Source organism: Gilliamella sp. B3367, from assembly GCF_026536825.1.
GTDB lineage: Bacteria > Pseudomonadota > Gammaproteobacteria > Enterobacterales > Orbaceae > Gilliamella > Gilliamella apicola_E.
The window spans coordinates 342241-572926 of the sequence record NZ_JAFNNJ010000002.1 but is presented as its reverse complement, the minus strand read 5'-3'; the positions used below and the strand labels follow the sequence as shown (position 1 = coordinate 572926).

Below are 230686 nucleotides of genomic sequence, written 5' to 3'. Positions count from 1 at the left end.
TTGTAACAACAGTAACTACTACAACAACTACTACATCTGGTACTAATAAACCAACCAATACAGTTGAAACTACTGAAACTGTAACTGAACCGGCTTCAACCACATCGCCATCGCCATCTAGCTCAACATCGAATGTTGCCAATATTACATGGCAATGGCCAGCACAAGGTAAGATCATTGAAAAATTCTCTAATGCCACTAAAGGTATAGATATTGCTGGTTCATTAGGCGCTAAAGTCGTTGCAGCAGCAGATGGTCGAGTGGTTTATTCTGGTAATGCATTACCAGGTTATGGTAACTTAATCATTGTAAAACACAATGATGACTATTTAACGGCATATGCGCATAACCAAACTATTTTGGTTAAAGAACAACAAAATGTTCGAGCTGGTGAACAAATAGCGACAATGGGCGCAACGGGAACTTCATCAGTACGACTACACTTTGAAATTCGTTATAAAGCGCAATCAGTCGATCCATTAAAATACTTATCTAAATAATAAGTGTTTAAAAAGATTAAAACGTTAAAAATGCACTTAATCAAACGTGCATTTTTAACGAAAGTCCAATTCATTTAACCATTTTATTTTACGTAACTAAGGAGTTATATTCATGGCAGTAAAAAAATTAGTTCTTATTCGTCACGGAGAAAGCGTTTGGAATCAAGAAAACCGTTTTTGTGGTTGGACTGATGTTGATTTATCTGACAAAGGTAACAAAGAAGCTGCTGAAGCAGGTAAATTACTAAAACAAGAAGGCTTTACATTTGACTATGCATATACTTCAGTTTTAAAACGTGCTATTCATACATTATGGCACATCCTTGATGAAGTTGATCAAGCATGGTTACCGGTTGAAAAGAACTGGAAATTAAACGAACGTCATTATGGTGCGTTACAAGGTTTAAATAAAGCAGAAACTGCTGCTAAATATGGTGATGATCAAGTTAAATTATGGCGTCGTGGTTTTGCTATCACTCCTCCTGCACTTGAAAAATCAGATGAGCGCTTCCCTGGTCACGATTCACGATACAGCAAATTACCAGAATCAGAATTACCATTAACTGAAAGCTTAGCATTAACAATTAAACGTGTACTTCCTTACTGGGAATCAACTATTGCACCACGTGTTGCAAAAGGTGAACGTGTTATTATTGCAGCTCACGGTAACTCTCTTCGTGCTCTAGTTAAGCATTTAGACAATATCAGTGATGATGACATTATCGATGTTAACATTCCAACTGGCGTACCATTAGTTTATGAATTTGATGACAACATGAAAGTTGTTAAACATTACTACTTAGGTAATGCTGATGAAATCGCAGCTAAACAAGCAGCGGTAGCAAACCAAGGTAAAGCCAAATAAATTTATTCATTAAAAAGGTAAGTCGAGAGACTTACCTTTTATTTTTAGTGTTACTGATAATTACTATCTAACTTTTTGAGACGCAAATTTTGTCTAAAATTTACTATATTTATGGCGTAATGAACGCCGGAAAATCCACAGAATTACTACAAATAGATCATAACTATTTAAGTAATAATATGCAGACATTATTACTTAAATCATCGGTCGATACTCGCGACTCCGCAGTTGAGATTGTATCTCGACTTGGATTACGTAAAAAAGCATTACAACTTGATGATAATACTGTTGATGGTATTATTGAACAGATCAAACAAAATAACTATGCGTGTATTTTGATTGATGAAAGTCAATTTTTATCGTCCAATACCATATGGAAGTTGTCAGACGTATGTGATGAGTTTGGTGTTCCGATGATGTTTTTTGGATTAAAGACCGATTATATGGGACATTTGTTTGAAGGTTCGAAAACATTATTAGAAATTGCTGATAATTATAGAGAACTTAAAACCGTATGCTGGTGCGGTAAAAAAGCGACAATGATTCTGTTAGAAGGTGAAAACGGACAAATCGTTAAATTTGGTAATTCAATTCATCTTGGTGATAGTGAATACCATTCAGTTTGTCGAAAACACTGGAAAGCAGGGCAGGTTAGACCCAATTAACGCATATCCTTGCTCATGATGGATATATATTTTAATTATAATTATAAGGAATTAATCTCATGAAAATTAGAAATCTTACGTTAGCTGTCGCGCTTGGAGTAATCTCCTATTCTGCCAATGCTACACATTATATTATTACTGACACCGACATTCAAGTTAGAAAAGGTGGCTGGTATCTAACAAATGTCGAACATGCAAAGGGTGCACCAACTTTTAGTATGCAAAATAGTGTACTTAAAGGTGGGCTTCAAGAAGATGTTGAAGTCTTAACTCTTATAAGTGATGGACTGACTATTAAATTAAGCCCAACTCGTGGTCTAGGTATCCTTTCAGTTGAAGGTGATGGAGTGCGCTTAGGTTGGGATTCCCCGGTTGAAGAAATCGTTCATCCTAATAATATCAACTTAGAAAGCCGTGGTGGTAATGGTTGGTTAGATGGTTTTAATGAAATGATGGTTCGTTGTGGTTTTGAATGGACAGGTCATGCAGTACAAGCTGATGGAATGATGTATACCCTTCATGGACGTGCGCAAAATACACCTGTTTCAAAACTGTTTGTTGATATTGAAGACGAAGCACCATACACCATTACCGTTAGTGGTCTTATCAAAGAAAAAGCTTTCAAAAAGAGCAATTTAGAAACTTGGGTTAGAATTTCTCATGTACCAGGAACTAAAGAATTTACTGTTCACGATACTGTGACTAACCAAGGTGATTACCCGCGTGATTATCAAATTATCTATCACAGCAATTTTGGTACACCAATCCTTGAAGAAGGGGCAAAATTTGTTGCACCTGTCAAAGAAGTTTCACCATTCAATGATTATGCAGCTACCGGCCTTAAAAATTGGCAAACCTATTTAGGACCAACAAAAAACTTTGACGAAATGGTTTATAACATCTTCCCTTATGCGGATTCAAAAAATCAAACTCAAGTAATGTTGGCTAACAAAGCAGGTGATAAAGGGGTTGGTATTTCATTTAATACTAAACAGTTACCAGTGCTTACATTATGGAAAAATACCGATACACTTAAACAAGGTTATGTGACTGGTATTGAGCCTGGTACGAGCTTTGCCTATCCTGTTACTATTGAACGCGAACAAAAACGTGTTCCACAATTAGAACCAGGTAAAAGCGCTGACTTTAAGCTAACATATAGCTTATTATCAAATAAAGAAGCTGTAAAAACTTATGGTGACAAAATTAAAACCATCCAAGGTAAACAAACTACAAAAGTAGTTGAACAACCAATGGCTAAAGAATAAGTTATATCAAATTCCACCGCTAACAAAAAGGTTAGCGGTGACTTTCACTCCGCGATTAAACAAATTCCCATACCTAAACGCACTAATCTAAGTTAAAATAAATTCAGAAATTTAACTGTAGGAATCAATATGAGAAGAATGATAGTTGGTATAAGTGGCGCAACAGGCTTTGCTTATGGTATAAAAGCTTTAGAACTCCTAAAACCAATGGACATTCAAACCCATCTTGTCATATCAAAAGCGGCCAAAATAACCGGTAATTACGAACATTCTAAATCCCAGTTAGCACAATTAGAATCTTTAGCCGATATGGTCTATTCGGTTGACAATATTGGCGCTGCCATTGCTAGTGGGTCATATAAAACAATGGGCATGTTAGTTGCACCTTGCTCGATGCGAACACTGGCAGCAATAGCTCATGGTCTATCTGATAATTTATTAACACGCGCTGCTGATGTCGTTTTAAAAGAGCGTCGTCGCTTAGTGTTAATAACACGAGAAGCCCCATTACATCTAGGACATATTAAAAATATGGAAGCGGTGACATTAATGGGGGGAATTATTTTTCCACCTGTTCCTGCGTTATATCAACATATTGAAAGTGTCGATGATATTATCACTCATAGTGTTGCCAGAGCGCTTGATCTGTTTGATATTGATGTACCTAGTTTACCGCGCTGGGGTGAGGATATGAGTCTTAATCAAAAATCTGAATAAAATAATGAAATCATCTGACCATAAAATCGTGCAATTTATTAAACAGCAACATGTGTTAAGTCTAAGCGTGATATTAGCCGGCCCATGGGCATGTAATGCATTTTATGTATTTGATGAAGTCAATTGGTGTTTATATTTCTTATCAGAATTGAAAACCCAACACGCACAAGCGATGCTAAAAAATCCTAATGTTGCTGGCACGATTAGCATTAGTCCAAAATCGGTTGCTAAAATACAAGGGATACAATTTACAGGCAATGCTCAATTGCTTGCTGAAAATCAAGCAAGTCATGCTTATAAACTTTATTATCATGCCTTTCCTTTTGCCAGAGTGATGAAAGCACCGATTTGGTCTATTCAATTGCAACAAATCAAGATGACAAATAACCTAATGGGTTTTGCGCATAAAACCCATTGGCAACGTAATGGATAGCTTTAAAAGCAGACTTAGCTTTCGAAAATAAACATCATCCAGCGAATGATATTAACATCGAATTATTTTGGGGGGATTCCTTCTTCGAATTCAGGATAACCATCACAAATAATATCCCAATTCGCTTTTGAACCGGTATAAATATGAATACGTTTTTCCGCATTAATTGGTTCATTAATTAGGCCAATACGTAATCGATAACTATGATTATCATTATCACGACTAGAAAAAAGGTGTGAACCACATTGACCACAAAAATGGCGATTAACGCCTGAGCATGAAAAAATTTTTATCTTTTCTTCGCCCTTAATAAAAGTTAAATCTTCCTTGTTAATGGCTGTTGCAGCATTAAAAGCCGAACCAGTTTGTTTGCGACAACGCGAGCAATGACAATACACAATTGTTTTAATCTCATTATTTAGTTGATAGACAACCTCGCCACATAAACAACTTCCTGTCATCATAATTTATTTACCTTTTTTATTTATCATTTGTTAACACATTATAAAGACAGATAAAAATAAGTTACAAGTAATTTAAAAAATAGATAAAAAAAGTTGAGGAGCGGGGTTTTTGAGGAAAAAAAGCACCAATAATTAGTGCCTATAATCGAATATCTTTTTATATAAGAGAAAAACAGTCAGCATTTTTCAATAAAATAGCGCATTATGCGGTTATCGGTCGTTAGTTCGGCATGGAATGAGCAGACTAAAATATTATCTTGCTCTGCCATTACGCAATGATTATCAATAAAAGCAAGTTGTGTGACTTGCTTGCCCGCCCTAGCAATATAGGGCGCTCGGATAAAAACAGCTGGAACTTGCTGGCCAATAGGTGCAATATCTAACATCGTCTCAAAGCTAGCAATTTGCCGACCAAATCCATTACGTTCAACCACAATATCCATCAAACCCAGTTGTTCAACTTCGCTATGGCTTGTTTCATTACCGCAAAGCACCAAACCCGCGCAGGTACCAAAAATCCCTTTACCTTGCTTGGCAAACTCTTGGATTGGTTCAAATAAGCCATTTTGCCGAATTAAACGACTTATTGCAGTTGATTCACCACCCGGAATAATTAAACCATCAACTTGACGCAATTCCTCGGCCTTTTTTACTGCAATTGGGATGACTAAATCAATAGTTGCAAGCATATTTAAATGTTCAGTCACTGCGCCTTGTAAATTAAGCACACCAATGGTTTTATTTGCTTTTGAGCTCATTACCAACCTCGCTCCTGCATTCTTTCAGATTCGCTTAATTTGCTGATTTCTATACCTTTCATCGCTTCACCTAATCCTTTTGAAAGTTCAGCTAATCTTGGATAATCGTCAAAATAAGTTGTTGCTTGAACGATTGCTTTAGCGAATTTTTCCGGATTTTGCGATTTAAAAATACCTGAACCAACAAACACACCATCGGCACCAAGTTGCATCATCAATGCAGCATCAGCAGGCGTAGCAATGCCACCAGCAGCAAAATTAACAACCGGTAGTTTACCCAGTTGTTTGATTTGTAATATCAACTCATAAGGTGCACCAATCTCTTTAGCAAATGTCATCAACTCATCTTTTGATTTACCAACAACTAAACGAATTTGTTCATTTACTCGGCGCATATGCCTTACTGCTTCTACAATATTACCTGTTCCTGGTTCACCTTTGGTGCGTAGCATCGAAGCACCTTCACCAATTCGACGCAGTGCTTCGCCTAAGTCACGACAACCACAAACAAAAGGTACGGTAAATTCATCTTTCAATAAATGATATTGTTCATCCGCTGGTGTCAGCACTTCGCTTTCATCAATATAATCTACGCCCATGGACTCCAAAATGCGTGCCTCAACGATATGACCGATTCGCGCTTTTGCCATAACAGGTATGGTAACTGCTTTCATCACTTCTTCAACGATTGTTGGATCAGCCATTCGTGCTACGCCTCCAGCAGCGCGTATATCAGAGGGAACACGTTCTAAAGCCATTACAGCCACTGCACCTGCTTGCTCAGCAATTTTTGCTTGTTCGGCATTAACTACATCCATAATCACACCGCCTTTTTGCATCTGTGCCATGCCACGTTTTACTGTTTGTGTACCTGTTTTCATGATTGCTCCTAATTAAATAAAGTATTATTCAAAATAAAATTGCTTCAATAAACAGCCAATTGGACTATAATTAACCCATCCAATTATGCATAAATCAAAAAACTGATAGACGATGTGGAATAAACAAAAATTAGCGGCTTTTGACGGAGCACTATTTAAAAAAGTGATCCAGTTGATTGAAAACTACATTGAACAAGGGGTATTAATAGCGGGTGAGAGATTACCATCAGAGCGAGAGTTGGCTAAAAATCTGCACGTTAACCGCTCAACTATTGTCCATGCGCTAGATATCTTAACTGAACGTAATGTATTGGTTCGTAAGCAGGGTAGTGGAACCTTCATTAATGATCAAAAATGGGGGCTTCAAGCTTACTCCACCATTAACTGGCGACTGCCAGCCCATTTCTATCAAAATCGCAAAAGTGTATATCAACAAAAAGTATTTCAGACTCGTCAGCAAATGGCGAACATCTGTGATTTGGCTAATGGTGATTTACCAACTCATATGATGCCCAAATTAATGTTACCCAATATCACCTCTCATGAAATGGTTGCTTATGAAAAGCAAAGCGACATATTGCAATTGGGTCTACCTACACTCAAAGTGCAGATCGCCAATTATATGTTGAACCAATTTGGTATGATGGTTGATACCGATCAAATTTTAATAACCTCAGGAACGCAGCAATCCCTCTTTTTAATTACTCAAGGATTATTAAAACCTGGCGATGCAATAGGCATTGAATCACCTTCATATTTCTATTCATTACCACTATTTCAAGCAGCAGGCTTGCGGTTATATGGTATTGAGTGTGATGCTGAAGGGATAACCTTAGAGAGTTTACAAAAAGTCAGTTTAGAACGGCAAATTAAATGGTTATTTCTAAATCCAATATTTCAAAATCCAACGGGATGTGTGATGAGTAATCATCGAAAAAAACAGATATTGGCATTTTGTCGAAAGCAGTGTATTGGTATTGTTGAGGATGATGCTTATAGTGGGTTAGCTTTTGATCAAAAGAGTCATATCGACCCGATAAAAAAATATGATACCAGTAATCAAGTTATCTATTTAGGATCATTATCCAAATATATTGGTCGCAACATACGTATTGGTTGGATGATTGCACCGAAAGAAATTATCGAAAAACTAGCCAATATAAGGCATCACATTGACTCAGGATTAAGTATATTACCGCAACTTTTAGCTGAAGAATATTTGACTCATCACTACCAATCCCATCAAGAATGGTTACGCCAGCAATTAAAACAGAAGGCTAACCAACTAATAGATTGGCTTGATGACTATTTTAAAGGTGACATCAATTACCAGATACCCACAGGCGGTTTTCATCTATATGCCCATTTGCCCGTTAGCAGTCAGGCGCAGGAGTTGGCTATTTTAAATCAATTACTAGCAAAGCATATAATTGTTTCACAAGGCACTGACTTTGGGGATCGAGTTGGCGCTATACGTTTAAGTTATGGTCATTTTGCAAAAGATTTGATGAGATAAAGCGAACTAAGTTTTTATTGATTGTTCTAACAGGTATTTGGCGTTAATAAATAGATCATAACGGCCCAGACAAACAAGGTAGGGTTAATCGGTAAACTTCAAATCTCATTATTGGATTGAATCTCAGCTAAATAATCACAAAACTATCAAAAATCGCGGTTTTTATGCCTTATTAGCTACATTATATGATATAACAATTTGCGTTTGATATAAGGCATTCGTAGCAATAACATTTATTATTAAAAACCATATCCGATTACTTAAAATAGATTCACATAAAAAATCTTATCATTTTATTTACAAAATATTATCTGAAACCACGCTGCACCAATATTTAACTCACTTGTTATATATGTTAGATTATTTGCTCCTTTCATATATAAGCAGGTAGGCTGATTTTGAATCTTTCTCCAAAAGCTTTTCACTATTTGGGTGTTATCGCAACACTTGCATCATTAGGAATGTACGTATCGTATATCCCACAAATTATCGACAATCTTCATGGATTTAAAGCTAATCCAACTCAACCTTTAGCGGCAGCAATTAACTGCTCATTATGGGTCTGTTATGGCTTATTACGACAAAAAAAGGATTGGCCAATTGCAATAGCTAATTTTCCAGGAGTATTATTTGGTTTAACCGCGTTTATTACTGCTTTATAAATTCTTGTTTTAACTCCCTTATATTTTCTTTATACAGCATAATATATGCTGTATTTTTTTATAATCACAATTTTTGTGAAATAGGCTAGATAATTGTTACTCAAAAATTGAGAAATCAGAGAAGATTAAAAATTAACCTTGCATATAACTTATTAATTATTATATTGTTATGGAGTTATCAACAGGTTTGTTAAATACTTATCAAATAATAAAGTGAATAATTTAATCGATTAATCTAATTTATCGATTTACTATTGTTATCTAATAGTGATTAGACTATAGTAAAAGTCAGCCTATTTTTTAGGCTGGATTCATCTTCAAAATCTATCAGAATGTTATTTATACAAAGATTAACTAAATTTGATGATTAACAAATGAGTTTTATAAAATAAGGAAATCACCATGGCTGATATTAATCTTTCCGATGATTTGATAAAAGATTTTATCTACTCAATGTACCGTAAAGAGGTATTATTAAATTTAAAAGGTGTGGTTTTGACTGAAGAAGATCGCAAACAACTCCACGCAAAAAGAGACTTTGTAAATCAATTATCTGAAGCCGAACTATCCGATATTCGCTCATGGGTTCTAGATAAATTAAAATTACTTGAAAACCAACACCAAGAGCAGAATTAACTAAAAAATCTATACTAAGCTAGCTTTTTCAAATCTATTGATAAAATTTATTTGCAGCGTTATTCAAAACGATATGGACAGTTTAAACAATCGTTTTATAATGCATCAGTTACTCGATAATCTTAAGGAAAGATCATGAAAAAGTTAGCAGTAGTGTTATTATTAGGTCTCCCAGTTATTGCATCTGCGTCCAATTGTGACGAAATTAGTGCAAATATCGCCGAAAAAATTAAAAATAACGGTGTTAATGAAAATAGCTTCCAATTAAAACTTGTTCCTCAAGATGAACAAAATATTGAAGGTAAAATCGTAGGATCATGTGATCGAGGTAAACAAAGCATTGTTTATATTCGTACACCATCATCAAAATCAGTTAAAGATGAGCCTGAAACACCTGTTGAAATCACACCACAACCCGTCGAGTGCTACAGCCCTAGTAACGCTCCAGTTCAAACGCCAGCTTCGGCACCAGTAGAAAAAGTTCAAACTCCAGAGCCGACTTCTACAGAATCTCAGGAAACTGAACAAAAAGCAGAATAAACGGAAATTTAAGTAACCATTTTATAAATTTTATAATTTGTTTAACCGGGGTGCTATAGGCTGAGATTATACCCGTTGAACCTGATTCGGTTAATACCGACGAAGGGAGTTTAAAACACGTCTATTATAGAAATCTGTTTAACTCCTTATAGCGAATTTGTCAAAAAGGAGTCATTATGCCATCATTTAACTCACTGATTGAATCAAGCGAGTGGAAACACTATATTCAACATGATTTTGTTCAACAATTAGGAAAAGGCACATTAGACTTAACCTGTTTTCAATACTACCTGAAACAAGATTATCTTTTTTTAATCAACTTTTCCCGAGCTTGGGGACTTGCAGTATATAAAAGTCACGACATTGCTCAAATTCGTCAATCATTAGAGAGTTTAAAAATCATTGTTGAAGTTGAACTCGATCTGCATATTGAATATTGCAAAAAATGGCAGATATCTGAATATGAACTAAGCACATTAAAGGAAGCCAAAGCCAATAGCGATTATACACGTTATGTGCTTGATATAGGATTACACGGCGATATATTAGATATACACATAGCGATGGCGCCCTGTTTAATTGGGTATGGCATGATTGCCAATTGGATTCAAGGTTGGGACGAAAACAACCCATATCGCTCTTGGATTGAGATGTATGCTAGTAAGGAGTTTCAACAAGCAGTACAAAAAGAAATTGCTTGGATAGAAGGACAATTACTTAATATCAGTGAAAACCGATTTAAACAATTAAGCCAAATATTTAAGCAAGCGACGCAATTGGAAATAAATTTTTGGCAAATGGCATTGGATAAAAGTGACTAGTAAACAGCATGTTTTACCATTTTAGATAAAACATGCTGAGCATGAATTATAAAAGTTGTTGATAGTTTTGCTTGGTTACATCATCCCAAACACTTGCTTGGACTTGCCCAATATGATGTTGTTGTAAAAGCAACATAGTTAGTCGAGATTGTCCAATCCCTCCACCAATTGTCTGTAAAAAATCACCATTAGCTAATGCCTTATGCCAAGCATATTGCAGACGATCTTCATTATTGGTTAATTTTAATTGACGCTTTAACGTCTCAGGATCGACGCGAATACCCATTGACGAAATTTCAAAACCACTATTTAAAACTGGATTCCAAACTAAAATATCACCATTTAATCCTTTAGAACCCATCTCATTATCGCTACTCCAATCATCATAATCAGGGGCGCGCACATCGTGTTTTTCTTTATTTGACAAATCACCACCAATACCGATTAAAAATACTGCGCCTAACTCTTTAGTAATCGCGTTTTCGCGCTCTTTTGGTGACAAATTAGGATAACGTTTTAATAACTGCTCACTATCCATAAAAGTGATCGACTCTGGTAAAAAACAAGAAAGATGATATTTTTCTGAAACCACTTTTTCTGTAGCCTTAATAGCACTATAAATCTTCTCTACCGTCTGTTTTAAATAAGCTAGATTGCGATCTTCAGGACGAATCACTTTTTCCCAATCCCATTGATCGACATAAACAGAATGAATAGGGGAGAGCTTATCTTCATCAGGGCGAAGTGCTTTCATATTGGTATAAATACCTTCACCAACTGGAAAATTATGTTGGCTCAAGATTTTGCGTTTCCATTTAGCGAGTGAATGAACCACTTCAAATTGCGCATCAGGAATACTCTTAATATTAACCTGAACCGCCTTCTCAGTCCCAGATAAATTATCCTGAACACCATCACCAATTTGACTCAAAAGTGGGGCTTGAACTTCAATTAGTGATAAATTATTAGCTAATTGCTCAGCAAAAAATTGTTTAACAAAATTGATCCGTTGTTGCTGCTCTTTAAATGATATCGTCATGTCTCATCTCAAAAAGTGAATGGGTTAGTGACGATAAATTAAACTAGAAAACAGAAATATGCAAGTTAGAACATATACGGACTTTTTATAAAACGCTAAGCACTATAATTAAATTCACAGATTCCCGATGCGGGCAAGGACTACATCACACATTAAACGTAAAAAATGAAATTAAATTACCCAATAATACAATATATTAGGTAATTATGCTTCATCATATAGGTAAAAGATAATTGAGTTAATTATTGATTAAAATAGGTGGAAACAATATGGGTTAAATTTGGCTTTTGCCATTTTGCGATGAACACAAAATTAGGTACTATAAATGGATACCTTTTGTTTCCAGCCATAGTAAATTCAAATTTGCTGGTAATCCAGCCTTTCTTGAACTTGAAATTTGAAATTGACGTCATTGGGATTCGAATAACATCATTCGTTAAATCTGCACCGAGAGTTAAGCCAATTAAAATAATTTCATCGGAATTAAAATAAATAAGGTAGTGTTTAATATCAAAAGCGGCTGCGCCCTGAAAAAGTGCAAATCTCCAAAGTTTTGGGTGGATAGAACCATAAATTATTGATGAGCTATTAAAATCGGGTAATTCAAGTTTTTCAAATAAGGCTTTTATTTTTTCTAGTTTTAACCCATCATTCATGTTAATACTCCCTTGCGTTGAAAATTTACTCTTAATTAACACATTGTTTTTATTAAAAATCGAAGATTGTAAGAAGTTGAGGGGATTGATTATAAAACGAACAAAAACTAATTAAAATAGAAATGTAGTAAAAGATCATAACTATCATTTAGAAAAAATTCAGACTTACGAATGGATGAAATATGATCAAATAAGTTATTGCATAAAATCCTTTCGTAAAGGGAGAGGATATGTATTTAAAAATTAAATAGTCGAAGAAATCATAATAAGCGATTAAGCGGCTTAGCGACGTTTGAATTACCCGCGGGTTTATTTTTGAGGTTTCTATCGCAGAAAAAGTTGAGGAACGGGGGTTTTGGGGTTCTAAATTCTGCTTTTTAATGTTGCCTCAGATAAATAATTCCGCTCTAACTATGGTGCTTTTTAGAAACTTTTTTTCCGTCAAAAAAAGTTGAGGAGCGGGATTTGGGGGGGCTAAATTCTGCTTTGCAATGTTGTCTCAGATAAGTAATTCCGCTCTAACTATGGTGCTTTTTAGAAACTCTTTTTTCCGTCAAAAAAAGTTGAGGAGCGGGGTTTTTGAGGTTCTAAATTTCACTTAAAAATTATTAAATGATCAAAATTCTTGTTTTAAGCCCTAAAATAAAATTTTCAGGATCAATCGCTCTAATTATAAAGATTTGTAATGATGATATACTTAATTAAAACAATAGATAACCAATTATAACTTAGATCATTTTTAGATTAAATTTACAAAAGTTAACGTAAATGAGCGAAAAAAAGTGTTGCATCGTGTTTTTCCAATCACTATACTTTTTACACGGTTTTAGCTAATAGGCTAAAATTTGACAGAAAAGAATAAAATTGTAAATTAATCAAAAAATTACTTGACAGGGTAGTCTAAAATGTATTATAATTTTCAACAGGCAACAGGCAACATGGCCAACCTATCTTTTAAATTCGTCTAAGTCCAACACCCAGTTTAAATTTTTCACTAAAACTTATTTTTCCACGCAATCAAGTGAAATTCTGCGAAATTTCGCGCGATCGCTCCCGCGATCCTCTTCTCGATCTTTTTTCCGATCGTTTTCCGGATCCTCTTTCAGATCCTGTTTTCGATCCTTCGGCTTTTCCAAATTATCCCGGCAGATTGTTTTTTTCGTGGTTCTTTTTCTTCCTTTTTCGGGTCACGCATTGACATCACAGACAACTAGGAATGCGATACAGGGTAATGTGCCGTATTTGACTTTCGATGGTGGTCGTACTCGTGCAGTTGATACTAACGGTCTGCTTGGGATTACGCTATCTAACGGAACTAATTACACGCCTTCAACCAATACTTCATCTTCTTCAGCACCAATCTCCTTGCCGGTTGAGGGTCAGAGTTTTGCTGATATTCGTATGTTCGTCCCTACTGATATTAATTCAGTCGATTTAAGTACACTTATCGGTCCTCCTAATAATTATTGGGGTGATGATGATGGAGATTCTGGCGTTACTGCTACAGGTTCTTTAAGTTTATCTATCGTCGATAAAAACAATCAGTCTGTATCACGTAATTCCGTGTTAACAATTTGTAACGCACCTTATAGGATTAAGTTATCTAGTACTGACGGTACATTATCTACTCGTTATGGTTTTCCTAATCGTAGTACTTTCAGTGCTCGTAGTGAGACTTATTACGTCAATCCTCAGGCTTCGCCTGTGGTTTGTTTTGCCAGACCTAATTTGACTTACGGTGCATCTGGTTTTGCTGGTCCAGCTTCGATGTGGGACCCCTCTAATGGTTTTATCCCTCAGTCAACTGACCCGTCACTTTACGGTAGAAACTTTCCTACAACTGGTGCTAATGGATTGTACTTTGATTTACTCATTACCGGTAGTAGTCAGCCATTGTCTTGGTCTCCTGTTTCTCATGGAGGTATCACTGCTACTATGTCTAATCCTACTGCTACAAGCGTAGGTGTTACTTTAACTGGTCCTTACGCTACCCCATCCCAGCATAGTTCAACCACTCCTAGTCCTATTTCTACACCTACTTTGCCTCAGACCTTCGAGTTGGTCGGTCGTGATACTAATGGTACTCCAGTCGTCAAATATGGTTTTACTTTGAAGCAGTGGTTCGTCAACCGTGGTACTAACGCTTACACTTATCCTAATACCTTATCTTGGTGTAATAGTCTTGGTTATCGAATGCCTAGCGTAAGGGATTTAACCAACGCTGTTCGTACAGATGTAGTCGTACCTAGCGCCACCCCTTCCTCACCTAGTAATCATTTTATGCGTCATATAGATGCTGGTTTTTTCACTGAGTGGGGACGAGTGTATGATTATTCAGGCGTTGGCTTCAGCCTCGATTGGTACTGGACTAGTGACCCGAATGGTATTAGGCAGTTTCTCGTGAGCGCTTATAACGGTAACATGATTTGGAACCACACCTACAACAACTACTACGGCCTTTGCTCCCATCCTTAGTTTTTATTTCTTCGTCCTTAATCCTTAGGGCGGGGGCGGGGGTGATAAAAAATAGTATTAGGTGATTAAAAGTAAGCTAAGAGTCAACGTCGTTTAGCCATAAAAAAAGCGATTTTGTGGCTTAGCGATGTTTGAGTTACCCGCCTTGGCGGGTTTATTTTTGATGCGATTTTATCGCAAAAAAAGTTGAGGAGCGGGGTTTTTGAAACCTTGATATTATTCGGCAAATTTATTTTTATGATCATAACGATTGTAATGAATATCATCACTAATTAAATAATTATAGATATCATCAACTATCTCTATGCCATTTTTTAAGTAATCGGCTTCACGTTTTTTGCTTCTTTCGCCTGGAAAGAAGATTTCACTATTGCCTTTGGCTGGTTTGGTTTGTTTTAGTTGGTCAAGCATAGCTGACATGGTTTGTTTAAAGATTTCGAGTCCAACAAAGTATTGTGGGTTGATCACAATATGCAGATGACCAAGGTTGCGCCCTTGGGATAAATCCGCATACATTGATGAAACGTTTTTACCAAATGGTAAGCCAAGTAATATGCCTGAAAGTACATCGACCATCATCATTAGTCCATAACCTTTGGCATCGGCTATTGGTAGTAGAGCGTTTACTTTGTGGGGATCGGTTGTTGGTTCACCATGTTCATCAACCGCCCATGTTGGGGGAATGGAGGCGCCTTTTGATCTGGCGTATAAGACTTTTCCCCAAGCTTGGACAGTGGTTGCCATGTCAAATGAGACAATCCTTTCGTCGTTCGTTGGTGCTGCAAATGCGATTGGGTTGGTTCCAAAAAATTCTTCTGCGCCACCATAAGGAACCGCCATTGGGTCAGATTGGCACATGGATATGGCGACTAAGTTTTGTTTAGCTGCCATTTCGGTAAAGTAACAAAGCGAGCCACTATGTGACATTCGACGAATTCCGACTACAGCAACGCCATTTTTCTTCGCCATTTCTATGGCTTTGTCCATACCAACTTTAGCGGCAACTAATCCGCATCCGTTATCAAAATCTAATATTGCTGATGATGGACCGGTTTCTTTATAGGTGACATTGGGGGAGTGAGTCATGCCTCCTTTTGCTATGCGTTCAGCATAATATTCAACTCGTACGGCGCCATGCGAGTGGATGCCTCGTGCATCGGCAAATGCAAGCGTATCGGCAGCAATATCGGCGTGCTCTTGAGTTAATCCAGCTTTATGTAGTTTTTTGGCAATTAAGTTGTGTAGTGTTTGTCTGTCTAGTCTCATTTTATCACTCCTATCTATAGTCGCTATTTGGTGATGATAGTGCCTTTTGTTTGTGCTAATAGCGATTCGATATCTGTTAAGTTGCCAATATAGGCGGTATTGCCAGTTTGTTCGACAAATTCAATAACGGATTTGATTTTTGGTCCCATAGCACCATCATCGATTGCCATTGGTTGTATTCGTTTGGTATCAACCTTGCCTAGAGCGGTTTGCTCAGGTGTGCCCCAGTTTTCATATACGGCGTCAGTATCGGTTAATATCATTAAGTGGTCAGCCTTTAGTTCGATTGCCAGTTGGGCAGCGCTATGATCTTTGTCGATAACCGCCTCGATACCTTTATAACCCGATTTATCTTTTATTACGGGAATTCCGCCCCCACCATTGCAGATGACGATGGTATCTTGGTTAATTAGCTCTTTGATGGTATTAAGTTCGATAATTTTTTTCGGTTTTGGGGATGCAACAACGCGTCTTAGGTATTTGCCATCTTGTTTAAATTGCCAACCATATTGGGCTTGTAGTTTTTGTTGTTCTTCAGGTTGATATACCGGACCTATAAATTTGGTTGGATCTTTGAATGATGGGTCGTTGCTGTCTACTTCGACTTGTGTTAATACGCAGGTAACTTGGTTGACATATTGCTGTAAGCTTCGCTGTATCATATACCCTAACATGCCTTGTGTTTGAGCAACAAGGACATCAAGCGGGTAGGCGGGTACGCTTGGGTAGCTGGCATTTTGTAGAGCAAGTAATCCAACTTGTGGTCCATTGCCGTGAACAATAACAAGTCGATATTTATTGGCTAATTTGGCAATAAATTGGGTCGTGCTGTTGATGTTTTGGTATTGGTTGTCAATAGAGAGTAATTCATTTCGTTTTGAAATCGCATTACCACCTAATGCAATAACTATTAGTTCCATACGGTGTCCTTTATTTTTGTTTAGATGTCCACATCCCGATGACAATCTTTTGAGTAGATATAACTCAGTGGTTGTTGGCCAACAGCGTAACACGCTTGTAGCGCATAGGCTCCCATAAAGATGTAGTCGTCTTTTTTAACCGGTATCCACTGGTTATCAAGTAGGTACATACCTTCACCACTAAGTAAGTAGGCGCCGTGTTCTTGTACATGGGTTTCGATATAGCCATGACTTGCACCCGGTAGGAAGGTAAGAATATGGAAGTTCATATCAAAACCGAGTTCTTTGGGGAGAAGGTCTTGAATAAATACGTTATCCATATTTTCATAATTCATGAGCTCTAGTTGTTGAATATGATTGGCAATCACACGTGTTTGATAACCTGAAATAGGGTTGTAGCGACGTTTGTACAGAAATAAACGTGATGAAGCAGTCATATTTTGTAAATAGAGTTTAACCCCAGCGGGGCAGTAGATGTAGCCACCAGTTTGTAAACGGTGTGATTGGTCATTGGCTTTTGCGTTGACGTCACCTTCTATCACATAGGCAAATACTTCAATATCATCATCCCCAAATCCTTGCAAGTTTTGACCACCTTGGTGCATGGTGACAAGGTAATCGACAAAGGATGCCCCTAGTTTAGGTGTGGCTAAGATGGTGATGTCACAATTTTCAAAACCGGGAATGATATTTTTAACTAAGCCATCAGGCGGTATTAAGGCAAAATTATGACGTTTGATTATCGCGCGGGACGCTAATAGGTCTTTTGGATAGCCGATGTTGTTATTGATATATCCCATAATGATCTCCTTGGAACATATGCTTTAGATTTAGGCAAGGTTTGCCGTGAGTACTACTTTTTTCGACTATTTATCAAAAACCGATAAATAGTCGATGCTTTTGCGTGAATCAGTTGGTTATGTGTTTACGCAAATTAATTAAAAAGAATAATGCTGTTGCAATAACTAATATTGCAATAGCCACATAGAACCCCGTAATTTTGGTTCCTGTTATATCCGCTAATAATCCAGTTAATGGTGGTGCTATTACTGATGAACTCATGCCAAAGAAGTTAAATACACCAAATGCTGTTCCGTAACTGCTTTTTGGGGCAATGTCAGCCACGTGAGATATTAGAATCGGTTCAACAACAAACTTGCCAAATAATCCATAGAGGATTAATCCCATCAGTAATAAGGTGATGGTGGATGATTGGACTGCCATAAATAGTGTTCCGGCTGAAAGCAGTTCTAATACGATAATAAAAAATAGTCGTTTAGCACGAAATTTATCCGAGATTTTACTGATGACAAGTGCGCCAGGAATAGCGGCGAATGCGACTAAAGATGATGCAGAGCCAATGCTTCCGCCAGTAAAGCCTCGTTCAGTTTCAAGAAAGTTAGGTAACCAGCTTACCACCATGTAATAGCCATAGCATGTTGCAAAGTACATAATGTAACAAGCAACCATTGGGCTACTAAAAAAGTTATGTTTTTCTTTCGGCGTAATTTCCGTTTTCTGTTTTTGGGTGATAACGCTTTTAATCGATGGCTCTTTAATGATAATTGCAAATCCAGCAATTAAGCAGAGTGTTAGAGCCGCAATAATATAGAGCATATATTGCCATTGCATATCCAACGCTTTAACTAAGAAGCTGGTGGATAATAAGCAAACGCCCATACCCAACGCCGCACCAGTATTGATAATGGCAGAGGCGAAGCTACGATTTTCAGCTGGAATATTTTCGGCTGATAGTGACCAAGCCGAACCATAGTAAGAGCCACAACCAAGACCTGCCAGTAAGCTACCAATATAGATCATCATCATTGAGTGTGCATTACCAATCATGATCGCGGCAATGGTAAAGAGTATGAAGCCAGGAATCACCACGGCTTTTTTACCATATTTGTCAACTAAGATCCCAGCTGGAATTTGCATTAAGGTGTAGGAAAAAAAGTAACAGCTAGCAATTAAGCCCAGCTCAGTATTTGATTGAGGTCCTACAGTTTGTTGAATTTCAGGAAAAATCGCTGCTAATACGGGGCGATAAATCCACATCACTAACCAACCGAGGAATAATAAAGCGACGATTTTATGCCAGTACTGTATGCCACCTTTTTTTTCTGTCATTTTAATTCCTTATTATTCTTGATAAGCCAATTGGTAAAGGGCATAAGTTAATGCTTTTATTCCTTCAACTAAGTCTTCGGTTTTAGTATCTTCAGCAGGGTTGTGGCTGATGCCTTTGATGCTTGGTACAAATAACATGGCGGTCGGTACTCGTGGTGCAAAAATTTGTGAGTCGTGACCGGCACCACTATGCATTACGCGATAACTTAGTTTTTCTTGGTTGCAGATGTTTTCGAGCATTTTTATGAGTTTTTCATCCATTGGAATTGGGGCTTCATCCATCCAACGATTTATTTCGATCTCAAGGCCCAGTTCTTTGGCGATGCGGATCATGTCAGCTTCAATCTCTTCGGTAAAGCTTTTAAGTTCTTCTTGGTTAGTGTGACGACAGTCTATTGTGAACATCACTTCCCCCGGAACGACATTAACCACATTGGGTTTGGGTTCAACATGACCAAAGGTTAATACTAATGGATCACCCACTTTAATTGCTTTGTTAATGGATTCGTTGCAAATTCGGCTAAAAGCGTAGATTGCATCTTTACGGTAACTCATTGGTGTGGTGCCTGCATGATTTGCTTCACCTATTAAGCGGATATTGTAACGACGTTGTCCAACGATGCTGGTTACAATCCCTATGCTTTTTTCTTCCCGCTCAAGTACGCCTCCTTGTTCAATATGTAGCTCTAAAAAGGCTTTGATATCGGTGCGTGCTTTTTGGGTGTTAAATTTAAATCCGCAGTTGTTCATTGCATCGACAAATTTAATGCCATTGTTGTCTTCGATATCGGCAACATCATCATTGTTGGCGATGGCAAATACGTTTTTGCTTCCCCAAAAGACATAAGGAAAGCGACTGCCTTCTTCTTCTGCCATGGAGATAAGTTCTAAAGTGCGTAATGGTTGGCCGTAGTTCTCTTTTAGGTATTTCATGGCAAGCATAGCTGCAATGATGCCAAGCTGGCCGTCAAGTTTGCCACCATTAACAACGGTATCAACATGCGAGCCAGACATGATGACTTGTTCTTTATATTTACTGCCTTCAAATCGACCATATAAGTTACCAATATCATCAAAATAGGTGTTCATGCCAATTTGTGAGAGTTTTTCTTTAATTGCATTTTGGGCAGTAAGCCATTGTTCAGTATAAAGTAATCGAGTTGTTCCGCCTTGTTCTAAACCACCAAAGCTCGATATCCATTTAACTGCATTAGCAACATCATCATATAAAATATTCATAAATATTTACCTGCTATTTAAAACTCCATCATCGTTAACATTTTGCTTTTAATGTTAACCGCACATATCGTGTCGATACTACGGATCATTTTAAATGTTTTTTTTGTTTACCATACTATTAATATCAAATAATAATGTGATCAAACTAGCTTTTTTATATTTGTGAAATTTAATTAAATTAAGTAGTTATTATTATAAAAAATTTTTTAACAATCTTTTATGATACTGATTTTAAATAATATTATATTTTTGATATCGTTAATGTTTTGTGATGTATAACCTGCTTATTGTTTATTTTTTCCGTAATATATAAATATAATCTAACTATTAGATTTTTTTAATGAGCTTAATGAGGTTCAAAGTTAACAGTATTTATCCTATTTGAGGGGCCTATTCTCATGATTCAATCTTTTATAAAAAAGGGAAGCTTTCAAGATTCTGTTAGTTTGATGTTGATATCAAAAAAACTGAGTAATCTTGATGAGGTTGATGAAGTATCTGTCATGATGGGTACTCCTGCCAATAAATCTTTATTAACCGCAACAGGTTTTTGGAGTGATAGTTTTAATGATGCAACGCCAAATGATATTTGTGTTGCGATTAAAACCAAAGATGACTCTAATGATGTTGTCGAGTTGATTAGTCAACAACTTGAGGATGCACTAAAAAATATCGCTCAAGCTCAGCAAGGTGGTGCAAAACTACTTAAAGCAAGGCGTTTAGCTAGCGCAACGAAAAAATTACCTGATGCTAATTTAGTGTTAATTTCGATTGCTGGGGAGTACGCCGCTGAGTTAGCCGATCAAGCTTTAGATGATAATAAGAATGTGATGATTTTTTCCGATAATGTATCAATCGAAGATGAACTCCGTTTAAAAACTAAAGCGTCTAAAAAAGATTTAATTGTGATGGGCCCCGATTGTGGGACGGCCTTTATCGCGGGTGCACCCTTAGCGTTTTCTAATGTTATTCCTAAAGGGAATATTGGGGTAATTGGGGCGTCTGGTACGGGTATTCAAGAAGTAGTTTCACAAATCGCTCTATTGAATCAAGGTATTACGCAAGCTATCGGTTTGGGTGGGCGTGATTTGTCGCTTGAAGTTGGCGGAATTAGTGCGCTTACTGCCTTAAATATGCTTGCTGCCGATGCTGATACACAAGTGATTACCTTTATTTCTAAACCGCCAGCAGACAGTGTGCGGGAAAAAGTGATTTCAGCCATGAAGTTAATTCCTAAACCGGTGGTGGCTTTATTTTTGGGCTCGAAAATCGATAAACCTCAAGACGATAATATCTATTTTGCACGAACATTAGATGAAGCAGCTCGATTAGCTTGTTTATTAAGTCCAGTTGAAGCGATAGCGAATAAGTTGCCTAATTTAGCCAATAAAACGATTACAGGGTTATATACTGGCGGTACCTTAGCTTCAGAAGCGGCTATGTTGCTTGCTCAAGAACTAAATCTCACTACCAGTCATCATCACGATAAAGGGATTATGTTAGATCAACAGGGGCATAAAATTATTGATTTAGGTGATGATTTTTACACTGTAGGTAAACCTCATCCTATGATTGATCCATCTATTCGCGAAGATAAAATCGCTCAGCTTGGTGAAAATCACGACGTAGGTGTATTACTTGTTGATTTGGTTATTGGCTATGGCGCAAATGCCAATCCGGCAGAGTCAGTTATTTCAGGTTATCAAAAAGCCTGTGCTAAACGAGGTGATAATCATCCATTGATAGCTATCGCAACCGTGACTGGTTCAGAGCAAGATCCGCAATGTCGTAGTAAGCAAATTGAAGCGTTAGAATCAGCGAATATTGTTGTAATGAATAATTTACCGGAAGCTATTTTGTTAGCTAAAAAACTGATTACACAGGTTAAATCAAATAATTTCATTAAACCATATCCTTTATTAAGCCATATTAGTGTGATTAATGCTGGTTTAAGAAGTTTTGCTGAAGATCTTCAATCATCGAATATTCCTGTTGTGCATTATCAATGGGCGCCAATAGTCGGCGGTAATAAAAAATTAGCGGCTATTTTGCAAAAATTAAATTAAGAGGTTTTGATATGTTACGTACTGCAATAAATGAAGCAAACCAAAAAATTATTGAACGAATTAAAGCTGCTAGACCTCATTGGGTAGGCGTTATATCCGCTAAAGAAGCTGTACCAACCTTGGCGCAAGGTAAAAAATTACTTCACGCTGGACCACCGATTGTTTGGCATGATATGACTGGACCAATGCAAGGTGCTTGTATTGGTGCTTGCTTGTTTGAAGGATGGGCTCAAGATGAGAAGCAAGCTTTACATTTGTTAGAGTCAGGTCAAGTTGAATTTATCCCTTGTCATTCTGTTAATGCAGTTGGTCCAATGGGGGGGATTACGTCAGCCAATATGCCAATGATTGTGGTTGAAAACATTACCCATGGTAATCGTGCTTACTGCAATTTAAATGAAGGTATTGGTAAAGTGATGCGTTTTGGTGCTTATGGCCAGGAGGTTTTAGACCGTCATCGTTGGATGAAAGAGTCGTTAGGGCCAGCTTTGAATGATGCATTAAAACTGTTTGATAATGGTATCGATTTAACCGCTTTGATGGCACAAGCTATTACAATGGGTGATGAATTCCATCAACGTAATATTGCCGCTTCAGCACTATTATTAAGAACGCTTTCACCAAAATTAATTTTACTTGATCGTAGTAAAGCGGAAATGGAGAAAATCTTTAGCTTTTTAAGCGTGACAGATCAGTTCTTCTTAAATGTTGCTATGGCATTTTGTAAATCAATTATGGATAGCGCAGCGCAAATCAAAGAGGGATCTATCGTTACAGCAATGACCCGTAATGGTAAAGAATTTGGTATTAAAGTTAGTGGTCTTGGCGATCAGTGGTTCACCGCGCCAGTTAATACTCCGCAAGGTCTATTCTTTACCGGTTATTCTCAAAAAGATGCAAACCCAGATATAGGTGATAGTGCTATTACTGAAACCTTTGGTATAGGTGGGGCAGCTATGGTTGCAGCACCAGGGGTAACTCGCTTTGTTGGTGCCGGTGGCACGGATGTTGCATATGAAGTATCTGAAGAGATGAGTGAAATCTATTTAGAACATAATATGTTATTCCAAATTCCTACATGGAATTTCCAAGGATGCTGTTTAGGGTTAGATCTTCGTTTAGTTGTCGAAACCGGGATCACGCCATTAATTAATACTGGTATTGCCCATAAACAAGCAGGAGTGGGCCAAATTGGTGCAGGTACAGTTAGAGCACCGTTAGCTTGTTTTGAAAAAGCACTCGAGGCATTAGCAAAAAAATTAGAAATATAGGCTATGAGTTTGATGTATGTAGATGATGAATGCTTAAATAAGTCGCTAAATAATCAGCGATTTACTATCCCCGCTTTTGATTATTTGCAAGAGCGTGGTTTGTCGCAAGCATCTCATATTATCAAACCACTTTTAGTTAGTGCGGATGTTCCAATAAAAGCGGGTGAGTTGTCGCTCTTTAGTACTCATCAGCAAACGATTAATTTAATCAATGATGATCAGCAATTAATTACTATACATCGTTATAACAGCGGTTTGTCGCCCATGGGCATTGTACTTAAATCGTCTGATTTTGATTATGTTTTGTCGTTAGTTAGTGATTTATCTATTTATCAATCGGCTATGGGTGATTTGCAAGTTGGGATTTTTTTAATTTCACTTGATACGCATGTTTGTCAATTAAATATAAAAAAACATTCATTAGTTAATAAATCACAAATTGCTAATCTATTGAAAGATATAGAAAATCCTACCGGCTTATTTGGTAAATTAAGCGACAATTTATCGGGTCAATATCAACTCGAATTATTATGTAATACCATGACTAATTTGATGAATGGTAAAGCAGATGATATTACGCCGTTTATTGGCTTAGGACCGGGTTTAACGCCAAGTTTTGATGATATTATCGTGGGGATGTTGGCGGTTATCTCAAGCGATTGCCGTTTTGACAATCAAATTCGACAGCTTAAATTCGCCTTTGAGCGTTTGTCATTACATTTGTTAACCACAACTGTTAGTGCTAGTTTTTTGACTTATGCACTGCAAGGTAAATTTTCGTTGTTGGTGCTACAAGTGATTAATTCATTTGCACAACATAAATATCACCATTCATCAATAAAAAATTTATCGAATTATGGTCACACCTCTGGATCCGATCTCTTACTTGGTATATGGTTAGGTATTGATCGTTTTGTTTTAAGGGATTAAATCGTGCTAGATACAGAAACCATGCGGACCTTTATTAAAGTAGTTGAGAGCAATAGCTTTTCAAAAGCGGCTAAGCTACTTTACAAAACACCAGCAGCGATTAGTTATCGTATTAAATCATTGGAAGCCGATCTTAATACTCAACTTTTTGAACGAACCACACGGACTGTGACACTAACGCTGGCAGGGCAACATCTTTATGAGCAATGTAGCCAATGGTTGCTTTGGTTATCAACCATGCCTGATGAGTTACAACAGATTCGTGATGGTGTTGAGCGAAAAATTAATATTACCATCAATAATCTGCTCTATGATGTTGAGGCGGTAGCCGATTTGTTGACGTTTTTAAAAGAGAAATTCCCTTTTACTACTTTCAATATAAATCGACAAGTTTATATGGGAGTGTGGGATTCGTTATTGCATGGTGAGTGCCATTTAGCGATTGGCGCAACAGGCACTGAATCGCTTGATACGATGATTAATATATTACCTCTTGGTGAAGTAAGTTGGGTGTTTGTGGCAGCCAAAAATCATCCGATCACCCAAATTGATGGGGCGTTATCTAATGATACTTTACGTAAGTATCCGGCAATTAATGTTGAAGATACCTCTGTGCATATGAATAAACGTGTGGCTTGGTTATTACCAAGTCAATCTGAGATTATTGTGCCAAATATTACCACTAAGTTGGCTTGCCATTTAAGAGGATTAGGTATTGGTTTTTTACCCAAATCAATCTGCCAATCTTATTTAGATTCAGGTGAATTGATTGCCTGTAAAGTGGTTAATGAACGTAAGCCATCGCCATTGTCATTAGCATGGAAAAAATCGCATATGGGCAAAGTGATGAATGAAATTGTTAATCTGTTTAAGTTTCATCATCCCATTGCCAATAATTTTTTGAAAAATATAGATAAGAGAAGATGAGTTAGTGTAATCTTCAAACAATTAACTCGATATTAATAAAGGAAAAAATAATGTTAGACCTAGATAAATATGACCAAATTAATCCGCCTACGCGACTATTAATGGGACCAGGTCCAATCAATGCTGATCCTCGTGTCACTAGAGCGATGGCAGCACCTTTAATTGGCCAGTTTGACCCAGTTATGACTGATTATATGAATCAGACTATGTCACTTTATCGAGATATTTTTAAAACCAAAAATGAACAAACTTTTGTTATTGATGGTACTGCAAGAGCCGGTATTGAAGCCGTTCTTGTGTCAACAATTAAACCGGGTGACAAAGTATTAGTACCCGTATTTGGTCGTTTTGGTTTATTACTTTGTGAAATTGCCCACCGTTGTCGTGCTGATGTGCATACTATTGAAGTGCCATGGGGTGAAGTTTTTGATCCTAATGTTATTGAAGATGCTATCAAAAAAGTCAAACCCAAACTATTACTTTGCGTGCAAGGTGACACTTCAACCACATTATTGCAACCATTGGATAAAATTGGTGAAATTTGTCGTCGTCATGGTGTGTTGTCTTATGTCGATGCAACTGCTTCGATTGTGGGTAACCCACTTGAAGTTGATAAATGGCAACTTGATGGCGTTTCAGTGAGTTTACAAAAATGTTTAAGTGGACCTCCAGGTGTTGCTCCTCTTACTTTAAGTCCAAAAATGGTCGAAATTATTCAAGCTCGTAAATGTGTTGAACTGGGTATTCGAGCTGAAAATGATGCGGGTGGCCGAGATGAGATGATCTATTCTAACTATTTTGATATCGATATGATTATCCGTTACTGGAGTTCTGAACGTATCAACCACCACACTGAAGCGACCTCAATGCTTTATGCTGCACGCGAATGTGCTCGAATTGTGTTACAAGAAGGTTTAGATAACGTGATTGAGCGTCATCGCGTTAATGGGGCTGCAATGGTTGCTGGTTTACAAGCTATGGGACTTGAGCTGTTTGGCGATCTCGATCATAAAATGAATAATGTCGTTGGTGTGGTTCGTCCGGAACATATTAATGACCTTGAAGTTCGCAATTTAATGTTAAATGATTTTGGTATTGAAATCGGTGCTTCATTCGGTCCGCTTAAAGGTAATGTATGGCGTATTGGTACTATGGGCTATAATGCTAGAAAATCTTGTGTCATGCAAACATTAACCGCGTTTGAAGCTGTGTTAAATCGAGTTGGTTTTAAAACAGTACAAGGGGCTGGTTTACAAGCTGCCTGGAACGTTTATAACAGCTAATAATAAAATAATAATAAAAGTTCACTGAAGTGAGCGGAATTATACCCATTGGATTTTTGAGCTTTTAATTTAGAACGAAGTAATTTGTTGGTGAAATTGTCAACAAATTACTCTAAAAATAGAGTAAATTTAAAATAGTAGCAAAAATGTTAACTTTAAGTTAATTGGGATGATATTATTTAAGGAAATTTTATGAATAAATTGAATACTAAAATTCCTACCTCTGGGTATAATCAAAAAAAATGGAAAGGGCGTTATACCATTTTATTACTATTATGGTCAGGTTGGTTACTTTCGTTTCTTGATCGTATGGTAATGAATGTCTCATTGCCGTTTATTGGCTATGATCTTGGTATCGATAAAACTGTACAAGGTTCAATTATTAGTGCATTTTTTATTGGTTATGCACTGTTTCAAATTCCCGGTGGTTATTTATCAGATAAATTTGGTCCGCGTAAAGTGATGGCTTTTGCCATTATTTGGTGGTCGATGTTTACGCTTTTTACCGGTCTAATTTATGTATTACCATTAATGTTACTGACTCGCTTCATGTTTGGTGCCGGTGAAGGTTGTTTCCCAGCTTCGTCTTGGAAAACTATCGCCACTTATTTTCCTGCCAAAGAACGAGGACGAGCAACAGCAATTCAATCTTCCGTCAACACATTAGGACCAGCAATATCTGTAATTGTGGCAGTTGCCATTATTGAATGGTTAGGTTGGCGCGATGTATTTATCATCTTAAGTATTCCTGGTTTTATATTAGGCTTTTTTATCTATAAGTTTATTCGCAATAATCCATCTGAAAATAGTTTAATTGGTGCTGATGAACTGCAAGAATTAGAAATAATCAACGATAATGTCTCAGTCGAAGAGAGCTCGTCTTCGTTAATAGATGTATTGAAAATGCCAATACTCTGGAAGTTATCGCTAATTTGGTTCTTATTTGATATCACATTTTGGGGATTCACCACTTGGTTACCAAGTTATTTACTTGAGGCAAGAGGATTATCGCTCTCCAAAACTGGTATCTTAGCTGCAATCCCATTCTTATTTGGTGCGTTAGGAACTTTAGTTGGTGGCTATTTTGCTGATAAGTTCGAACAAAAATTAAAATATGTATATGGTTTAACCGCTTTTATCTCTGGGATATTTCTTTTCTTAATGTTCCAAGTCGATAATCTTGAGGCTGCTATAGTCTTCCAATGCGTATCAGCACTCTTTATGTTTATCGCATTTGCTATCTTTTGGGGAATGCTAATGCATATGATTCCGCCGGTAATCATGGGTAAAGCCTCAAGTATCGTCAACTTTGGTGGACAAGTTGCAGGCGTATTATCACCATTCATCATCGGCTTCCTTATCGACAACGCCAACGGAGGCTACAACCACGCCTTCTTATTTATGGTGATCGCGTTAATAAGCTCTGCGGTATTGACCTTTTTCATTAAAAAGATGAATATTTAGTTAATCAATATGATGAGATATATTGGGAAAATACTCAAACTTGGTTTGAGTATTTTTTCTTTGATGAATTGTTTATTCTAAAAGTAATTTAATTTTGGCACCAATGGATGTCAAGAAGATGCCAAAAAATGATGCAATTAATAAGGCTGAAGGTTTATTAGTTAAGGTTGGTTTGATTGATAAGATTGATGCTTATCCAAATCAATTATCCGGTGGTCAACAACAACGTGTCGCGATTGCTAGATCATTGATGATGGACCCGAAAGTTATGCTTTTTGATGAACCTACTTCGGCGTTAGATCCTGAGTTAGTCGGTGAAGTTTTAGCGGTGATGAAGGCACTTGCTCAAGAGGGGATGACCATGGTGGTTGTCACGCATGAGATGGGTTTTGCTAGAGAGATGTCAACTCGTGTTATTTTTATCGATCAGGGCATCATTCAAGAGCAAGGTTCACCTGAGCAAATTTTTAATAATCCTCAAAATGAAAGAACACAGCTGTTTTTAAGTAAAGTATTATAATTGATCTACTTGATTGATTAAGCTATAAAAAAACCGCACTAATGAGTGCGGTTTTTTATTAAACATTAACTATCAGACTTAAGCTTTATATTTTTTCATGACAATTGAAGCGTTAGTGCCACCAAAACCAAAGCTATTTGACATTACTGTTGTTAATTCACGTTCAGTTGGCTCGGTAATAATGTTCATTCCAACTGCTTCATCAGCGAGTTCGTCGATGTTGATACTTGGTGTGATAAAACCATGTTCAAGCATAAGTAATGAATAGATTAATTCTTGAGCACCAGTTGCACTCAATGAGTGACCTGTCATTGATTTAGTCGAAGAGATAGCTGGAATGTTATCTCCAAATACTTGTTTGATTGCCCATAATTCTTTAACGTCACCAACTGGTGTTGAAGTTCCGTGTGTGTTGATATAATCAACTGGTGCGTCAAGATCTTGAATAGCGAGTTGCATACAACGCATTGCACCTTCACCAGATGGTGCAACCATGTCATAACCATCAGATGTTGCACCGTAACCAACTAGTTCACCATAGATATGTGCACCACGTGCAAGGGCGTGTTCAAGTTCTTCGACAACGACCATTCCAGCACCGCCAGCGATAACGAAACCGTCACGGTTTTTATCATAAGCGCGTGATGCTTTTTCTGGGGTGTCGTTGTATTTGGTTGATAATGCGCCCATTGCGTCAAATTCACATGACATTTCCCAGCAAAGTTCTTCTCCACCACCAGCAAATACAATGTCTTGTTTGCCAAGTTGGATAAGTTCTGCCGCGTGACCAATACAGTGAACTGATGTTGCACAAGCAGATGTCATTGAGTAGCTAACACCTTTAATTTTAAATGGTGTGGCTAAACATGCAGATATTGCAGATGACATTGATTTAGTTACTGCGTAAGGACCAACACCTCTTAAACCTTTTTCTTTCATGCCGGCAACGACATTATATTGAGTTTTGGTTGAGCCACCATAACCAGCGATTAGACCTGTACGAGGATTGGATACTTGTTCTGGGGTTAATTTTGCATCTTCGATTGCTTGCTGTAGAGCCAGATAACCATAAATAGATGCATCGTTCATAAAACGGACAACTTTGCGATCAATAAGCCCAGTTGTATCTAATTTTACATTACCACATACATGACTGCGCATTCCGCTATCTTTCATTTCTTGAGAGAAAGTAATACCACTTCGGCCCACTTTCAATGATTCTAAAACTTCTTTGGTATTATTCCCAATACTTGAAAGAATACCTAATCCTGTGATTACTACACGTTTCATCTAATGCTTTACTCCTAAATTAACCAGCTTCGTATGAAAAATTGGTGTGATTATAGCGTACACTTGTAAGCTGAACAATACCCTATGATTGATTTTATTTCACAATTTTTAAATAAGATAGGGTTAGTGGAATAAGTAATCAATGATACTCCCGCTTTTTACATTTTATTTATAGTCTCTTAATAAAGTAGAGTTTATATGCAGTTTTATTGAGCAAATATTTCCTATTTTTGATCTGATAATTTACTTGCACATGCAAGTAAAATAGCTATAATGCTGTAAATATATACAGTCATTGGTGGTAATTATGATTCAAGACAAAATGATGTCAAAGCTTGAGATATTGGCAGAATCAGCAAAATATGATATTTCGTGCGCATCAAGCGGTACCTCACGCAATAATAAAAATAAAGGTATTGGTAGTGCCTCTCGTTGTGGTATCTGTCATTCTTTTACCGCCGATGGTCGATGTGTCTCGTTATTAAAGATTATGCTAACCAATTACTGCATGTTTGATTGTGCTTACTGTATTAATCGCCAAAGTAATGATATCCCACGAGCTGGATTTACTCCAAAAGAGTTAGCCGATTTAACCATTGAATTTTACCGTCGCAATTATATCGAAGGACTTTTTTTAAGTTCTGGCATTATGCGTAGTGCTGATCACACAATGGAAAAAATGATTCGGGTAGTCAAAATTCTACGTCAAGAATACAATTTTAATGGTTATATCCATATGAAAGCTATTCCTGGCGCAAGTAATGAGCTTATCAAAGAAGCCGGTTTATTAGTAGATAGAATGAGTGTCAATCTAGAGATTCCTACTGAACGTAATTTAAAATTACTTGCACCGGATAAAGATCATCAAACGATCTATCAACCAATGCGTCATATCCAACAAAATTTGATGGAAAATATTGAAGATCGCAAAAAAATTAAGTCAACTCCAAAATTCGTACCAGCAGGGCAGAGCACCCAGGTTATTATTGGGGCGACAGATGAAACCGATAATCAAATATTACAACTCACCGCCAAACTTTATAAACGCCCAAGTATGAAGCGGGTTTATTATTCGGGGTTTATTCCAGTCAATAGTTATGACAAGCGATTGCCGGTGTTGCAAGAAGTTCCACGAGTTCGCGAAAATCGTTTATACCAAGCTGATTGGTTACTTCGTTTTTATGATTTTAGTGTCGATGAGATTGTTAATGATGAACATCCCGATCTTGATTTAACTGTCGATCCAAAATTATCTTGGGCAATTCGTAATCCGCAGTTTTTTCCTGTAGATATCAATCGCGATAGTTATCGAAAAATTTTGCGAGTTCCTGGCATTGGTGTTAAATCAGCAAAATTAATAGTGATGGCAAGGCGACATCGAAAACTTAATATTGAAGCGTTAAAACGCATAGGCGTTGTGCTTAAACGTGCGCAATTTTTTATTGTATGTCACGAAATGAGTACCTATAAATTGCTCGAGTCATCTGCTGAATATATTCGACTGAACCTGCAAGATCCGCCATTACTTGAAGCTAAAAAAGATCCTATTCCTCAGCAGCTTGTGATGGGATGGTAAGTTATGCTAGCTTTTTATTATGACAAATCTTTCGAAGGATTGTTATGCGCGGTTTTTGATGCGTTTAAACTTAAAAAAATGCCGGAATGCTTGTTGTCGGATGATGATGTTGTACCGCTTTTGGTATCTGATTCTCACCATGTTGAATTTCGTAATAGCAAGTATGAAAGGGTATACTCGGCGCTACAAAAAAAGTTATCCAAGATTGCACTAAATCAGATCTTATTTACTTGGTTATCAGAGCTGCCTGAAAGTGATTTAATCATTTTTCGTTATATTTGCAAAGTATTTAAATCTAACTATTCAATTGAAACTGATTTTGGCGATCCAGATGTATTAGCCATTCATGATATCGCTAAAAAAGTGAATAAAGAAAAACACCATATCCAACAATTTGTTCGATTTAATGCTATCAAAAATCCAACAAGTGATGAAAAGATCTATTTTGCGGTTATTGGTCCCATTTATAATGCCTTACCATTAACCACACGATTCTTTAAAGATCGTTATGCCGACCAAAAATGGGCTATTTATGATGAAAAACGCCAGTATGGTTATTTTTATGATTTAGAAAAATTGGAGAAAATATCGTTAAACGATGATCTGATTGTCAATAACAAAATTAACCAAGATTATTTAACTGATGATGAAAAACTTTTTCAGACCATGTGGTACCGTTATTGTAATGCACTAACGATAAAAGAAAGAATTAATCCAAAATTACAACGACAAAATATGCCAAGACGATTTTGGCAACACTTACCTGAAATGCAGCAAAAATAAAAAACGCCGAACAAGCCGGCGTTTTTTATTAATGTAGGGAAATTCTATTGGGCGTCGATATCGCTAATAATACCGTTGATACTTTCTTGGCGTTGTTTCTCTTTTTTCTCATCAACTTTACCGCCTGACGCATTAAAGTCATTACGTTGGAAGTAAGCATTACGCATAAAGTTATAAGGGTCATCACTATTTTTAAGCAGATCTTCATACTCAATAGCCACGGCACGAGCTTCAACACCATCAACAACACCACGAACTAACGCCCATTCCCAATCTAACCAAACAAGTGGTGGGTATAAGGTGTCAACGATGTCACCACCTTCTTGGCGAAGTGTAGCAGAACCATAGAAAGGTAATACTACATAAGGACCATAAGGGACATCATAGTGACCTAATGTTTGACCAAAACTACGTTTAGAGCCTTTTTGCAATTGAGGATCCGCCATTCCAGCAACATCAAATATACCCGCCACACCAAAAACGGTATTGATAAAGAATCGAGCTAAATGTTTACCAGATTCACGGCCTTCGCCTTGTAGTGCACTATTAACTACTGAAGCTGGCTCAGAAAGGTTAGATGAAAAATTAACAACGCCTTTACGCACAGGTGTTGGTACATAATCTTTCCATACCACAGCTGCAGGGCGTAAAATATAAGGATCAAGGGCATAATAGTTAACATCAAACATGGTTTTGTTAAAACCCGATAATGGGTCACTATAACTGTTGGTTTCAGCTTGATAAGTGGCACAACTTGTCAGTGCTAAAACCGAGAACATCATACCTATTATTCTTTTTTTCATAATGTTATAAATCATAATTGACGAATGTTAAGATTGTATCATGTTTGTTCAAAATAGAAAATTTTTCATTATTTAAATAGTAATATCTTGATAAATTTATTAGAATAACCGCCCGAGATGACCTCATAGTTAAATGGATATAACGAGCCCCTCCTAAGGGCTAGTTGCAGGTTCGATTCCTGCTGGGGTCAAATTCCCTTAAACTTATTATTACTCTCCTTTACGCCAAAAGCCTTTATAAAACTGGGTTTTGGTAGTTTTTCTCACTCAGCTACACTTTCTTTTACGTTTGACAACGCAAGGCTATCTACGGTATATTTACGGTATATTTTAATACCGAAATGAAAAATACCGTAAATCATGCTAACAATTAAAGCAATCGAAGCCTCAAAGCCAAAAGCCAAACCTTACAAACTGCCTGATTATGAAAGCCTGTATTTGTACATTACGCCCACGGGGACTAAATCATGGCGGTATGATTATCAGTTTAATGGCAAACGAAAAACGCTAACAATAGGTAAATATCCTTATATCAGTTTATCCGAAGCTCGCAATGAAAAAGATTTAGCTAGACAATTATTGGCGCACGGCCGAGACCCTTCGGTAGAACGCAAAAAGAAAGCGTTACTCTCAAACATGGCACAGGGTAATACATTCAGCAAAATAGCTATGGAATGGTACGAAAACAAAAAACGAAGTTGGTCACTAAACACTCGGAAAACTATACTTACTTATTTTGAAAAAGACATATTTCCTTATGTTGGAGAGATGGACATTTCGCAGATAAAACCAATTGAAATGTTAAATTGTTTAAAACAAATTGAAAATCGAGGGGCTTTAGAAATCGCTAAAAAGATGAGGCAGCGGTGTACTGAAGTTTTTCAATATGCAATTATTACAGAGCGAGCAGAGAATAACCCAGCCCGAGAACTGGCAACAGCGATGGTGACACGTACACCTAAAAATTACGCATTTTTAATTGAGGACGATATGCGGGAGTTCATGAAATCCCTGCAAACCTATTCGGGTAATATACTGGTACGGTACGCAACCGAACTATTAATATTAACTGCGGTGAGAACTGTGGAGTTGTTGCGGTGTAAATGGGAGTATGTCAACTTTGAGAAACGTTACATTTTACTACCAGAGACATTAATAAAAAAAGACAGGGTGCACATAGTCCCGTTATCAAAGCAGGCTATAAATATCCTACGGTTTTTACATCCAATAACTGGGAATTGTGATTTTGTTTTTCCGGGGCGAAATAACATCCAATCACCTATGTCAAATGGTGCTATTTTGGGATTGATAAAAAGGTTGGGGTTTGCCAAGCGCGCAACCGGGCACGGTTTTAGGCATCAGTTTTCAAGTGTTTTAAATGAGCATGACTTTAATCGTGATTGGATAGAGAAACAACTAAATCACGAGGAGGAGGGTGTGCGAGGTATTTATAACCACGCACAATATTTGGATGGGCGTCGTAAGATGATGCAGTGGTATGCAGATTACATTGATAGTTTAACCGCATAACTGTTTTTCCTGAAACTCCTGTTTTTTCTGTTCAAGGTAGGTGTTTACAGTGGATAGCTTCCAGCGAGGATGGCGCCCCAAATATAGATCAGGTTTCGGGAATTTATCCGATGCAACCCACCGATCCAATGTTCTATCATCTATACTGATGTACGCACAAACTTGCGCCTTATTGTATAGTGGGTCTTCAATTGAGTAAACTTTTGTCATTTTTTAATCCTTATTAGATATCTTGTGAGCTGTTATATGCGCAGTCATCACACATAAAATATAGGGTATTGTCATAGTGGAGTTCGTGCGCGTAAGGGTCAGTTCGCAGTTCAACCGTTAACGAAACTTGATTACATATTTCACAAATATATTCCGCTTCTTTGTCATATAAATCTTTTAGATGACAATGTGTTTTATTTAGCTTCATAATCATTTCCTGATTTAGAAATATGGAGGAGGTGACTAATACCCTTTCTTTTTCATTGATTCGAGTAGTATTTCTTGCATACTACGTTTAGTTTTTTTACGGTCGATAACATCCTCATCGACAGTCCCGCGGGTGATAATTTCATAAACAAATACGGGGCGGTCATAGCCTGATTGGGCTTGGCGGGTTGGGCCTATTCGTTCAAGTATCTGATCTGAGCTTTCTAGATTCCACCAGTGGGCAAAGTAGACAAGAATATTACCGCCGTCTTGTAGGTTCAAACCGTGCCCTGCACTGTCAGGGTGGGCTAGTAATATCGGTATTTTGCCTGCATTCCAATCCCTTATCGTTTTCGGATCGTTATCAAGTAAACGGGCTTGCTTAAATGATTTTAACAACCTAACTTTATCGTGTTCGAAATGGTACGCGACCAGCACCGGCATTCCGTTAGCTTCACTTACTATGCTTTCTAATGCTTGGATTTTTAGGTCATGCACTTCAGTAAAATTATTGTGGCTGTCGGTATAAATCGCGCCGTTTGCGAACTGCAGGCATTTAATGGTTTTCGATGCAGCATTTAGCGCTTCGATTTCGCTATCGCCGATTTCTAGAAACATTTCTCGTTCAAGCTGTTTGTACTGGCGTTGTAATTTATCCGGCAGATCAACATATATAGGCGTGACGATTGGGTCGTTAATGTCAAACCAATCCTTGGCTTCTAACGTAATGCAAACATCTTTGAGCTTTTCTTGTATTTGTTCCTGCGCAAATTCGGTTGGCGTTATTTTAAAATAATCACCGATTGGGATTTTGTTAAACCACCTATCCGTAAATGCGCCTAATGTTCGCCCTAAACGTTGTCCGCCATCTATAAACCAGTTTTGCCCCCACAGATCCAGTAAACCGTTAGGGGCGGGTGTGCCTGTCAGATTTTGCCAACAGCGCACATGTTTAAACGCGACACCACGTAACGCCGACGCCCGAACACCACCGCCACGTAACCGGAACGATTTTAATTTTGTACTCTCGTCAGCTATTACCTGCTGAAACGGCCATTTATCCCCGAATTGTTCAACCAGCCATGGTATGTTTTCGTAGTTAGTGGTGAATACGTTTGCGTTTCGGTTTTTTAGTGCGATCAAACGTTGTTTAGGTGTGCCAACGATAGGTTGGATACCGATGTTTTTAAAATCCCATTTAATTAGCTCATCCGGCCATGTCGATTGTGCCACACGTAACGGAGCTATAACTAAAGTTGGGGCGGTATAGTGCCCGCTCATATATGCGATATCTAATGCGCATAACGTTGATGATGTTTTCCCCATGCCCATGCCCGCCCACGTATTACCACGGGGTAAATCAAGTTGATGGTTTACTATTAGGCTTTGATAGGGGCGGGGGGTAAAGGGTTTGTTATTCATATAAAAATCTCACATCGTGGGAATCCAAAACTTCAACACGAAAACCTAATTTTCGTAAGCGTTCGTGCTCTCTTATTTGCCCCGGTCGGGGCTTTTCTCCGGGGCGCTTACACTCAACAAAAATAATTTTCCCCCCTGGTAGCATAACTAAGCGATCTGGCTTATTTACCCGCCCGATAGGAGACAGCTTATAAGTTATCCCGCCTATTTCTTCTACTCGGCGAGAGAGGTTTTTTTCGATAACGGATTCACGCATATCATAGACCCAACTTAGCGTTCAAATCGTTAACTAAGACCGTAGGTACGCCCTTAATTTCAGCACAGACTTCGCAACCTTCCAGGAAGTTAACCGAAGCAGGCCAAAATTTTTCGAGCTGTGCGGCTGTGCGGCAACTGTTTAAGATTGTTTGTATATCAATTTCCAGATTTTCTTTTTCTTCTTCGCATTTTTTTAATTCCTGCTCTATTTTCGTAAACTGAATAGAAAAATAATGATCTGATGTAAATCGTAAACGAGCGCGCAATACTTGATATCGGTCGGCACCATCATCCGGAAAATATAAATGTTCTTGCATGCCACCAAACGCACAAAAAATATAATCTATTTTTCTTACGTCGGTAGCTGCATCGGTTAAACCTAAATAAAACGGTGATTTATCTACGAGCGTTTTTAATTGTATGGCGTAGTCTGCGGGATTATGTCCGTTAGTTACATGGTCGTAAATGTCAACTGCTAATTGAAGTTTCATCGCGCTTAACTCTTTTAGCCTTTTGTTTACTGGTGCCGCGTTTAGTGCGTTTTGTAAAATTTTAGCTTTAATATCTTTGTTTAGTCTGGTCATATGTATTAATCCTTCTTATATCTGTAGGCTTCAAAATCTTTGAATATCAGGGTACACTTATTAATTATTCAGCAATTTTCATCGTGTACCCTCCATAAAATTTTATTAACTTCTTCGTCGGTTAAGGGCTCTATTAATAGATTATCCGGTAGGCATTCTCCGGTTAAAGCCTTTGTGTATATACCAATTTCTCTAACCGGGCGCTCTTCGGCGGGGTGTTCGGAAAGCGTGAGAACGTGTACGCATAATCCGTTATCGAATTTGAAATAATCAACGCTTTCTTGCCCCTCTTTTTTATGTCGATATTTAAGTATTTGTTCTGGATATTGCATTGTATTAATCCTTTTTGTATCTGTACGATTCGAAACCTGCCGCAGCGAGCGGTAGACCTTTTGCCCATTCGGGTGGGGTTGATAGAATTTGGCTGAGGTATTCATGCGAGTATTCGGGAATATCTGGCGCTTCGGTGATGATTTCATCGTGCACAGTTAGCACGATGTTAAAACCAATTTCATCTATACATGGCATAGACCACGCCATCACATCACGAGCCACGGCTTGAGTAATGTTTTCCGCAATTTTTCCGCCGTAGGTGTTAATACGTTCCCACTTACGTGAATATGTATTTAATCCCATGTAGCTTATTTTGCCGTTTTCATCGATACGTGCACCGGGGTAACATAGATATCGCCCCGACGGTAATTGAATGCGTAGCCATGCTCCGACTTTATCGATTACTAGGTTTTCATTAATGCGTAAAGTTTTAGCGTCTCCTGTGATCACATAACGTACGCCTGAATCCAGTTTTTTCCATAGCTCAACGATATTAGGGTGCGCCTTGCGCCAGGACCTTTTAAATGCATCGCAGACTATATACGCCTTTTCCGACAACCCGTATGTACGTTTATTTTTCAGCGCCCATTCGTATGCATTTTTAGCCTCGTCCAGTATACGTAAATCTACATTTTTGATAGCTATATCCGCCATGGCGTCCAGATCTATACCGTATGCTGTGCTGAATGTGATAAATGCACCTACACCGCCTTCGTAACCTAGTGCAAGTTCCTGGACTTTACCTATTTGGCGCTGCTCTTTAGTTACGTAGTTAGGGTTGACCCCGAACGATTTTGAGTACGACAATTTGTATAGGTCGTGGCCTGTACCGTTATCATAATCTTGGAATGCTTTAATCTTCCAACTTTCACCAGCGAGCCACGCCAGTACTCGACCTTCAATATTGGATAAATCAGAAACCACTAGTTTTTTTCCCTCAGGCGCACAAATGCACCCCCGTAGCGTGTTACTGGTCAGTTTCATAATATTATCGGTTAGCAGGTCAGCGGTACCCGATTTAATAGCCTCGATACCTAGATCAATTTGCCATTGTGGTAAAGTAGGGCGTGTTAAGTTTTGGGGTTGGAATCCTCGACCTGCCCAGCGACCCGTACGCGGTGCGCCCATGAATTGCAATGTACCTCTTAGTCGGCCGTCACTATTAACACGATTAAGTAGCGCTTTATATTTACTAGTACTTGTTGTACTCGCTTGCTGCCGAACGGCGAGCAGCTCTTTTAGTCCGTCGGGTAAATCGGGGTCATTTAATCGGCGTTCGATTGTCGAGGCTGTTAAATCATTTAACGTAATGCCGTACGCCCCTACAATATGCCGAAGCATGGCATCACGTTGTGTTGCCGTTTGGACTTCGCCATCGGTCATGGTGTGGGTTTCATCAGCTAACCGCCGTTGTTCGATGTCGATACACTCAACGGCTTTTTCGGCCAAATCGACATCAATACAAACGCCACGATCATTGATAAGCTGATCTAAATGCCATAAAGATAGCTCGAAGCCATTCTCCAGCATATTCCAATTGGGCATCCGTTTGACCACTTCGCGCATGGATACAATATCTTGTTTAGCATAGTGCTTAAACTTTTCCCACTCGTCATGGTGGGTTTTGCTGGTAGCTCTGCGGATTTTGCTTGTTTTTGGACGAGGTTTACAAAAGAGTTGAACTAAGGCTTTTCCTTCCTTATCCTTTGCTTGGTCATTATCCAATTTGAATATTTCACATAGATCACCTAGCCCACCTTTTAAGCTGTGAGCGTAGGCTATAACCATACTATCTCGCCAGCGGTTAGGGTCGCTAATCGCTTTTACAATATCGGGTCTATCTTTAAATATATTTCCTCGTGTTAGTACAGTCCTATCGAACATGGAATTCTGCGCAAATAAAATTACTTCAGGATTTAGGAGCAGGTTGATCAGTTCTTGGGGTAATTTTGCCCCATTTGCTAAATCGACCACATAAACCGGGCTATCGTTAAATGCGTATTGAAATAGTATGATCTCCACCGTTTCTGCATACGCATAAACCCCTTTACTTATGGGGTGTTCGTTATATGTTTCAGTGTCGAGGTAAAGAATCTGTCGCATCGGTTGCCCCTTTTTCGTTGAACAATCCGTTAAACACGGTATCTATTGCTTTTTGTGCCATATTTTTAATTTCGCATTTTAAAGTTTCGATGCGTTCATCCTCTAACCCCCCACCCATGATAAGAACTTCCGCCAATTTCATGGACATTTCTCGTTGTAAGTCAATTTCTGGTTCAGAGATTTCGTGTTCTTTAGCATAATCTGCTTGCAGCTGAGCAACTACAGCCATATAAACCGAGCTTTTAGCTCTTGTGTATTTATCTAAATTTGATGCGCTTGACATTTTAAATTTCCTCTTAATTTATTTAGTACATAATCAAGCGCACCTACAGATGCGCTTTGTTGTGTACTAACCGACTAGATCATCCACTGAATCGTCTACAGACAGATCATCGAAATCATCATCCGATGCAATACCTCCGCCTGTGAATGCGTCCCCGTCTTTGTAAAATTGGACTCCCGATAGTGATGCGCAAATACGTTTACCGAATTTGTTATCCATTGCCCATATATCAATAACCGCGTAAACGTAACAGCCTGCATAGATGACACCGTCGTCGGGGTTTAGCTGGGTTTTATCGCGGTTAATCACATAAGGTCGGGTTTTATTACTTGCGTTAATAAAATAGTTACCCGCAAAACCGTCGAGATCAGCTTTCAAATCGCCATCTTTTAAACATGTTTTCAATTCTGCATTGATTTTTTTAAGCACCACATCCGCTTTATCTGCCCATTTTTCTTTGGCTACTTGTAAAATGGCGCTTTCAATATCTTTTACATTCGGGTGGTTTTTAGGCAAAATAAACGTTGCGCTGAATTGCGGATCACCTTCACCGTTTACTTGTTCTGCTTTGAATAGTCGGGGGAATGCTAATCGTACGTTTTGTAGTTTTACTTTCATTATTAAATTTCCTCTTGTGTTAAGTCCGTAAAATCGTCCGCTGGTGAAATAGCTGGACGTTTATCTGATTCGGGTACTATTGTTGGTTTGCCTTCGGGGCGTGTTATGATTTCTTCCAGTTTTTTGATTCGTATTTCCGAACCTTTTAGAACTTTAAGCGCTTGTGTTGGGCTAATTAGCTTGCGGCTGTACATTTCGTCTTGTTTTAATCTGAAACTCTTTAGTGCGTTTTCGGCTTCTTCTTCGTTAGTCCATGCGCGATTACCTTGTCGGCCGACAACAAGCTTGAAGCCAGGTACAGCGTTTCCTTGTTGTAGTTGAGCTTGTACTCGGGTTTCGACTGCTTTTATCCATGACTTGATCATGGCTATAGCTTTGAATTTTTTTGCTAACGCTTCACCTTCATCGTTGTTGACATCCTCAATTACCTCATCATCTAAATTGGTAAAATCCGCGTCGATAACGTTTTCTACATGCTTGGCTAGGGTTTCACATTTACCCGCGGCTTTACAAAATCGGCATTGAGATTCACCAGCACAAAAATCATCAGCTTTACTCGGGCCGTTTAAATACAGGCTATAAGCGATCCCTGCTTTTTCTTTTAACTGTTTGCCGAAAGCGATTAGCTCTTCGGGAGTGACACTAAACTCGGAATAGTGATTTAATCGGGGTTGGTGTATGTGGATTGAAATTTTGTTTATTTCACACCCCAGGCTATAGTAGTAATACGCCGCCAAAGCATAGATGAGTAACTGTCTGTTATTTTCAGCGCTAACTCGTACACCCTTACCGTATTTGAGGTCATGTATCTGTAGTTCCCCGTCGCCTAATATAATAACGTCGGCGGTACCGAAAGATTTTTTTGGTGTGTAGCTAGTGTTCAAGGTATTGATATTGGCGCTCAAATCTAACAAATCGCTAAAATCTAACCTTTGTTCAATATCAAAAACATATAGGGTGGTCATTGAATCTTTTATACCATTTACGGTGTCAACATAGCTTTGAACCGCTTCTGCCATTTCTTCATCGACATCAATGTCATTTACCGCAGTTTTCATCCCAATTAATACGCTGGCTTGTTTACCAAACTTAAAGCAGTATTCTGCTAGCGCATGAGCTGTTGTACCTTCGGCAGCGTATGCGGAACTTTGATCCGGCTCATCTTTACTTAGCCATAAAGATGCGGGGCATTCAAACCACATGTTTGCCGCAGAGGGGGATAGTAGGGCATGGTCTGTCATGTTACACCCCGGCTATTTCCACGATTCTATCGTTAATCGCTTTGAGAAAGTTGGTCCTTTGGTCTTCAGTCACATCAACCGCTTTAGCTACTTTAAACTGTGCCAGCACATTAATGGCCGCACCTCTGTCCATTTTTGCCAGTTCGACAAAACTTTTGATAGTTTCTTGTTCGGTGGGAACTGTTTTTTCAGCAGGGGCCGATTTTACATTGGGGGCTGCCGGCGTCGGTTCAGCTTTTTGCTCTTCCTTTAGCGTATCTTCGATCTGTTTCACTTGCGCTAATTTAGCTGGTTTTGGTAGGGGTTTTTGCTCAGGCTCAGGCTCAGGCTCAGATTTTGCTTCAGGAGTTACGTTAAATTTTCCTGATAGGATTAAGTCTCGTAATGAGATTATAGCCTGGGTGTTTTCTTGGATAGCTTGTTCTAAGGACATTTTTTATACTCCGTATACCATTAATATAATTAAGATCGCGCACACAATGGCTAATATATAGATACTACGATTTTGGTGTCGGGTTCTTTCTACGTATTTAGGTTTGCGTACGGCCTGCGTATGTTTTAATTTTTTTGCTGTTAAATCGTGCATTGTTTTTATTCCGTTTTTATTTATTTTTTAGGGAAGCCGATTAACTTAAGGGAGTAAATTTAATCGGCTTGAGGGTGGCAGATTATTACAAGTAAGAGTTATCGCGCGATGGAGTAGGGTATCAAGCCCCCCGCGCGCATACCTAATGGAGAAGGTAACACTTGTTTCCCTACTTGCTGGCCCCATCTGCCGAGGGTTGAGGGGGTTGTTTTTTCATCATGATGTACGGTTCTCGTTGAAAGCCGTACAGCATGAAGGCCGCCCCTTTTTAAAAGACGGCTTTATATTTGGCTTTTCCTGATTGTTAAAGAGCTAAATATAATTCATTTTTGAATTAAAAATTTATTTATGAATATATATTATGCGTTGATGTATTTATTGTCAATTCAAAAATGAATTATTTTTTTGAGGGGCATAAAAAAACCTGCTAAATGCAGGTTATTATTTTGAATTTTATTGAGAATGTTTTTTTTTTATTTTTTTGTTAAAAAAGCAATTATGTCTTCGTCAGCTTCGATCTTGCTCATATTATAGTTTTTACCGTAGAGTTTATTGCATATATAGTTTAGTTTATCTAACACACTAGCCCGTTTTTCTAAAAGCTGTATTATGTAAAAAATAAGCGCCCCCGTTATCATAGTAAACACCAGCATAAGGCCAAAGCTTTCGTATGGCTCAACGAGAATATAATAGAGCGAAAACGCACTAGAAATTGTAACAAACAATAAATACTTTTTTATATCGCAAGTGTGTTCGTATTTTTCTTGCGTATATCTATGTAACTTAGATACCATATCTTCTCGATCCATAAAGCGGCTCCCTAATCAAAGCGTAAACTTTCTTTTGCTATTCCGGCAACATAGTGTATGCGATCTATATCGGATTCATTAATCTTAATTGGTGGGTGTTCCTCGTTAATCGAGATGAATGTTGCTACACCCCCCCGGGTATAGAGATATGTTTTTACCATCACTTTACTATCTGCTGTTACAACCAAGACCTCATCCCCTGGAATGTATCGATGATTTGGTTCTACCACTACATACTCACCATTTTTTATTCTAGGCATCATTGAATCGCCTTTACATTTTAACGCATATGCATCTTTATCGGTTGTTGGCCAATATATAAAGCCGTCGCCTGTTCCAACTGGGTATTCCATTCCTGTCCAAAAACCTCCATCGCCCAACTGGGCGTTACCAACGATGGGAACTGAATTAAAGTGTATTTTATGATTTGTAGGTATGCTGGATAAATCTTTTTCCACTAAGTCCGATACTACTACACCAAAATAATCTGCTAATTGTTTTAAATTAATATATTTCGGGTCTTTAACATCTCCAGCAAGTAACCGATGTAACGTTGGCTGATGTATTTTTGTAAGCCTAGCCAATTCAGTTACATTTAAAATTCCTTTCTCACTCATCAAATATTTTAAGTTCCGTATCACGTTATCAATCATTTTATAAACCTCTTGATTATTGTCTATTTGCGGTGATTACAAATTTAATTCATTTATGAATATTGTAAAACCTTTAAAAATGCATTACAGTATTATTTTCTATTCATTAACGAATTGGTGACAATTGTGAAACATCCACAAACATTATTAAAAGAGATTTTAGCCTTGGGGTTTACACAGCATGAAATATCCATACATACCAAGGTACCACAACCAACAATCAGTAGGCTGTTAAACGATCCAACATGTAATCCGAGGTGGCAAACCGTAGAGGCTCTGCAGTCGTTTTTAGATACCGTTAACAAGTTTGATGACGAGAATATTTAATATGAAAATATATGGAGCATCACCAGATGACTGGTTACATTTTGATTTAGCGCTTGGATTGACCGAAGATCTGCTACCGGTGGTATCAAATCCCGAAGCGGATATATCGAGCAGCAGCACATTAAAATCTCTTGGTAAAACGCCGTCGCGTTATAACCGGGAGGGTAAAGTTGTTGGTTTTCCAAGTTGGACTAACCACATCACAATCCCAAAACAAATAGAAACTTGGTCTAAAAATAGCGATTATGGAATTTGTATACAGACACGCAATGTACGCGCGATTGATGTTGACGTATCCGACCCCGCTATAGCTGATTATGTGAAATCTGCGTTAAGAGGTTACATTGAAACGGTCGCAGGGGCGCCATTATGCTGTCGATTTCGAGCTAATAGCAGTAAGTTTTTAGTCATGTTTAAAATGCCCGGCGATTTTACTAAACAGATTATTAAAATCGACGAGAATAATATCATTGAGTTTTTAGCGAACGGGCAACAATTTATTGCGGCTGGTACCCATCCAAGTGGCGAACGCTATCAATGGGAAGGGGGGCAGCCATGGAATATACCTACGTTGGCATCGGAACAGTTTAACCATATATGGCAAACAATAGCCCATGTTCTCGACGGTAAAATTATTAGTTCTCGAGTAAATAAAAATAGAGATATCACCCAAAATCAAGGTATTGCAGAAGACGATATTACACAATATTTAGATGAAAACTGGAATGTATTACGTATTGGTGATGCGGGGGAACGTTATATCGAATGCCCGTTTTCTGATACCCACACAACAGAGTCCAACGAAACCGCAACTGCGTATTTTCCTGCTGGTACCGGCGGGTTTGATCTGGGGCATTTTAGATGTCTACACGCACATTGTATGAATAGAGATGACGGCGATTTTTTAAATGCTATCGGTTATCGCTCGCGGGATTTCGATGTTATCCCCGTGCCGGAGGGCGAAAAACCGCTACCGGCTTTCAAACGAGATAAAAACGGCAAGATAGAATCAACTATTAACAATGTTTATCTTGCTGTTCAGCGTCCGGATATTTGCCAAATTAATATTAAGTTTGATCAGTTCCGCGATGAAATTATGTTTACCCCGTTGGGTAGCGACCAATGGCAAACATTTACCGATGCTGATTACTCTCGATTACGAATTGGCCTTGAAAAAGGAGGCTTTAAACAGATCGGAAGGGAGTTAATACGAGATATTGTTTTATTAGTCGCTGACGAAAACCCTTTTGATTCGGCAACAGAATGGTTATCACGATTAGAGTGGGATGGCGTGCCACGTATTAAGACATTTTTATCTGATTATTTTAACGCAGAATCGTCAGAATACACGGAGGCTGTTTCGTTATATCTGTGGACAGCGCTAGCCGGTCGCGTTCTCAAGCCGGGGATAAAAGCGGACATGGTACCAATTTTAGTTGGCGACCAAGGTTGCGGTAAATCAACAGGGGTGGCTGCATTGTCTCCGAGTCCGGATTATTTTTGCGAGGTGTCATTTGCAGAAAAGGATGATGATTTGGCAAGAAAAATGCGAGGTCGTCTGGTCGGTGAAATAGGGGAATTGAGAGGATTACATACCAAAGAGTTAGAGAGTATAAAGGCTTTTATCACTCGTACACATGAAAACTGGATACCTAAGTATAGAGAGTTTGCGACTCAGTTTCCACGGCGTTTAGTTTTCGTTGGTACAACAAATCAAGACGAATTTTTATCAGATGATACCGGCAATCGTCGTTTTCTACCTGTCCGTGTTAGTAACGTTAATGTAGAGGGCATTAGACAAAATCGTGAGCAGTTGTGGGCGGAAGCTAAAAAGCTGTTTTCTGATAGCGGTATTCAGTTCAGTGTGGCTGAACAGTTGGCGGCAAGAGAGCACGATCAATATATGATTAAAGATGCTTGGCAAGAAACGGTTAGCAGATGGCTAAACGAGCCTGATATCACAACAGGGGAAAAGCCAATTGATAAAAAGTATTTGCGTTCAGGGGACGTTCTGCGATGGGCAATAGGGCTGGACCCGAAAAATGTAGGTCGTCGTGAGGAGCTACGGATCAGTAAAACTTTGCAAAGTTTGGGATATAAAAAGACTGTTGTTAAAGCTGAAGGGAAGGCGTTAAGGGCTTTCATACTAGTGTAACCGTTACGCTTAAAAAAAGAGAAGCGTAACCTTTTTCCCCTTCTGCTATATGAATAGTTACACTAGTTACACTAGTTACACTTATGTATTAAGTGTATGCCCAGAAATGACTATATAGGGGGCTTCAAAGCATATATAGGAAACGGTATGTAACTAGTGTAACCGGGGAGAAAACGATCACACAGTGATGCCTTTTATTACGTGCTTTTCAGCACGGTTACACTTTAAAAAGTGATCACCTTATAAATATCTAACTTGCAAAATTTTGCAAGCCGAGGATGAAAGATGCAAAAAATAGATTGGTTTAAGATTATTAGTGATTTAAAAAAAGCGGGAGTCTCCGGCAGGGAGATAGCTAGACGGCTAGACGTTAGTGTATCGACGGTTGTAATGTGGAAAAATGGGTCATCACCCAGTTATGAAAAAGGGGTTAAGTTGATGCAGATGTGGGAAAGCGTAAAGTAATTATTTTTTTCTTCTTACAGAGAAAATTTAAACAGAGAGGTGCAAAAAGCAACGGCATTTATGGGTTAACCCCCTAAATGCCGCGGTGGTAACCGCTTATCCAGCGGTAATTAATATATAGTAATTTCACGGTTCTAAACCGCTTATTCAGCGGTAATTAATATATAGTAATTTCATATTTCTAAACCACTTATTCAGTGGTGGGTATAGCATAGCTTTAATTAAATCAAATTTCAATCAAAATTAAAAATTTCTTTCCCAATTTCTGACATTTCTTTTCTATAATCAAAGAAAATAGCTATAACATCATTAATAAATTCTTGCTCAAAGTCGAAAACTTTAATGTCATTAGCTTGTTGAATACGAATATAGCTAAGCAAACCGCGCACAAACGCACTAAAAACCTGATCAGGCATTATTTGCCTGTTTGGTTTATCTGCATTAATTTTAGACCACCTGTTTATTTGGTTTTTATTAACGTGATAAACATTACCAAGTTCAAAAATACGAATTACCACATCAGGCTTTTTACACAAACCAGTCAACTGTAAAAATCTATTAAATATAAAATTAGTATCCATGATTTAACCACACTTTCAAGCAAGTAGCATCTCGAGCTACACCCTTGCTCTTAACGCTAGATGTTCCAACTTTCACCCATCTGTCACCATTAAGCTCGAAAACTTCAAATATTGTGCTAAACACACCATTTAGTCTTACAGCCTCTTTTGACTTGATAGCATATTGTTTTTCAATTATTAAATCATCATCAGATTTTTCAAAATTGACAGACTGTCTGTGCCAATCAAAACCACCTAAAGCATTTTGCTTAAGGCAATATGTTGTTACAAGATTCCCTTTTTTATTGTTTAAAGTGATGACTTTCTTTTCGACGCGGATAGATTGATTTGACATTTTGTTCTCCTTAAACAGAAGTAAAGTAAGTGATAATAAACATGCCTATTCGGCGTTAAGTTAAATATATTAAATAATATATTCGAACTATTGTCAACTACTATTTTTTGACATTTTGTGCTTTATCTATTGAAAAAAACATAATTTCCATATAATTCAGCCCTGTTTTTATCTTTCTTCTCGCGCGCGTGCGCGCGTTTAGTGATAAAAAAGCTCAGATTACAGGGCTTGTTTTATAAAAAGCTTAACGGCTTCCGTAATCAGTTTGGTTTGAGAAATATTAAGCTTTTTTGCTGTAGATTGTATTAGCTCTATATCGTCAACGTGAAGCTTGAAAGATTTAGATTTAATTCCTCTTTTTTGATTACTGCGTTCGTTAATTTCAGCACGTGTTAACGCCATAAATCACCTTGATTTTAAATCGCTAAATTGTTATATTTAAGGTCGTCGGTGGGGTTGCACCCCCACCTTCGATTGATGTTAATAAATTGGTAAAGACACCAGCAATATTACTAACACCAAGAGAATTAAGATATACCGCATCTTATTCTCTCCTTGTTTGCCCCAGCCTAGGTTGGGGTTTACCTTATCAACTCCATGTTGATGTTGTACATTGTAGGTGTTCCTACTCACCATGTCAACTCTTTAAATTCCGATTGATCACTTTTTAATCTACAAATGCGGTATTTTTGCGGTATTTCTAGAATAATTTAACTATATCTAATTAATTTATAATCATAATTTATTTTAATTAAATTCCTGCTGAAAACTTCAATCAACAAACGATCGGGATTATGAACATCTACATATGATATAACCGACCTGCAAATTTCAAATAACAAGCAGGGTTATGATTAGGCGCATCGATTGGACACAATTAATTAACGACATATTGAATAGCGATCGTGCTGTTTCAATTAACGTTATCGCGCGTAAAGTCGGAGTTCATAAATCGTCGATTGTTCGTTTACGTACGTGCGAATCTGAGCCGCGCTATCACACGGGCGAGGCGCTGATCGCGCTCTGGCGTAAAAAAACTAATCAACCCGCGACTAACCCACCTACATTAAGATTAAGGCAACACAATGGCAAATAAAAAAAATATTCAAATTCCTGGCGCACCGACTGACGAACAAACCACAGCGCAGAAAAATCTAGAAGACATCGAAAATCGAGCGAAAAATATCGATGATGCTATCGAGCTAAACAAATCAATAATTGCTGACGATACAGCATCACAAGATGAAAAGGATCAGGCGCAGATTAAATTAGATGCGTTACTCGATGCGAAAACGTTAATTAATTCAACGCTCGAAGAAGCACAAAAAGCGTTGGACACAATCAAAGCTCAGGCGCAAATTAAAGCCGCTACAGTTGTCAAGACGGATTTGTCAGCCGTTAATATCACTAAAGCACAGAGTAACATAATCACGGGTGAGCATATCAAACTCACAAAAAATGGTTATGTTGTCAACGCACAAAAAGGGGATAAATAATGAGCGGAGGCGGAATCGGTAAAATGTTTGGTAAGGTACTTGGAGGTATTTTTGGGGGCGGAAAAGCACCTTTAAAAATCGTCAACAACACCACACCAGCACAAGATACAGCGCAAGAAGAAGTTGATAATAAACAAAAGATTACAAATGCAGCGCTAGCGCGTAAAAAAAATCGTAGTGTTTTAAGTACTGGGGCAACTAGCATGGATTCAAGTTCGGGGGCTGTTGCACAGTCTGCTAAAAAACTGTTGGGCGAATAATAAATGTCTGATAATCGAATAGCTCATAAAATCATCGAAAGGGCGGATAAGATGCGTGGTGAACGCGCATCGCTCGAAGACGTGTGGAAAGAGTGTTATAAATACACGTCGCCGCTCCGCGCTTCCGGACTGTCGGGTAATGTATTTACTGCTGATCAAGCCAAAGATGATGTAGCGGAACTTCTAACAACAGAGGGTACCCGCAGTGTGCGAGATATCGCATCTATCATAGTTGGGGGAATGACACCGGCAAATGCTAAATGGTTTGAGCTTGTTATTGATGACGTAGAGCCGGATGAAACAGACGCATTAAAAAAAGCCTCGGATATTATATTTGAGAAGATACATGCGTCTAATTACGACAGCGAAGCCGTCGAGAGTATGACTGACAATGTAATCGCGGGGCAATCTGCAACATACATTACAGATAACGAGGACGGCACCGGTTACAGTTTTGAACAATGGAATCTAGCGGATGTATTTGTCGCGTCAACACGTCGCGACGCAGTTATCGATACTGTTTATCATTGTTATTCGATGACCGCAGAACAAGCGGTACGCGAGTTTGGTAACGATGTTAGTGACAAAATCAAAACAGATGCCCAAAAGCGACCGAACACTATCTACAAATTTATACATTATATCGCGCCGCGTACTGACTATATTCCGGGTTCTCCGTTTAACAATGCGTTACCGTTTTTGAGCTATCACATCGATGTAGATAGCAAGAAGATTATTCGTAATAGTGGGTACCACGAATTCCCGGTCTGTTTTCCTCGTTGGCAAAAACAAAAAGGTAGTGCGTACGGCGTTGGGCTGGTTTACGATGCATTGCCTGCTATCAAAGAATTAAACGAGTTAAAGCGTTTAGAAAAATTAGGTTTAGGTATCGCCGCGGCGGGGATGTATACAGTTCAAGACGATGGTGTAATTAATCCTAGCATGTTGACGATAGGACCGGGCGAGATGATCACCGTAGCATCGACAACGGATAGCATTAGACCTCTTGGATCTGCTAGTAATTTCAATGTTACATTTTCACAAGAAGATAGACTGCAAAACGAAATACGTGCAGTGATGATGGCGGATCAACTCCCGCCGGTCGATAGCGGTGTTCGTACTGCTACAGAATTTCATATCAGATTACAGTATTTACGTCAGTTACTCGGTCCTGTGTTTGGTAGGCTGAACTCTGAATGGTTACAAGTGTTAGTTTTACGCTGTTTCGGTATAGCGTTCCGTAACGGCTGGTTCGAACTGCCGCAAACGCTATCAAATAGAGCGTATACGGTTAAATATCTATCGCCTTTGGCGCAAGCACAACGTGAGTCAGAAATAGTATCGATTGAGAGATTTATTGGTCAAATCGGCGGGGTAATGCAGATATCGCCTAATGTGGTTGATAATGTTGATATCGACGAAGTTGTAACACAACTGGCGGAAAAACAAAGTGTTACCAGCATTCTACGCAAACCGCAAGAAGTTAAAAAAATTCGAGAGGAACGGGCAAAAGAAATGGAAGCTCAGAAACAGCAAGCAATGCAAGACCAGTTAAATATGGTAGCGGCATCAGAACAAGCGAAGGCGCAAGCAAATGAAAGATAAAAAAAATAATATTTGTTTTGATTACGAAAAGCTATTTGGGTTACCCCATTCCCCGGGCGGTATTATTCTCGATGATTTACTCCGACGGTTCAGTCATGCCAACGGTGAATTTGTCGCGAACGATGACGGGGGAAGGCAAACCGCATACAACTTGGGGCAAGCGTCCGTAATTAAATATATTTTAATGCAATTGAATATTGCAAAACATAACACAGAGGTTGAATAATGTTTGAAGGTTACGTATTACAAAATATTGATGTTAACGGTGGTGATGCTGGGGGTATGCCCGCCGCGGATAGCGTGCAAACATCGTTGGCTGATGTTGTCGCTATTTCAAGTAATAGCACACAAGGGGAAGAAAATAAAACCCCGGAAGCATCTTTACTGTCAAGCAGTAGTGAAACACCAGAGGGGGAGCTACCTTTCCCTGAAAAATTTATAGTGAAAAAAGAAGATGGAACAATTGATACTGAAGCGTCAAGCCGTAAACTTGCCGATGGTTACAACCATTTAGCTAAAAAGATGGGGGAAACCGGTGGTGTTGTCCCTGATTCGCCTGATGGTTATAAAATCGATTTCAATGCTCAAGAACTTGGATTACCTGAAAGTATCACCCCAGAATTAGTACAGAACGATGCGGACTTTAAAGCGTTTGCACAAGATGCTCACAAAGCCGGATTTACTAATGAGCAGATCAACTTGATTGCTGAACGTTATGCTACTGTAGTCCAGACACTAGTAAATCGTCGAGATGAGTACGACATGACCTTATGTCAAGAAGCTTTAGCGAAAACATGGGTTACCCCCTCGGAGATGAACAAAGGCATCCAAAATGCGCAAAGAGCATTTAATCGCTTTGCATCAGACGAGGATAAAGGTTTAATCGATATCATCGGCAACAATCCTATTGTTGTACGGTTATTGGCCAATGTAGGTGCGTTGATGAAAGAGGACTCCCCAGCTCGGGATGTACAACCATCAGAATCTCAGGAGACCATACGATCGATAATGCAATCTCCGGCTTATCTAGATCCGAAACATCCAGATCATACAAAAGCAATTAATCAGGTAGACCAATACTACAAAAAAGTATACGGTGATAAAGAACATTACTAAATCGGTGCGAAAACGCACCGCTACCGGTGATACATTCCTAAAAAACTGGACCCAACGGCGGTTGGACACTCCACGAAGAAAAGCACTTAGCGCTTAGCCGACCGCGTTAAGTTTTAGAGCCGCTAACGCGATAACTCTTTTTTCGGTGTATTTTTTAGGATATATAATAATGTCTTTTACAACTAATCAAAATAAAATTACAGCGGCATTTGTAGAACAATTCCATGATACGTTTGAAATTCTTTGCCAACAAAAAGAATCTCGTTTAGCAAAAACGGTACACAATAGAGGGCAAATTAAAGGTAACACATTCACAATTAATGATATGGGTAGCCTTGAAATGCGAGAACGTACACGCTTTGGCGATACGCAATGGGATTTACCTGATGCTGGTGTGCGTCGTGTAACATTACGAGACTTTGATATAGCGGTGCCAATTCCTCGTGGGGACGAGCATAGATTGTTAGCGAGTGTTCAAAGTGATTATATGAACAATTGCCTTTCAGCATATCATCGTAAAGCTGATGAAATCATATATAACGCATTACTCGGCTCAATCCCTCGTGTCAATGAATACAACGGCACTGTAACCGATGTTGTCTTACCTAATTCACAGATTATTACTGCGGGCGGTAGCGCTAGTCTTAAAGATAGAGTTATCGCGGCTAAAAGTATTTTCCGTGCAAACGAGTGCGACGAGCAAAACGGTGAAACACTTTATATTACTTACGATCCGTCGATGTTAACTAAGATTCTAAGTGACACTACGTTAACTAGTGCTGATTATTTGAGCGTTAGAATGCTGCAGGAAGGTCAAGTTGTTAATTGGTGTGGGATTAACTGGATTCCTTACAACAAATTATTACTTAGCGCCGATGGCTCATATAAGCGTGTAGCTATGTACACAGGTACTGCGGTGCACTACGGTCAAGGTTCTAACTATGAAGTTGATATCGGTAAACGTCGTGATAAGAACAACACGACACAAATCTATGTCGATGCTTCAATGGCGGCGGGTCGCGCTAACGAACAAAAAGTCGTAGAAATTCAACTAGCAGTGTAATTTGAGAAGGGGGCGGCGATGTCATCTAAAATTAGTATTTGTTCAGGTGCATCCCTATTAGTGGGCGCCGCTCCAATATCAGATAGTAACGATAGCACCACACCAGCAAGGTTAACGATAAACCTTTTTGATGACGTACAAGACGATCTGTTACGTGCGCATCCATGGAGTTTCGCAACTAAGCGCGTTAAGTTATCGCCTTTGGTTAGCACTCCTCCTTACGGTTATAAGTATGAATTTAATAAGCCACCCGACATGTTACGCTTGCTAAGTATAGATAGTTTATATGCAGGGCGAGATTTTAAGTTAGAAGGTGGCAAGATTTTAGCTAATGTTTCTGCATTAGATATATGCTATGTGTTCCGCAATAATGATGTAGGTACTTGGCCTCCTGATTTTGTTAATGCGGTAAAATATGAGCTGGCATCACAAATTGCTTATCCAATTGCCAAATCAGATACATTAAGGCAAACCTTAGAACAAAAAGCACAATATAAACTGATGATTGCTAAAGCTAATAATGCGATGGAGACCCCTTCGCAACGTTTCAAAGGCAACCCATTATTGCAAGCGAGGTATTAATATGCCTGCGCAAGTTAGAGTTGTTCAAACAAGCTTTTCTGCTGGTGAAATATCGCCAGAGATGAGAGGCAGAACAGATACAGCCAAACATCAAAACGGGTTAAAAAAATCTGTTAATGCCGCTATATCGCCGTTTGGTGGAGCAATTCGTCGTAACGGTTCTTTGTTCATTAACAACGCAAAATATAGCGATAAAGATTTAATTCTGATTAAATTTGTATTTAGCGTAGATCAATCCTACATGCTTGAACTTGGCGAGTATTATATGCGTTTTTATATTAATGGCCATGTGATAAGGGACCGAAATGGGCATATTTACGAAGTGCCTACACACTACAAAGAATCGGATTTAAAAGATATTAAGTATACTCAGCGTCAAGATACCATGTTTTTAGTGCATGGTGACCATCCTGTTATGGAATTAAAACGTTATGGTGATGATAATTGGACGTTGAAAGCGGCTGTTTTTGATCCTGTGCCATTCGAAGAAACCGTACCAACACCCTATGCCTATCTAAAATTCGCCACAACAGATAAGGAAGTGGATAAATCGGTAACGGTTACAAGTTTCAATGATGACACATGCACAGCTAAACATTATGGTTTTACCAATTCTGATATAGGCGCCCGCATATCGGTTAATAGTGGTGTGCTTAAAATTACCAACATAAGCGATGCTAAAGATGGTAAATATTGCACGGCTACAGGGAAAATAGTTTACGCATTATCTTCAACGATTACTGCTATTCCAAATTCATGGACGATTTTACATCCGGGGTGGAGTGCTGAACATGGGTACCCCTCCGCTACCTATATACATCAACAACGATTAATCTTTGCCTCATCTAAAAAATTTCCGCGGAAAATTTGGATGTCAGCAACAGGCAACCCTTACAATTTTGATACGGCAGATAGTAGCGATGATGATGCACTTTCTGTCGGTATTGATGATAATCACGGTAATAAGATTATACATTTAGCGCAAGATCAGGTATTGCTTGCGCTTACTGCAGGTAATGAATTTTCAATTACTGGTGGGTACGAGAACGGCATTAAACCAAACAATATTAATATCCGGTTACAATCCGCTTTTGGTTGCTCGCATGTCCGCCCGATAAATGTTGATGCTTCAATGTTGTTTGTTCAGCGAGCAGGTAAACAATTAAAAGCGGTATCTAACGGTGGTTATTATGGCACTGATGTCGAGTGGATGACGTTATCAGAAATTTCGCGACATTTACTGACAAGTGGCATCAAAGCGATTACCTACCAACAAGACCCTAATTCTATGATTTATGTTGTGTGCAACGACGGCACGATCGCCGCACTGACGTACAATTCAGAACAAGAGATTGCTGGTTGGGGGGCTTTTGAAACTGAGGGGCAATACCTCTATGCATGTTGCTTACCAGATAAAACAAAGGATGTTGTTTATACCGCGGTCCGGCGGATCATCAACGGACAAAAAACTATAACTATAGAAATTTTTGATCCAGAGCTAAACACAGATTGCGCGATGTCAGGTTATGACGCTAACGGTTCAAACATTTGGCACGGTTTTAATCATCTTGAGGGCCATACTGTTTCTGTTGTTGCTGATGGTGTAGTTATGCCTAACCAAAGGGTGGTTAACGGTACAATAAACTTAAATCGTGATGCGGTATCTATTGAAGTTGGGCTTAATTATAAAACTACTTTAGAACTTTTATTTCAAGATTTCCCGATCAACGCAGGGACAATTGTAGGCTCCCGATTAACACTAAGTGACGTAACTTTTAGATTTCATAATACTCGGGGGGCGTCAGTATATCTTTACGGCCCAGAAAGTGGGCAAGTAATCACCTCTCGTAAATTTGGTAAGGACCTGTTAGATACAGCCCCTCCTGAATTGGAATCCTCGGTGCAACTTAGCTCTATCGGTTGGGATATTAACGAAATCAACATAACTATTGAACAAGATCAACCGCTACCGTTTCATTTGCTAGCGGTTTCTTATGTGGTAACTTCCGGATGATTAAAGAAGCGACATTATTTGATTTACCGAAGGTTTTCGAAGTTAGCAAAGAATTATATGCAACTGCGATAAACCACCAACAGGTATATACATGGGATGATGAAAGCGCGTTGCTATCCTTAAAAATGCTTATTACTAGCGCTAGATCAACAATATTAATCGATGAAAAAAACGAAAATATAACAGGTCTTTTGATAGCTAGTTTATCAACCCCACCCGCAGGTAACAATTTAATCGCTAATGATATAGCCTTTTTTGTTAAATCGGGGGGAACTACTGCGCTACGATTGATTAAAAAATACGAGGCATGGGCGAAATCAAAAGGCGCAACACATATCGAATTAGGGGTCTCTTCCGGCGTGAATACCGATAGAACGCTAGCAATGTATTCTTGCCTTGGTTATGCCCCATCATCAGTTACGTACATTAAGGAGATTTAATTATGTCTTGGTGGTATTGGGCGGCAAAAGGCACCGCTGACACAGCAAAATATCTAGGTGATTTTGTCGATTACAAAACACAACGAGGGTTATTAAAAGCCCAGGCAAAAATGTATGAGCAAAACGCTAAAAACGCGTTATGGGAAGGCAAGCAAAATGCCGAGAAAGTTTTTCGCGAAGGCGAACAAGCACAAGGTAGCGTCGTACAGGATTTCGGGGCATCGGGTGTAGATGTCAATAATTCCCAAACGGTGGATGACACACAGCGAACGTTACAAAAAAATATTAACGATGATGTTTTTGCGACAATGTATAGCTCAGCGGCTGAAGCGAATCAGTATATGATTAATTCCAAAATGGCAAAATATAATGCTAAAAGATTGAGAAAAGGCTTTATTTTACAGTCCATTGGCACATGGGCCAATAATGCGGCAAATGCTATGTCTGCATCAAGCGTTATGGGAGGAGGCGGTGGTGGAGCCGCTGGTGGCGGTGGTGGCGGTGGCGGAGGAGGTGCATAATATGGCAAAGATTCCAGCTTTCGGAAATTTACAACTCAGCGGAGGTAACACTACCTTACCTAGCAATGTTGTTAGTATAGGTCCTGGTTTGCATAAACTCGGAGAAGGGTTAGATGCGGTTGCCAATTTCATGTTACAAAAAAAACGAGAGGATGATCAGCTTCAATACCAAAAAGCATTATTAGATTTAGATACTTTTGGAAATGATGAATTGAATAATCCTGATAGTGGCTATCGTAATCTTAAAGGTGAAAATGCGTTAAATGAAGCGGGTAACTATAACCAACGCTACGAAGATAAAATAAAAGAAATTCGGGAAACACTGAAAGGTAATTCTTTTTTAGATAAATTTGATTTGCAAACCCAAGATATGCATACCGCATATAGCCGGCAATTAATGCTTCATGAAAGCCAAGAACAATCAGCCTTAGCATTGAAAACAATGCAAGCCAGTATAGACTTGGCCATTACTAATGCTCAGAATCTGCATGGCGATCAAACGTCATTGAAGATGGGATTTGACAACTTGCTAGTTCGTTTAGATCAGTTTGCCCAAGAGCAGGGGATGCCAGAGGAGTTACGAAAGGCACAACGTGATCAGATAGCCCAACAATATTTTTCAGCGGCATTAGATGGCTGGGTTGCTCATACGGAGTTAAGTAAAGGGAGCTTTGCTTCTCTTGCGGCAAAAATGAAGAAGTCGTTTGCATACAACCAACTTACCGAAGTAAACAAAGCTAAGTATATGCTTAAGGTGGATAGTCTAATCAAGCATCAAGGTAACGGGAATAGGGATAGTTTAAGCCTTGATTTGACGAATGCGAAGGCGATGCAAGAAAGAGGTATTACCGCACCAGATATTCCACTTAGCCGATTCAATGCGGTTTTCGGGAAAAAAGGACAACAAGCCTATGATGCTTATCAAGATGGGCAAACTTTAGCGCGTAATATCAGCGCACTGAAAAGTATGCCGAGTAAGGATCTTTTAGCTTTTACCGAGGAGGATATCCTACAAGGGGATAAAGCATCGTCAGATTTGACAGCAGATCCGAGTAATCCTAATTTTTATCAGCGCCTTGAATTGCAAAAGATCAGGGCTAGAGCGGCCGCAATATTATTAGATAAACGGAGTAAAGATCCAATTGCGGCGGCACAGCAAGCGGGCGAAGTAAATAATCTAGAATATACACCGGAGGGTGTACGAGCGCGAGTAGTCCAGGCAAACCGAATTAGTAAAGACTATGGTACTGAATTACAAATCTTTTCAAGCGCAGAGGCGGGTAATTTATCTCGTGTATTAGAAGATGCCAGCGCAGATCAACAGTCTCAAATTTTGAAAATTTTTTCAGAGGCAACCGACGGCGATGACAAAGCTTATAATACTATTTTGAAATCTGTTGGTTTAGAACATCCTGGGTTTGCTGTTGCCGGTGAAATAATTAATAGCCCCGCTGGAAGAAGAGTCATTGTTGAAAAAAACATATTTACTGCGGATGAAGTAAGGGATAGGCAGACTGTTGCGAACTTTATATTGAAGGGGGCCGACGCCCTTAAACCTTCTAAAAAAGGTGATGCGTCTATCAAGGGTGTTACACTACCACCTAAATCTCTTGAAGCGTTTGATACGTTAACGGATGGACTTTTCGCTGGCGATTCGAAAGTTAGACAGCAGGTATATAGCGCCGTGATGGATTACTACATAGGTAAATCCATATCTAACGGTACCTATTCCAATACTCGAGAAATAGATGATAGCCTGCTTAAAGAGGCGGTAAGCGCTGTAGTCGGTGAAAAATCGACAAAGTACAATGTACGTATGCCTTGGGGGATGTCGGAAACATCGTTTAATAATTTAGTTAACTTTCAATACCAACAATATGCAAAAGATAATGGTTGGACCGAAACTGATAACTTAAAGCGCTACAACATAGACCCAGGAGATCCGTATGGTTTGACGCAACGCCCCCTTGAATCGAGGTTTCAACTAGTCCCAAGCACTCGTTCAAAGGGCTTACCAGATGGTAAGTACTTTATTAAAGCAGGAAACGGTTTCTTATCTGATAATCAAGGTAACCCTGTAGTCATTGATGCGTTGGATGGAATTAAAGCAATAAAGGAAATCCCAGAATGATTTACGAAAAATTGTACCAAGAGGCTAAAGCTAATCCTGTAGATTTTTTTGAATACGAGCCTACTTTAACTGAAGACATTAGGTATTCGGCGGTAAGTGTATTAACGGGTGCATATACAGGTTTGCTGGCGAAACCTTCAACCGCTCTTGGCAGCATGATTGTTTATCTGTCCGAACGAATAGATGGCGTGTTGGGCCGCGAAGATGACAGCGGAACAACTGAATACCTAAAAAATTCATTGGCGGCTACCGTAAAGCACATACACATAATGCAGGAAACTGCACAAAGTAGGGGGCGTTTGACAGCAACCCTATTCTCTATGTCCGATATATTGGGTTCGTTTGCCGGTGCGGGAAAATTTACCAAGGGGGTAGGTGGGGCGGCATCGTTAGCTGGTGCTGTTCAAGGCTATGCTGATTATGAGCAAGGTTTGGCCGAAGGGTTGGACAGGGGTACCGCTGCTGAAAAGGCGGCAATAACAGGTGGGTCTGTAGCACTAGGTGGGTATATACCGTTATCGATGGGCTTTAGATTTTCACCTGCTACTAAAGCGTGGGTTGAATCACAAAGCAGGTTAGGTAAAGTTTATGCATATGGAAATCTAGGTTTACATGATGTTATGTACACCGCGGGGGCTAACGTTGCTATAGGAGTCGGGCAACGTGGTTTTACCCATGATTTGCTGAAGGCTCATGGTTACAACCAAATGGCAGATCAATATCAAGCGTTAGATCAAGAAGCCCTGATAATTGATGCCGGGCTCGGTATGATTTTCGGAGGGGCGGCAAAATATGCTGAACTTAGACAACAACGTTTTGTTGATGCTCTTCTAGCAAAGAATAATCAACGACATCAAAACGATGCTGCAATGGGTATACCGACGGATGTTGAATCTTTAAATATGCATGACAGGGCGTTAAATAAAGCTTTCGATGATATGATCAATGACCGCCCGGTGAATGTCGATGCCATTGTTAAAGAGGGACATTTTATTCTCAAAGATGATGTAGATTGGCATAACGTGGTATCCGATGCTATCGCTAAGCGTTTTCCTGATGACGCTATGTATTATTCAAAAAACGGTACACCAATACCCGCCCGATTGGTTGATGAAATCAAGCAAGAGCTTATCAATAAAAGAAAGCTAACCAAACAAGATAAGCGTGATATCGTCAGCCTTAACAATGGTATAGTTCCGCCACATTTAACGCATAAAGTAAGCTCTAAAATCGATATTAAAGCTAGCGAACTTGAGGAAACTTTCAATATATACCAGCGGGCTGAAACGATGAGCGATGTCGAGTTTAACGCATTAAAACATAATAAAGCTTTTGTAGAGGGTAAGACTTCTACAGATGCTATCGAGCAAATCTTGAAAGATAAACCTGATATGCAAATTAATCACATTGATGAAAACGGCATAGAAAGCTTTGTTAATGTGAAAGATTTATTAGAAACCGCTAATAATGAAGTAGCCAAAGCTCACGCTGATAAAAAACTCTATGATGCCGCAGTGGCATGTATGTTAAGGAATTCGTAATGCGACAATGTTATCAAGCTGTAATTAACGCGGCCACGGGGCGCAATTTAACCAGGACGGAAGTGCAGGACATTTTTAATAACATTCTTCGCAATCAAGAAAGTCTAGCAAGGCAAGATCCTAACTGGGCATCATATTCTGCGGAGGAAAGGTTACGTAGGGCTGCTGAGTACGGCATCAATAATGTTATACGTCAAAGAGAATTAAATCGACGCCGTATTGCGCTTACAATACTTGCTCGTGATAGGGTCGACAACCAGATTGCAGATATGATGGCGCGTGGTGTGGCTAAAAATGAAGTTGAAGCACTAAATCGATTGCTAGCTTATAACCCAGATAACAAAACGGGTTTTCAAGCTATGGATACCCGAGCAACAGCAACCCGTAATATCTTTCTAGGCCCGTTGCTGGATCAAATGGATAACGCCGGGCTGTTAAGTCTTTTCGAACGAGAAAATCAGATACAAGATTTAGTTCGCGAAATGTATGGAGAAAATACGGGTAACGCAGGGGCTAGAGCCGCCGCAGAGTTGTGGGCCCGTTCAGCCGAACAATTACGCACGGCGTTTAATAATGCGGGGGGCGATATTGGTAGGCTAGAAAACTGGAATCTACCGCAAGAGCATTCCCAATATAAAACCGCAATGGCGGGATGCGAAAGGTGGTTAGATGATATATTGCCAGCTATCGACCGCCAGCAATATGTTCACCCGGATGGATCGTTAATGAACGATGCCGAAGTTAGGGAGCTTTTCACTCACATTTACGACACTATATCAACAGGTGGGGCTAATAAACTGCAAGGGTCGGGGCATCGTATATCTAGTATGACCGCTAACCGCCACGCTGAATCGCGCCAGATTTTCTTTAGAGATGCAGACAGTTTTTTAAATTATCATGCACAGTATGGTGAGCGGGGCATTTTCGATATTATGGTTGGGCACATCTCGGGGCTTAGTCGAGATATCGCTACAATTGAAACATTCGGACCTAATCCAACATTGATGTTTAGATCAGTGTTAGATGACGCTATCCACAAATCAACTATGACCGATAGGGTAGGGAAAACAAGTATAGAAAATTTAGCACGTAAAACTAGTGATCTTTACGATTTCGTATCAGGAAATTATAAACCGTTGGTACGCTCTCGCGTTGCATCGGTATTTGATAGTTTACGTAATTTGCTTACCGGTTCAAGATTAGGGAGTGCCGCGGTCACATCTATAACCGATCAAGGGACGCTTTTACTTATGGCAAAAACTAATGGCATGGCGTTAGGCCCTGCATACAAAGCTATGGTAGCGTCGCTTAAGCCACTCAACAGGAACGATAGGCACTATGCGCTACGCAACGGTCTTGCTCTTGAAAGTGCACTTTCAAGTTTAAATAGGTGGGGTGTAGATAACATGGGGACTAACTGGACAAGTAAAGCAGCATCAACGGTGTTGCGGTTATCGGGGCTTATGAAAATATCAGATGCTGCCAAAGAAGGCTATGCAGCTTCGATGATGTCGTCCCTCGGACACGTAGTTACACATAATGATAGCCTTAACTCGCTAACAAATAACAATAACTTTGATGCTGAACTTATTAGACGCCACGGGGTTACCGATACAGACTATGCGGTTTGGAGAATGGCAGAATTAGACCGATGGGCTGGTGTTGATAATATTTTATCGCCTGAAAGCATTTTAGCTATACCAGATAATTTACTTTCGAATTTTGATAACCCTGAAACCGTAAGGTTTGAGGCGGCTAGAAAGCTGATCGGAATGCTGTCTGAAGAGGCCGACATGGCAGTCATAACGCCGGGTACTCGGGACCGTTTACGTATCGGGGCTGGGTTGCAACGTGGTACGGCCAGCGGAGAAATAGCACGCTCTATCGCACAGTTTAAGGCTTTTCCCTTTGCGCTAGTAGCTAGAATGTGGGCCAGAGGAACCGCATTACCTTCACGGTTACAAAAAGCTTATTTCGGCGGGTCGTTACTACTTGCTACTACATTATTTGGCGCCGCCGCATTACAAATTAATAACATTGCGTCCGGCAGAAAACCACAAGATATGGATGATACTGGATTTTGGATAGAGGCTATGCTTAAAGGTGGTGCACTCGGTGTTTATGGGGATTTTATCTTTTCAGATAAAAATAGCTATGGTGCAACCATGGGTGAAATGGCTATAGGCCCGTTGGGTTCAAGTTTAACCCAGTTTGCCGATTTAACCTTGGGGAATGCACGACGTGCTATGGCGGGGGACGATACGCACGTTGGGGCTGATGCTGTCCGATTTGTGAAAGGGTTAACCCCAGGCGCAAATCTTTGGTACACAAAAGCTGTTACAGATCACTTGTTGTTTAATCAGTTACAAGAAGCCGTCAGTCCAGGATATTTAGAAAAATATACTCAACGCCAACAAAATACTTATGGCCGTGAATTTTGGTGGAAACCTAATGATGTATTACCGAGGGGACAATAATGGACCAACTAAATAAACTGAAAACATTATCTGATCGAATGGTAGCTGTTGTTATCACCGAGGCGGACCCAGACACATGGGCAGGAGCTAATAAAAAACTTGATGAAATGTCTGTGGAAGAAAGAGGGGATCGCTATTGGTGTAAAAAAAATGCTAACCAAATAATTACAACCGCAGTTAAGTTGGAAACGTTAATCGCTCTTTATGAGCGTAAAGGTGCAACGCCAAAAGAAGGAACGGCAGAGGATTTAAATAGCAAGGTTATCCAGTTCGAAAACGCGGCCAAAAAACGATTAGAGAAGTTAGCACATGGCTAAGATTTCCACAACAGCTTTTTTAATGATGTGGAATGATTATTTAGGTAGAGATACCCCCGATTGTCATATTCGCATTGCCGATTGGTTGGATAAACCCGCCCCGGTTAAAGTGTTGTTATGCCATCGTGGAATTGGTAAATCTTCGACATTAGCGCCTTATAACGCCTGTAGATTTTATAATGATTCAACTTATCAGATTTTACACCAGTCTGAATCCGACCCTTCCGCGCGTAAAATTAGCCGAGCAACTCAAAGTATTTTGCGTAGGCACCCCTTAACAAAAGATTTACTCCCTCCTGGGAAAATGGATGTTGAACGTTGGAATGTTAACGACATAAATTCGTTAGCCGATCCGCTACATAGTAGCATGTTGGCCAAAGGTATTATGTCTAACGTTACTGGCTCACGTGCTGATGAAGTTCAAAATGACGATGTCGAAGTACCGCGTAATATCACATCCCAAGAACTTCGAGAAAAACTTAGGGAGCGATTAGATGAGCAAACCCACATTTTAAAGCCCGGGGGGAAAAAATTATATGTTGGAACACCGCACACCTACGATTCTATATATACTGAATTGATAGCGAAAGGTGCCGATGTACTTGTAATTAAACTGTTTAGTAAAGAAAAGCGCTTTAATAAAGTTGAAGCGGGGAAACCTTATTATGTTGGTTTCGCCCCGCAAGTAGTTTTTATTGGTATTCATAAAGCTACGGAACTTTTAGAAGAAGGGGTACACTATCATATTCAAGATAACCACATAGTTTTTGCGTCCGCATATAACGGTATTCTTGATTGCTACGCGGATGTCTCGTGGCCCGAAAGATTTACTCCTCAAGATATTTTAACTCGTCGGAGAGAAACCCGCACTATTAATGCATGGGATAGCCAATACCAGCTACACGCTAAACCAATCACCGAAAGCAGATTGGACCCCGAACGTATCCGAGTATACGACGTTGAGCCGACAATAATCGATGCTAACGGGGAAGTCACTATGATGCTCGGTAATACGCGCATTGTTGGTGCGTCTGCGGTATGGGACCCGTCCGCGGGTAAAATTAAATCGGATGCTAGTGCGTTTACTTTATTGCTTACCGATAATAAAGGTCATCTGTATTGGCATGTGTGCACTGGGCTTACTGGAGAGATAGCCGTTTTTGGCGAGAACAGTAGTATCGTTGGCGGGCAAGTAATTCAGTTATGTGATTTCATCGAAAAATATAACATACCGTCCATCATTATTGAGACCAACGGCATCGGCGGTTTTGCTCCGACACTGTTACGCCAAGCGTTAAAGAGTCGGGGGCTTCGATGTGGTGTTATTGAAAAGCACGAAATTCGTAATAAGCAAATTCGTATATTAGAAGCCATAGAAGCACCTTTAGAATCCCGTTTTCTGTGGGCGCACATTAGCATTGCGGATGAGGATAAAAGTCCTGTGTTTGAGCAAATGCGCAATTTTAATCCCGAGGTATCAGAACAGCCCGATGATTATATCGATTCACTGGCGGGAGCTATACATAATACCCCTATCAGAATAGCTAAATCGGTGCAAAAACGCACCTATAATTCAAATACTATGGGGGTATGGAGACCTGGGATTGGTCAAACAAAAGCAAAAATAAAATATTAAACGCCTCAAAAGGGGGCGCGTATTTAAGGTTCCGTACATGCCGATTAAAGACCCTGACAACATTAAATGGGCAGTGATTTTTAACCTGTTCGTCTTCGCGATACTAGGTTCGTTAGCTAGCTATTGTTATCGCATCTTAAATGGTGACAAATTCCGAATAGGTACTCTAGTCGCTCAAATATTTATCTCAACATTTGCTGGTGCATTGGTTGTGCTGGCTGCTAGTTATTTCAATTGGGAATTCGAGCTGGCGGGAGGTGTAGCTGGGCTGGCTGGGTGGTCGGGGGCTACATTAATAAAAGCCCTCGAAGAACGGCTAATAAGAAAAGCTAAAGGAGACGATTAATGAAATTAACTAGAATAAAAACTAATTTAAATGGGACATTTGGTACTCTCCAATTACCATCAGGCAAAGTCCTATCAACGTTAGAATTGTTATGGAAAAATAACCAACGTCAAATTTCATGTATCCCTGCGGCAATATATCAATGCGATATTGTTAATTCGCCAAAATTTGGTCGTGTTTATCAAGTTAAAGATGTGCCGAATCGCTCTCATATCTTAATTCATGCGGGTAACTGGACTAAGGATACGTCAGGTTGCATTTTAGTGGGGATGAGTAATAACGATACCCAACTATTTGAAAGTAGAAAGGCGTTAGCGTTATTAATGGATGAGCTTAAGGGGCAATCGTTTAAACTGGAAATTATAGAAAACTATGACTAATTTAAAACTTATTTATAAACTATTGCCAATACCGTTAGCCATTATCGCCGCGTTTGCTATATATGTTTCATACAACTGTTGGCAAGATGAAAAACTCGCAGTAGCAAGAGAAAATCAAATCAAAATAGAATTTGAACAATATAAGCAGAGCAATAATGCCGTTAAACAACTGGAATTAAATATCATTGGGGCAATAAAAAATGGTCAAGCTAAAACAGATGCTTTACGTAATGATATCGATAATGGTCTTGTCGAGTTGCGCGTCAAAGTCGAATCAGTCGAGCGAGATAGTGCCACCGCCAGCGGTATTGCTAACAAAGCCTTACGACTTGCAAGAACTTCTCAACAAGATTATTACAATCTCACCAACGCAATTAAGTACAACAAAGTAATAATTGAAGGTTGGCAAAAATACTATTGTAAAGAGATTGCGCCCAAGAACAATACTGAATTTATGTGCAATGGGGTAGAAAATGTCAGTCGGTAATCAACAAATACAATATGAATATATGGCCGATGGTAATACCGTTGTTTTTTCGTTTTTATGCAAAGTTGTTTATGAATCGGATTTATTAGTTTTAGTTAACGGTGTGCGGATTACTAACTATACTGTGACAGGATTGGATACAAACCAAGGTGGTAATGTTATTTTTGATGTCGCGCCGCCGGCAAACAGCCGTGTAGTAATCCTGCGTAACATACCTTTAATGCGGATAACGGACTATCAAACCAATGGTGATTTTCTTGCAAAAACTGTCAACAGCGATTTTGATAGAATTTGGATGGCTCTGCAGGGGGTAGACGGTTCAAACAACCGGGCATTAAAGTACCCTCTGGGGGGAAGGCATTATGATGCAGAATTACGAAAAATTGAGAATTTAGCAACTCCTCAACTGCCACATGACGCGGTGAATAAAGAAACATTAGACGGTATATACCGATCATTGTATCAAATGATAAACCACCTCGATCATTTACAAGGCCCCCCAGGCATACAAGGCCCCGCGGGTATACAAGGGCCTCAAGGGGAACGCGGACCTCAGGGCGAAAAAGGAGAACAGGGGGATAGGGGCGAAAGCGGCGTTGTGGTACCTCTTGAAAATGGTTTTTTTGCGTTATCAATTTCTGATAATGGTAATTTGTTGGTGCATTATGCGGAAGGCGCAACACCTCCAGACCTTTCAATTTCAAACAATGGCGATTTAATTTACAGATTTTAGGGATATATTATGACACAAACTATCAATTTAGGACGAGTCGTCGGTAGCAAAGGCGACCGCGGACCACAAGGTGAAAAAGGGGAAACCGGACCACAAGGACCACAAGGGGCACGGGGTCCACAAGGCGTGCCTGGTCAGAAAGGGGAAACCGGGCCACAAGGGCCACAAGGACCACAAGGGGCACAGGGGCCACAAGGCGTACCAGGGCCTGCATTAACTGTTAGTGCTTCTCTCTATAGCGATTCAAAAACTACGGCGGCCGCATCGTGGACAGTCAAAAACCTCAACGAAAGGTTAACTCCTATTACCGATCATATGTACCCAGTAAACCACGCAACCGAAGGACGGACCGATCTAACATCGGGAAATGGACAAGTGTGTTTGACAGTACGAGACGACGGGCTTTTTGGGATATGGCTGGCTTCTGAACAGCGGTGGGCGTTCCTTTTTAACAGATATGGAGAAATGATAGATGGTAATTTTAATGCTTTGGGTTTCCGTCAAAATTGGTATTCGATGCTAGGTCAAAGAATGCTTAACGTTAATCACCAAAACGCCACTAGTAAGCCTATATTTGTCACAATTAAAGTAGGACCAGTTCTAAGCGGAATCGGGGCAGGGGGCGTAGCGACTGGAGGCGGAGGCGGAGGCGGAAAGTTGCCCGCTGGGAGTGGGAAGAACAAGGTAACTGGACCTCTTCAAGTAAACGTAAAAGTCAATGGGGTAGTCGTGTTGTCGCTCACTTCCTCCGAAATGCACCGGTCTTTAAGTTTTATAGTTCCCTCTTCTCAATACTATATATTAGAGGGCCAAGGCACCATACACCAATGGTCTGAATTAAGGTAAGGATTTTTATGAAATATTATAAAGATAGTAATGATCAAATTTATGCGTTTGATGCGGATGTGCCGCAAGATGAGTTTACCCCCACAGGTTTGGTTAGTATTACAGAAAAAGAAGCTATGGAGCTGGCGAAAAAAAAGCAAGATGAGTTATCTAAGGGCTTTGTGCCGGATTCTATTAGTCGGTTCCAGATGCTAGCATTACTTAAAACAGCTCGGTATGCCGATTCAACAATGTTTCAATATGTTGATGACTATGTAAAAAATTTAGATGAGGAAACACCGGAAAACATAATCTTGAAAACTGCGTGGGATACCGCGAGTGATTTTAGGCGGGATTCTATGCCCGTTAAAACAGCTCAGAGATTGTTAGGTTTAACAGACGAACAGGGTGATGACCTCTTTAAAAAAGCTTCTGAAATACAGGTATAATAAACGCGGTATATTTAACGGTATAAAAACATATGATATTAAATAATTTATTAAATATCATATGTTTGATTTGATTTAATTATTCCTGCTGGGGTCAAATTCCCTTATATTCATTATGACGCCTTTTTACTTTAATCCTGCCTATTAATCTTGTAATTTATTCAATTAAAAAAGTTGAGGAGCGGGGTTTTTTGAACATCTTCTGCATCTCTTTTCTTAATCTTTCTCTTGTACGATAAAAGATTGTTGATATATAGATAATATTTATCTAAAAACAAAAAGCTTAAACCTTTGCTGTTAAAGTATTGTAATGAATGAAAATATATGTATAAATATAAAATGTATTTTATATGAATTATTTAGGAAATAATTAATGGCTAAATTAATAAGAATTTTTATTTTAACGCTGATGGTTATTAGCGTGAACTCCTGTTCAAGTAGAGGCGATTTATGTTTGTTTGGCTATACTGACAGTGAATTTCCAGATTATGATAAAGAATATTGGCGATCAGTTGTAAAGAATAAATCAAAAGCTTCAAAAAGTGATCTTGAAAAATGTAATCAAGAAACAGAAAATACAAGAGTAATTATGGTTAATATCTTTACCGAGTTGTGTTCAAGTGGGCATATATCTCAGGAAAATTTACCTAATGCAATTGCGATTCAGCACAATTATCTTGAAGACCATTTTAGATCAAGACCTAAAAATTTGATAGGAACAACGGACCAAATTTTTCTCCGGCTTTTAGGCGAAAATATCGAAAATAAACCGCTTAATGCAGATTTACTTCATAAAGCATGTGCTCGTTATATACCCCAAAATAACATACGTTATCATTATCAAGGAATCGGTCCCGATTCTCAGTTTTTCTATTATTTTAATAAGTATCATTTTCAACAATGTATGCGCAGAAATAACTTTGAGTTAATTACTCCTACAAAAACAGAGAGATGGTGTAAGGGAGTTATGTGGTAAATTTGCTATGCTATTATTTCGCTTTAGTTAATTTGGCCTGTTGTTTTAATTGGACTTAACTGCATTAATGACAACTTTAGACTTTGCGATATAAAAGTCTGGGACTTGCTTACTCAATCAATTCTATATCGACAGCATGAAGCTTGATGCATTTAACTTTATTCCCCGTAAATACTTTATTGAGAGATATCGATTGCAATAAATTGAAAATTAACAAAAGTACTCAAAAATTAAATTTTTTGGGTATTTCTCCTCATTATTTTTGTTTATATTTGGATTAATTATTCTAAGGGAAATAGATATGAAAAAAATACTGTTAATTCTTTTAATGATTCCGTTTTTTGTTTTTGCTAATGATAAACAGAGTTTATCAAATCAAGAAATTAAACAAAAGATTATTGGAAAGTGGAATATGTATCAAATTGGTCAACGAGCACAAATTGTTACATTTTATGATGATGGAAAAGTTAGTTATAAAACTTATATTTGTAATGATAATTCCCAAAAAGCATTATATGATGGCGAATTTTTTAAGCAATATAAAGTAGAGGATGGAGTTATATACTTAGGCGAATTATTAGTTGAGGATGGATATATCGAAAAACTAAAAGTAGAAAATATAGAAAACTCCAGACTAAAACTTGTCTATGACATGCCAGATTACTTTTACAATAAATTAGAAATCAATTTCTTAAACACCACCGGTAAGAATACCCAGCCTTTTTGTGAATTTAACACAGTAAACCCTTTTAGTCATAAAGTTGATAGAAAAAAACTTCAAGATTATTTGAATATATTGCAGGATAAAATTATAGAAGGCTTTAAAAAACAGACTCCTAAAGATTTAGATGTATACACAGTATTGCAAGATGTTTATAAGAATAATAATGAATTGTTCTTTAAATTAACCATAAAAAATTTTTCAATAAAAGACGCTAATGATGAAACATTAAAAGCCTTTTTAAGCGTATTTGCAGTAGATAAATACTGTGATATTGATAAGTCTGACAATAAAATACTGCAACGTCTAAAAAATATATTCCCAAATGGGGCATCTTATGTATATTCTTTTGATAATGGAGAGCCTTTAGTCATTCATGTGGATAATAGTAGTTGCCAAAAACAATGAAATAAATTAGGAAGCATATTTAATTAAAATAAAAATGGGCCTGAACTAAAGTTGGGCTATTCATTGTTTTACTAAAAATCAAGGCGCCTAAAGTCGTTTTGTATTTTATTCATAATAAATTAATCTTCTAAAGTGTGAAGCTATGATGTGAAATTATGAAAAAGTGGATCGCAAAAATTTGATAAAAATGGTATGAGTTTTACCCCGGTTTTACCCCAGCAAAAAAATGATGTGAAACAGAACCTTTATGAAGCCTTTTAGTATAAGGCTTTAGGATGGTACGCCCGGGTGGACTCGAACCACTGACCCCCACCATGTCAAGGTGATGCTCTAACCAACTGAGCTACGGGCGTATATTTAGAAAACACGCAAATATTAGCGGGCAAATAGTTTTGTTTCAAGTAAAATAATTAAAAATAGCTGTTTTTTTAATCTTTTGAACTAGATTGGTGATAAAATAGGCAAAACCAAGATTGAAAATTCAGATATTTGTCACATTTTTGTACTTTTTATTTTCACTAATTCATTTAACAGTTCGATATGGATTCTGTTTTTTATATTGTTTATAGGTAAATGCATGTTCTCGGTGGTTTGTTAGTGCTAAATTAGCTATACTCCACAGCGTCGTTAAGTTATTACTGGTTCAGGTTGTTATGTCGTTTAAAGATCAGATTGAAGATGTTCTACATAATATTTTTGGTTATAAGTCGTTTAGGAATCAACAAAAAGATATTATTGAATCAGTGATTGACGGGCGTGATGTTTTGGCCGTTATCCCTACCGGTGGCGGTAAGTCGCTTTGTTATCAAATTCCAGCGGTCGTATTACCAGGCACAGCTATAGTCATTTCGCCACTTATTTCATTAATGAAAGATCAGGTCGATCAATTGTTGGTGAATGGTATTCCTGCTGCATTTTTAAATGCAACTCAATCAGGTATCGAACAACAAGATGTTATCAACCAGTATTTAAACCATTCAATTAAATTGTTGTATATTTCCCCCGAGCGCTTGACAGTATCATCTTTTGGCGCGTTACTGGATCAGCATCCTCCTTCTTTAATTGCGATCGATGAGGCGCATTGTATTTCACAATGGGGGCATGACTTTAGACCTGATTATCGCCAATTAAACCAGTTATCAAAACGTTTTCCTGATGTACCAATTATCGCGCTTACAGCCACTGCCGATGAGATGACACAGAGGGATATTCTTAATCAGCTCAATTTAGTTGATCCGTTGTTTGTGGTTCGTAGTTTTGATAGGCCGAATATTCGCTATACCGTGGTAGAAAAGTTTAATCTTACTGAACAAGTTGTGTCGTTTATTGAAACGCAAAAAGGGAATAGCGGGATTATTTATTGTTCTAGCCGTTCTAAAGTTGAGGACATGACAACAAGGCTTGTGGCAAGAGGGTTTTCGGCTATCGCTTATCATGCTGGATTGTCTACAAGCGAACGGCAAAGCGCTCAGGAGAGTTTTTTAAAGGATAATACACAAATTATTGTGGCAACAGTTGCTTTTGGAATGGGGATTAATAAGCCAAATGTTCGGTTTGTTGTTCATGCAGATTGTCCGCGTTCAATTGAGGCTTATTATCAAGAAACAGGTCGTGCTGGGCGCGATGGTGTTCCTGCAGAAGCGATGCTATTGTTTAAAAGTAATGATTTAAGTTGGTATAAGCAGCAAATCATTGAAAAGTATGATAACGATCAGAAGCAAGTGGAGCTTCATAAGATTCAGGCGATGGAGTCATTTGCGCAATGTATGACGTGTCGCCGTATTGTGTTGTTAAATTATTTTGGTGAACATAGAACTGAGCCTTGCAATAACTGTGATATTTGCCTTTATCCACCTAAGCAATATGATGCGTTGATTGATGCGCAAAAAGTTTTGTCTTGTGTTTATCGGGTTGAGCAGCGCTATGGTGCCCAATACATAGTGGATATTTTACGTGGTTCGGGGCGTTCACAAATTAAAGATAATCGACATGATAAGCTTTCAGTTTATGGAATTGGTAAAGAGCATAACGCTGATTATTGGCTTAGTGTAATAAGACAGTTAATTTTTTTAGGTTATTTGCGGCAAAATATTTCCAATTTTAATACTTTGCAATTGACTGAAAACGCACGGGCAATATTGAAAGGTGAGGTGCAGTTAAAGTTAGCAAAACCACGATTAGAAATTGTTAAGAAGAGTCGTTTAAATCGTTATGCTCGATCAATTAATTTAACGACTATTCTATCTTATGAAGAGCGAATTTTATTTAATAATCTTAGACGATTACGTAAAGAGATTGCCGATATGGAAGATATCGCTCCTTATATTGTATTTAGTGATGCAACCTTACTTGAAATGGTGCAAACGATGCCTGAAAGTAAGACACAACTTATTAATGTGTCAGGTGTTGGTAAAATTAAATTGGAGAAATACGGCAATCTGTTTTTGGATGAGATTAATGACTTTGTAATTAAAAATATATAACGCTGTGAGTTAAAATTTAAATCAATTTATTCATTGAAAAAAAGTTGAGGAACGGGGTTTTTGAGCAAAAAAATCCTGTAATATGACGCTAATTATTATATGTTTTACTTAAAATTGCGTTTTTATAATCTAATTTGTTTATAAATTAATTAAGGTCTATTATTAATTCGAAAAGTGGCATCTTAAAGACTAATTTGGCTCTTTATGATATGATTAGCAAAATTTAATCGTAATAAGTAATGGTGATTATGAGTTATCAAGTTTTAGCACGTAAGTGGCGACCAAAGTCGTTTTCTGAGGTAGTAGGGCAACAACATGTGTTGAAAATTTTATCTAATGCCCTCTCTCTTGGGCGGGTGCATCATGCTTATCTGTTTTCTGGTACACGAGGTGTAGGAAAAACGTCGATTGCTCGTTTGTTAGCTAAAGGCTTGAATTGTGAAAGTGGTATCACTGCAACACCTTGTGGTGTTTGTGATAATTGTCGTGAAATTGAGCAAGGTCGTTTTGTTGATTTGTTAGAAATTGATGCTGCATCACGAACTAAAGTCGAAGATACGCGTGAAATTCTAGATAATATCCAATATTTGCCAACTAAAGGGCGTTTTAAAGTTTACTTGATCGATGAAGTGCATATGTTGTCTCGCAACAGTTTTAATGCATTATTAAAAACTTTGGAAGAACCACCTGAACATGTTAAATTTTTGTTAGCGACAACCGATCCTCAAAAATTACCTATTACTATTTTGTCTCGCTGTTTGCATTTGCATTTAAATGTGCTTGATACATCTTTAATTGGTGATCAGTTAAATCACATTTTACAATTAGAGCATATTGAAAGTGAGCCAAAAGCTATTCATTTATTAGCCAAAGCAGCCAATGGAAGTATGCGAGATGCGTTAAGTTTAACCGATCAGGCTATTGCGCTAGGTAATGGTAAAGTCGATGCCGTATCAGTTGCATCAATGCTTGGAACATTAGATAAGGCTATTCCTTTTGCGTTAGTTAATGCACTTTACCAAGGCGATGGTAATGCGTTAATGCAACAAATTGAATTGGCGGCAATGCAAGGAGCGGATTGGGATAATTTATTAGCTGAAAGCATTTCTTTGTTACATCAAATTGCTTTATTACAAGTAGTACCTACAGCCTTAGGTGATTATGCCGATAGTGAGGAGCAATTGCGCTTTTTAGCTCAATACATTTCGCCAAATGATGTGCAATTGTTTTATCAAATTTTATTGATGGGTCGAAAAGAACTCGCACTTGTACCTGACAAGAAAATGGGCGTGGAGATGAGCTTTTTACGTGCGTTAGCCTTTATGCCAAAAGATGTTGATTCGATTTCTCAACCGGTTTCAACCACTAATCCTTCAGCTGTAGGACATCCACCTGTCCCAAAGTCTAATCCGCCAAAAGTTGAATCTGCAACATCAGCTTCTGTGCCACCGATTCCAGTAAAGAAGGATGCAGCTAAGTCATCAGTTCAATCAACGGCACAGTCACAATCATCATTAGCTGATAATAATGTTTCTCCTGTGCATCAAGCTAATAATTCGATGCCAGCCCATTCTATATCGCTTCCAGATGATGCTTCGTCTATCACTAAAAATATTTTAGAGATGCGAATGCAGTTAATGGAGGAACAAAGTTCAAAAAAGTCTGAACCGGTTGGTGCCAATCAACCATCAAGCGATTTAGTTAACTCGAGCCGTGTTAAACAGGCTACTAAGACAGAAGTTAATAGTGCCGTGGTGGATGAGGTTGTAGAGGACGACGAAGAGGAAATTACAGCAGAAAATTATCAATGGCAATCGACTGGACTGTTTGAGTCTAAGAATGAGCCGGTGATTGATGCGAAGTCAGTTAGGGAGTCACTTAAGGTTGATAAAACTCCAGAGATGACAAAAAAATTGATTGAAGAGATGGTCGAAAAAGATGCTTGGAGTGCGGAAATTGAAAAATTGGAGATTGCACCGCTAATTAAACAGATTGCGGTTAATTCGTATCCTGAAATAGTCGATGATAATAGTGTAATTTTGCATACGCGTTCGGCTGTTGAGCATTTAACTAAGTCGTCGGCAAATTGTATTAAGCTACGAACTGCGATGTCAGCTTATCGTCAAAAAACACTTAATTTAGAGGTTGTGATTGATGATAGTAAGGATATAAAAACGCCATTAGAATTACGTGAAGATTTATATCAGCAGAAGCTTGAACAAGCTAAACAAACAATACATCAAGATCCTAAAGTTGAGACGATTTGTCAATATTTTGATGCCAAGATTGATGAATCGAGTATTCGTCCTGTATAATTACAGACTAAATGTTTTTAATGAGGAATAATTATGTTTCCAGGTGGAAAAGGTGGTTTGGGCAATTTGATGAAACAAGCCCAACAAATGCAAGCAAAAATGCAGCAAGCTCAGGAAGAGATTGCTAAATTAGAGGTTACTGGAGAGTCTGGCGCGGGTATCGTTAAAGTTACTGTAAATGGTGCACATAGTTGTAAACGCGTTGATATCGATCCGTCTTTATTAACCGAAGATGATAAGGAGATGTTAGAAGATCTTATCGCTGCAGCCTATAATGATGCTACTCGCCGTTTGGAAGAAGCTCAAAAAGAGCGTATGGCTCAAGTTACTGGTGGAATGCAATTACCACCTGGTTTTAAAATGCCATTCTAATTTGAATCTTTAACTCTATTTTTCTGATATTGCTGACTTTTGTCGGCAATATTTTTGTCTACTGACTGTTTATTTATACAGTTTGTCTTTATTAATTTTCTCCTATCAGGTAAACTAACTCACAATTGTTTTTTTAATTCAAATTCAATTTTGATCATAATAATTAGGCTGATGTTGAACGAGAGTTTTCGTTTAATACTGATTGATCAACGTTGTTTAATTGACATTATTTATTAAGGATATATTGTGATAGGTCGTTTACGTGGAATCATTATTGAAAAGCAACCACCCAAAGTGTTAATTGAAGTTGGTGGTGTTGGCTATGAAGTGTTTATGCCAATGACCTGTTTTTATGAATTACCTGATAATGGTAAAGAAGTGATTGTGTTAACTCATTTTGCCGTTCGTGAAGATGCTCAAGTGCTGTATGGCTTTAATCATGAACAAGAGCGTGAATTGTTTCGTGAGTTGATTAAAGTGAATGGTGTTGGTCCCAAATTAGCGTTAGCAATTTTATCAGGAATGTCAGCAGGGCAATTTATTAGTGCAGTTGAGCAAGGTGAAATCAAGACGTTAGTTAAATTACCTGGCGTGGGCACTAAAACGGCTGAACGATTGATTGTCGAAATGAAGGATCGAGTTAAACGGTTTGGTGAAGACTTAGCTAATGTAAACGTAACTGTTGAGACTGGAAGTCTTAAAAAATCCTCAAGTCAGATTGAAGGTGAAGCCGTTTCGGCACTTATCGCTTTGGGTTATAAACCACAAGAAGCAAGTCGTATTATTAGTAAAGTCATTAAGCCAGACATGGATTGTGAAATGCTAATACGTGAAGCATTAAAGTCAGCATTATAAAGAAAATAGGGAACGATGATGATTGAAGCGGATCGTTTAATTGCGCCACAGGCTCAAAAAGAAGAAGAGTCGTTAGATCGGGCTATTCGTCCTAAATATTTGGATGAGTATATTGGTCAACCTCAAGTGCGTGAGCAGATGAAAATCTTTATTCAGGCAGCCAAGCAACGTAGTGATGCGCTTGATCATGTTTTAATTTTTGGTCCTCCTGGTCTTGGTAAAACCACTTTAGCTAATATTGTTGCTAATGAAATGAATGTTAATTTGCGCACTACCTCTGGCCCAGTGTTGGAAAAAGCAGGTGATCTGGCTGCAATGTTAACCAATCTCGAGCCTAATGATGTGCTGTTTATTGATGAAATCCATCGATTATCTCCTGTCGTTGAAGAAATATTATATCCTGCTATGGAAGATTATCAGCTCGATATTATGATTGGTGAAGGTCCAGCCGCACGTTCAATTAAAATCGATCTTCCGCCCTTTACGCTTATTGGCGCCACTACTCGAGCGGGTTCGTTAACATCGCCATTACGCGATCGTTTTGGGATTGTGCAACGCCTTGAGTTTTACCGTGTTGAGGATTTGGAGTATATCGTTAGTCGTAGTGCTAAGTTTTTAGGTTTAGATCTTTCCAAAGAGGGGGCATTTTTAATAGCTAAGCGTTCACGCGGAACGCCTCGTATTGCTAATCGTTTATTGCGACGTGTGAGAGATTATGCGGATGTTAAATCCAAAGGTGTTATTGATGAGCGTATTGCTACTCAAGCTTTAGATATGTTAGATGTGGATAATGAAGGCTTTGACTATATGGATCGTAAGTTACTTCTTGCCATCATCGAAAAATTCATGGGTGGTCCAGTAGGATTAGATAATATTGCTGCAGCAATTGGTGAGGAACGTGAAACGATTGAAGATGTGTTAGAGCCGTTTTTAATTCAGCAAGGTTATATCCAAAGAACACCAAGAGGACGGATTGCAACACCACATGCTTATCGACATTTTGGTATTGTTCAAGATAATTAATTTGATTTATTTAATTTGAATTATCCGATTTTTAATCAAACACCGCCAATAGGCGGTGTTTTGCGCTTATAGGATAATTAACCAAGTTCTTTCTCAGTGAAAATACCACTAAATAAATCAGTACTAAGGTAACGTTCACCTGAAGAGGGTAATATTACCACGATGGTTTTATTCGCATTTTCTGGTAGTCGAGCCAAACGATCAGCTGCAAATACTGCAGCACCTGATGAAATCCCTGCTAAGATACCTTCTTTTTCCATTATAATGCGAGCTGTTTCGATTGCTTCTTCGTTAGATACTTTTTCGACCAAATCAATCAAACTCAAATCTAAATTTCCAGGAATAAAACCAGCTCCGATACCTTGAATTTTATGTGGGCCAGGTTTGATGGGTTCGCCGGCAAGTGCTTGTGTAATTACAGGTGAGGTAGTTGGCTCAACTGCGACAGCCGTAATGTTTTTTCCTTGAACTTTTTTGATGTATTTTGTTACACCAGTAAACGTTCCACCAGTTCCCACTCCTGCAACGAAAATGTCGATTTTACCATCTGTATCAAGCCAAATTTCTGGTCCTGTGGTTTTTTCATGAATTTCTGGATTGGCGGGATTGCTAAATTGTTGGAGCATAATATTGTGTTTTGGATTACTAGCAACGATTTCTTCTGCTTTTTCAATCGCACCTTTCATTCCCTTGGCAGCTTCAGTTAATACAAGGTTTGCACCTAACGCTTTTAGAAGTTTGCGGCGTTCAATGCTCATGCTTTCTGGCATGGTTAAGGTTAATTTATAACCACGAGCAGCGGCAACAGCAGCTAATGCGATACCAGTATTACCACTAGTTGGCTCTATAAGTTCGACGTCAGGGTTAAGTAAACCACGTTTTTCGGCATCCCAAATCATATTTGATGCAATTCGGCATTTGACGCTGAAACTTGGATTACGAGATTCGACTTTAGCTAATATATTACCATTCCCAAAATGTTTTAATCGAACTAGGGGAGTATGGCCGATGGTTTGTGAGTTATCATCAAATATCTTACTCATGGAAAAAGTCCTTATTAGTTTATTCTTAGATTCAAAAGTGGTGGCAAGTAATTAATTAATGTTGATGACTATATTATAGATTGAACTGAAAAGATGATACTAATTATTAATTATATTCATATGCATTTTTGATATAAGGGCCTTTATTTTGACTAGCTAGTATCCTTTTTAGAGCTAGGATCTTACCATAGTATTGAAATGTGAATTTACATATACGCTATATTTAGGCGTGTTTTGTTAAGACATTATTTTAAGCTAGGTAATCGTTGATCATCAAATATTCAGAAATTTATGATTATCTATGAAACTATTATTCAATGAAACTATTTTCCATGTCTAATTCAATCCTTTTAATAGCTTGTTCGCAGCGGTATATTCGATTATCAAGGGTAGCGATTTTGGTGTGTTCTATTGACTCTAAAGAGAGTTCGAGCTCATATTTCATCTCTTGTAATCGTCGTAAATAATCTAAATGTCTTGAATGTTTTTCAGCTAATGTTTCTGTAATAATATGGCCAGTAGTTTGTTTACGTAAATGTACTGTGGCAAGCTCACGTGTTAGGGCGGTAATTTGGTTTATAAGTCTTTCTGATAAAAATTCGATTTGTATGCGTTTTTCTGAAAGTACTGCATCACAAAGTGCTAGATAGGTTTGCTTTACTTTATCTAAATAGAATTGATTGTTGGTTTCAATTTTACTGGTGTTAAACAGATGCTCATCAAAATAATGCTCTTGATAGCTTTGTTGTTCGGATAAGTTCAACTGCTGTTCAAGCTCGTTTATTTGATTTTTCAATTTTTCCAAAAATTTTTGCATAGATATATCCTTATGGTTGGTTGCAGTCATTTTGCCCAAAATAATTACCTAAATGAATTTTAGATAAGTTTATTAGTTTCATTAACGATTCAAAAGTTAATTTTTCATTTGGATTTTTATTCGGACTTAATATCTTTTTTTCAATTAATTGCAACTTGATTCGGTTGTAGCTGTCAATTAAGTTGAGCGGTAATGGCGATTGAGACCGATATCCTAACCACAAGATCCCTTGAATAGGTAAACTTAAGGCAAATAGAATTGTGATTGCTGTTACCGCTAATTGCGCGGGTAAATAATATTGCCAAAGAATTAAGCCGATGATGATTGGCGGTAAAATTTTTTTTGCAACTTTGATGTAGTTAATAATTTTTAATTCAGGAAATGAATAGGATAGGGCTTTATCTTTTGGGCAAATATCCATATATATTTGACCTGCCTTAAAAATTTTAACTAAGTTCATCTGTTTTGGATTCCTCGACATTCACATTTTATTGTCTTAAAATAGTGCCATTCAAATTGGGGGGCTCTCTTTATTTTATCTCAAATTTCAAGATATCAGAAGTCGCCTTATATAACACATTGATTAATGTGTAGAGTTGCCAATATTGATTGGTAAAAATCTTTTATTCAATTTATAGGAATTACTATGTCATCAAGTAATAACGCTCTCGTTCTGAATTGTGGAAGTTCATCTTTAAAATTTGCTATTATTAACCCTGAAAATGGTGATGAGTTTTTATCTGGTTTAGCTGAATGTTTTCACCTTCCTGATGCTCGTATCAAATGGAAATTAGATGGTGAAAAGCAAGAAGCTTCTTTAGGAGCTGGTGCAGCACATAGCGAAGCGATTAAATTCATTGTTAATAACATTTTTCCACAAAAACCAGAATTATTAGACAGCATAAAATCAATTGGGCACCGTATTGTTCATGGTGGTGAGAAGTATACCCAATCAGTTGTGATTGATGATTCCGTTTTACAAGGTATTGAAGAAGCTTCTGCTTTTGCGCCTTTACATAATCCAGCACATTTAATTGGTATTCGCGAAGCTTTTATTGCATTTCCTCATTTAAAAAATAAAAATGTTGCAGTATTTGATACAGCTTTCCATACTACAATGCCTAAAGAAGCATATTTATATGCAATTCCTAATGAATTATATACTAAGTACGGTGTTCGCCGTTATGGTGCTCATGGTACTAGTCATTATTATGTCAGCCGAGAAGCTGCAAGATTATTAAATAAACCTGTTGATCAAACGAATGTGATTACATGCCACTTAGGTAATGGTGCTTCAATCACTGCTGTGAAAAACGGTAAAAGTATTGAAACTTCTATGGGCTTAACACCACTTGAAGGTTTAGTTATGGGGACACGAAGTGGTGATATCGATCCTGCTATCATGTTCTTTTTACATGACAATTTAAATATGTCAGTTGCTGATATTAATAATTTATTAAATAAAAAATCAGGATTATTAGGTTTAACTGGTGTAAGTAGCGATTGCCGTTATGTAACAGATAATGCAGATAAAGACGAAAATGCTAAAAATGCTTTAGAAGTATTTGTTCACCGTTTAGTCAAATACATTGGTGGTTATGCGATGTTGTTAGACGGCCGTTTAGATGCAATCGTGTTTACTGGTGGTATTGGTGAAAATGCTGAATGTATTCGTCGTAAAACTTTAGAAAAATTAAGTATACTTGGTTTTGAGATTGATAAAGAACGCAATTTAGCTGCACGTTTTGGTAACGGTGGTGTGATCACTAAAGATGGTTCTGCTATTGCAATGGTTATTCCTACCAATGAAGAACTTGTCATCGCACAAGATGCAGCACGCTTAACAGCTTAAGCACTTTAAAACCGCCGTTAAGGCGGTTTGTTTTTGGATTTAATAAAGAATTAAGAGGAAACTTATTATGTCTCGTACCATTATGCTGATTCCAACTGGTACCAATGTTGGATTAACGGGTGTAAGTCTTGGTGTTATTCGAGCAATGGAACGTCAAGGTATTAACTTAAATGTATTTAAACCAGTTGCCCAACCAAGAGCAGGTGGTGATGCGCCTGATAATACAACGACTTTAGTTAGTAATAATACATCGATTCCAACTTTGAAACCTTTAAAAATGAGTTATGTTGAAAACTTATTAGGTTTGAATCAACAAGATGTTTTGATGGAAGAAATCGTTGCACTATATGCAGAAAATACTAAAGGTGCTGATGTTGTTTTAGTTGAAGGTATTGTACCAACTATTGATTATCCATTTGCTAATGAGCTAAATAATAACATCGCGAAGACTTTAGGCGCTGAGATTATTTTTGTGGTTAATATGGGTAAAGATGATCCAGAGCAGTTAAAAGAACGCATTGAGATTGCTCGCTCTAATTTTGGTGGCATCAAAAATGATAAAATTATTGGTGTGATTGTTAACAAAGTCAATGCACCAGTAGAAGAACAAAATCTCGCTCGTCCAGATGTTGTTGAAATTTATCATACACCTAAATTTGATGGTAAGAAAATTACAATTAATGATTTAAGCGAGCATAGCCCATTACCTGTACTTGGCTGTATTCCTTGGAACATCGATTTAAGTTCTTGTCGTACATATGACATTGCTAATCATTTACAAGCTAAAATCATTAATGAAGGCGGTATTAAAAATCGTCGAATTAAACATGTTTCTTTCTGTTCTCGTAGCGTTCCAAATATCATTAATCACCTTCAACCGAACGCGTTATTAGTTACTTCAGCTGATCGTGCTGATGTTTTAGTAACAATCTGTTTAGCTGCCATGAATGGTGTTGCTATTGGTGGTGTATTATTGACTGGTGGCTATGATATTGATGAAAAAATCTATAAATTGTGTCAACCTGCTTTTGATACAGGATTACCAGTATTTACTGTTAAAACCAATACATTCCAAACTTCTATCAATTTACAGCAATTCAATTTAGAAATCCCGGTCGATGATAAAGAACGTATGGATAATACTCAGAATTTTGTTGCCGATCACATTGATCCAAGTTGGATTAAATCACTGAATGAAGTGGTTAGTTCTGCTCGTCGATTATCTCCTCCAGCATTCCGTTATCAATTAACTGAGCTTGCACGTAATGCGAAAAAAGTGGTGGTGTTACCAGAAGGGGATGAGCCGAGAACAATTAAAGCAGCTGCAATTTGTGCAGAGCGTCATATTGCTAAGTGTGTGTTAATTGGTAATCCTGATGAAGTCCGTAAAGTGGCTGCGTCGCAAGGTGTTACTTTAGGTGCAGGTGTTGAAATTGTTGACCCAGAACGCATTCGTGATAAATATGTACCTCGTTTAGTTGAATTACGTAAAAACAAAGGTATGACTGAAGTTATTGCGCGTGAGCAATTAGCTGATAATGTTGTGCTTGGTACAATGATGCTTGAAGCAAATGAGGTTGATGGTTTAGTCTCTGGTGCTGTTCATACTACGGCCAATACTATTCGCCCTCCGCTACAATTAATCAAGACTGCTCCAGGTAGTTCGCTTGTTTCATCGGTGTTCTTTATGTTAATGCCTGATCAAGTTTATATCTATGGGGATTGCGCTATTAATCCAGATCCAAATGCGCAAGAACTTGCTGAAATTGCTATTCAATCTGCTGATACTGCTATTGCTTTTGGTATTGAACCACGTGTGGCGATGATCTCTTACTCAACCGGTAGTTCAGGTCAAGGTGCTGATGTTGAAAAAGTGAAAGAAGCAACACGTATTGCTCAAGAAAAACGCCCAGATTTAATGATTGATGGTCCTTTACAATATGATGCTGCGGTTATGCCTGATGTTGCGAAATCAAAAGCGCCAAATTCTAAAGTTGCAGGTAAAGCGACGGTGTTTATATTCCCTGATTTAAATACTGGTAATACAACTTACAAAGCTGTACAACGTTCAGCTGATCTTGTTTCAATTGGACCTATGTTACAAGGTATGCGTAAGCCTGTTAATGATTTATCTCGTGGTGCGTTGGTTGATGATATTGTTTATACAATTGCATTAACCGCTATTCAATCCGCGCAAGAAAAAAATAGCTAGTAAATAATTAATATTTATGTTTAAATTTATGAGAGGTTTTTCACAGACCTCTCATTTTTTATCTGTCCGATAAGTCCAATCACATAAAGTGACGAAATTAGTTAAGGATGATGTAAGTTATACATTATTTAGCGCTGTTTTTTGTTCCAATTCTATACATTATAAAGTTCTTTTTGATTAATTTATTCAAGCTATATGACTATACATGGTCTATATCTCCCTAATTTAATCAATTTGTTAATTATTTGTCCATTTCATTACCTGTTTAAAGATTAAGCAAAGCTGTTTTTATATTCCTAAGTTTTAAGAAAGATAAGTTTTATTTTCAATATTATTTTTAATTAAAAATACTAAAGGTATAACGGAATGAATTGTCTTAATCAGGACTCCATTAGAGTCATTGCACCCAGCATTTATCATGATACTTCATGGAATGAAGCCGAAGTATTAGGCGCCATGGTTTGGTTATGGAACAGGAATTCCAATTATAGAAATGTTGCCATAAGTTCAGCATTGGAAACTTTACTGCCTACTATTCAGTCTAGGAATTTTATTTTACTCATTAAAAATAATCGACCACTCGGTTATCTCAATTGGGCATATTTAACTAAAGATGAGGAACGGGAATATCTAAACAAAACGAAAAGTTATGTGAATTTTGTTCAATGTAATAAGAAAGATGAAAGTAAACAATTATGGCTTTTATCTTTCTTTTGCCCATTTGGACGGAATGAATCTTTCTTATTGAAATCTGTTTGTAAAAAAGTTCTAAAAAATAATCTCTGCTTTTTTGGTTACCACAAATCAAAAACAAACACTGTTGTAAAAAAAGTTCAATGTTAGAGTCTATAAGGAAAGAATTATGAATCAAATATACCAAACAAAATTTAATTTTCTAACTGGTACTAGCATAGTTTGTTCTGAATTGGCACGACGTGTTAGTAAAGTAGCGATAACTGTTTCAATTTTATCAGCCTCAACCTCTTTATTTGCGTTAGATTGTGCACCAAATCCTGATGGATCTTATTTAGTAGGCCAAGACGCTCCTAGTTGTAATAATATAAATGCTGCTACTGCAACGCAAAGTGGTAATGCTGGTTTTTATATTTTAACTAGAAGTAAATTGCATGAACAACTAAATGTGGGTGATACGACCCTTACTGCAAATGTCAGTGCCGATTATACTGGCTTAGGTAACCAATATACTTATGGTGTTTCCGGTGGCTCAATTAAAGCGGGCAATTTAAATTTTACTATAAAGAATGATGGTAATGTGATGGGGCTTACGACTTATCACAATGTCGATATCACTGCTAAAGATGTTGTATTAAATATAACTGATAACTATACACGTGGTCGTAACTCTAGTGGTGGTGTGGCTGCTTATGGGATATTAACCGGTTCAGCTGCAAATGCCGGTGAGAGAAACGCCTATAATGGTAAATATAGCACAGTCACAGTTGATAAACTGACGATCAACCAAACAACATCAGGTGGTAAAACCTCTCCAATATTAAATAATGGTATTCGTGCTATTCAAGGTGCATATGACAATAATGGTCAAGGTTCTGCAGGGCGAGTTATTGTTAATGATGATTTGGATATGACTTTGACTGGTAATCGCGCCATCGGTATTTATGTATCGGGTAATGCAACCAATCATGGTGGAGCGAATGATACTGGTGCTGATGGTCAATTAACACCAATAGTGATTTTAAAAGGCGCTAAAAATAGCATAGTGTTGAATAAAGGTAGCGATAGTTCATCATTGAACTGGGATAGTGTGGGTGTCAAATTAGGAAAGACGCGTAATACAGGTGAAGGTGCTGGTATTTTAGAATCTCATGGTGAACTTAATATTGATACAACAAATGCTTTAAATGGTTCTGGTATTAAGATGGTTCGCAATTCTTTATTAAAAGCAGATTATGACGATAGTTCAACAATCATCAAAACAAATGGTTATGCACTTGAAATCGGGACTCATGATGATGCTAATTCAAGTGGTGTATTTGAACAGGCTGCATCACATGGTGTAAGTGCAAGCTTTAAAAATGCAATATTTACTACGAATGGTACAAGTGCTGACCCGGTTATCAGTGGTTCTGTTGGTCGCAAAGATTTAATTTTTGTCGATCAAGGTCAAGTCGATACTGTATTATCTTTTACCGGTGATAAAACTGATCTAACAGCAAATGATGCGGGTTATATTCTTAACGTGAGTGGAAATTATACCGCATCTGGTTATCAGTTCTTCTCAAATACCTATGATCAAACTGGAACAGAACAAAGTCATGATGATTATCAAGCGTCATCAGTTACCTTTAATGCTTCTGAAAAGGGAAGTATGACTGGGCTGGTTTATAAAGGTTTGGTTAAAACTGAAGAGGGTGAAGTTTTAGATGCCAATAAAACGCCTACACTCAACTTAAACTTAAATAATGGTTTTACTTGGAATTTGAAAGTAAATGATACCAGTAAAACTGCTTTATTTGATAATTTAACCTTATCAAATGGTGCGTTACTTAATGCTGCATTTGATGATGCGGGCGCAAATGAGTTTGTTTTACAAGGTAATGTTATTAGTGATGGTGGTATTATTAGTTTGGATAATCATTCTCATGGAAAATATAATGATAGTTTAACTATTCAAGGTAATTATTCGGCATCAAATAATGCAATAGTTAAGATGAATACGTTATGGAATAATAATACTTCACAATCAGACTTTCTAAAAATTACTGGAGCTGCCAGTGGTGTTACTAAAGTTATTCCTGTTAATGCAAATGGAGCTCAAAATTTTATTGATGGTAACATAAAGCAAGTTGCTGCAATATTGAATAGTATTCCTGTTATTAATGTAGGAACTTCAAGCTCAGAAAGCAATTTTACTGGTGAGGCACAAACGACAGGAGCAACAGAAGTTCAGTTGGCAAAACGTCAAACAACTAATGGTGATGAATACTATTGGACTATGAAGGCAAGTAATCCTGATCACCCAATCGACCCATTCGAACCAGTCAAACCCGTTGAACCAGAAAAACCTAAAAAGGTGATCTATTCAAATGCAGTTTCTGGCTATGTATCAATGCCACGAGTAAACCAAGAACAAGGATTATTAAGTATTGGAACTTTGCATGAACGTAGAGGCGAATATGCTAACTTTAACTTAGCTAATTGTAGTACTTGCGATGAACATTTAAGTGAAACTTGGGGAAGAATATTAGGCAAACATCTTAAATCAGACGGAAAAAAACGGTTGAATTTAGAAACTGACGTTTATGGATTACAACTTGGCCATGATCTGGTAAGCAATTTATTCGAAGATGGAAGCCACAATTATACAGGTGCTTATCTTTCATATACTAAAGCTAATACTGATTTTTCAGATAAATATCGAGCGGTTAATGGTTTAATTTCTCATAACAAAAAAACCGGAAAAGGTACTTCGGAAGCATTTAGCCTTGGGTTAACTAATACCTATTTTTCTGCTAATAACAGTTATTTAGATTTAGTTGGACAGTTCTCTTCAATCCGCAATAAATATGATGCACGAAAAGAAGCCCGTTCTATCCATCAAAATGGGTTTGGTGTAGCTGTTTCAGCAGAAGCCGGACATGCCTTCAACTTTAGTCAACTTGATTCAAGCCAATGGCTAATTGAACCTCAAGCTCAACTTGTTTATCAATATCTTAATTTGGATAGTTTTAAAGATAAATATCGTCAAGTCGATCAGAATAATCAGGATCAATTGCGTGGTAGAATAGGTGTACGAGTAGACCATAATAATCAAGCAGCAGATCGACAAATAATGTCGATTTATGCAATTGGTAATGTTTGGCATGACTTTATTAAGCCAACTCATGTCACAATAGGTAAAGATAGTTTACGTGAAAATTATGCAACTACTTGGGGAGAATTGGGGGTTGGTATAAAAACGGAATTAGGCAAAGATAATTTTCTTTATGGTGATGCTCGTTATGAACATGATTTTGGAAGTACCAAGCATCAAGGCTATAAAGGAAATATTGGAATAGAACATAAATGGTAATTTAGAATTATAAGTTTATTTCTCTGTTCTATACGTAATGGCTAGTCATGCATTACGTATAGACTTTTTTATAAAAAAGTAACTAATAATCAAGTTAAATAAAATAATATGGCTTAATGTTCATCGCGTAAAACTTATTGCAAATGGCAAAAGTGATATTTTTAAGATTGGAATAAATTTAACTCAACAAATCATTTTATAATGAAATTTTTGTTAAATAGAACTCATTTATTAATACTTAACAAATTGATTTTTAGATGAATTAAAGCCATTTAATGTTTTAAACTTGAATAAATATAATAGAGGATAATTACTTTACTCACCTTGACTTTCTAATAGTGTTAATAACATTGACATAAATAGTTTTTTATCATCCTTTAATGTTGAAAAAAATTCTGTATCTATTTGTTCAACTAAAGGTACAGTTTCATTTGCTTTATCAAACCCTTTTTGTGTCAGTTGAATGGATTTTGCTCGACTATCTTTGCTTGAACAGTGGCGCTCAATATAATCTTTTTTCTCTAAATTCTCTAAAATTTGTGAGATTGTCATCACATCGATATTTGTTCGATTGGATAAAGTGACTTGTGTTATTTCATCGTTGTATTGTGATAAATAAGCAAGTGTTGCAAGTACGATAAATTGAGGATGAGTGATAGACTGTTTTTTCAAACAACTTTTGATATTTGTATGCCAGGACGAATAAGTTTTCATAAAAATAAAACCAATGGATTGAGAATCATTTTGAAATTGTGTCAAAAACTTATCGCCCTTTGCCATAATTTATCCTTCAACTAAGCCATTTAATTTGTAAGTTTTATCAATAATATCATCAGAAATCTGTTTTATAAAATCATAGGATGCTTTAGTGTCCATTTTTGTATCTGGTTTTAATGAAATCTCTGATTTCAAAGCATATTGATTTTCTGAAATTTCAACAATTTGATGCGAGAAAAATAATAAACCTATTTCAGGCATATCAAATTGTTCAGTAAATTCTTGCTCATCAATGATTTTTGATAAAGTCACTTCCATTTCTGGTATATTTTGTAATTTAAAAATACCTTTAGTGCCTGTTTTCAAGTCACCAAAAATACGAAAATCTTCAAGATCAGTTTCCCATAATTTTCTTAAATTAAGATCGGTATAGTATTGCCAAATTTTAGATGGTTTTGCCTTTGTTGGTAATACGAAAGAGATTGAAATTGTGTTCATTATTTTTTTCCTATATTTAGTAAGTAAGCTTATTATAAGTATACTTATTAAATAGGTAAAGAAAATTTTTTGCATAGATTAAAATTGTGGGATTATTCAAAATTCCTCAATTAACGTAATGAATAAATAAGTATTATATAGTCAGGTATTTGATTCTTTAATATAATTAATTATCTAATAAAATTAACAAGATTAAATGTTTAACAGATTTAAAATATATTAATGTAAAATATTTACAATTGTTTTTCATTTAATCCGTTCAATTTAATCGGTAAATGATACAATAGCGCCTTGATTTTGTATTAGTCCATAGTTTAGGAATAAATTTGATGAAAAATGACATCCACCAGCAACGTATTTTAATTCTTGATTTTGGTTCGCAAGTTACCCAATTAATTGCTCGACGAGTTCGTGAAATTGGTGTTTATTGTGAACTTTGGCCATGGGATGTTTCGGAAGAAAAAATCAAACAATTTAACCCTAAAGGTATCATTCTATCTGGTGGTCCTGAAAGTACTACTGACCAAAATAGCCCTCGAGCACCAGAATATGTGTTCAACGCTGGCGTGCCCGTGTTAGGTATCTGCTATGGTATGCAAACTATGGCAATTCAAGTAGGTAAGGGTGGACAAGTTACAGCTTCTAATCAACGAGAGTTTGGTTATGCTAAAGTTGATATTGTTGCAAAATCAAAATTAACAGACGGTATTTTAGATAGCACCAATGATGCTGGTATAGAGCAACTTGATGTATGGATGAGTCATGGTGATAAAGTTACTTCATTACCTGACACATTTACCTTAATTGGGCAAACAGAAACTTGTCCATTCGCCATTATGGCCAACGATGAAAAACAGTTTTATGGCGTACAGTTTCATCCAGAGGTCACGCATACGGTTAAAGGATTAGAGTTATTAACGCGTTTTGTTATTGATATTTGTCAGTGTGAAAAGCTATGGACACCGTCTTCTATTATTACTGATGCAATTGCTCGTATAAAAGAAAAAGTCGGTAAAGATAAAGTATTACTAGGTTTATCAGGTGGTGTTGATTCTTCGGTTACTGCATTATTATTACATCAAGCCATTGGTGACCAGTTAACTTGCGTATTTGTTGATCATGGCTTATTACGTTTAAATGAAGCAAAGCAAGTCATGGATATGTTTGGTGATAAATTTGGGTTAAATATTATCGCAATTAATGCCGAAGATCGCTTTATGGCTGCTCTGAAGGGAGAGGCAGATCCTGAAGCTAAACGTAAAATTATTGGTCGTGAATTTGTCGCTGTTTTTGATGAAGAGGCGGCAAAATTAAAAGATGTCAAATGGCTTGCTCAAGGTACTATCTATCCAGATGTCATTGAATCTGCTGCTGCTGATACAGGTAAAGCCCACGTGATTAAATCACATCATAATGTTGGTGGTTTACCTGAAGATATGAAAATGGGGCTAGTAGAACCATTAAGAGAATTATTCAAAGATGAAGTACGTAAAGTTGGTTTAGAACTCGGTTTACCTTACGATATGCTTTACCGTCATCCATTCCCAGGTCCAGGTTTAGGGGTGCGTGTTCTTGGAGAAGTGAAAAAAGAGTATTGCGATTTACTACGACAAGCCGATGCTATTTTTATCGAAGAACTTTATAAAGCTGATCTATACCACAAAGTCAGCCAAGCATTTACCGTATTCTTACCAGTACGTTCAGTTGGAGTAATGGGAGACGGACGTAAATATGATTGGGTTGTTTCATTACGTGCTGTTGAAACTATCGACTTCATGACCGCTCACTGGGCACATTTACCTTACGAATTCTTAGGGCGAGTATCAAATCGTATTATCAACGAAGTCAATGGAATATCACGAGTTGTATATGATATAAGTGGAAAACCGCCCGCCACTATTGAGTGGGAATAATTGCAAACAATACCATATAATCTTTTTATCTTAAGCCTTGTTTATCAAGGCTTTTTTATATCATTGGTATTTCATAATAATTGTTTTAAGGCTTATGATATAAACTTAAAAACTTGGTATTCATTGGTTGAGCGTATTCGATTAATAAAAATAAATACCTTAATTGTATTAATTAAGAAAAATATCTTTTCATGAATCTTATATAAATCAAAAATAACAGAAAAGTGATGCTTACTTTAATCGATATAATATTTGGTTTTTTCAAAACGATTGATAAAGTGCTTCCAAAACCATAGTGCGATCCGTCTTTGCTTTTTGTCTTTTTTAAATAATTTTTTTCTGTACTCTGAACGTTGTTTGATTTGGTGTATTCGCTCATTATGGATTGATGAGTTTAGTGAACATACATCATTACTTGTTATTAACGCCGGTAAAGTAGCATACAATTTAATATTGGCACATAATTTAAAAACTTTGAACATATCCGCTTCATAACGAATAGGAAATAAGAATTTTATTAGTTTTTTTGCTGCGTCATTAGTAATGATATAACCGTTGGCTCTCACGGCGCGAGTAACTTCAACAATTTCGAAATTATCTAATAGGTATTTTTTATTAATCAGATAATGGAAGTCGGCGGTTAATAAAAAAATGCCTTTTTTGGTATTTTTAGTTTGAAAACTGTTTAAAAAATCAGGAAGATTGTTAGCTATGACTGAGTCATCTTCAATAATCAAAGCATAAGGTAGATTTTCATCAACAATTTTTTTATAGATATTAAAATGGCTAAGTGCACAGCCAATCTCACCTTTAGTTAAAAAATTATTTGGATAATCAAGAACATTATTTTTAATAAATGATTCTGTCAGTTTACTTCCATCGACTGCATTATAAATTTCAAAATCAAGCTTTAATCTTTGACACTCTTGTTGTATATATTGTTTTTTCTGGGGTTGTCTTTCTAAATTTATTACAAATGTTTTCATTTTTTCAGTTTTTTATGATTTTTTTGAAGTATAGCATGTCAATTACAACATAAAAACCTTTGAAAACTTATTGCTAAATGATCTACAAAAATGACTAACTTAAGTATATACTTCTTTTTATATAGGTTTCTTCGCTATTGATAAAAGCGGATAAAGCTAATTTAAGTTATTACCTCATTTGAGAAATTAAGGACCGTTAAGTATGATTTTAGGTAATGTTAATCATTTGGATTTAATTCCTTATTTGCCTACCAAGATTAAACAATCAATTGAATATGTAAAAGACAACGTTAATAGCAATACACCAGCTGGTCGTTATGATATTGACAGCGATAATATGTTTTTTATGGTTTCTGACAATTCATTAAGATATATTCATGAAGCAAACCCTGAGTACCATAAAAAGTATATTGATGTGCAGATTGTTTTAGATGGTCAAGAAGGAATGGCTGTTTCCACTCTACCTCCTCATACACAAGTATTAGAAGATAAAATAGCAGAAAATGATATCGCTTTTATCAAAACACCTAACGAAGAAACTATGTTAGTATTACAGAAAGACGATTTTATTGTATTTTTACCTAATGAAGTACATAAACCGCTTTGTGCTGTCGATAATAAGATTGCAACGGTTCGTAAAGTTGTGGTAAAAATCGCATTAGATTATTTATAAATAGAAGTAAGGATTTTAGGTAGCACTATGACAACAAAAATCGCTGTTATTGGCGAATGTATGATTGAACTTTCAATAAAACAAGATTCAACAACCCGTAGCTTTGGGGGAGATACTCTTAACACGTCGGTTTATTTATCTCGTTTATTAAAAAATAAAGATTTTTCGATTCATTATGTGACTGGTTTAGGAACAGATCCTTTCAGTCAAGAGATGCTTGATAGCTGGCAAAAAGAGCATATTTCAACTGATTTGGTACAAAGAATGTCTGATAAAATGCCAGGACTTTATTCTATTGTGACTGATGAACAGGGTGAGCGTTCTTTCTATTATTGGCGTAATGATGCAGCTGCTAAATTTTGGTTAAAAACAGCTGAAACAGCAAAAATTGCTGAGCAAATTGCTAAATACGATTATGTCTATCTAAGTGGTATCAGTATTGCAATTTTAGATGCGGAAAGTATTATCAAATTATTAGATCTATTAAAACAAGTTAAAGCCAATGGTGGTAAAGTGATTTTTGATAATAACTTTAGACCACGTTTATGGAGTAGCTTGGATTTAGCTCGAAGTGTCTATTCTGATATTTTATCATTTACTGATATTGCGTTTTTAACTTTAGATGATGAAGACTTATTATGGGGCAAGTTACCGTACGAACAAGTAATTGAACGAACTAAAAAGTTTGGTGTTTCTGAAGTGGTCATTAAACGTGGTAGCGATAGTTGTATTATTGATTCTGTGGAAGGGCGTTTTGACGTTCCAGCAAATAAAATCGCTAAAGAAGATGTTATTGATACCACGGCAGCTGGGGATTCATTTAGTGCGGGTTATTTAGCTGCACGTTTAAGTGGCAAAAATCCATCACAATCAGCAAGCCAAGGTCACCTTGTTGCCGGTACAGTGATTCAGTATCGAGGTGCTATTATTCCTTTGGATGCTACGCCAAAACTAATTGAAGGTTAGTAAATAAAACGGTCAGTAATGACCGTTTTTTATATCAGAATAGTTTGGCTCTAAAAATTTTATCGGTTTTAGGCAAAATAGATTACGGTAGTATTGCAAAAGAGCGTACTGGAAAACCCGAAGCGTTATTTGGTTTGGCTACAATGTTAAAGATAACCGCGCCTTTGGTTGGCAATTGATCTAAATTTGTCATTAATTCTACTTGATAAGTATCTTGCTCTAAAACATAGTATTCGCCTTTTAGCGCATTATTTTCTCGAAATGCTTTCGCTGAATCGGTATCAAAAGTTTCGTGGCCAATAGCTTTAATCTTTCGCTCTTCAAATAAAAATTTTAATGCATCAAGTCCCCAGCCTGGGATTTGATTGTTTCCATCCTCATCTTTATTTTCCATTGCAGATTGTGATGGCCATTTCTTACTCCAGTCTGTTCTCAGTGCAACAAAACTACCCGCTTCAATTAGCCCATGTTGCTTTTCAAAAGCTAAAACGTCATCTTTAGAAAAAGAAAAATTGGGATCTTGCTTTGCACGTATAGATTGGTCAATTACGATTAGAGGTAATACTAATTCCTGTAATTCAAGTTCATGCAAATATCGAGTATTAGGAACAAAATGAATTGGCGCATCTAAATGAGTACCATATTGACCAGCAAAACTAAAGTTTTGCGCTAAAAAGCCATCACTGTGGTCAAATAGTGTTTTTATTTCAGCCGGTTTAAACATAAAAAAATGGGGCGAATTGTGATCAAATGCATGAGTCAAATCTATCCATTTTTTCGATTTTAATAAATTTAATGCTTGTAAAACGTCGTTATTCAAAATTATTCCTTATATCAAAAAAGTGTATCAATGATTTATTGTAAGATGATTAAATTCAAGAAACCAATAATTTAGAGTTATAGAAATATAACTTTTAGTTCTAATCTATTTTGAAAAAAAGTTGAGGAACGGGGTTTTTGAGGGGTAAAAATGCTTAATTTGTGCTATTTAATTGACAATTTTGGCTTATATTATTGAATTTCTACTAATAGACCCTATTGAGCTATATAGTTGTATATTTAATCACTTGATACTGGTATAATATACAGTTAATTTTATTTATCTAAAAACACACATAAGAAGAGATCTATGTCAATTAAAGATATCGATATTCGTGGTGCAAGAACACACAATTTAAAAAATATAAATGTAGTTATACCAAGAGATAAATTGGTTGTTATCACCGGTCTTTCCGGCTCTGGTAAATCATCATTAGCATTTGATACCTTATATGCTGAAGGCCAAAGGCGATATGTTGAGTCATTATCAGCTTATGCTCGTCAATTTTTATCACTAATGGAAAAGCCTGACGTCGATCATATTGAAGGATTATCTCCTGCCATTTCGATTGAGCAAAAATCAACATCGCATAATCCTCGCTCAACAGTGGGAACAATCACTGAGATTTATGACTATTTGCGACTTTTATTTGCTCGAATCGGTGAGCCACGCTGTCCAAATCATAATTTACCCTTAGCTGCGCAAACTGTGTCGCAAATGGTTGATAGTATTATGGCTCTGCCATCTGAAAACCGCTATATGTTGCTTGCGCCGGTTGTTACTGAGCGTAAAGGTGAGTTCGTTAAATTATTTGAACAACTTGCAGCAAGTGGTTATATTCGAGTTCGAGTTGATGGTGATGTTTATGACCTTTCAGATCCACCAATACTTGAGCTTCAGAAAAAACACACAATTGAAGTCGTTGTTGACCGTTTCCGAATTCGGGATGATTTGAAATTACGTTTAGCCGAATCAATCGAAACAGTGCTTTCCATAACTAATGGTATTGTCAAAGTCGCGAATTTAGATGATCCGAAAGCAGAAGAGCATCTATTTTCTGCCAATTTTGCTTGTCCTATATGTGGTTATAGCATTCCAGAACTTGAGCCGCGATTATTCTCATTCAATAATCCTGCTGGTGCATGTCCGGAATGTGACGGTTTAGGTGTACAACAATATTTTGATCCAAAGCGTATTGTTCAGATGCCTGAAGTTTCTTTAGCTGCCGGAGCGATCAAAGGATGGGATAGACGTAATTTCTACTATTTTCAAATGTTAAAATCGCTAGCAAACCATTATAAATTTGATATCGATAAGCCATATGAAAAATTATCTGACAAAGTAAAAGATATTCTATTAAATGGTTCTGGTGATGAAGAAATACAGTTCGTTTATACCAATGATCGTGGTGATGTCGTTAAACGTAATCACCCTTTTGAAGGGATCATCAATAACCTTAGTCGTCGTTATAAAGAAACTGATTCACAAACTATACGTGAAGAGTTAGCTAAATATATCAGTAATCGTCCTTGCCCGTGTTGTGGCGGTTCACGATTATGTAGAACTGCGCGTCATGTGTTTATTAATGATACTAATTTACCAACAATTAGTGATTTAAGCACACAACAAGCCAAAGATTTTTTTGATAAGCTTAATTTAACTGGACAACGAGCGCAGATAGCCGAAAAGATTTTAAAAGAAATTAATGATCGTCTGCAATTTTTAATTAATGTTGGTTTGAATTATTTAACCCTGTCACGTTCGGCTGAAACCTTATCCGGTGGGGAAGCACAACGAATTCGACTTGCTAGTCAGATTGGTGCGGGGCTTGTTGGTGTTATGTATGTTCTCGATGAACCATCAATTGGTTTGCACCAGCGTGATAATAGTCGCTTGATTGATACATTAACTCACTTACGCGATTTAGGTAATACCGTCATTGTTGTTGAACATGATGAAGAAGCGATAATGGCCGCTGATTATGTGATTGATATTGGACCAGGCGCTGGTGTCCATGGTGGTGAAGTTGTTGCTCAAGGTACGCCAAAACAGATTATGGCAAATAAGAACTCTTTGACAGGTAAATATCTTTCTGGAAAAGAGAAAATTGAGATCCCAGCTAAACGTCATAAAGTTGATAAGAAAAAGATGTTATCATTGATTGGCGCGACAGGAAATAATCTTAAGGATGTCACATTAAACATTCCTGTAGGGCTATTTACTTGTATTACTGGCGTCTCTGGATCAGGTAAATCAACATTAATTAATGACACCTTATATCCATTAGCTCAAAACGAATTAAATGGCGCTGAAAAAACCGAAATTGCACCATTCAAATCAATTAAAGGATTAAACTTTTTTGATAAAGTTATTGCGATAGATCAGAGCCCGATTGGACGGACACCACGATCTAATCCAGCAACTTATACTGGCTTTTTTACATCAATTCGTGAGCTTTATGCAGGGGTACCAGAAGCCAGGGCAAGAGGCTATAATCCTGGACGTTTTAGCTTTAATGTTAAAGGTGGACGTTGTGAAGCTTGCCAAGGTGATGGTTTAATTAAAGTTGAAATGCATTTTTTACCTGATATCTATGTACCTTGTGATCAGTGTCATGGCGCACGATATAATCGAGAAACATTAGAAATCAAATACAAAGGTAAGTCGATTAATGAAATCCTCAACATGACTGTTGAAGAAGGTCGAGAATTTTTTGACGCGGTACCGATGATTTCACGCAAATTACAGACTTTAATTGATGTTGGTCTTGCTTATATTACCATTGGTCAATCAGCAACAACATTATCTGGAGGTGAAGCGCAACGAGTAAAACTTGCAAAAGAGTTATCTAAGCGAGATACTGGTAGCACACTTTATATCCTAGATGAACCAACTACGGGCTTACATTTTGCGGATGTAAAACAATTGCTTGCTCAACTACACTCATTGAGAGATAAAGGCAATACTATTGTAGTTATCGAACATAATTTAGATGTTGTCAAAACTGCCGATTGGATTGTCGATTTAGGTCCAGAAGGAGGTAGTGGCGGTGGAGAAATCATCGCCGAAGGAACACCAGAAGACGTTGCTAAATCGAAAAAATCTTATACTGGTAAATACTTAAAACCATTACTGGAAAAGCAAAAGTAGTAAGTATTGTTATATAAATAAAGTTAACCATAGGAGAAGGGTTTTGTCATTACAGATTATACTAATGATCATTATTGCTTATCTCTGTGGTTCACTTTCAGGTGCTATGATAATTTGCCATTTGATGAAGTTACATAACCCTTCTTTATATGGTTCTCATAACCCCGGTGCGACAAATGTATTAAGGATTAATGGGCGATTACCTGCTGTTTTTGTATTAATCTTTGATATGTTAAAAGGTGCTATTCCGGTCTATATTGCTTATCGACTAGGAATATCACCTTTCTTTTTAGGTATTATTGGTATTTCGGCTTGTCTTGGACACATTTTTCCATGCTTTTTTCATTTTCGTGGTGGAAAAGGTGTTGCAACTGCGTTAGGAATGATGGCGCCGATTGGACTTGATTTTACAGGTTGCTTTTTGTTGACTTGGTTTTTTACATTAATTACAACGGGTTATTCTTCTGTCGCGGCAATAGTCGGTTTTCTTTTTGCACCTTTATATGTTTGGTTATTTAAACCAGAATTGACATTACCTGTTACAATGCTTTCATGCTTAATCATTATTCGCCATAGTAGCAACATAATGCGCCTATTAAAAGGCGAAGAGCCCAAAAGCTTTTATCGTCGCAGTAAAAAATAATCTAAAACACAACTAAGCTTAATTTTCAGTCACTAATCGTTATTAGTGATATATGAAAGATTAATTATTTTTAAATTATAGTAATAGAATATTTTTTGTTTTACAGACAATTCAAACAAGGTATTATTATTCATCTTTTAATTATGTGGTTAATTCATGCAAATCAGTCCGTTATTAGAATCACTTATTAGCGCACTTCGCTGCTTACCTGGGGTTGGTCCAAAATCAGCACAACGAATGGCTTATCATCTATTACAACGTAATCGCCAAGCAGGTCTCCATTTGGCTCAAGAGTTAAATGAGGCAATGAATAATATTGGTCATTGCAAACAATGTCGTACCTTTACTGAACAAGAGATCTGCAATATTTGCGCGAATGTCCGTCGGCAAAGTAGCGATCAACTCTGTGTGGTTGAATCGCCTGCAGATATTTTTGCTATTGAACAAACAGGGCAGTATAGTGGTCGTTATTTCGTTTTACTGGGGCATCTGTCACCACTTGATGGTATTGGCCCGAATGATATTGGTCTCGACCTTTTAAAAAGTAGGTTAAGTTCAGAATCAATTAGTGAAGTTATTTTAGCTACCAATCCCACGGTTGAAGGTGATGCTACCGCCAATTATATCGCCCAGATGTGTAATGAATTTAATATCGTTGCGACTCGCATTGCGCACGGTGTACCAGTGGGTGGAGAGCTTGAAATGGTTGATGGTACGACATTGTCACATTCCTTTGTTGGGCGACAAAAGATAGATTTTTAGCTTTTGATAATTTACCAACAATCAGATTATTAGCTATTAATGGGTATTAAGAAGAAAGAGGAAGAGAAATCTTATGAAATATAAAGCAGTCGCATTTGATATGGACGGTACGTTACTTGGTAGTAATCGTTTAATCCTTCCTGAAACAGTAGATATGATACAAAGAATTAGTGATAAAGGAATTAAAGTTATTTTGGTATCAGGTCGTCATCATACCGTGATTCACCCTTATTACTACCAACTAAAATTATCTACACCTGCGATTTGCTGTAATGGAACCTATTTATACGATTTCGAAAAGCAGCAAAACTTTGCTGCAAAACCAATGACTAAACAACAAGCAAAGACATTGTTAAATTTAGTTAACCAATATGGCATTCATACTATGATTTATACTGATCAGTTTATGAATTATGAAGTTCTTGATGATCATTTAGAAGGTTTCTTTCAATGGGTGAAGTCTTTACCTGAATTTCTACAACCAGAAGTTAAAAAAGTTGATGACTTCGAGAAACTGATTGATCAAGCAAATTTGATTTTCAAATTTGCGACTAGTAGTCATGATATTTCAGCATTAAAACAATTTTCAAATGCGGTTGATGCGCTTGGTGAGTTTTCTTGTGAATGGTCATGGTCAAATCGTGCTGATGTGGCGGTAAAAGGGAATACTAAAGGAAACGGATTAAAGCATTGGGCTGAACATGAAAATATCAAATTAAGTGAAATTGTAGCTTTTGGTGATAGTTACAATGATATCAGTATGTTATCCATAGCAGGATTAGGCATAGCAATGGGTAATGCGGATAAAGAAGTCAAAGAAAAAGCCAATTATTCAATTGGCGATAATAACAGCCCAAGTATTGCCGCTGAACTTGAAAAAATATTTTTAAATTAGAAATATTAATTTTAAGATGGTTTTTGAAATTCTTTATCAAGATAATGATTTAATCGCAATCAACAAGCCAGAAGGGTGGTTAGTACACCGAAGCTGGCTTGATAAAAATGAAACTGTCGTTGTCATGCAAACGTTGCGCGATCAAATCGGACAGCATGTTTATCCCATCCATCGTCTTGATCGACCAACATCAGGTGTATTAATTTTTGCTTTATCTAGTGAGATTGCAAGATTGTTGTCTGAACAATTTGCATCCAAGCAAATTGAAAAAGTTTATCATGCTATTGTACGTGGTTATGTTGATGATGAAGCAATCATTGATTATCCCTTAGTTGAAGAGTTGGATAAAATCGCTGATAAGTTTACTCGTAAAGATAAGCCGGCCCAAGATGCTATAACTTTTTATAAAGGTTTGAGTAAAATAGAGTTGCCTATTGAAGTGGGTAAATATAAAACAGCTAGATATAGCTTTGTTGAATTAAAACCACAAACAGGAAGAAAGCACCAATTACGCCGTCATCTTAAACATATTTTTCACCCTATCATAGGTGATAGTAAACATGGTGATCTTCATCAAAATCGAGCTTTTAGTCAATATTTTGATATTAAGCGCCTGATGTTACATGCTAGTACTGTTAAAATGATTCATCCCATTACATCTACCCCTATCACTATTCATGCAAAATTAAGTGATGATTGGTTAACGATATTACAAAATTTTAAATAAGTTTATTTGGGTTAAATGTCTTCTAACAATATTAGTTTTTGTCATTTAGCATGATAAACATAACATGGCATTATTAATGATGGGCTATATTCTTTATCTCAATTAAATACTTTAAAACAAAATATTTCTGCTTCATATTTCTACAATTTATTTCAACTAGTGATTTTAATTAAAAAAAGCGTAATTTTACAATTACGCTTTTAAATTATTAACAGAATGATTAATCTTCGAGATAAATAGATGCCATTTTTTCGAAATCTTCATCGGTAAAACCAAGTTCTTGCTTAATGTAATTGCTAGGTGAGCCTGCAATTTTTCTCATAGTATCGAAAACCTCATTAATAAAGATTTCTCGGGTATCAATTAAACTTAGTAGATAACCCAAAACGTCTTCATTATCAGTGATCTCTCGATAAGCAGCCATTTTTATTTTATTGCGTTCCAATCGATTATCATGTGTTAGCATATAATCATATATAATATCTGATTCAGATACGCCTAACATAACTTGAATTAACAATACACCATAACCCGTCCGATCTTTACCGCCGCGACAGTGTTGAAGGCTAGGGCTGTTATTTGAATCTAAAATTACTCTTAACATTTCTCGATAGGCTTTTTTAGATTTTTCACTTAGTACAAAGTTACGATATTGCTCAAGTACTTGTATACCGTCACCATTAACCAACTCCTTTGGAATATCACGAAGAACACTTTCAATTAATGCCCGATCTTCATTGCTTGGATCAGCTGCAAATTGTGCAGCTAATTCTGCTGTTTGAGCAGAGGCATCCAAATTAAAAGTTTGTCTTTCACCAATTGAACAATTCGGGCTTGTTTTAACCTCATTTTCACAACGATAATCAATGATTGTTTTTATATTCAATGCTTTTATATATTGTTGTGCATCAGGTTTTAGGCCGTGAAGATGATTAGAACGATACAACATTCCCCATTTTATACGTTTTCCTTTTGCACCGACATAACCACCAAAATCACGGAAATTATTTAGTCCATTGATTGGTAATGTTCGTTCTCCAAATAAAAATGGTTTTTGGTCATTTATTTGTAATATGAGATAGATTCGGCTTTTAGCATTTAATGGATCATCAAATATTACTGGGGATTTTAATGCTTTTCCAATTAGCGTTTTATTATTAGTATTTACATCAGCTTCGGTTGTCCAATATAAATCTGCAGGCTTATCACTATTAAAAGTAACTTCTAATTTTCCTTGCTTATTCCTAATTACTGATATTTCATTATTTTTTTCTAACATAACTTTCTTCCTACCTAGTGTAATATGCCGACTGATGAAAGAACGACTCCAATTACCATTACAGCAATAATGAGCGATACTGTATATTTACCTTGAAATTTCCTAACTAAGAAAAATACAGCTAAGGTAAAAAGAAGCGTTAATAAATTTGGCATTACCTTATCAAACATTTCTTGAACTTTTATTGATTGCTCACCAACTTCAATTAAATAAGGTGTTGATACTTTTACTGTTGAGGCTATTAACGATCCTAGCACCATTACGCCAACGACATTAGCAACGTTACTAATTCGCTGAATAATATTTGAATTTTTAGATTGCTCTATAAGATCAATTCCTTTGTTATATCCATAATGAACAAAGAAATATTTTGTAAAAATGTTGACTAAATTATAGATGAAAAACATTAATATGGGTCCAATGATATTACCTTGTAACGCAAAAGCTGCGCCAATACTTCCACATATCGGCATCCAAGTAAATTTCAGTAGACTATCACCCAAACCTGCAAACGGGCCCATTAATCCAGCTTTTAACGAAATGACCGCATCTTTTTCTTCTTCCGTTGTTTTCTCTTCGACAGCAGCTGTAACGCCAAGAACTAATGCTCCGGCATTAACTTGCGTATTGAAAAACTCAAAATGGCGTTGCATTGCTCTAACGCGAGTTTCTTTATCGGCGTCCTTATAAAGACGGTCTAGAATTGGAATCATACAGTGAGCAAATCCAATCGTTTGTAATTTTTCATAGTTGAATGAAAAAGGGATTGTTTGTATTTTCCAAAAGACACTATTAAGATCTTTTTTAGTAATTTTCTTTTCATTGTTCATAGGTCATATTCCTCTTCAATACTGTCATTTTGCATAGGTTTTTCTTGATTACTTTGATTATTGTTTTTGCCCGCGGTGAATGCCATGTCATATAAGACAGCAAAGGCAAGTGCAACGAAGGTAACAGGTATGATTGGTAGTTTTAGGTAACTAGTTAAAACAAATCCGAGTAAAAAGAAGAACCACATTGAGCCTTTTAATAACATCAACAATAGAATACAAATACCTACTGCTGGGATTAATTTTGAAGCGACACCCATACCATCAATTATATTCTTTGGAATAGCGTCTAAAATTGTTTTAATCAGATCACTGCCAAAATAAATTGCTAAAAAGCATGGAACAGCTCTAATTAAAAACCATATAGGTGTTGAAAAATAATGTACTTTAACTAGTCCTTTATAATCTCCATTTTGTATGCTTTTTTCTGCCCATGGATTTAGGAAACAAGCAAATGATCGCCATAGAATAAGTAATTGTTGGCAAAGTATTGAAACGGGTAGGGCTAATGCAACTCCAGTGGCAACGCCACCGCCAGTTGAAATACCTAATGAAACGCCAATAATTGCACCAGCAACAATATCTGGCGCTGAGTAAGCTCCAACATTTCCAACGCCCATCCACATAAGTTCAAGTGTTGCACCAATGGCTAATCCTTGAACCATATCACCCATGATGATGCCTGCTACAGTACCGGTTAATAAAGGCCGACGTAACATTTGTGGCCCGACATCATCGAGTGAACAAATTCCCGCCCAAATGGCGACAAGAATAGCTTGTGTTAACATGTGTTAACCTCCAAATTATAGAAATAAATGTTTTAATAAATAGTGTTAGCTGAGTAGGGTTTTTAGATCGACAATGGGATCTTTAGGCACCATCTGAATTTCAACTTCAACATTTTTTGCAATGAGATTTCTAAACGCTTGTTCTTCTTCTGGTGTGACAGACACCGCTCTTGATAATTGATGACGACCATCTTGCATTCTCATTCCACCTACATTGAGTTTTTCCAGTGATAATCCACCGTCCACTAATGCGTCAACGTCAATACTATTGGTGAACAGTAACATTGTTCTTTTTTTGATAGGTGTCTTTTTTAAGATTTCGATAAATTGCTGTACTCCAAAGATCAAAACCTTTAATCCTGGCGGTGCAGACATGGTTAATACTGATTGTTGAACTTTGTCATCAGCAACTTTATCGTTGATGACTAATACTTGCTCGATATCATAGTTTTTCACCCAAGTAGTAATAACTTGTCCATGAATTAATCGGTCATCGATTCGTGCTACATTAATTGGCATTGGTGTTCTCCTTACAATTCATTAACTTCTTCATTTTTAATATTTAGCAGTTGTCTAACGTCTTTACAGCTTTGAGGAAATGCTTCTTCAATAGCTTGTTTGGCATCGTTCAATGTTCCTTCTCGATTGTTTAAAACTTCAAGTAGTACGGGAATATTAAAACCACAAAATAGTAAAACATCGTCATGGGATATCAGTAATTCGCTAGCAAGATTGCAGGGAGTTCCTCCCATAATATCAACCAAAATAATTACTCCATTGCCTTGATTAAGTTTTTTATAACTACTTTGCATTTCTTGTCGTAAGTTATTGATATTGCTATCAACTAAAACTGAAATAATGTGGATACTTTCTTGCTCGCCCATAAGCATCTGTGCACATTCAAGTGCACCCTGAGCAAAAGGGCCATGACTTGCTAAAATGATAGGTAAAGGATTAGACATAAAAATTTCCTTATTTGTAACTTTATTACTAAATATGTAAGTATGTTTAGTAATAAAGTTACATCTACATTTAAAAATAGTCATCCATTTTTTAAGAAATTTTTATAATTTTGTGAACAAGATCAAATTTATTAAAGGAAAAGTTTAAGTTAATGACTTTTCAACTTGATGAGATTATTTGATTGGTAAATTTGTTATTACTTCTGGGTATATCGAGGATATTTTCGTTTTTCACGATTTTGAGTTTGCTGTAGTAACCTTTCATCATATTTACGAATAAATAAGTTAGTTAACAACATATTAATGACTGATATTTGTGAAATTTTGGAACGAACAGGAATCAATCTAGAAGCGTGTTCCATAGATGTCGTATGTAAGACAAAAGAGGCTAATGATGAAATTTGACTTTGTCCCATTTTAGTAATAGCAATAGAAGGGACTGATGATTGACCAGCAAGTTTAAGTAAATCTACACATTCAGGTGTTTCACCAGAATGCGAAATAATAATAACAAGATCATTCTTGTCTAATGTGCTGATCAAACTACGTGAAATATGCGCATCAAAATGACAATTGACATCTTTCTTGATTTTAATGAGTTGATATTCAAACTCTTTACCAACCAAGCCACTGCTTCCAACGCCAAATATTACAATTTTGTTACTTTTGATTATTAATTCGATGGCACTGTTTAATGCATGAGTATTAACAATGGAATGAGTTTCGTCTATAGAGGATTTTTCCATAGCTTGAACTTTGCTATTTACTTCCTCAAGAGAGTCATTCAAATTAATATCATCTTGAAGAATTTCAGTACTAAGCTTTTGAGGAATTGAGCCGATAAGATCGACCTTAAAATCACTAAAACCTTTATAACCTAATTTGTTACAAAGTCGTAAAATGGTCGTTGTGCTAACATGATTGTGTTTTGCTAAGGTTTGTATACTCATATTTTTTAGCGCTTGAGTATTTGCAATAATATATTCGGATACTTTTAACTCCTTAGTTGATAAGTCTTTTTTTACTTCTCTGAGTTTTAGTTCAATCATTGCACACCTCAAAAAACTATTTTAGTGAAGCAAGTATATAAAATTCGTCCCAGAAATTAAAAATAATTTTATAATTTATTAATCAAATTTACTTCACATAATCCTATTAGTTGCTATCAATAATAAAAAAGATTCAATAATATTAAACTTTTCCATAAAAAAACCCGCAAAAGCGGGTTTTTAGTGTAATAAAAGAAAATTATTTATCAAATTCACTGATAATTTCTTTTGCTGTTTTTCCATCAAGTTTATTTTTCATTTCAGTAAAGATTTTATTTTGATCGCCAGCATTAGCTGGGTTAAGTGCAGCAGTAGAAGCTACTTTAGTTAGTGCTCGTCCAAAAGCAAGCTTATCAGAGTCACTTAATTTTTCAGTAACTTTTTGAATAGAAGTTGCATAAGTTTCTTGAGTAGAAAAATCAATTTTAAGTCCATCGTCACCACAACCAACTAGGACAAAACTTAATAATGATACAGCTAGTAATTTCTTGAACATTTCCTTTCCTTAAAAATATATTGTTAAATGCAGCGCTATTTTTATACTAAATACGGTCAATTATCAAGTGATAAATCAATTTCTATACAAAAATAAATATTATTTTAAAAAGTTGGAATCTATAACACGAATTATATTCTTTTTATTTCTAGGTATATAAAAAGGTAATTTTTACGGATAAAGTCGATTTTTAAACTCAAAAACCCCGTTCCTCAACTTTTTTTGCAATAATTTATCTTGACGTAGGTGATTTTAAATTTTTTATTAATGTCCCAAATATAGGACAATTGAAATAATCGCTACGACTGCTGTATTTATAACCTATTTAACCTTGACGATAGAGTAAGCCAATGCTAATATTTGCCACCTATTCAGATAGACCTCTACGGCGCGTTGGCAGAGTGGCCATGCTGCGGATTGCAAATCCGTCTACCTCGGTTCGACTCCGGGACGCGCCTCCATTAAAACATCAAATAAATTAATGAATTAGAAATTTGGATGTTTAAAAAATTAAACCACTTGGAATATACTTAGAATATACAGTTAGAATAAATCTTCTTTTGGGGGCGGGTTTAGCGTCGGTGTAACTTTGACTTTTCTATCATATGTATTAACTTGCGCTTCAGTTTTGTGACCACTAAATAGCTGTTTATCTTTGGTCGCACCTTCGTAGTCTGAAATAGCTTTAGCTTTAATATCATGAAATGTGCAATCGATTTCTCTGCCTAATTTTTCTTCTGCTTTTCGTTTTGCATCCAGCCAATATGAATTAAATGTTTTTTGGATCAATGCTTCTCCTATATTACATTTCCGCATTTAAACGGTACAATTAAAATTAAACATGTTTCAAAATTACAGCTATTAACTGGTTTTGTGTCATCAGGTAATAAGAGCATACACCGAAAAAACAATAGTCAAAACAATGCAGAAAGGGCAGAAAGATAGTGACTTTTTAAATGAAGCTGTGAGTAGTTTTGATGTCCATAAAGGGGCGATTGATTTACCTAATGATAGGGTTTTACCACGTGGTAAAGTAATGATGTGCTACACACGCGAAGCTATGCACAAAATTGCTATAAACAATAATGCTGACTGGTCTATACAAGACGATCAACTTGTCGTAATTCCAAAAAATAAGGCGTTTGCTAATTAATGAAGGTTGGGTTATATCAAAAACTACTGGCATGATTGGTAGTCCTAAAAAATCTAATGAGGGGCTAGAAGTTACAACGCTATGCAATCCGCATTATAGAATTGGTTCGCTTGTTCGGGGCGAATCGGTATGAACTGAGTACAACGGCGACTATAAAGTCAAATCGATTGAACATAACGGCGATTTATACGGTACAAACTGGCACAGTAAACTGGTTTGTACGGGTGGAAAGTTTGGCTCAATTTGATAGAATAATTTTCTTTCATTAAAAATAAGGAAATCAAATGACTATAAAATATTGTACTCTTTGCCATAGAAACGTAAGCCCAAAAAGAAAAATTGGCATTGGAACTCTCATCGGTATTATATTTACTGGATTCATCTGGGTTTTATTTATTCCATTTTATAAAAAAAGATGTCCTTTATGTCACGGTAGTTCGCTCGTTAATTCTGGTAAAGTTGAATCTAAAACCAGTCAATCGTCAGTTGAAAATAAACATCTTTCAGTGGCTGATGAGCTAAAAAAATTAAATGATTTAAAAGATTGTGGAGCATTAACACAAGAAGAATTTGAATTGCATAAAAAAAAATTATTACAATAGAGTGATTTTATCAAATAATTAAACCCCTTAACAGTTTTTTTATGCTCAAATTCAATGCCGAGAGGGCAAGGAATACAAAACCTTCAGGAATAACTCCAGCCTTTCTTGTTAGGCTTTGGGGCCTTGTTCACTGCCGAATAGGTGGTTTTTAAATGTCATTAGACATAGCAAACTAATTACAATTCACAACAACCCGCTTTGGTGGGTTTTTTATTGCCTAAATAAATTTTTAAGGAAAATGATGGATTAACAACTAAAATTCATCAACGTGTTTTGTTTTGTGCCGCTAATTCATTAATAGCCGCTTCAGCCAAAAAAATACTCCGATCTAATATATCATTGAGTTTATCCTAACTGATTTTAAATATTAATAAAATAATATAATAGATTAACAGTTGATCAGTAATATTTTTTAGAACTTAGTTATTTGAGTAAAAATTATGAGTAATAAAAATCTCACACAAGGTGGCCTGTTTTTTTTGTGTGCTTATTTAATGAAATTAATTAAATTTGTCAAAAACCAATATTTAGTTATAAAAGATTTACTCTAACAACGTTGAGGCGAATTGAAAGAATGTTAGAATATGTAAGAATTAAAATTATAACAAATTGAAAATCCGTCTACCTCGACTAGGGACTCGTCTCCATTAACGTCAATGTTTTAATTAATTAAAATTTCTGTAATAAAACTAAGTTGCTATAGATTAGTGGTAGAGATACCAACCTTAATCCAAAGTCTTTTAAAAATAATTTTATAATTCATTAAGTTAACAAAGTTCACTAATGGTTTTATGTAATATTTATTTATATCTTATTATTTAATATTGCTCGATAATCGGAACTTGCCATATTATTAATAAACTAAATTAAGCCGTTGCATTTTATTTTTATTAAATCTTTGTGGTTAGCACTTTTATCCATGGTTCCGATTTTTATTTTTAAAAGTTAACTTTATATCTTCAATGAAGATTTATCATTTATAATTCAAAATTGATTAACTTGCGATTTTTTTTATAATTTTTATCAATAATTAGGATAATATAAATTATGAGTTATTTTAATTATCACGCTAAAGCCAAAAAATTGATAAAAGAGGGTTTTCTTACTCGATATGAGTTTGTCGATAATTGGAATGGTATCAAACCAGCACTAGTTTTATATTTTGAGAATTCAAATCCAATGCCGATACGAGAATATCGCTGGCAAGAGTATTTGCCGCTTATTGAGGCTGGTGATGAATAATTTCATTATATTTAAAATATAAGGTTATTTATCGAGTTGTAGTGCAATATAAAGCAGTACACGATCATCAAATTTCGATAAATCTAATCCAGTTAGTTTGGCAATATTATTCAATCTATACTCAAGTGTATTGCGATGTATAAATAGATTTTTGGCAGTATTGCTATTGTGCAAGTTATTAAAAAACCAAGTTTCAAGCGTGTTTTGCAATAAACCATTTGTATCAGATGCTTTTAATTTATTTAAAGGGGAAAGTAATTCTTCAGCTTGCCAATCTTGGTTTAAACCATCTAATAAAACCGGTAAGATAAGATCTTGATAATAGTAGTTACGGCATTCTGGTAATCTTTTTTTACCGATTTCTAAAGCTGTTTTAGCTGTTTGATAAGATCTTGCTATTGTGTCGTTTCCCTGATGAAAATATTTTCCTAAAGATATTTTTATTGCAAATTGACTAAGCAATTTTGTATGGCTAACTAGTTTTTCTAGTTTTGCCTTATGTTCTGAAAAATCCCATCGGTTAAACTTATTTAAAGCGGGTAGTAATATAACAATTTCGGTTAGTGACTTTATGGCTACTAGTTTGGTTAGTGTTTCGAGTTCATTTCGGATTTGTTGTAACTCCTCCATTGCTGTTTGAATTCCCAGCTGACCACTCTCGATTTCAATAATAACAGCAACATAAGCTAACGATAAGTCAACATTTAATTTTCGACTCCATTCATTTATATTTGAAAGCGTTTTATCTGATTGAATTATTGATAATATAAACTCTTCTTTTAACCGATTTTCTTGAGATTGTTGATTGAATGATAAAGCTTGTTCCATCATCATCTCTGCTGTCATGCTCACAAGTTCAGCAAATTGGATTATTTGTGCGGGTTCACCTGTTATGCCAATAACGCCAACAATTTCTTTTTTTAGTTTTAGTGGAAAATTAACACCAGGTTTAACTCCTTTAAGTTTTTTTGCAGTTGGATTGTCAATGGTAACAACTCTGCCTTGTGATATAGCTAACACCGCACCTTCATGTAATTCGCCAATACGTTGTGTATCACCACTACCTATAATTTCACCATGATTATTCATTATATTGACATTACAGTTGATGATTTTCATAGTTTTATCAACAATATATTGAGCAAGTATTGGTGAGATGCTTTGCGATTTCATAGCGATAAACCTTATATTATTAACAAGTTCTAATTCATAACTCATTGATTTTAATTTTATTACTATAACTTTTGTTGAGATCGTGTTAAAACTTTTTAATTATAGCAGACTTTAGGTCTGTTAATTTAATATTAAGATTTATCTATGTTTAATTAGATAATAATTGGGGAATAAAGAATAGCCTCTTTATTTCCCCATGCTTTTGTTTGTTAGTGTCTAAAAGTGTTAAAGTTTAGTAATACTAATTAAGCGACCAATATTTTCACTGGTTCGTTCAATATTTTTGAATCCATCAGCCAATAAATCTTCAATCTTAGATAGAGATGGGATGATTCCAAAAATGGCATTAATTCCTTCTGGATAAAGTTCTTCGATGTTTTCACCAATCATTCCTGCTAATGCAATAACTGGAATATTGTGTTTTTTGGCTGTTTGTGCAACACCATAAGGCGTTTTTCCAAATTTGGTTTGAAAATCAATTCCCCCTTCTCCTGTAAAACAAAAATCGGCACCAATTAATTGGTTTTCTAAATTACTATATTTGATAACAATATCGATGCCTTTTTCCATTTTACTATTGGTAAATGCCATTAATCCTGCTCCTAATCCGCCAGCAGCACCAGCACCAGGAATAGTCGCAACATCTTTATTTAACTGAGATTTTATGATTGATGCATAATGTTGTAAGTTCGCATCCAATTGTTCAACCATCTCAGGGGTTGCTCCCTTCTGTGGTCCAAATACTCTTGAAGCACCTTTTTCACCACAGAGTGGGTTGGTAACATCACTTGCAACAATAAATTCTACACTATCAAGTTGAGGATTTACTTCAGATATATCAATTCTAGCTAAATTGCCTAATGCTCCTCCACCTTTAGGGAGTAGTTGATTGTTTTTATCGTAAAGCTTTACGCCTAAGGCTTGTGCCATTCCGGCTCCACCATCATTTGTCGCGCTACCGCCAATACCTAAAATAATTTTTTTAATACCCTGTTTTAAGCAGGCAAGAATCAATTCACCTGTACCAAAGGTTGTGGTAATTAATGGATTACGTTGTTCTTTGGTAACAAGATGGATACCACTTGCTGAAGCCATTTCAATGACTGCTGTGGTGTTATCTCCTAGGATTCCATAATAGGCAGTCACTTTGTTACCAAGTGGACCAGTAACTTCACAAGCATGTAAAGTTCCATTAGTCGCATCGACTAGTGATTGTGTTGTACCTTCACCACCATCGGCCATTGGGACATGAATATATTTGGCATCAGGAAATACCTTTTTTAAACCTGACTCCATTGCTTGACACACTTCCTTTGCTGTTAAGCTTTCTTTAAATGAGTCAGGAGCAAGAACAAATGTTTTCTGTTTCATAAAAATTACTCTTATTATTACATAATAAATTGATAGAAAATAATGGCAATAATTGTCATTGTTCCACCAACCATCGCTTCATATGGAATCAATTTCATACGTTGTTTAATTGTCATATTCATACTACCGCCAGTTACATGAAAGTAATTCCCTTGCGGTAATGAATCAATAACTGTTGCGCCAGTATGCATCATAACAGCTGCACTAAGAGCTGGTATTCCTAAATCTGTGATGGTTGAACCAAATGTACCTGTTGCTAAAATTACACCTGTTGAAGTTGATGCTGTAGCTGCTGCCATTAAGATACCTGAAATTGGTGATAAGTAATAACCAGAAATTCCCATTGAATCAATGATATTGATAACTTGAGCTGCTAGGTTTGATGAACCAATTAAACCTGCGATAGCACCAGCACCGACAAGAATAAGTACAGTTGGTGTCATTTTTTCAATCCCAGATTTGGTATACATTGCAATGTTACGATGTTGTCCCATTGCTAACATGCCGATGATCCCTGCTACAGGAAGCACATATAATGCATCAATCTTTAAATTAGCTAGTGCTTCAATATGGAAAATATTGCCTATAGGGCTAACCATTAATAGAAGGATTGCTGTTACAGGAGCAACGATTGCTTTGCCTAATGATGGATTTTTATTTTTCTGTTCAGCATCATTTTTTTGTAATGCAACGACTTCGTCGTTAGCAATTTTATCGCCTTTATTTTTTATCAATGAAGCGATAACGACAGTTGCAATTAAACCAAATAGAGCAGGAATAAAACCCGCTATCATCACATCACTTAAGCTTAAATTGAAGCCATTGGCAACAGCGATAGTATTTGGGTTAGGTGATATAATATTCCCAGCTTTACCACCACCAGAAAGTGCTAATAATAACGCTAATCGAGAAATGCCCATTTTATTACCAACAGATAAAGCAATAGGTGCAACGATTAATACAGCAACTGGAATAAATACGCCTGATGCAGTAATAATACCTGTAGCTAATGCTAAAGCGAGTAATGCCTTTTTCTCACCTAATTTTCTAACGACAGCTTGAGCAATAGTTTCCGCTGCGCCCGATTCCATCATTACCCCGGCTAGAATACCCGCAGCTAATACTCTAATCACAGTGCCCATGATACTTTGAGTACCAGTAGTTAAAATTGTGACAGTTTGTATTAGATTTGCTCCACCAATGAAAGCACCAATTATCGCACCAAAAAATAACGAATAGACTGGATTTATTCCACGTAATATAAGAAATATTGCAAGAAAAAGTCCTATTATAGCTCCATACCAACTAATGAGTTCAGTCATTTAAATTTTCCTCATGTTTCTATGACTATTAAAAAGTATTGCGCTAATTTTATTATCGAATTAGTTTGCTATCTATGTGGTTTTGCACAAATGTGAGCTATAAAAACAAAAAAATATTGGGCTTTATAATAGCGTTATGTGATCTTCGTCACAAAGTTAGTGCGTTTCACGCATCCAATTTTATAAAAATCTAGGTCAACAGCTCATATAAAATTAGGCGATAAGATTAGATTTGTGAAATTATTGTTTCTTATTGCGATTTTTTTGATCTTTATTGTAAATACAATTAATTTGCCAATCCTATAGCTAAAGCGTAAAATGCCCATCCTATTTTGCTTAACCTATTACCTTATAGGGTAATACTGACTTGAAATCAGAGGCATTTTTTAATGACAAATTTATATTCAAAACCAGAATTACTTTCTCCTGCTGGTTCGCTTAAAAATATGCGATACGCTTTTGCCTATGGGGCAGATGCGGTTTATGCTGGCCAACCACGTTATAGTTTGCGTGTTCGAAATAATGAATTCAATCATGAAAATTTAGCGATTGGAATTAATGAAGCACATGCGCAAGGCAAAAAATTTTATGTAGTTGTAAATATAGCTCCTCACAATTCAAAGCTGAAAACCTTTATTCGAGATTTAGAGCCTATAGTAAATATGAAGCCTGATGCTTTTATCATGTCTGATCCTGGCTTAATTATGTTGGTACGTGAGCATTTTCCTGAAATGGAAATTCATTTGTCTGTACAATCAAACGCCGTTAACTGGGCTACGGTAAAATTTTGGCACAATATTGGATTAACCCGCGTTGTATTATCACGAGAGTTGTCTCTTGATGAAATAAAAGAAATTCGTGAAAAAGTACCCGAGATGGAACTTGAAGTTTTTATTCATGGTGCGCTTTGTATGGCTTATTCCGGACGATGCTTATTATCTGGTTATATTAACAAACGAGACTCTAACCAAGGAACTTGTACCAATGCTTGTCGTTGGGAATATAAAGTGTCCGAAGGTAAGGAGGACGAAGTAGGGCAGATAGTACATAAATATGAACCAATTCCTGTAAAGCAAATTGAACCGACTTTGGGCATTGGCACAACAACAGATCAAGTCTTTATGTTAGAAGAATCAGGTCGCCCTGGCGAATATATGCAAGCTTTTGAAGATGAACATGGAACTTATATCATGAATTCCAAAGATTTAAGAGCGGTTGAATTAGTTGAAGATTTGACGAAAATTGGCGTACATTCATTAAAAATTGAAGGGCGGACAAAATCCTTTTATTATTGCGCTAGAACCGCTCAGGTTTATCGTCAAGCTATTGATGCAGCGAGTGAAGGTAAGCCATTTGATCCTCGTTTATTAACTGAACTTGATTCACTCGCTCATCGAGGATACACCGAAGGCTTTTTGCGTCGTCATAAACATGAAGATATGCAGAACTATGTTCATAGCCATTCAGTGTCAGATAGACAACAGTTTGTTGGTGAGTTTAGTGGTCAACGTTTAAATGGATTAGCTGAAATTATTGTGAAAAATAAATTTTCAGTAGGTGATAGTGTTGAGATGATGACACCAAAAGGTAACACAACGTTCATTATTGAACGAATGGAAAATAAAAAAGGCCAACCTGTTCCTGCTGGACTCGGTGATGGCCATATTGTTTATATTCCGGTAGCTGAAGATATCGATTTAAATTATGCGCTTTTAATGCGTAATTTTGATTAGTCCATCTCTATTTAGCTAACTGTTTGAATTTATAAACAGTTAGCTAATATCATTATTGACGGATTAAATCTTCACCATAACCAATCCATTTATAAGTTGTTAATGCTTCTAGACCCATTGGTCCTCTGGCATGTAATTTTTGAGTACTGACAGCAACTTCGGCACCTAAACCAAATTGTGCGCCATCCGTAAATCGAGTTGATGCATTAACATAAACTGCAGCCGCATCAACTAGCTTAATGAATTGCTCTGCATTAAGTAGACTTCGAGTTAGAATGGCTTCTGAATGGCCACTTCCATATTCCCGAATATGTTCAACTGCTAATTCAAGTGAATCAACAATCACTATGTTCAGATCTTTGGAAAGCCACTCTTGTCTAAGTTCGTCATCTTCTACTGGAAATAGATTTGCTACGCCTGAATTTAAAATTTTATAAGCATCAGGATCAGCATGTAATATGACGTGATTATCAGCCATAATTTGACTAAGTTTAGGCAGAAAAGTATTTGCAATTTCAGTATGTACGAGTAATGTTTCTACAGAGTTACATGTACTTGGTCGTTGAGTTTTCGCATTTAGAATGATTGAAAAAGCTGCGTCAAAATCTGCACTTTCATCGACAAAGATATGGCAAACTCCAATACCGCCAGTTATGACCGGAATGGTTGAATGTTCACGGCAAAGTTTATGTAGAGCCTCACCGCCTCGAGGAATAATCATATCCACATATTTATCAAGTTTGAGTAACTCAGTGATATATTTACGATCAGGATTATCGATTGATTGAATAGCAGTTTCAGGTAAGCCGGCTTGATTTAATGCTTGTTGAATAATGGATATGATAGCCGCATTAGTATTAACCGTTTCTTTTCCACCACGAAGTATTGCTGCATTACCTGTTTTTAAACAAAGAGCAGCAATATCTATAGTAACATTAGGGCGGGCTTCATATATTACACCAATTACACCCAGCGGAACTCGGTGACGTTGTAACTTTAATCCATTCTCTAAAACTGACCCATCGATAGTTTGCCCAATAGGATCGGTTAAGGAGACAACTTTGCGAACATCATTAGCAATAGAGGATAGTCGCTCTGGCGTTAATAATAAACGATCAAGCATTGCTTCACTCAATCCTTGATTTTTTGCTATAGTAATATCTTTTTGATTCGCCTCTAAAACGCTTTGAGAGCTTTGCTCCAATAAATCAGCAATACTAATTAAAGCCCGATTTTTGATTTTAGTTGGGCATTGTGCTAATTGATATGAGGCTTGTTTTGCTAACTTTCCAATTTGGTTTATCATTGCTTAACCTTAATAGATTTTACTCACACTGTGTTTGACAGAATACAGATTCTCTAAAAAATAATTTATCTAATGATATTATACATCCCACTCTAATTCTTATTTATAAAACTTATAGAATAAATAATAGAGCTAAAGAGGTATGAGCTGTCACCTTAAACAAATTTTGCTAATAGGAATCAATTTATTCCAACAATAATGTATTTTTCAGGCGATTGTCAAATATGAAGCTTAAAAGCAAGCTGAGATATGAAGGTATTTAATGTAAAAAAGAAACCAATATAGCCAGTAAACAAATCTATTATAAAGGCTGTAATATATAAGTTAATAATGTTCTCAAATTTGATCATCTATCGCCAATTTACACAATAGTTCTCAAAGCTCATTAAGTAACTTTTAATTATGTTTTGCTAAAAAGCTGTAACCAATAGTTAAGTATTTAAATTAATGATTTATATCACTTAATAATAATTAATTTTAATTACAGCATTGGCAATTTATTATAAATTCATAAAATAAACTTTTGAATTAATAAAAAAAGGTATGGGTAAAGATACCTTTTTTGCATAAAGTTAAAATTTTATAGTTTATATTTCTTTATCTTTCAGAATGATATGTAACGTGCTTAAAAGTTTCTCTTTTTCCGCGTCTTCCATAACTGATAAAGGTATATTTACAGTGTATTGCTTGTTACTAATATTATTTATGTAATTGATGACAACTTTATTATATTTATAACTAACTGATGTGATTTCCTTAAAAAGTATGCTTACACTACTTCTTATTGGAGCAGCAGGTCGATAAGTTATAAAGTCTTCCCCAATTGAAATATAAACCAAATTGTATTGCCAAAAAACACGAATAATTATTAATATGGGCAATCCTATACTTATCTTTAGATTACCTGGTAAAGACAAAGACACGAAAAAGATAACTATACTTAATATAATTAAAAGTATGATGTGTCGTCGAGCATGAAAACATTTTATATTTTGAGAGTCCATTTTTATCCTTAAAATTAATATCCAATTTTTCTATAAATTACGTCTTTCTTCTAATGTTTTTTCATTAGCTTTGTTAATTATTTTTCTTCCACCAAAAATCCCTATTAAACCTAAAGGGATAAAGAGTATACTGCCAATAATAATTAAAGTACCTGCTAATTTTTGATTATTTTTGGCAAATAAAATGCCTAGGGTACTTATTAATGCAGATATTATGACTAACGGTAATAACATTTGATAAGCTGAGTTGTTTAGTGAATTCAAGTAAACAATTAATACACCTAACCAGTTGACTATTACGCCACCTATAGCTAGTTCCATTTAACCTCCTTATTATTTGATAATCATATCATTCCGATGTACGGCTACAGATCCATATTCATAGCCAATAATTTGACTAATTTCTTGTGAGTGATGTCCTGCTATTTGTTTTAGCGCATCACTATTATAACGGCTTACACCTCGTGCGATTTGTTTTCCTGATTTATCACAGATGTTTATTACTTCTCCCCGCGAAAAATCTTTTTCAACCGCTATAATTCCTTTTGGTAAGAGCGAACTACCATTATTCAAAATAGCATTTATAGCACCATCATCAACTAACACCTTTCCTGCATTAGGTGCACCATATAGCCAATGTTTACGATGCTCTAATGGGGTTTTCTGTGGTAAAAAACGCGTGCCTACCGATTGATTATTGACTGCATCAATAATCACATTTTCTTTATTCCCAGCTGCAATTATTACTTCTATTCCTGCACTACCTGCTACTTCAGCTGCTTGAATTTTTGTGCTCATACCACCTGTTCCCAGCCCTGAAACACTATCACCAGCTATGTTTCGTAAACTTTCATCAATATGAGAAACTTCTTTTATTAATTGAGCATTGGTATCAGATCTTGGATCGGCAGTATATAATCCTTCAATATCTGTCAGTAATATGAGTTTATCGGCTTCCGCTAAAATTGCCGCTAGTGCTGATAGGTTATCATTATCACCCACTTTAATTTCGGCTGTAGCTACGGCGTCATTCTCATTGATGACAGGCACAATATGATTATCTAGCATCGCTTTTAGAACATCTTGTGCATTTAAAAAGCGTTCACGATCTTCTAAGTCAGCTCGTGTCAGTAACATTTGTCCAATAAAAATTTTATATATTGAAAACAGCTGTTCCCAAAGCTGGATAAGTTTACTTTGTCCAACAGAAGCAAGTAATTGTTTTGATGCAACAGTATTTGGAAGGTTAGGGAAGTTTAGATACTCTCGACCAGCAGCAATTGCTCCCGATGTAACTATTATAATTTTGTGACCAATTTGATGTAAATAAGAACATTGTCGAATCAGTTCAACTATTCGAGCGCGATCTAACTGTTTAGTTCCACCAGTTAAAACACTGGTACCTAACTTAATAACGACAGTTTGCTTTTTTTTATTAGTCATAGCAATAATCTTATTTAAATCATCTCTTACAAAATAGATTCCATCCATTTAACTGATTGAGTTAAAGCATTTTGTAAGCCTTTTTGTAATGGTGTTTTAGGAATAGTCACAATTTTGCTTTGCTTTGAGGATTGAATTAATTTTGCTTCAGTTAAATTACTTAACTTATCATCTTCAAAGATGACATTCATAATTGGCACAGGACAAGAATGAGTTAATAATCCCTGATTTTTTAGAGAAAAGTAATTTAATTCAGCTGCTAACTGCTGATTTGAAACTGATGTTAAACCTAATCGACAAGCTAGCATATCCTTATAACAATTTGGTAGATTTTGTTGTAAGGTTTTATCAACAAATATTTGATGTACAAAAGGTGTAAAGTTGAAAAGCCCTTTTATTTTATTTGGCATTAAATAAGCAAGACGTGTAGCAATGTGTGAACCAAAACGGAATCCTGCCACAATTACACGATTGCTATCAACCCAAGGTACTGTCGCTAGTTGCTCAATTATAGCTTGATGAATTTGGCTACTATTTTGCGTTAATACAAAATTTCGACTAAAGCCCACTGTTGGCAAATCTACTGTTAGCATTGCAAAACCTTGTGGCGCTAGGTATTCACTAAAGTAGCGATAATAGTCGATTTGTAAATTACCTAATGCATTACAGACTAACACGACAGGGCATACGCCATCACAGTTCTTAGGTAAATGTAAAATTGCTTTAACACTGCGATTTTCAACTTTAAATTCTATCTGTTTTGTCGTGTAAGGCGAAAACTCAAGTGCTTTTATATAAGATTGATATGCACAAGTTTGTGCATACATGGCAAGCTCATCATTTTTAAAATGAGGATAGCTAGCAATACTAGCAAATTCACTTGCAATTAAATAATCTTGATGTAAGTTATTTTTTGCTTCTTCAGATAAGTCAGATTGATCTATTGAATCCGCTTTAGCTTGCCATTCTGCAGCTTGATTTAAAAACTCATAAATCCAATTGCCAGGTTGATAACCAATAACCGAATCTAACCACTTTTCATTGGTATGACGTTTAGTCGAAATTGCGATCTGCGATAAAACTTCTTCGATTTCCAATTTCGGTAAGCCACGCCAAAACCACAGGATAGGATTAATGATTCGGTACCATTTTGAATCTACTTCACCATCAAATGGACTAATACTGCTACCATCGCTACTATCTAACCGATTGATTAGCGATGATGTTTCAGGATAATCATATTGTGGTTTAAATATCTTTTCAGAAAGGTTTTCAGTCATAGCAACCTTATTAAATTAATTATTAATGATCACTAAGTGGCTTAACAAACATAACGCCAGTATCCCATGGCTGTTCGATCCAAGTATCTTGAGCGATATCGACAACATAATCATCAACTAATGGTTTGCCAGCAGGTTTAGCAAAAATAGTTACAAAGTGAGCCTTTGGATACATTTCACGAATAGTATGAGCTGTGCTTCCGGTATCAACTAAATCGTCAACAACAATAAAGCCTTCGCCATCACCTTTCGCTTCTTTTAAAATTAGTTTTTCACGTTGATGATCGTGGTCATAACTTGAAATACAAACGGTATCGACATAACGAATGCTAAGTTCACGAGCTAGAATAGCCGCAGGAACTAAGCCTCCACGACTAACGGCAATGATGCCTTTCCATTGTTTGGCGGGTAATAATCTTTCAGAAAGTTGACGACCATAAGCTTGAAGCATTTCCCAAGTAACGTTGAATTTTTTCTTTTCAGCGATGAGCTCTGCTTTATGCTGTTTTTTGGCTTTGATTTCTTCTTCTGTTAAAGTTTGTTCTATTGACATGTGTAACCTGCAATTTTAATCGAATAAACGAATTTAATAAATTAATATTAATGGACTTGAAATAGATGTAAAATTGCACCTTATTATAGAGTGATTAGATAAAAAAAACCACTGATTAATTTGTTACCTAGCTAATACTGAGGATAAATTATGCTATCAACCCTAAATCCAAAATTTGTTTGGCAGATTTTTAATGATATTTGTAACATTCCCCATCCTTCTCATCATGAACAAATGATAACCAAATATATTGTCGATTTTGCAGCAACTCATCACATTGATTGTCAGCTTGATAAAGCTGGAAACATTTTATTGAGCAAAACCGCAACTAAAGGTATGGAAAATTGCCCATCTATTGCTTTACAAGCCCATATGGATATGGTTCCTCAAAAAAACGAAGGTACAGAGCATGATTTTCTAATCGATCCAATCCAAGCTTATATAGACGATGAATGGGTTAAAGCAAAAGGTACAACATTAGGTGCTGACAATGGTGTAGGGCTTGCATCTGCTCTAGCTGTATTAATTGATCCATCTGTCGAACACGGTCCTCTTGAAGTTTTAGTTACGACTTCTGAAGAGACTGGTATGCATGGTGCTTTTGGTCTTCAACCTAATTGGTTAAAAAGCCGTTATCTCATTAATACTGATTCTGAAGATGAAGGTGAGATATTTACTGGTTGTGCAGGCGGTATAGACTTCTCAATGAATTTTACAATTACATACGCGGTTATGCCGGAGATTCACGATTGCTATGTACAACTTTCTCTAAAAGGTTTGAAAGGTGGACATTCAGGTTGTGATATTCATCTTGGACGAGGGAATGCCATAAAATTAATGGCAAGATTGTTAGCTCAATACGCACAAGATATCTCATTTAGATTAGCTGACATTCGAGGTGGTTCATTACGTAATGCGATACCTCGTGAAGCTTTTGCTGAATTAACTTTAAGCAAGCAAGATTTGCCTAAGTTAGAAGCAATTGTTAAACAATACCAATCAGTATTACAAAATGAATTTAGACAGATTGAACCAGATATTGAATTAACTTTAAAAGAAGTGAAAACGGATAAAGTTAAAAGAGTTATCGCGATTGATCAACAAAACAAAATCATCAATATTTTAAACACTTCGCCTAATGGTGTTGTCAGCATGAGCAAAGAGATCCATGGTGTGGTTGAAACTTCTTTAAATCTAGGCATTGTCAATATTAGTGACAATCAGTTAAGTGTAAACTTTTTAATTCGTTCTCAAGTTGATAGCGCGAAAGATGCAGTTGTTTCAACCTTAATATCATTAAGCCAATTAGTAAATGCCAATTATGAAATCAGTGGTGGTTATTCAGGTTGGGAACCTAATTTGAATTCTAGACTACTACAATTAGCTAAAGATAAGTACTTAGAGATTTTTTCAAAGCAAGCAAAAATTATGGTGATCCATGCTGGTTTAGAATGCGGTTTATTTAAACAGTCTTATCCATATATGGATATGATTTCAATTGGACCAACTATAGTTTCACCTCATTCACCTGATGAAAAAGTTAATATTCATAGTGTATATCGTTATTGGGAATTATTAATTGCGATCTTAAAATCGGCTTGTTATTTGAAATAAAAATTGCGGTTCCTCCTCCTGATTGATTAGAGAGGAGGAATCATCCGACTTATTTGCTTTACTAAAGATCGACTAATTTGAAAATAAATTCACTAAAAGTGAATAAAAATGCATTTTATGCTTGCTTTGTTTTTTCAGAAAGCCTACTATACTACCAAAAAAAACTTAGTGATAGATAAGGAAAGGTATGTTAAAAGCAATAGTTGTCGGAGCAAGTGGTTATGCAGGCGCAAAACTTGCATATTATTTAACAAAGCATCCAAATATTGAGTTAGTCGCATTAACCGTATCTGAAAATAGTCGTGATGGTGGAAAGTTAATCTCGGACTATGATTTATATCCTCAATTGAAAGGTGTAGTTGATCTCCCCTTAATTGCAACCGCCGACTATTCATCTCTTATTCATGATGTTGATATTGTTTTTTTAGCAACAGAACATTCAGTTAGTCACGATATCGCACCTTATTTTTTAGACAAAGGATGCACAGTATTCGACTTATCTGGCGCATTTCGTGTCAATTCATCCTCTTTTTATACTCAATTTTATGGTTTTGAACATCAACATAAACAGTGGCTTGAGAAGGCCGTTTATGGATTAGCTGAATGGAATTATGAGGCTATAAAACAAGCTCAGTTGATTGCAGTTCCTGGCTGTTATCCAACAGCATCCCAACTGCCATTAAAACCATTGATTGAAGAAGATTTGTTAGACAAAAGTCAATGGCCTATTATCAATGCTGTAAGTGGTGTAAGTGGCGCTGGACGAAAACCTTCGACTAACAATTTATTTTGTGAAGTGAGTTTACATGCTTATGGCTTATTTACACATCGTCATCAACCTGAAATTGCAACACACTTAGGCCAAGAAGTTATCTTTACGCCTCACCTAGGATGTTTCAAACAAGGCATTTATGCCACTATTACCTGTATGGTAAAGAAAGGCGTAACATCTGATGATATTCGTAACGCATTAAATAAATATTATCAAAATAAACCGTTAATTAGGGTTTATCAAAAACATTGGCCAGCATTAAAATCAGTAATAGATCTGCCATATTGTGATATTGGTTTTGTACTAAAAGGGCAACATTTGATTTTAATTTCAGTCGAAGATAATTTATTAAAAGGTGCAGCAGCACAAGCGGTACAGTGTATGAATATTCGATTTGGCTTTGATGAAACTACAGCCTTATTATAAATACTCATTTGTTAATAATATTAATCAAGTGACTTTGTTTAAATGGATAGGGAATAAAAATGAAACCATTAATTATTAAGTTTGGCGGTGTATTACTCGATAACAAAGATGCGTTAAGTAAATTATTCATTATTATTAGCGAATATAAAAAGAATTTTAATAGGCCTTTAATTATTGTTCATGGTGGTGGTAGTGTTGTTGACGCCTTAATGGATCGTCTTTCATTACCGGTAGTACGACGCAATGGTTTACGCGTTACACCCGCAGACCAGATTGATGTGATTGTAGGCAGTCTTGCCGGTAGTGCCAATACTACAATATTGTCAGAAGCCAAAAAATTACAAATACCAAGTATCGGACTCTGCTTAGCCGATGGTGATAGTGTCAAGGTTAAACAAATTTCTGAAGAGTTAGGGTATGTAGGCGAAGCTGAAATAGGTGATCCAACCTTAATCAATTTACTACTTAATAATGGTTATTTACCGATTGTTAGTTCAATTGGCATTACTGATCAAGGCAAGATGATGAATGTGAATGCCGATCACGCTGCCGTTGCACTCGCAAAAACAATAGATGCAGATTTAATTTTATTATCTGATGTTGCCGGTGTTTTAGATGCTAACAAACAACGAATTGAATCATTAACGCAAACAGAAGCTGATCACTTGATCGCACAAGGCATTATTACTGATGGCATGATTGTCAAAGTCAATTCTGCATTCGAAGCAGCAAAAACACTTGGGCGACCAATTGATATAGCTAGTTGGAAAGAATCCGACAAACTTATTGAATTATTTAATGGAAAATCAGGAATAACAGGTACAAGAATTATTGCTTAAATATAAATCAGTTAGTATATTATTTGAGTATATTTTTTATTAAATATACTTAATTTAATCTTTAAATCATTTATTTTTTCGTCAGTAAATTTAAGAAAGGGTATAACATGAAAAAAAGTGCAACAAAAAAGGTGGTTTTAGCCTATTCAGGTGGATTAGATACATCAGCTATTATTCCATGGCTAAAAGAAAATTATGGCGGTTGTGAAGTTTACGCTCTTGTCGCTAACGTTGGTCAAGATCCTAAAGAGCTAAAAGATGTTGAGAAAAAAGCGAAAGCATCTGGAGCAGTAGCTTGTAAAGTTGTCGATTTACGAGAAGAATTTGTTAAAGATTATGTTTACCCTGTTTTAAAAACTGGCGCTTTATATGAAGGAACTTATTATCTTGGAACTTCAATGGCTCGCCCAATTATTGCTAAAGCCCAAGTTGAATATGCATTAGAAGTTGGTGCCGATACCCTTTGTCATGGAGCAACAGGTAAAGGTAATGACCAAGTTCGCTTCGAAACAACTTATACAGCTCTAGCACCACAACTTAAAGTTATTGCACCTTGGCGTGAATGGGATTTACGTTCGCGTGAAGCTTTAATTGATTACTTAAAAGTACGAAAAATTCCAACAACTGCAACCGTTGAAAAAATCTATAGTCGTGATGAAAATGCTTGGCACATCTCTACCGAGGGTGGTGTACTTGAAAGCACTTGGAATCAAGCCAACGCGGATTGTTGGGCATGGACTGTCTCACCAGAAGATGCACCCAATAAACCAGAACTTGTTACCATTGGTATAGAAAAAGGTGAAGTCGTTTCTGTTAATGGAAAGAAACTCTCTCCATATAACTGCGTAGCAACACTCAATAAAATTGGTGCTAAACATGGTGTTGGTCGAGTTGATATCATTGAAAATCGTTTGGTGGGTATCAAATCTCGCGGTTGTTATGAAACCCCAGGTGGTACAATCATGATGACTGCATTACGTGGTTTAGAACAATTAATTTTAGATCGTGATAGCTTCAAATGGCGTGAACAACTTGGTTTAGAAATGGCATACGTTGTTTATGATGGTCGTTGGTTTGCACCATATCGTCGCTCAATTCAAGCCGCAGCTGATGTATTAGCAGAAGATATGACAGGTGAAGTTGTAGTTAAACTCTACAAAGGAAATGCAACAGCAGTTCAGAAAAAATCACCAAATAGCTTATATAGTGAAGAATTTGCGACTTTTGGTGAGGATGAAGTCTATGACCACAGTCATGCAGGTGGATTTATTCGCTTATTCTCATTATCTTCACGCATTCGAGCTCTAAATGAAGGTAAGAAAAAACAACCAGCTAAAAAAACTGAAAAAACAGTCAAAAAAGTAGCTAAAGCTGATGCTAAAGCGACAGTTGCTCCAAAATCTAAAGTGAAAGCGAAAGCCAAAGCTAAAAAGTAAGTTTTAATCACTTTTTACTTAGATATAAAACACAATATATACAGACTTTGGTCTGTATATATTTTTTATAGTATTATTGATTTATCATTATTAAAAAAGCGATCAAACTAAAATCGCTTAGGATTAAAAATTGAGGTAATTATGGCATTATGGGGTGGGCGTTTTAGCCAAGCAGCAGATCAACGATTTAAACATTTTAATGATTCTTTACGCTTTGACTATCGGCTTGCGGAGCAAGATATCATTGGATCAATTGCATGGTCTAAAGCTTTGGTCACTGTTGACGTTTTATCTTATGATGAACAAAAAAAATTAGAAAAAGCTTTAAATGAATTATTAGAATCAGTACGGCAAAACCCAGAACAGATTCTACAAAGTGATGCGGAAGATATTCACAGTTGGGTAGAGCAAAAACTTATCGAAAAAATCGGTGATTTAGGTAAAAAATTACATACTGGTCGTAGCCGTAACGATCAATCAACAACCGATCTAAAATTATGGTGTAAAGATGAAATCGCTCATCTTATCACAGCTATCAATGAACTCAGAAAACGCTTAGTGCTTACCGCTGAACAGCATCAAGATGCAGTTATGCCTGGCTATACTCATCTACAACGCGCACAACCAGTCACTTTTGCTCATTGGTGTTTAGCGTATTATGAAATGCTAACACGTGATGAAAGCCGTTTACAAAATACACTTAAACGCTTGGATGTAAGCCCTCTAGGTTGTGGCGCTTTAGCTGGAACTGCTTATCCAATGGATCGCGATCAGCTAGCCGATTGGTTAGGTTTTGCAACAGCAACCAATAATAGTTTAGATTCAGTATCTGATAGAGATCATGTACTTGAATTACTCAATAATGCATCTATAGGAATGGTGCATTTATCTCGGTTTGCAGAAGACTTAATTATCTTCAATAGTGGTGAAGCAGATTTCGTTGAACTATCTGATCGTGTCACATCAGGATCATCATTAATGCCACAGAAAAAAAATCCTGATGCATTAGAACTTATTCGAGGAAAAATAGGGCGAGTTGTTGGTGCACTAACTGGCGCCATGATGACTTTTAAAGGCTTACCACTTGCTTACAATAAAGATCTACAGGAAGATAAAGAACATCTATTTGACGCACTTGATACTTGGCAAGAATGTTTAGACATGGCAGCGTTAGTTCTTGAAGATATTAAAATCAATTACCAAAATTGCCAAAATGCAGCTAAACAAGGCTACTCAAATGCAACAGAACTTGCTGATTATCTCGTTGCTAAAGGTATTCCATTTAGACAAGCTCATCACATTGTAGGTGAAGCCGTTGTTGGCGCGATAGCTAAGCAAAAAGCATTAGAAGAGTTAACGTTGGATGAATTAAAAGTCTATAGTGATGTTATTGAAGATGACGTTTATCCAATTTTATCACTCGAATCTTGCCTAGCTAAACGATCTGCTAAAGGAGGCGTATCGCCTAAACAAGTTAAATTGGCAATCGACAATGCTAAAAAACAACTCTGTTTATAGTACTTTTTATTTTAAATACCGACTTTTGTCGGTATTTTTATGCTTCAAAAACCCCGTTCCTCAACTTTTTTTTGATAAAAATCTGTTTGTATATCGCTCAATAGAGTGTAAAAATAGATTTTCAATTTTTAGATGGATGAAAGTGAATTGCAATGAATAAAAGTTATAACTTTAGTGCAGGCCCAGCAAAACTTCCTGCAGATGTTTTAAAACAAGTACAAGCTGAATTATTAAATTGGCACGACACCGGCGCATCAGTAATGGAGTTAAGCCATCGCGGTAAAGATTTTGATGCATGTGCGATTGAAGCAACTAACGATCTTCGTGATATTTTAAATGTCCCTGAAAATTATAAAATTCTATTTTGCCAAGGTGGGGCTAGGGCACAATTTGCTGCTGTGCCAATGAATATTTCGGCAAAAAATGCTGATTACATTAACAGTGGCTATTGGAGCCAATGTGCAGCCAAAGAGGCAACCAAATACTGTAATGTGATTGAACAAAATGTGACAATTAATAATCAAGGTATAACCTCAATTAAACCCATGTCCGAATGGCAACTAAGTGATAATAGTGATTATATCCATTATTGCCCTAATGAAACCATTGACGGGGTCGAGATATTCGAACAACCTAATTTTGGGGATAAAACCGTAGTTGCTGATTTATCATCTTGCATTTTATCGCAACCGATTGACGTAAGTCGCTATGGCATTATTTACGCGGGTGCGCAGAAAAATATTGGTCCTTCAGGAATCACAATTGTCATTGTTCGAGAAGATCTAATTGGACATGCTCAAAAAGCATTACCTTCCGTGTTAGATTATAAAATCTTAATGGATCATGACTCAATGTTTAACACACCACCTACATTTGCGTGGTACATGTCAGGTTTAGTCTTTAAATGGATTAAAAGCTTGGGTGGATTGAATGCAATGCAGCAACGAAATCAAGCTAAAGCAAAATTACTTTACCAATTTATCGATCAATCCGATTTTTATCGTAATACTGTGGCTATTGCTAATCGATCAATCATGAATGTCACCTTCTTATCACCAAATGAAGATCTCGATAAAAAGTTTGTTAGTGAAGCAACACAAGCAAATATCATTGGAATTAAAGGTCACCGAATTGCAGGTGGAATGAGGGCTTCGATTTATAATGCAATGGATATTGATGGAGTCAACTACCTAATAGACTTCATGAAACAATTTGAAAAACAAAATGGTTAGTTATATCAGCAAATAAAAAAGGGATACAGTAGTATCCCTTTTTTATTCTACACATTCTTATTTACAACTAAAGACTTCACCAGTCATCACAGCATCTGTCGGAGCAATATCTGAAACATATTGTAACGATGCATCTTGTGCGTTATAAATCACATTACCGCCCATAGCAGCAGCTTTATTCATCAAATCATTAGCTGCATCACGAATCAACTCACTATGGGTTTTTAGACCAGAAAAGAAAGTACTACGGCGGCCTTCAGCTTTACCGATAAATTGGCAATTTGCTGCTGGTTTAGTATCAATAAACTGAACTTGTCGACCAGCTGAAGTGGCTTGATAATCTGAACTACTACAACCATTTAAAAACAATGCAGTAGATAACGCTGCACTAATAAAAAGAATTTTCTTGATAGACATAATATTTCCCCAACCAATATAACGAGTAATAATAATTTAGAACATTGTAGCAGGTTAATTAACTAAAAAATATCGCTTATTACAAATGATGAAATGATAATAGGTTTCAGTTTAATAATTAACCAAATCAACCTATTTAGTTAATTAAATGTAGCAAATTAATTTTAACTCTATTATAATCGCAACCCTACTAAGTCAGTAGCACATCCAAATGGCCCCTTAGCTCAGTTGGTCAGAGCAGTCGACTCATAATCGATTGGTCACTGGTTCAAGTCCAGTAGGGGCCACCAATTCAAAAACTACATAGTTAACAAATTGTCTATAATCATCTTCTTAAAATAATCTAATTATATAAATTCAATGTAATCTAATTCTTTCAACTTTATATGTTTACTAAAAATTAATTAATAGACTTGGCTTATTTTTTTATTAAAAGAATAGGATATATCAATTTAATTAAACAATTAATTTTATGTTCTCCAACCCCAAATAATAACTAGCGTTCCGAGTAGGATAATCATGGAACCGATTAAATCAAAAGTTGATAGTTTGACATGATCGACTAACTTAAGCCAAATAATGGATGCTACTACATAAATACCACCATATGTTGCATAAATTCGACCACTAGCTTCAGGGTGTAAAGTAAGTAACCAAGCAAATAACATAAGGCATAATGCCGCCGGTATAAGAAACCAGGCAGAAACCACTTTTTTAGCCCAAATATAAACGAAATAACAGCCTGAAATTTCAGCTAAAGCGGTAAATATAAATAACACGATAATTTTTATCATAATTAAATTAAGCTATCATTAATAAGTTTCAGATTAGTATAAACAATACTAGATTGGTTTGAACATTATTTCTGTTTTGTTTTTTATAGATTTTTAAAGTTTAACATGGGCGTTATTTATTAACCTATGTTAATATCGAATTAGTAAATTAAATGTAAGATTGATTTATGGTAGCAAAGAAAATTTTTAATTAAAATTAATAGTCAAAAAAGGAGATTTTATGTTGAAAAAGACAATATTACTTTCGATATTATTTTCGACAGCTGCGCAAGCTAAATTTATTCATCCAATGGACTTTGATGGTTCAGATGCACAGAAGCAAGAAGTTATCGAATATATTAAGGATAACGTAAAAAAAGATTATTGTGAACAAATTGACATGTGCCAACCTTCCAATTTGAGAATGATGGAGCAAGAGAATTTAGATGCATTTAAAAAAGCAACTAAGGCCACAAATAGAAAAATAATGGATCAAGTAATTAAAGATTATTGTAATAGTGGTATAGATATGTGTAGTTATAGCACCATACTAATGATGTATGAAGAAAACAATAAAGCTGATAAAGAGGAATTATCTTGGTAGATGTTTCATAATAGTACTCACAATAAAAAAATATTACATTAATGGTTATATTTGTAACCAATTGACTTTAAGATAGAATATTAAATTTCATTTATTGTTATATATAAAAGTGAATCAGAAATTCATTTATGAAAATCAATTTTTAAAAAAGCGGGGCGATTGATTGGATTATCAAGGTTTATGGTTTCAGCATGAAATTATAACTAAGTACCGTTTAGACCTTAATGAATCTATTTTCTGATGGAATGTTGAGAAAGTTGGAAGAGGGTTCAACTTGGAAAAAGAATAAAATAGTCGATCAAGCGTTTTATGAATTTAAAGCTAGATTGATTTGATAGGAAATAAATAATGCGAGCATATAAGATCACCGTAAAGAAGGTTTTAATTTTTAGTTTAATAATTTTTGCCATCTATATCATTACTTTTCCTAATGATGATTCGCCTCCAAATCCAACAATGGTTGCTTTAGCCGGTATTTCCGTTATTTCATTTATTGTTTGTTGTTTGATTTTGTTAGTTCGAGGAATATGTGGAATAGGCAAGAAATTTTTAAATTATAAGGCGCACAAAAATTTAAATTTAGAAAAAGCATCGTCTCAAGACACTTCATTCAATTATTCAACCAATTCTGAAGATTCTGTTGATTACGAACAGCAAGAATTAGATTCTGATAATTTTAGAAATCACTTAACCACAATATGGAATTCAGACTTGTTTACGATTTCATTTAAACATTCCAACGTCAATAAAGAATTATTATTAGATAGAGTCCAAATAAATTCATCCAACGAGCTTTTTTTCACTGGTTACTGTTTTGAAAGCAAAGATGAACGTACATTTAAAATTGAAGACTTCAAATCTTATATTCAATACGCAGGAAGAGAATACAGCCTACACCACTTTTTTACTAAAGTCCTTGAATTGGATTCAGAGTATGTTGAAAGACTGGGAGTTTAAATTAAAAAGGTTGCTATTAAAATGGTTGGCTGATGGTTGAGGAGAATTGTTAGCTGAATACCAGCAATCAGAATAACCCAGCCGATTTCTTGTTTTTTTAAGCCTCTTGGCAGTTTATAGCCTCTATTTGCTTATTTAAAATAGGAGGAATATTAGGAAACTAATTAACAATAATTGCCACTGTAGTTACTAAAAGCAAATAAACAAAATCGATATCAGCTAATATTTCCGCCGTATTTTCAACTAATCCCAAATCAAAAACACCACTCCTCAACTTTAATTTATCTTCGTTGAGAACCTTTGCGTATTTTTAGCACATCTTGCAAGGGTGTTTGGTTGAATAAGTTTTTATATTCTCGATTAAATTGTGTTGCACTTTCGTAACCGACTTTTAAACTCGCTTGAATCGCTGTCATATTCTCGCTGACCATTAAACGCCGGCCTTCATGTAATCTAAGTTGTTTTTGAAACTGCAATGGGCTTAAACTTGTTACTTTTTTAAAATGACGATAAAAGCTAGAGAGTGACATATTCGCTTGATTGGCTAGTTGTTCCATTTTTATCGGCTCTCTAAAATGTTCTTTTAGCCAATCTATCGTATTCGCAATACGATAACTTCTTGTTTCTGGCATACAAATTGATATTAGCGCTTCACCAAATGGACCGATTAAGAGTAGATAATGAATTTCTTTTACGATTAGTGGTGCTAAAACCGAAATTTGTTCAGGTTTATCCAGCAACTTAAGCAATCGATAAAAAGCATTGATTAGATCATCTTCAGCTTTAGAGATAATAATACCATTAAAACTTTGTTGCGAAGGTTTATTTAATTCCGGAAATTCTATTAATAACTCTTTAATTAAATTATTATCAATCAAAAGTGACAATGAAAGGAATGGGGCTTTCGTCGTCGCTTTTTTAATTGTATTTATCGTTGGAATATCAATCGAGGTTATAAGATAATCACCTTCTTTATAATGATAAAGTTTGGTGCCAAGCAGAGAGCTTTTTTCACCTTGTATTATCATTGTAATCATAGGATGATAAAAACAATTTTCTAAACAAATATCTTTATTTTTGCCGACTTCACGCCTATAAATGCCAAAGTTTTTAATTTGTGTTGGATAGTCCCCCACAGTTGGCATTCTTTTTAGCATTATTTTTTTAATTTCTTTTTTTAACATAGAGATTTCTCTATTTATTTAGATTTCTCTATTAGCATATGATTTCTGATAGGATTAGGCAACTTTTTGGCAGGATCGGCTCTATTGGATATTATTATCAGATCTTATAATAATAAAAAACGAAGTGAAATACATTAGCATCAGTATCTAATAAATTATCTATCATTTTTAGTCGCACTTAATAGTCAAAATCTAGGGTGGTTAGCAAAAGTTTGCAGTATTAACTAATTGTTTAAGGGCAAAGGCTATGAATATTTTTACACCAAAAAAAGGATCGATTGTTACTATTTCCGCTTTAATGTCTAAAAGCGATATGATTGGCTTAAAGCAAGCTTTAATTGATGGATTGAATCAAGGATTAACCATCAATGAAATTAAAGAAATTTTAGTTCAACTTTATGCCTATGTAGGTTTTCCAAAAAGTTTAAATGGTTTGAGTGCCTTTAAAGTGCTACTAGAAGAACGTCAAAAAGAAGGCATTACTGACACAGTTGGTTCTACTTCAGCACCATTACCGACTAATTTAAATGCTTTAGAGTTGGGTACAAAAATTCAAACAAAAGTTGTAGGCAAACCGGTTACGGGTGGCATTATGGATTTTTCACCTACTATTGATCAATTTTTAAAAGCTCATCTTTTTGGCGATATTTTTGGTCGAGATATTTTAAGTTATGAAGATAGAGAGATAGCGACATTAGCCGCGCTATCAACCTTGCAAGGTGCCGATAGTCAGATTAAATCTCATGTTCAAATTGCGCAAAATGTCGGGGTATCTCCCACTCAATTAGATGGCATTGCGAATATTTTAAAATCAAAAATTGGTGAAATCGAATTTGAACGATTCAATCGTGCTGTAAAAGGCCAATAAAAAATTACAACCAAATGGATATAGTAAATATATCCATGTTTCACAAAATAAGTTTTATTACACAGATAGCTTTAAATCATTTCCTGACGAGGATAGTTATTATGAAAATAATCAGTCAATCTGAATTTGAAAAACATAATTTATTTGGACAGGGTGAGCCGAATGTAAATTATGCTAAATATTTTATTGGTCAATCCTATCTAAATTTATTAACAGCAAAGTCTCCTTTATTAGTTGCCAATGTCACATTTGAACCTGGCTGTCGAAATAATTGGCATATTCATCATGCATCACAAGGTGGGGGGCAAATTTTATTATGTACCGCTGGTAGCGGTTGGTATCAAAAATATGGGGATAAGCCAATAAGTTTAGAGCCCGGTATGGTTATCACCATTCCTGCGAATGTAAAACATTGGCATGGCGCTAAGATTGACTCATGGTTTAGCCATATCGCTATCGAAGTGCCGGGTGAGGATACCTATAATGAATGGTGTGAAGCGGTATCTGAAGAAGATTTCCAAAAATTATGCTAATTAATTAGATTTAAAACATTAATTTCAATGTGAGATAATGACATGACAAATATCTGTTCTCAAACGGTTATTACAGTTCCACCTCAGACAATTCAGTTAGAACAACGTTGGGATAAGATTTTTCTGCAAAGTGATAAAGTTGAGCATTTTAAAGTCACGTTTAAAAATCGTTATGGCATTACGCTTGCCGCAGATCTATATCGCCCAAAAAACAGCCCAGATAAATTATCTGCTATTGTTGTCGCAGGACCATTTGGCGCCGTAAAAGAGCAGGTATCGGGTTTTTATGCGCAAACTTTAGCAGAGCGAGGATTTATTGCTTTGGCATTTGATCCCTCTTTTACTGGTGAAAGCAGTGGATTACCGCGTAATCAAGCATCTGTTGAAATCAATACCGAAGATTTTAGTGCCGCTATCGATTATCTTGGATCTATAGATTGCGTTGAGCGGGAGCACATTGGTATTTTGGGGATTTGTGGTTGGGGTGGTATGGCTTTAAATGCTTCATCAATTGATACTCGAATTAAAGCGGTAGCAACCGTTGTCATGTACGATATGAGTCGAGTTATTTCTAAAGGTTATAATGATAGCATGACAGAAGGGCAACGATTAGCAATGAAACAGTCATTGAATAATAGCCGCTGGGACGATTCACAAAATAGTTATGCCACATTGAATCCAAGAAACAATATTACCGTTGATCAAATCACGGATGAAACACCACAATTTATTGCAGATTATTCTCGTTTTTATACCACTAAACGTGGTTTTCATATTCGTTCTGTCAATTCAAATCCGAATGGTTCATGGGTGTTAAGTATGCCGCTTTCATTTATTAATCAGTCGTTATTGAATCATGCCCATGAAATTGAGTGCCCAACATTAATTATAGCCGGTGAAAAAGCGCATTCTCGTTACTTTTCAGAAGATGCGTTTAAAATGGTTGGCAGTAAAAATAAAGAATTAATGATTATTACTAATGCAGTGCATACTGATTTATATGATAATACCACCAATAAAATTCCCTTTGATAAATTAGAAACGTTTTTTAGCGCTAATTTATTATAAATTTTGGGGACTAAAATATGGAAAAGCTTTGGCGTTAAAAGGCCATTAACGACAGAGCTTAAAAAGATTTTAAGATTTTTCGTTAAAAACATAGGTATTTATACCATCGATTATAAGAAAAATGAGATAATCTCTACAACTAAAATAGACAAACATCTTTGGTGATTGTTAAGAACCTAAAAAAATGTAAGAGTAGTGATTGATATCTTTAGTGAGATTGTTTGTTATCATGAAATACACTTTAATTTCCAATACTTAGTTAAATAAATTGACAATAATGTCAATGCTAAAGATTACCGATAAATCACATAGATTATTCCGTTACAATTTATCAAATTGATATACCTTAAAAAGTCCTAAAAGTTTTAAGAACTCTTTACATAAAATACCAATACAAAACCTTGTTACTCTTTTATGATTTAAATGTCGATATTAGGTTTAATCATGCAGATCTTAATGTCAAAGATAGGTTTAGTATTACTCAGGGTGAGTATTATTAATTGTAGTAAAGGAGTAGTGTTTTATGTTTCCGTCAAGTTATAGTCAGCGCTCGGATATTGTGAGTGCCAATAAAAAAAAATCCTCATCATTTATCTTTGAGAAAAAACGAAAATTCATCAAGCTTCTTTCTTGCCATTCTAGCTATTTAACTTATAATCGTATGTATGTATGTATGTATGTATGTATGTATGTATGTATGTCGAGTCCTGTTTTAGCATTATCAAATAAGACAAGCAATATTATTCATGGAACCCCTCCTTATTTAACATTTGATAATGGTCAAACAAAAAGCACAGATACTAAAGCCTTATCTTGGGTAAGTTATATAGAAAACGGCCGTGAAGTTAAACATAATAGGCCACCTGTGGATAATGATAATAACCCCTTATCTATTGCACTTCCCACTAATCTTGCAACTTTTGCTGATATAAAAACTATAGTGCCGGTTGATACTCCTATTGATGGTGATAAAATCCAGTCGATTGATTTTATCAAACTATTGCAAGCACCTTATAATTATGGTCGGGATGATGATGGTGATGTGATAAATTCAGGAACTGGTAAAATCCAAATGACAATTGTTGGTTCTACTGGTCAAAAAGTTGCTCGGACTGATGCTATTGACAAGTGTTTGGCGCCGTATAATATCAATCTAAAAATTGAAGACGGTAGCATTCAAACTCAATATGGTCTTCCAAATACAACGAAATTTAGTGATATAAATGATAATTATATTTTCACTGTTGGTTCAAGTACCATTTACACTTGTTTTGTTCAACCAAATACATCTGTGGTTTATGATAATCGAGGCGTTGCCGGAGAATGGGACTCAGATAGCAAGGCTTTTTTAGTTCAAGATATTAACAATCCAGAATCTAATTTCCCTGCAATAGGTGGCAATAATCTTAGCTTTAAATTTATTGTTGCTGGACTAGATAGTTACCGTCAACTTAGTTATACCAAAGAACCAAGTAATTCGAATATTGATTTAGAATTTAGTGAAACGCAACACTATAAAATACCTTTGGTGACTTTAAAAGGGCCAAACGCTAATTCTCCTTCATATAAAAGGAGTTTTGTGCCAACACAATTTACTATTTATGCTGACCGAGCGAAGACTCTCCCCATTTATCGATTTAAATTGCGCCGCTGGTTTATTCCTCAACTAAATAGTACGGGTGATGACTATATTACAAACGTCAGCCATGATGCAGCAGTTAGTTTTTGCTCAAGCTTAGCGGGTTATAGAATGCCGACTGTGGCAGATTTGACTAATGCTAATGGTGGTGGTTGGAATGGCGGTTACCCTGGAAATGGTAAAAAACCACTTTGGCAAATAAATGGTGGATTGGCTTCAGAATGGGGGGAGCTACATAGTTACTTCGGTTTCACTATGTTCGCTTTCTGGACAGGTTCACCATCCTCAACGCCAAATCAATATTATATTGTCGATTCAGCAGGTGATAGTATATCAGCTATTAAAAATCAATTTACCCAAGCGGTTTGTGTTTCACCCTAAATAATATTTAAATCTGTATGTTTAAGGTATGGCTCTTTAAACAGAAATTATAAAAGGGAGCGGATTACGCTCCCTTTTTATTTGAATATATCATTTGATAATAAATTAAAAATGCCGTCTGATTATTTAAATAAATTTGTTTAATCGTTTAAAAGTTGCTAAGGGCAATATATCTAAATTAATAATCCTTAAATTAGGTAATTGAATCTTGTAACCTTATTTAAATTTTTAACCGTTAAAATAATACAAGGTAAAAAATTCTCATACTCATTTTAGTGATAAAAAATATTCCACTTCCTCAATTTTTATACTGAAACACAGGCGTTTTCTGAAAGATTTTGCAAAATTTCCTGTATTTTTATTAATAAATTGATTGTAAGTTAGTTTTTAATTTATGTTTCAAATAGTGATGCTAAATCCATCTATTTAAAGCGGTGAAATCGACTATGATTAAAAAACATACTTGCTTTTTTTTTAATCAGAGCTTATAAATATCACTGATAAGCATTCGCTTATCTTAAATATACTGGAGGAGCTTATAATGGTACAAAAATTTGCTGCATACGGTAGTGATGTTTCAGCTGGTACTTATAAATGTGCTGACTGTGGATATATTTATTCCAACCAAAGTAAGAAATCGTTACCCCCTTGTCCGGATCATAATAAAAAACCACATAGTAAAAATGGTTGGTATATAGTTAGTGGGCAAGGAGATTCAGTTAAAGATCCTCATCCAAATAAAAAATAATTTTTGTCTTTAAAAGGTAACACAATGTGTTACCTTTTTTGGTTTTAAGGTAAGATTAAAATAGTTAAAAATATACACATTATTAACTTTCAACTTAATAAAAAGTTATATAAAACTATGTTAGAATTTAAATGTGTTATCATTTCTAAAACTATAATAATGGAAATATAGATTTGTTAGATTAAGGTATTGATGATGAAGCAAGTGATTAAATTGGCAATTTTATTTTTGTGTTTTGCAATATTTTCAAATGTACATGCGTCTGAAACAGATAATGCTGCTGAGATTTCCAAAGCATTAGCTGATAGTGCAAAGAAATCTTTATTAGGCGATGAAGGAAAGTTTCCTTTAAAAGTCAAATCAGATTATGAAATAACTAATATTTCAGCTAATCACAATAATGTTGTTTTTGAATATAAAATGCCAACTGATAGCAAAAATACCGCACTAAATGAATTTATAGAAAATGTTAGATTAGGAATAAAAGGTCAGTTTTGTGATAAACCAGACGTATTTAATGTATTAAATACATATGATATCGGCTTTATTTTTCAGTTTGAATTTAGTGATAAACGAAAAATTCCTGTCACATTATCAATAAAAGAAATTTGTCTATGATTGAATCATGAATGCAAATTCCCTCCCTTATTGAAGAGTCTGAAAATATGGCTTAATAGCAGTACGTTTTCTATTTGGTTTTCATTTTTAATTAAATATAGGCTCGTGATTTTTTAATCCAAATAATTAAAAATATCGACCTACCAAAACTAAATAGATTATAAGCTAACCATAAACCCTGGTTTCCCCAGATTGGTACAGCAATGTATTGTGCTACAAACCAAACCAATAACGCCAATAGCATTGAGTCGCGTATTGATGTTGTATAACTGATTCCAGAAAAAACACCATAATAGATTAATCCACCCGATGCAACAATTGGAAAAATGATTAACCAATATTGATATTGAAGCGATAGCGTTATGATATTAGTTTGATTGGTTAATAACTTTATGATGGTTGTATCGAAGGTTAGCCAAATTGCAATTAAGATAATTGGGCAAATAATGCAGGCTTGTAGTGACCACCGTAAAGTTTGATTGTAAAGGTGGATATTTTTATTTCCTTTAGCTCGTCCACTGAAAACGCTGGAAGCATTAGCAAAACCGTCAAATAGATAAGCCATCATATAGTGAACTTGAAATAAAATGGCATTGGCGGCTAAAACTTCAGTATTGAACGTTGAACCAATAGAAATAAAGTGGTTAGTTACAATTAATAAGCAGATAGTCCGAATCATTAAATTAGTGTTTACTAGAATTACACCTTTTAATGATTGCCATGACAAAATAGATCTTAAATCCACTTTTTGTTCACTTTTAGGCAAATAACGGCAGGTAAACCAAATACCGACTAAAGTGCAACATATTTGTGCAATTAATGTTGCAAATGCTACGCCTTTAATGTCCCAATGACACCACCAAACAAAAATTACTGCCATCAAAATGTTGAGTAAATTAATAAACACTTGTAAAAACAGAACGGCTTTTATTTTGGATATCCCCATTAACCAGCCAACTAGGACATAATTAATCAGAACAAAAGGTGCCCCCCAAATTAATATAGAAAAATAGATATCAGCATAATGTTGAACATCTTGATTCGGTTTGATGATGTGCATTGAAGCAACAAAAATCAATTTTTGAAAAATTATAAATGCCAAACCTAAAAAGATTGCGATAAAAAGCGGCCGTATAAGAGACGATCTTAATAACAAACAATTATCCAACGCTTGCGCGGCAAAACCGGTGGTACTTACTCTTAAAAATCCAAATAACCAATAAATAGTATTAAATATTACTGTTCCTATCGCAATTCCAGCAATAAAAGCTGGATTGGGTAAATGACCGACTAAAGCCGTATCGACCACGCCAAGAAGAGGGGTAGTAATGGTTGATAAAATAAATGGAATAACTAATTTAATATAATCTTTAAACTGATATTGCAAATTTGATGTTGATGACATTGTTTAAAAACCTAAAATTGATTCAAGTAACAGTTTAGAATAAGGATTTTTAACTTGACTGAGTTGTTGTATTTTATCAACGTATTCCACGATTTCACCTTGATAAAAAAATGCAACTTTATCACAAAGATAAGTAATTGTAGTTAAATCATGCGTGATAAAGATACTGGTCAAATTTAGCTGTTTTTGTAGATCGGCAAGTAATGTTAAGATTTGGCTTTGAACAGAAATATCCAACGAGCTTACCGCTTCATCAAATAAAATAAATTGAGGCGAGCAAGCTATTGCTCTGGCAATGCAGACACGCTGTAATTGACCTCCACTCATTTCGTGAGGAAACCGTTCATAAAAAGAATGGTCTAATCCAACTTGTTCTAATAACGCATTGATACGATGCTGACGTTCCTCTTTTGATAGCTTTTCGTAAATATCAAGTGGCTCAGCAATAATTTGGCCGACATTAAAGTATGGATTAACCGAAGAATTATAATCTTGAAATACCGCACTGATATTTTTGCGTATAGCTGCTTTTTTCCATGTACGTTTGTTAATATCTTGCCCGCTAAAATAGATTTTGCCACTGTCAGGTTTCTCAAGGCCTAAAATCAGCTTTCCTAATGTACTTTTTCCGCTACCACTTTCACCAATAATACCAAGACACTCACCTTGTTTTAAATCGAATGATACATTTTTGATAATTGTGTTTTTTTTATGGCTAAATATACCAGGTTTCAAAAACGATTTTTTTACATTTACAACTTGCAATAACGGTGGCATCAAATTGTCTCCGAGATTAAATTTGGATTATTAGCGTAAATAACCGTATTAAATTTATTCAATAATTGCTTGCGAGTATCAATCAGGTAACGAGTATATTCATGTTTGGGATGATAAAAAATCTGATCACGGCTGCCAGATTCAACAATTTTACCTTTATTCATTACGATAATATCATCGGCAATATGATGAATTACACCTAAATCGTGAGAAATAAAAATCATAGTCGTTTTAGATTTTATCTCTTCAAGCATTTTTAAAATATAAAACTGACTAATTGAATCTAATGCGGTTGTTGGTTCATCGGCAATAATAAGCTCAGGTTCAAGTACTAATGCCATACCAATCATTATGCGTTGTAACATACCACCACTTAACTGATGCGGGTATTTTTTATAAATCTCTTTGGCATTATCGAGCCCTATATTTTCAATCATCAATAAGGTTTTAGCAATAGCATCATTTTTATTGATAGTCAGATGAGCTTGAAGGGTTTCAACTACTTGTTTGCCAATACAATAAAGCGGATCAAAAGCAATCATAGGTTGTTGTAATATTATCGAAATAGCACTACCGCGAATTGGTCTTAATGTCTTTTTATTCTGTTTTAGCAGATCTAAAGTTGAATTAGCCTGTTTGAACAGGATTTGTCCTGTCACACTAAAATAGGATTCTAATAAGCCGATGATTGCTTTGCAGGTTAAACTTTTACCGCTGCCACTTTCACCAACAATACCTAAACATTTATGATGATTGACGGTAAAAGATATATCATCAAGTAACTTGTTACCATTATTAAGCGTAACGGTCAGTTGCTTTACTGCTAACAATGGGCTACTCATGCTGTTTTTTCCTTAGGATCTAAGATATCTCGTAAACAATCACCTAACATATTAAATGCCGCTACAACAATTAAAATAGCTATACCAGGATAAACCATCTGCATAGGGTGCTGAGTCATTACGTTTTTTGCTTCACTTAACATTAGTCCCCATTCGGCAGTAGGCGCTTGGACGCCTAATCCTATAAAGGATAACGCTGAAATATTCAATATCACCCAGCCAGTGTCTAAGGTAGCCAATATAACTACTTCGGACATGACATTAGGCAATAAATGACGATAAATGATAAAAGAATGTGGTGCACCAATTGCTCGTGAAAAAAGGATATAGTTTTTTCTGCTATATTTAATTACTGAACTTCGGATCATTCGACTATACCAAGCCCATTTGACTACAATATTAGCAATAATAATGTTTTCAATACCCACACCTAAAACACCAACTATAGCTAAAATCATCACTTGGCTCGGAAATGACAACATGATGTCACAAAGACGCATAATACATTCGTCAAGTTTGCCTCGTTGATAACCAGAAATAAGACCAATGATACTACCAACAATTATTGTGATAATCATGGTTAACAGAGATAAGAATAGGGTAGAACGGATACCATAAAGTAACCGAGAAAAAATATCACGTCCAAGATGGTCACAACCAAGCCAATGCTCGCTCGATATAGCGGCATATTTTCGCACTATGCGAACTTTATTTGGATCAAAAGGTGCAATATAAGGGGCTAATATACCTAAAACAATTATTGTAATGATGATTATCAAACAAACTAAAGCGGTTTTATTGCTAATTACTTGCTTAATTAAATTCATACAGAGCCACCATTACTTCGTAATCGTGGATCTAACCATTGATGAATAACATCAACAATAAAGTTACATACTACAAACAAAATGGCCATAATTAATATGTAAGCCTGAATTACTGGATAGTCGCGATTCATAATAGCGGCTATACATAATCTTCCTAAGCCAGGCCAAGAAAATATATATTCGACAACAAAAGACCCTGCAATTAATTGTGGAATGGTCATACCTAATGCGGTAATTGTGGTATGTAGTGAATTGACTAATACATGCTTAAGAATGATGGTTCTCTCTTTCAAACCTCGACTACGGGCATAAAAGATCGAATAATTATGCATATTTTCCAGCATATTATTACGGATAAAACGAATATACGTTGAGATGTAAACAAACGACAAAGTTAACGTCGGTAAAATCAGGTTCTGCCAGGTTCCATACCCGTTGGTTGGCAATAGATCTAAATAAGTAGCAAACAGCCAAATAAATAGCAAACCTAACCAATAACTAGGCATTGCGGTACCTAAAAAAATAATAATTCGAACAATATGATCGAATGCTGAATTAGCAAAGATTGCACATAACACACCTAAAACTAAACTGACAATAAGTGTAAATAGAAATGACGACATTGCTAAAACTAATGTAGGAATTAAGCTACGGATAACTTCATCCCAAACTAATCTGTCACGATGAATAAACGAACGCCCAAAATCAAGATGTAAAACGTCATATAGCCAAGTAAAATATCGTTCAAAAAAAGGTTTATTTAATCCTAATTCCTGACGCATACTTTCAATAGCATCTGGGGTTGGCATTATTTCATTTAAGCGTAAGGCAACTTCAGCAGGATCGGAAGGGGCTAGATTGATAAGCAAAAAAGCGATAAAAGAGATACCGAATAATATCGGTATCATCATCGTTAAACGTTTAACAATATAATTTAACATTATTGATCAAAAATATTTATGTACTAAAAATGCATTTTCTCAAATGGAATATCAAATTGAGAAGGCGCAAATTCAATTCCTTTTAAAGATTTAACCGCAATAGCCCGATTTCGTTCATAAGTTAATGGTATGTAAACCGCTTCATTATGTAATGTTTCAAGCACGTAACGGAATAGATCTTGTCGCTCTTTTTCATCTGTTGAGATCAATGCTTTACTAATACTTGCATCGATTTGCGGTTTCTCTTTTAAGCCCTGTTGAGCCATATAGTCACCATAAACAGGTAGTTTCATACCGGATAAAAATGATTGTGGATCATATGGTGTACCCCATGAGATATCAAATACCATATCAAAATCCCCCGCTTTTTGGCGATCACGATAACCTTGCTCTTCTTCACCGTGAATATTAAGCTTTAATCCAACTTGCTCAAACTCATCTTGCATATATTGAGCAATTGTTTTTTGTGAAGCGGTGTTACTATCATAATAAAGTGTGATTTCAAAAGGTTTGCCATCTTTTTGACGATAATTTTGGCCTTTAACTTTTACCCAACCCGCTTTATCAAGTAGCGTTTCGGCTAATTTAGTGTCATATACATAAGGTTTTAACCCAATGTTAGCATAAGGAATATTGGTTGCCATTAATGTATCAGCAGGTGCTTCACTATTATTGAAAATACCTTCTGAAATATCTTTTTTACTAATGATATGTTCAATCGCTTGGCGGACATTAACATCACTTAGCTGGTCACGAGTCGTGTTCATTAATACAATTCGACTAGATACAGGTTTAGACATTAAAGTCTGAAACTTATCCATTGTTGAAAAACGTTCAAATGAATCTGCATCAACCATATTTTTACCATAGATGAGATCGATTTCACCTTTTTCGAGTGCCATTAGTCGGCTTTGGTTATCAGCAATAACTTTCATGGTCACTTTATTGAGTAATGGTTTAGTTCCCCAATAAGTTGGATTAGCGTTAAACACTGCATATTGATCTTTCTTATGATCACCTAATACATAAGGGCCGGTACCAATGTAAGATTTAACGCCATTTTTAGTTTCACCATCAATCATAGAATTAGGTGAAATAAAGCGCATAGGTCGGGTTACGGCAATTTCAATCATAAAAGGGTAATAGGGTTCGGAAAGGTTAACTTGTAGGGTATAATCATCTACTGCTTTGATTTCAGTAATTAAACGAACCATTTCAAGCCAAGTGTGACGAACTTTGTTTGATAACACGGCATCCCAATTCAGTTTTGCACTGTGCGCATCAAATTTTGCGCCATCACTAAATGTCACGTCTTTTCTTAGTTTGAACGTGTAAGTTTTACCTTCGTTAGTAATAGTCCAGCTTTCTGCAAGCCAAGGTGAAAAAGTGCCATCTTCGTTATAATGAACCAATGATTCATACAACATATTTTGCGCCCACATTTCACCGGAATAGAGATGAGGGTTTAAGTCACGAATATCACGAAAATTAGCAAAAGTTATATCATCTTTAGCAAAACAGTTAATACTAACGCTAGCTAAAACTAATGCTAAAAGTAGATTTTTTATACGAGTGAAATTAAAAAACATATTTAGTCCATTAATTTATTGGGATTAGGAGCGAGATAGTAACATAAATGAGAATGATAATAAATATCACCTGCATGTTTTTTATAAAAAACATTTTAAAAATCATGGCATTTATTTTATCAAATTCTATTAATTGATTTAAATCTAATTAAGTTTAAATTTAAATAAAGTTAACTCGATTAGTTAAAAATATAGCTTAAAACTTTTTAAAAGTCTTTATGAATAAACAAAAAATATAATTAAGCATTTTATTACCATTGTTTGGCAGCTCCAAAATTGAGTTTAGATTGATCTATCTAATTTTAATAGAGAAGAAAAAGAGAAAATCATTGCCAATATAAATCGCTAAATGGTGTCTGTTCTATGCCTCGTTAAATATTCAAACATTTATTATTGAATTGCTTTATAATAGATTTGAATAATTTATTTCACGTTTATTTAGGAATCATTGCATGTCATTTGACTCTCTTGGCTTAGATGCTAAGATTTTAAAAGCTATTGAAGAACAAAACTATACCGATCCAACCCCCATTCAACAACAAGCTATTCCAGTAATTTTGTCAGGTAAAGATTTAATGGCGAGTGCTCAAACTGGTACAGGAAAAACAGCGGGGTTTGGTTTACCTATTTTACAAAAATTGCATGAAAAGCAATTTAATACAGAATCTAAAAGAGGAAAGCGTCCTTTATATGCGCTAATTTTGGCGCCCACTCGTGAATTAGCTGCACAAATAGGTGAAAATATTCGGGATTATAGCCGATATCTATCTATTCGTTCTTTGGTGGTGTTTGGTGGAGTAAGTATCAATCCTCAAATGATGAAACTTCGCGGTGGGGTGGATATCTTAATTGCAACACCGGGTCGGCTATTAGATTTGGTTCATCAAAATGCGGTGGATCTCTCTACAGTAAAAATATTAGTACTTGATGAAGCGGATCGCATGTTAGACATGGGCTTTATTCATGATATTCGTCGCGTGATCGCTAAATTACCTAAAAAGCGACAAAACTTACTTTTTTCAGCGACATTCTCAGATGAAATAAAATCATTAGCTAATACAATTTTAAATTCACCTAAATCGATCGCTGTAGCCAAAACCAATAGTGCATTTGAGCAAATTACTCAATATATCCACCGAGTTGATAAACGCCGTAAACGTGAACTTCTTTCTTACTTAATTGGTAAAAACCAATGGCAACAGGTATTAGTTTTTACGCGAACGAAATACGGCGCTAATCATCTTGCCGAACAGCTTACTAAAGATGGCATTAAAGCCTCGGCAATTCATGGTAACAAAAGCCAAGGAGCAAGAACTAAAGCTTTAGCTGATTTTAAGTCAGGACAAATACGCGCCCTCGTTGCTACCGATATCGCAGCCAGAGGTTTAGATATTGAGCTATTACCTCATGTTGTCAATTATGAATTACCACAAGTGGCAGAAGATTATGTGCATCGTATTGGTCGAACAGGACGGGCACAAAATCAGGGGCAGGCAATATCATTAGTTTGTATTGATGAGCTTGCTCAATTAAAATCAATTGAGAAATTGATTAAAAAAACGATTCCAGAAATTTTTACTCAAGGATTTGAAGTCGATCCTCGAATTAAAGCGGAGCCAGCAAAAAAAGCCAAGCCTGCTCCAGCAAAAAGAAGACGTGTTGATAAAACTCGAACTTCTAAAAATAACCAGAATAGTATGAAGCAATCTAGCCATCATACATATTCTAAAACTAACTAAATTTTCTAAAGTAGAAGGATATTATTATGGCTAAGGTTAATCGCAGTCGTCGTTTAAGAAAAAAATTACATATTGAAGAGTTTAAAGAGTTAGGTTTTACCGTAAGTTGGTCATTTGACGAAGGGACGAGTGAAGACACTATTGATAACGTTGTTGATCAATTCATCATTGAAGCAATACAAGCAAACGGTTTGGCTTACGAAGGTAGCGGATATTTAAACTGGAAAGGTATCATTTGTACGCAAAAATTGGGTAATTGTACTGAAGAAAATCGTGACGTTGTCACTAAATGGCTTGAAAGCCATGGCTTAAAAAATGTCAAAACCAGCAATTTAATTGATATTTGGTGGGATGAATTAGAATTTTAATTTCTAAGTTGAATAAATACTAAAATAGCCACTAATGTGGCTATTTTTATGGATTTTAACGTTACTCAATTCCTTGGCTACGCAAATAATCCTCATAATTACCGGTATAATCAATGACTTTTTCCGGCGTGATTTCAACAATTCTTGTTGCAAGTGAGCTAACAAATTCACGATCGTGCGACACAAAAAATAGCGTTCCTTGATAAAGCTCTAATGCCATATTTAACGATTCAATTGATTCCATATCCAAATGGTTGGTTGGTTCATCCATGACAATAATGTTTGGACGCTGCATCATTAATTTACCAAATAACATACGTCCTTTTTCACCACCAGATAGGACTTTAACTTGCTTTTTAATGTCATCTTGTGAAAATAATAAGCGACCTAAAATGCTGCGCACTGCTTGTTCATCATCAGTTGGTTGTTTCCATTGACTCATCCAATCAAATACGGTTAGATCCTCGTCAAATTCGTATTCATGATCCTGTGCGTAATAGCCAATATTGGCATTTTCTGACCATTTAATATCACCTTGTTCTGGCACTAATTCGCCCATAAGGGTTTTTAGTAGGGTAGTTTTACCAATACCATTAGTCCCCAAAATAGCCACTTTTTCGCCAACTTCAACCATTAAATTGAGATTTTTAAATAGTGGTCCGTTATCAAATCCTTTAGTGAGATTTTCAACGACCAGAGCATTACGAAACAGTTTTTTATCTTGTTCAAAACGAATAAACGGATTTTGTCGGCTTGATGCTTTCACTTCTTCTAATTTGATTTTCTCGATTTGTCTTGCACGTGAGGTTGCTTGTTTGGATTTTGCGGCATTAGCACTAAAACGACTAACAAACGATTGTAGTTCACTAATTTGTGCTTTCTTTTTCGCATTATCCGCTAATAGCCGTTCTCTCGCTTGAGTAGAGGCGGTCATATAATCATCATAATTACCTGGATAGATACGTAATTCCCCATAATCCATATCAGCCATATGAGTACAGACCATATTAAGAAAATGACGATCGTGCGATATGATAATCATCGTGCTTTCACGTTCATTTAAGGTATCTTCTAACCAGCGAATAGTATCGATGTCTAAGTTATTGGTCGGTTCATCGAGTAATAAAATATCTGGATTAGAAAATAGGGCTTGGGCTAATAATACTCGCAATTTCCAACCCGGAGCGATTTCACTCATTAATCCATAATGTTGCTCAATTGGTATACCCACTCCGAGGAGTAATTCACCCGCGCGTGATTCAGCGCTGTAACCGTCCATTTCAGCATATTGGGTTTCTAAATCTGCAACCTTAAAACCATCTTCCTCACTCATTTCAGGTAATGAATAGATACGGTCTCGCTCTTGTTTAATTTGCCATAATTCGGTGTGCCCCATAATGACGGTATCAAGTACGCTATATTCTTCAAAAGCAAATTGATCTTGGCGAAGTTTACCTAATCGTTCATGTGGATCAAGTGAAACATTACCTGAGGTTGGCACAAGATCACCACCAATAATTTTCATAAACGTGGACTTACCACTACCATTTGCGCCGATTAATCCATAACGATTACCATTACCAAATTTTACTGAAATGTTTTCAAATAGTGGCTTACTGCCAAATTGCATTGTGATATTACTTGTTGTTAACACGGATAATTACTCTCGAATTGATTTGTGCAACTCGTACTTGAAGCATTTTTCTTAAGCTTAAAGTGAAGTGGCTAAACTGTGATTTGGCGCACATTATGCCATAATAAAGCGATTTTTAGCACTTTTGTTACTAAATTTATGTTTCAAAAACCCCGCTCCTCAACTTTTTTTGATTAGTAAACATATCATCCTTATTACTGTTTACATTAATAAGCCGAATTGATACTATGCCAAACTTTCTTTTATCAATAAGAATTTAATATGTATTATCTTATTTTTGTGACGATAGTTTGGTCGTTTTCATTTAGTTTTATTGCTGTTCATCTAAGTGGGCAAGTTGATACGTGGTTTGCAGTTGTAATGCGCGTCTTGCTGGCTTTTATAACCTTTATTCCTTTTTTACGCTTTAAAGGTATTTCTGTAAAACAGATGGTGTTGTTGATGGGCGTTGGTGCTTGTCAATTAGGTATTATGTACTTTTTTTATTACAACTCTTTCCAATATATTTCAGTGCCTGAAGTGTTATTATTTACTATTTCAACGCCAATTTATGTCACGCTAATTTATGATTTCTTGCAAGGACATCGACTCAGACTTGTTTACCTATTAACCGCTGTTATAGCTGTAATTGGCGCAGCCGTTATTCGTTACGATCATATTAGTCGAGATTTTATTATCGGTTTTCTCCTGATTCAGGGCGCTAATATGGTTTTTGCCTTGGGACAGGTTGGATATAAACGTATTATGGAGCTTTATCCATTACCGCAACATCAAGCTTTTGCATGGGTCTATTTAGGCGCAATACTGGTGGCTAGTATTGGCTGGTTTTTATTTGGCAATCCCGAAAAACTACCCACTACCCAATTACAATGGGGGATAATTATTTGGCTTGGGGTTGTGGCATCTGGATTATGCTATTTTTTATGGAATTATGGCGCAACCAAAGTCGATTCGGGTACGCTTGCCATTATGAATAATTTGGTTATTCCAACTGGTATTTTAGTTAATGTTATTATTTGGCACCAATCGATTGATTGGGGCCGATTTGCGCTAGGTAGTGCAATTATTGTTTCTGCTTTGATCTTGCATCATAAATTCAAAAAGCTAGAGGCAAATTAATTTTTCTAAGCAAACTGTAACATTATTGATAGAATTAGCGGTGTTGTCACGGATGATAATGCCGTTGATATCAATAAACTTGAAGCAATAGGACCTTGCAATACCTCAAACTGTCTTGCCATCATATAACAATTTATCGCAATTGATACCGAACTTAGTAATACAATAACTTGCAGTTCTAAAAGTGGTAATCCGACTATTATCGCTAAAATATAGGTCACAATCGGTAAGATAAATAGTTTTAAAACACAAATGGCTATTGTGATCGGTAAATCATCGCGGATCTTATATTCAGCAAGCCCCATTCCTAAAACGATTAATGAGAGAGGCGCTGTCATATCGCTTACCATCTTCGTCGCTTGATTGATGAAGAAAGGTAGTGGAATGTGTACATAATTGACAACTATTCCTGCAAAAATACCAATAATAATCGGATTTTTTGCTACATTTTTAAATGCTTTTATAAATCCTTTAGTCGATAATTTTCCCATCTGGACAAATTCGATGGATACCGTGGCTAATGTCCATAAAATTAACGCATTAAAAATCACAATAATAGCAACAATCGGAATGGCTTTTTCGCCTAATAACATTTTGATAATTGGTATGCCCACAAACACAGTATTGGTATAAATTCCACCCATTGCAAACATGGTACTTTGCGAGCCATTGAGTTTGAAAAATTTAACCGCAATAAAGCAGCCTAATGCAAACACAATAAATGAGCCACCAAAAAAGACCAATAAAAGATTGGCATCAATTTCAGAATGCTCTGAAAAATGGCTCATAATCTGAAATAACATAATTGGGAAGGCAATATAAAACGTAAATTTGGTAACACTATCGGTCACCGTTTTTTGCCAACGCCCCGCTCTAACTGCTATGTAGCCTAATAAAATCAAAACGAACAGAGGCAATGTAGTTAAAAACTGTTGCCATAATGTGATTAGAAATTCCATGTTACTTTTATGCGTGATTTCTGGTGAAGTACCATTCTAATTCAGTTGAGCGTTTTGAATCAAATTGGTAGCCTTCTAAATTAAAACTTTTAATATCGTCACTGTTATTAATGCTATTTTTTATAATAAATCGACTCATTAAACCTCGTGCTTTTTTAGCATAAAAGCTGATCACTTTATAATCATTTTTACTTTTATCTAAAAAGATGGGTTGAATAACCTTAGCTTTGAGTTGTTTAATTGCTTTGAAATATTCATTAGAAGCTAAATTAATTAACGTTGGATTGGTTGATTTTGCCAACTCGTGATTTAAACACTCTGTTAACTTATCACCCCAAAATTGACATAGATTAGTATTATTACCATTTTTAAGGCGAATACCCATTTCTAGACGGTAGGGTTGAATTAAATCAAGTGGTCGTAATAAGCCATATAATCCTGATAAAATGCGTAAATGAGATTGTGCAAATTTTAGATCGGCATCATTAAAATCTTCTACATGCAAACCCTCATAAACATCACCTTTAAAAGCCAGAATAGCTTGCCTTGCATTATCAAAATTGAAGTCAGTATGCCAGTTCTGAAAACGTTCATAATTGGTAGTGGCAAGTTTTGGGCTGATCGACATTAGTTTAGCCAAGTCATCACTGCTAAGTTTTTTACAAATATCAATAAGTTGTTTAGTCGATTCTAAAAATTCGGGTAAGCTATGTTGTTTGGTAATTAAAGGCGTTTGATAATCAAGCGTTTTGGATGGAGAAATAATTGTTAGCATAAAAAATACCACCTATTGTGTTTTGTACCAATTGGGTTTATTTTACATCTAATCTTAGCAAATAAGGAGAACAAATATGAATAGTACCAAAAAAGAAATACATGAAATTCGATCTTGGGCCAGCATTCGTGAAACTTCTATTGAGATAGCTGAAGCTATTTTTGAATTAGCTAAAAATGATGAAAAACTCGCTGAGCAAATTTGGGAAGAAGGTAGCGATGAAGTCTTAAAACTCGCTTTTTCCAAAACTAAAGCAGACAAACTCTTCTGGGGTGAACAAACCATTGAGCGTAAAAACGTTTAATCTTTTATGAAATTAACTTTTTTAGGAACGAGTGCTGGGTCACCAACAGCTGAACGCAATGTTAGCAGTATTATGCTTGATCTCCGGCAGGAAAGAGGGCGTTTATGGCTTTTTGATTGCGGTGAAGCGACTCAAATGCAAATGCAAAAGGCCAAATTTAGTCTGGCTAAATTAGAGATGATTTTTTTGACACATTTACATGGTGATCATCTGTTTGGTTTACCTGGCGTGTTAACAACTCGTTCTTTGATGCAAAACCAATCGCCATTGACCTTAGTTGGTCCAAAAGGCATTAAGCAATTTATTCAAACTGTTATTGATATTAGTTATTCATGGCTGACTTATCCTTTAAATATTATTGAACTTGAGCAAGATGGTTTGGTTTTTGAGGATAATAAGTTTCGCGTTGAAGCCAAATTATTAGCGCATCGTGTTCCGTGTTTTGGGTATCGGATTATTGAAAAAGATCTGCCAGCGTCATTGGACATTGATAAGTTAAAAAAGGATAACATTCACATTGGTTCTTTTTATCGTGATTTAAAAGAAGGTCGAACCGTTACGTTAGAAGATGGTAGGATTATTCATGGTAAGGACTATCTAGAAACCATTAGAAAAGGTAAAAAAATTGCTATTTTAGGCGATACCATTCCTTGTCAGGCTTCAATTGATTTAGCTCAGGATGTCGATTTGTTAATCCATGAAGCAACCCAAGAGCAAGCTCTTGAAGAAAAGGCGCTTGAGCGAGGACATTCCACAACTGTACACGCGGCAACTATTGCCAAACAAGCTGATGCTAGGCGCCTTATTATTACGCATATTAGTCCTCGCTATAGCTTGAATGACAAAACAAAATTAGTCAATGAGGCTAGGAATATTTTTGCGCCCACTGAAATCGCAACTGATTTTGCTACTTTTGAAGTATAGTAAAATGAGCCGATCTTGTCGGCTAGTTGATTTTGTATAAGTTAGCTTTCTTCGTAAAAAATAATTCATCTCAAAAAGCCAAGATTTTGTAAAAAATATTGAGGAGTCTATACCGTCATTTTTTTTTCAAATATAGTATGATGAGCCAATTTTGTCGGTTAGCTGATTCTGTATGAGTTAACATCTTTTGTTAAAAAGATAATTAATTTTCGAAAGCCTCGATTTTGTAAATAATATCAAGGAGTCTATACCGTCTTATTTTTCTATACAGAATAAGATTAATAAATCTCCTTGGGAGATCTTGAATAAAATGCGCTATATTTATTATCTTTTAGGCAAGGATATTTCTTAATAAGGTGTATTAAGAAAGTTTAGTGATAAATTCTAAATTAATATCCCTAATTTTTTCATCCAATTTACATAATTATCGGCACTTTTTTCTATATCGTTTTGTGTGATTTTATCTGGGTAATCTGGCTCATTATTTGCGCCATAAATCGCAAAAATGGGCTGATAATCAGCTTGAACATAATTCATTGTTAATTCGAATGGTCTTAGAATTTGCTCGAGCGTATATTTATAATGTCCAGATTCGCAGTAATCAGCTTTCTTTATCCCCGCCGAAACCGCTAATCCTACTTTTTTATTTTTTAATTTGTTTCCTGAAGAACCAAATGCCCAACCATAAGTCATAACCTCATCCAGCCACTGTTTTAATAATGGCGGGCAATTAAACCAATATATTGGAAATTGAATAACTAAGTTTTGATGATTTTCAATTAAGTTTTGCTCAAAACTCGGATCTATTTTATGTGAGGGGTAGTGTGAATAAAGATCATGCAAGGTTATTTGATCATGATATTGATTTAATTTATTAAACAAGCATCGGTTAACATTTGAAGAAGCTAAATCTGGGTGAGCAATAATCACTAAAGTCCGTTTCATTGTAAATATCTCTTATCTATTTATAATTGAGTCATCATAGTATTGATACAATTATTTTTAAAGTACGGTAATTACAGTTATGTACTATCTTTAGGGAGAGTGTAAACATGGAAAATCATCATTGTGCCGAAGATCATTTTGAGAATAGTGGATTTAATTACACACTCTCAATGATTCGAGGAAAGTACAAGATTGTTATTCTTTATTGGTTAAACGAAAATCAACCATCAATGCGATTTAATGAACTTAAACGAAGTATTAATGACATTTCATTTAAAACGCTAAGTAATACTTTAAAAGAGATGGAAAGGGATAAATTGATTTTCAGAAAAGAATATCCGCAAATTCCCCCTAAAGTGGAATATGGGTTATTAGACCGAGGTAAATCTTTGGTACCGATTTTAGATATGCTTTGCCAATGGGGAAATAGCCATAAAGATGACAAATTATCCTAATTTAAAGTAACTTCATTCGCCGACGATGTCGGCGTTTTTATATGATTAAAGACAGAAATCTTTGATCAAATTTTCTATCGTTAATTTTGTTGGTTTTATAAAGTCCATTGAAATAAACTCGTCTGGTTGATGAGCTTGTTCAATAGAGCCAGGACCTAAAACTATGGTTGGCGCAATTTGATTTAAATAAGGCGCTTCAGTACTGTAATTGACAGTTTGTGCTTGATGACCCACTAAACTTTCAATGTGCTGCAATGCAGGGTGATCTTTTTTACATTCGTATCCTGGAATGGGTGATACTTCATATTCTACTGAAATACGATTAGGGTATTTATCCATAACGGGTTTTAGTGTTTCACATAATGCGTTATAAATCGAGTCAACATTATTATCAGGCAATACTCTTATATCAATAATTAATTCACAACACCCGCATATTCGGTTTGCAGCATCACCGCCATGAATCACACCTAAATTTAAGGTTGGATAGGGGACACTAAAGCCTTCATTATGATATTGTTCTTTGAATTTTTGTTTAAGGATTAATAGACGTTCAATGACTAAATGCATAATTTCTATAGCATTAATACCTTTGTCTGGATCGCTTGAGTGACCTGATTTTCCTATCACCTTTATTGAATTAGAAATAAATCCTTTATGTGCTCGTATAGGAATTAGTGAAGTAGGCTCGCCAATTATGGTGCAATCAGGTTTTAATTGAGTTTGTTTGGCAAAAAATGATGCACCAGCCATTGAGGTTTCTTCATCTGCAGTAGCTAATACATAAATTGGTTTGGTGAGTTTTTTTAGATCAATATCTCGCAAAGCATCTAGAATAAAAGCAAAAAATCCTTTCATATCAGCCGTGCCTAATCCGTAAAGCTTGTTATTATCTTCCGTTAACTTAAATGGATCTTTGCTCCATTGTCCATCATCAAAAGGAACGGTATCGGTATGGCCACTTAGTAGTAGGCCTCCTTGGCTTTTGTTTTCACTATTTGAATAAGTTGCCAGCATATTGAATTTATGACGTGTGTTAGGGACGGCTTGAACATCAACAGTAAATCCTAAATCCGCAAACCATGTCGCTAATTTGTCTATTAAAGGTTTATTGGAATAATCCAATTTTTCGTTGGTGACATTACTAATAGTTGGAGTGGATATCAATTCATTATAAATTGTCAAAAAAGAGGGGATTGCCATAAATTCACCTTATTAAATAATAACGTTTAGCTTTCATCATTCTTTGTTCAATGCGCTTTGCGTTAATACTAGAATGCAAAATACTAAGATTCAAAATACGATAATTCAAAATGGTTTACATGATAGCTTATTTTATATCAGCATGAATTAAAAAATTAATTATTAATCACTTATAAAATAATAGGAAGTGAAGATTAAATTATTTTAGATTGCCATATTAGTGAATGTACATCACTTTCCATTTAAAGTTGAGACCGATATTGATGCGTTATAAAAGAATTTATTAGCTGTGATAACACTTTTTTAGATCGAATTAGAGTGATTAATGGTGATGATTTTCTAATGCTAACTTTTCCCAATAGTAATTTACTGATTTTTAGCATTTACTGCGTTTACATTTAGAGTCGATTCTATTTGTAAAAAACATTTGCTATTATGCGTAAATTGAAAATAAATAGATTATAACGGTTAAATTTTTCGTTAATATTTATTATAAATTGTTACTTTAGAATAGGTGTTATTCATGAAACAAATAAATAAAAAATGGATTATTATCGCAGTTGTAGTTGTTGCTATTGGATTTATCTTATGGCAACAATTTAAGCCTGATGGATATGGTTCAGATTTTACTAGCGGTAATGGACGTATCGAAGCAACTGAAATCAATATCTCAGCCAAGTTAGCCGGTAGAATTGAAAAAATTAATGTTGATGAGGGTGATTTTGTTAAAGCAGGCCAACCTTTAGTTGTTATGCAAACAGATACATTACAAGCTCAGTTAAATGAAGCTCAAGCGCAATATCGACAAGCCTTGAGTAATGAAGCGACATCTAGAGCTCAAGTTGCCTTAAAAATGAGTGATAAAGTGGCGGCTTTAGCTGGCGTTACTCAAAGAGAAAGTGATTTAGATATTGCCAATAAGCATTTAGAACGAACAAAAGCCCTTTATCAAAAAGGGGCAATTTCAGTTCAACAATTTGATGATGATACCGCTAAAGTAAATAGTGCAAAAGCAGCATTAGACTCTGCTAAATCACAAGTTACCGCTGCCGATGCAGCCATTGAAGCTGCGCAAGCCGGTGTAGAAAGTGCTAAATCAGCTATAAACGTAGCGCAAGCAAATATTAATCAAATCCAAGCGGATATTGATGACAGTACATTAACTGCACCAGTTGATGGACGTATTCAATATCGCATTGCTCAACCCGGTGAAGTTTTACCTTCAGGCGGTAAAGTGTTAAATCTGGTTAATCTTTCAGATGTTTATTTAACTTTCTTTTTACCAGAAACAATTGCAGGTAAAGTCGGAATTGGTGACGAAGTAAGATTGGTTCTTGATGCTTTACCCAATAAAGCAATTTCAGCCAAAATTTCATTTGTCTCAAGTGTTGCGCAATTTACGCCTAAAACTGTTGAAACTAAAGATGAACGTCAAAAACTCATGTTTAGAGTGAAAGCACAATTAAGCCCAGAATTGTTAAAATGCTATATAACTCATGTTAAAACCGGCCTTCCTGGTGTGGCTTGGGTAAGACTAGATCCTAATACGGAGTGGCCTTCAGGTTTATCTGATGTTGCAAAATGCCAAACTAAATAATTGGAGATAGCATATGTCAGAGTCAAATAAAAAGGATTTGACGTTACTTGCTGAAGGTAAGGCCATTGATGATGCTGTTGTAAATGTAAGTAATGTATCGTTACATTATCAAAAAACGTGTGCGCTTAATGATGTTAGTATTGCCATCCCGCCTAGATGTATGGTGGGACTGATTGGTCCTGATGGTGTTGGTAAATCTAGCTTATTATCATTAATAGCGGGCGCACATGTCATTCAAGAGGGATTAGTTTACGTTTTAGATGGTGACATGAAAGATAAATCCCATCGTAAAAACGTCTGTACCCGTATTGCTTATATGCCACAAGGGTTAGGGAAAAACCTTTATCCTACACTTTCAGTTGAAGAAAATTTGCAATTTTTTGCTCGTTTATTTGGTAACGATGCTGCTGAAAGGCGACGTCGTATTGATGAGTTAACTAAAAGCACTGGGTTGTATCCTTTTTTATCTAGACCCGCTGGTCGCCTTTCTGGAGGGATGAAACAAAAAGTCAGCTTATGTTCTGCCTTGATTCATGATCCTGATTTACTTATTCTTGATGAACCAACAACGGGGGTGGATCCTCTTTCTCGCGCGCAATTCTGGCAATTAATCAATAAAATTCGTGAACAACGACCACAAATGAGCGTGATTGTTGCAACAGCTTATATGGATGAAGCGCAAAACTTTGATTGGCTGGTTGCAATGTATGGCGGTAAGATTCTTGAAACAGGCACGCCTCAAGCATTATTAGCCAAAACAGGTAAAGATAATTTAGATGATGCCTTTATCCAATTAATGCCAGAAGATGCTAGAGAAGGTTATGAATCGGTTGAAATTCCCCCATTAGATTTAAATAAAGATTTACAAGTGGCGATTGAGGCAAAAGGTTTAACCAAGCAATTTGGTGATTTTGTTGCGGTTGACCATGTTAACTTTTCAATTAAACAAGGCGAAATATTTGGTTTTTTAGGATCTAATGGTTGCGGTAAATCCACAACGATGAAGATGTTAACAGGGTTATTACCAATATCCTCAGGTGAAGCTTGGTTATTTGGTAAACCGGTTGATGCAAGTGATATTAATGTTAGACGTCATTTAGGTTATATGTCTCAGGCTTTTTCGCTTTACAGTGAATTAACGGTTGAACAAAACTTAGTTTTACATGCCCGTCTATTTGGTATTGAAGAAAGCAAAATTCCAGCAAGAGTTGAGGAGTTAGTTAAGCGTTTTGGCTTGGAAAATGAATTAAAAAGTTTACCAGATAGTCTACCGTTAGGGGTTAAGCAAAGACTATCTTTATCTGTTGCGGTGGTTCATAATCCTGAGATTCTTATCCTAGATGAACCGACTTCCGGAGTTGATCCCATTGCTCGGGATGACTTTTGGCGTTTAATTATCGAACTTTCCAGAAAAGATAAAGTTACGGTATTTATTACTACCCATTTTATGAATGAGGCGGCACGCTGTGATAGGATTTCACTCATGCACGCTGGTAAAGTATTAGCCAGTGATACTCCTGATAATATCATCCATTCCAAAAATGCTAAAACGCTGGAAGAAGCTTTTATTCGTTATTTAGTTGATGCTGGTGCAGATGATACCAATAGTGATGAAAAAGCAAGTGAAGAGCCTAAAACTTTAACCAATAAACAAGCTAATACAACGCAAGATGCTCACCTACAGGGATTTAGCTTAACTCGGATGATTGGGTGTATGTGGCGTGAAACTTTAGAGCTATCGCGCGATCCATTGCGAGCTTTGTTAGCACTTTTAGGTTCAGCTATCTTAATGCTGGTAATGGGCTATGGTATCACCATGGATGTAGAAGATTTAAATTTTGCGGTGTTAGATCGTGATCAAACTATTACCAGTCAAAATTATATTACCAATCTATCTGGATCTAAGCGCTATTTTATCGAGAAACCGCCAATCCTTGATTATGATGATATGGATCATAGGATGAGAAGTAATGAGATAGCATTAGCTATTGAGATTCCACCTAATTTTGGTCGAGATATTCAACGTGGTGATCCGGTTAGTATTGGAATATGGATTGATGGTGCAATGCCTTTGCGTGCCGATACGATTAAAGGATATGTACAAGGAATGCATCTTGCTTGGTTAAGTGACAAAATTAAAATGACTACCGGAACAACATCAAGTTCATTGGCAAATATCGAAACTCGATATCGTTATAATCCCGATATCAAAAGTTTACAAGCTATGGTACCGGCGGTTATTCCTATTTTATTATTAATGATTCCATCGATGTTAGCTGCACTATCCGTAGTGCGTGAAAAAGAGATGGGGTCGATAATTAACTTATATGTTACGCCTGTTACCAAAACTGAATTTTTATTAGGTAAGCAGGTTCCATATATTGTGATTTCGATGCTTAGCTTTTTATTATTGCTGCTTATGGCGGTTACAATATTTGGCGTACCAATTAAAGGCAGCTTGTTAACTTTGTGTTTGGCTGGATTAGCTTATTGTATTATTGCAACAGGTTTTGGATTACTTGCTTCGACAGTTACACGCAGTCAAATTGCGGTTATCTTTTTAACCTGTGTTGGTACCATGTTACCAGCGATACAATTTTCTGGTTTGCTTAATCCGGTTGCATCTTTAGAAGGTAGTGGACGATATATTGGTGAGGTTTATCCAACAACCCATATGCTTATTATTGCTCGAGGAGTCTTTAATAAGGCATTAGGATTTTTTGATTTACATAACTCAATATTTGCCTTGCTGATCACCATACCGATTATACTTGGTGCAAGTATATTCCTCCTCAAGAAACAAGAAGGATAGATATTATGCAAAGTTTTATTAATATTTATCGCTTAGGCATTAAAGAATTATGGGGATTGATTCGTGATCCAATTATGTTGCTGTTAATTGCCTACTGTTTTACGCTTGATATCTATACTGCAGCAACAGCAACTTCAGACTCGCTTCATCATGCGTCGATTGCGGTAGTTGATGAAGATGATTCGCCATTATCCAGACAAATTATTGCGGCGTTTTATCCACCCATGTTTAACCAACCGGTAAAACTAAACTCTATGGATGAAGTTGATCGAGGTATGGATACCGATAGTTATACTTTTGCATTGAATATTCCACCTAACTTTCAACGCGATGTGTTAAATAATCAAAGTCCAGAAATTCAACTTAATATTGATGCAACACGAATGGGGCAGGCTTTTGTTGGGAATGGTTATATTACCCAAATTGTGACCAACGAAATAACAAAATATTTCAATCAAATCGATAAACCCACCAGTTTGCCGGTGAATATTGAAGTTCATGCTGCATTTAATCCAAACTTGACCCGTTCTTGGTTTGGTTCCGTTATGGAAATCATCAATATTGTGACCACGTTGTCGATTATTTTAACTGGCGCAGCTTTAATGAAGGAGCGTGAACATGGTACTATCGATCACTTGCTTTCAATGCCAGTTACACCACTTCAAATCATGATATCAAAAGTTTGGTCGATGGGGCTTGTCGTGCTTGTTTCAACATGGGGGGCACTCTTAGTTGTTGTTCATGGTTGGTTAAATGTTCCGATTGAAGGTTCGATTACCTTGTTTTTAATTGGGGCTGCTCTACATTTATTCGTGACAACGTCACTTGGTATTTTTATGGCTACTGTCGCTAAATCAACAGCACAATTTGCTATGCTATTTATTTTAATTCTTCTACCTTTACAGATGCTTTCTGGTGGTAGTACACCACGTGAAAGTATGCCTGAAGTGGTCCAAAATATCATGTTGTTTGCACCAACAACGCATTTTGTTGAATTAGGGCAAGCAATTTTATATCGTGGAGCGGGTTTAAGTGTTGTTTGGACATCTTATGCTTGGTTATTAGCTATTGGTAGTGTGTTCTTTCTTATTGCGCTTAAACGTTTTCGTAGTTCAATTGTTAATATGGGGTCTTAGAATAAACGTGCTGAACATAAGATTCAATCGGTTTTGTTCAGCACTTAAAAATATGGATATACTTGTTTGAAATGATCAAATATATCCATTGTTTAAATTATTATTAATTATCTATTTAGCAAAAGGTAACTCTTCCCAACGAGTTGTATACCGTTGGCTAAGCAAATCTCGCTTGATTTGCCAAGCTGCGGTTTGTCTTATACCGCCTAAGTGAATAGTATTTTTTCCCATCTTTTGATTAATGTAATCCATTGTTTTCATTAGCTGTTCACTTTTTTGTGTTTCTGATATGTCAGGAATAAATAAATCGGATTGGCAATAATCATCTTTAGCTTTTAGATCAAGTAGCATCACACCTGATTTCATAAATAAAAAGCCTTTTTTATAAATGGATTGTAATCCTTTTTGAGCGGCATGAATGATTAATCTCGAATCATCAGTTGTTGACAATAATGGAACGACAATTGATGGATTATATTGAGGTAATTCTGGCCGAAATCGATTAGTCTTTAAAAAGACCAGTACTGCACTAGCAACTGATTTTTGCTTTCTTAGTTTTTCTGCACCACGGCTTGTATGTACTCGAATTGCTTCTTGTATATCAAATAGATCACTCGTTAAATGACCAAAGCTACGCGATGTCATAATATTTTTTTTAGGTGTAGATAAATCATCTAATTCAATGCAGTTAATACCACGTAGTTCAAGTACTGTACGTTCAAGGACAACAGAAAATAACTGTCTAATTTGTTTCAAATTAGCTTGATGTAAGTCCCAAGCGGTATGAATATCTAATACTTTTAACCGTTGAGCAATTCGCCAACCAACGCCCCATATATCTTCAATTGAGAATTGCTTTAATATCGTTTTTATCGCCTCTTGATTAGTCGGTAAACAATAAACACCTTGATGAATTGGCTGTTTTTTGGCGATATGATTAGCTAATTTTGCTAACGTTCGAGTTGGTGCAATACCAATACTCACCGGGATACCTGTATCACGCTTTACTATTGTTTTTAAATTTTGACAATGAGTTAACACATTGTTAAATCCATTTAAATGGATGAATGCTTCATCGATAGAGTAAGGTTCAATATCTGCAGTATAATGACGAACGGTATCAAATACCCGCTGACTCATATCGCCATAAAGTTCATAATTAGAACTCAATAATTTAATTTTTTTTCTAATTTTGGGTTCAATTTTGTAGGCAGGCATTCCCATTGGTACTAAGGGTTTTAATTCATTAGAACGGGCGATTACGCAACCATCATTATTAGATAAGATACCAATGGGTTTTCCTTCTAATTTGGGATTAAAGACTCGTTCACATGATGCATAAAAATTATTACAATCAATTAGCCCAATCATGAATGTCCTCGCTTTCGTAGGGAGTGAATCGTATGTATTACGACTCCCCAAATATGGACTTCTTTCCCTGTTAGTGAAATAGGTGGATAAAGTCTATTGCCTGATACTAAATGATGTTCGCCATTAATAAAACTTAAACACTTACAAGTTAGTTCACCGTCAACAGCGGCGACAACAATATCATCTATTTTCGGTTCTAAAGATCGGTCAACAACAAGCAGATCACCACTGTAAATACCATAATCAATCATTGAGTCACCAATCGCTTTAATATAATAAGTCGCACTAGGGTGCTTAACTAAATGGCTAGTTAAATCTAGTTTTGTTTCTAAATAATCATCAGCAGGTGAGGGAAATCCGGCTCTTACTGGCGTATTAACTAAAGGCAAATAAGTCGCGAGAGAGCTATTAGCTTGCCCAAGAACAACACAATATTTATTCAAGAAAACACTCCTAAAAAACAATAAAAAACGAATAGTGGAGATCTATTCGCATAAAAAAAAGATATATGTATAAATATACAGTATAAAATACTTAATTCAATAAAAACGAGTGTAAAAAATTAAAAATAGATTACTAAAAAAAGATAATCTGTTGTTTTACAAGTAAAGTTGCTAGCTAAACGACTTAGGTGCTTACTTTTCAATTTATCGAGAGATAAATTAAATTTAAATTTTGCTATTTATTTATACCTAAAAAAACTATACTCCCTAACCCTACATGATAATGATTATCATTGCTATTTATGTGGGTAATATTAATTTAGTCGTGTTTATTTAATAACTGTGCTTTTTAAAAGGAACTAGGTATGGGATATAAAAAAATAAGTATATTATTGCTCTGTATGAGTTTTTCTCTTCAAGCGGAACCTTCAAGTGGCCAAAATACTTCATCAGAAGATGAACAAGAATCACAAATAAAAAGAAATAAAAATAACGTAAGTAGTGAAGATATTGATGATGTGATTACCGTTATAGCAAGATCACAAGATCAATTGAAAAAAATTAATAGCGTTATTGCCGGACGATCAACACTTACATCTGGTTTGATAGAACAAAAGCAAGCGGATAATGTAGCCGAATTACTCAACACATTACCGGGCGTGAGCGCCGCCGGTTCGGTTAGACCGGGTGGACAGACATTAAATATTTGGGGATTTGGTAAAGTAGAAGATGTAAAAATCATTGTTGATGGTGCGCAAAAAGGTTTCCAAAAATACCAACAAGGTTCGGTTTTTGTTGAGCCGGAATTACTTAAACGGGTTGAAGTGAATAAAGGCCCGCATGATGTCAAATTTGGTAATGGTGGCTTTGGTGGGGTAGTAACAATGGAAACTAAAGATGCGATTGATTTACTCGATCCTGATAAATATGTTGGCGCTTTGGTTAAATATAGTTTCCATTCAAATAATCATCAAAATATGGTAACAAGTGCTGTTTATGGTAGAACAAAAGATGATATGTTTGATGGGCTGTTTTACTACACTAACCGCGATAGTGGCAATTTTAAAAGACCGGATGGTTCTCGATTTGAATTCTCAGAAGATGATATGGACACGTATATGGGGAAATTAAATTTTAGACCCAATGAAGAGCATACGTTCACGATATCCGGTATCCGCTCAAAACGAGATTCATGGCAGCCGTGGGCAGCAAAATATGTTGAAAAGATGACGCCACCAACTGCTGCCCAAATTAAAAAATATGGATATAGAGCAGCTTGGCTACGAAAATTAGTCAAACGTGATCAAACAGATGAATCAGCGCAATTTAAATGGAACTATCAACCAACTTATAATCCATTAGTCGATTTTACCTTACGTGCCACATATTCAAAAACAAAGCAACATGATATGAGGCCGGCCAAATATAATCCGGTTGCTTCTTTAGGTACCATGGGCAATGAGAGTTGGGTCAGTTACACTGATAAAACTGTTGAGCTTGAAAATAACAGTATTTTTACTACAGGACCAATTGATAATCTTCTAAAAATTGGTGCGCAAGTGCATTTGCATGATCGTGATACCTTGATGTATTACAAAAATTACGAGAAAAAACCAAATTATAATCATGGTTATTTCCAACCTGCTTATATGCCTTCGGGAAAACAACAAACTTATAGTTTTTATCTACAAGATGAATTATCGATTAGCAATTTTGTCTTAACGCCAAGCCTTCGATACGATTATGTTCGTAATCATGGTAAGAAAAATTATGCATCAGCTTATAATGATCCCGATCCGCGTTATGGACACAATTATGCGCCTGTTACCTATACCGGTTGGACGCCAAGACTCGGTTCATATTGGCAAGCGACAGAAAATATCGGTTTTTTTGGTGATATCAGTTATGCATGGCAAGCGCCGACTGTTGATGAAACTTATGAGGTTCAATTCACCCCTAAAAATGGCGGTAGTGGTAAAATCTCTGCAACCAGTCGCAATTTGAAAAAAGAGCGTGATTTATCAATCCGATTGGGAAATATCCTCGATTTCAATAATCTAATGTTAAATGATGATAAATTACAAGTTCGAAGCACATTATTTAGACAGCGTGTTACTAACGAAATTTTTGTTACTCGTGGTTTTAATGGCTCTATTTGTGGACCGGGTAAATTGTGTCCGGTAGGCCAATCTAATTATCGAAATCTGCCCGGTAAGTTAGTGGTAAAAGGATTTGAACTAGAAACCTTTTATGATAGTAAATATTGGTTTGCTAGTGCAACTTATTCCATTCAAAAAGGAGAGCGAGACACCGCGCCACAAGCTCCATGGATGCATAACAAAACTTATGTTGCGACAATTTCACCTCGTACAGCAACTTTAACTACCGGTTTTAAAATTCCTCAATGGAATTTAAGAGCAGGTTGGAATGCTCAATTTGTCAGAAAACAAGATCGAACAGGGTCAGAAGATAGAAATCATGATGGGTTTGCTGATCTTGGGGCGTATGGTTTAGGTCGTTCATCAGGTTATTCATTACATAATTTATTTGTAACCTGGCAGCCAACATTTTTACCGAAAGCTGAAGTTAAACTGGCCGTTGATAATATCTTTAACAAAGATTATCGACTATATTTAGGTGAAAATACTTATGGTTTAGCACGCAACTTTAAAGCAAGTTTTTCATATAAATTTTAATACTTATCTAGCGTTAAGTTGATAAATTTAAACAGTTAAAAAGTATTGCAGGTTAAACTATTAAAAAAATAGTATTGATGCCTTATATAAATAAGGCATCAATAAAAATCACTGAGTAGTTAAACACATAATAAGCATTTCAAAAAGATCTAATATGATCCGCCACATGCGATTGAATCTGCATTAAACGATTAAAAGAGGGGTGTGAGTGCTGATTGATATATGAATTATATTAGCTTCATACATATCTCAAATTAAATAATTTTCGATATTGAAATTACTTGTCACTTTTTTTAATGACCTTATCGGGCTTTTCATCAAGCTTGAATATCGTGATATTTTAATAAAAAACCTAAGCTAATTAATGAAAATTTTTCATTAGTGCATGTTGTTTTACCTACTTTATCATTGTAGTAAGCTGTTTAATAATAGGCTAACTACAATAACTGAGGTATGGGCTATGAAAAAAACAATAACATTAAATAATGGTATCGAAATGCCTATCTTAGGGTTTGGTGTTTTTCAAATGACCGATAAGAAAGAGTGTGAAACAGCCGTACATGATGCAATTGATTCTGGTTATCGGTTGATTGATACAGCTGCAAGTTACCAAAATGAAACTGAAGTTGGTAATGCTATTCGTGCACATGGGATTGATCGAGCAGAATTATTTATTACGACTAAGTTATGGTTGCAAGATGCCAATTACAATGGTGCTAAGGCTCAATTTGAACGTTCATTAAATCGTTTGCAATTAGACTATGTTGACTTATATTTAATTCATCAACCTTATGGTGATGTTCATGGTGCTTGGCAAGCAATGCAAGAGCTTTATTCAGCAGGTAAAACTCGTGCTATTGGCGTAAGTAATTTTCAACCTGATAGATTAGCTGATTTAACTGCATTTCATTCCATTATTCCTGCCGTAAATCAGATTGAAGTTAACCCATTCCAACAACAGCTTGAAGCCGTGCCTTATATGCAAAAAGAGAGCATAACTCCTCAAGCCTGGGCACCGTTTGCTGAAGGGAAAAATGGTTTATTTACCCATCCGGTGTTAGGTCAAATTGCCGTTAAATATGGTAAAACAATAGGGCAAGTGGTATTACGTTGGTTAGCACAACGAGGTATTGCCAGCTTGGCTAAATCTGTGCGTAAAGAGCGTATAATTGAAAATCAAGATATCTGGGATTTTGAGCTTTCGGATAAAGATATGCAACAAATAGCAGCGCTTGATATAAATACAAGTCAATTTTTTGATCATCGAGATCCGCAAAAAGTAAAATGGTTAACCAGCCGGAGATTAGATGTTTAAATTTTTAGTTATTGAGGCTAATTTGACATAAATGGATTGACAGTTTCTTTGTAAGATTTAACTAATTTTTCCGCTCGTTCAACGAGTTTTTGACGTATATGCTCAGGCTCTAAACAAATACATTTATGACCTAAGCTTAGTAAAATGCCATAACTGTAGTCATCATCAATAAAGTTAAAATCTACAAGATACTGTTGTCCATTTAATTTCTTAATATCTTTTTCATCACAAAAATCTAAAATACGTTCCAAAAGCGATTCATCTATTAGCAATTTTATTTTAAAAATCTTTTTTTTCATCTCCGTTTGGAATAAAGAAAATGCTTCAGGCGTTGTTTGCTTAATAAATTTAGTGTTTGTTTTTCTAATGTTTGACATTTTTGACAATTTAAATACACGAAAGTCATTTTTAGTTAGACAAAAAGCTTGTAAATACCATTCTTTTTCCTTAAAAATAAGTTTATATGGCTCAATTAAACGTGAGGCTTGTTTATTCCTAACACTTAAATAATCAAACGATAAAAGCATTTGCTCTTTCAGTGCCAGTCTTATAATAGATATTTTGTTATCAATATTTTGTTTAGAAAACCAAGGCGATAAATCAACAATAAGTTGATTTAAGTTATTTGTCACTTCATCAAGTTCTTGTTCTGATAAAAAACTCTTTATTTTCTCGAGTGTTCTTAAATTTTCACTTTCTTTTAAAACTGGTGAGGATAATAAGTTGAGGCCTTTTAATAAAACAATGACATCTTCTTTAGTGAATAGACCTTTACTAATTTTATAATTTTTTAAAATACTTATTCCACCGGCACTTCCTTGATAGGTAATAATGGGTATACCGGCTCCCTCAATAACTTGTATATCTCGGTAAATAGTACGCAATGATACATTTAATTTTTCTGCTAATTCTTTACCAGTTATTTTTTCTCTTTGTAGCAATACCATGATGGTAGTAATTATACGATTAATTTTCATGCTTTATGTTTGCAAAATAATTTAGATTGAATTTTAAATATGACATACAGTTGTCAGCAATGCTACATCAAAATAGAGATAACTAAAATTGATTGAACTAATTTTTATCACTAAAAGGAAAGAAAAATGTTTAAACCTAATAGCGTTATTGTTTATGTCAAAGATGTCGATGCTAGCACAGAGTTTTACACAAAAATACTAGGGCGTCCACCAGCTAAAACTTATCCTGGCTTTGCTGTATTTTTATTGAATGATGGTTTTATTTTGGGACTTCAAGAGGCCGATAAAATAACACCAAAGGCACCTAATCATTATGGGGGATTTGAGCTGTCATTTAGTGATGTAACAAAAAATGAAGTAGATGAGATTTATGCGACATGGAAAGAACTAAACGTCAAAATTGAACTCGAACCTCAAATGCTCGATTTCGGATACACATTTGTAGGAAATGATCCTGATGGTCATCGACTCCGTGTTTGTGCTACCGACACTTCAAAATTTGAGTGAAATAATGTTTTAAGAAATTAAGACAATTGGTGTTTTATTATGTAGCCATTGTTTATGAGGAATTAACTTCATAAAAGATAGGGGGGGAGCACCCGAGCATTTCGTGGATTTGATTTCGTATGGGAAGAATCTGATTGAGCTTGCGGTGATAATTTCAGTTGCAATAAACATTAATAAATTAATTGTATTTAAACAAGTATATTTCTCAAATTTCATTCAAGTTTAAAACTAGTTAGGCATTAATCAAAATTTGATCTTTTTGGGCTTCAATGGTTTGTAGTTGATTCAATATTGGAGCGGGAAACGAGGTTCGAACTCGCGACCTCAACCTTGGCAAGGTTGCGCTCTACCAACTGAGCTATTCCCGCATAAGAGAAGTGTTTTAAATGGTGCCCGGGGCGAGACTTGAACTCGCACGGCCAAAAAGGCCGAGGGATTTTAAATCCCTTGTGTCTACCGATTTCACCACCCGGGCTCAAAACTTATTACGTAAGGTAATCCGCTTTGAATGCAGTGCATTTTACCTATCTTGAGATTTCAGTCAACATAAATTTTGGATTAATTGTTTAATTGCTCAATGTTTAGCTTATTGTTGGTTTAATATTGAGTTTTTGGGGATTGAGAAGTGTAATTTTGTGAACTTACAGAAGATAACAAAATTACACTAAAAGTAACGGTTATCGAGTTTTTGATAAATTATTCTTCATCTAATAAGTCACTTTGCGCTATCCATAAATATTGGAACATGGATAATAACGTTAAAATTGTGGCTAAAAAAAGTGCAGCTAGCCCCGCATATATAACAAGATCGCAAGGACGCCAAAGTAACCAAGTTAATGCTGTCATTTGAGCAATTGTTTTAATTTTGCCAATTGAAGATACTGCAACATTTCCTCGTTTGCCAATTTCAGCCATCCATTCTCGTAATGCAGAGATAATAAGTTCACGAGAGACGATTATTATTGCAGGAATAGAAATCCACCACGCTTGATAATATTGCGTTATAAGTACCAATGCGATTGTTACCATTATTTTGTCGGCAACAGGATCTAAAAAAGCACCAAATTTAGTCGTTTGACCTAATCTGCGGGCAAGGTAACCGTCAAAAACATCTGTAACTGCAGCTATTAGGAAGATTAATGCCGAAAAAAAGCCTGACCATTCATGAGGGATTAAATAAAATGCCAACACAAAAAATGGGATCAGTATTACTCGAAATAATGTTAAGAATGTAGGTAAGTTAATTTTCATGTGACATTAGCTCATATTGTTTTATTAATCAAATGGTTAGCGACAATTAAAAAAACAGGGTTTTCTCATTGATTATGTTGCCTGAAAAATGTTAATTTTTCAATGTGTTATTGCTGTAAATTTAGATAAATTTTTTCAGCTAATGATTTTGAAATACCTTGAACTTGTGCAATTTCGTCTATACTGGCATTTTTCAACTCTCTAAGCCCACCAAAATGCTTGAGTAATGCTTGCCGTCTTTTTCCACCAACGCCTTCAATATGCTCTAAAGCGCTGTCAGTTAACTGCTTAACGCCTTTTTTACGTTGACCAACAATTGCATGATCGTGCGATGCATTTCGAATTTGTTGAATAAGCAGTAAAGCAGGGGAATGATAATCCAGATAATATCCTTTTCCATGAGCTTCAAAGAATAGTGTTTCTAATCCTTCTTTACGTTCAGCACCTTTGGCCACACCAATTAAAATAGGGTGGTTTTTATCCCAGTTTACGTCTAAATTATCAAAAACCCTTAACGCTTGGTTAAGTTGACCTTTTCCTCCATCTATAAAGATGATGTCTGGGATCTTATCTTCAGGAAGATCTTTCTTACTATAACGACGGGTTAAGACTTGCTCCATTGCCGCATAATCGTCTCCAGGTGTGATACCATTTATATTGTAGCGACGAAACTCAGATTTAACGGGACCTTTATCATCAAAAACGACACAAGATGCAATTGTGTTTTTACCCATAAAATGGCTTATATCAAAACATTCCATTCGATTGATTTTATCAATGCCCAAAAACTCTTTTAGTGCATCATATCGTTGTTTAATGGTTGAGTTTTCGAGTAGTTTATTTTTTACTTCAGTTTGAGCATTAACTGTTGCAATATTTAATAGTTTAAGATTATCACCTTTTGGTTCATCAACTATTTTTACTTGATGTTCAGCGACAATAGATAAAGTATCTTCCATTGCTTGCTTATCAGATAATGAAAAATTGAGAAGAATTTTCTTCGGAATATTTCTATTTTGATTTCCTTGTAAATAAAATTGCCCTAAAAATGTCTCGATCACTTCTTCTAGTTCAGTATTAGATGGCACTTTTGGAAAATAAGAACGATGTCCAAATGTTTGACCATTTCGAATAAAGAGTACATAGATACAAGCTAAGCCGAGTTCGTAATGGAAACCAATCACATCTAAATTATCATTATTGTTATAGATAGCTTGTTTTTCATTTATGTGTTTGATCGCTTGTAGCTGATCTCGTAATGCGGCTGCTTTTTCAAAATTAAGCTCACTACTGGCTTTTTGCATATCCGCAGTAATTTTTTGCAATATTTGGTCTGATTGTCCGGAGAGAAATAACCTTACATAATTAACTTGTTCATTATAATCTTCGTCGCTAACTAAGCCTGGTACACAAGGCCCTAAACAGCGTTTGATTTGGTACTGTAAACAAGGACGAGTTCGATTACGATAAGTGCTATTTAAACATTGTCTTATTGGAAATGTTTTTTGTAATAAGGCAAGAATTTGTTTTACCGCATATCCACTCGGATAAGGGCCAAAAAACTCATCTTTTTTTCGATTAATTGCACCTCGATACAAAGACAATTGAGGATGTCTTTCTTTACTTAATTTGATAAACGGGTAGCTTTTATCATCTTTGAGCAATACATTGTATTTTGGTTGATATTTTTTGATATAAGTTTGTTCGAGTAATAATGCTTCAGTCTCTGTATTGGTGATGGTAAATTCAACTCGATGAATATGACTTACTAATCGATCGGTTTTGATCGTTTTTTTACTGCTATTGAAATAGCTTTTTAAGCGATTATTGAGATCTTTCGCTTTTCCCACATAAATAATGGTATCTTTATCATTAAACATTTGATAGATACCTGGTTTATGTGGGACTGTTTTTAGAAAAGATGCTGTATCAAATTGGCTCATATTAGTTTTCAAAGGTGAGGGCTTTTTTCTCTATTATCCTCATAATGGTGCTTAAAATACCATTTATCAAGAGGTAAATGAGCCCTGCAACCATAAAAATTGAGAAGTCATAGTATTCACCATTTAATGCATTACTATATCCCATTAAATCCATAACAGGAATCATTGAAGCTAAGGCTGTACCTTTTACCACAAAAACGACTTCGTTAGAATAAGTAGAAAGAGCACGTTTTAATGCATATGGCATGACAATTTTAAGAGTTTGTCTTTTGTTCATACCTAAAGCGCTACATGCTTGCCACTGTCCTTGTGGAACAGATTTTAATGCACCATAAAATATTTGTGTAGTATAAGCGGCACTATTAAGCGTTAAAGCTAAATAAGCACAAAACCAAGGTGAAGAAATAAAATCATAAAAAGCAGGAAATTTACTTAAATATTCACCAAATTGTGATGGTCCATAATAGATTAAAAACAGCTGTACTAATAATGGTGAACCAGTAAAAATAATGATATAAGCGCGAATTGTTTTCGTTAATAGCTTAGAATTTAACGATAAAAGACATGAAAAAACAATAGCCAAAATACCAGCCGTTAATATACCGAATATACTTAGACTTAATGTATCAGGTAGACCTTGAAGAATGATTTTTAGATAAAAAATAAAATTATCAGACATAAAATAACCTTACTGACTGTTGGCTGATGGTTCAAAATGGGTTGCACGTTTTTCAATACGTGAAATAATTTTTTGACTTAAAATTGATATCACTAAATAAATAATCATCGCAACAAAGTACCATAAAAAAGGCTGATTGGTTCGGGCAACTATTGTTTTGGTTTGCATCATTAAATCATCTATCGCGATTGCTGAAACAAGGGCAGTATCTTTTAATAAGATTAACCATTGGTTACTCAAACCGGGTAATGCGTGTCGCCACATTTGTGGCATGATAATACGAAAGAAAGTTCGAGATTTGCTTAATCCTAAAACTTGAGCTGCCTGTTTTTGTCCGCTTGAAATCGCTTTAAATGCACCGCGTAACGTTTGTGAGGCATAAACAGCGTAGAGTAATGATAAAGCAAAAACACCGCATAAAAATGGGTCCGGTTGGGTATTATGAATACTCATTTTTACGGTAAACGATGTAAAGCCGAGAGGAACGGTAAAGCCATCATCTAATGCCATCAATAGCAGTGGTAAACCAGTATAAATCGCAACCACAATTAATAATTCGGGTAAAGCTCGAATGGTTAAATTGAATAGCGACATTAGCCATGCAACGGGTTTGAATGGTACTGATTCTAAAATAGTAAAAATGAACGCAAAAAACATTCCAACGACTAACGATACAAATGCTAATGATAACGTAATCGCGGTAGCTTTCGTAAGCGGCAAAATATACCCATCCATAGAAGAGAGTAACAAGTCTATACCGTGTGCAAAAAATTCTGACATAAAAGAACCGTAGTTAAATTTAAAAAATAAACTCGCCGCAGAATATGCGGCGAGATAAATAAGAACTGATTTTGTTATTAATAATTATTTACTAAACCATTTTTTATAAATAGCATCTAATTCGCCATTTGCTTTTAGTTTATCGATTGCTTGATTAAATTGTTCAAGTAATTGATCATTGCCTTGACGTAAAGCAATACCTAAACCTTCACCAAAAAATTCATGATCGGTAATTTTATCGCCTAACGCAACGATATCAGCATCTTTACCTAACCATTCACCAGCAACAAAAGAGCTTGAAACAATAGCATCAATACGTTTAGCTTTTAAATCTAAGAAAGCAAATTGGTAGCTATCATAGCTTACTGCTTTAACATCAGGATATTTTTCATTTAAATATTTTAAGTAAGTTGTACCTTTTTGAATACCAACTTTCTTACCTTTTAGCTGGTCAAGACTAGTTAAGGAATCTTTTAATGTAACAAATTGGATTGAGCTATCATCATAATAGATTTTAGTAAATGCAACTTGCTTTTGACGTTCAGGTGTAACATCTATACCAGCAATAGCCGCATCGATTCGACGAGTTTTTAAACTAGGAATTAATCCATCAAATGATTGATTTACAATGTTACAAGTTACTTTCATTTCATCACAAAGTTTATTCATGACGTCAATATCAAACCCGATGATTTCGTTTTTATCATTAGTAAATTCGAAAGGTGCATAAGTCGCTTCGGTACCAATGGTTAACGTTTCAGTTGCTTGAGCTGCAAATGCAGATCCTGCAAGTATAATAGCTAGTAATGTTTTTTTCATATATCCACCCAATCAGATTTTTATTAATATTAATGCGATAGATAAGCTTTGAACTCTTCAGTTTTTGGATGAGCAAAACACTCAATTTGACCTTGTTCAACAATCTTACCCTGTTCCATGTAAATCACTTGTGAAGCAACTTTACGAGCAAAATCGACTTCATGCGTAACAATAATCTGTGTAATTCCTGTCTGTGACAGTTCATTAATGATTTCTGCAATTTGAGATGTGATTGCAGGATCTAAAGCTGCTGTTGGCTCATCAAATAGCAAAATTTTAGGTTCCATCATTAAGGCTCTCGCAATAGCCACTCGTTGCTGTTGACCACCTGAAAGGTGAAGAGGGTAACGATGGGCCATTTCATCAATTTGTAAGCGAGCCAAAATTGACATGGCTTTTTCACTTGCTTCTTTTTTCGATAGTTTTAAAACTTGGCAAGGGGCTTCAATTAAGTTCTCTAAAACAGTTAAATGTGGCCATAAGTTGTAATTTTGAAAAACCATTCCAACATTTTTGCGTAAAGTTCGAATAGTTGATTCACTTATTTTTTTTGAAAAATCAAAATGTGAATCCGCAATTGTCATTTCACCAGACGTTGGTATTTCAAGTAAGTTAAACACTTTCAGTAAAGAACTTTTACCTGCACCACTCTGACCAAGTAAAACAATTGTTTCACCTAAAGGGTAACATAAAGAGACATCATTTAATGCCTGATGTTTACCATAAAAACAGTTAATATGGTTTAATTCGATATTCATTAGTATTAGATAAACTATTTAAATTTTAATTGACTAAATATTACTTTTTTTTGCATAAAAATGCAATCTAAATTATTAGACAACGATATTTTAGCTTGATTTTTAAGCTAAAAACCCGGCTCCTCAACTTTTTTTATTGTCGTTATTTTAGTGTTGTATCAAGTTGTTTGTATAATTATCAGTACTTAGAATTATAAAAAACATGAAGATTAAATAATAATGTGAAATATATAACCATATACTTAGCTCAAAAACCCCGTTCCTCAACTTTTTTTTAGATTTATATAATGTTATTAATTTTGATTATTAATGATTGGAATGGTAGGACCAAGAAATTTAGGTTCTTTGTTCAGGATGTAAAGATCAATAAAAGCACTTACTCGTGCAAACATCTCTCTAATTCGAACTAACTTCATACTTTTGGGCGCAGGGACAGCAAAACATTGAGCTTGAATACCTTGCGCTAACGCAATAAACATTGCTCGTTCACAATGGAATTCTTGAGTAATAATAGTAAATTCATCTGCGTCAAAGACTTTATTTGCACGAACAATTGAATCGAAGGTTCTAAATCCAGCAAAATCTAAAACAATGGCATCTTTAGGGATGCCTGCTTTTATGAGATCTTTCTGCATCATTATTGGTTCGTTATAATTTAATTGCGCATTGTCTCCACTAAGCAATAAATAATCAACTTTACCTTGCCAATAGAGATCAATCGCACCATCTATTCGGCTGCGATAAAAACCATTGATTCCGCCATTTTTTACATATTTAGATGTTCCTAATACAACACCAATTGTTCGGTAGGGAAGTTTGTTTTCATCGTGATAAATGTAAGGTGCTGTCTTATAGCTTATCCAAAAGTCGAGTCCAATTACTAAGGCAAGTAGTAATGAAAAAAAAGCAATAAAATAAGCAATAAGTTTTTTTAACTTCATACTAAAACCAATCAAAAATAAATACCATTATTGGGAATAAAAATGGTGCTGTTAATGAGGTCATAATACCACATAAAACTAGAGATAGGGAGCTATAAGCCCCTTCGTTATAATTGACTTCAATACAACGCGCTGTACCTACAGCATGAGATACTGCACCAATTGATAATCCTCTTGCTGAAGGTGTTTTTATTCTAGCAACGTTCAGTAATTGATGACCGAAAATACCACCTAGTGTTCCAACAAGTATTACGCATAATGCAGCGATTGATTGAACGCCACCCTCATTACCAGCGATGGTGACCGCGATGGCTGTTGTCACTGATTTAGGTAATACTGATGCAGCAATTTCTTTACTACCACCTAACCATAATGCAATATACACACCGGTTACCATAGACGCTATGGAGGCAGTGAAGGTGATAATCATGATTGACTTCCAACGGGCTTTTATTTGTGGAATGAGTTCATATAAAGGATAAGCCAAAGCAATGACAGAGTAAGGAAGTAGATCGTTAATAATTTTTACGTTTTTAACATATTCAACATACTCGGTATTTGTTATTAATAAAATAGGGATTAATACAATAACCGAAATGACTAATGGGTTAAATAACGGATTTTTAATTTTAAATGAGATTCTTCTAATAATTAAAAAAACCAAAACGGTTAATGGTAGCATCCATATCATGATTGGTTCTCCCTATTATCGGAGGTTTTAACGACTTTTTTATGCAGATGTTCAGTTAAAAAAGCGGTTAAATATAAGACAATAACTGAACCACCAACACTAGCAAAAATTATTGGTATCCAATTATCTAAGAGTAATGAATAATTATCCATTATCCCCATCGCCGCAGGAATAAAGAGTACCGTCATGTATCGCATGAAAAGATTACAACTATTTTTTATCCAACACGTTGGTATTAATTGAAAAGTTAATAAAATGAACAAAATCAATAAACCAATAATACTTCCAGGGATCATGATTGGTAAGATTGCAGATACGACATTTCCTGCCCATAAGCAAATGGTTAGGATAATCAAGCCTCGACCGTAGCTAAATAGTGTGTAGTATAAAGAATAAAGTCGATGCTTAATGGTTGCATGTTTGGCTAAAAAGTGTTTCATAAATTAAATGCTAATTGTTTAAAACTTAAATTATGATTACCAATTCTATAGTAAGAGATGGCATTGTACTTTGAACAGGCGTATATGATACGCCCGTAACATTTAATTATCCAACTAAATAATGACAATATTGATATAGTTGTTTTAGTAATGCCAGCTTTTCAGGTTTTTGTATATAAATCTCAGCAAGTTGTTCAAGGGTTTGCATATAATCTTGAACTTTAGTTGCATCTAGTTTATCACGACAATGATCTTGCCAGATTCGTAACTCTTGTTCAGTTAACGTTTCTGGATAGTTTCTAGCTTTATAACGAAACAGTAATTTTGCTAATCTTGGATCATCAAAAGTTAACGATAAACTATCTAATAATTGGGGGGGAGTAGTTCGAATCGTTTCACAATTTAATAAATCATTTCCATTTAAAAAGCCTGCATATATTTGCGCATCGACATCACTATTGTTATTTGAGTATTCATTATCCATGACAAATAGTTCACGCATTTTACTTTGTAATAAACTTTGATTTTCCAGTAGTTTTTGTTGATTTTCTAAGCATTTTTGTTTATCAAGATCAAAACGCTTTGCATTATCGGGTAATAGTGTACTCAATGGCGCAATGATTGGGCATTTGTTAATATGAATTAGTTTTAATGGGATACGTTGTTCATCAACATCAAGATCTTCAGTTTTAGTGTAGAGTTTCTCTCGAATAGTTTCGACTGGTAAATTAATCAGTGAATCGATATCTCCAGTAAGATCACAAACAATCACTGCATTTTTTTGATTTGCGTGCCATGCAATAGGGCTAACTAATGACATGTTACCGCGATAACTACCTAACATGCCAGAAACGTGAATTATTGGCGTCATGTTGGCAATATCGATAAGCTCGACAACTTTATTTTTATTACGTAGTGTGAAGAAGTAATTGAATAACTTTGGTTGTACTTGCTTAATTAATTTTGCCATCGCAATGGTGGCGTAGACATCAGACATAGCATCATGCGCATGTTCATGTTTAATATTATTAGCTTTAGTGAGATCTTCTAATCGAAAACTAGGGAAACCAGATTCATTTATTGGCCAATTAATCCCTTCCGGTCTTAATGCATAACAAGCTCGGACAACATCTAGTAGGTCCCATCTTGAATTACCGTTTCGCCAACTATAAGCATAAGGGTCATAAAAGTTACGGTATAAGATGTTGCGAGTCACTTCATCATCAAAACGAATATTATTATAGCCTAAGATACACGTGTTAGGTTGGCTAAATGCTTCATGTATTTGTTTGGTGAATTCGGCTTCACATATACCTTGTTGATTTACTTTTTGTGGTGTTATTCCAGTTATTAGCACAGCTTCAGGGTTGGGAAGATAATCTTGGGCTATTTGACAATAGATGACTAAAGGTTCTTCAATAATATTAAAATCACTGTCAGTTCGAACACCAGCAAACTGAGCAGGGCGATCTAAAGCTGGATTTATGCCAAAAGTTTCATAATCGTGAAAATAAAAGGTTATCTGCTGTGAATTATTTTTCATTATTTTATAATTTTTTGTATTTTAATTTATTAAATCAAGCTGTTTTGTTTATCGGCTTTAGGATGATATTTAAGTCTGATATTGAAAAATATTAACTAAATATCGATAGTTATATATTTTATATTATATCAGATTTAATGAGAGTAATGTGGGATAAAATAAAATTATTGGAAGATAAGCTCAAATAAAAAAGTGAATATAATAATATATTCACTTTTCTAATCCTCCTAAATTAGTAATAATTATCGAGTTCTTTTAGAAATATTTTTAACTCTTCTATCCATAATTCAGCATTCATGGTTGTACCATGACCTCGGGTCTTATCACTTGCTGGAATTAGATAATATTTAGCAGCAACAACATCCTTGAGGGCTTTTTCCATTAAACCTGTGTTTGGTGGATTTCTTTCATCATCTTCTGAATTGATAACTAACATAAATGCTTTAATTTTTGTTAGCTCTTTTGTTGGATCAAAGTTTCTGGCTGCATCCCATTGATATAAAAAATCATTCGCGTCCATTGTTGTTCGTTCTTTTAACTTATTTGCTAATATTTCTTCTGTTTTCTGGGTGTTATAAGCGTTATTTTGCCAGGCAATATCACCTCCGTTAGTCGCGATATCGTAGTAATTATAAACAGTTTGGAATTTTTCAGGTTGTTTGCTATAAAAGCCATTATTCCAATCAGGATCGTCTTTAATTGAATTAATGATCATCTTTCTCATTATCCAATTTCGACTAGACATTGGCGCAGGGGTTGCTGCCATTGCAATTGCTGCTTTCATGTAATTAGGATACATAGTTACCCATTGCCATGTATTCATTCCACCCATCGAGTTACCAATAATAAGTTCAAGATGATCTATATTTAAACCTTTTTTCAAAAGTAGGTATTGAGCATTAACCATGTCTGTATAATCATAATGAGGAAAGTTTCCTTTCAAACCGTCAGAGGGTTTCGAAGATTGGCCTGTACCAATAGCATCAGGCAATATTATGAAATATTTTTCAGCATCCAACGGCATTCCTTTATCGAATAAGGCATGACCAAAACTGTCATTAAGCATTGAATCTCCATTGCCAGTTGTGCCATGTAAAACTAATACTGGCTTTCCTTTAGGGTCGCCGATAGTGACATAATGAATTTTCAAATTTTGAATTGTGTTACCATCATTAAATTTAAATTTTTCAATAATATAATCACCTTCTTTTCGGTTATAGAACTCGGAACAATATCCTTGCGATGCGAAAACAAGAAAAATAAAAAATAGTAGCGCTTTTTTTATATTATTCATATGTGGCTCTCTCCTTCATAATTACGTTATGAATCATATGTGTAAGAGATAGGGTAGGAAGGTAATATTTACGTTGAATGAATTTTTTCCAACGTTAGTTTCTATAATAATTTATTAAATGATAGTCATCCAATAAAAATACGTTTATTTACATTAAATAATTAAATTTGAATATGAATTTTAAGTATAAACGGAAAGTTCTTTAAGTTAGTAAAAAGGGAATTATCAATTCCCTTTCTTGAAGTTATTTAATAGAATTTTTAGTCTTTGGGTGCGCTTTCGATGATATCAGCTAGCTTTTCGAGAGTTAATCTTAAGAACCTTGGCATAGCTTCGATTTCAATCGAGTCCATCAAGTTTTTCACATAGAGCCCTAATTCAGTATCGCCTTCAACAATGAGTCGACGTTGAAAGAATAATGTATCAGGATCTTGCCGTCTAGTTGCTATCATTATTAAGTCATTGGCATTGCCGATGAAGCTTACATCAGGTATTTCTTCGCGGCTAACCACAAGTTTGTTATCAATTAAGCTGACAAACCAGACTAATTGAAGATCGATAACTTGGATTTTGAGCCAACGATTTTCTAAAAAATCTAGCTCGCCATCTTCAAGTGAATGTTTGAATTGCAATTGTAATAATTGTTCAATAGCTCTTTTTTTAAGGCTAAAGGGTATACATTGTAATGTCATACCCAACATTTGTGGCGCTTTATCGACAAATTGTGAATGAATTTTTCCTAGAAATTGGTGTTTATTGCCAATCATTTACGCATCTCCAGAGATCATCTTCTCATAAATATCTAAATCGGTATTTAGATGCTCGAAAACTTCTTCACTAACTTCATCACGAACTTTCATTTGAAGTAATGCGGTGCGCTCCGCCCCAATTGCGACTAAACGCATACGTCTTTCTAGATTTTCAGCTTCAAGAGCTTTTTGTTCTAAATCTTTTAAGCCAGTTCGACGTCTTAATGAACCTATAACACGTGAACCAACTTCGTGGATAATTTCTTGATCTAGGCCTTCTTCAGACGTTTCTTGTAAAAGGCTAGTTTGCATTTTTTCAAGACTAACGATAGCTTCTTCAGCCATTTGTCCTTTTACGGTTAATATTTCGTTGTCTTGTTCGGAATTATCCAAGATCACGCTACCACGTAATAAAATTGGTAACATGATAATAGCGGATATTAATGATACTAATATAATACCAGCAGCAATAAATACGAGTTGATATCTGCCCGCAATGGTTATTGGAATAGATAATACACCAGCTAGTGTTATCGCTCCGCGGACACCAGCAAAAGTAGATATCCATAAATCACGTGTGGTATATGAATTAAATGCTAATGGACGCTTTGTGCCAAATGGCATTGTTGGCATTTTTTTCATAGCCCAAAGCCAAGCAAATCGAGTGCCCATTAATACTATAAAAACGAACAATACAATTAAGCATAGTTGCCATAATTCAATTGATGCATCGGTTTGGTTTTCAGCAAATGTATTTTTTAAAATACTTGGAAGCTGAATACCTAATAGAACAAAAACAAATCCATTGAATACGAACGTTAACATTGACCATGCACTATCAGATTGTAAGCGAGTTGTTAAAGGGGCATTACGCATCATTCCTGAGTGGTTAACTGTCATACCAGCACTTACTGCAGCTAAAATACCGGAACAGTGACATTCTTCAGCAATGATATAAGCGGCAAATGGTAGTAAGAATAATAGTACGATTTGGATTGCGGGATCATTGTTTGTTAGTTGGTTTATTTTACGCAAAATACGAGCATATAACCAAGTGAATATCACCCCAACAGCTAATCCACCTAAAGCAACCACGAAGAAGGATATACTGATTTGTAATAAGTTGAATTCAAATGCACCCGCTGCAATTGCAAGTGCAAATTTTAAGGAAACAAGGCCAGAAGCGTCATTCATTAAGGCTTCACCTTCAATGATTTCCATCTTCTCTTTTTCAATTCGTCCTTTACCGACAATACCACTAAGTGCGACGGCATCGGTAGGTGATAATACTGCTGCTAATGCAAATACGGCTGGCATTGAAATATCTGGTAGCATCCAATGTAGTAAGTAACCCAGAGCAACAATTGATATAACCACTAGAACCAAGGCTAGCCCTACAATTTCTCGTACATTATGGACAAAATCTTTTACAGAAGTTTTACGTCCATCAGCAAATAGTAAAGGAGGAATGAACAGTACAAGAAATAGGTCTGAGTTAAACTCTAAATAAATACCTAATGCGGCAAGAATACTACCTAGTAGTATTTGCATTAGAGGCAATGGGATCTGTATTGGTAACATTTTTATAATGACACCAGAAAGTGATACAATTAATACTATTAGTAATATTGTTGAAAATAGTTCCATAGCTACTCTTTTAGTTATCCCATATATAGTTATCTATTATATAGGATTTTTAAGAATATTTCAGGTTAAAATTGTATAAAATCACTCAAATTTTAAGCAATCTCTATTATTGATCAAAAAAAGTAATATTTTAATTGATGGGCAGGTTAGATGGAAAATTGGCGAAGAGCATTTGTATTACATACCAGAACATACAGTGAAAGCAGTTTGCTAGTCGATTTATTCGTTGAAAATGTTGGGAAAATAACCATTTTAGCAAAAGGTGCTAGGCGTAAACGCTCTGCATTAAAAGGTGTTTTACAACCTTTTACTCCACTAATTGTTCAATATTCAGGTCATGGAGAAATAAAAACTTTACGTCAAGTTGAGGCTGTTTCCCTTACTTTACCTCTTGTTTCTGTTTATTTATATAGCGCCTTTTATTTAAATGAACTATTACACCGTGTTTTAGTCGCCGAAACCGAAATAACTACGTTGTTTGATGATTATCTAGCAAGTATACAACAATTAGCCCAACAAGTTCCTGCTGAAAACGTGTTACGAGCATTTGAATTGGCCTTACTTGAAAATTTGGGCTATCACGTTGATTTTTTTCATTGCAGTGCAACAGGTGACGATATTGTTGAATCTATGCATTATCAATATATTTCAGAAAAAGGTTTTATTTGTAGTTTGTTACAAAATAGTACCGCTTTCACTGGTGAAGAAGTCTTAGCTTTAGGGAAAAGGCAATTTCACAATATCGATACACTTAAAGCGGCAAAACGTTTTACCAGGATGGCGTTAAAACCTTATGTTGGTGCAAAACCATTTAAAAGTAGAGAATTATTTTTAAAAATATAATTTGTCTTTTAACTTAATTTAAAAGGGACTTTATGTAAAATGTATCAGATCTATTCCGTCAACAATGTTGACGGAAAGATGATTAATCATAAATTAATAAACCGGAGGTTTGGCATAATTACCATTATCAGCAGGAAAAGCATTTGGACTTAATTTTTGATAGTTTCTACTATTATCTTCTAACTGAAATATTGCCGTGCCTATTACACCTATATTTGTTGCTGAACCTTCACTATTATGATTAGCATAAGCACTAGAGCTGTCAGAAAAAGTAAAAGCAGCTACTTCATTATTACTTTTACGGAAGCCTTCAATCACAAGTGTGTCATGTGGTCTTAAAATATAGCCATTGTTTGAGAATGAACCAGCTTTACCATTAATAACGTCTAATCCATCAATAGTTGCTACAATTTCATAGGTATTAGAAGAGTAATTACGATAGAATAATCGGTAGCTTTGTCCTACTTTACCTTGTAACTTAACGTTGTTATTTTGCTTAGTTAATGGCCATTTTTTGCCACGATCATCAAGGAAAGCCATACCAACTCTACCATTATTCAACATAACTTCTGAAATTGCTTTTCCATTATATTGATGTGCTGAATAATTGATAGTAATAACATCAATAGGGTAAAAACCGGTACGTTTCATACTTACTTGTTGAACACGCGATTCAATGCCATCTCCCCATTGAGTCCCTAAGCTTTTATTAGCACTTTCTGTAACAGTATTTGATGATGCAACATCACTATTACGATGAGATTGGCATCCAGTTACAATTAAAGTTAATAAAGATAAAATAGCGATAAAATGTTTTGTATGCATTACTTTCATATTCCTTTATATATTATGTAGTTAAACATATTTATCTTAATACATTATATTATTATATATAATATTTTTTTGCTGGCTATGTTTTATTTCAGCTATTTATAATTAATTATGACTAATTAAGTGTTATTAAATTATTATAATAAAATCTGTGATAAACCCTCGATATTCTATTTAAAATCCTTAAGATAAGTGGTAGTATACACAACTATTTTTTATGTACGCATGTGCGCTTTCGTGTGGCGCACCACTGTTATAAGGATTTATTATGCCAATTATTACTCTTCCTGACGGAAGTCAACGTCAATTTGATAAGCCTGTTACTGTTTTAGAAGTTGCTCAAAGTATTGGAGCTGGTCTTGCCAAAGCATGTATTGCTGGGCGAGTAAATGGTGAACGTAAAGATGCTTGTGATTTAATTGAGCAAGATTCAACTTTATCTATTATTACATCAAAAGATGAAGATGGGCTTGAAATAATTCGTCACTCTTGCGCTCATTTGTTAGGACATGCAATTAAACAACTTTGGCCAAATACGCAAATGGCAATTGGTCCAACGATTGATAACGGCTTTTATTACGATGTCGATTTAGATCACTCTCTAACTCAGGAAGATCTTGACGCTCTAGAAAAGCGTATGCATGAATTGGCTAAGAAAGATTATGAAGTTATAAAAGAAGTAGTAAGTTGGGAACGTGCTAGAGAAGTATTCTGGGAGCGTCATGAACCATATAAAATTGCTATTTTAGATGAGAATATTCCAAAAGATTCTACTCCTGCACTTTATCACCATGAAGAATATATTGACATGTGCCGCGGGCCACATGTGCCGAATATGCGTTTTTGCCATCATTTTAAATTACAAAAAATTGCTGGAGCATATTGGCGGGGTAATAGTGATAATAAAATGTTACAACGTATTTATGGCACAGCATGGGCTGATAAAAAACAACTTGATAGTTACTTACAATTTTTAGAAGAAGCAGCTAAGCGAGACCATCGTAAAATTGGTAAACAGCTAGATTTGTATCATATGCAGGAAGAAGCACCAGGTATGGTGTTTTGGCATAATGATGGCTGGATTATTTTCCGTGAGCTTGAGGTTTTTGTTCGCACTAAACTAAAAGAATACGATTATCAAGAAGTGAAAGGTCCATTTATGATGGATCGGGTTTTATGGGAAAAAACAGGTCACTGGGGTAACTATAAAGAGTTGATGTTTGTTACTTCATCTGAAAATCGTGAATACTGTATTAAACCGATGAACTGCCCAGGGCACGTTCAAATTTTCAATCAAGGTTTAAAATCTTATCGCGATTTACCACTAAGAATGGCTGAGTTTGGTAGTTGTCACCGAAACGAACCGTCAGGCTCATTACATGGTTTAATGCGTGTTCGCGGTTTTACTCAAGATGATGCACATATCTTTTGTACTGAAAACCAAATCCGCAGTGAAGTTAATAACTGTATCAAAATGGTTTATGACATGTATAGCACATTTGGTTTCAAAGACATCACTGTTAAATTATCAACTCGTCCTGAAAAACGTATTGGTAAAGATGAAACTTGGGACTTAGCCGAGAAAGATTTAGCAGAATGTTTAACTGAAAATGGTATTGAATTTGAGTATTTACCTGGCGAAGGTGCATTTTATGGGCCAAAAATTGAATTTACGCTTCATGATTGCTTAGGCCGTGCATGGCAATGTGGTACAGTCCAACTCGACTTTATGTTACCAGAAAGATTAGATGCAACTTATGTAGGTGAAGATAATGAACGTCATGTTCCAGTTATGATTCACCGAGCGATTTTAGGTTCGATGGAACGTTTTATGGGAATTTTGACTGAAGATTGTGCAGGATTCTTCCCAACTTGGTTAGCACCATTACAAGTTGCCGTTATCAATATTACCGATAATCAAGCTGATTATGCGAAACAATTAACCAGCCAATTACAAAAAGTTGGTATTAGAGCAAAAGCAGACTTGAGAAATGAGAAAATAGGGTTTAAAATTCGTGAGCATACTCTAAAACGTGTTCCTTATATGTTTGTTTGTGGAGACAAAGAAATGGAATCAGGAACAATTTCAGTTAGAACACGCCAAGGTAAAGATCTTGGTAGCTTTGAAGTGAAACATGTTATAGAATTATTGCTTAATGAAATTCATAGTCGTTCATTAGAACAGATGAATTAATGATAAATTACTTTGGAGGAATGAGATATTAAAGTCAGTAAGCGAATTCAGTCAACACGCGCGCACAAAATTAACGATGAGATTACAGCTCGCGAGGTGAGGTTAACCGGCGTCGATGGTGAACAGCTCGGTATTGTTAGCTTAGATGAAGCTTTAAAACAAGCTGAAGAAGCAACGTTGGATTTAGTTGAAATAAGTCCTAATGCAGAGCCACCTGTTTGTCGAATTATGGATTATGGCAAATTCCTCTATGAAAAGAGTAAAGCAACAAAAGAACAGAAGAAGAAGCAAAAGGTTGTTCAGGTTAAGGAAATTAAATTCCGACCTGGTACAGACGAAGGCGACTATCAGGTAAAACTCCGCAGCCTGATACGCTTTCTTGAAGATGGCGATAAAGCCAAAGTTACGTTGCGTTTTCGTGGACGTGAAATGGCTCACCAACAGTTAGGTATTGAAATGCTTGACCGCATTAAAGAAGACTTAGCTGATTTGGCGGTTATTGAATCTTATCCAACTAAGATTGAAGGTCGTCAAATGATTATGGTGTTAGCGCCGAAGAAAAAGTAATGGTTTTTCAAGTTAATTTTTAGTTTCTAAAAATTACACCATTATTTTATTTTTATTAACAATGCGAAGTGGAAATTTATAAAATGCCTAAAATTAAAACTGTAAGAGGCGCAGCAAAGCGCTTTAAAAAAACAGCTTCTGGTGGCTTTAAGCATAAACAAGCTAACAAGAGCCATATCCTAACTAAAAAATCAACTAAGCGTAAACGTCATTTACGTGGTTTGACTACTGTGTCAAAAGGCGATTTAGGTTTAGTAGTGGCGTGTGTTCCATACGCTTAATTATTGATTAATTTTTTAGAGGATATAGTTTATGGCTCGTGTTAAACGTGGTGTTATTGCTCGTGCACGTCACAAGAAAATTTTAAAACAAGCAAAAGGGTATTATGGTGCTCGTTCACGTGTATATCGTGTTGCTTTCCAAGCAGTAATTAAAGCAGGACAATATGCTTATCGTGACCGTCGTCAACGTAAACGTCAATTCCGTCAATTATGGATTGTACGTATCAATGCTGCTGCTCGTCAATGTGGTCTTTCTTATAGTCGTTTCATCAACGGTTTAAAGAAAGCTTCAATTGAAATCGATCGTAAGATCCTTGCAGATATTGCAGTATTTGATAAAAATGCATTCGCTGCATTAGTTGAAAAGGCAAAAGCTGCACTTTAATAGCTTTATAAGAGCCGAGTTATCTCGGCTTTTATGTTTTATAAAAAGATTATTTAAGAGTTAATTATGAATTTAGTTATTTTTCGTTTCTTTTTTAGCTTCAATAATGCTATTCGTTCGTGAGGCAAATAAAAAACGAAAAATAATTATAAAAGCCTCAGAAGAGGCTTTTTTTATGTAATAAACAATAAGCAGGAGAACTGTATGTCTCAATTAGTTGAACTGGTAAGCAATGCCAAATCCGCTATTGAAAATGCTAATGATATTAATGCCATAGAACAAATTCGAGTGGAATATTTTGGTAAAAAAGGCTATTTTACAATGCAGATGGCTTCTTTACGTGATGTTCCCGCTGATGAACGCCCCGCTGTAGGTCAGAAAATTAATGATGCTAAGCAACAAGTTGTTGAGTTATTAAATCAGAAGCGTAACTTTTTAGAGCGTCAGGCTCTTAATGCAAAATTAGCAAATGAAACAATTGACATTACATTACCAGGTAAGTCGCTAGAATTAGGTGGTTTACATCCAGTTACTAAGACAATTAATCGTTTAGTTGAATTTTTTGGAGAACTGGGCTTTGTTGTTGAGACTGGACCAGAAATCGAGGACGATTATCATAACTTTGATGCATTAAATATTCCTGCTCATCATCCTGCACGTGCTGATCACGATACATTTTGGTTTGATGCAAAACGTTTATTACGCACACAAACTTCTACAGTTCAAATAAGAACAATGGAAAATCAAAAACCGCCAATCCGAATCATTGCTCCAGGTAGAACTTATCGTAATGATTATGATCAAACGCATACGCCAATGTTTCACCAAATGGAAGGGTTATTGATAGATAAAAATGTAAGTTTTACCCATTTGAAGGGGTTATTGCATGATTTTCTTCATTGTTTTTTTGAGGATAATATGGAAATTAGATTTAGACCTGCATATTTTCCATTTACAGAACCTTCAGCAGAAGTGGACATCAAGGCTAAGAATGGCAAATGGTTAGAAGTTTTAGGATGCGGTATGGTTCATCCTAATGTATTACGTAATGTTGGAATAGATCCTGAAATATATAATGGTTTTGCCTTTGGTATGGGAATTGAAAGGTTAACTATGTTGCGTTACGGTGTCACTGATTTGCGTTCTTTCTTTGAAAACGATTTACGTTTTTTAAAACAATTTAATTAATTCTGGAGATCAAAACATGAAATTTAGTGAAAGTTGGCTACGTGAATGGATCAATCCAGAAATTAGTAGCGAAATGTTAGCCGATCAATTAACCATGGCTGGACTAGAAGTCGATGATGTTGAAAAAGTTGCTGGTGATTTTTCAGGTGTCGTTGTTGGAAGGGTAGTTGAGTGTAAACAACATCCTAATGCCGATAAGCTCCGTGTAACTAAAGTCGATATTGGCAAGCCTGAATTACTGGATATTGTTTGTGGTGCACCAAATTGTCGTCAGGGTTTAACTGTTGCTTGTGCAACAATTGGGGCTGTTCTACCAGGCGATTTTAAAATTAAAGCCGCCAAATTACGTGGTGAACCTTCAGAAGGTATGCTTTGTTCTTACTCTGAATTAGGAATATCTGAAGATCATAGTGGCATTATTGAATTGCCTGATGATGCACCTTTAGGGCAAGATATCCGAGAATATCTAAATCTTAATGATGTTATGATTGAGATTAGTGTTACGCCTAATCGGGCTGATTGTTTTGGTATCATTGGTGTTGCCCGAGATATCTCTGCAGTTAACAATATTCCAATGAAACAACTTAATATTGAAAGTGTTCCAGCAACTATTGCTGATACTGTGTCAATTGAAATAAATGAACCTAAAGCTGCGCCACGTTATCTTGGTCGAGTAATAAAAAATATTGATGTTAATGCAACAACACCACTTTGGATGAAAGAGAAATTACGCCGTGGTGGTATTCGCTCAATTGATGCCATTGTCGATATTACTAATTATGTGTTATTAGAATTAGGTCATCCGATGCACGCATTTGATTTGGCGCAAATCGATTCAGGAATCATTGTTCGTTATGCTCATCAAGATGAAAAACTTGTTTTATTAAACGGGAATGAAGTCAAACTAAACGATAAAACACTCGTTATTGCCGATCATCAAAAAGTATTAGCAATGGCTGGTATTATGGGGGGAGAAAAATCTGGCGTAACAACTTCCACAAAAGATATCTTCCTTGAATCAGCTTTTTTTGCACCATTGGCAATAACTGGTAAAGCTCGTGAATATGGTTTACACACTGAAGCTTCTCACCGTTATGAACGTGGTGTTGATCCTTATTTACAATTATCTGCTATGCAAAGAGCAACTCAATTAATTGTTGATATTTGTGGTGGTGATGTAGGTCCTATCTCTGAAATTACAAACGAAAAAGAGCTTCCTTCTCAAGCTACAATTCAACTACGTAGACATAAAGTGGATCAAATTATAGGTTATGTAATTGAAACTCAAAAAATTACAGACATTTTAGTTAGATTGGGCTGTGAAGTTTCTTATAATGAAAATGTTTGGACTGTTAAATCACCAAGTTGGCGATTTGATTTGCAAATCGAAGAGGATTTAATTGAGGAAGTTGCTCGAATTTATGGCTATAACAATATTCCTAATGTGAATCTGAAAATAGAATCTGTAATGAAGCCAAAACCTGAAAATATAGTCCCTTTGTCTAGAGTAAAAAATTTATTAGTAGATAAAGGTTATCAAGAGGCGGTGACTTATAGTTTTGTTGATCCTAAAATTCAACAACTTCTTCACCCAGAGCAGCATCATATTACATTACCTAATCCTATTTCGAGTGAAATGTCTGTTATGCGTTTATCATTATGGTCAGGGTTATTAGATGCTGTAATATATAATCAAAATCGTCAACAATCTCGGATGAGATTATTTGAAACAGGCTTACGTTTTATTCCAGATGATTCATGTGAATTTGGTGTTCGCCAGGAATTGATGCTTGCTGGTGTTCTTACTGGCACTCTTTATGAAGAGCATTGGTCATTACCTAAACAAAATATTGATTTTTATGATTTGAAAGGGGACTTAGAGTTACTATTTTCTCTTTTAGGTTGTAATGAAAAAATTGTATATCAGAAATCAGAGCTTGATGCATTACATCCTGGACAAAGTGCTGCTATTTACTTGAATGGCGAGCTTATTGGTAATTTTGGTGTTTTACATCCAGAAATTGAAAAAAAATTATCTTTAAATAGTAAAACGCTTGTTTTTGAAATAAATTTAGATAAAATTAATGATAAAAGAGTACCAGTTGCTCATGAGTTATCTAAATATCCGTCTAATAAGCGAGATATTGCTGTAGTTGTATCTAACACAATACCAGCAGCAGATATTATTTCTGAGTGTAAACATGCTGGTGGTGAACAACTTGTAAGAGTTAATTTATTTGATGTATATCAAGGTGAAAACATAGATAAAGATCAGAAAAGCCTTGCTATCAGTTTGATTTTACAAGACAAATCACGTACACTAGAAGAAGAAGATATAACAAACATTGTAAGCAAGTGTGTTATTGCTTTACAAAACCGTTTCAATGCCCTATTAAGAGAATAATAATTATGACATTAACTAAAGCTGATATTGCAGATCGTCTTGCCGATAAATTTGATATTGATCGTCAAGAAGCTAAAGTCCTAGTTGAACTTTTTTTCGAAGAAATTCGTGTTGCTTTAGAAAAAGGTGAACCTGTTAAACTGTCTGGATTTGGTAATTTCGCTGTTCGTGATAAAAATTCACGACCAGGTCGCAATCCAAAAACAGGCGAAAGTGTTGATATCTCAGCTCGTCGAGTTGTCACATTTAGACCAGGTATTAAATTTAGAGAACGAATTGAGAAAAATTTAACTCTATAGTTAAACATTTTTAAATTTCGTTTGATATGTAATAGCCTTTCTGTTGTTATTACAAGACAGGAAGGTTAGTTCTTTTTTCGTTATAAATATTGTAATAATTTGCTAATTAAAGCATAATAACGCCTCTTCAATGGAGGCTCTATGGGTCCTCTTGCAACATTTTTTTGCTCATCAGGTCAGGTCCGGAAGGAAGCAGCCAAAGTAAAAAATATGTGTGTGGGATGTGGCTGATAGGGTCTCCTCCAAAATTCTCTAAATTAATATTGCTATTAACTTACCATTGTCTTTAATGGCTATTAAATAGTCACTTAATTTATCCTTTCAAAATTTCATATTAAAGAGGTTGTAGAGATGCAACATTTTTGCGATCATATATCAAATTTTATTTATCTTCTTAAGTAAAATTATTCATATTAGAAAAACAGTAATGAGGAATTATTTATGATGCGAGTTGGATTATTTATCCTAACTAACTTAGCTGTTATGTTTGTATTTGGTATTATTTTAAGTATTTGTGGCGTTGATGCTCATAGTACATTAGGATTACTTATATTTGCAGCTATATTTGGTTTTGGTGGGTCTTTTATTTCACTTCTTTTATCTAAAAGAATGGCTTTAAGTTCTGTTGGTGGGAAAATAATTACTAATCCTCGCAACGCTCAAGAGCAATGGCTTTTAGATGTAGTTAATCGTCAAGCAAATGAATTGAAATTAAAAACACCACAAGTTGCGATTTATCAAGCAGAAGATATAAATGCTTTTGCAACGGGAGCAACTAAAAATAATTCTCTCGTAGCTGTTAGCTCGGGTCTTTTAGCCGCTATGACTCAAGATGAAGCTGAAGCTGTAATTGGACATGAAATGAGTCACGTTGCAAATGGTGATATGGTGACAATGGCGCTTTTACAAGGTGTACTTAATACTTTTGTTATTTTTATTTCACGAATTTTTGCTTCAATCGTAACAAAAGCTTTGGAAGATAGAAGTGAAGGATTATCTACTTTTGCTTATTATTTCATCGTAATGATTTTTGAAACTGTATTTGGTATTTTAGCAAGCATAATTGCTATGTGGTTTTCACGTTATCGAGAGTTCCATGCTGATGCAGGCTCAGCGAAATTAGTAGGGTCTACTAAAATGATTGCTGCTTTAGAAAAATTAAAATTGAGTCATGAGCCAAGTGAAGAAGCATCAATTTTGGCATTCTGTATTAATGGTGAGAAGAAAGCAAGATTTTCTCAACTATTCTTATCTCATCCACCTTTAGATAAACGTATTGAAGCATTGCGTAATCAATCTAATATTCTTTAATAAATAATATTTAAAAACTTCAATGGCAAATATTAATTGTATTTGCCATTTTTTGATTAAAATTTAATATACCATCCTAATATTTTCTCAGAGAATCTCTCATGTATAGGCAACACACTACTAAATTAGAATTACTTAGCCCCGCAAAAAATATAGAAATTGCAAAAGAAGCTATCTTACATGGAGCTGATGCTATTTATATTGGCGGTCCTCAATTTGGTGCTCGTCATAATGCTGGTAATTCAGTAAGTGATATTGCTAAACTAGTAGAATTTGCCCACCATTTTTACTCTAAGGTTTTTGTAACTTTAAACACAATTCTTCATGACAATGAGCTTGAAGCTGCAAGACAACTAATTTGGCAATTATATAATGCTGGTGTGGATGCTTTGATAGTTCAAGATATGGGAATATTAGCTATGGATATCCCACCAATCGATTTACATGCTAGTACCCAAATGGATATTAGAACGCCAGAAAAAGCTAAATTTCTTTCCGATGTAGGTTTTTCTCAAATAGTTTTAGCGAGAGAATTAAATTTAACCGAAATAGCAAACATACATCAACAAATTGATGCAAATATTGAATTTTTTATTCATGGCGCATTATGTGTTGCATTTTCTGGTCAATGTTATATTTCTCATGCACAAACGGGTCGAAGCGCTAATCGAGGCGACTGTTCTCAAGCTTGTCGATTGCCATTTACATTAAAAGACGAACAAGGTCGCATCGTCGCTTATGAAAAACATCTTTTATCAATGAAGGATAATAATCAGTCTGATAATTTGATAGAGTTAATACAAGCCGGAGTGAGATCTTTCAAGATTGAAGGCAGATACAAAGATTTGAGTTATGTTAAAAATATAACCGCATTTTATCGTAAAAAATTAGATAATATTTTAGAAAAAAACACAGATTTTGTTGCTGCATCGAGTGGCAAAACTGAACACTTTTTTACCCCGGATCCAAATAGAACATTCCACAGAGGATCTACCGATTATTTTGTTCGAGGTAGACAAGCCAATATTGGTGCATTTGATTCACCCAAATTTATTGGCTTAACAATTGGTGAAATTATAAAAATTACTAAACAATCTATCGTAATAAAATCAGAACAAGCGTTAACTAATGGTGATGGATTAAATGTTTTAATCAAAAGGGAAATTATAGGTTTTAGAGCTGATAAAGTAGAAAAAATTGGTAATAATCATTATCAAGTATTTCCTAATGAAATACCTAAAGCATTATATTCTATAAAATTACCTTATCAAATTAATCGCAATTTAGATCATAATTGGCAACAAATTTTATTAAAAGAATCTTGTTGCCGTCGTATCGGTGTAACATTTAGGCTTAAAAATATAGCAAACGGTTTGGAGTTAATTGCATCGAGTGAAGAGGGTAGTTGCGTTAAAATTGAATTGAAAGGCCCATTTGAGCTAGCTAAGCAACAGGATAAAGCTCTCAATAATATAAGAGATAGTTTATCTAAGTTAGGCCAGACAACCTATTATTTAGCAGAGTTAATTATAGATTTAAACCAAGCTTATTTTGTTCCCAACAGTCAATTAAATCAGTTAAGACGAGATATTATTGATAAATTAACTCTAGAGCGATTAAATAATTATCGAAGAAATATTCGTAAACCTCAAGTACATCCAACACCGATATATCCTGAACAACAATTAAGTTTTTTAGCTAATGTTTATAATCACAAAGCTCGTGAATTTTATGCTCAACATGGTGTAAAACTAATCGAGAGTGCATTTGAAGCTCACGAAGTTAAAGATGACGTTCCTTTAATGACTACAAAGCATTGTCTAAGATTTGCATTTAATTTATGTCCAAAACAAGCTAAAGGGATTCAAGGAGTTAAAACTAAAGTAACACCAATGAAATTAATTCAAAATAATAATGAAGAATTAATTTTAAAATTCAACTGTAAAGCTTGTGAAATGCAGGTTTGGGGCAAAATCAAAAAACATATTTTAAAAATCCCAGTACTAGGTAGTGAAGTTATTTTACTGACGAGTAACGATTAACATATTGATAATTGTTAAATTATTGTTTTTTTCGTTAATTATTATCATTAATATAAAAATTTTAGCGATAATAGTGAATGTAACAAGGGTTATTTTAGTTCGTAATAATACTATTATTTAACATAATATACATTATTTGAATTTTAATTCATTGATTTAATTGTATTTATTAGGTTTGTTGCGTAATAATAGAAAATAGGGGATAGATAAACGTTTTTTTTAAAGAAAACACGAAAATAAAATTCCAATCAATCTATATAACTTAACTTTCTATTAAATAGTTTATGTTATATAGTTTCACATAATAAGAGTTAAAATGGTTTATTATGTTATAACAAAAAGTATCAACTTTATGCAGTAAGGACATTTATTACAGACCTTGTTTATTGCGAAAAATGATTAATTATCATTCAACTAATGCAAAATATGTTATGTTTAATTCTAAATTATAGTAGACAACGGCTTACAATCTAGAATTGCACATAACATTTTTAAAATAACTAATATCAGTTATGATATTGTCTTTTTCTTTTCGATTTATATTTCCAACTTTTTGACATCTTATATACGTAGGATGGGTAATCATCCCAAGGATTGGCTATATTACTTCCCCTTGACGGCCTAATTTTTAGTTTATACTGTTTATATTCAATCATGTGAATGCAATAGGCAGTTTTTTCTTGTTTAGTGCTGAAATGTTTATGTGACTCACTATGAACATAAGTATAATATTCAATTTCACCTACACGCGTTTTACGTATACTACGTCTTGAAAATTGTTTTTTTAGTTTTAACATACTTTCTCCTAATTTATTAAATAGTTAGAAGAAAGCCTCCTTATAATAATTCATATATATACCTTATTAATTTTTGGGGTTAGAGTTCGGATGTTCAGTGACACCCGAACTTTACCGTGGTTTCCCACGGTAAATAATTTAAATTCAAAAGTAAACAGTAAAATTTATTGCTTATTTTCATGATCAATTTATTTACTTTTATTTAATAGTTCAACCTTGTGTCATTTTGACACATTTTAGCCTTTATTATATTTTTTTGTCAGAATGTATAATATCTTGTACCGCATCTTTTGCATAATTATCTAGAATGTACGTTGCTAGCTCTGTCCATGAAATGGATTTTCCTATTCTGTAACTTAAATCTACTGCTAATCTTTCAATTCTTAGTTTTCTTTCTGCGCTTATTGCTAGGCTAGTTCTCTTTGGTTTTTGCGTTGTCATTTTAACTCCTAAACGTCTTTTGGTTTATGCAGTATTGTATATCATCATTTATATTTTAATGCATGAGTGTTTACATGCACGTTTATTTATGACAATTTTACATTACTGTTTAGGTGTATGCATTAATGCAGATATGATTGATTTATTGCTATTGAGAATACCTTTTAAATCTGATTTTATTTTGCAGACAAAATCACATGATGATTTTGGCGGAAGGTATGGGCAATATGTCGATTTAATGGAAATTTGTAAATTATCGGGTTGCGCTCTTGGTGCTCGTACTGTTGAATTTTGCATTGACGGTGATTTGCAAGTTCGAGATCTTAATCATCCTTTTGAATCTTTGCCTTCTAGTTTCGGTAGTTTAGCGGTGAAAATTCATGCTGGGTCTATAACTATGAAGCCCTGCGTTGAAATAAAAGCAAGTCCGGCAAAGTTGTTACAAGGTCATAATGTTTTTGGATCAGAAAATTTAGAATTGTGTGCAACTGAATTATTAAATGGTTTGGCTTACGGAATGCCTCAATTATTTGATTTATTAGACATTTGTAACACAAATTTGGATTGGATTGATGTTACTTATTCCGCTTATGTTGATAATGAGTTAATAGCTCAGCAGGTTATTGATTCATTGAAAAATGTTACTAATGGTCAAACAAAAAAATCACGTTATAACCGTGAATATCAAACAACTGTTGAATGGAATACAGGCAGTCAACTTAAATCATTAAAAGTTTATCTTAAATTTTATGAAGTCATCAATCAATTATCCGAATTAGAAAAATTATCATTATCTAAACACCAAGATCATTTATTACAAAGAAAAATCAATATCTTATCAAATTCTGATCTTATTGATTGGGCTAAAAAATGCGTTAGGTTCGAGGCGCGATTAAAACATAGCTATTTAGAAAAGCATGGCATACCTAGAAACTTATTTAAATTTATTAAATATCAAAAAGATAAGCAAAAAAATGGCATTAATATTATTAGAGAATTATGGCAAATAGCTTTTAAGGATATATTGTCTGTTATAAAAGGTGCAGATATGAATGTTTATGATGATAAACGTATACGAACATTATTAAATGATAGTTATTTTACTGTTACTAGAACAGGGAAAATCTCATATTCGAAGTCAAATAAAATTTATTCGTTTTATCGGGCGTTATTGAATGATGGTTATCAATTCGTTAAAAATTCCATGGATCGTAAAACGTTTTGGCGTTACGAACAAGATCTTTTATCGATTGGATTAAGCAAGATGCAATTACAGAATCTACAACAACAGAAAAATAATGTAATTCCGATGTGCAGAGTTATAAATATTGATTTTAATTGTCAGCGTCCGAGTTGGTATGTAGAACCAACATCATTTTATGATGATCCAAAAAATTTAGAATTTTTAAAAGCTGTTTAACGCACTTCTCTTATAAATCTATATTGGTGCGCATAATGTATATTATGTTAAATAATGATATTAAATCAATTAAGTTCATTTATTCGCCACTCACCCTCTATTAACAATTCTAAATCTTTATAAGACTATTCTTTTATCAAGAATTCATTTATATTGTTTAGATTAATTACTTAGTGTAGTTATTTAAAAATTTAATAGTGATTTTCTATTTCTTTTCTTTTTATTGAATAGAAATACAAAAAAAATTGGTCAATTTTTGTTTTATGACAAAATATGGTAACCTTATCACTTCAAATCAACAGCCCTTGTATTTAGGATATTATGCATAGTATTTATAAGACATTACGTTCCAATAGTTATTCTGTTCCGTGCGAATTATGCAGTCTCGGTGGGCTCTGTATTCCGATGTTACTCAATAATACATTAAGTAGTGTTTTAGAACGCAAAAGATCTTATTCAAAAGGCGAAATAATAGTTAAAGCAAAAACGCCATTTAAAAAATTCTTCATCGTTCATTCCGGTGCACTTAAAACATTTGTTACAACTTCTGAAAATAATGAACAAATTAATGGATTTTATCTACCTGGAGATATTGTTGGTTTAGACGCCATTTCAACCAAAGTTTATAACAACAACATTCAGGCATTAAGTAACACACTAATCTGTGAACTGCATTATGATGAATTAATGACATTAATTGATACTAATAAGAATGTTAGAGATTTAATCTTTAGATTATTAAGTGCTGACATTTATAATTATCAAAAATTGGTTCTTTGCTATTCTCAGAAAAAATCAGATGAGCGTCTGGCCACCTTTATTTATTCTCTTTACCTTCGATATCAGCAAAGAGGACATTCTTCTTTAAATATAAAACTAGCAATGAGCCGTGCTGAAATAGCTAATTATTTAGGATTAACGATTGAAACTGTAAGTCGTAATTTATCAAAATTACAAGAGCAAAATATTTTAATAGCTAAAGGTAAATATATTTATATCAATAACTTGGAAGCTTTAATAGATTTAGGAAATTAAATTTATTTATGCTAAAATAACTAAAAATTCATTGTAAGGTTTTTTATATGTTAAGTTTCAAGAAAACAATTATCGCTACAACTGTTGCGCTTATTCCATTTTGTTCTTTTGCTGCTCAGCAATTAACTGAAGAACAAGCAAACAGCATGCAATCTTTTAAAAGCATTACGATTCGAGGTGCTTTTTATACTGATAGCGATTATGTTATGGCTATGTCAAAGGCTGCAGACAATGAAGGAGCTGCTTCTTTTTACATAACAACAACAAATATCAGCCCTTCTAATGATACTTTGCGTATCGTTTATGCAAAATTATACAAAGCAGACGCACCTAAAGCTTTAGAACAATCAGAAACTTTACGTAAATTTGAAGGTGTTTACGAATATCCAAAATCTAAAGCAATTCGCTTAGAACCATTTAATATTGTGCGTATTCGTGGATACTTTCCGACAGATTATGATGTAAATCAAGCTATTGCTAAAGAAGCATCAGCGCAAGGTGCATATGGCTTTTACATAGATTCACGTTCAGAATTAGGCAGTAATATTCAAGTAGCTGCTTATTTATTTAAAAAAGATGCTCCTGAACGTAAATTACAACCTGAAAATGCTATTCCTTACGATTCTGAAGCGGGTCAATTAGCATTAGCTAAAGGTGGAGAAGCTGCAATGCAGGTTGAAAAACCTGGTTATTACTCCCCTTCTGCATTTAACGAGAAATATTATGCAGATAAATTTAATAATAAAGTAATTGATAAAACTACAACAAATTCTGCTGCAACTAATAAAGTTACAACAACATCAAATACAGAAACAATAAGTACCGTTGCCACTGAACCTCAAAGAGTAACTCGTTACACTGTCACTCTTCCTGATGGGCGAAAAATTCAGGAACTTAACGATGCAACTGCGGCTAAAATGGTTGCCTTTGATACACTGAAATTTAGAGGTTACTACGTTACTGATCAGGAAATTTCATATCAAGCAGGAAAAAGAGCAATAGAAGCTGGGGCTAAATATTATCATATTGCTCGAGTTGCTCATGATTCTAAAGGGCCAAACATCACTGTATTTGTAGATCTTTATAAATAATCAAAATGGGCGCATAAGCGCCCTTCTTTTTTATCCTTATAATTATATTCTATAATTCAGAAGATACAGTTTCTATTTGTTGTTTTATCCTTTTTGCAGAAATTGGATACGGTGTGCCGAGTTGTTGAGCGAATAAGTTAACTCTAAGTTCCTCTATCATCCATTTAATATTCGTAACATCATTCAATGATTTTTGATTTTCTGACAAACTATTGAACCAACTTTGATATTCGTTTTTCACTTCTTCTATTATATTCATCGACTGTCTATCTTTAGCCACATTAGTTCCTAGCTTCTCTATCCGTTTTTCTATAGCAGTTAAATAGCGATAAATATCATGGAGTTTGTTATAACCAGTTTTTGCCACAAAACCCTTATAAACTAGCTCATTTAGCTGCGCTTTGATATCAGATAACGCAAATGCTAAAGACAAATCGATACGGCCTTTAAGTTTTTTATTAATATTAAAATGGAGAGTTAAAATTGATTCCACTTGTTTAGCTATATCCACTACAATTTCATTGATATGCTCTTTGGTATAACCTAACAGTTCTTGATATTGTTCTTGATTTTTAACTTTCTGATTGTACTTCTTAATCAAGTAGTCTATTCCACAGGCAATGCAGTCATCAATAAGGTTAAGAACTGTACCGAATGAATTAAAATATAAGCCTAATTTAGATTTATTTGGTAACTTTTCGTGCAAATATTTAATTGGAGATGGAATATTTAAAATCAACAATCGTCTAATCCCGAGCTTAGTTAATCTTTTTTGTTCCTCAAGTGAATCAACCAGTTTAATACTGACCGAGTTTTGATTATCAATGATGGCTGGATAGGCTTTAACTGTATAATTATTTTGTTTTTCTTCATAAATACTTGGTAAGTGACCAAAATTCCAATCAATAATATTATCTTTCTCTATTTTGACAGATTTTTTTTGAGTCAGCGATGATAATGCTTCTTGAACTTCTGTTTTAAGATGTTCTTTAATCATCATTAGATCTTTGCCAAAAGCTATTTCTCGTCCCTTATCAACGATACTAAAATTCATTTTTAAGTAATCTGGTACTTGTTCTAATTGCCAATCAGTTGGCTGAATTTTTATACCTGTCATTTTCCTAAATTCATTTTCTAATGTTTCAAGTAATGGATGTTCAATTGAATTAACTCTACTTAAAAAAGCCTCAGCATAGTTAGGCGCAGGAACTAAGCTTTTACGTAAAGATTTTGGTAATGATTTTATTAAAGCAATAACTAAATCATAACGAAATCCAGGTACTTGCCAATCAAATCCTGTATCTTTTATTTGATTTAATATATTAAGCGGAATAGAAATTGTTACACCGTCACGTGCATTACCTAGATCAAATTGATAAGTTAAAGGTAATTTCAAGTTATTCTGATACCAAAAATCTGGATAATCGTTTATTTTTACAGGTTGAGCTGATTGTTTAATCAGCATATTTTTTTCAATATTTAAAAAATCAGGGTCTATTTTTTGTTTGTTTTTCCACCACGTATCAAAATGTTTTGCGGAAATAACTGATTTGTCTATTCGTTCATCATAAAAATTATAAAGATCATCATTATCAATCAGAATATCCTGACGACGAGATTTATGTTCAAGATCCTCAACTTCATTGATTAATTTCTGATTTTGTTTATAAAACTGGTGATTAGTTTGCCAATCACCTTCAACCAAAGCATTCCGAATAAATAAGGAACGACTTAGTACTGGGTCAATTTTACTATAATTAACTATGCGGTTTGCAACAATTGGTAGACCGAATAAAGTTACTTTTTCATTGGCTAAAGTTGTCCCATTCTTTTTAGACCATCTAGGCTCACTATAACTATATTTAACTAGATGTTTTGCTAATGGTTCAATCCAATCTGCTTCAATTTTAGCAGCCGTTCTACCCCATAGACGGCTTGTCTCAACAAGTTCACTAGCTATACACCATTTTGGTTGATTTTTAAAGATGGCTGAATTAGGGAATATAGCAAATTTAATATTACGAGCACCAGTATATTCATGTTTTTCAATTTCTTTCATACCAACATGTGACAATAAGCCGCTTAATAACGCAGTATGCAGTGAACGATAATCTGCTAATTGACTATTAATCGGAAAAGCAAGTTGTTTAATGGTTTGTCTAATTTGTGTATAAACGTCTTGCCATTCTCGAATTCTAAGATAGTTAAGATATTCTTTTTTACACAACCGTCTAAATTGATTACCCGACAGATCGGCTTGTTGATTTGTTACATAATTCCATAAATTGATAAGTGATATAAAATCAGATTCTTTATCAGCAAATCTACGGTGTTTCTCATCAGAAGCTTGCTGTTTATCAAATGGCCTTTCTCGAGGATCTTGTATTGATAGTGCTGCCACAATAATCATAACTTCTTTTATACAACCTAACCGTCTAGCTTCAACTAGCATTCTAGCTAATCTAGGATCAATAGGTAATTGAGATAAAATTCGTCCTATCTCAGTCAAATGATAATGATGATGTTTAGTATAAATTGCACCTAATTCTTCTAATAATCGTATACCATCACGGATATACCTAGAATCAGGTGCTTCAACAAATGGAAAAGCCGCTATATCACCTAAGCCTAATGAAGTCATTTGTAATATAACTGATGCTAAATTGGTTCGAAGAATTTCAGGCTCAGTAAATTCAGGTCTAGATAAAAAATCTTGTTCATCATATAAACGTATACAAATACCATCTGAAGTTCTACCACAACGCCCTTTTCGTTGATTCGCTGATGCTTGAGAAATGGGTTCAATTGGTAATCGTTGAACTTTCGTCCGATAACTATAACGACTAATTCTTGCTAAACCAGGATCGATAACATATTTAATACCAGGAACGGTCAAGGATGTTTCAGCCACATTTGTAGCTAAGATAATTCTTCGAGCACTGTGTGATTGAAAGATACGGTTTTGTTCAGATGCTGATAATCTAGCATATAAAGGCAAAATCTCAGTATGTTTCAGTTCAATTTTCCTTAGCGTATCAGCCAGATCACGTATTTCACGCTCCCCTGTAAGAAAAATCAAAATATCCCCATTACTTTCAAAAGATAATTCATCGATTGCATCTATAATAGGCTGAAAATCATTATTTCTGTCATTTCCATAATCATCATTAAGAATTGTTGGACGGTATCTAACTTCGACAGGATAGGTTCGACCTGAAACTTCAATGATTGGGGCATGATTAAAATGATTTGAAAAACGTTCAACATCTATTGTAGCTGAAGTTATGATGACTTTTAAGTCAGGACGTTTAGGTAATAATTGTTTCAAATATCCCAAAATAAAATCGATATTTAAACTACGTTCATGAGCTTCATCTATAATAATAGTATCGTATTGAAGTAATAATTTATCTTGCTGAATCTCTGCCAGTAAAATTCCATCAGTCATCAATTTCACCAAAGTAGTTTCGCTGACATGATCAGAAAATCTGACTTTATAGCCCACTAAGTTGCCTATTTCTGTTTTTAATTCCTCAGCAATACGATTGGCAACTGAACGAGCTGCTAACCTTCTCGGTTGGGTATGGCCAATAAAACCTTTAACACCTAAGCCTAGTTCCAAACATATTTTAGGTATTTGTGTCGTTTTTCCTGAACCTGTTTCACCGGCAATAATTACAACTTGATTATTTTTAATTGCTTCAGCTATCGCCTCTTTCTTATCAACTACTGGTAGATTATCTGGAAAATCGATATCTTTAGGTAACGATTGTAATCGAACATTATAATGTGCAACAGCTTGAGCAATCGCTTGTTCGATGGTATCTAAATTTTGATTTTTGTTTGAAAGCTTTCTTATTTTGTGTTGATCTAAGAAAGTCATTGATTGAAAAAATTTAATTTGCTGTTGAATTAACATAAAGAGTAAAATGTAATTATTAAATTTTAATTAAACTGATTATATCAAATTTAGCCAACTATTAGGAGTTAAGATGAAAAAGACTTTACTATTAATAATGCTTTTTACTGGAACTTTCGTGATGACTGGTTGTGGTGAATCTAAGAGCGTTAAAGCTGAAGATTTAATGCATCATCGCTTTGTATTGATTAAAGCCAATGGTCAAGATATTTCAACAGATAAAAACGCTGAGCTTGAATTTGGTGAAAACATGAATATTTATGGAAAAATGTGTAATCGCTTTGTTGCAAAAGTAGAATTGGAAAACGAAACGATCAAAGGCCCTGGTGTTAGTATGGCAAAAATGGCTTGTGATGATGAGCAATTGAGTAAGTTAGATGATACCATCGCTCAATTAATTCAAGACGGAGCATCAGTCAGTTTGGACAAAGATCTATTGACTTTAAAAAATAAAGATATTGAACTAATTTATCAACTTAAAGATTTAATGTAATTTAAAAAGACATTTTTTATCACAAACTTGGTAAAAATTTAACCAAAAAAATGTTTTAGTTTTTTTCTATCTCAATTGATGTCTAGTTTTTTGATAAAAAACTTTATTTAAAATGTCGTTAAGACTATAATAAAAAAAGTTTTTAAGAATGGCTTATATTGATGAGATTACTAAATTCTTTAGATATTGCTTTTAATAAGAGTAACTTTTTAAAGTTACTCTTCCCTTTTTATACCAATGCACTGGCATTGGTTTTTTTTGTTTAAATATTTATATTTAAAACCATTTATTTAAATTTGAACATTAACTTTAACAACTAGTAGATAATATTATGAAAAAGACAAAAATCGTTTGTACCATAGGACCAAAATCAGAATCAAAAGAGATGCTAACTAAATTATTAAATGCAGGCATGAATGTAATGCGTTTAAACTTCTCTCATGGTGATTATGAAGAGCATGGTAATCGAATCAAAAATTTACGTGAAGTAATGCAAGAAACAGGCTTGAAAGCTGCCATCATGTTAGATACTAAAGGCCCAGAAATTCGTACTATTAAGCTTGAAGGTGGAAACGATGTATCACTTGTAGCAGGCCAAACTTTCACTTTTACTACTGATGAAAATGTAGTTGGTAATTCAGAACGTGTAGCCGTTACATATAAAGGATTTGCTCAAGATCTAAAACCAGGTAACCGTGTATTAGTTGATGATGGTTTAATCGCTATGGACGTTCAAGAAATCAAAGGTAACGAAGTTATTTGTAAAGTTTTAAATAACGGTGACCTTGGTGAAAATAAAGGTATTAACTTACCTGGTGTTTCAATCAAATTACCTGCACTAGCTGAAAAAGATAAAAATGACTTAATTTTCGGTTGTGAACAAGGTGTAGATTTTATTGCAGCATCATTTATCCGTAAACGTTCTGATGTTGAAGATATTCGTGCTCATCTTAAAGCTCACGGCGGTGAAGAAATCAAAATCATTTCTAAAATCGAAAATCAAGAAGGTTTAGATAACTTTGATGAAATTTTAGAAGCATCTGATGGTATCATGGTTGCTCGTGGTGATTTAGGTGTGGAAATTGCGGTTGAAGAAGTTATTTTTGCTCAAAAAATGATGATTAAAAAATGTAATAAAGCTTCAAAACCAGTTATTACTGCAACTCAAATGTTAGATTCAATGATCAAAAACCCACGTCCTACTCGTGCTGAAGCTGGTGACGTTGCTAATGCAATTATTGATGGTACAGACGCTGTTATGCTATCTGGCGAAAGTGCTAAAGGTAAATATCCATTTGAAGCAGTTAATGTGATGGCTACTATTTGTAAGCGTACTGATGGTACTATCCCAGCTAAATTAGAGCTAACCACAAAAGAAGAAACATTACGTATTACTGCTGCTGTATGTTGTGGTGCTGTTGAAATCGCAGAACGATTAAATGTACCATTAATTGTTGTTGCTACTCGTAGCGGTAAATCAGCTCGTGAACTTCGTCATTACTTCCCGACAGCTCGTATTTTGGCTTTATCTTCAAGCCAAAAAACTGTCAATCAACTTGCCTTATCTAAAGGTGTTGAACCTATTTTAATTGATGCAATTAATTCAACAGATGATTTCTACCGTTTAGGTAAAGAAATGGCTGTTAAAATTTGTAATGTAAAACAAGGTGATACAATTGTTATGGTATCAGGTGCATTAGTTCCAAGCGGAACAACTAACACAACTTCTGTTCACCGCATCTAATCACCTTTAATTTTGTTTAAATGAATGATAAAAAGCTAGCTATATGCTAGCTTTTTTTTTATCTTACGTTATTCTGTAATAAATCAAATTAGTGGAATGGGCATTACAAAAAATGATAATAGAAAAAGTATATTTACCTAAAGAACTAAGTTGGTTATCATTTAACCAACGGGTGTTACAAGAGGCTGCTGATGAAAGTAATCCTCTCATAGAACGAATCCGTTTTTTAGGTATCTACTCAAGTAATCTTGATGAATTTTATAAAGTCCAATTTGCAAATTTAAAAAAATATGTCCTTATTGAGCAAGAACAAGCTCAAGCAACATCTAATGCTAAACATTTATTGCGTCAGGTTAATCAAAAAGTCATTCAACTTGAATTACAATTTGATCAGCTTTATAACGAGCTATTATTAGAAATGGCAAGGAATCAGATTTTCCTAATAAATGAAAGGCAACTTACCACTTATCAAGAAACTTGGATAAAAAATTATTATAAGCAAAATTTAAGACAGTATATTACCCCTATTTTGTTAGATAGCCATACTGAGTTGATTCAATTTTTAAAAGATGATCATGCTTATTTAGCAGTTGAAATTATCTGTAAAGATAGTATTAGCTATGCATTACTTGAACTTCCTACAGATAATGCGCCTCGGTTTGTTTTATTACCTTCAGAAGTTTCAACTAAAAATAAATCAATTATTTTTTTAGATAACATTTTACGTTATTGTTTAGCGGATATTTTTAAAGTCTTCTTTGATGCGGTAGAATTAAATGCTTATTCTATAAATATTAATCGTGATGCTGAATACGAATTAAATACTGAACTTGATAGTTTACTTGAGTTAATGTCTCAGGGTTTGAAACAGCGGTTAACTGCTCAGCCAGTTCGTTTTACATACCAAAAAGACATGCCAAAGGCATTATTTGAATTATTAATAAATAAACTAAGATTAACTGAACAAGATGCAATGCCTGGTGGACGTTATCCCAATTTCAAAGATTTAGCAAATTTTCCAGATCTTGGTGTCAAAAACTTACTTAATAAACGCTTACCAAGCCTTGCTTATAATCGATTCAAGAAATTCAGAAATGCTTTTGCAACAATAAAAGACCGAGATGTATTGCTCTATTATCCTTACTATTCATTTGGACATGTGCTTGAAATTATGCGACAAGCGTCATTTGATCCTGCTGTTACCCATATTCGTATGAATATTTATCGAGTAGCTAAAGACTCCAGATTTATTCATGCTGCTATAAATGCAGCAAACAACGGTAAAAAAGTCACAGTAGTGGTAGAACTGCAAGCTCGATTTGATGAAGAAGCAAACATAAAATGGGCTAAAAGGTTAATTCGTAGTGGTATAAAAGTTATCTATTCACAACCAAAACTTAAAATTCATGCCAAATTATTCTTAATCGATCGTAAAGAAGACGATCGAATTGTCCGTTATGCTCATATTGGTTCAGGTAATTTTAATGAAAAAACTGCACGTATTTATACAGATTTTTCATTATTAACGGCTGACCCCGCGATTACCGATGAAGTTATCAAAGTATTTAACTTTATTGAAAACCCATTTAAACCGGTAACTTTTCACCATTTATTAGTTTCACCACAAAATACACGATTACGCTTTCATGAATTCATTGAACGAGAAATCAATAATGCCAAAGCCGGGAAACCTTCTGGTATTTATCTCAAACTCAATGCAATAACTGATAAAGAGATGATAAATCAACTCTATAAAGCTTCTTGTGCTGGAGTGAAAATACGCATGATTGTGCGAGGCACCTGTATACTTGTTCCTCAAATTCCTAATTTAAGTGAAAATATCTATGTAACCAGTATTGTTGACCAATATCTCGAACATGCTCGAGTTTATATTTTCGAAAATGACGGTAATAAAGATACCTACATATCATCTGCCGATTGGATGCCTAGAAATCTTGATAACCGGATTGAGGTTGGCGTAAAAATATTTGATCTGACATTAAAATCCACTATTCATAATATTTTCAATATTCAGTGTAATGATAATGTCAAAGCTCGAATTATCGATAAAGATAATATGAACAATTACGTCCAAAGAGGAAATAAAAAGAAAGTAAGAGCACAACGTGCAATTTATGATTATCTAAAACAATTAGAATCAGCAAGTTAAGGATTTGAACGTGAATAAATTTGATGAATATGCTGTTATTGATCTAGGCTCGAATAGTTTTCATATGGTCATTGCACGTTGTATTGATGGTGCAACACAAATTATTTACAAAAATAAAAAAAATATTCATTTAGCTACCGGTTTAAATGAATTCTATGAGCTAAGTGAGTCAAGTATTAAACGAGGTATAGAATGCCTTGCACTCTTTGCTGAACGGTTGAATGGATTTCCCCCGGAAAATGTTCGAATTGTTGCAACCTATACGTTACGTATCGCCACCAATCGGCATAAATTTCTAGCCGAAGCGGCTAAGGTTCTACCCTACCCAATTGAAATTATTTCCGGACAAGAGGAAGCCCGTTTAATCTATTTAGGTACCATGACAGCCGAATCAACCGCCGAAGAAGATACCAAATTTGTTATTGATATTGGTGGTGGATCGACTGAAATTGCCATAGGTCGAGGAAACGATCTCAAACCATTTATTGTGGCAAGTCGACCAATGGGCTGTGTTACTTACACTAAGCAATTTTTTCCACAAAAGACCATTGACCGATATTCATTTTTAAGAGCTAAACTGGCAGCTGAACAACAAATTGAAAATCTTATTACCACAATAAAAAGACAAAATATTAGTGTCGCATTTGGTACTTCCGGCACAATCAAAAGTATTTACAAAATATTATTAGATTTAGGTGTCAGCGATGGAATCATTACGCCTAAACGTTTGGATGATTTAATCAGTTATATTTTAGAATTCAAGTCTTTTCATGATATTGACTATCCATCGCTTTCAGAAGAAAGAAAAAACGTTTTCGTCAGCGGGTTAGCCATTTTTAGTGGCGTTTTTAATGCATTAGGGTTACAAGAGCTTCAATTTAGCCCATGCGCATTGCGTGAAGGAGTTTTGTATGAACTTATTGATGGTCCAAATTATCGAGATATAAGACAAACAACAGCCGAATCACTCTCTCAGCATTACAACATTGATGAGCGTCATGCCAAACAAGTGGTGAAAACGGCAAAGTATCTTTTTGCACAATGGAAAATGCAAACTTCGACTAATATTCCGCAACATTTAGAATCTATCCTCTATTGGGCAGCGCAACTCCATGAAGTGGGACTGAAAATAAATTTTTCATCAATTCACAAACATTCGAGTTATATTCTGTTAAATAGTAACTTACCAGGATTCAACGAAGAACAACAACTTTTATTGTCTACCCTTGTACGTTATCACCGAAAGTCAATTAACATTGATGAACTGCCCTATTTTAGTTTATTCGAATACAAACATATCATCTCGTTATTGCAGATTTTGCGGCTTGCCGTTTTATTTAATAACCAGCGTAATAACGATCTGGATCTCACTGCATTTAGATTAAAATTAAACAGTGATAAATTGAGCAAACTGACGATAGAACTCAACGAAAAGTTTGTTGAAAATAATAAGTTAATCTTGCTTGATTTAGAGCAGGAGCAGAAATATTGGAAATCGGTTAATGATTGGAAATTATCGATTGAAATGTTTTAATCACTCAAAAAAACCGCCAGTTAAACTGGCGGTGATAGCTAAACTTTTAGCCTAATCCAATGATTTTCCACCATAAAATACCAATAGTGAAAACAATAATTAAATTTACTACGCTACAAATGAAACCGACTTTCCACCATGTTTTAACCGGTACAAAGCCTTCAGCAAACAGTAACGGGTTACGAGCATTAGCAAATTGGGTAATCGAACCAAAATAGTTAGTACAAATAACTAATGCAAAAATGGCAATCATTTGCGGCACGCCGAGCGCTAAAGCAACCGTTAAAAATACTGGGAATAAAGCAGCAATATGCGCATTACCACTCGCAAAGAAGTAATGTAGATAAACATAGGCTACACACAAAATAACAATGACTAAAACCCAGCTACTATCTCCTAAGTGACCTTTAACCGCATTACCAATTGTATCGCCTAGCCACTTAGTTACGCCAAGTTTATTGACTTGTCCCGCCATCATCAGTAATGCTGCAAACCAAATTAAAGTATCCCAAGCAGCCTTTTCACCTTTGATATCATCCCAGCTAAGTACACCGGTTAAAATTAAAATTGTTAAGCCGATAAATGCAGTAGTAGTTGAATCAATACCAAAGTTTTTACCAAAAATCCACAAGCCTAACAGTAATAAAACAGTTGAACCCATAATAAGTTCTTTAAAGGTCAGAGCCCCCATTTTTTTAAGTTCTTCTGTGGCTAATTTAGGCGCTTCTGGTGTCTTTTTAAGTTCAGGATTGGTTAAAAAGTAGATAACTAAAGGAATAACAATAAATGAGACTAAACAAGGTACAATAGCCGCCATAAACCATTGTCCCCAGCCTAAAGTAATACCAAGTTGACTTGTTACTAATTTGGCTGCCAACAAGTTGCCGGTAAAGGCAGTTAAAAACATTGCCGATGTAATATCATTTACATGACTAATAGTTAACATTAAGAAAGTGCCAATACGATTTCTTGATTCATCTTTTGGATTTGAATTAAAATTGATCGCTAATGCTTCAGCGATTGGATAAATCACACCGCCAGCACGAGCTGTCGTACTAGGAATAGCTGGAGCTAATGCCATATCCGTTACCGACAGGCCATAGGCTAAACCTAATGTATTTCTACCTAAAAGTTTAACTAGATAATAAGCTATACGCTTACTTAACCCTGTTTTGATAAAACCACGTGCTATCATAAAAGCAATAACGATAAGCCAAATAAGGCTACTGTTTAATTCGCTTAATGAAATTTTAATCGCCTCTGTCGCTGTTGTAGCCCCTGATGGTCTTAGAACCGCAAAAACTGTTATCGCTAATAATCCAATTGCACCAATTGGCATAATTTCAGCAACAATACAGGCAATAGTTGCAACAAAGATGATACTGGTTTGCCAACCCTCAATACTAATTCCTTCAGGCGGAGAAACAAGTTCCCATAATATTGCTGAAATAACAGCAATAATTATGAGCGGTAACCATTTGACAGGTGGTTTTTTCACTGTGTTCATAGTATTTTCCTTTTTAATTAAAAATGACTTAATTTAATTCATAATAAAAACGATTCAGTTTGATATAAATCTTTTCGTTTCCAATAAAATGTTAATGTAAAACATATTGTTGGCTAATTAGCTGAAAAGCAAAATTATCAGTATTAACTAGTTCGATTGTTTTATTTTTTAAAACAAATATGGCTGATAAATTCGGATGTTCAATCAAATATTTACTAGCTTTTTTAACCCCTAATCCATAGAGAATAGTTGAAAAAATATCTCCTTCAAGCGACGTATCTGAAATTACCGTTACACTTTCTAATTCATTATCTAACGGGTAACCGGTTGAAGGGTTGAATATGTGATGATAACGGTGATTATTTAAGGTAAAGTAACGCTCATAAATCCCTGATGTAACAACAGATTTATTGTTAACTTGAATAATCCCGGCCAGTTCATTGTTGAGTGAAAATGGCTCTTTCAAACCTATTTGCCAATTGCCATTCCTATTTAAAGGTGATTTGCCTAAAGTTAAGACGTTACCACCTAAATTGATAATAGCTTGATGTATGTTATTTTGCTGTAAGACTACTTTAACCACATCTGCTATATAGCCTTTGGCTATAGCACCTAAATCAATTTCCATTCCCTTTTTTTTCAAAAAAACTGCACAAGTTTTAGGATCAAGCTCAATTTCGTTAGGATCGGTTAATAATAGCTGATCATAAATTTGCTGTGGGGAGGGAACTTGCTGGCCTTGAAAACCGATTTTCCATAATTTGACTAAAGGACCAATAGCAAAATTGAAACAACTATTGGGCATTAAACTGATTTTATAAGCTTGCTCAATAAGCGAAAACACAGCACGGCTAACGATAACCGGATGTTTACCCGCAGCAGCGTTAATCGACATAACTTCTGAATGACGGCGGTTAACGGTCAATTTATCTTCAAGTAATTTTATGGTGTGAAACACCCTATGAGCTACGGCTTCATTAGGCTCATAAAGCGTTAATGAAACCGTGGTACCCATTAATACTTGAGTATATTCATGGCTTGAATTAAGCATTTTAAACAAGCTTAAGTCATATTAGTCAATTAATGATTAATGTAATCAGTGGCTTTTCTACCTGCCTGCATACCAAATATAATGATATCAGCAACAGCGTTTCCACCGATACGATTGGCACCATGAACACCACCGACCACTTCGCCAGCAGCAAATACGCCTTGTATTACATGTTTATCCGTATCTAAAACTTGAGTATCGGTATTAATCGTTACCCCACCCATAGTATGATGCACACCCGGAGCAATCTTAATCGCATAAAATGGTCCTTTGTTAATAGGATGTCGCATACCAGTTGTTCGACCAAAGTCTTCGTCACGTTTTGTTTCAGCGAACTGATTATAACGCTCAACAGTTTGAGATAAAGTATTGCTGTCAATTGAGAGTTTATCAGCAAGATCTTTAATCGTATCAGCTTGAACGACTAAATCATGTGATACATATTCTTCAACAGCTTTGTTTTCATTACGTACTTGTTGATCAAATAGAATATACGCATAATGCTCCGGTAATTTAATAATTTCTGCTGAAACTTTATCACGAGTATCTAACTCATTGACAAAGCGTAGCCCTTTTTGGGAGACCAGTATCGCCCCGCCTCCACGAATTGATTCGGAAATCAAATACGAAGTTGTTTGCTCAACAGTTGGATGAATCTGAATTTCTTTCATATCCACTGTGCCTGCGCCTAGTTTTTCTAGAATCATAATTCCGGAACCAGTAGCACCTTTATGGTTAGTGGTAACAAATCCTTTCAGATCTGGTCGATATTTTTCAACCATTTCACGATTTGCACTAAATCCACCAGTAGCAATAATAACCGCTTTGGCTTTAATCGTTTGAACGGAGCCGTCTTCTTCACTGACTTTAACTCCAACAACTTTATGATTCTCAGTTAATATTTCAGTTACATTGGTATCAAGCATGACTTCAATACCACGTCGGTTGATATTTTTTTGCAATCCACTAATTAAAAATCCGCCAACAGCAGCGCCACTTGCCGGGCGATGCGTACGGTCAATGCTCATACCACCCGTTGTTGTGATACCACTAAGTTCGATACCATTATTATCTAACCAGTCAATGGCATCAGGTGCATTTTCAACAAAATAACGAAGTAACTCAGGATTATTTTTGTTTTTACCACCTGTTAACGTTTCTTTATAGAACAGATCTTTACTGTCCACAATGCCTTTAAGTTTTTGGAATTTGGTTTCGGCTGCATTCATACCGGCAGAAGCTTTATTTGTATTGCCGCCAATAACCGGCATTTTTTCAACCACAACTACACTTGCTCCTAAATCATGTGCTTGAATAGCGGCTGCTAGTCCAGCGCCACCACTACCAACAACCACCACATCATAAGCTTTATCATTAGGATCACCACCCTCAGCAAGGATAGCTTCTTTATTTGATTTCGCCATAGCTTTCGTTACGGCTTTTTTGAACGCCTCACATTGTGATGTCGCGCCAGAAATTGCATCGACGTGAGGGCTATTAGAGTCAATAATACGATGTTTGATCTCAGAAAAGTTGTTGACCACTTCACTATCAAAATCATTAGCATTGAGCAATTGCATGTCTTTAACAAAGTCATTACCTAATTCAACATTAATTAAGTATTCATAAGACTCATCATTAACCTTTTCTTGATAATTGCCCGGCTTGAATTTTTTTACATTAAGATTCACATCACGAATCAAGCTTTCAACCAATGAAAAGTGCCATAGTGGCTCAGGTATATTGAGTTCTTCACGTTTATCACTATTGATGAAGAGTTCAAGTTTCTCCCCTTTTTCGACTCGACTAAGCCAATCAGGATAAGCAATACATGCCCGACCAACTGCAACCAGATCAAAGCCGTTATCCATAGCGGCTTCGACATCACTTATATTAACCACATTACCGACACCAACAACCGGAATTTTAGCTAATGTCTGTGATCGCATTGCAACATATTTATTAATTAAAGGCGTTGGATCATTAGTTTCAACAATAGACGGTCTTAAGATCGCCCCCATAGAGAAGTGAACGTAATCAAGTCCCTTTTCAGCCAATTTTTCAAGTAAGTACATCGAATCATCAAAACGAATTCCAGGTACTTCCAATTCTTCCGGCGAAAAACGATAACCAACAATAAAATCAGGATTGGCATACTCTTTAACCATATTATGAGTAATATCTAGAACAGCCAATGGGAATCGAGCTCGATTATCACGGCTACCACCCCATTTATCAGTTCGTTGATTTGAGTTAGGTGAGTAAAATTGTTGAATTAAGTAGGTATTAGCGCCATGAATTTCGACACCGTCAAATCCAGCTTGGATCGCTCGACGAACAGCTTGACCAAACTTATCAATCATTTCATCAACTTCATCTGCCGTCAATTCAATTGGGGTTGCTGCGCCTGGTCGTGGTGCAGCTATCGCACTTGGCCCAACTGGCGATTGTCCACCAATAAGTTTAGGCTCAACCATACGGCCACCATGATAAACTTGGATAACCGCTTTGGAGCCTTTCTCTTTAATGGCTTTAGCGATCTTCGCTAATCCTTCTATTTTATCATCATTATCTAAACCAATCGCACCGGGAAACGCTAACCCTTTATTGTCAACAAATCCACATTCAACAATAATAGTGCCAATTTCACCCGCTCTTGCTCGGTAATATTCAATTAAATCATGCGTAACAGAACCTTCGTAAAACCCTGAACAAGTAGTCATTGGTGCCATCATAATACGATTTTTTAGGGAAACACCATTGGGTAAGATTACTGGTTTAAAAATATCTTCGTTTTTCATATTTCATTACCTAATCATTAATATTTAAATGTTAACGTGGATCATAACATCCGAAATTTTTCTTCTCCACTTACATAAGTTTCATTAGTCGGAAAATATCATTTTTTCGACAAAAATTTATTCAAATTTATTAATAATTTATAAAACAATCTATGGATATAACAAAAAGAATTGTCTGTTTTTTATATTATTTTGAAAGTGTTTGCGTACAATACTGCATAAACCTGTCTAAAAAAAAACACTATAACTATTTCATTTACTTATATTTTTTTTAACTTCTATCACTTGTACTTTATTTTTATTCGACTAAAATGCTTACCAATTTTAGAAAAGAGAATTTGATTATGCTTATGGTCCATACAAATAAACCAATAATAAAATTGAATTGTCTTTTTATTTTGAATATTCATCCTCCTTTATGGAGGATTTTTTATATCTATAAATTCAACCTTCCAATTTTATATCAAATTACTAAACAATACCACTTCCAGAACAGCCATAAACAGGAGATACCATGAAACCTTTGATCCCTTTTTATAACCCAAGTATTAGCTATGAAGATAATTATGCTAAAGGACCTTTTGGACTTTTTGCAGAATTAGACAAAGCAGAACAAGTTTCAACTAAACCAACCAAGTTCTTAAAAGTTGATGTTAATTTACCATTTGGCCAACCCGCAGGACCTTTATTAAATGCAAATTATATTAAAGCAGCATTTGCTTATGGATTCGATTTATGTGTATATAAAACGGTAAGAACAAAATTACACAAATGCCATCCGTTACCTAATGTTTTATCTGTTCATCCCAAAGGTAAACTTACGTGTAATTTAGACACAGTTTTAGCTGATACTAATTATAGCCAACCTCTTTCAATCACTAATTCATTTGGGGTTCCATCATTTGCTCCTGATATATGGCAACCAGATATGGCTGATGCTGTTAAAGCTGCTGGTCCAGGACAATGTGTTATTGGTAGCTTCCAAGGAACTCAAGGTAATGGAGTGATAGAACAAGATTATGCATTAGCCGCTAAATTAGTAAGAGAAACCAATGCACCAATTTTAGAAGCTAATTTAAGTTGCCCGAATGAAGGTGCAAGTAAATTACTTTGCTTTGATGTAGATAGAGTTGAAAGAATTGTTAAAGAAATTAAAAATGCTGTACCTGACCGCCCTCTTATCCTGAAATTAGCTTACTTCCCAAATGATGAAAGAATCGTTTCATTATTAACTCGTATTGGAAATATAGTTGATGGGTTAAGCGCGATTAATACGTTGTCAGCAAAACCTGTTGACGCAAATGGTCATCCAGCTTTAGGTGAAAATCGAAAAGAAGGCGGTATCTGTGGCGATGCAATTCGTTGGGCTGGGTTAGATATGGTTAGTCGACTCGATAAATATCGTAAACAAATGGATTTAAAATTTGCAATTATAGGTGTTGGTGGAGTTAGTAACAGTGAACATTATCATCAATTTATAAAAAATGGTGCTGATGCTGTAATGAGTGCAACAGGTGCGATGTGGAATCCGTTACTTGCTATTGAAATTAAAAAGAGTTTGAAATAATAGTAAAAAATAATACATCGCAATAAAGAGCCAATACTTTTGTTACAGGGTAACTTATTTACCCTGTTTTCTCTTAATTTCAACCTTTATATTGATCATTTTTTATTAAAATAATAGTAGACAAAAATGACATGAGCAAAAAACACAGTGGCTAAGATTATTCTAACATGTAAAGAATTAAAAATAATAAAAGGAATAAGTAGCACAACAAACACCATTGCCAACATCTTAAATAAACTTGACCTGGTTGCCTTCTTTTCAATTAGCAATTTTTGGATATAAGTTTGATAGTAAGTAGTTTGTGTAAAATAGTTATAGAGGCGCTCTGAACTATTTAACCATAGATATGCAGTAAGTAAATAAAAAGGTACTGTAGGTAACAAAGGAATAAAAATACCAATAGTTCCTAAAGCAAAAGAAACTCCACCTAGAACAACAAATATCGATTTTTTTAGCATGTCTAAATCAATTTAATTAATATTCATAGGATATCGAAGATAGCACAATTATAATAAACAAGGAAAGTATAAAGAAAAATAAGAATTGGCGGAACGGACGGGGCTCGAACCCGCGACCCCCTGCGTGACAGGCAGGTATTCTAACCAACTGAACTACCGCTCCGCTTTTTAGATACTTTAATGTGGAACATCAAAGTAGGCGTGATGTTAAAGATTATTTTTATTTTCGTCAATAAAATTTTTAAAAATAAAGTTCAATTGAATAGAAAACAATCATTAATGTACTTTAATGTGCTTTCCATAATGCCCCGCCACTTTTTTTATCAATCTTTTCTAAAATTGACTCGTGAGCAGAGAGTTCAGATTCATTTGCTTTAATTATCTTTAAAGGAGTTCCATTACGTTCAATTTTCTTGACGGTATTATTTGACATTGATAATGGATTATCTTCAGCGCTGAATGCTAACGTCGTTTGCCCCCCTGTCATTGCTAAATAAACTTCAGCTAGAATCTCAGCATCAAGTAAAGCGCCATGCAGTGTACGATGTGAATTATCAATCTGATAACGCTCACATAGTGCATCTAGATTATTTCGCTTACCAGGGAAAAGCCGCCGAGCCATAGCTAATGTATCAGTAACAATACAATGTTCAGCTGTTTTAAAATTTAAACCACAAAGACGAAATTCATAATCCATAAATCCGACATCGAACGATGCGTTATGAATGACTAATTCAGCACCATCAATAAATTTTATAAAATCATGTGCTATATTTTTAAATATTGGTTTATCTTTAACAAATTCATCACTTATACCGTGAACTCTAAAGGCTTCTTCATCAATTAAACGTTCTGGATTGATATAAACATGGAAATGATTGCCAGTTAGTCGCCGATTTAATACCTCAACAGCACCAATTTCAATAATCTTATGCCCTTCATAGTGATTATTACCGTCTTGGTTCATACCTGTTGTTTCAGTATCTAATACAATTTGACGTGTTGAATGTGTTATCACGTTATACTCTTCTTCTAAAATTGGGAAATTTAATAATTAATGGTATAGTCTAACACCAAAATGCGCTGATGTTGATACCTACAGTGTTTTCGCCACTAATTACACAACATCACATTATTTAATTCTAAATTTTATTCAATAGGCAAAGTTTATTTAGTATGTTAAAAAAAATTCAAATTTTCACAGATGGTTCTTGTTTGGGTAACCCTGGTCCCGGTGGATATGCCGCAATTTTAAAATATAAACAAACAGAAAAAGTATTAGCTCAAGGTTATTTTAAAACTACCAATAATCGAATGGAATTATTAGCTGCAATTGTTGCTTTAGAGCTTCTTAAAGAACCGTGTCAAATTCAACTGTATTCTGACAGCCAATATCTACGTAATGGCATTATGAATTGGATTCATGGCTGGAAAAAAAATGGCTGGAAAACATCAAATAAACAACCTGTTAAAAATGTTGATTTGTGGCAACGTTTAGATGAAATAGCTAAATCACATACTATTGAATGGATTTGGGTTAAAGGTCATGCTGGTCATATCGAAAATGAGCGTTGTGATATTATTGCTAAAAATCAAGCCGAATCCCCAACTTTACACGATACTATTTTTGAAGCATCGTTAAAGGACTGAATACAAAAAACAGTTAGATAACTAAGAAGGTATAATAACTATGTATCGATTACATGTTATCCCGGCCCTAAAAGATAATTATATTTGGTTGTTGGAAAACAACGATAAACAAATTGTTATTATCGACCCAGGTGAAGCTGCCCCTGTAATTAGTTATCTAAAAAAACATCACTTGTCACCCCTTGCAATTTTACTAACTCACCACCATATCGATCACACTGGCGGGGTAACAGAGCTAAAAGCATTTTATCCCGATATTGAAGTTTATGGGCCTAGTGAAATTAATTTGCAGATTAACTATCTAGATAATATAGATAAAATATCAATTGCTGATTTTCAATTTGATATTATTTCAGTACCGGGACACACATTAGGACATTTAGCTTATTATTGCCGACCATATCTATTTTGTGGTGATACCTTAATGTCTGCTGGTTGTGGTAGAATTTTTGAGGGTGATTATAAGCAAATGCTAAGCTCGCTTAATAATTTAAAGCGACTACCTGATGATACGCTTATTTGTGCAGGACACGAATATACTAAAGCTAATTTGAACTTTGCACAAATGATGGTTCCACATGATAAAGTTATTCATGAATATTATAATTATATTTGCAAAAAGAAAATTACTTTGCCTTCTATTTTAACCAAAGAAAAACAGATTAACTTATTTTTACGGTGTAAAGAAAAATCTTTACAAAACAAATTCAATTGTAACAATGAGTTAGAACTGTTTGCTTTTTTTAGGAGCCAAAAGGACATTTTTTAGGTATAATAAGTCGTTTAAATTAATGTCCTAACTTATAATCTAATGAAAAAATTATTAATATTTACAGTGTTATGTGCTTTTTTAGTCGGGTGTCAAAACCAAGGGTCGCGATACACTTCTGGCTCAAAACCATACAATTCTAAATCAATAGTTAATTCTAGCGTTAAAAGTGGTGGTGTTAATTACGCTTCAGTCACGCAAAATCCTTGGCATTACATGCTAACTCAAATTAACGTAAATGTTCCGAACAACAGCCGAGTTGTCGCGGAAAGAGAACGTTTACTGCGTAATCCACAGGGATTTGAAAATATTGCATTACGATCTGAACCTTATGTATATTACATCATTAATCAGTTACGAAAAAATAAGCTACCGGTTGAACTTGCTTTAATTCCATTAATTGAGAGTGCTTATGACCCTTTAGCTACCTCGCCTGCTCAAGCGGCTGGTTTATGGCAATTTGTGCCAATTACAGCTAAAGAATATGGTTTAAAACGTAGCAGTAGTTTTGATGGACGTCGTGATCTAATTGCTTCAACCAGCTCAGCTATATCTCTTTTACAAAATCTTAATAACCGTTTTAATGGCGACTGGTTATTAACATTAGCAGCATATAATGCAGGTGAAGGTCGAATTCAACGAGCGATTGATAAAAATAAAGCTAAAGGATTACCTATTGACTATTGGTCTTTAGATTTACCACAAGAAACAATGCATTATGTGCCAAAAATATTAGCTATTATCGACATTGTTAAAAACAATAAACGTTATGGAATTAAACTACCGGATTGTAATTATCAAAACTCTTTAGTTAGAATTGATATGTCTAAAAACATTTCATTGTCTAAAATAGCGCAATATACTGGATTATCACTAAATGATTTAATGACATACAATGCCGGTTATGTGCAACAAACTGTAAATGGCCCTTTTCATCTATTAGTTCCTTATTCTCATGCAAATAAACTATTCAAAAAGTTGAAAAATGAGAATTTAGTTACTAGTCAAGTAACTGAGCTTTTAGAAGATGTGCCACATAACAATATGCCGTTTGAAATTAAATCAACGACAATTCAATACAGTACAGTAAATGCTAAAGATGCTAAATCTATTTTAAGTAATGGCAAAAAACAGATTACTTACCAAGTTAAAGCTGGTGATAATCTTTATTCCATTGCGAGGAATTACCGAGTGAAAATCACCGATCTTTTACAATGGAATAAATTAAAAAATGGACGAGTAAAAGAAGGTGATGTATTAACAATTAATTTAGTCAATTCTAATTCATTTTAAAATTAACTAATAATGGATTATGATCTGATGCGGCTGTACTAATTATCTTAGCCGCATCAAGCTTCAAACCTCGATAAAAAATGAAATCCAATGGCCTGCCTAAAAACGTTTTCCGAATATCAATAGCAAAATTGACCGGTTTTAGATTTATTGATCGAGTCAAATGATAGAGTAAATTCAGTCGTTGCCGACTCCATGCATTAAAATCACCTGCCAATATAACAGGTCCATCATGCTGCTTAATATAATTTAATAACATATACATCTGTTGACGATATATCTTTACGCCAATACTAAAATTGATGGCATGAATATTGGCAACTAACAGCTGTTTAGTAGAATTTTTAATTGGATAAACAGTAATTAGAGCTGATTTAGGTACTCGAATAAATGGCTCTTTTTCTCTAAACGATAATATTTTAGTCGGTGCTGAATCAGTTATAGTCATAACTCCAGCAAAAATATCATTAAAGCAATAAGCTGGTACGTGATCGGCAACTTTGTTATTCGCAGATATAAAATTCAATAATTGTGGTGTTGTTTGGGCTTCTTGTAATAACATTAACTTTGATTGGCTCGCATATTGCTCAAGAATTTTAATACAATCAGCCCGTTTTTGTTTAAAAATATTCCAAACCAAAACCGAGAATGATGATTGATCAATTAGTGGTTCATCATTGACTATCTTATGGTTTGGTAATATCAGTTCAACACTACTATTTCCTTGATATCGTAGTGTATAGTCTCGATGTTTAAACATTTTAACCGTTCATTTTTTCTTTTAAATAATCATCAAATGACAAAGTATCATTCTGTTCTTTCTTTTGTTGCTTTTCAATTGACATAATTCTTTGCTGAACAAAATCACCATCAGTCAATAATTGCAAAGGTTCTGAACTAAGCTGATTTTTATATTGAGTTGCTAAAACTAAGCCAAATTTAGCAGTACCTAAATCGCTGATAGCCTCAAGCGTTCTTGCTGAAAGTGTTAATTCAGGCTGATCAAACATCAGATCAAGCCGTTCGCAAACTTTACGATAATGTTGTTTATCATCTTGATGATCCAATACATCAGCAACACGGAGCAAATCTTTAAATAATTCGTGGCCGACTTTCGATAATGGCTCTCGATAACTATCACAGCCGATACCAATTTCAAGACCAGGTTTACGCCCTTCCATAATAACCCGATTCCAATTTAATTTTGTACATTCAAGTTCGGCACTACTCATTTCAGGCGCTGGCGCTAACGCACACCATATCAAAAACAGATCAATAAAGCGGATCTGTTCCTCAGTAATACCTATTGGTGAAAATGGATTAACATCAAGCGCACGCACTTCAATATACTCTATTCCACCACGTAACAAGGCATCTGAAGGTAACTCCCCTGCTCTAGGAACTCGTTTAGGACGAATTGGTGCATAAAATTCATTTTCAATTTGTAAAACATTATCATTTAGTTGTCGATAATAACCATTAACTTTAATGCCTAATTTACTGAACTCATCTGATTTGACATGGGTGGCACGTTTTAATCCTTCAACATAAGTATCTAGATGATTAAAGGTAATACCTAATTGTTTCTGGGCATTGTTGGTGTAACCAATATCGCTTAATCTTAATGAAGTTGCATAAGGCAAAAAGCAGTTACCATTGGTTTGTTCTATAAATGCTTTAGCTTTTTGCTTATCTTGAATAAATGAAGAGCACATAGAAGGTGATGCGCCAAACAGGTAAGGAATCACCCAACCAAATCGATAATAATTACGTATTAAAGTAAAATAACCTTCAGAAATAACCGCTTTTCCTTCTTCGGCGTTTTTCACCCCAAACCGGGCTTGCCAAAATGCCATAGGCAAAGAGAAGTTATAATGCACGCCGGATATGGTTTGCATCATTGCGCCATAACGATTCTTCAATCCTTCTCGATAAACTGTTTTAAAACGCCCTTCATTTGAGGAGCCATATTGCGCCAAAATAATATCGTCTTCATTTGCCACAAAACAAGGCATACTTAATGGCCACATCATCTCATCGCCGATACTGACACTAGCATAACGATGTAAATCACGCAAAAACGTGAGCATATAATCAATATTCGTATTAACCGGCGTGATAAATTCAAGCATCGACTCAGCAAAATCGGTTGTTATCCAAGGATGAGTTAATGCTGAACCAATTTTATTAGGAAAAGGTGTTTTTGCTAAAGAGCCGTCTGGTAAAATTCTGAGCGTTTCACGTTCAACACCCCGTTGAATGCCTTGTAAAATTGTATAGTGTTTTTCCAACCAATTGAGTGCTTTAGAAACATCAGGAATCATAATTTTATATTTCCTAAATTCAGTTTAAATTGGCTTAATTTTAGCATAGTTTAATGGTTTATATAGGCTGTTTTGTGACTATTAAAAAGAAAATAGAAATCTATCAATATACAAAATAATATAAACTAATAAAATGTCACAAATAAGAAACCATTATCTACTAGATAGATAATGGTTAGTAACTTTGCTAATGAATCAGCTTATTTATTGGCTTGTTCAATTTTTTGATTAGCGACATAATCCTCATCGACCGGTGTGATAAGATTATTCTGATGATCAACAATATAGGTTTTTCCAAAACCTAAAACTAATCTACCGACTGTTGGTGTGATTTTAAACAAATTGAAATCTTTCATTTCCGCTAACATATACACCATTTTACTTACCCTTTTAGCAAGTTGGTCAATGATGTTATCAAAAAGCTCAGAGTCTCTTTCAACAATGCTTGTTGTTGCACGGAACGATAGTCGTCTACGAGCATAGATATTCTTGGTATTGCATTCATCATCAATAATTAAAAAAGAGAGATTTGCATTATCTTTCATATTTTGACTATGAGGGGCGAGATCTGATATTAAAACGTAATAATCTTTTCTATCAAAAAAATAAGGTGAATAACTCGTATCTACTTCACCATTTTTAGTCATGGTTGATAATATAATTGTGCGAATTGTTTCATGTAAATTTTCTATTGTACTTTCAACAACATCATTTTTGGACTCAGCCATAATTACTCCTTGTTTGTCTATTCAGTTAACTTATTAACTTCATTGTTATAAATTCAATTGGATGCATTTATCAAAATAGTTCGAAATATCAGTATGAGAAATTATAATAAAACTACTTGTCGGTAGGTTTGTCTTTAACAATTTCAGCAATTGTTTTTCTGACTGCTTATCTAACGCATTGGTTGTTTCATCCATAAAAATCCAATCAGGTTTATGCATTAAAATTCTTGCAATCATTAGTCGTTGCTTTTCACCACCGGAAAGTGTTTTTAAATTATCACTGAGTAAATTTCTATCGATAAATTCTGTAGAAAAACCAACTTTTAATAGAAGTTGCTTAATCAAACTTAAATCTTTTTCAAACAAAGGTTGCGGATAGCTTATTGCATGAGCTAATCCCCCAACCGGAAAATAGGCATTTTGCGATAAAAATAATGTCTTTAATTTTGGCACTTTAATCATCCCCTCAAAATTGGGATAAAGGCCAGAAATTACTTTGAAAAATGTTGATTTACCTATACCCGATGCACCGGATATAACAACCGAATCGCCTTTATTAAGATAAAGATTGGGTAGTGTTAATAAAACAGTGCCATCCGGTTTTTTTATAGTTAAATCTTCAATCGAAAATGCATCTTGATTAATCTCTAATTGGCTAGCTGATTGATATTGATGAGCAGCTTGATTAGCTTTTTCAAAAAACTGGGTTAAACGATAACTACATGCAATAAGTTCGGCAAGTTTAGTATAATTGAAAATAAACCAAGACAAGTTAGTCACAACATTACTAAATGATTTACTAATTTGCATTAAAGAACCTAAGCTAACTTTACCAATTAAATAGATAGGCAAAGAAAAGAAAATAGGCACACTTAACACCGTTAAATAATAAGGCCGTGTAAAACAGCCTAAAATAAGTTGTCGTTTAATTAATAAATACCAATTTTTAATAATATGATTAAAATGCTGTTCAAATTGTTGTTTCTCCACTTTTTCACCATTCGCTAACGCGATTGCCTCTTTCGATTCACGAAATCGAGTTAAGACAAAGCGATAATTTGCCTCTAAGTGTTGTTGTTCAATTAACACGTTTTTTAAGGGGCGCCCCAGCATGTGGGCAATACAAGAAGTGAATAATACATAGATAGGTGCTAGCCAAATTAAATAATGAGAAATACTTATATCAATATTGAATAGACTAAAATTTAAAACAAAATTATCGGTAATTTTCCATAGAAGCATAAAATAGGAAAACAGGCCTATACATTGAGTAATCAGCGAAAAGCCTTCATTTGTTAATCGCTCAATAAATAGCAGACAGTCTTCGGAAATACGCTGATCAGGATTATCAATTTCGTCTTGATTTAAATACCAATATGCCTTGTTATTCAGCCATTTATCAAGTATCGAATCATTTAAAACCTTGCGCCATGTAATCACTAAGGTTTTTCTTAAAAATTCAATTATTAAGTAAGTTATTGCCCCCGAAATAGTTAATAACACAAAAACGATTAATTGGGTAATAACGCCTTGCATGTCATATTTTTCTAATGCATTAAAAAAGTTTTTATTCCAATTAATCATTTCAAGACTAATTTTAATTAAAACAATATTTAAACAAATAATAATTAAAGCATAACAGTAACCATATTTACCTTGTCTTGTTTTGAAGCAAAGCTTCATAAGCAAGATTATATTTTTCAATGTTTGCACAACTTATACTCTCAAAACTGCCTTTTTCTAAATCAACTCCTGCCAATTATCAATTTGACAGAAGTATTTAACTTTAATGATTAAAAATTAATAACCGCACTAACTGCAAAAGTTCTTCCTGGTGCGGTTTGAAGCTCGATAGGATTCGTCACTTTTACATTATTTTGTGGATTTTTATAATAACTACTAAACATCGGCCATTTAAAATAACGGCGGTCAAATATATTTAACACCGATCCCCGAATAGTAATATTTTTGCTAGGGTGCCAATTTAAATAGGCATCATAGACTGCATAACCGCTTGGTTTAAATATTTCATCTGATGAGGATTTATCCCTAGAAACGTGAGATACCGCTTTGGAAAAAGTGCCGACGACTTCAGTATCAAAATTAAAATCGGGAACATTCCATTTCAAACCGATATTACCTTGCAGAGGCATGGCTTCATTAAAATAAGTTTTTTTATCACCGGGGGAATCTTGTTTTTTTCCATATTGATATGAGCTTGAAGCATTCAAAGTCCAATTTGGCGCAAAATGCCACTCGCCCGATGTTTCAATGCCCCATAGATTAACATTGGATAAATTTTTGTAGGTATAATCCTTCGGTCCAACCCGAATGAAATTCTTGATATAGTTGCTATAATCAGCTTTGAATAAGCCTACACTAAACCAACCTTCTGAAAAATCGCCTCTGATGCCGGTCTCATAAGATTTCACTTTTTCTGGTTTTAGTTTAGGGTTAGGAATCAGATTCATCGTTACCGACGGCAATGAGGTATAAAGCTGTTGAGCCGTTGGCATTTTGAATCCTTCAGCATAACGGGCATAAACAGAGTATTGATCAGTGATGTTATATAATATGCCTAACTGCGGAATGAGGCGATGTGAACTCAAATCACGAGGTTCTTTGCCTTTAACCACCGCATAATGGCTATCCGTATTGGGTTTAATTTTATACGTTGCATATCGTAAACCCGGTTTAATTTTTAAATTTTCTGATATAAAGTGAAATTCATCTTGAAGATAAATATCTGCACGCTGCGTTTTAGCGTTAGCAAAATTAAATCCGCCACCTATGGTTTTTACGCCATTTTTTGTGTTCTCATTACGATAATTGCTACGGGTAATATCCCCTTGAAAACCATAAATTAAATCATGCGTTGTATTGAAAAAATCAACGTTTGAATTTAACTGAAGATCCAACTGCCAAAACTTTTCTTTATAATCATTCGTGGTATAAGTATAAATCGGTGTTTGTCTTCGATCTTTTTGTTGACGATGCGATTTTAAATAACGTTCTTGCGGCGAGTAAGAGAACATGGTCTTGATTTGATCGATAAAGCTTATTTCGGGAGTCCAACTATCATCAATCGCAAACCTTTTACGAGTTTGAATTTGTGTTCTTCGATAATCCCCGTTGAATGTTCCATTGGTTTGTAATCCATAATCATACATTTGTTTTACATACGAATTAGAACGGAAATTCTCAAATGCTAACTTTGTTTCTCGAGTATCATTATGATAAACCAATTTGGTTAACATATTTTCAGCTTTAGCATCCAACGGATTTAATTTATTACATTTAATAGCATCTGCGCCACGTGGACAGCCCCAAATACCGCCATTTGCTTTAGCTTTAGTTAACTTGGTTTCTTGGTAATCTCTTCGACTAAAACTGATCAATCCTTCTAAGTTAGGCATCAATTCAAGCGCTAACATACTCGTTTTGGTATTTTGTTTATTTAAACTATCATAACCGCCACTTACTCGAACAGCATAAGACTTACCTTTAAGTAAATCACTAGGATCTATGGTTTTAAACGCAACTACCCCACCAACAGCATCTGCCCCCCATAATACCGAGCCAGGTCCACGAATGACTTCAACAGCTTTTATATTTGCTAAATCAATAAAATTTCTATTGCCGTCTTGGATACTTTCAATCACTCTTGAACCGTCAACTTGCATTTGAATACGGTTACCCGCCATACCACGTATTCTAATACTGCCTAAATTACCAAAAGGGTCGGTCCCTGAAGTTTGCCGATTAACTGATATTCCCGGTAAATATCTAACTAAATCTTCCATTGTTGACATTTGATGATCATCTATATTCTTTCTAGAGATGACATCAACGGTTTCTGGAATAGCTAATTTGGCTCTTTTTTGTCTACTAGCCGTAACCGTCATAGTTTCCAATTCATCATCAGCAGCAAATACTGAGAAGGATATTGAAGCAGTCAAAACGGTTAAAAAGATTTTATTTATTTTCATTTTTCACCACAAAGTTATATTAATAAACTGCTCAAATTAATTCCCAATATTTGATAATTATCATTTTTTACTAATTAATCTAGCAAAAATAAAAAATATGATCAATGAGAATAATTATCATTTATGTTAGATAATGATTATCATTAGCTTTAATGCGAGAGGCTAAAATATTAAAATGAGCGATTAATATCAATGAGGTTGAATAGAGAAGCAAATCTAGACCAATAGTTATTAATATAAATATTAGTCATTAATAGCCTAAATCAGTAAATAACTATCTGTATTTTTCCAACAAAACCAAAACTTCCATGTGTGAAGTGTGCGGAAACATGTCGAACAATTGGGCTTTAGTCATTTGATAATCGCTTAAAAGCTGCAAATCTTCTACCATAGATGCTAAGTTACAACTTGAATATAATATATATTTCGGTTTTATATTATCTAAGTATTGAATGAGTGATTTACCAGCCCCGCGTCTTGGAGGATTAAGTAAGACTAAATCAGGGATACCTTGTTCATTGTTTACATATTTAGTGGCATCTAACGATTTAAAATCGAGTTTATCATAACCAAGTTTTTCAGCGGATTTTGTTGCGCACTCAATGGCATCAGAACTAATTTCAATGCCAGTCAATTGGATCTTTTCATTATTAGAATGACCGATACAATGCAAACCAAAACCACCTACTCCACAAAATAGATCCCATATTGAGTTAACATTTAAATTTGCCACCCAATCACTAGCCGTTTGATAAAGTTTTTCTGCAATGTAACTATTTGTTTGAAAGAAACTTTTAGATTTAATATATAAAGGTATCTGATTGAATTGGAACGCTAAAAAAGGGTTATCGGTTAAAATCAGTTCTTCTTCCCCCTCTAATATCGCTGCATGGTTAGGTTGGATGTTGATAGTAACAACTTCTAAGTTATTTATTTGCAAGTTGTGGTAACTATTTTTAATTTTTTCTACAAATTTATGTGATTTCAATACAAATCGCAGCATAAAATGGCTGTTATTATCAATAATGCTTTCTGTGATGATAACGAATTTTAACTCCCCTTTTCGCTTGTTGATATTATAGGGAACTAATCCTTGCTTACGAATATAAGTACGAACCAATTTTAGAATATTTTGCATGTTTGAGCTATAAAGTGGGCAATCGCACAAATCAATCGCATCATTACCGTTTTGGATGCCTAAAATTGGTTTTTCAACCGTACCCAGCACTGCCATTTTAGCTTTATTACGAAATCCTGATTCAGGACTCACATACGGATCGTTAACTTGTTTAGGATTAAAATCAGCTAATTTCTCCAACAAATGACTTTGTTTCTCAGTTAATTGAGAATGATATGGTTGATTAATTTTATGACAAGACAAACATTTTTTTTCTTGATAATAGCTACATTGCATCTTATTGAAACCTTTTTTTATAATGTTTTATTATATAATTAAACGGTTTCAAGCTGTATTAGTTTTCATTTTTTATACACAAAAACCCCGTTCCTCAACTTTTTTTTCGTAAAATTTAAACTTTTAATCAAGAGGAATTATCCACCGCTATGCTTTAAAGAAACAACGGTATATGATAGGATATTGCCATTAAAATTACAGGAACACGTTAATGTCTATTAAGTTAAAAACTCCCGCCGAAATTGAAAAAATGCGTATTGCAGGCAAATTAGCTGCTGAAGTTTTAGAGATGATCGAGCCGTATGTTAAACCAGGAATTACTACTGGTGAACTCGATAAAATTTGTTATGAACATATTGTAAATGTACAAAAAGCTATTCCTGCCAATATTGGTTATCATGGATTTAAACATACAAGTTGTATATCCATTAACGACGTGGTGTGTCATGGTATTCCAAGTTTTGATAAAAAATTAAAAGATGGTGATATTCTTAATATAGATGTAACTGTGATCAAAGATGGTTATCATGGGGATACTTCAAAAATGTACATTGCAGGTAAACCCACTGTCGCTGGCGAAAAACTTTGCCAAGTTACACAAGAGAGCTTATACGAAGCGATTAAAATCATAAAACCAGGAATTCGATTGAGAGAAATCGGTAAAGCTATTCAAAAATATGTTGATAAATTTGGATTCTCTTCAGTTCGTGAATATTGTGGTCATGGTATTGGTGAGGTATATCATGATGAACCTCAAGTATTACATTATGATGCTGATGATGGTGGCGTAATTTTAAAACCAGGTATGACTTTTACGATTGAACCGATGGTGAATACTGGCGATTGGCGTACACGTACAATGAAAGATGGTTGGACCGTTAAAACTAAAGACCATGGACTTTCAGCTCAATATGAGCACACTATTTTAGTAACCGATAACGGGGTTGAGGTTTTAACCCTTCGTAGTAACGAAAACTTTCCTCGTATTATCGAACATTAAATAAAAAAAGAGATTCAACAAAACTGTTGAATCTCTTCATTTCATCCTTCTAATCTATCAACTTTCTTTTGATATCTTTTAACTTTCCAAAGTTTCGATAGAAGCTCATAAAATTTTTTAGGAATTAATGCCAAGCTTTTACCATCGCCAGAATTCAATTAAGTATTTCTTAATATAGCAGCGTATAAAGCTTACGACGATAACTACTAGCTAAAGCGTTATTAGTACCCAATGCAGCTAACAGATCAAGTAATGTTTTCTTAACTTGACCATCTCCCGCATTTAGATCTTTTGTTAACGGTTTGAATAGTAGCTCTAAAGCCTCTTCGTGTCGCCCTACTTGCATCAATTGTGATGAAAGTTGGATCATTAATTCAATATTGTCAGGCTGTTTTGCCAATTCAGCTTGCAACTGCTGTAATTCTGGTGAATTTGCCGCTTGTTCAAGTAACTCAATCTCAGCTTGTAATCCATGAAAAGCGGAATCTTGGTCTTGTAGCGGAATTGTTGCTAAAACTTCTTTAGCATCGTTAAGTTGCTTTTGTTCAATTTGCGCTTTAGCTAACATTAATGCGATATCTGATCTTGGTTTGCCTAAGTGATCAGTTAGCGTCGTCCATGCTTGTTTTAATAAAGGTAAAGCTTGGTCATATAACCCTTCATTAAATAATTTTTGAGCTTCAACAAGTTTTAATTCATCTTCATTAGGTAAGATTTTGGCTAAAAATGCTTTAATTTGATCTTCACTTTGTGGACCTTGAAAACCATCAACTGGCTGCCCATTTTGGAACATATAAACTGTTGGAATCGCTCTTAAACCAAATTGTGCTGCAAGCATTTGTTGCTCATCACAATTTACGCTGGCTAAAATAAATTGTCCTTGATGCTCTGTCGCTAATTTTGTTAGCGTGTTTGTCATCTCTTGATGATTTGGACTTCTTGGTGACCAAAAGTAGAATAACACGGGAGTATTTGTCGATTTTTCGACAATTTCTTGAATATTCTGTTCGTTAACATCAAAAATAAATTGATTTGACATAATTTATCCTATGAATAATTTAATTTATTACTTATTTTCTAAAATTTTATCCATTAATCTGTCGGGAAGCAAACGTTTAGCTATCGCTGCTAACTTCGTTACTTTAGTTACCCTGTAACGTATTTTGGGCTTGTCGTGCTCTAATGCATGATAAAGATAAGGTAAAACAGCTTCAGGAGCTAAGGTAAAACGTCTAGCAATTGGTGGATTTTTTACAATATTCTCTTTTTCGGTTTGATTCACATTATTTGAAAAATAGGTTTTTAATGGACCAGGTTCGATTAAACAAACCTTTATATTCGTTTTAGCTAATTCTAACCTTAATACATCAGACCATGCTTCTAAGGCGTATTTACTGGCTGAATAAGCTCCTCTCCCTGGGGTTGCAACAATTCCAACAATAGAGCTTGTTTGAATGATTCTTCCTTCATTTTGCTCAAGCATAGCCGGTAGTAATAATTGTGTTAATTGATGAACACCAAAAAAATTTGTTGAAAACTGTGACTCTAACTGCGCTCGACTGATGGTGTTTAATCGACCATATACCCCAAATCCGGCATTATTAAATAAAGCATATAATTTTCCTTCACATAAAGTTAAAACTTCCTGCGCAGCTTGAGTAACAGTGTCTGGATCATCTAAATCTAAAAGAACGGTTTCAAAACCTTGCTCGACTAATTTTTTTTGGTCTTCAACTTTACGGCAAGAAGCAATAACACGATAACCTCGCTTTTTTAATGCTATTGCTGAAATCAAGCCAATACCGCTTGAGCAACCTGTTATAAAAATTGTACGCAAATTTTATCTCCGTTATGATTCATTTATTGTCAAGTTCACTTATGGCAATTATGATAGCACATTTAAAACAAATATACGGCTAATAAACACCTAGAGGTCCTTATGAAAATTGCTATTATCGCAGCAATGGAAGAAGAAGTTGCAATACTAAAAAGTAAAATTACTGATTATCAATTAGAACATCATTTAGGATGTGATTTTCACATTGGCAAAATTGCTAATTGCGACATCGTATTATTACAATCAGGTATCGGTAAAGTAGCTGCGGCATCAGGAACTACCCTGCTTTTAAATAATTACCAAGTTGATGCGGTAATTAACACTGGCTCAGCTGGTGGGCTTTCAACTAAGCTCAGTATCGGTGATATTATTGTATCAAAAGATGTTTTTTATCATGATGTGGATCTAACTGCTTTTGGATATAAACCGGGCCAAATGTCTGGTTGCCCTGTCTCGTTTCCTGCTGATGAAAACTATCGATCATTAGCCGAAGCTTGTATCAAAAAACAGGGTGTCAATGC

Annotated in this window: 210 protein-coding genes, 7 tRNA genes, 1 other RNA gene, 3 pseudogenes and 1 riboswitch (2 of these 222 running past the window's edge); of the genes and pseudogenes, 120 read left to right on the top strand and 101 right to left on the bottom strand. The window is 35.4% G+C overall.

The window, feature by feature from the left end; genetic code table 11:
• The 6 genes from nlpD to J3U23_RS05685 form a co-directional block, all read left to right on the top strand.
• A protein-coding gene (gene nlpD / locus J3U23_RS05710; RefSeq protein WP_255305724.1) for a murein hydrolase activator NlpD crosses the window boundary here: on the top strand, positions 1-500 show its 3' end. 520 nt of this gene lie to the left of the window's left edge; 500 of the gene's 1020 nt are visible here — the last part of the coding sequence; the start codon falls outside the window, past its left edge; the stop codon is at positions 498-500.
• A gap of 112 nt (positions 501-612) precedes the next feature.
• Positions 613-1365 (top strand): 2,3-diphosphoglycerate-dependent phosphoglycerate mutase, encoded by a 753-nt coding sequence (gene gpmA / locus J3U23_RS05705; protein WP_065562634.1) that lies wholly within the window; start codon positions 613-615, stop codon positions 1363-1365.
• A gap of 89 nt (positions 1366-1454) precedes the next feature.
• Positions 1455-2030: a thymidine kinase gene (locus tag J3U23_RS05700; RefSeq protein WP_065733958.1), complete on the top strand. Its 576-nt coding sequence runs from the start codon at positions 1455-1457 to the stop codon at positions 2028-2030.
• A gap of 59 nt (positions 2031-2089) precedes the next feature.
• Positions 2090-3298: an aldose 1-epimerase family protein gene (locus J3U23_RS05695; protein ID WP_267338757.1), complete on the top strand. Its 1209-nt coding sequence runs from the start codon at positions 2090-2092 to the stop codon at positions 3296-3298.
• A 129-nt stretch (positions 3299-3427) separates the two neighbouring features.
• Positions 3428-4015 (top strand): UbiX family flavin prenyltransferase, encoded by a 588-nt coding sequence (locus tag J3U23_RS05690; protein WP_267338756.1) that lies wholly within the window; start codon positions 3428-3430, stop codon positions 4013-4015.
• A gap of 4 nt (positions 4016-4019) precedes the next feature.
• Positions 4020-4448: a pyridoxamine 5'-phosphate oxidase family protein gene (locus tag J3U23_RS05685; RefSeq protein WP_267338755.1), complete on the top strand. Its 429-nt coding sequence runs from the start codon at positions 4020-4022 to the stop codon at positions 4446-4448.
• Positions 4449-4510: 62 nt separating this feature from the next.
• On the opposite strand, the gene J3U23_RS05680 is transcribed toward J3U23_RS05685, so the two are convergent.
• The 3 genes from J3U23_RS05680 to pdxS all read right to left on the bottom strand — a co-directional run bounded on the left by J3U23_RS05680 (position 4511) and on the right by pdxS (position 6554).
• Positions 4511-4912, bottom strand: coding sequence for a GFA family protein (locus J3U23_RS05680; protein ID WP_267338754.1), 402 nt, complete (start codon positions 4910-4912; stop codon positions 4511-4513).
• Positions 4913-5088: 176 nt separating this feature from the next.
• Positions 5089-5670, bottom strand: coding sequence for a pyridoxal 5'-phosphate synthase glutaminase subunit PdxT (gene pdxT / locus J3U23_RS05675; RefSeq protein WP_267338753.1), 582 nt, complete (start codon positions 5668-5670; stop codon positions 5089-5091).
• Positions 5670-6554, bottom strand: coding sequence for a pyridoxal 5'-phosphate synthase lyase subunit PdxS (gene pdxS / locus J3U23_RS05670; RefSeq protein ID WP_176713947.1), 885 nt, complete (start codon positions 6552-6554; stop codon positions 5670-5672). Before pdxS ends, pdxT begins: the two co-directional genes overlap by 1 nt.
• 109 nt (positions 6555-6663) lie before the next feature.
• Here pdxS and J3U23_RS05665 point away from each other — a divergent pair, with 109 nt between their 5' ends.
• The 5 genes from J3U23_RS05665 to tenA all read left to right on the top strand — a co-directional run bounded on the left by J3U23_RS05665 (position 6664) and on the right by tenA (position 10726).
• Positions 6664-8067, top strand: coding sequence for a PLP-dependent aminotransferase family protein (locus tag J3U23_RS05665; protein WP_065562627.1), 1404 nt, complete (start codon positions 6664-6666; stop codon positions 8065-8067).
• A gap of 398 nt (positions 8068-8465) precedes the next feature.
• Positions 8466-8729: a SemiSWEET family transporter gene (locus J3U23_RS05660; protein ID WP_081299490.1), complete on the top strand. Its 264-nt coding sequence runs from the start codon at positions 8466-8468 to the stop codon at positions 8727-8729.
• Positions 8730-9131: 402 nt separating this feature from the next.
• Positions 9132-9365: a hypothetical protein gene (locus J3U23_RS05655; RefSeq protein ID WP_065562626.1), complete on the top strand. Its 234-nt coding sequence runs from the start codon at positions 9132-9134 to the stop codon at positions 9363-9365.
• A gap of 135 nt (positions 9366-9500) precedes the next feature.
• Positions 9501-9905, top strand: coding sequence for a DUF1161 domain-containing protein (locus J3U23_RS05650; RefSeq protein WP_065562625.1), 405 nt, complete (start codon positions 9501-9503; stop codon positions 9903-9905).
• A 36-nt stretch (positions 9906-9941) separates the two neighbouring features.
• A riboswitch (TPP riboswitch) is annotated at positions 9942-10030 on the top strand.
• 51 nt (positions 10031-10081) lie between these two features.
• A complete protein-coding gene (gene tenA, locus J3U23_RS05645) occupies positions 10082-10726 on the top strand; it encodes a thiaminase II (RefSeq protein WP_267331571.1) in 645 nt (214 codons plus the stop codon).
• A 46-nt stretch (positions 10727-10772) separates the two neighbouring features.
• Here tenA and asnA read toward each other — a convergent pair whose 3' ends face one another.
• Both asnA and J3U23_RS05635 read right to left on the bottom strand, forming a co-directional pair.
• A complete protein-coding gene (gene asnA / locus J3U23_RS05640; RefSeq protein WP_065562623.1) occupies positions 10773-11765 on the bottom strand; it encodes an aspartate--ammonia ligase in 993 nt (330 codons plus the stop codon).
• 242 nt (positions 11766-12007) lie between these two features.
• On the bottom strand, positions 12008-12421 hold the full coding sequence (locus J3U23_RS05635; RefSeq protein ID WP_065733967.1) for a hypothetical protein: 414 nt from the start codon (positions 12419-12421) through the stop codon (positions 12008-12010).
• 1161 nt (positions 12422-13582) lie between these two features.
• Between J3U23_RS05635 and J3U23_RS05630 the strand changes: the two genes are divergently transcribed.
• The gene (locus J3U23_RS05630; RefSeq protein ID WP_267338751.1) at positions 13583-14896 is read left to right on the top strand and encodes a hypothetical protein; all 1314 of its coding nucleotides are present in this window, start codon (positions 13583-13585) and stop codon (positions 14894-14896) included.
• Positions 14897-15112: 216 nt separating this feature from the next.
• Here the strand turns inward: J3U23_RS05630 and allD are convergent, their stop codons facing one another.
• The 5 genes from allD to allC all read right to left on the bottom strand — a co-directional run bounded on the left by allD (position 15113) and on the right by allC (position 20451).
• Positions 15113-16162: an ureidoglycolate dehydrogenase gene (gene allD, locus J3U23_RS05625; protein WP_065562620.1), complete on the bottom strand. Its 1050-nt coding sequence runs from the start codon at positions 16160-16162 to the stop codon at positions 15113-15115.
• A gap of 23 nt (positions 16163-16185) precedes the next feature.
• Complete coding sequence (locus tag J3U23_RS05620) at positions 16186-17082, bottom strand: carbamate kinase (protein WP_267338750.1); 897 nt, start codon at positions 17080-17082, stop codon at positions 16186-16188.
• Between the two features lie 20 nt (positions 17083-17102).
• Positions 17103-17882, bottom strand: coding sequence for a (S)-ureidoglycine aminohydrolase (gene allE, locus J3U23_RS05615; RefSeq protein ID WP_267338749.1), 780 nt, complete (start codon positions 17880-17882; stop codon positions 17103-17105).
• Between the two features lie 109 nt (positions 17883-17991).
• The gene (locus J3U23_RS05610; protein ID WP_267338748.1) at positions 17992-19212 is read right to left on the bottom strand and encodes an MFS transporter; all 1221 of its coding nucleotides are present in this window, start codon (positions 19210-19212) and stop codon (positions 17992-17994) included.
• A 12-nt stretch (positions 19213-19224) separates the two neighbouring features.
• Positions 19225-20451 carry an allantoate deiminase gene (allC, locus tag J3U23_RS05605; protein WP_267338747.1) on the bottom strand — a complete coding sequence of 409 codons (1227 nt, stop codon included), beginning with the start codon at positions 20449-20451 and terminating at the stop codon, positions 19225-19227.
• A gap of 398 nt (positions 20452-20849) precedes the next feature.
• Between allC and fdrA the strand changes: the two genes are divergently transcribed.
• The 7 genes and pseudogenes from fdrA to J3U23_RS05570 form a co-directional block, all read left to right on the top strand.
• Positions 20850-22517 (top strand): acyl-CoA synthetase FdrA, encoded by a 1668-nt coding sequence (gene fdrA, locus J3U23_RS05600; protein ID WP_267338745.1) that lies wholly within the window; start codon positions 20850-20852, stop codon positions 22515-22517.
• An 11-nt stretch (positions 22518-22528) separates the two neighbouring features.
• Complete coding sequence (locus tag J3U23_RS05595) at positions 22529-23788, top strand: DUF1116 domain-containing protein (RefSeq protein WP_267330732.1); 1260 nt, start codon at positions 22529-22531, stop codon at positions 23786-23788.
• 12 nt (positions 23789-23800) lie between these two features.
• Positions 23801-24718: a DUF2877 domain-containing protein gene (locus tag J3U23_RS05590; protein WP_267338775.1), complete on the top strand. Its 918-nt coding sequence runs from the start codon at positions 23801-23803 to the stop codon at positions 24716-24718.
• Positions 24719-24721: 3 nt separating this feature from the next.
• Positions 24722-25645: an HTH-type transcriptional activator AllS gene (gene allS / locus J3U23_RS05585; RefSeq protein ID WP_065562976.1), complete on the top strand. Its 924-nt coding sequence runs from the start codon at positions 24722-24724 to the stop codon at positions 25643-25645.
• 50 nt (positions 25646-25695) lie between these two features.
• Positions 25696-26928, top strand: a complete 1233-nt coding sequence (locus tag J3U23_RS05580; RefSeq protein ID WP_065562977.1) for a pyridoxal-phosphate-dependent aminotransferase family protein — start codon at positions 25696-25698, stop codon at positions 26926-26928.
• A gap of 192 nt (positions 26929-27120) precedes the next feature.
• Positions 27121-28392, top strand: a complete 1272-nt coding sequence (locus J3U23_RS05575; protein WP_267330733.1) for an MFS transporter — start codon at positions 27121-27123, stop codon at positions 28390-28392.
• A gap of 85 nt (positions 28393-28477) precedes the next feature.
• Positions 28478-28912: pseudogene (locus tag J3U23_RS05570) on the top strand (amino acid ABC transporter ATP-binding protein); the annotation flags it as partial.
• Positions 28913-28990: 78 nt separating this feature from the next.
• On the opposite strand, the gene fabB reads toward J3U23_RS05570, so the two are convergent.
• Positions 28991-30202 carry a beta-ketoacyl-ACP synthase I gene (gene fabB / locus J3U23_RS05565; RefSeq protein WP_065733982.1) on the bottom strand — a complete coding sequence of 404 codons (1212 nt, stop codon included), beginning with the start codon at positions 30200-30202 and terminating at the stop codon, positions 28991-28993.
• Between the two features lie 310 nt (positions 30203-30512).
• On the opposite strand from fabB, the gene J3U23_RS05560 reads away from it, so the two are divergent.
• Complete coding sequence (locus J3U23_RS05560) at positions 30513-31778, top strand: putative DNA modification/repair radical SAM protein (RefSeq protein ID WP_065563055.1); 1266 nt, start codon at positions 30513-30515, stop codon at positions 31776-31778.
• A 3-nt stretch (positions 31779-31781) separates the two neighbouring features.
• On the top strand, positions 31782-32561 hold the full coding sequence (locus J3U23_RS05555; RefSeq protein WP_065733983.1) for a TIGR03915 family putative DNA repair protein: 780 nt from the start codon (positions 31782-31784) through the stop codon (positions 32559-32561).
• 44 nt (positions 32562-32605) lie between these two features.
• Here the strand turns inward: J3U23_RS05555 and J3U23_RS05550 are convergent, their stop codons facing one another.
• Entirely contained in the window at positions 32606-33364 is a 759-nt protein-coding gene (locus J3U23_RS05550; RefSeq protein ID WP_065562984.1) for an MlaA family lipoprotein, read from the bottom strand.
• A 119-nt stretch (positions 33365-33483) separates the two neighbouring features.
• On the opposite strand from J3U23_RS05550, the gene J3U23_RS05545 reads away from it, so the two are divergent.
• Both J3U23_RS05545 and J3U23_RS05540 read left to right on the top strand, forming a co-directional pair.
• Positions 33484-33555: transfer RNA gene (locus tag J3U23_RS05545), tRNA-Arg, on the top strand.
• A gap of 169 nt (positions 33556-33724) precedes the next feature.
• Entirely contained in the window at positions 33725-34894 is a 1170-nt protein-coding gene (locus tag J3U23_RS05540) for a tyrosine-type recombinase/integrase (RefSeq protein WP_267338744.1), read from the top strand.
• A 223-nt stretch (positions 34895-35117) separates the two neighbouring features.
• Here the strand turns inward: J3U23_RS05540 and J3U23_RS05535 are convergent, their stop codons facing one another.
• The 12 genes from J3U23_RS05535 to J3U23_RS05480 form a co-directional block, all read right to left on the bottom strand.
• Positions 35118-35312 carry a hypothetical protein gene (locus J3U23_RS05535; protein ID WP_267338743.1) on the bottom strand — a complete coding sequence of 65 codons (195 nt, stop codon included), beginning with the start codon at positions 35310-35312 and terminating at the stop codon, positions 35118-35120.
• Between the two features lie 35 nt (positions 35313-35347).
• Positions 35348-36733, bottom strand: coding sequence for a DEAD/DEAH box helicase (locus J3U23_RS05530; protein WP_267338742.1), 1386 nt, complete (start codon positions 36731-36733; stop codon positions 35348-35350).
• Entirely contained in the window at positions 36726-36989 is a 264-nt protein-coding gene (locus tag J3U23_RS05525) for a VRR-NUC domain-containing protein (protein ID WP_267338741.1), read from the bottom strand. The genes J3U23_RS05530 and J3U23_RS05525 overlap by 8 nt, the downstream gene beginning before the upstream one ends.
• A gap of 1 nt (position 36990) precedes the next feature.
• On the bottom strand, positions 36991-37575 hold the full coding sequence (locus J3U23_RS05520; protein WP_267338740.1) for an Nmad5 family putative nucleotide modification protein: 585 nt from the start codon (positions 37573-37575) through the stop codon (positions 36991-36993).
• 68 nt (positions 37576-37643) lie between these two features.
• Entirely contained in the window at positions 37644-37907 is a 264-nt protein-coding gene (locus J3U23_RS05515; protein WP_267338739.1) for a hypothetical protein, read from the bottom strand.
• A gap of 4 nt (positions 37908-37911) precedes the next feature.
• Entirely contained in the window at positions 37912-40011 is a 2100-nt protein-coding gene (locus J3U23_RS05510; RefSeq protein WP_267338737.1) for a DNA polymerase, read from the bottom strand.
• Positions 39983-40294, bottom strand: coding sequence for a hypothetical protein (locus tag J3U23_RS05505; RefSeq protein ID WP_267338736.1), 312 nt, complete (start codon positions 40292-40294; stop codon positions 39983-39985). The genes J3U23_RS05510 and J3U23_RS05505 overlap by 29 nt, the downstream gene beginning before the upstream one ends.
• Before the next feature lie 66 nt (positions 40295-40360).
• Positions 40361-40912: a DUF2815 family protein gene (locus J3U23_RS05500; protein ID WP_267338735.1), complete on the bottom strand. Its 552-nt coding sequence runs from the start codon at positions 40910-40912 to the stop codon at positions 40361-40363.
• 2 nt (positions 40913-40914) lie between these two features.
• Complete coding sequence (locus J3U23_RS05495; RefSeq protein ID WP_267338734.1) at positions 40915-42153, bottom strand: DUF2800 domain-containing protein; 1239 nt, start codon at positions 42151-42153, stop codon at positions 40915-40917.
• Position 42154: 1 nt separating this feature from the next.
• Positions 42155-42586: a hypothetical protein gene (locus J3U23_RS05490; RefSeq protein WP_267338733.1), complete on the bottom strand. Its 432-nt coding sequence runs from the start codon at positions 42584-42586 to the stop codon at positions 42155-42157.
• Between the two features lie 626 nt (positions 42587-43212).
• A complete protein-coding gene (locus J3U23_RS05485) occupies positions 43213-43548 on the bottom strand; it encodes a hypothetical protein (protein ID WP_267338731.1) in 336 nt (111 codons plus the stop codon).
• An 11-nt stretch (positions 43549-43559) separates the two neighbouring features.
• Complete coding sequence (locus tag J3U23_RS05480; RefSeq protein WP_267338730.1) at positions 43560-44201, bottom strand: S24 family peptidase; 642 nt, start codon at positions 44199-44201, stop codon at positions 43560-43562.
• Positions 44202-44529: 328 nt separating this feature from the next.
• Between J3U23_RS05480 and J3U23_RS05475 the strand changes: the two genes are divergently transcribed.
• Positions 44530-46683: a VapE domain-containing protein gene (locus J3U23_RS05475; protein WP_267338729.1), complete on the top strand. Its 2154-nt coding sequence runs from the start codon at positions 44530-44532 to the stop codon at positions 46681-46683.
• Positions 46684-46968: 285 nt separating this feature from the next.
• Complete coding sequence (locus J3U23_RS05470; protein WP_267338727.1) at positions 46969-47148, top strand: helix-turn-helix domain-containing protein; 180 nt, start codon at positions 46969-46971, stop codon at positions 47146-47148.
• A 233-nt stretch (positions 47149-47381) separates the two neighbouring features.
• On the opposite strand, the gene J3U23_RS05465 is transcribed toward J3U23_RS05470, so the two are convergent.
• The 3 genes from J3U23_RS05465 to J3U23_RS05455 all read right to left on the bottom strand — a co-directional run bounded on the left by J3U23_RS05465 (position 47382) and on the right by J3U23_RS05455 (position 48465).
• Positions 47382-47729 (bottom strand): hypothetical protein, encoded by a 348-nt coding sequence (locus tag J3U23_RS05465; RefSeq protein WP_267338726.1) that lies wholly within the window; start codon positions 47727-47729, stop codon positions 47382-47384.
• A complete protein-coding gene (locus J3U23_RS05460; RefSeq protein WP_267338725.1) occupies positions 47719-48063 on the bottom strand; it encodes a hypothetical protein in 345 nt (114 codons plus the stop codon). The genes J3U23_RS05465 and J3U23_RS05460 overlap by 11 nt, the downstream gene beginning before the upstream one ends.
• A gap of 219 nt (positions 48064-48282) precedes the next feature.
• Positions 48283-48465 (bottom strand): hypothetical protein, encoded by a 183-nt coding sequence (locus J3U23_RS05455; RefSeq protein ID WP_267338724.1) that lies wholly within the window; start codon positions 48463-48465, stop codon positions 48283-48285.
• Between the two features lie 683 nt (positions 48466-49148).
• Between J3U23_RS05455 and J3U23_RS05450 the strand changes: the two genes are divergently transcribed.
• The 11 genes from J3U23_RS05450 to J3U23_RS05400 all read left to right on the top strand — a co-directional run bounded on the left by J3U23_RS05450 (position 49149) and on the right by J3U23_RS05400 (position 59291).
• Positions 49149-49559 carry a hypothetical protein gene (locus J3U23_RS05450; protein ID WP_267338723.1) on the top strand — a complete coding sequence of 137 codons (411 nt, stop codon included), beginning with the start codon at positions 49149-49151 and terminating at the stop codon, positions 49557-49559.
• On the top strand, positions 49559-49819 hold the full coding sequence (locus J3U23_RS05445; protein ID WP_065734002.1) for a hypothetical protein: 261 nt from the start codon (positions 49559-49561) through the stop codon (positions 49817-49819). Before J3U23_RS05450 ends, J3U23_RS05445 begins: the two co-directional genes overlap by 1 nt.
• A 3-nt stretch (positions 49820-49822) precedes the next feature.
• A complete protein-coding gene (locus tag J3U23_RS05440; protein ID WP_267338721.1) occupies positions 49823-51424 on the top strand; it encodes a portal protein in 1602 nt (533 codons plus the stop codon).
• Positions 51414-51650 (top strand): hypothetical protein, encoded by a 237-nt coding sequence (locus tag J3U23_RS05435; RefSeq protein WP_267338719.1) that lies wholly within the window; start codon positions 51414-51416, stop codon positions 51648-51650. The genes J3U23_RS05440 and J3U23_RS05435 overlap by 11 nt, the downstream gene beginning before the upstream one ends.
• A gap of 56 nt (positions 51651-51706) precedes the next feature.
• Entirely contained in the window at positions 51707-52540 is an 834-nt protein-coding gene (locus J3U23_RS05430; protein ID WP_267338717.1) for a hypothetical protein, read from the top strand.
• 169 nt (positions 52541-52709) lie between these two features.
• Entirely contained in the window at positions 52710-53603 is an 894-nt protein-coding gene (locus J3U23_RS05425; protein WP_065734006.1) for a phage capsid protein, read from the top strand.
• 18 nt (positions 53604-53621) lie between these two features.
• The gene (locus J3U23_RS05420) at positions 53622-54185 is read left to right on the top strand and encodes a hypothetical protein (RefSeq protein ID WP_267338716.1); all 564 of its coding nucleotides are present in this window, start codon (positions 53622-53624) and stop codon (positions 54183-54185) included.
• Position 54186: 1 nt separating this feature from the next.
• The gene (locus J3U23_RS05415) at positions 54187-56199 is read left to right on the top strand and encodes a hypothetical protein (protein WP_267338715.1); all 2013 of its coding nucleotides are present in this window, start codon (positions 54187-54189) and stop codon (positions 56197-56199) included.
• On the top strand, positions 56196-56639 hold the full coding sequence (locus J3U23_RS05410; RefSeq protein WP_267338714.1) for a hypothetical protein: 444 nt from the start codon (positions 56196-56198) through the stop codon (positions 56637-56639). The genes J3U23_RS05415 and J3U23_RS05410 overlap by 4 nt, the downstream gene beginning before the upstream one ends.
• A gap of 2 nt (positions 56640-56641) precedes the next feature.
• Positions 56642-57160 (top strand): hypothetical protein, encoded by a 519-nt coding sequence (locus J3U23_RS05405; protein ID WP_267338713.1) that lies wholly within the window; start codon positions 56642-56644, stop codon positions 57158-57160.
• Position 57161: 1 nt separating this feature from the next.
• Positions 57162-59291: a hypothetical protein gene (locus J3U23_RS05400; RefSeq protein WP_267338712.1), complete on the top strand. Its 2130-nt coding sequence runs from the start codon at positions 57162-57164 to the stop codon at positions 59289-59291.
• A gap of 1 nt (position 59292) precedes the next feature.
• Here J3U23_RS05400 and J3U23_RS05395 read toward each other — a convergent pair whose 3' ends face one another.
• The gene (locus tag J3U23_RS05395) at positions 59293-59448 is read right to left on the bottom strand and encodes a hypothetical protein (RefSeq protein ID WP_267338711.1); all 156 of its coding nucleotides are present in this window, start codon (positions 59446-59448) and stop codon (positions 59293-59295) included.
• Between the two features lie 142 nt (positions 59449-59590).
• Between J3U23_RS05395 and J3U23_RS05390 the strand changes: the two genes are divergently transcribed.
• From J3U23_RS05390 to J3U23_RS05340, 11 genes are all read left to right on the top strand, one after another.
• Entirely contained in the window at positions 59591-60832 is a 1242-nt protein-coding gene (locus tag J3U23_RS05390) for a hypothetical protein (RefSeq protein WP_267338710.1), read from the top strand.
• Positions 60833-60894: 62 nt separating this feature from the next.
• Positions 60895-63309, top strand: coding sequence for a hypothetical protein (locus tag J3U23_RS05385; RefSeq protein ID WP_267338708.1), 2415 nt, complete (start codon positions 60895-60897; stop codon positions 63307-63309).
• Positions 63309-63626, top strand: coding sequence for a hypothetical protein (locus tag J3U23_RS05380; RefSeq protein ID WP_267338707.1), 318 nt, complete (start codon positions 63309-63311; stop codon positions 63624-63626). The genes J3U23_RS05385 and J3U23_RS05380 overlap by 1 nt, the downstream gene beginning before the upstream one ends.
• Entirely contained in the window at positions 63619-65262 is a 1644-nt protein-coding gene (gene terL / locus J3U23_RS05375) for a phage terminase large subunit (RefSeq protein ID WP_267338706.1), read from the top strand. The genes J3U23_RS05380 and terL overlap by 8 nt, the downstream gene beginning before the upstream one ends.
• Positions 65263-65299: 37 nt before the next feature.
• Entirely contained in the window at positions 65300-65608 is a 309-nt protein-coding gene (locus tag J3U23_RS05370) for a phage holin family protein (protein ID WP_267338705.1), read from the top strand.
• Positions 65608-65988 carry a DUF5675 family protein gene (locus J3U23_RS05365; RefSeq protein ID WP_267338704.1) on the top strand — a complete coding sequence of 127 codons (381 nt, stop codon included), beginning with the start codon at positions 65608-65610 and terminating at the stop codon, positions 65986-65988. Before J3U23_RS05370 ends, J3U23_RS05365 begins: the two co-directional genes overlap by 1 nt.
• Positions 65981-66475: a lysis system i-spanin subunit Rz gene (locus tag J3U23_RS05360; protein WP_267338703.1), complete on the top strand. Its 495-nt coding sequence runs from the start codon at positions 65981-65983 to the stop codon at positions 66473-66475. The genes J3U23_RS05365 and J3U23_RS05360 overlap by 8 nt, the downstream gene beginning before the upstream one ends.
• The gene (locus J3U23_RS05355) at positions 66462-67208 is read left to right on the top strand and encodes a hypothetical protein (RefSeq protein ID WP_267338702.1); all 747 of its coding nucleotides are present in this window, start codon (positions 66462-66464) and stop codon (positions 67206-67208) included. The genes J3U23_RS05360 and J3U23_RS05355 overlap by 14 nt, the downstream gene beginning before the upstream one ends.
• Before the next feature lie 854 nt (positions 67209-68062).
• Positions 68063-68482: a hypothetical protein gene (locus J3U23_RS05350; protein ID WP_267338701.1), complete on the top strand. Its 420-nt coding sequence runs from the start codon at positions 68063-68065 to the stop codon at positions 68480-68482.
• A gap of 373 nt (positions 68483-68855) precedes the next feature.
• The gene (locus tag J3U23_RS05345; protein ID WP_065734022.1) at positions 68856-69458 is read left to right on the top strand and encodes a hypothetical protein; all 603 of its coding nucleotides are present in this window, start codon (positions 68856-68858) and stop codon (positions 69456-69458) included.
• 301 nt (positions 69459-69759) lie between these two features.
• Positions 69760-70587 carry a hypothetical protein gene (locus tag J3U23_RS05340; RefSeq protein WP_267337618.1) on the top strand — a complete coding sequence of 276 codons (828 nt, stop codon included), beginning with the start codon at positions 69760-69762 and terminating at the stop codon, positions 70585-70587.
• Positions 70588-70863: 276 nt separating this feature from the next.
• Here J3U23_RS05340 and J3U23_RS05335 read toward each other — a convergent pair.
• Positions 70864-70940: transfer RNA gene (locus J3U23_RS05335), tRNA-Val, on the bottom strand.
• A 300-nt stretch (positions 70941-71240) separates the two neighbouring features.
• Here J3U23_RS05335 and recQ point away from each other — a divergent pair.
• The 5 genes from recQ to ruvB all read left to right on the top strand — a co-directional run bounded on the left by recQ (position 71241) and on the right by ruvB (position 77635).
• Complete coding sequence (gene recQ / locus J3U23_RS05330) at positions 71241-73070, top strand: DNA helicase RecQ (protein WP_267338700.1); 1830 nt, start codon at positions 71241-71243, stop codon at positions 73068-73070.
• 248 nt (positions 73071-73318) lie between these two features.
• A complete protein-coding gene (gene dnaX, locus J3U23_RS05325) occupies positions 73319-75385 on the top strand; it encodes a DNA polymerase III subunit gamma/tau (RefSeq protein ID WP_267338698.1) in 2067 nt (688 codons plus the stop codon).
• Positions 75386-75418: 33 nt separating this feature from the next.
• Positions 75419-75757 carry a YbaB/EbfC family nucleoid-associated protein gene (locus tag J3U23_RS05320; RefSeq protein WP_065563043.1) on the top strand — a complete coding sequence of 113 codons (339 nt, stop codon included), beginning with the start codon at positions 75419-75421 and terminating at the stop codon, positions 75755-75757.
• Between the two features lie 246 nt (positions 75758-76003).
• A complete protein-coding gene (gene ruvA, locus J3U23_RS05315; protein WP_267338697.1) occupies positions 76004-76612 on the top strand; it encodes a Holliday junction branch migration protein RuvA in 609 nt (202 codons plus the stop codon).
• 18 nt (positions 76613-76630) lie between these two features.
• On the top strand, positions 76631-77635 hold the full coding sequence (gene ruvB / locus J3U23_RS05310) for a Holliday junction branch migration DNA helicase RuvB (RefSeq protein ID WP_267338696.1): 1005 nt from the start codon (positions 76631-76633) through the stop codon (positions 77633-77635).
• Positions 77636-77712: 77 nt separating this feature from the next.
• Here the strand turns inward: ruvB and cysK are convergent, their stop codons facing one another.
• The 3 genes from cysK to yfbV all read right to left on the bottom strand — a co-directional run bounded on the left by cysK (position 77713) and on the right by yfbV (position 79955).
• On the bottom strand, positions 77713-78678 hold the full coding sequence (gene cysK, locus J3U23_RS05305) for a cysteine synthase A (protein ID WP_065563046.1): 966 nt from the start codon (positions 78676-78678) through the stop codon (positions 77713-77715).
• A gap of 310 nt (positions 78679-78988) precedes the next feature.
• A complete protein-coding gene (priC, locus tag J3U23_RS05300; protein ID WP_267338695.1) occupies positions 78989-79495 on the bottom strand; it encodes a primosomal replication protein PriC in 507 nt (168 codons plus the stop codon).
• 10 nt (positions 79496-79505) lie between these two features.
• Positions 79506-79955, bottom strand: coding sequence for a terminus macrodomain insulation protein YfbV (gene yfbV, locus J3U23_RS05295; RefSeq protein WP_267338694.1), 450 nt, complete (start codon positions 79953-79955; stop codon positions 79506-79508).
• Positions 79956-80141: 186 nt separating this feature from the next.
• On the opposite strand from yfbV, the gene J3U23_RS05290 reads away from it, so the two are divergent.
• The 4 genes from J3U23_RS05290 to J3U23_RS05275 all read left to right on the top strand — a co-directional run bounded on the left by J3U23_RS05290 (position 80142) and on the right by J3U23_RS05275 (position 87610).
• A complete protein-coding gene (locus J3U23_RS05290) occupies positions 80142-81347 on the top strand; it encodes an acetate kinase (protein WP_267338693.1) in 1206 nt (401 codons plus the stop codon).
• Between the two features lie 67 nt (positions 81348-81414).
• Positions 81415-83559 (top strand): phosphate acetyltransferase, encoded by a 2145-nt coding sequence (pta, locus tag J3U23_RS05285; RefSeq protein ID WP_065734033.1) that lies wholly within the window; start codon positions 81415-81417, stop codon positions 83557-83559.
• 366 nt (positions 83560-83925) lie between these two features.
• Complete coding sequence (locus J3U23_RS05280; RefSeq protein WP_267338692.1) at positions 83926-84402, top strand: toxin-activating lysine-acyltransferase; 477 nt, start codon at positions 83926-83928, stop codon at positions 84400-84402.
• 19 nt (positions 84403-84421) lie between these two features.
• On the top strand, positions 84422-87610 hold the full coding sequence (locus J3U23_RS05275) for an autotransporter outer membrane beta-barrel domain-containing protein (RefSeq protein WP_267338691.1): 3189 nt from the start codon (positions 84422-84424) through the stop codon (positions 87608-87610).
• Positions 87611-87925: 315 nt separating this feature from the next.
• Here the strand turns inward: J3U23_RS05275 and J3U23_RS05270 are convergent, their stop codons facing one another.
• Together J3U23_RS05270 and J3U23_RS05265 are read right to left on the bottom strand one after the other, a co-directional pair.
• Positions 87926-88390 (bottom strand): MarR family winged helix-turn-helix transcriptional regulator, encoded by a 465-nt coding sequence (locus J3U23_RS05270; RefSeq protein WP_267330750.1) that lies wholly within the window; start codon positions 88388-88390, stop codon positions 87926-87928.
• Between the two features lie 3 nt (positions 88391-88393).
• On the bottom strand, positions 88394-88825 hold the full coding sequence (locus J3U23_RS05265; RefSeq protein WP_065563054.1) for a hypothetical protein: 432 nt from the start codon (positions 88823-88825) through the stop codon (positions 88394-88396).
• Positions 88826-89154: 329 nt separating this feature from the next.
• Between J3U23_RS05265 and guaA the strand changes: the two genes are divergently transcribed.
• Entirely contained in the window at positions 89155-90738 is a 1584-nt protein-coding gene (gene guaA / locus J3U23_RS05260) for a glutamine-hydrolyzing GMP synthase (RefSeq protein ID WP_065563541.1), read from the top strand.
• Positions 90739-90974: 236 nt separating this feature from the next.
• Here the strand turns inward: guaA and J3U23_RS05255 are convergent, their stop codons facing one another.
• The gene (locus J3U23_RS05255; protein WP_267338690.1) at positions 90975-91724 is read right to left on the bottom strand and encodes a glycosyltransferase family 25 protein; all 750 of its coding nucleotides are present in this window, start codon (positions 91722-91724) and stop codon (positions 90975-90977) included.
• 202 nt (positions 91725-91926) lie between these two features.
• Between J3U23_RS05255 and J3U23_RS05250 the strand changes: the two genes are divergently transcribed.
• The gene (locus J3U23_RS05250) at positions 91927-92397 is read left to right on the top strand and encodes a YhcH/YjgK/YiaL family protein (RefSeq protein WP_065734038.1); all 471 of its coding nucleotides are present in this window, start codon (positions 91927-91929) and stop codon (positions 92395-92397) included.
• A gap of 27 nt (positions 92398-92424) precedes the next feature.
• Positions 92425-93363: a sugar kinase gene (locus J3U23_RS05245; protein ID WP_065563538.1), complete on the top strand. Its 939-nt coding sequence runs from the start codon at positions 92425-92427 to the stop codon at positions 93361-93363.
• A gap of 82 nt (positions 93364-93445) precedes the next feature.
• On the opposite strand, the gene J3U23_RS05240 is transcribed toward J3U23_RS05245, so the two are convergent.
• On the bottom strand, positions 93446-94183 hold the full coding sequence (locus tag J3U23_RS05240) for a cyclase family protein (protein ID WP_267337607.1): 738 nt from the start codon (positions 94181-94183) through the stop codon (positions 93446-93448).
• Positions 94184-94498: 315 nt separating this feature from the next.
• Here J3U23_RS05240 and uvrA point away from each other — a divergent pair, with 315 nt between their 5' ends.
• The 5 genes from uvrA to truC all read left to right on the top strand — a co-directional run bounded on the left by uvrA (position 94499) and on the right by truC (position 100360).
• Complete coding sequence (gene uvrA, locus J3U23_RS05235) at positions 94499-97333, top strand: excinuclease ABC subunit UvrA (protein WP_416380075.1); 2835 nt, start codon at positions 94499-94501, stop codon at positions 97331-97333.
• 43 nt (positions 97334-97376) lie between these two features.
• Complete coding sequence (gene plsY, locus J3U23_RS05230) at positions 97377-97976, top strand: glycerol-3-phosphate 1-O-acyltransferase PlsY (protein WP_141673967.1); 600 nt, start codon at positions 97377-97379, stop codon at positions 97974-97976.
• A gap of 156 nt (positions 97977-98132) precedes the next feature.
• Positions 98133-98738: a recombination mediator RecR gene (recR, locus tag J3U23_RS05225; protein ID WP_267337605.1), complete on the top strand. Its 606-nt coding sequence runs from the start codon at positions 98133-98135 to the stop codon at positions 98736-98738.
• Between the two features lie 73 nt (positions 98739-98811).
• Positions 98812-99633: a pyridoxal phosphatase gene (locus tag J3U23_RS05220; RefSeq protein ID WP_065563533.1), complete on the top strand. Its 822-nt coding sequence runs from the start codon at positions 98812-98814 to the stop codon at positions 99631-99633.
• Between the two features lie 16 nt (positions 99634-99649).
• A complete protein-coding gene (gene truC / locus J3U23_RS05215; RefSeq protein WP_220225989.1) occupies positions 99650-100360 on the top strand; it encodes a tRNA pseudouridine(65) synthase TruC in 711 nt (236 codons plus the stop codon).
• A gap of 220 nt (positions 100361-100580) precedes the next feature.
• Here truC and J3U23_RS05210 read toward each other — a convergent pair whose 3' ends face one another.
• From J3U23_RS05210 to J3U23_RS05180, 7 genes are all read right to left on the bottom strand, one after another.
• Entirely contained in the window at positions 100581-101639 is a 1059-nt protein-coding gene (locus J3U23_RS05210; RefSeq protein WP_267338688.1) for a tyrosine-protein phosphatase, read from the bottom strand.
• Positions 101640-101653: 14 nt separating this feature from the next.
• Positions 101654-102469: a PTS system mannose/fructose/sorbose family transporter subunit IID gene (locus J3U23_RS05205; protein ID WP_065563530.1), complete on the bottom strand. Its 816-nt coding sequence runs from the start codon at positions 102467-102469 to the stop codon at positions 101654-101656.
• Complete coding sequence (locus tag J3U23_RS05200) at positions 102466-103257, bottom strand: PTS mannose/fructose/sorbose/N-acetylgalactosamine transporter subunit IIC (protein ID WP_065734045.1); 792 nt, start codon at positions 103255-103257, stop codon at positions 102466-102468. Before J3U23_RS05200 ends, J3U23_RS05205 begins: the two co-directional genes overlap by 4 nt.
• 45 nt (positions 103258-103302) lie before the next feature.
• The gene (locus J3U23_RS05195; protein ID WP_065563528.1) at positions 103303-103776 is read right to left on the bottom strand and encodes a PTS system mannose/fructose/N-acetylgalactosamine-transporter subunit IIB; all 474 of its coding nucleotides are present in this window, start codon (positions 103774-103776) and stop codon (positions 103303-103305) included.
• An 11-nt stretch (positions 103777-103787) separates the two neighbouring features.
• Positions 103788-104219 (bottom strand): PTS sugar transporter subunit IIA, encoded by a 432-nt coding sequence (locus J3U23_RS05190; RefSeq protein ID WP_065563527.1) that lies wholly within the window; start codon positions 104217-104219, stop codon positions 103788-103790.
• A 197-nt stretch (positions 104220-104416) separates the two neighbouring features.
• Positions 104417-105268, bottom strand: coding sequence for a MurR/RpiR family transcriptional regulator (locus tag J3U23_RS05185; protein WP_065734047.1), 852 nt, complete (start codon positions 105266-105268; stop codon positions 104417-104419).
• A gap of 199 nt (positions 105269-105467) precedes the next feature.
• A complete protein-coding gene (locus tag J3U23_RS05180; protein WP_267330757.1) occupies positions 105468-105764 on the bottom strand; it encodes a DUF6694 family lipoprotein in 297 nt (98 codons plus the stop codon).
• A 387-nt stretch (positions 105765-106151) separates the two neighbouring features.
• On the opposite strand from J3U23_RS05180, the gene J3U23_RS05175 reads away from it, so the two are divergent.
• Positions 106152-106225 (top strand) — tRNA-Cys (locus J3U23_RS05175).
• A gap of 82 nt (positions 106226-106307) precedes the next feature.
• Here J3U23_RS05175 and J3U23_RS05170 read toward each other — a convergent pair.
• Positions 106308-106550, bottom strand: a pseudogene (locus tag J3U23_RS05170) (integrase); the annotation flags it as partial.
• A 136-nt stretch (positions 106551-106686) separates the two neighbouring features.
• Between J3U23_RS05170 and J3U23_RS05165 the strand changes: the two are divergent.
• From J3U23_RS05165 to J3U23_RS05155, 3 genes are all read left to right on the top strand, one after another.
• Positions 106687-106917 carry a hypothetical protein gene (locus J3U23_RS05165; RefSeq protein ID WP_267338685.1) on the top strand — a complete coding sequence of 77 codons (231 nt, stop codon included), beginning with the start codon at positions 106687-106689 and terminating at the stop codon, positions 106915-106917.
• 284 nt (positions 106918-107201) lie between these two features.
• Entirely contained in the window at positions 107202-107519 is a 318-nt protein-coding gene (locus J3U23_RS05160; protein WP_267338684.1) for an SHOCT domain-containing protein, read from the top strand.
• Positions 107520-108566: 1047 nt separating this feature from the next.
• On the top strand, positions 108567-108761 hold the full coding sequence (locus tag J3U23_RS05155; protein ID WP_065734052.1) for a thermostable hemolysin delta-VPH: 195 nt from the start codon (positions 108567-108569) through the stop codon (positions 108759-108761).
• A gap of 24 nt (positions 108762-108785) precedes the next feature.
• On the opposite strand, the gene J3U23_RS05150 is transcribed toward J3U23_RS05155, so the two are convergent.
• The 3 genes from J3U23_RS05150 to J3U23_RS05140 all read right to left on the bottom strand — a co-directional run bounded on the left by J3U23_RS05150 (position 108786) and on the right by J3U23_RS05140 (position 112627).
• Entirely contained in the window at positions 108786-109934 is a 1149-nt protein-coding gene (locus J3U23_RS05150) for a sugar diacid recognition domain-containing protein (protein WP_267338683.1), read from the bottom strand.
• Between the two features lie 225 nt (positions 109935-110159).
• Positions 110160-111305 (bottom strand): glycerate kinase, encoded by a 1146-nt coding sequence (locus tag J3U23_RS05145; protein ID WP_267338682.1) that lies wholly within the window; start codon positions 111303-111305, stop codon positions 110160-110162.
• 17 nt (positions 111306-111322) lie between these two features.
• Positions 111323-112627, bottom strand: coding sequence for a GntP family permease (locus J3U23_RS05140; protein WP_065734055.1), 1305 nt, complete (start codon positions 112625-112627; stop codon positions 111323-111325).
• 389 nt (positions 112628-113016) lie between these two features.
• Here J3U23_RS05140 and yegQ point away from each other — a divergent pair, with 389 nt between their 5' ends.
• Entirely contained in the window at positions 113017-114360 is a 1344-nt protein-coding gene (gene yegQ / locus J3U23_RS05135) for a tRNA 5-hydroxyuridine modification protein YegQ (RefSeq protein ID WP_065734056.1), read from the top strand.
• Between the two features lie 52 nt (positions 114361-114412).
• Here yegQ and proA read toward each other — a convergent pair whose 3' ends face one another.
• The 5 genes from proA to gpt form a co-directional block, all read right to left on the bottom strand.
• Positions 114413-115666: a glutamate-5-semialdehyde dehydrogenase gene (proA, locus tag J3U23_RS05130; protein ID WP_267338681.1), complete on the bottom strand. Its 1254-nt coding sequence runs from the start codon at positions 115664-115666 to the stop codon at positions 114413-114415.
• Between the two features lie 1034 nt (positions 115667-116700).
• The gene (locus J3U23_RS05125) at positions 116701-116991 is read right to left on the bottom strand and encodes a hypothetical protein (RefSeq protein WP_065734059.1); all 291 of its coding nucleotides are present in this window, start codon (positions 116989-116991) and stop codon (positions 116701-116703) included.
• Between the two features lie 12 nt (positions 116992-117003).
• Positions 117004-118113 (bottom strand): glutamate 5-kinase, encoded by a 1110-nt coding sequence (gene proB / locus J3U23_RS05120; RefSeq protein ID WP_065563543.1) that lies wholly within the window; start codon positions 118111-118113, stop codon positions 117004-117006.
• Positions 118114-118139: 26 nt separating this feature from the next.
• On the bottom strand, positions 118140-119393 hold the full coding sequence (gene frsA, locus J3U23_RS05115) for an esterase FrsA (RefSeq protein ID WP_267338680.1): 1254 nt from the start codon (positions 119391-119393) through the stop codon (positions 118140-118142).
• 22 nt (positions 119394-119415) lie between these two features.
• A complete protein-coding gene (gpt, locus tag J3U23_RS05110) occupies positions 119416-119946 on the bottom strand; it encodes a xanthine phosphoribosyltransferase (protein WP_081299561.1) in 531 nt (176 codons plus the stop codon).
• A 150-nt stretch (positions 119947-120096) separates the two neighbouring features.
• Between gpt and J3U23_RS05105 the strand changes: the two genes are divergently transcribed.
• The 6 genes and pseudogenes from J3U23_RS05105 to serC all read left to right on the top strand — a co-directional run bounded on the left by J3U23_RS05105 (position 120097) and on the right by serC (position 127783).
• Positions 120097-121560 (top strand): aminoacyl-histidine dipeptidase, encoded by a 1464-nt coding sequence (locus J3U23_RS05105; protein WP_267338679.1) that lies wholly within the window; start codon positions 120097-120099, stop codon positions 121558-121560.
• 187 nt (positions 121561-121747) lie between these two features.
• Positions 121748-122758: an N-acetyl-gamma-glutamyl-phosphate reductase gene (gene argC, locus J3U23_RS05100; RefSeq protein ID WP_267338678.1), complete on the top strand. Its 1011-nt coding sequence runs from the start codon at positions 121748-121750 to the stop codon at positions 122756-122758.
• 59 nt (positions 122759-122817) lie between these two features.
• Entirely contained in the window at positions 122818-123597 is a 780-nt protein-coding gene (argB, locus tag J3U23_RS05095) for an acetylglutamate kinase (RefSeq protein WP_267338677.1), read from the top strand.
• A gap of 107 nt (positions 123598-123704) precedes the next feature.
• Positions 123705-124922 (top strand): annotated as a pseudogene (locus J3U23_RS05090) (argininosuccinate synthase); the annotation flags it as partial.
• Between the two features lie 252 nt (positions 124923-125174).
• Complete coding sequence (argH, locus tag J3U23_RS05085; protein ID WP_267338675.1) at positions 125175-126551, top strand: argininosuccinate lyase; 1377 nt, start codon at positions 125175-125177, stop codon at positions 126549-126551.
• Between the two features lie 152 nt (positions 126552-126703).
• On the top strand, positions 126704-127783 hold the full coding sequence (gene serC / locus J3U23_RS05080) for a 3-phosphoserine/phosphohydroxythreonine transaminase (RefSeq protein ID WP_267338674.1): 1080 nt from the start codon (positions 126704-126706) through the stop codon (positions 127781-127783).
• Between the two features lie 57 nt (positions 127784-127840).
• Here the strand turns inward: serC and J3U23_RS05075 are convergent, their stop codons facing one another.
• Positions 127841-128200 (bottom strand): DUF4156 domain-containing protein, encoded by a 360-nt coding sequence (locus J3U23_RS05075; protein ID WP_065563511.1) that lies wholly within the window; start codon positions 128198-128200, stop codon positions 127841-127843.
• Between the two features lie 213 nt (positions 128201-128413).
• On the opposite strand from J3U23_RS05075, the gene J3U23_RS05070 reads away from it, so the two are divergent.
• A tRNA-Ile gene (locus J3U23_RS05070) sits at positions 128414-128490 on the top strand.
• A 180-nt stretch (positions 128491-128670) separates the two neighbouring features.
• Here the strand turns inward: J3U23_RS05070 and J3U23_RS05065 are convergent.
• Positions 128671-128994, bottom strand: a complete 324-nt coding sequence (locus tag J3U23_RS05065; RefSeq protein ID WP_065562096.1) for a YnfA family protein — start codon at positions 128992-128994, stop codon at positions 128671-128673.
• A 220-nt stretch (positions 128995-129214) separates the two neighbouring features.
• Here J3U23_RS05065 and J3U23_RS05060 point away from each other — a divergent pair, with 220 nt between their 5' ends.
• Together J3U23_RS05060 and J3U23_RS05055 are read left to right on the top strand one after the other, a co-directional pair.
• Entirely contained in the window at positions 129215-129577 is a 363-nt protein-coding gene (locus tag J3U23_RS05060; RefSeq protein WP_267338673.1) for a hypothetical protein, read from the top strand.
• Between the two features lie 348 nt (positions 129578-129925).
• Positions 129926-130534 (top strand): hypothetical protein, encoded by a 609-nt coding sequence (locus J3U23_RS05055; RefSeq protein WP_267338671.1) that lies wholly within the window; start codon positions 129926-129928, stop codon positions 130532-130534.
• A 281-nt stretch (positions 130535-130815) separates the two neighbouring features.
• On the opposite strand, the gene J3U23_RS05050 is transcribed toward J3U23_RS05055, so the two are convergent.
• Positions 130816-131718: an AraC family transcriptional regulator gene (locus tag J3U23_RS05050; RefSeq protein ID WP_267338670.1), complete on the bottom strand. Its 903-nt coding sequence runs from the start codon at positions 131716-131718 to the stop codon at positions 130816-130818.
• Positions 131719-131965: 247 nt separating this feature from the next.
• Here J3U23_RS05050 and J3U23_RS05045 point away from each other — a divergent pair, with 247 nt between their 5' ends.
• From J3U23_RS05045 to J3U23_RS05020, 6 genes are all read left to right on the top strand, one after another.
• Positions 131966-132586 (top strand): carboxymuconolactone decarboxylase family protein, encoded by a 621-nt coding sequence (locus J3U23_RS05045; RefSeq protein WP_267338668.1) that lies wholly within the window; start codon positions 131966-131968, stop codon positions 132584-132586.
• A 101-nt stretch (positions 132587-132687) separates the two neighbouring features.
• A complete protein-coding gene (locus tag J3U23_RS05040) occupies positions 132688-133119 on the top strand; it encodes a cupin domain-containing protein (RefSeq protein WP_267337585.1) in 432 nt (143 codons plus the stop codon).
• A 42-nt stretch (positions 133120-133161) separates the two neighbouring features.
• Positions 133162-134187, top strand: coding sequence for an alpha/beta hydrolase (locus J3U23_RS05035; RefSeq protein WP_267338667.1), 1026 nt, complete (start codon positions 133162-133164; stop codon positions 134185-134187).
• A 523-nt stretch (positions 134188-134710) separates the two neighbouring features.
• Positions 134711-136207 carry a hypothetical protein gene (locus J3U23_RS05030; RefSeq protein WP_267338666.1) on the top strand — a complete coding sequence of 499 codons (1497 nt, stop codon included), beginning with the start codon at positions 134711-134713 and terminating at the stop codon, positions 136205-136207.
• Positions 136208-136748: 541 nt separating this feature from the next.
• Positions 136749-136955, top strand: a complete 207-nt coding sequence (locus J3U23_RS05025) for a hypothetical protein (RefSeq protein ID WP_065562090.1) — start codon at positions 136749-136751, stop codon at positions 136953-136955.
• 192 nt (positions 136956-137147) lie between these two features.
• The gene (locus J3U23_RS05020) at positions 137148-137573 is read left to right on the top strand and encodes a hypothetical protein (RefSeq protein WP_141677465.1); all 426 of its coding nucleotides are present in this window, start codon (positions 137148-137150) and stop codon (positions 137571-137573) included.
• A 91-nt stretch (positions 137574-137664) separates the two neighbouring features.
• On the opposite strand, the gene J3U23_RS05015 is transcribed toward J3U23_RS05020, so the two are convergent.
• The 6 genes from J3U23_RS05015 to nikA are packed head-to-tail and all read right to left on the bottom strand — an operon-like array spanning position 137665 to position 143954.
• Positions 137665-138978, bottom strand: coding sequence for an MATE family efflux transporter (locus tag J3U23_RS05015; protein ID WP_065734074.1), 1314 nt, complete (start codon positions 138976-138978; stop codon positions 137665-137667).
• Between the two features lie 3 nt (positions 138979-138981).
• The gene (locus J3U23_RS05010; RefSeq protein WP_065734075.1) at positions 138982-139755 is read right to left on the bottom strand and encodes an ABC transporter ATP-binding protein; all 774 of its coding nucleotides are present in this window, start codon (positions 139753-139755) and stop codon (positions 138982-138984) included.
• On the bottom strand, positions 139755-140597 hold the full coding sequence (locus J3U23_RS05005; protein WP_267338665.1) for an ABC transporter ATP-binding protein: 843 nt from the start codon (positions 140595-140597) through the stop codon (positions 139755-139757). The genes J3U23_RS05010 and J3U23_RS05005 overlap by 1 nt, the downstream gene beginning before the upstream one ends.
• A complete protein-coding gene (opp1C, locus tag J3U23_RS05000; protein WP_065734077.1) occupies positions 140594-141424 on the bottom strand; it encodes a nickel/cobalt ABC transporter permease in 831 nt (276 codons plus the stop codon). Before opp1C ends, J3U23_RS05005 begins: the two co-directional genes overlap by 4 nt.
• Positions 141421-142365, bottom strand: a complete 945-nt coding sequence (gene opp1B / locus J3U23_RS04995; RefSeq protein ID WP_065734078.1) for a nickel/cobalt ABC transporter permease — start codon at positions 142363-142365, stop codon at positions 141421-141423. The genes opp1C and opp1B overlap by 4 nt, the downstream gene beginning before the upstream one ends.
• Before the next feature lie 23 nt (positions 142366-142388).
• Positions 142389-143954, bottom strand: a complete 1566-nt coding sequence (gene nikA / locus J3U23_RS04990; protein ID WP_267331901.1) for a nickel ABC transporter substrate-binding protein — start codon at positions 143952-143954, stop codon at positions 142389-142391.
• 452 nt (positions 143955-144406) lie between these two features.
• Between nikA and rhlE the strand changes: the two genes are divergently transcribed.
• Positions 144407-145693 carry an ATP-dependent RNA helicase RhlE gene (gene rhlE, locus J3U23_RS04985; protein WP_267338664.1) on the top strand — a complete coding sequence of 429 codons (1287 nt, stop codon included), beginning with the start codon at positions 144407-144409 and terminating at the stop codon, positions 145691-145693.
• Between the two features lie 26 nt (positions 145694-145719).
• Positions 145720-146061: a YggL family protein gene (locus tag J3U23_RS04980; protein WP_065562082.1), complete on the top strand. Its 342-nt coding sequence runs from the start codon at positions 145720-145722 to the stop codon at positions 146059-146061.
• Positions 146062-146122: 61 nt separating this feature from the next.
• On the opposite strand, the gene J3U23_RS04975 is transcribed toward J3U23_RS04980, so the two are convergent.
• Positions 146123-147715, bottom strand: a complete 1593-nt coding sequence (locus J3U23_RS04975; protein ID WP_220226014.1) for an ABC-F family ATPase — start codon at positions 147713-147715, stop codon at positions 146123-146125.
• A 261-nt stretch (positions 147716-147976) separates the two neighbouring features.
• Between J3U23_RS04975 and J3U23_RS04970 the strand changes: the two genes are divergently transcribed.
• Positions 147977-148834 (top strand): carboxylate/amino acid/amine transporter, encoded by an 858-nt coding sequence (locus J3U23_RS04970; RefSeq protein WP_267331903.1) that lies wholly within the window; start codon positions 147977-147979, stop codon positions 148832-148834.
• Between the two features lie 5 nt (positions 148835-148839).
• Here the strand turns inward: J3U23_RS04970 and J3U23_RS04965 are convergent, their stop codons facing one another.
• Both J3U23_RS04965 and yaaA read right to left on the bottom strand, forming a co-directional pair.
• Positions 148840-149793, bottom strand: a complete 954-nt coding sequence (locus J3U23_RS04965; protein ID WP_065562079.1) for an AEC family transporter — start codon at positions 149791-149793, stop codon at positions 148840-148842.
• Positions 149794-149800: 7 nt separating this feature from the next.
• Complete coding sequence (gene yaaA, locus J3U23_RS04960; protein WP_267338663.1) at positions 149801-150568, bottom strand: peroxide stress protein YaaA; 768 nt, start codon at positions 150566-150568, stop codon at positions 149801-149803.
• Between the two features lie 76 nt (positions 150569-150644).
• On the opposite strand from yaaA, the gene J3U23_RS04955 reads away from it, so the two are divergent.
• Together J3U23_RS04955 and rnz are read left to right on the top strand one after the other, a co-directional pair.
• Positions 150645-150872 (top strand): YccJ family protein, encoded by a 228-nt coding sequence (locus J3U23_RS04955; protein WP_065562077.1) that lies wholly within the window; start codon positions 150645-150647, stop codon positions 150870-150872.
• Positions 150873-150878: 6 nt separating this feature from the next.
• Positions 150879-151796 (top strand): ribonuclease Z, encoded by a 918-nt coding sequence (gene rnz / locus J3U23_RS04950; protein ID WP_267331904.1) that lies wholly within the window; start codon positions 150879-150881, stop codon positions 151794-151796.
• Positions 151797-152180: 384 nt separating this feature from the next.
• On the opposite strand, the gene J3U23_RS04945 is transcribed toward rnz, so the two are convergent.
• On the bottom strand, positions 152181-152741 hold the full coding sequence (locus tag J3U23_RS04945) for an NAD(P)H-dependent oxidoreductase (protein WP_267338662.1): 561 nt from the start codon (positions 152739-152741) through the stop codon (positions 152181-152183).
• A gap of 107 nt (positions 152742-152848) precedes the next feature.
• Between J3U23_RS04945 and J3U23_RS04940 the strand changes: the two genes are divergently transcribed.
• On the top strand, positions 152849-153196 hold the full coding sequence (locus J3U23_RS04940; RefSeq protein ID WP_267338661.1) for a winged helix-turn-helix transcriptional regulator: 348 nt from the start codon (positions 152849-152851) through the stop codon (positions 153194-153196).
• Positions 153197-153241: 45 nt separating this feature from the next.
• Here the strand turns inward: J3U23_RS04940 and argE are convergent, their stop codons facing one another.
• Positions 153242-154399, bottom strand: coding sequence for an acetylornithine deacetylase (argE, locus tag J3U23_RS04935; protein WP_267338660.1), 1158 nt, complete (start codon positions 154397-154399; stop codon positions 153242-153244).
• A gap of 523 nt (positions 154400-154922) precedes the next feature.
• Here argE and J3U23_RS04930 point away from each other — a divergent pair.
• Genes J3U23_RS04930 through J3U23_RS04920 form a run of 3 tightly spaced genes read left to right on the top strand, consistent with a single transcriptional unit; the run spans position 154923 to position 159944 of the window.
• Entirely contained in the window at positions 154923-155996 is a 1074-nt protein-coding gene (locus tag J3U23_RS04930) for an HlyD family secretion protein (protein WP_267331058.1), read from the top strand.
• 13 nt (positions 155997-156009) lie between these two features.
• Positions 156010-158808 (top strand): ribosome-associated ATPase/putative transporter RbbA, encoded by a 2799-nt coding sequence (rbbA, locus tag J3U23_RS04925; protein ID WP_267338659.1) that lies wholly within the window; start codon positions 156010-156012, stop codon positions 158806-158808.
• 5 nt (positions 158809-158813) lie between these two features.
• Entirely contained in the window at positions 158814-159944 is a 1131-nt protein-coding gene (locus J3U23_RS04920) for an ABC transporter permease (protein ID WP_065734089.1), read from the top strand.
• A gap of 111 nt (positions 159945-160055) precedes the next feature.
• Here J3U23_RS04920 and J3U23_RS04915 read toward each other — a convergent pair whose 3' ends face one another.
• Both J3U23_RS04915 and J3U23_RS04910 read right to left on the bottom strand, forming a co-directional pair.
• Positions 160056-161315 (bottom strand): Y-family DNA polymerase, encoded by a 1260-nt coding sequence (locus J3U23_RS04915; RefSeq protein WP_267338657.1) that lies wholly within the window; start codon positions 161313-161315, stop codon positions 160056-160058.
• Positions 161312-161758 (bottom strand): LexA family protein, encoded by a 447-nt coding sequence (locus J3U23_RS04910; protein WP_065562071.1) that lies wholly within the window; start codon positions 161756-161758, stop codon positions 161312-161314. Before J3U23_RS04910 ends, J3U23_RS04915 begins: the two co-directional genes overlap by 4 nt.
• Before the next feature lie 365 nt (positions 161759-162123).
• Between J3U23_RS04910 and J3U23_RS04905 the strand changes: the two genes are divergently transcribed.
• Together J3U23_RS04905 and J3U23_RS04900 are read left to right on the top strand one after the other, a co-directional pair.
• Positions 162124-164454, top strand: a complete 2331-nt coding sequence (locus J3U23_RS04905; RefSeq protein ID WP_267338656.1) for a TonB-dependent hemoglobin/transferrin/lactoferrin family receptor — start codon at positions 162124-162126, stop codon at positions 164452-164454.
• A 460-nt stretch (positions 164455-164914) separates the two neighbouring features.
• Entirely contained in the window at positions 164915-165769 is an 855-nt protein-coding gene (locus J3U23_RS04900) for an aldo/keto reductase (RefSeq protein WP_267338655.1), read from the top strand.
• Positions 165770-165786: 17 nt separating this feature from the next.
• Here the strand turns inward: J3U23_RS04900 and J3U23_RS04895 are convergent, their stop codons facing one another.
• On the bottom strand, positions 165787-166746 hold the full coding sequence (locus tag J3U23_RS04895) for a helix-turn-helix transcriptional regulator (RefSeq protein WP_267331911.1): 960 nt from the start codon (positions 166744-166746) through the stop codon (positions 165787-165789).
• A gap of 126 nt (positions 166747-166872) precedes the next feature.
• Here J3U23_RS04895 and J3U23_RS04890 point away from each other — a divergent pair, with 126 nt between their 5' ends.
• Complete coding sequence (locus J3U23_RS04890) at positions 166873-167253, top strand: VOC family protein (RefSeq protein ID WP_065734095.1); 381 nt, start codon at positions 166873-166875, stop codon at positions 167251-167253.
• 292 nt (positions 167254-167545) lie between these two features.
• On the opposite strand, the gene J3U23_RS04885 is transcribed toward J3U23_RS04890, so the two are convergent.
• The 15 genes from J3U23_RS04885 to J3U23_RS04815 form a co-directional block, all read right to left on the bottom strand.
• A tRNA-Gly gene (locus J3U23_RS04885) sits at positions 167546-167621 on the bottom strand.
• A 19-nt stretch (positions 167622-167640) separates the two neighbouring features.
• Positions 167641-167728: transfer RNA gene (locus tag J3U23_RS04880), tRNA-Leu, on the bottom strand.
• Between the two features lie 221 nt (positions 167729-167949).
• The gene (gene pgsA / locus J3U23_RS04875; RefSeq protein ID WP_065562116.1) at positions 167950-168504 is read right to left on the bottom strand and encodes a CDP-diacylglycerol--glycerol-3-phosphate 3-phosphatidyltransferase; all 555 of its coding nucleotides are present in this window, start codon (positions 168502-168504) and stop codon (positions 167950-167952) included.
• Positions 168505-168611: 107 nt separating this feature from the next.
• Complete coding sequence (uvrC, locus tag J3U23_RS04870) at positions 168612-170447, bottom strand: excinuclease ABC subunit UvrC (RefSeq protein WP_065734100.1); 1836 nt, start codon at positions 170445-170447, stop codon at positions 168612-168614.
• Between the two features lies 1 nt (position 170448).
• Positions 170449-171126 (bottom strand): arginine ABC transporter permease ArtM, encoded by a 678-nt coding sequence (artM, locus tag J3U23_RS04865; protein WP_065562114.1) that lies wholly within the window; start codon positions 171124-171126, stop codon positions 170449-170451.
• Between the two features lie 9 nt (positions 171127-171135).
• Complete coding sequence (artQ, locus tag J3U23_RS04860) at positions 171136-171906, bottom strand: arginine ABC transporter permease ArtQ (RefSeq protein WP_218059990.1); 771 nt, start codon at positions 171904-171906, stop codon at positions 171136-171138.
• An 84-nt stretch (positions 171907-171990) separates the two neighbouring features.
• On the bottom strand, positions 171991-172725 hold the full coding sequence (locus J3U23_RS04855) for a transporter substrate-binding domain-containing protein (RefSeq protein ID WP_065562113.1): 735 nt from the start codon (positions 172723-172725) through the stop codon (positions 171991-171993).
• Between the two features lie 29 nt (positions 172726-172754).
• Positions 172755-173483, bottom strand: a complete 729-nt coding sequence (artP, locus tag J3U23_RS04850; RefSeq protein WP_065562112.1) for an arginine ABC transporter ATP-binding protein ArtP — start codon at positions 173481-173483, stop codon at positions 172755-172757.
• A gap of 293 nt (positions 173484-173776) precedes the next feature.
• Complete coding sequence (locus J3U23_RS04845) at positions 173777-174424, bottom strand: ElyC/SanA/YdcF family protein (protein ID WP_065734101.1); 648 nt, start codon at positions 174422-174424, stop codon at positions 173777-173779.
• 1 nt (position 174425) lies between these two features.
• Entirely contained in the window at positions 174426-175115 is a 690-nt protein-coding gene (locus tag J3U23_RS04840) for a CidB/LrgB family autolysis modulator (protein ID WP_267338654.1), read from the bottom strand.
• Positions 175112-175555, bottom strand: a complete 444-nt coding sequence (locus J3U23_RS04835) for a CidA/LrgA family protein (RefSeq protein WP_081303336.1) — start codon at positions 175553-175555, stop codon at positions 175112-175114. The genes J3U23_RS04840 and J3U23_RS04835 overlap by 4 nt, the downstream gene beginning before the upstream one ends.
• 106 nt (positions 175556-175661) lie before the next feature.
• Complete coding sequence (gene sbcB, locus J3U23_RS04830; RefSeq protein ID WP_267338653.1) at positions 175662-177098, bottom strand: exodeoxyribonuclease I; 1437 nt, start codon at positions 177096-177098, stop codon at positions 175662-175664.
• Between the two features lie 232 nt (positions 177099-177330).
• Complete coding sequence (locus tag J3U23_RS04825; protein ID WP_267338652.1) at positions 177331-178392, bottom strand: alpha/beta fold hydrolase; 1062 nt, start codon at positions 178390-178392, stop codon at positions 177331-177333.
• A 260-nt stretch (positions 178393-178652) separates the two neighbouring features.
• Positions 178653-179159 carry a ubiquinone anaerobic biosynthesis accessory factor UbiT gene (gene ubiT, locus J3U23_RS04820; RefSeq protein ID WP_267338651.1) on the bottom strand — a complete coding sequence of 169 codons (507 nt, stop codon included), beginning with the start codon at positions 179157-179159 and terminating at the stop codon, positions 178653-178655.
• Entirely contained in the window at positions 179160-180788 is a 1629-nt protein-coding gene (locus J3U23_RS04815; RefSeq protein ID WP_065562106.1) for a Na+/H+ antiporter, read from the bottom strand.
• A 150-nt stretch (positions 180789-180938) separates the two neighbouring features.
• Here J3U23_RS04815 and recO point away from each other — a divergent pair, with 150 nt between their 5' ends.
• Entirely contained in the window at positions 180939-181631 is a 693-nt protein-coding gene (gene recO / locus J3U23_RS04810; RefSeq protein ID WP_065734106.1) for a DNA repair protein RecO, read from the top strand.
• 93 nt (positions 181632-181724) lie between these two features.
• Here recO and J3U23_RS04805 read toward each other — a convergent pair whose 3' ends face one another.
• A complete protein-coding gene (locus J3U23_RS04805; RefSeq protein WP_267338650.1) occupies positions 181725-182456 on the bottom strand; it encodes a hypothetical protein in 732 nt (243 codons plus the stop codon).
• Positions 182457-182730: 274 nt separating this feature from the next.
• Here J3U23_RS04805 and thrS point away from each other — a divergent pair, with 274 nt between their 5' ends.
• The 10 genes from thrS to J3U23_RS04755 all read left to right on the top strand — a co-directional run bounded on the left by thrS (position 182731) and on the right by J3U23_RS04755 (position 193133).
• Complete coding sequence (gene thrS / locus J3U23_RS04800; protein WP_065562103.1) at positions 182731-184656, top strand: threonine--tRNA ligase; 1926 nt, start codon at positions 182731-182733, stop codon at positions 184654-184656.
• 27 nt (positions 184657-184683) lie between these two features.
• Complete coding sequence (gene infC, locus J3U23_RS04795; protein WP_065562102.1) at positions 184684-185223, top strand: translation initiation factor IF-3; 540 nt, start codon at positions 184684-184686, stop codon at positions 185221-185223.
• An 83-nt stretch (positions 185224-185306) separates the two neighbouring features.
• Positions 185307-185504, top strand: a complete 198-nt coding sequence (gene rpmI, locus J3U23_RS04790; RefSeq protein WP_034882133.1) for a 50S ribosomal protein L35 — start codon at positions 185307-185309, stop codon at positions 185502-185504.
• 31 nt (positions 185505-185535) lie between these two features.
• Complete coding sequence (gene rplT / locus J3U23_RS04785; protein WP_024496189.1) at positions 185536-185889, top strand: 50S ribosomal protein L20; 354 nt, start codon at positions 185536-185538, stop codon at positions 185887-185889.
• Between the two features lie 204 nt (positions 185890-186093).
• On the top strand, positions 186094-187077 hold the full coding sequence (pheS, locus tag J3U23_RS04780; RefSeq protein ID WP_065562101.1) for a phenylalanine--tRNA ligase subunit alpha: 984 nt from the start codon (positions 186094-186096) through the stop codon (positions 187075-187077).
• A 16-nt stretch (positions 187078-187093) separates the two neighbouring features.
• Positions 187094-189481, top strand: coding sequence for a phenylalanine--tRNA ligase subunit beta (gene pheT, locus J3U23_RS04775; protein ID WP_065734109.1), 2388 nt, complete (start codon positions 187094-187096; stop codon positions 189479-189481).
• Positions 189482-189486: 5 nt separating this feature from the next.
• Complete coding sequence (locus J3U23_RS04770) at positions 189487-189780, top strand: integration host factor subunit alpha (protein WP_034882129.1); 294 nt, start codon at positions 189487-189489, stop codon at positions 189778-189780.
• A gap of 140 nt (positions 189781-189920) precedes the next feature.
• An RNA gene (gene ffs / locus J3U23_RS04765) (signal recognition particle sRNA small type) lies at positions 189921-190016 on the top strand.
• A gap of 205 nt (positions 190017-190221) precedes the next feature.
• Positions 190222-191091 (top strand): protease HtpX, encoded by an 870-nt coding sequence (htpX, locus tag J3U23_RS04760; RefSeq protein ID WP_065734110.1) that lies wholly within the window; start codon positions 190222-190224, stop codon positions 191089-191091.
• A gap of 101 nt (positions 191092-191192) precedes the next feature.
• Entirely contained in the window at positions 191193-193133 is a 1941-nt protein-coding gene (locus J3U23_RS04755; RefSeq protein WP_267338649.1) for a peptidase U32 family protein, read from the top strand.
• Between the two features lie 1043 nt (positions 193134-194176).
• Here the strand turns inward: J3U23_RS04755 and J3U23_RS04750 are convergent.
• Complete coding sequence (locus J3U23_RS04750) at positions 194177-194371, bottom strand: hypothetical protein (RefSeq protein ID WP_267338648.1); 195 nt, start codon at positions 194369-194371, stop codon at positions 194177-194179.
• A gap of 88 nt (positions 194372-194459) precedes the next feature.
• On the opposite strand from J3U23_RS04750, the gene J3U23_RS04745 reads away from it, so the two are divergent.
• The 3 genes from J3U23_RS04745 (at position 194460) to J3U23_RS04735 (ending at position 197917) form a co-directional block, all read left to right on the top strand.
• A complete protein-coding gene (locus J3U23_RS04745; protein WP_267338647.1) occupies positions 194460-195791 on the top strand; it encodes a phage/plasmid replication protein, II/X family in 1332 nt (443 codons plus the stop codon).
• 321 nt (positions 195792-196112) lie between these two features.
• Complete coding sequence (locus tag J3U23_RS04740; RefSeq protein WP_065562825.1) at positions 196113-196826, top strand: helix-turn-helix domain-containing protein; 714 nt, start codon at positions 196113-196115, stop codon at positions 196824-196826.
• Positions 196827-196873: 47 nt separating this feature from the next.
• Positions 196874-197917: a YdgH/BhsA/McbA-like domain containing protein gene (locus J3U23_RS04735; RefSeq protein WP_267338646.1), complete on the top strand. Its 1044-nt coding sequence runs from the start codon at positions 196874-196876 to the stop codon at positions 197915-197917.
• 49 nt (positions 197918-197966) lie between these two features.
• Here the strand turns inward: J3U23_RS04735 and hrpA are convergent, their stop codons facing one another.
• Entirely contained in the window at positions 197967-201836 is a 3870-nt protein-coding gene (gene hrpA / locus J3U23_RS04730) for an ATP-dependent RNA helicase HrpA (RefSeq protein ID WP_267338645.1), read from the bottom strand.
• Positions 201837-201909: 73 nt separating this feature from the next.
• Between hrpA and J3U23_RS04725 the strand changes: the two genes are divergently transcribed.
• From J3U23_RS04725 to J3U23_RS04710, 4 genes are all read left to right on the top strand, one after another.
• Complete coding sequence (locus J3U23_RS04725) at positions 201910-202329, top strand: META domain-containing protein (protein ID WP_065734124.1); 420 nt, start codon at positions 201910-201912, stop codon at positions 202327-202329.
• Positions 202330-202660: 331 nt separating this feature from the next.
• Positions 202661-204073, top strand: coding sequence for a pyruvate kinase PykF (gene pykF, locus J3U23_RS04720; RefSeq protein WP_065562828.1), 1413 nt, complete (start codon positions 202661-202663; stop codon positions 204071-204073).
• Positions 204074-204185: 112 nt separating this feature from the next.
• Positions 204186-206243 (top strand): polyphosphate kinase 1, encoded by a 2058-nt coding sequence (gene ppk1 / locus J3U23_RS04715; RefSeq protein ID WP_065562829.1) that lies wholly within the window; start codon positions 204186-204188, stop codon positions 206241-206243.
• A 10-nt stretch (positions 206244-206253) separates the two neighbouring features.
• Positions 206254-207777 (top strand): exopolyphosphatase, encoded by a 1524-nt coding sequence (locus J3U23_RS04710; RefSeq protein WP_267338644.1) that lies wholly within the window; start codon positions 206254-206256, stop codon positions 207775-207777.
• Positions 207778-207823: 46 nt separating this feature from the next.
• On the opposite strand, the gene J3U23_RS04705 is transcribed toward J3U23_RS04710, so the two are convergent.
• From J3U23_RS04705 to J3U23_RS04695, 3 genes are all read right to left on the bottom strand, one after another.
• Positions 207824-209284: a DASS family sodium-coupled anion symporter gene (locus J3U23_RS04705; protein ID WP_267338643.1), complete on the bottom strand. Its 1461-nt coding sequence runs from the start codon at positions 209282-209284 to the stop codon at positions 207824-207826.
• 91 nt (positions 209285-209375) lie between these two features.
• Positions 209376-210335 (bottom strand): FAD:protein FMN transferase, encoded by a 960-nt coding sequence (locus tag J3U23_RS04700; protein WP_267330360.1) that lies wholly within the window; start codon positions 210333-210335, stop codon positions 209376-209378.
• A 29-nt stretch (positions 210336-210364) separates the two neighbouring features.
• Entirely contained in the window at positions 210365-213136 is a 2772-nt protein-coding gene (locus J3U23_RS04695) for a flavocytochrome c (protein ID WP_267338642.1), read from the bottom strand.
• A gap of 514 nt (positions 213137-213650) precedes the next feature.
• On the opposite strand from J3U23_RS04695, the gene J3U23_RS04690 reads away from it, so the two are divergent.
• Complete coding sequence (locus J3U23_RS04690; RefSeq protein WP_267338641.1) at positions 213651-214703, top strand: hypothetical protein; 1053 nt, start codon at positions 213651-213653, stop codon at positions 214701-214703.
• A gap of 95 nt (positions 214704-214798) precedes the next feature.
• Here the strand turns inward: J3U23_RS04690 and J3U23_RS04685 are convergent, their stop codons facing one another.
• From J3U23_RS04685 to dnaQ, 3 genes are all read right to left on the bottom strand, one after another.
• Positions 214799-215161, bottom strand: coding sequence for a YbaN family protein (locus tag J3U23_RS04685; protein WP_065562835.1), 363 nt, complete (start codon positions 215159-215161; stop codon positions 214799-214801).
• Positions 215162-215247: 86 nt separating this feature from the next.
• Positions 215248-215324, bottom strand: a tRNA-Asp gene (locus tag J3U23_RS04680).
• A 123-nt stretch (positions 215325-215447) separates the two neighbouring features.
• Positions 215448-216179: a DNA polymerase III subunit epsilon gene (gene dnaQ, locus J3U23_RS04675; protein ID WP_065562836.1), complete on the bottom strand. Its 732-nt coding sequence runs from the start codon at positions 216177-216179 to the stop codon at positions 215448-215450.
• A 158-nt stretch (positions 216180-216337) separates the two neighbouring features.
• Between dnaQ and rnhA the strand changes: the two genes are divergently transcribed.
• From rnhA to J3U23_RS04660, 3 genes are read left to right on the top strand one after another with little or no spacing between them, the layout of a single operon-like run.
• Complete coding sequence (gene rnhA / locus J3U23_RS04670) at positions 216338-216811, top strand: ribonuclease HI (RefSeq protein ID WP_065562837.1); 474 nt, start codon at positions 216338-216340, stop codon at positions 216809-216811.
• A 40-nt stretch (positions 216812-216851) separates the two neighbouring features.
• The gene (gene gloB / locus J3U23_RS04665; RefSeq protein WP_267330355.1) at positions 216852-217580 is read left to right on the top strand and encodes a hydroxyacylglutathione hydrolase; all 729 of its coding nucleotides are present in this window, start codon (positions 216852-216854) and stop codon (positions 217578-217580) included.
• Between the two features lie 42 nt (positions 217581-217622).
• Positions 217623-218873: a transglycosylase SLT domain-containing protein gene (locus J3U23_RS04660; protein ID WP_081303339.1), complete on the top strand. Its 1251-nt coding sequence runs from the start codon at positions 217623-217625 to the stop codon at positions 218871-218873.
• Here J3U23_RS04660 and J3U23_RS04655 read toward each other — a convergent pair.
• The 6 genes from J3U23_RS04655 to rlmC all read right to left on the bottom strand — a co-directional run bounded on the left by J3U23_RS04655 (position 218860) and on the right by rlmC (position 227328).
• Positions 218860-219633: an endonuclease/exonuclease/phosphatase family protein gene (locus J3U23_RS04655; RefSeq protein ID WP_267338640.1), complete on the bottom strand. Its 774-nt coding sequence runs from the start codon at positions 219631-219633 to the stop codon at positions 218860-218862. The two genes, J3U23_RS04660 and J3U23_RS04655, sit on opposite strands and share 14 nt — an antisense overlap.
• 1 nt (position 219634) lies before the next feature.
• Positions 219635-221197 carry a glutamate--cysteine ligase gene (gshA, locus tag J3U23_RS04650; RefSeq protein ID WP_267338639.1) on the bottom strand — a complete coding sequence of 521 codons (1563 nt, stop codon included), beginning with the start codon at positions 221195-221197 and terminating at the stop codon, positions 219635-219637.
• 200 nt (positions 221198-221397) lie between these two features.
• The gene (locus tag J3U23_RS04645) at positions 221398-221925 is read right to left on the bottom strand and encodes a HugZ family protein (RefSeq protein WP_267338638.1); all 528 of its coding nucleotides are present in this window, start codon (positions 221923-221925) and stop codon (positions 221398-221400) included.
• A 45-nt stretch (positions 221926-221970) separates the two neighbouring features.
• Positions 221971-223629, bottom strand: a complete 1659-nt coding sequence (locus tag J3U23_RS04640) for an ABC transporter ATP-binding protein/permease (RefSeq protein ID WP_267338637.1) — start codon at positions 223627-223629, stop codon at positions 221971-221973.
• An 89-nt stretch (positions 223630-223718) separates the two neighbouring features.
• On the bottom strand, positions 223719-225914 hold the full coding sequence (locus J3U23_RS04635) for a TonB-dependent hemoglobin/transferrin/lactoferrin family receptor (RefSeq protein WP_267338636.1): 2196 nt from the start codon (positions 225912-225914) through the stop codon (positions 223719-223721).
• 274 nt (positions 225915-226188) lie between these two features.
• Entirely contained in the window at positions 226189-227328 is a 1140-nt protein-coding gene (rlmC, locus tag J3U23_RS04630) for a 23S rRNA (uracil(747)-C(5))-methyltransferase RlmC (RefSeq protein WP_267338635.1), read from the bottom strand.
• Between the two features lie 211 nt (positions 227329-227539).
• On the opposite strand from rlmC, the gene map reads away from it, so the two are divergent.
• Positions 227540-228328 (top strand): type I methionyl aminopeptidase, encoded by a 789-nt coding sequence (map, locus tag J3U23_RS04625; protein WP_220226051.1) that lies wholly within the window; start codon positions 227540-227542, stop codon positions 228326-228328.
• Between the two features lie 169 nt (positions 228329-228497).
• On the opposite strand, the gene J3U23_RS04620 is transcribed toward map, so the two are convergent.
• Positions 228498-229367: a co-chaperone YbbN gene (locus J3U23_RS04620; protein ID WP_220226052.1), complete on the bottom strand. Its 870-nt coding sequence runs from the start codon at positions 229365-229367 to the stop codon at positions 228498-228500.
• 27 nt (positions 229368-229394) lie between these two features.
• On the bottom strand, positions 229395-230165 hold the full coding sequence (locus tag J3U23_RS04615) for an SDR family oxidoreductase (RefSeq protein ID WP_267338634.1): 771 nt from the start codon (positions 230163-230165) through the stop codon (positions 229395-229397).
• A gap of 102 nt (positions 230166-230267) precedes the next feature.
• On the opposite strand from J3U23_RS04615, the gene J3U23_RS04610 reads away from it, so the two are divergent.
• Positions 230268-230686, top strand: the 5' portion of a protein-coding gene (locus J3U23_RS04610) for a 5'-methylthioadenosine/adenosylhomocysteine nucleosidase (protein WP_267338633.1). It continues 274 nt past the right edge of the window; only the first 419 of its 693 coding nucleotides appear in the window; it begins with the start codon at positions 230268-230270; its stop codon lies beyond the right edge, outside the window.

What these genes read in the sequence shown, in the direction of transcription:
- gpmA (WP_065562634.1), top strand. Translation starts at nt 613, where the DNA reads ATGGCAGTAAAAAAATTAGTTCTTATTCGTCACGGAGAAAGCGTTTGG.
- J3U23_RS05695 (WP_267338757.1), top strand. Translation starts at nt 2,090, where the DNA reads ATGAAAATTAGAAATCTTACGTTAGCTGTCGCGCTTGGAGTAATCTCC.
- J3U23_RS05690 (WP_267338756.1), top strand. Translation starts at nt 3,428, where the DNA reads ATGAGAAGAATGATAGTTGGTATAAGTGGCGCAACAGGCTTTGCTTAT.
- J3U23_RS05685 (WP_267338755.1), top strand. Translation starts at nt 4,020, where the DNA reads ATGAAATCATCTGACCATAAAATCGTGCAATTTATTAAACAGCAACAT.
- J3U23_RS05680 (WP_267338754.1), bottom strand. Translation starts at nt 4,912, where the DNA reads ATGATGACAGGAAGTTGTTTATGTGGCGAGGTTGTCTATCAACTAAAT.
- pdxT (WP_267338753.1), bottom strand. Translation starts at nt 5,670, where the DNA reads ATGAGCTCAAAAGCAAATAAAACCATTGGTGTGCTTAATTTACAAGGC.
- J3U23_RS05665 (WP_065562627.1), top strand. Translation starts at nt 6,664, where the DNA reads ATGTGGAATAAACAAAAATTAGCGGCTTTTGACGGAGCACTATTTAAA.
- J3U23_RS05655 (WP_065562626.1), top strand. Translation starts at nt 9,132, where the DNA reads ATGGCTGATATTAATCTTTCCGATGATTTGATAAAAGATTTTATCTAC.
- J3U23_RS05650 (WP_065562625.1), top strand. Translation starts at nt 9,501, where the DNA reads ATGAAAAAGTTAGCAGTAGTGTTATTATTAGGTCTCCCAGTTATTGCA.
- tenA (WP_267331571.1), top strand. Translation starts at nt 10,082, where the DNA reads ATGCCATCATTTAACTCACTGATTGAATCAAGCGAGTGGAAACACTAT.
- asnA (WP_065562623.1), bottom strand. Translation starts at nt 11,765, where the DNA reads ATGACGATATCATTTAAAGAGCAGCAACAACGGATCAATTTTGTTAAA.
- J3U23_RS05635 (WP_065733967.1), bottom strand. Translation starts at nt 12,421, where the DNA reads ATGAATGATGGGTTAAAACTAGAAAAAATAAAAGCCTTATTTGAAAAA.
- allD (WP_065562620.1), bottom strand. Translation starts at nt 16,162, where the DNA reads ATGAGACTAGACAGACAAACACTACACAACTTAATTGCCAAAAAACTA.
- J3U23_RS05620 (WP_267338750.1), bottom strand. Translation starts at nt 17,082, where the DNA reads ATGGAACTAATAGTTATTGCATTAGGTGGTAATGCGATTTCAAAACGA.
- allE (WP_267338749.1), bottom strand. Translation starts at nt 17,882, where the DNA reads ATGGGATATATCAATAACAACATCGGCTATCCAAAAGACCTATTAGCG.
- J3U23_RS05610 (WP_267338748.1), bottom strand. Translation starts at nt 19,212, where the DNA reads ATGACAGAAAAAAAAGGTGGCATACAGTACTGGCATAAAATCGTCGCT.
- allC (WP_267338747.1), bottom strand. Translation starts at nt 20,451, where the DNA reads ATGAATATTTTATATGATGATGTTGCTAATGCAGTTAAATGGATATCG.
- fdrA (WP_267338745.1), top strand. Translation starts at nt 20,850, where the DNA reads ATGATTCAATCTTTTATAAAAAAGGGAAGCTTTCAAGATTCTGTTAGT.
- J3U23_RS05595 (WP_267330732.1), top strand. Translation starts at nt 22,529, where the DNA reads ATGTTACGTACTGCAATAAATGAAGCAAACCAAAAAATTATTGAACGA.
- J3U23_RS05590 (WP_267338775.1), top strand. Translation starts at nt 23,801, where the DNA reads ATGTATGTAGATGATGAATGCTTAAATAAGTCGCTAAATAATCAGCGA.
- J3U23_RS05580 (WP_065562977.1), top strand. Translation starts at nt 25,696, where the DNA reads ATGTTAGACCTAGATAAATATGACCAAATTAATCCGCCTACGCGACTA.
- J3U23_RS05575 (WP_267330733.1), top strand. Translation starts at nt 27,121, where the DNA reads ATGAATAAATTGAATACTAAAATTCCTACCTCTGGGTATAATCAAAAA.
- fabB (WP_065733982.1), bottom strand. Translation starts at nt 30,202, where the DNA reads ATGAAACGTGTAGTAATCACAGGATTAGGTATTCTTTCAAGTATTGGG.
- J3U23_RS05555 (WP_065733983.1), top strand. Translation starts at nt 31,782, where the DNA reads ATGCTAGCTTTTTATTATGACAAATCTTTCGAAGGATTGTTATGCGCG.
- J3U23_RS05550 (WP_065562984.1), bottom strand. Translation starts at nt 33,364, where the DNA reads ATGAAAAAAAGAATAATAGGTATGATGTTCTCGGTTTTAGCACTGACA.
- J3U23_RS05540 (WP_267338744.1), top strand. Translation starts at nt 33,725, where the DNA reads ATGCTAACAATTAAAGCAATCGAAGCCTCAAAGCCAAAAGCCAAACCT.
- J3U23_RS05535 (WP_267338743.1), bottom strand. Translation starts at nt 35,312, where the DNA reads ATGAAGCTAAATAAAACACATTGTCATCTAAAAGATTTATATGACAAA.
- J3U23_RS05530 (WP_267338742.1), bottom strand. Translation starts at nt 36,733, where the DNA reads ATGAATAACAAACCCTTTACCCCCCGCCCCTATCAAAGCCTAATAGTA.
- J3U23_RS05525 (WP_267338741.1), bottom strand. Translation starts at nt 36,989, where the DNA reads ATGCGTGAATCCGTTATCGAAAAAAACCTCTCTCGCCGAGTAGAAGAA.
- J3U23_RS05520 (WP_267338740.1), bottom strand. Translation starts at nt 37,575, where the DNA reads ATGACCAGACTAAACAAAGATATTAAAGCTAAAATTTTACAAAACGCA.
- J3U23_RS05515 (WP_267338739.1), bottom strand. Translation starts at nt 37,907, where the DNA reads ATGCAATATCCAGAACAAATACTTAAATATCGACATAAAAAAGAGGGG.
- J3U23_RS05510 (WP_267338737.1), bottom strand. Translation starts at nt 40,011, where the DNA reads ATGCGACAGATTCTTTACCTCGACACTGAAACATATAACGAACACCCC.
- J3U23_RS05505 (WP_267338736.1), bottom strand. Translation starts at nt 40,294, where the DNA reads ATGTCAAGCGCATCAAATTTAGATAAATACACAAGAGCTAAAAGCTCG.
- J3U23_RS05500 (WP_267338735.1), bottom strand. Translation starts at nt 40,912, where the DNA reads ATGAAAGTAAAACTACAAAACGTACGATTAGCATTCCCCCGACTATTC.
- J3U23_RS05495 (WP_267338734.1), bottom strand. Translation starts at nt 42,153, where the DNA reads ATGACAGACCATGCCCTACTATCCCCCTCTGCGGCAAACATGTGGTTT.
- J3U23_RS05490 (WP_267338733.1), bottom strand. Translation starts at nt 42,586, where the DNA reads ATGTCCTTAGAACAAGCTATCCAAGAAAACACCCAGGCTATAATCTCA.
- J3U23_RS05485 (WP_267338731.1), bottom strand. Translation starts at nt 43,548, where the DNA reads ATGGATCGAGAAGATATGGTATCTAAGTTACATAGATATACGCAAGAA.
- J3U23_RS05480 (WP_267338730.1), bottom strand. Translation starts at nt 44,201, where the DNA reads ATGATTGATAACGTGATACGGAACTTAAAATATTTGATGAGTGAGAAA.
- J3U23_RS05475 (WP_267338729.1), top strand. Translation starts at nt 44,530, where the DNA reads ATGAAAATATATGGAGCATCACCAGATGACTGGTTACATTTTGATTTA.
- J3U23_RS05470 (WP_267338727.1), top strand. Translation starts at nt 46,969, where the DNA reads ATGCAAAAAATAGATTGGTTTAAGATTATTAGTGATTTAAAAAAAGCG.
- J3U23_RS05465 (WP_267338726.1), bottom strand. Translation starts at nt 47,729, where the DNA reads ATGGATACTAATTTTATATTTAATAGATTTTTACAGTTGACTGGTTTG.
- J3U23_RS05460 (WP_267338725.1), bottom strand. Translation starts at nt 48,063, where the DNA reads ATGTCAAATCAATCTATCCGCGTCGAAAAGAAAGTCATCACTTTAAAC.
- J3U23_RS05455 (WP_267338724.1), bottom strand. Translation starts at nt 48,465, where the DNA reads ATGGCGTTAACACGTGCTGAAATTAACGAACGCAGTAATCAAAAAAGA.
- J3U23_RS05450 (WP_267338723.1), top strand. Translation starts at nt 49,149, where the DNA reads ATGGCAAATAAAAAAAATATTCAAATTCCTGGCGCACCGACTGACGAA.
- J3U23_RS05445 (WP_065734002.1), top strand. Translation starts at nt 49,559, where the DNA reads ATGAGCGGAGGCGGAATCGGTAAAATGTTTGGTAAGGTACTTGGAGGT.
- J3U23_RS05440 (WP_267338721.1), top strand. Translation starts at nt 49,823, where the DNA reads ATGTCTGATAATCGAATAGCTCATAAAATCATCGAAAGGGCGGATAAG.
- J3U23_RS05435 (WP_267338719.1), top strand. Translation starts at nt 51,414, where the DNA reads ATGAAAGATAAAAAAAATAATATTTGTTTTGATTACGAAAAGCTATTT.
- J3U23_RS05430 (WP_267338717.1), top strand. Translation starts at nt 51,707, where the DNA reads ATGCCCGCCGCGGATAGCGTGCAAACATCGTTGGCTGATGTTGTCGCT.
- J3U23_RS05425 (WP_065734006.1), top strand. Translation starts at nt 52,710, where the DNA reads ATGTCTTTTACAACTAATCAAAATAAAATTACAGCGGCATTTGTAGAA.
- J3U23_RS05420 (WP_267338716.1), top strand. Translation starts at nt 53,622, where the DNA reads ATGTCATCTAAAATTAGTATTTGTTCAGGTGCATCCCTATTAGTGGGC.
- J3U23_RS05415 (WP_267338715.1), top strand. Translation starts at nt 54,187, where the DNA reads ATGCCTGCGCAAGTTAGAGTTGTTCAAACAAGCTTTTCTGCTGGTGAA.
- J3U23_RS05410 (WP_267338714.1), top strand. Translation starts at nt 56,196, where the DNA reads ATGATTAAAGAAGCGACATTATTTGATTTACCGAAGGTTTTCGAAGTT.
- J3U23_RS05405 (WP_267338713.1), top strand. Translation starts at nt 56,642, where the DNA reads ATGTCTTGGTGGTATTGGGCGGCAAAAGGCACCGCTGACACAGCAAAA.
- J3U23_RS05400 (WP_267338712.1), top strand. Translation starts at nt 57,162, where the DNA reads ATGGCAAAGATTCCAGCTTTCGGAAATTTACAACTCAGCGGAGGTAAC.
- J3U23_RS05395 (WP_267338711.1), bottom strand. Translation starts at nt 59,448, where the DNA reads ATGCTGCCAAGAGCGGTTGAAGGTTTCGCCAGCAAACCTGTATATGCA.
- J3U23_RS05380 (WP_267338707.1), top strand. Translation starts at nt 63,309, where the DNA reads ATGGACCAACTAAATAAACTGAAAACATTATCTGATCGAATGGTAGCT.
- terL (WP_267338706.1), top strand. Translation starts at nt 63,619, where the DNA reads ATGGCTAAGATTTCCACAACAGCTTTTTTAATGATGTGGAATGATTAT.
- J3U23_RS05370 (WP_267338705.1), top strand. Translation starts at nt 65,300, where the DNA reads ATGCCGATTAAAGACCCTGACAACATTAAATGGGCAGTGATTTTTAAC.
- J3U23_RS05365 (WP_267338704.1), top strand. Translation starts at nt 65,608, where the DNA reads ATGAAATTAACTAGAATAAAAACTAATTTAAATGGGACATTTGGTACT.
- J3U23_RS05360 (WP_267338703.1), top strand. Translation starts at nt 65,981, where the DNA reads ATGACTAATTTAAAACTTATTTATAAACTATTGCCAATACCGTTAGCC.
- J3U23_RS05355 (WP_267338702.1), top strand. Translation starts at nt 66,462, where the DNA reads ATGTCAGTCGGTAATCAACAAATACAATATGAATATATGGCCGATGGT.
- J3U23_RS05350 (WP_267338701.1), top strand. Translation starts at nt 68,063, where the DNA reads ATGAAATATTATAAAGATAGTAATGATCAAATTTATGCGTTTGATGCG.
- J3U23_RS05345 (WP_065734022.1), top strand. Translation starts at nt 68,856, where the DNA reads ATGGCTAAATTAATAAGAATTTTTATTTTAACGCTGATGGTTATTAGC.
- J3U23_RS05340 (WP_267337618.1), top strand. Translation starts at nt 69,760, where the DNA reads ATGAAAAAAATACTGTTAATTCTTTTAATGATTCCGTTTTTTGTTTTT.
- recQ (WP_267338700.1), top strand. Translation starts at nt 71,241, where the DNA reads ATGTCGTTTAAAGATCAGATTGAAGATGTTCTACATAATATTTTTGGT.
- dnaX (WP_267338698.1), top strand. Translation starts at nt 73,319, where the DNA reads ATGAGTTATCAAGTTTTAGCACGTAAGTGGCGACCAAAGTCGTTTTCT.
- J3U23_RS05320 (WP_065563043.1), top strand. Translation starts at nt 75,419, where the DNA reads ATGTTTCCAGGTGGAAAAGGTGGTTTGGGCAATTTGATGAAACAAGCC.
- ruvB (WP_267338696.1), top strand. Translation starts at nt 76,631, where the DNA reads ATGATTGAAGCGGATCGTTTAATTGCGCCACAGGCTCAAAAAGAAGAA.
- cysK (WP_065563046.1), bottom strand. Translation starts at nt 78,678, where the DNA reads ATGAGTAAGATATTTGATGATAACTCACAAACCATCGGCCATACTCCC.
- priC (WP_267338695.1), bottom strand. Translation starts at nt 79,495, where the DNA reads ATGCAAAAATTTTTGGAAAAATTGAAAAATCAAATAAACGAGCTTGAA.
- yfbV (WP_267338694.1), bottom strand. Translation starts at nt 79,955, where the DNA reads ATGAACTTAGTTAAAATTTTTAAGGCAGGTCAAATATATATGGATATT.
- J3U23_RS05290 (WP_267338693.1), top strand. Translation starts at nt 80,142, where the DNA reads ATGTCATCAAGTAATAACGCTCTCGTTCTGAATTGTGGAAGTTCATCT.
- pta (WP_065734033.1), top strand. Translation starts at nt 81,415, where the DNA reads ATGTCTCGTACCATTATGCTGATTCCAACTGGTACCAATGTTGGATTA.
- J3U23_RS05280 (WP_267338692.1), top strand. Translation starts at nt 83,926, where the DNA reads ATGAATTGTCTTAATCAGGACTCCATTAGAGTCATTGCACCCAGCATT.
- J3U23_RS05275 (WP_267338691.1), top strand. Translation starts at nt 84,422, where the DNA reads ATGAATCAAATATACCAAACAAAATTTAATTTTCTAACTGGTACTAGC.
- J3U23_RS05270 (WP_267330750.1), bottom strand. Translation starts at nt 88,390, where the DNA reads ATGGCAAAGGGCGATAAGTTTTTGACACAATTTCAAAATGATTCTCAA.
- J3U23_RS05265 (WP_065563054.1), bottom strand. Translation starts at nt 88,825, where the DNA reads ATGAACACAATTTCAATCTCTTTCGTATTACCAACAAAGGCAAAACCA.
- guaA (WP_065563541.1), top strand. Translation starts at nt 89,155, where the DNA reads ATGAAAAATGACATCCACCAGCAACGTATTTTAATTCTTGATTTTGGT.
- J3U23_RS05255 (WP_267338690.1), bottom strand. Translation starts at nt 91,724, where the DNA reads ATGAAAACATTTGTAATAAATTTAGAAAGACAACCCCAGAAAAAACAA.
- J3U23_RS05250 (WP_065734038.1), top strand. Translation starts at nt 91,927, where the DNA reads ATGATTTTAGGTAATGTTAATCATTTGGATTTAATTCCTTATTTGCCT.
- J3U23_RS05245 (WP_065563538.1), top strand. Translation starts at nt 92,425, where the DNA reads ATGACAACAAAAATCGCTGTTATTGGCGAATGTATGATTGAACTTTCA.
- recR (WP_267337605.1), top strand. Translation starts at nt 98,133, where the DNA reads ATGCAAATCAGTCCGTTATTAGAATCACTTATTAGCGCACTTCGCTGC.
- J3U23_RS05220 (WP_065563533.1), top strand. Translation starts at nt 98,812, where the DNA reads ATGAAATATAAAGCAGTCGCATTTGATATGGACGGTACGTTACTTGGT.
- truC (WP_220225989.1), top strand. Translation starts at nt 99,650, where the DNA reads ATGGTTTTTGAAATTCTTTATCAAGATAATGATTTAATCGCAATCAAC.
- J3U23_RS05210 (WP_267338688.1), bottom strand. Translation starts at nt 101,639, where the DNA reads ATGTTAGAAAAAAATAATGAAATATCAGTAATTAGGAATAAGCAAGGA.
- J3U23_RS05205 (WP_065563530.1), bottom strand. Translation starts at nt 102,469, where the DNA reads ATGAACAATGAAAAGAAAATTACTAAAAAAGATCTTAATAGTGTCTTT.
- J3U23_RS05200 (WP_065734045.1), bottom strand. Translation starts at nt 103,257, where the DNA reads ATGTTAACACAAGCTATTCTTGTCGCCATTTGGGCGGGAATTTGTTCA.
- J3U23_RS05195 (WP_065563528.1), bottom strand. Translation starts at nt 103,776, where the DNA reads ATGCCAATTAATGTAGCACGAATCGATGACCGATTAATTCATGGACAA.
- J3U23_RS05190 (WP_065563527.1), bottom strand. Translation starts at nt 104,219, where the DNA reads ATGTCTAATCCTTTACCTATCATTTTAGCAAGTCATGGCCCTTTTGCT.
- J3U23_RS05185 (WP_065734047.1), bottom strand. Translation starts at nt 105,268, where the DNA reads ATGATTGAACTAAAACTCAGAGAAGTAAAAAAAGACTTATCAACTAAG.
- J3U23_RS05180 (WP_267330757.1), bottom strand. Translation starts at nt 105,764, where the DNA reads ATGTTCAAGAAATTACTAGCTGTATCATTATTAAGTTTTGTCCTAGTT.
- J3U23_RS05165 (WP_267338685.1), top strand. Translation starts at nt 106,687, where the DNA reads ATGCAGAAAGGGCAGAAAGATAGTGACTTTTTAAATGAAGCTGTGAGT.
- J3U23_RS05160 (WP_267338684.1), top strand. Translation starts at nt 107,202, where the DNA reads ATGACTATAAAATATTGTACTCTTTGCCATAGAAACGTAAGCCCAAAA.
- J3U23_RS05155 (WP_065734052.1), top strand. Translation starts at nt 108,567, where the DNA reads ATGAGTTATTTTAATTATCACGCTAAAGCCAAAAAATTGATAAAAGAG.
- J3U23_RS05150 (WP_267338683.1), bottom strand. Translation starts at nt 109,934, where the DNA reads ATGAAATCGCAAAGCATCTCACCAATACTTGCTCAATATATTGTTGAT.
- J3U23_RS05145 (WP_267338682.1), bottom strand. Translation starts at nt 111,305, where the DNA reads ATGAAACAGAAAACATTTGTTCTTGCTCCTGACTCATTTAAAGAAAGC.
- J3U23_RS05140 (WP_065734055.1), bottom strand. Translation starts at nt 112,627, where the DNA reads ATGACTGAACTCATTAGTTGGTATGGAGCTATAATAGGACTTTTTCTT.
- yegQ (WP_065734056.1), top strand. Translation starts at nt 113,017, where the DNA reads ATGACAAATTTATATTCAAAACCAGAATTACTTTCTCCTGCTGGTTCG.
- proA (WP_267338681.1), bottom strand. Translation starts at nt 115,666, where the DNA reads ATGATAAACCAAATTGGAAAGTTAGCAAAACAAGCCTCATATCAATTA.
- J3U23_RS05125 (WP_065734059.1), bottom strand. Translation starts at nt 116,991, where the DNA reads ATGGAACTAGCTATAGGTGGCGTAATAGTCAACTGGTTAGGTGTATTA.
- proB (WP_065563543.1), bottom strand. Translation starts at nt 118,113, where the DNA reads ATGACTAATAAAAAAAAGCAAACTGTCGTTATTAAGTTAGGTACCAGT.
- frsA (WP_267338680.1), bottom strand. Translation starts at nt 119,393, where the DNA reads ATGACTGAAAACCTTTCTGAAAAGATATTTAAACCACAATATGATTAT.
- gpt (WP_081299561.1), bottom strand. Translation starts at nt 119,946, where the DNA reads ATGTCAATAGAACAAACTTTAACAGAAGAAGAAATCAAAGCCAAAAAA.
- J3U23_RS05105 (WP_267338679.1), top strand. Translation starts at nt 120,097, where the DNA reads ATGCTATCAACCCTAAATCCAAAATTTGTTTGGCAGATTTTTAATGAT.
- argC (WP_267338678.1), top strand. Translation starts at nt 121,748, where the DNA reads ATGTTAAAAGCAATAGTTGTCGGAGCAAGTGGTTATGCAGGCGCAAAA.
- argB (WP_267338677.1), top strand. Translation starts at nt 122,818, where the DNA reads ATGAAACCATTAATTATTAAGTTTGGCGGTGTATTACTCGATAACAAA.
- argH (WP_267338675.1), top strand. Translation starts at nt 125,175, where the DNA reads ATGGCATTATGGGGTGGGCGTTTTAGCCAAGCAGCAGATCAACGATTT.
- serC (WP_267338674.1), top strand. Translation starts at nt 126,704, where the DNA reads ATGAATAAAAGTTATAACTTTAGTGCAGGCCCAGCAAAACTTCCTGCA.
- J3U23_RS05075 (WP_065563511.1), bottom strand. Translation starts at nt 128,200, where the DNA reads ATGTCTATCAAGAAAATTCTTTTTATTAGTGCAGCGTTATCTACTGCA.
- J3U23_RS05065 (WP_065562096.1), bottom strand. Translation starts at nt 128,994, where the DNA reads ATGATAAAAATTATCGTGTTATTTATATTTACCGCTTTAGCTGAAATT.
- J3U23_RS05060 (WP_267338673.1), top strand. Translation starts at nt 129,215, where the DNA reads ATGTTGAAAAAGACAATATTACTTTCGATATTATTTTCGACAGCTGCG.
- J3U23_RS05055 (WP_267338671.1), top strand. Translation starts at nt 129,926, where the DNA reads ATGCGAGCATATAAGATCACCGTAAAGAAGGTTTTAATTTTTAGTTTA.
- J3U23_RS05050 (WP_267338670.1), bottom strand. Translation starts at nt 131,718, where the DNA reads ATGTTAAAAAAAGAAATTAAAAAAATAATGCTAAAAAGAATGCCAACT.
- J3U23_RS05045 (WP_267338668.1), top strand. Translation starts at nt 131,966, where the DNA reads ATGAATATTTTTACACCAAAAAAAGGATCGATTGTTACTATTTCCGCT.
- J3U23_RS05040 (WP_267337585.1), top strand. Translation starts at nt 132,688, where the DNA reads ATGAAAATAATCAGTCAATCTGAATTTGAAAAACATAATTTATTTGGA.
- J3U23_RS05035 (WP_267338667.1), top strand. Translation starts at nt 133,162, where the DNA reads ATGACAAATATCTGTTCTCAAACGGTTATTACAGTTCCACCTCAGACA.
- J3U23_RS05030 (WP_267338666.1), top strand. Translation starts at nt 134,711, where the DNA reads ATGTTTCCGTCAAGTTATAGTCAGCGCTCGGATATTGTGAGTGCCAAT.
- J3U23_RS05025 (WP_065562090.1), top strand. Translation starts at nt 136,749, where the DNA reads ATGGTACAAAAATTTGCTGCATACGGTAGTGATGTTTCAGCTGGTACT.
- J3U23_RS05020 (WP_141677465.1), top strand. Translation starts at nt 137,148, where the DNA reads ATGATGAAGCAAGTGATTAAATTGGCAATTTTATTTTTGTGTTTTGCA.
- J3U23_RS05015 (WP_065734074.1), bottom strand. Translation starts at nt 138,978, where the DNA reads ATGTCATCAACATCAAATTTGCAATATCAGTTTAAAGATTATATTAAA.
- J3U23_RS05010 (WP_065734075.1), bottom strand. Translation starts at nt 139,755, where the DNA reads ATGCCACCGTTATTGCAAGTTGTAAATGTAAAAAAATCGTTTTTGAAA.
- J3U23_RS05005 (WP_267338665.1), bottom strand. Translation starts at nt 140,597, where the DNA reads ATGAGTAGCCCATTGTTAGCAGTAAAGCAACTGACCGTTACGCTTAAT.
- opp1C (WP_065734077.1), bottom strand. Translation starts at nt 141,424, where the DNA reads ATGAATTTAATTAAGCAAGTAATTAGCAATAAAACCGCTTTAGTTTGT.
- opp1B (WP_065734078.1), bottom strand. Translation starts at nt 142,365, where the DNA reads ATGTTAAATTATATTGTTAAACGTTTAACGATGATGATACCGATATTA.
- nikA (WP_267331901.1), bottom strand. Translation starts at nt 143,954, where the DNA reads ATGTTTTTTAATTTCACTCGTATAAAAAATCTACTTTTAGCATTAGTT.
- rhlE (WP_267338664.1), top strand. Translation starts at nt 144,407, where the DNA reads ATGTCATTTGACTCTCTTGGCTTAGATGCTAAGATTTTAAAAGCTATT.
- J3U23_RS04980 (WP_065562082.1), top strand. Translation starts at nt 145,720, where the DNA reads ATGGCTAAGGTTAATCGCAGTCGTCGTTTAAGAAAAAAATTACATATT.
- J3U23_RS04970 (WP_267331903.1), top strand. Translation starts at nt 147,977, where the DNA reads ATGTATTATCTTATTTTTGTGACGATAGTTTGGTCGTTTTCATTTAGT.
- J3U23_RS04965 (WP_065562079.1), bottom strand. Translation starts at nt 149,793, where the DNA reads ATGGAATTTCTAATCACATTATGGCAACAGTTTTTAACTACATTGCCT.
- yaaA (WP_267338663.1), bottom strand. Translation starts at nt 150,568, where the DNA reads ATGCTAACAATTATTTCTCCATCCAAAACGCTTGATTATCAAACGCCT.
- J3U23_RS04955 (WP_065562077.1), top strand. Translation starts at nt 150,645, where the DNA reads ATGAATAGTACCAAAAAAGAAATACATGAAATTCGATCTTGGGCCAGC.
- rnz (WP_267331904.1), top strand. Translation starts at nt 150,879, where the DNA reads ATGAAATTAACTTTTTTAGGAACGAGTGCTGGGTCACCAACAGCTGAA.
- J3U23_RS04945 (WP_267338662.1), bottom strand. Translation starts at nt 152,741, where the DNA reads ATGAAACGGACTTTAGTGATTATTGCTCACCCAGATTTAGCTTCTTCA.
- J3U23_RS04940 (WP_267338661.1), top strand. Translation starts at nt 152,849, where the DNA reads ATGGAAAATCATCATTGTGCCGAAGATCATTTTGAGAATAGTGGATTT.
- argE (WP_267338660.1), bottom strand. Translation starts at nt 154,399, where the DNA reads ATGGCAATCCCCTCTTTTTTGACAATTTATAATGAATTGATATCCACT.
- J3U23_RS04930 (WP_267331058.1), top strand. Translation starts at nt 154,923, where the DNA reads ATGAAACAAATAAATAAAAAATGGATTATTATCGCAGTTGTAGTTGTT.
- rbbA (WP_267338659.1), top strand. Translation starts at nt 156,010, where the DNA reads ATGTCAGAGTCAAATAAAAAGGATTTGACGTTACTTGCTGAAGGTAAG.
- J3U23_RS04920 (WP_065734089.1), top strand. Translation starts at nt 158,814, where the DNA reads ATGCAAAGTTTTATTAATATTTATCGCTTAGGCATTAAAGAATTATGG.
- J3U23_RS04915 (WP_267338657.1), bottom strand. Translation starts at nt 161,315, where the DNA reads ATGATTGGGCTAATTGATTGTAATAATTTTTATGCATCATGTGAACGA.
- J3U23_RS04905 (WP_267338656.1), top strand. Translation starts at nt 162,124, where the DNA reads ATGGGATATAAAAAAATAAGTATATTATTGCTCTGTATGAGTTTTTCT.
- J3U23_RS04900 (WP_267338655.1), top strand. Translation starts at nt 164,915, where the DNA reads ATGAAAAAAACAATAACATTAAATAATGGTATCGAAATGCCTATCTTA.
- J3U23_RS04895 (WP_267331911.1), bottom strand. Translation starts at nt 166,746, where the DNA reads ATGAAAATTAATCGTATAATTACTACCATCATGGTATTGCTACAAAGA.
- J3U23_RS04890 (WP_065734095.1), top strand. Translation starts at nt 166,873, where the DNA reads ATGTTTAAACCTAATAGCGTTATTGTTTATGTCAAAGATGTCGATGCT.
- pgsA (WP_065562116.1), bottom strand. Translation starts at nt 168,504, where the DNA reads ATGAAAATTAACTTACCTACATTCTTAACATTATTTCGAGTAATACTG.
- uvrC (WP_065734100.1), bottom strand. Translation starts at nt 170,447, where the DNA reads ATGAGCCAATTTGATACAGCATCTTTTCTAAAAACAGTCCCACATAAA.
- artM (WP_065562114.1), bottom strand. Translation starts at nt 171,126, where the DNA reads ATGTCTGATAATTTTATTTTTTATCTAAAAATCATTCTTCAAGGTCTA.
- artQ (WP_218059990.1), bottom strand. Translation starts at nt 171,906, where the DNA reads ATGTCAGAATTTTTTGCACACGGTATAGACTTGTTACTCTCTTCTATG.
- J3U23_RS04855 (WP_065562113.1), bottom strand. Translation starts at nt 172,725, where the DNA reads ATGAAAAAAACATTACTAGCTATTATACTTGCAGGATCTGCATTTGCA.
- artP (WP_065562112.1), bottom strand. Translation starts at nt 173,483, where the DNA reads ATGAATATCGAATTAAACCATATTAACTGTTTTTATGGTAAACATCAG.
- J3U23_RS04845 (WP_065734101.1), bottom strand. Translation starts at nt 174,424, where the DNA reads ATGAAGTTAAAAAAACTTATTGCTTATTTTATTGCTTTTTTTTCATTA.
- J3U23_RS04840 (WP_267338654.1), bottom strand. Translation starts at nt 175,115, where the DNA reads ATGATATGGATGCTACCATTAACCGTTTTGGTTTTTTTAATTATTAGA.
- J3U23_RS04835 (WP_081303336.1), bottom strand. Translation starts at nt 175,555, where the DNA reads ATGAAACACTTTTTAGCCAAACATGCAACCATTAAGCATCGACTTTAT.
- sbcB (WP_267338653.1), bottom strand. Translation starts at nt 177,098, where the DNA reads ATGAAAAATAATTCACAGCAGATAACCTTTTATTTTCACGATTATGAA.
- J3U23_RS04825 (WP_267338652.1), bottom strand. Translation starts at nt 178,392, where the DNA reads ATGAATAATATAAAAAAAGCGCTACTATTTTTTATTTTTCTTGTTTTC.
- ubiT (WP_267338651.1), bottom strand. Translation starts at nt 179,159, where the DNA reads ATGATTGGCAATAAACACCAATTTCTAGGAAAAATTCATTCACAATTT.
- J3U23_RS04815 (WP_065562106.1), bottom strand. Translation starts at nt 180,788, where the DNA reads ATGGAACTATTTTCAACAATATTACTAATAGTATTAATTGTATCACTT.
- recO (WP_065734106.1), top strand. Translation starts at nt 180,939, where the DNA reads ATGGAAAATTGGCGAAGAGCATTTGTATTACATACCAGAACATACAGT.
- J3U23_RS04805 (WP_267338650.1), bottom strand. Translation starts at nt 182,456, where the DNA reads ATGCATACAAAACATTTTATCGCTATTTTATCTTTATTAACTTTAATT.
- thrS (WP_065562103.1), top strand. Translation starts at nt 182,731, where the DNA reads ATGCCAATTATTACTCTTCCTGACGGAAGTCAACGTCAATTTGATAAG.
- rpmI (WP_034882133.1), top strand. Translation starts at nt 185,307, where the DNA reads ATGCCTAAAATTAAAACTGTAAGAGGCGCAGCAAAGCGCTTTAAAAAA.
- rplT (WP_024496189.1), top strand. Translation starts at nt 185,536, where the DNA reads ATGGCTCGTGTTAAACGTGGTGTTATTGCTCGTGCACGTCACAAGAAA.
- pheS (WP_065562101.1), top strand. Translation starts at nt 186,094, where the DNA reads ATGTCTCAATTAGTTGAACTGGTAAGCAATGCCAAATCCGCTATTGAA.
- pheT (WP_065734109.1), top strand. Translation starts at nt 187,094, where the DNA reads ATGAAATTTAGTGAAAGTTGGCTACGTGAATGGATCAATCCAGAAATT.
- J3U23_RS04770 (WP_034882129.1), top strand. Translation starts at nt 189,487, where the DNA reads ATGACATTAACTAAAGCTGATATTGCAGATCGTCTTGCCGATAAATTT.
- htpX (WP_065734110.1), top strand. Translation starts at nt 190,222, where the DNA reads ATGATGCGAGTTGGATTATTTATCCTAACTAACTTAGCTGTTATGTTT.
- J3U23_RS04755 (WP_267338649.1), top strand. Translation starts at nt 191,193, where the DNA reads ATGTATAGGCAACACACTACTAAATTAGAATTACTTAGCCCCGCAAAA.
- J3U23_RS04750 (WP_267338648.1), bottom strand. Translation starts at nt 194,371, where the DNA reads ATGACAACGCAAAAACCAAAGAGAACTAGCCTAGCAATAAGCGCAGAA.
- J3U23_RS04745 (WP_267338647.1), top strand. Translation starts at nt 194,460, where the DNA reads ATGACAATTTTACATTACTGTTTAGGTGTATGCATTAATGCAGATATG.
- J3U23_RS04740 (WP_065562825.1), top strand. Translation starts at nt 196,113, where the DNA reads ATGCATAGTATTTATAAGACATTACGTTCCAATAGTTATTCTGTTCCG.
- J3U23_RS04735 (WP_267338646.1), top strand. Translation starts at nt 196,874, where the DNA reads ATGTTAAGTTTCAAGAAAACAATTATCGCTACAACTGTTGCGCTTATT.
- hrpA (WP_267338645.1), bottom strand. Translation starts at nt 201,836, where the DNA reads ATGTTAATTCAACAGCAAATTAAATTTTTTCAATCAATGACTTTCTTA.
- J3U23_RS04725 (WP_065734124.1), top strand. Translation starts at nt 201,910, where the DNA reads ATGAAAAAGACTTTACTATTAATAATGCTTTTTACTGGAACTTTCGTG.
- pykF (WP_065562828.1), top strand. Translation starts at nt 202,661, where the DNA reads ATGAAAAAGACAAAAATCGTTTGTACCATAGGACCAAAATCAGAATCA.
- ppk1 (WP_065562829.1), top strand. Translation starts at nt 204,186, where the DNA reads ATGATAATAGAAAAAGTATATTTACCTAAAGAACTAAGTTGGTTATCA.
- J3U23_RS04705 (WP_267338643.1), bottom strand. Translation starts at nt 209,284, where the DNA reads ATGAACACAGTGAAAAAACCACCTGTCAAATGGTTACCGCTCATAATT.
- J3U23_RS04700 (WP_267330360.1), bottom strand. Translation starts at nt 210,335, where the DNA reads ATGCTTAATTCAAGCCATGAATATACTCAAGTATTAATGGGTACCACG.
- J3U23_RS04695 (WP_267338642.1), bottom strand. Translation starts at nt 213,136, where the DNA reads ATGAAAAACGAAGATATTTTTAAACCAGTAATCTTACCCAATGGTGTT.
- J3U23_RS04690 (WP_267338641.1), top strand. Translation starts at nt 213,651, where the DNA reads ATGAAACCTTTGATCCCTTTTTATAACCCAAGTATTAGCTATGAAGAT.
- J3U23_RS04685 (WP_065562835.1), bottom strand. Translation starts at nt 215,161, where the DNA reads ATGCTAAAAAAATCGATATTTGTTGTTCTAGGTGGAGTTTCTTTTGCT.
- rnhA (WP_065562837.1), top strand. Translation starts at nt 216,338, where the DNA reads ATGTTAAAAAAAATTCAAATTTTCACAGATGGTTCTTGTTTGGGTAAC.
- gloB (WP_267330355.1), top strand. Translation starts at nt 216,852, where the DNA reads ATGTATCGATTACATGTTATCCCGGCCCTAAAAGATAATTATATTTGG.
- J3U23_RS04660 (WP_081303339.1), top strand. Translation starts at nt 217,623, where the DNA reads ATGAAAAAATTATTAATATTTACAGTGTTATGTGCTTTTTTAGTCGGG.
- J3U23_RS04655 (WP_267338640.1), bottom strand. Translation starts at nt 219,633, where the DNA reads ATGTTTAAACATCGAGACTATACACTACGATATCAAGGAAATAGTAGT.
- gshA (WP_267338639.1), bottom strand. Translation starts at nt 221,197, where the DNA reads ATGATTCCTGATGTTTCTAAAGCACTCAATTGGTTGGAAAAACACTAT.
- J3U23_RS04645 (WP_267338638.1), bottom strand. Translation starts at nt 221,925, where the DNA reads ATGGCTGAGTCCAAAAATGATGTTGTTGAAAGTACAATAGAAAATTTA.
- J3U23_RS04635 (WP_267338636.1), bottom strand. Translation starts at nt 225,914, where the DNA reads ATGAAAATAAATAAAATCTTTTTAACCGTTTTGACTGCTTCAATATCC.
- rlmC (WP_267338635.1), bottom strand. Translation starts at nt 227,328, where the DNA reads ATGCAATGTAGCTATTATCAAGAAAAAAAATGTTTGTCTTGTCATAAA.
- map (WP_220226051.1), top strand. Translation starts at nt 227,540, where the DNA reads ATGTCTATTAAGTTAAAAACTCCCGCCGAAATTGAAAAAATGCGTATT.
- J3U23_RS04620 (WP_220226052.1), bottom strand. Translation starts at nt 229,367, where the DNA reads ATGTCAAATCAATTTATTTTTGATGTTAACGAACAGAATATTCAAGAA.